At 73.1% G+C, this 230,686-nt stretch carries 156 protein-coding genes and 1 pseudogene (2 of these 157 only partly in view); 78 read left to right on the top strand and 79 right to left on the bottom strand.

Annotated features, from left to right (window positions below):
* Positions 1–195, bottom strand: the start of a protein-coding gene (locus tag FRAAL_RS12305; RefSeq protein WP_011603975.1) for a hypothetical protein. 285 nt of this gene lie to the left of the window's left edge; the window shows 195 of its 480 coding nt (coding positions 1–195); its start codon is at positions 193–195; its stop codon lies beyond the left edge, outside the window.
* Between the two features lie 192 nt (positions 196–387).
* On the opposite strand from FRAAL_RS12305, the gene FRAAL_RS12310 reads away from it, so the two are divergent.
* Positions 388–1,746 (top strand): M20/M25/M40 family metallo-hydrolase, encoded by a 1,359-nt coding sequence (locus FRAAL_RS12310; RefSeq protein WP_050997107.1) that lies wholly within the window; start codon positions 388–390, stop codon positions 1,744–1,746.
* Between the two features lie 57 nt (positions 1,747–1,803).
* Here FRAAL_RS12310 and FRAAL_RS12315 read toward each other — a convergent pair whose 3' ends face one another.
* The 4 genes from FRAAL_RS12315 to FRAAL_RS12330 all read right to left on the bottom strand — a co-directional run bounded on the left by FRAAL_RS12315 (position 1,804) and on the right by FRAAL_RS12330 (position 7,564).
* Positions 1,804–2,250: a Zn-ribbon domain-containing OB-fold protein gene (locus tag FRAAL_RS12315; RefSeq protein ID WP_050997108.1), complete on the bottom strand. Its 447-nt coding sequence runs from the start codon at positions 2,248–2,250 to the stop codon at positions 1,804–1,806.
* 2 nt (positions 2,251–2,252) lie between these two features.
* Positions 2,253–3,461, bottom strand: a complete 1,209-nt coding sequence (locus FRAAL_RS12320) for a thiolase C-terminal domain-containing protein (RefSeq protein WP_041940460.1) — start codon at positions 3,459–3,461, stop codon at positions 2,253–2,255.
* 98 nt (positions 3,462–3,559) lie between these two features.
* A complete protein-coding gene (locus tag FRAAL_RS12325; RefSeq protein WP_011603979.1) occupies positions 3,560–6,232 on the bottom strand; it encodes a CoA transferase in 2,673 nt (890 codons plus the stop codon).
* A gap of 195 nt (positions 6,233–6,427) precedes the next feature.
* Positions 6,428–7,564 (bottom strand): acyl-CoA dehydrogenase family protein, encoded by a 1,137-nt coding sequence (locus FRAAL_RS12330; RefSeq protein ID WP_041939230.1) that lies wholly within the window; start codon positions 7,562–7,564, stop codon positions 6,428–6,430.
* A gap of 237 nt (positions 7,565–7,801) precedes the next feature.
* On the opposite strand from FRAAL_RS12330, the gene FRAAL_RS12335 reads away from it, so the two are divergent.
* Positions 7,802–8,584: a FadR/GntR family transcriptional regulator gene (locus FRAAL_RS12335; RefSeq protein ID WP_063822631.1), complete on the top strand. Its 783-nt coding sequence runs from the start codon at positions 7,802–7,804 to the stop codon at positions 8,582–8,584.
* 67 nt (positions 8,585–8,651) lie between these two features.
* Here the strand turns inward: FRAAL_RS12335 and FRAAL_RS12340 are convergent, their stop codons facing one another.
* On the bottom strand, positions 8,652–9,410 hold the full coding sequence (locus tag FRAAL_RS12340) for an SDR family oxidoreductase (RefSeq protein ID WP_041940462.1): 759 nt from the start codon (positions 9,408–9,410) through the stop codon (positions 8,652–8,654).
* A 282-nt stretch (positions 9,411–9,692) separates the two neighbouring features.
* Between FRAAL_RS12340 and FRAAL_RS12345 the strand changes: the two genes are divergently transcribed.
* The 3 genes from FRAAL_RS12345 to FRAAL_RS12355 all read left to right on the top strand — a co-directional run bounded on the left by FRAAL_RS12345 (position 9,693) and on the right by FRAAL_RS12355 (position 13,670).
* On the top strand, positions 9,693–11,003 hold the full coding sequence (locus FRAAL_RS12345) for an acyl-CoA dehydrogenase family protein (protein ID WP_011603983.1): 1,311 nt from the start codon (positions 9,693–9,695) through the stop codon (positions 11,001–11,003).
* A 259-nt stretch (positions 11,004–11,262) separates the two neighbouring features.
* On the top strand, positions 11,263–12,606 hold the full coding sequence (locus FRAAL_RS12350; RefSeq protein ID WP_083866777.1) for an FAS1-like dehydratase domain-containing protein: 1,344 nt from the start codon (positions 11,263–11,265) through the stop codon (positions 12,604–12,606).
* Positions 12,603–13,670 (top strand): LLM class F420-dependent oxidoreductase, encoded by a 1,068-nt coding sequence (locus tag FRAAL_RS12355; RefSeq protein WP_011603985.1) that lies wholly within the window; start codon positions 12,603–12,605, stop codon positions 13,668–13,670. Before FRAAL_RS12350 ends, FRAAL_RS12355 begins: the two co-directional genes overlap by 4 nt.
* 42 nt (positions 13,671–13,712) lie before the next feature.
* Here the strand turns inward: FRAAL_RS12355 and FRAAL_RS12360 are convergent, their stop codons facing one another.
* Positions 13,713–15,896: an acyl-CoA dehydrogenase family protein gene (locus tag FRAAL_RS12360; protein ID WP_041939231.1), complete on the bottom strand. Its 2,184-nt coding sequence runs from the start codon at positions 15,894–15,896 to the stop codon at positions 13,713–13,715.
* Positions 15,897–16,093: 197 nt separating this feature from the next.
* On the opposite strand from FRAAL_RS12360, the gene FRAAL_RS12365 reads away from it, so the two are divergent.
* From FRAAL_RS12365 to FRAAL_RS12380, 4 genes are all read left to right on the top strand, one after another.
* The gene (locus FRAAL_RS12365) at positions 16,094–17,653 is read left to right on the top strand and encodes an AMP-binding protein (RefSeq protein WP_041939232.1); all 1,560 of its coding nucleotides are present in this window, start codon (positions 16,094–16,096) and stop codon (positions 17,651–17,653) included.
* Positions 17,654–17,703: 50 nt separating this feature from the next.
* Entirely contained in the window at positions 17,704–18,906 is a 1,203-nt protein-coding gene (locus FRAAL_RS12370; protein WP_050997109.1) for an amidohydrolase family protein, read from the top strand.
* A 251-nt stretch (positions 18,907–19,157) separates the two neighbouring features.
* Positions 19,158–20,198, top strand: coding sequence for an MBL fold metallo-hydrolase (locus FRAAL_RS12375; RefSeq protein ID WP_011603989.1), 1,041 nt, complete (start codon positions 19,158–19,160; stop codon positions 20,196–20,198).
* Positions 20,199–20,378: 180 nt separating this feature from the next.
* Positions 20,379–21,434 (top strand): LLM class F420-dependent oxidoreductase, encoded by a 1,056-nt coding sequence (locus FRAAL_RS12380; protein ID WP_011603991.1) that lies wholly within the window; start codon positions 20,379–20,381, stop codon positions 21,432–21,434.
* A gap of 97 nt (positions 21,435–21,531) precedes the next feature.
* Here the strand turns inward: FRAAL_RS12380 and FRAAL_RS12385 are convergent, their stop codons facing one another.
* The 3 genes from FRAAL_RS12385 to FRAAL_RS12395 form a co-directional block, all read right to left on the bottom strand.
* On the bottom strand, positions 21,532–22,815 hold the full coding sequence (locus FRAAL_RS12385; protein ID WP_011603992.1) for an ABC transporter substrate-binding protein: 1,284 nt from the start codon (positions 22,813–22,815) through the stop codon (positions 21,532–21,534).
* A 98-nt stretch (positions 22,816–22,913) separates the two neighbouring features.
* Positions 22,914–23,693 (bottom strand): ABC transporter ATP-binding protein, encoded by a 780-nt coding sequence (locus FRAAL_RS12390; RefSeq protein ID WP_041939233.1) that lies wholly within the window; start codon positions 23,691–23,693, stop codon positions 22,914–22,916.
* Positions 23,690–26,563 carry an ABC transporter permease subunit gene (locus tag FRAAL_RS12395; RefSeq protein WP_157892078.1) on the bottom strand — a complete coding sequence of 958 codons (2,874 nt, stop codon included), beginning with the start codon at positions 26,561–26,563 and terminating at the stop codon, positions 23,690–23,692. The genes FRAAL_RS12390 and FRAAL_RS12395 overlap by 4 nt, the downstream gene beginning before the upstream one ends.
* A gap of 380 nt (positions 26,564–26,943) precedes the next feature.
* On the opposite strand from FRAAL_RS12395, the gene FRAAL_RS12400 reads away from it, so the two are divergent.
* A complete protein-coding gene (locus FRAAL_RS12400) occupies positions 26,944–27,408 on the top strand; it encodes a hypothetical protein (protein WP_231861618.1) in 465 nt (154 codons plus the stop codon).
* Between the two features lie 112 nt (positions 27,409–27,520).
* On the opposite strand, the gene FRAAL_RS12405 is transcribed toward FRAAL_RS12400, so the two are convergent.
* The 4 genes from FRAAL_RS12405 to FRAAL_RS12420 all read right to left on the bottom strand — a co-directional run bounded on the left by FRAAL_RS12405 (position 27,521) and on the right by FRAAL_RS12420 (position 33,118).
* Positions 27,521–27,724 carry a DUF5703 family protein gene (locus tag FRAAL_RS12405; RefSeq protein WP_009737761.1) on the bottom strand — a complete coding sequence of 68 codons (204 nt, stop codon included), beginning with the start codon at positions 27,722–27,724 and terminating at the stop codon, positions 27,521–27,523.
* Between the two features lie 225 nt (positions 27,725–27,949).
* Complete coding sequence (locus FRAAL_RS12410; protein WP_011603994.1) at positions 27,950–29,329, bottom strand: glycosyltransferase family protein; 1,380 nt, start codon at positions 29,327–29,329, stop codon at positions 27,950–27,952.
* A complete protein-coding gene (locus tag FRAAL_RS12415) occupies positions 29,326–31,245 on the bottom strand; it encodes a glycosyltransferase family 39 protein (RefSeq protein WP_041940467.1) in 1,920 nt (639 codons plus the stop codon). The genes FRAAL_RS12410 and FRAAL_RS12415 overlap by 4 nt, the downstream gene beginning before the upstream one ends.
* Positions 31,246–31,627: 382 nt before the next feature.
* Positions 31,628–33,118 (bottom strand): NAD(P)/FAD-dependent oxidoreductase, encoded by a 1,491-nt coding sequence (locus FRAAL_RS12420; protein WP_011603996.1) that lies wholly within the window; start codon positions 33,116–33,118, stop codon positions 31,628–31,630.
* Positions 33,119–33,373: 255 nt separating this feature from the next.
* Between FRAAL_RS12420 and FRAAL_RS12425 the strand changes: the two genes are divergently transcribed.
* Entirely contained in the window at positions 33,374–35,092 is a 1,719-nt protein-coding gene (locus FRAAL_RS12425; protein WP_157892079.1) for a glycosyltransferase, read from the top strand.
* Here the strand turns inward: FRAAL_RS12425 and FRAAL_RS12430 are convergent.
* Positions 35,050–36,906, bottom strand: a complete 1,857-nt coding sequence (locus FRAAL_RS12430) for a glycosyltransferase family 39 protein (protein WP_085949668.1) — start codon at positions 36,904–36,906, stop codon at positions 35,050–35,052. The genes FRAAL_RS12425 and FRAAL_RS12430 overlap by 43 nt on opposite strands.
* Positions 36,907–37,014: 108 nt before the next feature.
* On the bottom strand, positions 37,015–39,432 hold the full coding sequence (locus FRAAL_RS12435) for an ATP-dependent DNA helicase (protein WP_011603999.1): 2,418 nt from the start codon (positions 39,430–39,432) through the stop codon (positions 37,015–37,017).
* 194 nt (positions 39,433–39,626) lie between these two features.
* Here FRAAL_RS12435 and FRAAL_RS12440 point away from each other — a divergent pair, with 194 nt between their 5' ends.
* From FRAAL_RS12440 to FRAAL_RS35800, 5 genes are all read left to right on the top strand, one after another.
* Positions 39,627–40,451 carry a histidine phosphatase family protein gene (locus tag FRAAL_RS12440; protein ID WP_011604000.1) on the top strand — a complete coding sequence of 275 codons (825 nt, stop codon included), beginning with the start codon at positions 39,627–39,629 and terminating at the stop codon, positions 40,449–40,451.
* Between the two features lie 6 nt (positions 40,452–40,457).
* The gene (locus tag FRAAL_RS12445) at positions 40,458–41,000 is read left to right on the top strand and encodes a DUF3090 domain-containing protein (protein ID WP_011604001.1); all 543 of its coding nucleotides are present in this window, start codon (positions 40,458–40,460) and stop codon (positions 40,998–41,000) included.
* A gap of 124 nt (positions 41,001–41,124) precedes the next feature.
* Positions 41,125–41,904, top strand: coding sequence for an SCO1664 family protein (locus FRAAL_RS12450; protein WP_011604002.1), 780 nt, complete (start codon positions 41,125–41,127; stop codon positions 41,902–41,904).
* A gap of 180 nt (positions 41,905–42,084) precedes the next feature.
* Complete coding sequence (gene mshC / locus FRAAL_RS12455) at positions 42,085–43,410, top strand: cysteine--1-D-myo-inosityl 2-amino-2-deoxy-alpha-D-glucopyranoside ligase (RefSeq protein ID WP_083866778.1); 1,326 nt, start codon at positions 42,085–42,087, stop codon at positions 43,408–43,410.
* Positions 43,411–43,413: 3 nt separating this feature from the next.
* A complete protein-coding gene (locus tag FRAAL_RS35800) occupies positions 43,414–44,916 on the top strand; it encodes a hypothetical protein (protein ID WP_011604005.1) in 1,503 nt (500 codons plus the stop codon).
* A 364-nt stretch (positions 44,917–45,280) separates the two neighbouring features.
* Here the strand turns inward: FRAAL_RS35800 and FRAAL_RS12465 are convergent, their stop codons facing one another.
* Entirely contained in the window at positions 45,281–46,123 is an 843-nt protein-coding gene (locus FRAAL_RS12465) for a PAC2 family protein (protein WP_011604006.1), read from the bottom strand.
* A gap of 1,310 nt (positions 46,124–47,433) precedes the next feature.
* Here FRAAL_RS12465 and FRAAL_RS12470 point away from each other — a divergent pair.
* Positions 47,434–48,279, top strand: coding sequence for an HAD-IA family hydrolase (locus tag FRAAL_RS12470; RefSeq protein WP_041940469.1), 846 nt, complete (start codon positions 47,434–47,436; stop codon positions 48,277–48,279).
* On the opposite strand, the gene FRAAL_RS12475 is transcribed toward FRAAL_RS12470, so the two are convergent.
* The 4 genes from FRAAL_RS12475 to FRAAL_RS12490 form a co-directional block, all read right to left on the bottom strand.
* Positions 48,227–49,015 (bottom strand): endonuclease domain-containing protein, encoded by a 789-nt coding sequence (locus FRAAL_RS12475; protein WP_011604008.1) that lies wholly within the window; start codon positions 49,013–49,015, stop codon positions 48,227–48,229. The two genes, FRAAL_RS12470 and FRAAL_RS12475, sit on opposite strands and share 53 nt — an antisense overlap.
* Positions 49,016–50,095: 1,080 nt before the next feature.
* On the bottom strand, positions 50,096–52,627 hold the full coding sequence (locus FRAAL_RS12480) for an ABC transporter permease (RefSeq protein ID WP_011604009.1): 2,532 nt from the start codon (positions 52,625–52,627) through the stop codon (positions 50,096–50,098).
* A gap of 4 nt (positions 52,628–52,631) precedes the next feature.
* Positions 52,632–54,161, bottom strand: coding sequence for an ABC transporter ATP-binding protein (locus tag FRAAL_RS31645; protein WP_083866779.1), 1,530 nt, complete (start codon positions 54,159–54,161; stop codon positions 52,632–52,634).
* Positions 54,162–54,444: 283 nt separating this feature from the next.
* Positions 54,445–55,431: a RecB family exonuclease gene (locus FRAAL_RS12490; RefSeq protein WP_011604011.1), complete on the bottom strand. Its 987-nt coding sequence runs from the start codon at positions 55,429–55,431 to the stop codon at positions 54,445–54,447.
* A 253-nt stretch (positions 55,432–55,684) separates the two neighbouring features.
* Here FRAAL_RS12490 and FRAAL_RS12495 point away from each other — a divergent pair, with 253 nt between their 5' ends.
* A complete protein-coding gene (locus FRAAL_RS12495) occupies positions 55,685–56,875 on the top strand; it encodes a site-2 protease family protein (protein WP_011604012.1) in 1,191 nt (396 codons plus the stop codon).
* A complete protein-coding gene (locus FRAAL_RS12500; RefSeq protein ID WP_011604013.1) occupies positions 56,872–57,828 on the top strand; it encodes a tRNA (adenine-N1)-methyltransferase in 957 nt (318 codons plus the stop codon). Before FRAAL_RS12495 ends, FRAAL_RS12500 begins: the two co-directional genes overlap by 4 nt.
* 362 nt (positions 57,829–58,190) lie before the next feature.
* Here the strand turns inward: FRAAL_RS12500 and FRAAL_RS12505 are convergent, their stop codons facing one another.
* A complete protein-coding gene (locus FRAAL_RS12505; RefSeq protein WP_041939235.1) occupies positions 58,191–58,514 on the bottom strand; it encodes a ferredoxin in 324 nt (107 codons plus the stop codon).
* A 119-nt stretch (positions 58,515–58,633) separates the two neighbouring features.
* Between FRAAL_RS12505 and arc the strand changes: the two genes are divergently transcribed.
* From arc to prcA, 5 genes are all read left to right on the top strand, one after another.
* On the top strand, positions 58,634–60,439 hold the full coding sequence (arc, locus tag FRAAL_RS12510; protein WP_041939236.1) for a proteasome ATPase: 1,806 nt from the start codon (positions 58,634–58,636) through the stop codon (positions 60,437–60,439).
* A 487-nt stretch (positions 60,440–60,926) separates the two neighbouring features.
* Complete coding sequence (gene dop, locus FRAAL_RS12515) at positions 60,927–62,444, top strand: depupylase/deamidase Dop (RefSeq protein ID WP_372666872.1); 1,518 nt, start codon at positions 60,927–60,929, stop codon at positions 62,442–62,444.
* A gap of 189 nt (positions 62,445–62,633) precedes the next feature.
* Positions 62,634–62,852, top strand: coding sequence for a ubiquitin-like protein Pup (locus FRAAL_RS12520; RefSeq protein WP_011604017.1), 219 nt, complete (start codon positions 62,634–62,636; stop codon positions 62,850–62,852).
* 572 nt (positions 62,853–63,424) lie between these two features.
* Complete coding sequence (gene prcB, locus FRAAL_RS12530) at positions 63,425–64,249, top strand: proteasome subunit beta (protein ID WP_173402688.1); 825 nt, start codon at positions 63,425–63,427, stop codon at positions 64,247–64,249.
* 1 nt (position 64,250) lies between these two features.
* A complete protein-coding gene (gene prcA / locus FRAAL_RS12535) occupies positions 64,251–64,976 on the top strand; it encodes a proteasome subunit alpha (RefSeq protein ID WP_011604020.1) in 726 nt (241 codons plus the stop codon).
* A gap of 154 nt (positions 64,977–65,130) precedes the next feature.
* Here prcA and FRAAL_RS12540 read toward each other — a convergent pair whose 3' ends face one another.
* On the bottom strand, positions 65,131–65,916 hold the full coding sequence (locus tag FRAAL_RS12540; protein ID WP_011604021.1) for a dienelactone hydrolase family protein: 786 nt from the start codon (positions 65,914–65,916) through the stop codon (positions 65,131–65,133).
* A 731-nt stretch (positions 65,917–66,647) separates the two neighbouring features.
* Between FRAAL_RS12540 and FRAAL_RS35805 the strand changes: the two genes are divergently transcribed.
* The 11 genes from FRAAL_RS35805 to FRAAL_RS12600 all read left to right on the top strand — a co-directional run bounded on the left by FRAAL_RS35805 (position 66,648) and on the right by FRAAL_RS12600 (position 81,083).
* Positions 66,648–68,630: an ABC transporter permease gene (locus FRAAL_RS35805; RefSeq protein WP_193790327.1), complete on the top strand. Its 1,983-nt coding sequence runs from the start codon at positions 66,648–66,650 to the stop codon at positions 68,628–68,630.
* A gap of 57 nt (positions 68,631–68,687) precedes the next feature.
* Complete coding sequence (pafA, locus tag FRAAL_RS12555; RefSeq protein ID WP_041939239.1) at positions 68,688–70,046, top strand: Pup--protein ligase; 1,359 nt, start codon at positions 68,688–68,690, stop codon at positions 70,044–70,046.
* Positions 70,047–70,137: 91 nt separating this feature from the next.
* The gene (locus FRAAL_RS12560) at positions 70,138–70,767 is read left to right on the top strand and encodes an FKBP-type peptidyl-prolyl cis-trans isomerase (protein ID WP_011604025.1); all 630 of its coding nucleotides are present in this window, start codon (positions 70,138–70,140) and stop codon (positions 70,765–70,767) included.
* Between the two features lie 92 nt (positions 70,768–70,859).
* Complete coding sequence (locus FRAAL_RS12565) at positions 70,860–72,032, top strand: helix-turn-helix transcriptional regulator (RefSeq protein ID WP_041939240.1); 1,173 nt, start codon at positions 70,860–70,862, stop codon at positions 72,030–72,032.
* Between the two features lie 3 nt (positions 72,033–72,035).
* Positions 72,036–73,028: a helix-turn-helix transcriptional regulator gene (locus FRAAL_RS12570; protein ID WP_011604027.1), complete on the top strand. Its 993-nt coding sequence runs from the start codon at positions 72,036–72,038 to the stop codon at positions 73,026–73,028.
* 10 nt (positions 73,029–73,038) lie between these two features.
* The gene (locus tag FRAAL_RS12575; RefSeq protein ID WP_041940474.1) at positions 73,039–73,254 is read left to right on the top strand and encodes a hypothetical protein; all 216 of its coding nucleotides are present in this window, start codon (positions 73,039–73,041) and stop codon (positions 73,252–73,254) included.
* 434 nt (positions 73,255–73,688) lie between these two features.
* The gene (tatA, locus tag FRAAL_RS12580) at positions 73,689–73,961 is read left to right on the top strand and encodes a Sec-independent protein translocase subunit TatA (RefSeq protein ID WP_011604029.1); all 273 of its coding nucleotides are present in this window, start codon (positions 73,689–73,691) and stop codon (positions 73,959–73,961) included.
* 174 nt (positions 73,962–74,135) lie between these two features.
* The gene (tatC, locus tag FRAAL_RS12585; protein WP_011604030.1) at positions 74,136–75,140 is read left to right on the top strand and encodes a twin-arginine translocase subunit TatC; all 1,005 of its coding nucleotides are present in this window, start codon (positions 74,136–74,138) and stop codon (positions 75,138–75,140) included.
* 102 nt (positions 75,141–75,242) lie between these two features.
* The gene (locus FRAAL_RS12590) at positions 75,243–78,278 is read left to right on the top strand and encodes a DEAD/DEAH box helicase (protein WP_011604031.1); all 3,036 of its coding nucleotides are present in this window, start codon (positions 75,243–75,245) and stop codon (positions 78,276–78,278) included.
* 124 nt (positions 78,279–78,402) lie between these two features.
* Positions 78,403–79,524, top strand: a complete 1,122-nt coding sequence (locus FRAAL_RS12595; RefSeq protein WP_011604032.1) for a cobalamin biosynthesis protein — start codon at positions 78,403–78,405, stop codon at positions 79,522–79,524.
* The gene (locus tag FRAAL_RS12600) at positions 79,521–81,083 is read left to right on the top strand and encodes a cobyric acid synthase (RefSeq protein ID WP_041940475.1); all 1,563 of its coding nucleotides are present in this window, start codon (positions 79,521–79,523) and stop codon (positions 81,081–81,083) included. The genes FRAAL_RS12595 and FRAAL_RS12600 overlap by 4 nt, the downstream gene beginning before the upstream one ends.
* A 43-nt stretch (positions 81,084–81,126) precedes the next feature.
* Here FRAAL_RS12600 and FRAAL_RS12605 read toward each other — a convergent pair whose 3' ends face one another.
* Entirely contained in the window at positions 81,127–81,354 is a 228-nt protein-coding gene (locus FRAAL_RS12605) for a hypothetical protein (protein ID WP_041939241.1), read from the bottom strand.
* Between the two features lie 369 nt (positions 81,355–81,723).
* Between FRAAL_RS12605 and FRAAL_RS12610 the strand changes: the two genes are divergently transcribed.
* Positions 81,724–82,548, top strand: a complete 825-nt coding sequence (locus FRAAL_RS12610) for an SDR family NAD(P)-dependent oxidoreductase (RefSeq protein WP_011604036.1) — start codon at positions 81,724–81,726, stop codon at positions 82,546–82,548.
* Positions 82,549–82,588: 40 nt separating this feature from the next.
* Here FRAAL_RS12610 and FRAAL_RS12615 read toward each other — a convergent pair whose 3' ends face one another.
* From FRAAL_RS12615 to FRAAL_RS12640, 6 genes are all read right to left on the bottom strand, one after another.
* The gene (locus FRAAL_RS12615; protein ID WP_041939242.1) at positions 82,589–83,653 is read right to left on the bottom strand and encodes a phosphotransferase family protein; all 1,065 of its coding nucleotides are present in this window, start codon (positions 83,651–83,653) and stop codon (positions 82,589–82,591) included.
* 38 nt (positions 83,654–83,691) lie between these two features.
* Positions 83,692–84,213: a cupin domain-containing protein gene (locus FRAAL_RS12620; protein WP_011604038.1), complete on the bottom strand. Its 522-nt coding sequence runs from the start codon at positions 84,211–84,213 to the stop codon at positions 83,692–83,694.
* Positions 84,214–84,222: 9 nt separating this feature from the next.
* Entirely contained in the window at positions 84,223–84,417 is a 195-nt protein-coding gene (locus tag FRAAL_RS12625; protein ID WP_041939243.1) for a ferredoxin, read from the bottom strand.
* Positions 84,418–84,437: 20 nt separating this feature from the next.
* Positions 84,438–85,646 (bottom strand): cytochrome P450, encoded by a 1,209-nt coding sequence (locus FRAAL_RS12630; RefSeq protein WP_011604040.1) that lies wholly within the window; start codon positions 85,644–85,646, stop codon positions 84,438–84,440.
* 29 nt (positions 85,647–85,675) lie between these two features.
* Positions 85,676–86,494, bottom strand: a complete 819-nt coding sequence (locus tag FRAAL_RS12635; protein ID WP_011604041.1) for a mycofactocin-coupled SDR family oxidoreductase — start codon at positions 86,492–86,494, stop codon at positions 85,676–85,678.
* A 123-nt stretch (positions 86,495–86,617) separates the two neighbouring features.
* Positions 86,618–88,069: an aldehyde dehydrogenase family protein gene (locus tag FRAAL_RS12640; protein ID WP_011604042.1), complete on the bottom strand. Its 1,452-nt coding sequence runs from the start codon at positions 88,067–88,069 to the stop codon at positions 86,618–86,620.
* 189 nt (positions 88,070–88,258) lie between these two features.
* Between FRAAL_RS12640 and FRAAL_RS12645 the strand changes: the two genes are divergently transcribed.
* Positions 88,259–88,900, top strand: a complete 642-nt coding sequence (locus tag FRAAL_RS12645; RefSeq protein WP_011604043.1) for a TetR/AcrR family transcriptional regulator — start codon at positions 88,259–88,261, stop codon at positions 88,898–88,900.
* A gap of 37 nt (positions 88,901–88,937) precedes the next feature.
* Here FRAAL_RS12645 and FRAAL_RS12650 read toward each other — a convergent pair whose 3' ends face one another.
* Positions 88,938–90,491: a cryptochrome/photolyase family protein gene (locus FRAAL_RS12650; protein WP_041939244.1), complete on the bottom strand. Its 1,554-nt coding sequence runs from the start codon at positions 90,489–90,491 to the stop codon at positions 88,938–88,940.
* A gap of 204 nt (positions 90,492–90,695) precedes the next feature.
* Positions 90,696–91,583, bottom strand: a complete 888-nt coding sequence (locus tag FRAAL_RS12655; protein ID WP_011604045.1) for a LysR family transcriptional regulator — start codon at positions 91,581–91,583, stop codon at positions 90,696–90,698.
* A gap of 74 nt (positions 91,584–91,657) precedes the next feature.
* Between FRAAL_RS12655 and FRAAL_RS34860 the strand changes: the two genes are divergently transcribed.
* Both FRAAL_RS34860 and FRAAL_RS12665 read left to right on the top strand, forming a co-directional pair.
* Complete coding sequence (locus FRAAL_RS34860) at positions 91,658–92,977, top strand: MFS transporter (protein WP_083866780.1); 1,320 nt, start codon at positions 91,658–91,660, stop codon at positions 92,975–92,977.
* Between the two features lie 220 nt (positions 92,978–93,197).
* On the top strand, positions 93,198–93,836 hold the full coding sequence (locus FRAAL_RS12665; RefSeq protein ID WP_231861620.1) for a class I SAM-dependent methyltransferase: 639 nt from the start codon (positions 93,198–93,200) through the stop codon (positions 93,834–93,836).
* A gap of 20 nt (positions 93,837–93,856) precedes the next feature.
* Here FRAAL_RS12665 and FRAAL_RS12670 read toward each other — a convergent pair whose 3' ends face one another.
* Together FRAAL_RS12670 and FRAAL_RS12675 are read right to left on the bottom strand one after the other, a co-directional pair.
* Entirely contained in the window at positions 93,857–94,582 is a 726-nt protein-coding gene (locus tag FRAAL_RS12670; RefSeq protein WP_011604048.1) for an HAD family hydrolase, read from the bottom strand.
* 113 nt (positions 94,583–94,695) lie between these two features.
* Positions 94,696–95,877, bottom strand: a complete 1,182-nt coding sequence (locus FRAAL_RS12675; protein WP_041939245.1) for a macrolide family glycosyltransferase — start codon at positions 95,875–95,877, stop codon at positions 94,696–94,698.
* A gap of 159 nt (positions 95,878–96,036) precedes the next feature.
* Between FRAAL_RS12675 and FRAAL_RS12680 the strand changes: the two genes are divergently transcribed.
* Together FRAAL_RS12680 and FRAAL_RS12685 are read left to right on the top strand one after the other, a co-directional pair.
* Entirely contained in the window at positions 96,037–96,873 is an 837-nt protein-coding gene (locus FRAAL_RS12680; protein WP_011604051.1) for an LLM class F420-dependent oxidoreductase, read from the top strand.
* Positions 96,874–97,227: 354 nt separating this feature from the next.
* Positions 97,228–98,247, top strand: coding sequence for an SDR family NAD(P)-dependent oxidoreductase (locus FRAAL_RS12685; protein ID WP_011604053.1), 1,020 nt, complete (start codon positions 97,228–97,230; stop codon positions 98,245–98,247).
* Positions 98,248–98,323: 76 nt separating this feature from the next.
* Here the strand turns inward: FRAAL_RS12685 and FRAAL_RS12690 are convergent, their stop codons facing one another.
* From FRAAL_RS12690 to FRAAL_RS12725, 8 genes are all read right to left on the bottom strand, one after another.
* Entirely contained in the window at positions 98,324–99,064 is a 741-nt protein-coding gene (locus FRAAL_RS12690; RefSeq protein WP_308205980.1) for an HAD family hydrolase, read from the bottom strand.
* A gap of 106 nt (positions 99,065–99,170) precedes the next feature.
* On the bottom strand, positions 99,171–101,141 hold the full coding sequence (locus FRAAL_RS12695; protein ID WP_050997110.1) for an ABC transporter ATP-binding protein: 1,971 nt from the start codon (positions 101,139–101,141) through the stop codon (positions 99,171–99,173).
* Positions 101,138–102,505 (bottom strand): glycosyltransferase, encoded by a 1,368-nt coding sequence (locus tag FRAAL_RS35810; protein WP_011604056.1) that lies wholly within the window; start codon positions 102,503–102,505, stop codon positions 101,138–101,140. The genes FRAAL_RS12695 and FRAAL_RS35810 overlap by 4 nt, the downstream gene beginning before the upstream one ends.
* Positions 102,502–103,419: an alpha/beta fold hydrolase gene (locus tag FRAAL_RS12705; protein WP_011604057.1), complete on the bottom strand. Its 918-nt coding sequence runs from the start codon at positions 103,417–103,419 to the stop codon at positions 102,502–102,504. Before FRAAL_RS12705 ends, FRAAL_RS35810 begins: the two co-directional genes overlap by 4 nt.
* Positions 103,420–103,421: 2 nt before the next feature.
* Complete coding sequence (locus tag FRAAL_RS12710) at positions 103,422–103,730, bottom strand: acyl carrier protein (RefSeq protein WP_011604058.1); 309 nt, start codon at positions 103,728–103,730, stop codon at positions 103,422–103,424.
* Positions 103,717–108,651, bottom strand: coding sequence for a type I polyketide synthase (locus tag FRAAL_RS12715; RefSeq protein WP_011604059.1), 4,935 nt, complete (start codon positions 108,649–108,651; stop codon positions 103,717–103,719). The genes FRAAL_RS12710 and FRAAL_RS12715 overlap by 14 nt, the downstream gene beginning before the upstream one ends.
* 57 nt (positions 108,652–108,708) lie before the next feature.
* On the bottom strand, positions 108,709–117,012 hold the full coding sequence (locus FRAAL_RS34880) for a type I polyketide synthase (protein WP_011604060.1): 8,304 nt from the start codon (positions 117,010–117,012) through the stop codon (positions 108,709–108,711).
* Positions 117,013–117,141: 129 nt separating this feature from the next.
* A complete protein-coding gene (locus tag FRAAL_RS12725) occupies positions 117,142–117,942 on the bottom strand; it encodes an SDR family oxidoreductase (RefSeq protein ID WP_011604061.1) in 801 nt (266 codons plus the stop codon).
* A gap of 562 nt (positions 117,943–118,504) precedes the next feature.
* On the opposite strand from FRAAL_RS12725, the gene FRAAL_RS12730 reads away from it, so the two are divergent.
* Positions 118,505–118,870, top strand: a complete 366-nt coding sequence (locus FRAAL_RS12730; RefSeq protein ID WP_011604063.1) for a YybH family protein — start codon at positions 118,505–118,507, stop codon at positions 118,868–118,870.
* A 103-nt stretch (positions 118,871–118,973) separates the two neighbouring features.
* Here FRAAL_RS12730 and FRAAL_RS12735 read toward each other — a convergent pair whose 3' ends face one another.
* Positions 118,974–119,459 (bottom strand): nuclear transport factor 2 family protein, encoded by a 486-nt coding sequence (locus tag FRAAL_RS12735; protein ID WP_083866782.1) that lies wholly within the window; start codon positions 119,457–119,459, stop codon positions 118,974–118,976.
* Positions 119,460–119,595: 136 nt separating this feature from the next.
* Between FRAAL_RS12735 and FRAAL_RS12740 the strand changes: the two genes are divergently transcribed.
* The gene (locus FRAAL_RS12740; protein WP_041939247.1) at positions 119,596–120,144 is read left to right on the top strand and encodes a TetR/AcrR family transcriptional regulator; all 549 of its coding nucleotides are present in this window, start codon (positions 119,596–119,598) and stop codon (positions 120,142–120,144) included.
* A 188-nt stretch (positions 120,145–120,332) separates the two neighbouring features.
* Here the strand turns inward: FRAAL_RS12740 and FRAAL_RS12745 are convergent, their stop codons facing one another.
* Positions 120,333–120,908 carry a GNAT family N-acetyltransferase gene (locus FRAAL_RS12745; protein ID WP_011604066.1) on the bottom strand — a complete coding sequence of 192 codons (576 nt, stop codon included), beginning with the start codon at positions 120,906–120,908 and terminating at the stop codon, positions 120,333–120,335.
* Entirely contained in the window at positions 120,905–122,326 is a 1,422-nt protein-coding gene (locus FRAAL_RS12750) for an NsdA family TPR-like regulatory protein (protein ID WP_231861622.1), read from the bottom strand. Before FRAAL_RS12750 ends, FRAAL_RS12745 begins: the two co-directional genes overlap by 4 nt.
* Before the next feature lie 1,656 nt (positions 122,327–123,982).
* Between FRAAL_RS12750 and FRAAL_RS12755 the strand changes: the two genes are divergently transcribed.
* On the top strand, positions 123,983–124,384 hold the full coding sequence (locus FRAAL_RS12755; RefSeq protein WP_011604071.1) for a hypothetical protein: 402 nt from the start codon (positions 123,983–123,985) through the stop codon (positions 124,382–124,384).
* Here the strand turns inward: FRAAL_RS12755 and FRAAL_RS12760 are convergent.
* The gene (locus FRAAL_RS12760; protein WP_011604072.1) at positions 124,347–125,066 is read right to left on the bottom strand and encodes a cysteine hydrolase family protein; all 720 of its coding nucleotides are present in this window, start codon (positions 125,064–125,066) and stop codon (positions 124,347–124,349) included. The genes FRAAL_RS12755 and FRAAL_RS12760 overlap by 38 nt on opposite strands.
* Before the next feature lie 148 nt (positions 125,067–125,214).
* Here FRAAL_RS12760 and FRAAL_RS12765 point away from each other — a divergent pair, with 148 nt between their 5' ends.
* The gene (locus tag FRAAL_RS12765) at positions 125,215–125,598 is read left to right on the top strand and encodes a hypothetical protein (RefSeq protein WP_011604073.1); all 384 of its coding nucleotides are present in this window, start codon (positions 125,215–125,217) and stop codon (positions 125,596–125,598) included.
* A gap of 314 nt (positions 125,599–125,912) precedes the next feature.
* On the opposite strand, the pseudogene FRAAL_RS32395 reads toward FRAAL_RS12765, so the two are convergent.
* Positions 125,913–126,233: pseudogene (locus tag FRAAL_RS32395) on the bottom strand (HNH endonuclease signature motif containing protein); the annotation flags it as partial.
* Positions 126,234–126,258: 25 nt separating this feature from the next.
* Here FRAAL_RS32395 and FRAAL_RS12775 point away from each other — a divergent pair.
* Complete coding sequence (locus FRAAL_RS12775; RefSeq protein WP_011604075.1) at positions 126,259–127,767, top strand: recombinase family protein; 1,509 nt, start codon at positions 126,259–126,261, stop codon at positions 127,765–127,767.
* Between the two features lie 53 nt (positions 127,768–127,820).
* Here the strand turns inward: FRAAL_RS12775 and FRAAL_RS12780 are convergent, their stop codons facing one another.
* The 6 genes from FRAAL_RS12780 to FRAAL_RS33750 all read right to left on the bottom strand — a co-directional run bounded on the left by FRAAL_RS12780 (position 127,821) and on the right by FRAAL_RS33750 (position 132,162).
* Positions 127,821–128,039 (bottom strand): hypothetical protein, encoded by a 219-nt coding sequence (locus FRAAL_RS12780; protein WP_011604076.1) that lies wholly within the window; start codon positions 128,037–128,039, stop codon positions 127,821–127,823.
* Between the two features lie 86 nt (positions 128,040–128,125).
* The gene (locus tag FRAAL_RS12785) at positions 128,126–129,502 is read right to left on the bottom strand and encodes a replication initiator (RefSeq protein ID WP_231861623.1); all 1,377 of its coding nucleotides are present in this window, start codon (positions 129,500–129,502) and stop codon (positions 128,126–128,128) included.
* A 141-nt stretch (positions 129,503–129,643) separates the two neighbouring features.
* A complete protein-coding gene (locus FRAAL_RS12790) occupies positions 129,644–131,320 on the bottom strand; it encodes an FtsK/SpoIIIE domain-containing protein (RefSeq protein WP_011604079.1) in 1,677 nt (558 codons plus the stop codon).
* Positions 131,321–131,423: 103 nt separating this feature from the next.
* Entirely contained in the window at positions 131,424–131,765 is a 342-nt protein-coding gene (locus FRAAL_RS12795) for a hypothetical protein (protein ID WP_041939252.1), read from the bottom strand.
* A gap of 12 nt (positions 131,766–131,777) precedes the next feature.
* Complete coding sequence (locus FRAAL_RS33545) at positions 131,778–131,993, bottom strand: hypothetical protein (protein WP_231861624.1); 216 nt, start codon at positions 131,991–131,993, stop codon at positions 131,778–131,780.
* Complete coding sequence (locus FRAAL_RS33750; protein ID WP_173402689.1) at positions 131,986–132,162, bottom strand: hypothetical protein; 177 nt, start codon at positions 132,160–132,162, stop codon at positions 131,986–131,988. Before FRAAL_RS33750 ends, FRAAL_RS33545 begins: the two co-directional genes overlap by 8 nt.
* 436 nt (positions 132,163–132,598) lie before the next feature.
* Here FRAAL_RS33750 and FRAAL_RS12810 point away from each other — a divergent pair, with 436 nt between their 5' ends.
* Together FRAAL_RS12810 and FRAAL_RS35550 are read left to right on the top strand one after the other, a co-directional pair.
* The gene (locus FRAAL_RS12810; protein WP_063822632.1) at positions 132,599–133,153 is read left to right on the top strand and encodes a hypothetical protein; all 555 of its coding nucleotides are present in this window, start codon (positions 132,599–132,601) and stop codon (positions 133,151–133,153) included.
* Between the two features lie 310 nt (positions 133,154–133,463).
* Positions 133,464–135,479 (top strand): serine/threonine-protein kinase, encoded by a 2,016-nt coding sequence (locus FRAAL_RS35550; protein WP_041939253.1) that lies wholly within the window; start codon positions 133,464–133,466, stop codon positions 135,477–135,479.
* A gap of 503 nt (positions 135,480–135,982) precedes the next feature.
* Here FRAAL_RS35550 and FRAAL_RS12820 read toward each other — a convergent pair.
* The 8 genes from FRAAL_RS12820 to FRAAL_RS33000 all read right to left on the bottom strand — a co-directional run bounded on the left by FRAAL_RS12820 (position 135,983) and on the right by FRAAL_RS33000 (position 141,291).
* Complete coding sequence (locus tag FRAAL_RS12820; protein WP_041939254.1) at positions 135,983–137,113, bottom strand: methyltransferase domain-containing protein; 1,131 nt, start codon at positions 137,111–137,113, stop codon at positions 135,983–135,985.
* Positions 137,110–137,964 carry a radical SAM/SPASM domain-containing protein gene (locus FRAAL_RS12825; RefSeq protein ID WP_011604086.1) on the bottom strand — a complete coding sequence of 285 codons (855 nt, stop codon included), beginning with the start codon at positions 137,962–137,964 and terminating at the stop codon, positions 137,110–137,112. Before FRAAL_RS12825 ends, FRAAL_RS12820 begins: the two co-directional genes overlap by 4 nt.
* A 19-nt stretch (positions 137,965–137,983) precedes the next feature.
* Entirely contained in the window at positions 137,984–138,301 is a 318-nt protein-coding gene (locus FRAAL_RS12830; protein WP_011604087.1) for a hypothetical protein, read from the bottom strand.
* Positions 138,302–138,401: 100 nt separating this feature from the next.
* The gene (locus tag FRAAL_RS12835; RefSeq protein ID WP_041939256.1) at positions 138,402–139,259 is read right to left on the bottom strand and encodes a PHP domain-containing protein; all 858 of its coding nucleotides are present in this window, start codon (positions 139,257–139,259) and stop codon (positions 138,402–138,404) included.
* Positions 139,260–139,275: 16 nt separating this feature from the next.
* The gene (locus tag FRAAL_RS12840) at positions 139,276–140,088 is read right to left on the bottom strand and encodes an SAM-dependent methyltransferase (protein WP_011604089.1); all 813 of its coding nucleotides are present in this window, start codon (positions 140,086–140,088) and stop codon (positions 139,276–139,278) included.
* Positions 140,088–140,456 carry a hypothetical protein gene (locus tag FRAAL_RS12845; protein ID WP_011604090.1) on the bottom strand — a complete coding sequence of 123 codons (369 nt, stop codon included), beginning with the start codon at positions 140,454–140,456 and terminating at the stop codon, positions 140,088–140,090. The genes FRAAL_RS12840 and FRAAL_RS12845 overlap by 1 nt, the downstream gene beginning before the upstream one ends.
* Positions 140,457–140,533: 77 nt before the next feature.
* On the bottom strand, positions 140,534–140,977 hold the full coding sequence (locus FRAAL_RS12850; RefSeq protein WP_011604091.1) for a hypothetical protein: 444 nt from the start codon (positions 140,975–140,977) through the stop codon (positions 140,534–140,536).
* 146 nt (positions 140,978–141,123) lie between these two features.
* Complete coding sequence (locus tag FRAAL_RS33000; RefSeq protein WP_157892082.1) at positions 141,124–141,291, bottom strand: hypothetical protein; 168 nt, start codon at positions 141,289–141,291, stop codon at positions 141,124–141,126.
* A 774-nt stretch (positions 141,292–142,065) separates the two neighbouring features.
* Here FRAAL_RS33000 and FRAAL_RS12860 point away from each other — a divergent pair.
* Positions 142,066–143,025, top strand: coding sequence for a hypothetical protein (locus FRAAL_RS12860; RefSeq protein ID WP_231861625.1), 960 nt, complete (start codon positions 142,066–142,068; stop codon positions 143,023–143,025).
* Between the two features lie 710 nt (positions 143,026–143,735).
* Here FRAAL_RS12860 and FRAAL_RS12865 read toward each other — a convergent pair.
* The gene (locus FRAAL_RS12865) at positions 143,736–144,353 is read right to left on the bottom strand and encodes a recombinase family protein (protein ID WP_011604094.1); all 618 of its coding nucleotides are present in this window, start codon (positions 144,351–144,353) and stop codon (positions 143,736–143,738) included.
* 388 nt (positions 144,354–144,741) lie between these two features.
* Positions 144,742–144,942: a hypothetical protein gene (locus tag FRAAL_RS12870; RefSeq protein ID WP_231861626.1), complete on the bottom strand. Its 201-nt coding sequence runs from the start codon at positions 144,940–144,942 to the stop codon at positions 144,742–144,744.
* A 584-nt stretch (positions 144,943–145,526) separates the two neighbouring features.
* Here FRAAL_RS12870 and FRAAL_RS12880 point away from each other — a divergent pair.
* Entirely contained in the window at positions 145,527–145,961 is a 435-nt protein-coding gene (locus FRAAL_RS12880) for a response regulator (RefSeq protein ID WP_041939259.1), read from the top strand.
* Positions 145,962–146,524: 563 nt separating this feature from the next.
* Here FRAAL_RS12880 and FRAAL_RS12885 read toward each other — a convergent pair.
* Positions 146,525–147,712, bottom strand: a complete 1,188-nt coding sequence (locus tag FRAAL_RS12885) for a DUF222 domain-containing protein (protein ID WP_231861627.1) — start codon at positions 147,710–147,712, stop codon at positions 146,525–146,527.
* A 470-nt stretch (positions 147,713–148,182) separates the two neighbouring features.
* Here FRAAL_RS12885 and FRAAL_RS12890 point away from each other — a divergent pair, with 470 nt between their 5' ends.
* Positions 148,183–148,542 carry a MerR family transcriptional regulator gene (locus FRAAL_RS12890; protein WP_011604101.1) on the top strand — a complete coding sequence of 120 codons (360 nt, stop codon included), beginning with the start codon at positions 148,183–148,185 and terminating at the stop codon, positions 148,540–148,542.
* A gap of 41 nt (positions 148,543–148,583) precedes the next feature.
* Here FRAAL_RS12890 and FRAAL_RS12895 read toward each other — a convergent pair whose 3' ends face one another.
* Positions 148,584–149,555, bottom strand: a complete 972-nt coding sequence (locus FRAAL_RS12895; protein ID WP_041939260.1) for an aldo/keto reductase — start codon at positions 149,553–149,555, stop codon at positions 148,584–148,586.
* Positions 149,556–149,721: 166 nt separating this feature from the next.
* Between FRAAL_RS12895 and FRAAL_RS12900 the strand changes: the two genes are divergently transcribed.
* Together FRAAL_RS12900 and FRAAL_RS12905 are read left to right on the top strand one after the other, a co-directional pair.
* Positions 149,722–150,579 (top strand): SAM-dependent methyltransferase, encoded by an 858-nt coding sequence (locus FRAAL_RS12900; RefSeq protein WP_011604103.1) that lies wholly within the window; start codon positions 149,722–149,724, stop codon positions 150,577–150,579.
* 119 nt (positions 150,580–150,698) lie between these two features.
* A complete protein-coding gene (locus tag FRAAL_RS12905; RefSeq protein ID WP_011604104.1) occupies positions 150,699–151,802 on the top strand; it encodes an NAD(P)-dependent oxidoreductase in 1,104 nt (367 codons plus the stop codon).
* An 18-nt stretch (positions 151,803–151,820) separates the two neighbouring features.
* Here FRAAL_RS12905 and FRAAL_RS12910 read toward each other — a convergent pair whose 3' ends face one another.
* Entirely contained in the window at positions 151,821–155,816 is a 3,996-nt protein-coding gene (locus FRAAL_RS12910; RefSeq protein ID WP_011604105.1) for a type VII secretion protein EccC, read from the bottom strand.
* 103 nt (positions 155,817–155,919) lie between these two features.
* Here FRAAL_RS12910 and eccD point away from each other — a divergent pair, with 103 nt between their 5' ends.
* The 12 genes from eccD to FRAAL_RS33005 all read left to right on the top strand — a co-directional run bounded on the left by eccD (position 155,920) and on the right by FRAAL_RS33005 (position 190,906).
* Positions 155,920–157,392 carry a type VII secretion integral membrane protein EccD gene (gene eccD, locus FRAAL_RS12915; RefSeq protein WP_157892083.1) on the top strand — a complete coding sequence of 491 codons (1,473 nt, stop codon included), beginning with the start codon at positions 155,920–155,922 and terminating at the stop codon, positions 157,390–157,392.
* Between the two features lies 1 nt (position 157,393).
* Entirely contained in the window at positions 157,394–158,791 is a 1,398-nt protein-coding gene (gene eccB / locus FRAAL_RS12920) for a type VII secretion protein EccB (RefSeq protein ID WP_011604107.1), read from the top strand.
* Positions 158,792–158,877: 86 nt separating this feature from the next.
* Entirely contained in the window at positions 158,878–159,192 is a 315-nt protein-coding gene (locus tag FRAAL_RS12925) for a WXG100 family type VII secretion target (RefSeq protein ID WP_011604108.1), read from the top strand.
* A 66-nt stretch (positions 159,193–159,258) separates the two neighbouring features.
* The gene (locus FRAAL_RS12930) at positions 159,259–159,555 is read left to right on the top strand and encodes a WXG100 family type VII secretion target (protein ID WP_011604109.1); all 297 of its coding nucleotides are present in this window, start codon (positions 159,259–159,261) and stop codon (positions 159,553–159,555) included.
* A gap of 192 nt (positions 159,556–159,747) precedes the next feature.
* Positions 159,748–160,170, top strand: a complete 423-nt coding sequence (locus FRAAL_RS12935; protein WP_011604110.1) for a hypothetical protein — start codon at positions 159,748–159,750, stop codon at positions 160,168–160,170.
* Between the two features lie 2 nt (positions 160,171–160,172).
* Positions 160,173–163,280: a hypothetical protein gene (locus FRAAL_RS30440; RefSeq protein ID WP_011604111.1), complete on the top strand. Its 3,108-nt coding sequence runs from the start codon at positions 160,173–160,175 to the stop codon at positions 163,278–163,280.
* Positions 163,281–163,330: 50 nt separating this feature from the next.
* Entirely contained in the window at positions 163,331–163,774 is a 444-nt protein-coding gene (locus FRAAL_RS12945) for a YbaB/EbfC family nucleoid-associated protein (RefSeq protein ID WP_011604112.1), read from the top strand.
* Positions 163,771–164,109, top strand: a complete 339-nt coding sequence (locus FRAAL_RS12950; RefSeq protein WP_011604113.1) for a hypothetical protein — start codon at positions 163,771–163,773, stop codon at positions 164,107–164,109. Before FRAAL_RS12945 ends, FRAAL_RS12950 begins: the two co-directional genes overlap by 4 nt.
* 91 nt (positions 164,110–164,200) lie before the next feature.
* A complete protein-coding gene (locus tag FRAAL_RS12955; protein WP_011604114.1) occupies positions 164,201–185,458 on the top strand; it encodes a hypothetical protein in 21,258 nt (7,085 codons plus the stop codon).
* A gap of 83 nt (positions 185,459–185,541) precedes the next feature.
* The gene (locus FRAAL_RS12960) at positions 185,542–186,936 is read left to right on the top strand and encodes a hypothetical protein (protein WP_157892084.1); all 1,395 of its coding nucleotides are present in this window, start codon (positions 185,542–185,544) and stop codon (positions 186,934–186,936) included.
* A 25-nt stretch (positions 186,937–186,961) separates the two neighbouring features.
* Complete coding sequence (locus FRAAL_RS12965; RefSeq protein ID WP_011604116.1) at positions 186,962–190,579, top strand: AAA family ATPase; 3,618 nt, start codon at positions 186,962–186,964, stop codon at positions 190,577–190,579.
* 153 nt (positions 190,580–190,732) lie between these two features.
* The gene (locus FRAAL_RS33005; RefSeq protein ID WP_011604117.1) at positions 190,733–190,906 is read left to right on the top strand and encodes a hypothetical protein; all 174 of its coding nucleotides are present in this window, start codon (positions 190,733–190,735) and stop codon (positions 190,904–190,906) included.
* Here the strand turns inward: FRAAL_RS33005 and FRAAL_RS33975 are convergent.
* A complete protein-coding gene (locus tag FRAAL_RS33975; RefSeq protein WP_011604118.1) occupies positions 190,903–193,197 on the bottom strand; it encodes an Hsp70 family protein in 2,295 nt (764 codons plus the stop codon). The genes FRAAL_RS33005 and FRAAL_RS33975 overlap by 4 nt on opposite strands.
* A gap of 419 nt (positions 193,198–193,616) precedes the next feature.
* Between FRAAL_RS33975 and FRAAL_RS12975 the strand changes: the two genes are divergently transcribed.
* The 5 genes from FRAAL_RS12975 (at position 193,617) to FRAAL_RS12995 (ending at position 200,973) form a co-directional block, all read left to right on the top strand.
* Complete coding sequence (locus FRAAL_RS12975) at positions 193,617–194,015, top strand: hypothetical protein (protein ID WP_011604119.1); 399 nt, start codon at positions 193,617–193,619, stop codon at positions 194,013–194,015.
* A complete protein-coding gene (locus FRAAL_RS12980) occupies positions 194,012–195,583 on the top strand; it encodes a hypothetical protein (RefSeq protein ID WP_011604120.1) in 1,572 nt (523 codons plus the stop codon). The genes FRAAL_RS12975 and FRAAL_RS12980 overlap by 4 nt, the downstream gene beginning before the upstream one ends.
* Before the next feature lie 188 nt (positions 195,584–195,771).
* Positions 195,772–197,013 (top strand): hypothetical protein, encoded by a 1,242-nt coding sequence (locus tag FRAAL_RS12985; RefSeq protein WP_050997111.1) that lies wholly within the window; start codon positions 195,772–195,774, stop codon positions 197,011–197,013.
* A gap of 13 nt (positions 197,014–197,026) precedes the next feature.
* Positions 197,027–199,465, top strand: coding sequence for a hypothetical protein (locus FRAAL_RS12990; RefSeq protein ID WP_157892085.1), 2,439 nt, complete (start codon positions 197,027–197,029; stop codon positions 199,463–199,465).
* A gap of 68 nt (positions 199,466–199,533) precedes the next feature.
* Entirely contained in the window at positions 199,534–200,973 is a 1,440-nt protein-coding gene (locus tag FRAAL_RS12995; protein WP_011604123.1) for a right-handed parallel beta-helix repeat-containing protein, read from the top strand.
* 6 nt (positions 200,974–200,979) lie between these two features.
* On the opposite strand, the gene FRAAL_RS13000 is transcribed toward FRAAL_RS12995, so the two are convergent.
* Entirely contained in the window at positions 200,980–201,582 is a 603-nt protein-coding gene (locus tag FRAAL_RS13000) for a sigma-70 family RNA polymerase sigma factor (protein ID WP_231861628.1), read from the bottom strand.
* A 249-nt stretch (positions 201,583–201,831) separates the two neighbouring features.
* On the opposite strand from FRAAL_RS13000, the gene FRAAL_RS13005 reads away from it, so the two are divergent.
* The 5 genes from FRAAL_RS13005 (at position 201,832) to FRAAL_RS13025 (ending at position 206,904) form a co-directional block, all read left to right on the top strand.
* Complete coding sequence (locus FRAAL_RS13005; protein ID WP_011604125.1) at positions 201,832–202,827, top strand: ATP-binding cassette domain-containing protein; 996 nt, start codon at positions 201,832–201,834, stop codon at positions 202,825–202,827.
* Positions 202,824–203,660, top strand: a complete 837-nt coding sequence (locus FRAAL_RS13010; RefSeq protein ID WP_011604126.1) for an ABC transporter permease — start codon at positions 202,824–202,826, stop codon at positions 203,658–203,660. Before FRAAL_RS13005 ends, FRAAL_RS13010 begins: the two co-directional genes overlap by 4 nt.
* 4 nt (positions 203,661–203,664) lie before the next feature.
* Positions 203,665–205,200: a DUF7134 domain-containing protein gene (locus FRAAL_RS13015; protein ID WP_011604127.1), complete on the top strand. Its 1,536-nt coding sequence runs from the start codon at positions 203,665–203,667 to the stop codon at positions 205,198–205,200.
* Positions 205,197–205,895 (top strand): response regulator, encoded by a 699-nt coding sequence (locus tag FRAAL_RS13020; protein WP_011604128.1) that lies wholly within the window; start codon positions 205,197–205,199, stop codon positions 205,893–205,895. The genes FRAAL_RS13015 and FRAAL_RS13020 overlap by 4 nt, the downstream gene beginning before the upstream one ends.
* A gap of 130 nt (positions 205,896–206,025) precedes the next feature.
* A complete protein-coding gene (locus FRAAL_RS13025) occupies positions 206,026–206,904 on the top strand; it encodes an SAM-dependent methyltransferase (protein ID WP_157892086.1) in 879 nt (292 codons plus the stop codon).
* Positions 206,905–206,979: 75 nt separating this feature from the next.
* Here the strand turns inward: FRAAL_RS13025 and FRAAL_RS13030 are convergent, their stop codons facing one another.
* Positions 206,980–207,708 carry a hypothetical protein gene (locus tag FRAAL_RS13030; RefSeq protein ID WP_011604130.1) on the bottom strand — a complete coding sequence of 243 codons (729 nt, stop codon included), beginning with the start codon at positions 207,706–207,708 and terminating at the stop codon, positions 206,980–206,982.
* A 272-nt stretch (positions 207,709–207,980) separates the two neighbouring features.
* On the opposite strand from FRAAL_RS13030, the gene FRAAL_RS13035 reads away from it, so the two are divergent.
* The gene (locus tag FRAAL_RS13035; RefSeq protein WP_011604131.1) at positions 207,981–208,892 is read left to right on the top strand and encodes an oxygenase MpaB family protein; all 912 of its coding nucleotides are present in this window, start codon (positions 207,981–207,983) and stop codon (positions 208,890–208,892) included.
* A gap of 69 nt (positions 208,893–208,961) precedes the next feature.
* Here FRAAL_RS13035 and FRAAL_RS13040 read toward each other — a convergent pair whose 3' ends face one another.
* Both FRAAL_RS13040 and FRAAL_RS13045 read right to left on the bottom strand, forming a co-directional pair.
* Complete coding sequence (locus FRAAL_RS13040; protein WP_011604132.1) at positions 208,962–209,633, bottom strand: response regulator transcription factor; 672 nt, start codon at positions 209,631–209,633, stop codon at positions 208,962–208,964.
* Entirely contained in the window at positions 209,624–211,450 is a 1,827-nt protein-coding gene (locus FRAAL_RS13045; protein ID WP_041939261.1) for a sensor histidine kinase, read from the bottom strand. Before FRAAL_RS13045 ends, FRAAL_RS13040 begins: the two co-directional genes overlap by 10 nt.
* Before the next feature lie 198 nt (positions 211,451–211,648).
* On the opposite strand from FRAAL_RS13045, the gene FRAAL_RS13050 reads away from it, so the two are divergent.
* Entirely contained in the window at positions 211,649–212,662 is a 1,014-nt protein-coding gene (locus tag FRAAL_RS13050; protein ID WP_011604134.1) for a hypothetical protein, read from the top strand.
* A 234-nt stretch (positions 212,663–212,896) separates the two neighbouring features.
* On the opposite strand, the gene FRAAL_RS13055 is transcribed toward FRAAL_RS13050, so the two are convergent.
* From FRAAL_RS13055 to FRAAL_RS13070, 4 genes are all read right to left on the bottom strand, one after another.
* Positions 212,897–219,784 carry a type I polyketide synthase gene (locus FRAAL_RS13055; RefSeq protein ID WP_011604135.1) on the bottom strand — a complete coding sequence of 2,296 codons (6,888 nt, stop codon included), beginning with the start codon at positions 219,782–219,784 and terminating at the stop codon, positions 212,897–212,899.
* A 175-nt stretch (positions 219,785–219,959) separates the two neighbouring features.
* On the bottom strand, positions 219,960–221,294 hold the full coding sequence (locus tag FRAAL_RS13060) for a beta-ketoacyl-[acyl-carrier-protein] synthase family protein (protein WP_231861629.1): 1,335 nt from the start codon (positions 221,292–221,294) through the stop codon (positions 219,960–219,962).
* Between the two features lie 120 nt (positions 221,295–221,414).
* The gene (locus tag FRAAL_RS13065; RefSeq protein WP_011604137.1) at positions 221,415–222,113 is read right to left on the bottom strand and encodes a response regulator; all 699 of its coding nucleotides are present in this window, start codon (positions 222,111–222,113) and stop codon (positions 221,415–221,417) included.
* Between the two features lie 4 nt (positions 222,114–222,117).
* Positions 222,118–223,797 (bottom strand): ATP-binding protein, encoded by a 1,680-nt coding sequence (locus tag FRAAL_RS13070; protein WP_041940487.1) that lies wholly within the window; start codon positions 223,795–223,797, stop codon positions 222,118–222,120.
* A 1,386-nt stretch (positions 223,798–225,183) separates the two neighbouring features.
* Here FRAAL_RS13070 and FRAAL_RS13075 point away from each other — a divergent pair.
* Complete coding sequence (locus FRAAL_RS13075) at positions 225,184–226,287, top strand: ABC transporter substrate-binding protein (RefSeq protein ID WP_011604141.1); 1,104 nt, start codon at positions 225,184–225,186, stop codon at positions 226,285–226,287.
* A gap of 11 nt (positions 226,288–226,298) precedes the next feature.
* On the opposite strand, the gene FRAAL_RS13080 is transcribed toward FRAAL_RS13075, so the two are convergent.
* The 4 genes from FRAAL_RS13080 to FRAAL_RS13095 all read right to left on the bottom strand — a co-directional run.
* Positions 226,299–226,502, bottom strand: a complete 204-nt coding sequence (locus FRAAL_RS13080; RefSeq protein WP_041939263.1) for a ferredoxin — start codon at positions 226,500–226,502, stop codon at positions 226,299–226,301.
* A gap of 83 nt (positions 226,503–226,585) precedes the next feature.
* Entirely contained in the window at positions 226,586–227,788 is a 1,203-nt protein-coding gene (locus FRAAL_RS13085) for a cytochrome P450 (protein WP_041939264.1), read from the bottom strand.
* 281 nt (positions 227,789–228,069) lie between these two features.
* On the bottom strand, positions 228,070–229,794 hold the full coding sequence (locus tag FRAAL_RS13090; protein ID WP_011604144.1) for an APC family permease: 1,725 nt from the start codon (positions 229,792–229,794) through the stop codon (positions 228,070–228,072).
* 58 nt (positions 229,795–229,852) lie between these two features.
* Positions 229,853–230,686, bottom strand: the 3' portion of a protein-coding gene (locus FRAAL_RS13095; RefSeq protein ID WP_011604145.1) for a LysR family transcriptional regulator. The gene runs 60 nt beyond the window's last position; the window shows 834 of its 894 coding nt (coding positions 61–894); its start codon lies beyond the right edge, outside the window; it ends in the stop codon at positions 229,853–229,855.

A 230,686-nucleotide genomic window follows, 5' to 3' on the forward strand; every position in this document is an offset into this window, starting at 1 on the left:
CTCGGCCAGGCCGTCGGGGACGTGGCGGGCCGGGCGGGGGCCGATCGGCAGCGGGTGGTCCGGGCGCAGGCTCGCGACGATCCGCCAGAAGGCGCGGTAGCCGTGGGTCACGTGGAGGTGGTAGTCGAGGTCGCCGGTGCTGAGGAAGCGTTCGGCGCAGTCGAGGTCGGAGCGCGGGCAGAGGTAGACGGTCACAGGGGCCTCCCACGGGCGTGTCGCGGTCGCCGCCGCGCAACGCGGTCCCGCCGCAGAGCATGCTGCGGGCGATCACCGTGGGGCCAGCTCGGACGGGGACGCGGCGACGCAATGCTGCTGGTCGGCTACGACAGTGTTTCACGGTACGGTCCGCGTCCGGCGTGCGCATCCCGGGCGGGGCAGACTGGAGGCATGCCTAGCGCGCCGTCTTCGTCCCCCGACCCGACCGGTGGCATCCGGCTGCCGGTGACCGCACCGGACGCCGAGGGTGAGGTGGTCGAGCTCTGTCGGGACCTGCTCCGCTTCGAGTCGGTCAACCGGGGCGGTGGCGACGGCCACGAGCGCCCGATCGCCGAGTACGTCGCCACGAAGCTCGCCGAGGTGGGGATCGAACCGACCATCCTGGAGTCGGAGCCGGGGCGCACCAGCGTCATCGGCCGGATCGAGGGCGCTGACCCGTCCCGTGCGCCACTGCTCATCCACGGCCACCTCGACGTGGTGCCCGCCGACGCCAGCCAGTGGCGGGTCGCGCCGTTCTCCGGTGAGGAGGTCGACGGTTGCCTGTGGGGGCGCGGCGCCGTCGACATGAAGGACATGGTCGCGATGACCCTCGCGGTCGTGCGCGACCTCGCCCGCTCCGGCCGCAAGCCACCGCGTGACCTCGTCGTGGCCTTCCTCGCCGACGAGGAGGCCGGCGGCGGGCTCGGCGCCCGCTGGCTCGTCGAGCACCATCCCGAGCTGTTCGCCGACTGCACCGAGGCGATCGGCGAGGTCGGCGGCTTCTCCTACACCGTCTCGGACGATCTGCGGCTCTACCTCATCGAGACGGCCGAGAAGGGCCTGGCCTGGATGAAGCTGACCGCGACCGGCCGGGCCGGGCACGGGTCGATGATCAGCGACGACAACGCGGTCACGGCGCTGTGCGAGGCGGTGGCGCGGCTGGGTCGTCACGAGTTCCCGCTCGTGCTCACCCCGACGGTGCGGGTGTTCCTCAACGAGTTGGGGGACGCCCTCGGCATCGAGTTCGAACTCGACGACCTGCAGGCCACGGTCAGCAAGCTCGGCCCGGTCGCCCGGATGATCGGCGCCACGCTGCGCAACACCGTCAACCCCACCCAGCTGCAGGCCGGCGAGAAGGTCAACGTGATCCCCGGCGAGGCGACCGCCTACGTCGACGGGCGCTTCCTGCCGGGCCAGGAGGAGGAGTTCGTCCGCCAGCTCGACGAGATCCTCGGGCCGGACATCCGGCGCGAGTGGGTCGTCCATCACGACGCCGTGGAAACCGGCTTCGACGGGGCGCTGGTGGAGGCGATGGGCGCCGCGCTGCGGGCGGAGGACCCGATCGCCCGGGCGGTTCCGTACATGCTCTCCGGCGGCACGGACGCCAAGTCGTTCTCCCGGCTGGGCATCCGCTGCTTCGGCTTCTCCCCGCTGCTGCTGCCCGCCGACCTGGACTTCTCCGGGATGTTCCACGGCGTGGACGAGCGGGTCCCGGTCGAGTCCCTGCGCTTCGGCGTCCGGGTCCTCGACCGTTTCCTGCGCGCCTGCTGACCTGCGAGGCGAGCTGGTCGCTGGTCGGTGCGTGGCGACGGCGAGCGCCGCCACGCATCAGCCGGCGTCGGGCCCGAAACGGGGAACGGCGTAGGTGTCGGTGATCCGGTCGAAGCGGATCCGGACCCGGTCGCCGATCTGGACCGTCTCGGGGTCGACGTCGACGATGTTGGCGATGACGCGGCAGCCGGCCCCCTGGGTCCCGTCCAGCTCGACGACGCCGGACACGTAGGGCACGACCTCGGCGAGCCGCGGGGCGAGCGGGTGGCGCACGACGGTGAAGGTGTAGATCGTGCCGGTGCCCGGCAGGTCGGTGTAGGTGAACGCGGCGCCCCGACAGGAGAAGCAGAACGGCTCGGCGGGGAAGACGAACGTGCCGCAGGTGTCGCACCGGGCGATGCTCAGGCGGCCGGCCAGGGCCGCGTCCCAGAACGGCTGGGTGCGCTCGTCGGCCATCGGGTCGGCCAGGCGCGCGGGGAACACGCCCCGTTGGAGCTCGGTCACCGTTACCTCCGCAGAAGGGTGCCGCTGACGGGCAGGCCGGCCGGGCCGCCGGTGACGAGGGCGATCTCGGCGCCCGCCACCTGGTTGACGGCGACGCCGCGCAGTTGCTCCACGGCCTCGCGCACGTGCGTCATCCCGATGAGGTAGGCCTCGGACAGGTGGCCGCCGTGGGTGTTCACCGGGATGCTGCCCCCGTCGAACCGGATGGTGCCCTCGGCGACGAACGGGCCGCCCTCGCCGATCCCGCAGAACCCGTAGTCCTCGAGCTGCATGATGACCAGCGGCGAGAAGTGGTCGTAGAGCAGGGCGACGTCGACGTCCTGGGGTCCCACGCCGGCCATGTCGTACATCCGCCTGGCCACGGTGCGGTGGCCGCTGGAGGCGAAGTACTCGTCCGGCATCTGGAAGTAGCTGAAGATGGCGCTGCCCCACCGGCCGGCGCCGCCGTTGGCCGAACCCATGATGTAGACAGGCGGTTGGCGCAGGTCACGGGCGCGCTGCGCCGAGGTGACGACCGCGGCGATCGCGCCGTCGGACTCCATGGTGTAGTCGAACAGGCAGAGCGGGTCGGAGAGCATCGGGGCGTTGAAGTAGTCGTCGAGGGTCAGCGGCTCCCGGCGTAGCGCCGTGGGCCGCTTGCGGGCGTTCTCCCGCTGCGAGATCGCCACCTCGGCGAGGTGCTCGCGCTTCGTGCCGTACAGCTTCATGTGCCGCTGGGTGAGCAGGGCGAAGCTGTGCCCGGGTGACATCAGGCCGCTGCCGGCGGCCAGGACGAACCCCTGCGGGATCCGGCCGGACCCGTACGGGCTCCCGCCTCCGCCCCCGCCGCCCGCGCCCCCACCGTCGACCTGGGTGCCGCCGAGGCGGCGGGACGCCTGCTGCAGCGTCATCACGGTGACGCACACGTCGGCCTGGCCGGAGACGATCGCCGCGGCCGCGAGACCCAGCGACCCGGCCATCCCGCCGCCGCCGGAGGTCAGTGTCGCGGCGAACCGAACCTCCGGCACGCCGAGGATCGAGCCGACCGAGGCCGGGTCGATCGAGCTGGAGTAGATCGTGAAACCGTCCAGGTCGTCGACGGTCAGTCCGGCGTCCGCCAACGCCGCCAGGATGGCCTTGCCGGCCATTTCGGTCTCGGTCTGCGGCAGCGACTGGCCCCGCTTGTAGTACGGCGTGTAGCCGATACCCGCGATCGCGGTCTGGTCCTTCATGGTTGCTGCGTCACCCTCCTGCGCCGTGGGATGGAAGAAGGCATCGGCTGCCCGCGGCCGGCCGCGGCGGCCGGCCGCGGGCAGCACAGGGGCGGACGTCAGCCGATGACCTTGGCCTCGCGCAGCCGGGCCAGCTCGGCGTCGCCGAGGCCGAGAAGCTCGCGCAGGACCGCGTCGGTGTGGGCGCCGGTCAGGCAGCCGCCCCGGGCCTGGGTCGCCGAGCGGGAGAAACGCACCGGCGGGCCGATCCGCAGGTGCTCCTCGAACACCGGGCTCTCGGCCTGGGCGCCGTACTCCGCGCCGAGGGTGTCGTCGGTGAGCAGGAGCTGCTCGGGCGCGACCTCGGCGACCTCGACGGCGCCCACGTCCGCGGCCGTCAGCAGCCGCTCCCAGTCGGCGGCGGCGCGGGTGGCGAGGATCGTCGCCAGCAGCGCGGCGAGCTCGGCGTCGCGCGCGGCGCGCCCGGCGGCGGTGGCGTAGCCGTCGTCGCCCAGCGCCGCGACGGCGTCCGCCAGGCCGGCGCCGGCCGCACTGGCCGTGTCCGCACTGGCCGTGTCCGCACTGGCCGTGTCCGCACTGGCCGTGTCCGCACTGGCCGTGTCCGCACTGGCCGCGTCGGCGAGCGCGGCGGCCAGCTCGCGCCACTGTCGGTCGCTCGGGGCGGCGAGGAACAGCAGGCCGCGGGCGGTCGGGTACATCCGGTACAGCGCGTGGAAGCCGTTGCCGTCCGGGTCGACCGTCGGGGACGCCGGCCGGCCCGCGTAGTCGACGACCCGGTCCAGCAGGGCGTGCGTGCCGGTGCCGAGCATGGTGACGGTCACCGGGGGAAGCGGGCGGCCGCGGCGGCGGGCGAGCGCGCCGAGCAGCATCGTCGACGCGACGCCGAGCGCGGCGATCCCGTCCGCCTGCAGGTTGAGCACCGCGGACGCGGCGAACAGCCGGTTGGCGGCCAGCTTGACGTCGCGCATCGTGCCGGTGGCGCCGGCGGCGTCCGGTGCCTCCGCGAGGGCGAGGCCGATCGCCGCGCCGATCGACGGGGCGTACGCCGGACGGTGGCCGAACGGGCCGTCGGTGCCGTAGCCGGGCGCGTTCACGTAGACCAGGTCCGGGTTGATCTCGCGCAGCGTCGTCGCGTCGATCCCGGCCCGTTCGGCCGCGCCGGCGCGGAAGCCCTGCAGCACGATGTCGGCGTGGCGCACCAGCCGGCGGACCAGCCGCCGGCCCTCGTCGGTGCCGAGGTCGAGGGCGACGCTCTCCTTGCCCTGCAGGACGCGGGCGCCGCCGGCCTCCGGGAACGGCAGGATCCGGCGGATCTCGTCGCCCTCCAGGGACTCGACCTTGATGACGCGCGCGCCGAGGTCGGTGAGCATCGTCGCGCCGAACGGCGCCGCGAACATGACGCCGAACTCCAGCACCGTCAGGCCGGCCAGCGGCAGCCCCGACAACCCGGCGTCCTCGTCGCCACGGGCCTCGACCGCACCTGGCTCCGCCGCACCGGAGTCGGCCGCACCTGACGTCGCCGCACCTGACGTCGCCGCACCGGACTCGGCGGGCGCGATGGCGGCCGGGGTGGGGGTGCCAGCGGCGTGGGTGGCGCGCAGGCCCGGCCCGTGCTCGTCGAGGCGGGGCGCCGGGCGCGGCGCGGCGAGCGGCCCGCCATCGAGGTGGACCAGGGTCGACGGGCGGCGCACGGGGCCGCGCTCCGGGTCCTCGACGACGGCGTCCCGACCGTCGTGGCGGATCTGTGGGTGATCGAGCGCGCCGACGCCGGCGCGGAAGATCTCGGCGTTGATGTCGGGGTTGGTGTCGAAGACGTGGCGCCACTCGGCGAGGGTGCGCGAGGCGACCTTGGCCAACATGTACTCCCACAGCTCGGTGCGCAGCCGTGGGGTCTCCAGGAACGGGAAGCCCTTCCACTTCGGGTCGGCGAGCATCTCGATCATGTCGAACTCGTGCAGCATCGCGCCGAACAGCCGCGGCTGGACCTGGGCGAACTGCAGCCAGTGGCCGTCCTTCGTCGGACCGACGAGCAGCGGGTAGATCAGGGCGCCGCCCGGCTCGCCGTCCGAGGTGGCCGCGTCGACCGTGGTGTAGGCGTCCGGCCAGCGCAGCCCGACCAGCCGCTGGAACCAGGCCCACGTGTCGAGCATGAGCACGCCGCGCACCAGGTCGGTCTCGACGTGCTGGCCCAGGCCACTGGACTCCCGTTCGAGCAGCGCGCCGAGCAGCCCCTGCACCGCGCTGTGCGCCGCGCCCCAGCTCGCGAACGGGACGGAGACGAACGCCGGGCCGGGGCGGGTGACCATCCCCTGCTTGGCGTGGAACAGGCCCAGCTTCGCCATCACCATGCCCTCGTAGCCCTTGAGGTCGGCCCACGGTCCGGTCGAGCCCCAGCCGGTGATCGCCACGCTGACCAGGCGCGGGTTGAGCGCGCCGAGCCGGGACGCGGTGAGACCGAGCCGCTCGGCGGCGCGCGGGCGCATGGTCGTCACCAGCGCGTCGGCCCCGGCGGTCAGCCCGTCGAGCCGGGCCCGGTCCGCGGGGTCGTGGAGGTCGAGCACGACGCTGCGCTTGCCGCCGGCGACCGCCGGCCAGGCCGCCTCCGCCCGCAGCGGGCTCCCGCCGGGCGGTTCCACCAGGACGACGTCGGCGCCGGCCTCGGCCAGGAACTGGGTGGCGAACGCACCCGCCATCGTCGTCGACAGGTCCACGACCGACAGTCCGGCTAACGGACCCTCTCCCGTGGCCTGGTCGTGCGGGATGGGGCTCATGCGGGCTGGCCTCCAGGGTGAGTCGGCGCGCCGGCCGCCCGGACTGTTCGCCTGACGGCGGCGGGACGACGGTGCAGGGATGACGGTGCACGGACGACGGCTGCGGGACGACGGTGCACGGACGACGGCTGCGGGACGACGGCTGGGGGAGGAGGGGTTACGGGACGACGGGCATGGCAGCGCCGGCGGCGGGCGTCACACGCCAAGCAGGTCGGCGAGGGCGGCGCGGTGGGTGGCCGGGTCGCCGAACATGACCCGGTCGGCGGCGGCCCGCCTGAGATAGAGGTGCGCGGGGTGCTCCCACGTGTAGCCGATGCCGCCGTGGATCAGGATGTTCTCCTCGGCGCAGGTGTAGAACGCCGTCGAGCAGTAGGCCCCCGCCAACCGGGCCGCCACCGGGAGGTCCGCCGCGCCGTCGGCCGCGGCCCACAGCGCGTGGTAGGCGGCCGAGCGGGCCGATTCGACCCGCAGCAGCAGGTCGGCGCACCGGTGCTTGATCGCCTGGAAGGAGCCGATCGGCCGGCCGAACTGGACCCGCAGCTTGGCGTACTCCACGGCCATGTCGAGCACCCGCTGCGCGCCGCCGACCTGCTCGGCGGCGAGCTGGGTCGCGGCGACGTCGCGCACCCGGGCCCGCACCCCCGCGCCGGCTCCCTCGGCGCCGACCAGCCGGGCCGGTGCCGCGTCGAAGGCCAGCCTCGCCTGCCGGCGGGTGGCGTCCATCGTCGCGGTGGGCGTCCGGGTGAGTCCGGCGGCGTCCGCCTCGACGCCGAACAGGCTCGGCCCGCCCGGTGCCGCCGCGACCACCAGCACGACGTCGGCGCTCGCACCGTCGACCACGTGCCCGACCGTGCCGGTCACCCGCCAGCCGCCGTCCGCTGGTGAGACGCTCGCCGCGACCGACGCGCCGGCAGGATGCCCCCCGGCGGCGTGCTCCCCGGCGGCGAGATGCTCCCCGGCGGCGAAGGTCGCGCGCAGCGACCCGTCGGCGATGCCGGGCAGGTACGCCTTGTTCGCGGCCTCGTCGCCGGCCGCGAGCAGCGCCTCGGGGGCCAGCACGACCGTCGACAGGTACGGCGCGCACAGCAGCGCCGCGCCTGCCTCCTCCATCACGACTCCGACCTCGACCGGTCCGAAGCCGGCGCCCCCGTAGTGCTCGGGGATCGCGAGCCCGGTCAGCCCGAGCTCGGCGAGCCCACGCCAGACGGCCGGATCGAACCCGTCCGGGGTCTGCATCAGCCGACGGACCTCGGCCTCGGGCGAGGTCTCGGCCAGCAGGTCCCGGACCATGGACCGCAGCCCGTCCTGCTCCTCGGTGAAGACGAACTCCATCAGGGGCGCCTCCGTCCACCGGTCGGCCCGTCCGCCAGGACGACCGCTCGGAAAGCGAGTAAACCATAATCTCTTTTTGTGTCCTAGCCCCTGATCGCCCGGTCGTGCCCCCCGGCGGACGCGCGGGCCAGGGTCAGCCCGAAAGGGACCAATCACTGCGCTGATAATCTGGGCCCAGGAGCCCAGCGACGTGCCCGAGCCACCGCGGCGGGCCCTGCGATTGTTCAAGGAGTGCCGATGACCTCGCCCGAGGCCGTTGCCGCCGCTGCCGCGGCCGGGGTGGAGCCGATTCGGATCCCGCGCCGGGTCGAACGCAGCGCGCGGACCTCCGAGGTTGTGGCCGCCTCGATCCGGTCGCAGATCGCCCGCGGCGAGCTGAAGGCGGGTGACCGGTTCCCGCCGGAGGACGAGCTGATGGAGGTCTTCGGCATCGCCCGCACCACCCTGCGGGAGGCGCTGCGGATCCTGGAGGCCGAGGGCCTCGTCACCGTGCTGCGCGGGCGCCGCGGCGGGCCGCGGGTCACCACCCCGACCGTCGAGCACATGACCAGGATGTTCGCCCTGCTGCTCCAGATCGAGGGCGTGGCGCTGACCGACGTCCACGACGCGCTCGCCGTGGTCGAACCGCCGCTGGCGGGCCGGCTGGCCGCGAGTCACACGCCCAAGGCGCTCGCCGAGCTCACCGCGGCGATCGACGCCGCCGCGGCCGCGGCCGGTGTCGAGGACGACGGGACGGCGTTCGGCGAGGCCGCGGCCGCCGTGCACCACACGCTGCTGCGCAACGCCGGCAACACGTCCCTGTCGATCCTCGGCCAGCTCCTGCACGAGGTGATCGCGCAGTACTACCGCCGCTCCGGCCAGCACGCCACCGCCGCCGAGCGCCGCCGCGCGATCAGGTCGTATCGGAAGTTCCTCGGGCTGGTCACCGCGGGCGACTCCGCCGCTGCCGAGGAGCACTGGAACCTGCTCATGCACTACCCCGACCGCCGCAACAAGCAGCGCGTCGACCTCTACTCCTGACCTCTGCTCCTGACCTCGGATCCGCGTCGGCTCCGCGTCGGCGCACCGCGCGCGACCCGGTCGCCCGCTACCTGGGGGCGAAGCGCTGGCCGGCGTCGAGGCGGATGGTGCCGCCGTTGAGCATCGGGTTCTCCACGATCGCCAGCGCCAGTCTGGCGTACTCGTCGGGACGGCCCATCCGCTTCGGGAACGCCGCGTCCTTCGTGAGCGCCTCGGCGGCCCGGTCCGGGATGCCCTCGGTGAGCCCGGTGCTGAACAGGCTCGGGGCGATCGTCAGCACCCGGATGCCGACACCGCCGAGGTCGCGGGCCATCGTCAGTGCCATCCCGGCGATGCCGGCCTTGGCCGCAGTGTAGGCGACCTGGCCGATCTGGCCCTCGAACGCCGCGATCGACGCGGTGTTGATGATGACGCCGCGCTCGTCCTCCTCCGGCTCGTTGTCCTTCATCGCCCACGCCTGCAACCGGTTGAGGTTGAACGTGGCGATCAGGTTCAGCTCGACGACGCGACGGAACTCCGCCAGCGGGTGCGGGCCCTCCTTGGCGATGGTCCGCTTCGCCACTCCGCCGCCGGCCGTGTTGACCGCGATGTGCAGCCCGCCGAGAGCGCCGACGGCCTCCGCCACCGCCGCCTCGGCCGCCGCGTCGTCGGTGACGTCGACCGGGTGAAACGTCGCCCCCAGCGCCGCCGCCACCTCCGAGCCCGCCGACTTCGGCAGGTCGAGGATCGCGACGCTCGCGCCCTGCTCGCGCAGACGCTGCGCCGTCGCCCGTGCCATCCCCGACGCGCCACCGACCAGAATGGCCTTCTTCCCAGCGACCTGCATGGACCGTTCCTCCATCCGTTGCTGCGCGCTGATGTGCGTCCCGCTGACGTCCGACCAGACCTGTCCGGCCTCATGACCCGACCGCCGGGCTCGACAGCCTCCGGTCGACAGCCTCTGGTCGGCAGGCTCCGGTCGCCAGGGCTGGGCGGCACGCGTTCGAGCCGCTACTCTAGCCACTTAATAGAGTAATGAGAAGTCGGATTTCGGCGTGGCCTGGCTGCGTCGTGAGCCGGCCGGCGGAAGCCCGGCGCCGGGTGTTCGCCTCGACCCCGGGAGGACCACGTGACGGCGGAGCACGCGGCGGAGCACACGACCGAACGGATGGCGGCGGACGGCGGTGACGCGGGCGACCCGCGGGCGCGGGTGCGCGCGTGGTTACGGGCGAACTGGGACACCTCGCTGACCCTCGCCGCCTGGTGGCGGCGGCTCGCTGACGCCGGCTACGCCTACCCCTCCTGGCCGGCCGGCCTCGGCGGTCTCGGGCTGTCGCCGGACGATGCCCGCGACGTGCTGGCCGAGCTGGCCGCCGCGCGGGTGATCGGGGCCCCGGCCGGGATCGGCCAGGGGCTGGGCGCCGGCACCCTGCTGGCGCACGGCACGCCCGAGCAGTGGGCCCGCCTCCTGCCCGGGCTGGCGACCGGGCAGGAGGCGTGGGTCCAGCTCTTCAGCGAACCCGGCTCCGGCTCGGACCTCGCCAGCCTGTCGACCCGGGCGGTGCTCGACGGCGACGAGTGGGTGGTCAACGGGCAGAAGGTCTGGTCGTCCGGCGCGCTGAGCGCCGACCGCGGCATGCTGCTCGCCCGCACCAACGTCGACGTCCCCAAGCACGACGGGATCACCTTCCTGATCATCGACCTGGACCAGCCGGGGGTCGAGGTTCGACCGTTGCGGCAGATGAGCGGCGACGCGCACTTCTGCGAGGTCTTCCTCACCGACGCCCGGGTGCCCGCCGACCGGGTGGTCGGCGCGGTCGACGACGGCTGGCGGGTCGCCCGTACGACGTTGCTGCTCGAACGCTCGGGCCTCGGCGGGGAGGGCCTCGCCGGCCTGCGGCTGGTCGAGGGCGGCCGTCGGTCGGGCAACCTCGACCGGGTGGTCGCCGACGTCCTCGCTGCCCCGGCACCGAACCAGCGCGCGGGCTTCTTCCTGCCCCCCGAGGCGATGATCGCGCTGGCCCGGGAGCGCGGCCGCGGCGCCGACCCGGTGATCCGCCAGGCGCTCGCCGACTACTACGTCGAGGCCGAGGTGATCCGGCTCAACGCGCAGCGGGTCAGGGCGGCCGCCCAGGCCGGCCGGCTTCCCGGTGCCGCCGGGTCGACGCTGAAGCTGGCGATCAGCCTGCACGGCCGCCGCTACCGCGACCTGATGCTCTCGCTCGTCGGCCCGGACGCGACCCTGGTCGACGCCGACGGCCCGGACGACGGCCGGCTGCACGCCACCTACTACTGGAGCTTCGCCGGCGCGATCGGCGGCGGCACCGACGAGATCCAGCGCAACGTGATCTCCGAGCAGGTCCTCGGCCTGCCCAAGGATGCCGACGCCGGCCGCAACGTGCCCTATCGCGAGCTCAGGGTCGGCACCCAACGCCGCTGAGCGGGGCGTCCGTCGGGCCCGCTGCGCTCAGCGGCAGGGCCGCGACCAGCGGCGTTCGTCGGGCCGCACCCGCCCCGCCGCGGAAAGAATTCGAGTAATGATAGTAGTTATTGATGTGCCCGGGACGCGGGCGAGGTCGGGACGGGAGAGACCGCAGATGCCGGAAGCCTGGATCATCGACGGTGTGCGGACTGAGCCACGGACAGATCTCCCGTACATCGGCACCCTGACTTTTTGAACAAAGGTGGAGGGCGGACGGATGACGGTCGATGCCGACGGTGCGCCGCGGGTGGGCGACGCGGACGACGAGACCAGCGGGGAGACGGGCGGCGAGACGGGCGCGGAGAGGTTCGGGGTGCTCACCGACGCGGCGCTCGCGCGGTCCCGCCGGCGCGTCGGCGTGCTGCGCCCCGGCGCGGGGCGGCCGCACAACCACGAGGTGACCTGGGACGCCGCCCGGCACTTCGCCTACGGCTACGGCGACGACAACCCGCTGTACTGCGACCCGGAGTACGCCAAGAACACCCGCTGGGGCACGCTGATCGCCCCGCCGACCTTCCTCTACACGATGGGCGAGAACATCGTCCGCGCGGCCGACCCGGAGACGAAGGCGCTGCTCAAGGGCGACCCGTTCGCCGGCCTCGGGTCCTACCAGGCGGTCATGGAGTTCGAGTGGTGGCGCCCGTTCGCCCTCGGCGACCGGGCCCGGACCATCCACTCCCAGGTCGGCGTCACCGCCAAGCGCAGCTCGTTCGGCGGCCGCACCGCCCACGTCACGAACGAGACGATCTACAGCAACGACCGCGGCGAGCTCACCTGCCTGCAGCGCGGCACGTGGGTGAACGCGGAGCGGCACACCTCGCGGGAGCGCAGGAAGGAGCGCGAGCTGCCCGAGCCGTACACCCCCGAGCAGCTCGCCGAGATCGACGCGGCGTACGCGGCGGAGACCCGGCGCGGCGGCACCCCCCGCTACTTCGAGGACGTCGAGATCGGCGAGGAGCTGCCGACGAAGGTGAAGGGCCCGCTGACGACGACCGACGTGGTCGTCTGGCACCTGGGCTGGGGCATGCAGCTCACCCCGCCCGGCACCTTCCGGCTCGCCTACCAGGTCCGCCGCAAGGCCCCGGGGCTCTACCCGCCGAACGCCCTCAACATCCCGGACACGGTGCAGCGGCTGCACTGGGAGCCGCAGCGGGCGCGGGAACTGGGCCTGGCGACCTCCTACGACTACGGCGGCATGCGCGAGACGTGGCTGTGCCACCTGCTGACCGACTGGGTCGGCGACGACGGCTGGCTGTGGAAGCTCTCCGCGCAGCACCGCCGGTTCAACTTCGTCGGCGACACGACGTGGGTCGGGGGCAAGGTCGTCGACAAGCGGCAGGTCGACGGGCGCAGCGAGGTCCACATCGAGCTCCAGTGCACCAACCAGCGCGGCGTCGTCACCTCACCCGCGACGGCCGTCGTCCTGCTCCCGACCCGCGACGAGCCGGTCGTCACCCTGCCCGCCCCACCCCGCGACACCCTGGAGGCGATGATCGAGTACGAGATCGAACGCATCCGCCAGCAGGAGTCGGTGGCCGAGCGGACGGAGCAGTCGTCATGACGACCAGCCTGCGCATCGGCGTCATGTCCGGTGGCTACAACGGCCGCAGGCTCGCCGAGCACGCGCGGTTCATCGAGTCGCTCGGCTACGACTCGTTCTGGACCGGCGAGGCCTACGGCGGCGACGCCGTCACCGCGCTGACCTGGGTCGCGGCGCACACCGAGCGCCTGCGCATCGGCTCGTCGATCCTGCAGCTCGACGCGCGCACGCCGTCGAACACGGCGATGACCGCCTGGGCGCTGAACCAGCTCAGCCGGGGCCGGTTCAGCCTGGGCCTGGGGGTGTCCGGGCCGCAGGTGGTCGAGGGCTGGCACGGCCGGCCGTTCCGGTTCCCGCTGGCGCGTACCCGGGAGTACGTGACGGTCATCCGCAGGCTGCTGGAGGAACAGGGCAGGATCGAGTTCCACGGCGACCACCTGAGCATCCCCTACGACGGCCCGGACGCCACCGGCCTCGGCAAGCCGCTACGCCCCGGCTTCCCGAGGACGAAGCTGCCGATCTACCTCGCCGCCATGGGCCCGAAGAACATCGCGATGGCGACGGAGATCGCGGACGGCCTGCTCCCGCTGATGTGGAGCCCGCACCGCCTCAAGGAGATCTACGGCGACCTCATCACCGCCGCGGCCGCCCGCAACACCGCCGCCGGAGCCGATGGCGCGGCCGGAGCCGGTGCCGACGTCGCCGCGGCGCCGTTCGACATTCGTCCGGCGGTCCCGGTCGCCGTCGGCGACGACATCGCCGCCTGCCGCGACCAGGTCCGCCCGAACCTCGCCTTCTACCTCGGCGGCATGGGGGCGCGCACCGAGAACTTCTACGCCAACCTGATCCGGCGCTACGGCTACGAGCAGGACGCCGACACGATCCAGGACCTCTACCTCGGCGGCCGCCGCGAGGAGGCGGCCGCCGCGATCCCCGACGCCCTCGTCGACGAGCTGACCCTCGTCGGGCCGCCGGCCGCCATCGCCGACCAGCTGGCCGTGTGGGAGAGCTCCGGTGCCACCGGCCTGCTGATCCGCTTCGCCGACGACAGGGCGCTGCGCACCGTCGCCGAGGTCGCCTTCTGACGGCCCGCTCGGTGATGCCGCCCGATCGGCTCGGCCGTGGGGCTAGCGCAGCAGGGGGTCGCGGGGCAGGCCGAGGATGCGCTCGGCGATCTGGTTGCGGGTGATCTCGGAGGTGCCGCCGGCGATCGTCATGCCCCGCCAGGCGAGGGCCGAGGTGCCGGCCGCGGCGCCGAGACCCTCGGCGAACGCCGCCTCGGGGCCGGCGAAGTCGAGGAACAGGGCGGCCACGGTCTGGCCGCGCTCGGCGAGGACCAGCTTGGTGATGTTGCCCTCGGGGCCGGGCTCGCCCCCGACGACGGCCCGTTCGGCGCGGCGCAGGTTCAGCAGGCGCAGGGCGTGGCCCTCGGCGACGTGCCGGCCGACCCGCTCGGCCGCCGCGGGGACGTTCGCGCCCCGCTCCCGGTACAGGTCGAAGACGTTGGCGACCTCGAACCCGCCGGAGACCCCGCCGCCGATGCTGACCCGCTCGTTGCCCAGCGTCGCCCGGGCCACCGACCAGCCCTCGTTCGGCGTACCGACGACGTCGGCGTCGGGGACGAAGACGTCGGTGAGGAACACCTCGTTGAACTCGGCCGTGCCGGTGACCTGCCGCAGCGGCCGGACCTCGACGCCGGGATGCGTCAGGTCGATGATCATCATCGTGACCCCGGCGTGCTTCGGCGCCGCCGGGTCGGTGCGCACGGTGGCGAATCCGCGCTGGCAGTACTGGGCGCCGCTGGTCCAGACCTTCTGGCCGTTGACGAGCCAGCCGCCCTCGACCCGGTCGGCCTTCGTCCGGATGCCGGCGGCGTCGGAGCCGGCGGCCGGCTCGCTGAACAGCTGGCACCAGATCTCCTCCTGGGCCAGTGCGCGGTGGACGTACCGGTCGATCTGGTCGGACGTGCCGTGCTGGACGAGGGTCAGGATCACCCAGCCGGTGATGCCGTAGGCCGGCCGCCGGACCCCGGCCGCCTGGAACTCCTGGTCGATGACGAGCTGCAACCCGGCGGGCGCCGCCAGGCCCCACGGCCGCGGCCAGTGCGGCTGGACGTACCCGGTGGCGATGAGTCGCTCGCGCTGCTCCGCCGCCGGCAGCGCCGCCACCCCCCGGGCGAACGCCTGCACGTCGGCGCGGGCCGCCTCCGCCTCCGGCGGCAGCTGCAGCGTCGACACGCGCGCGACGCCGGCCAGGCCCAGCCGGGTCACGTCCGCGGCGGCCGCCCCCGGGCGCAGCACGGACTCCAGCGTCGTCGCCCGGCGCTGCAGCAGGTGCGCGTCGTGTTCCCAGGTGTAACCGATGCCGCCGTGCACCTGGATGTTCAGCGACGCGTTCGCGGCGAACGCTGCGACGGCCAGCGTCGCCGCCGTCGCCGCGGCCAGCTCGAACTGCGCCGGCGGCGACCCGTCGCCCGCGGCACGGGCGGCGTCCCAGACGGCGGCGGTGCCGAGCTCCGCGGCCACCAGCATGTTCGCGAGATGGTGCTTGATCGCCTGGAACATCCCGATCGGCCGGCCGAACTGCTCGCGCACCTTCGCGTACGCCGTCGCGACCTCGACCGCCTCCAGCGCCCCGCCGACCGCCTCCGCGGCGAACAGGGTCCGGGCGAGGGCCTCGGCGCGGCGGGCCGCGCCCGTCAGCACGTCGTCGGCGCCGACGGCCACGTCGCGCAGGGTCAACCGGGCCGACCGGCGGGACGGGTCGAGCGCGGGGGGTACCTCGACGGTCAGCCCCGCCGCGCCCGCCGGTACCACCACGGCATCGTCGCCGACGACCAGCACGAACAGCGACGCCAGCCCGCCGCCGAGGACCACCCCGGCCCCGCCCGACAGCACGCCGCCGGTCAGGGTCAGGTCGTTGCCCGTGCCGGGGCCGCCGAGGGCGAGCGCGGCGACGGTGCCGCCCGCGGCCAGGCCCGGCAGGAACCTGGCCTGCTGCGCCGGCGTCCCGGCCGCCGCGATCACCGCGGCGGCGACCACGGTCGGGACGGCCGGGCCGGGCGCGACCGCGCGCCCCAGCTCCTCGACGACGACCACCAGCTCCGGCAGTCCGGCGCCGCCGCCGCCGTGCTCCTCGGGCAGGTGCAGGCCGAGCAGGCCCAGGTCGGCGAACTCCGTCCAGAACTCCGGCAGCGGCTCCTGGTCGGCCTCCAGGAGTGCGCGGTTCGCGGCGCGAGCCTCGTGCGACGCCAGAAAGGCCCGCGTCGTGCGGGCCAGCTCCCGGTGTTCCTCGCTGATCGCGATCGCCATGCCTGCCTCCTGGCAACTCGTCGCTGGTTGCGGCCCCGGCCCGGCCGCCGGACGGCCCGGCCGCCGGACGGGCCTGGCCGGCGAGGTGGGTCGCGCCAACCGTTGACGCGGACCACTCGCCGTTTAGTAGAGTAAATATAAGCCTCTTTTAGAGCCGGGTGTCAGCTGCTGGAACCCGGGACGGGAAGCGTGGGCCGATGAAGCATCCCTGGGACCGCCCGCTGGGCGTGTGGCACATCGCCGAGAACCATCCCGACCAGCCGGCGATCGCCGCGTGCCCCACCGGCGAGGTGCTGTCCTACGCGCAACTCGCCGGTCGGGCGCACCAGGTGGTGCACGCGGGGCGGGCCGCCGGCCTCGCCTACGGCGACGTGGTGGCCGCCGTCCTGCCCAACGGCCTCGACATGATCGTCTGGATGCTGGCGGCCAGCGAGACCGGCTGGCGGCTCACCACGCTCAACCCGATGGCGGCCGCGGCCGAGATCGAGACGATCGTCGCGCACGCCGGGGCCAGGGCCCTGGTCGTCTCCACCGAGTACGCCGAGCGCGCCGGCCGGGTGGTCTCGGCGCCGCTGCTGGTCAGCGTCGGCGGCGAACTGCCCGGCTACCGCCGCCAGGAGGACCTCGTCGCCGGCCACCCGACGACGAAGCCCGCCGAGCGCCGGGCCGGGACGCCGTTGATCTACACCTCGGGGACGACCGGGCGGCCCAAGGCGATCGCCCGCAACGCGTCGATGCCGGACGTCGACCCGGCGGACATGGCCGACGCGACGAAGCTGTTCAGCCAGGCGTTCCGGTTCCTGCCGCTGCAGGGTGCGCACCTGATCTCCGCGGGCATGCACCACGGCGGCTGCCAGGGCTTCTTCATGGGCGCGCTCCACGTCGGCCAGGCACTAGTGATCATGAAGAGGTTCGACCCGGAGGAGACGCTCCGGCTGATCGAGAAGTACCGGATCACCACCGGCTACCTGGTGCCCACCCAGTTCGTCCGGCTGCTGCGCCTGCCCGACGACGTCCGGACCCGCTACGACCTGTCCAGCCTCCAGGTGGTCGTGCACTCGGCGGCGCCGTGCCCGCCGGAGGTCAAGAGGCAGATGTTCGCCTGGTGGGGCCCGGTCATCTGGGAGACCTACGGCGGCACCGAGGGCGCCGCCACCATCGCCAAGCCGCACCACTGGCTGGCCCGGCCCGGTACCGTCGGCCGGCCCGTGCGCGGCGTGCGGGTCCGCATCCTCGACGCCGACGGCCGCGAGCTCGGCCCCGGCGAGCGGGGCACCGTCTACATCGACGCCGGCGCCCGGACGTTCGCCTACCGCGACGACCCGGAGCAGACCGAGCAGGTGTACCGCGGCTCCGCGTTCACCATCGGCGACATCGGCCACCTGGACGCCGACGGCTTCCTCTTCCTGTCCGACCGCGCCAAGGACATGATCATCACCGGCGGCACGAACGTCTACCCGGCGGAGGTCGAGGCGGCGCTGCTCGGTCATCCCGCCGTCGCCGACGTCGCCGTCGTCGGTGCTCCCGACCCGGAGTGGGGCGAGCAGGTCCGCGCCGTCGTCCAGCCCGAGCCGGGGGTCCGGGCCGACGACGAGCTGGCCGCCGAGCTCATCGCCTACTGCCGGGCGCGGCTCGCCAGCTACAAGTGCCCGCGGGTCGTCGAGTTCCGCGCGGCGCTGCTGCGCACCGAGACCGGAAAGCTGTCCAAGGCCGCCATCCGGGCGCAGCTGTGGGCGGGCGTCGACCGCAGGGTCTGACGGGCGGGCTCCGTCGAGAGTCGGCGCGGCCCGTGGAGGAAGCAGAGATCATGAAGGAGACGGCAACCGTGACCGACCTGACCGAGGGCAAGATCTGGGCGAACTCCGGCGACTCGCACATCCTGGAGCCGCCGGACCTGTTCTCGTCCCTGCCGGACGACGTCAAGGCGCTGCTGCCGCGCAGCGTGAAGGACCCCGGCGGCGCGTTCGAGACGATCCACATCGACGGCCAGGAGTTCCGCCGGGAGCTGCCGCGCCCGGCGCCGGGTGCGCCGAAGAAGAAGGGCCTCGGGATCAACGCCCGGCCGGTCGACTCCACCGAGGACGACTTCCTGCGCCGCGCCCTGGGCGGCAACGACGCGGCCCACCGCCTGCGAGACCTCGACGACGAGGGCATCTGGGCGGAGGTGATCTACCCGTCGCTCGGCATCTGGACCTTCAACATCCGCACGCCGAAGGTCGTCCGGTACGGCGTGCGGGCGCTCAACGAGTTCGCGTTGGACTTCCAGCGCTCCTCGCCGCGTTTCGTCTGCGCGGCGTCGATCCCGCTGCTCGACGTCGACGACGCGGTCGCCGAGATCCGCCGGGCCAGCGCGCAGGGGTTCGCCGCCGGCTTCCTGCCGACCCGCCCGCCGCTCGGCCGGCCGCTGTGGAACGACGAGGAGTGGGACCCGATGTGGGCGGCGTTCGCCGAGACCGGCACGGTCGTCGCCTTCCACATCGGCACCGAGCCGCACGACCCGACCGAGCGCACCGGCGTCTACTACCGCGGCCGCGGCGGCGCCGTGCTCAACTACGTCGAGACGACCTACGGCGGCCAGCGCGCCGTCACCCAGCTCATCGCCGCCGGCGCCCTCGACCGCCACCCCGAGCTGCGCGTCCTGGTCTCCGAGGGCGGCGCCACCTGGGGCCCGTTCATCGCCGACCGGATGAACGAGGGCTACCGCCAGCACAGCGCCGCCGTGCGCCCGGTGCTGTCCAGGCCGCCGTCGGAGTACCTGTTCGACCAGGTCTACGCGTCCTTCCAGCACGACGGCTCGGCCGTCGCCGCGCACGTGGCGATGGGCTGGCGCAACGTCCTGTGGGGCAGCGACTACCCGCACTTCGAGGGCACCTTCGGCCACACCCAGAAGACGCTGCACGAGCTGTTCGACGGCGTCGACCCGGTCGCCAGCGAGCGCATCCGGATCGGGGCGTTCCACGAGCTGTTCCCGCACGTCCCCCTGCCGCCCGCGGCGGCGCCGGCGAGCTGACCGGCGCCCCGCCGCCCGGACCCCGCCGCCCGGACCCCGCTTCTCGGCGCGGCCCGGGCGGCCCGGCGCGGGTGACGCCGGTCACGTCGCCGGCGTCCTCCACTCGCAAGGTAGCAGATGAAATGTAGTACTGATTACAGCGGCGGAAGGACCGTCGGGGCGAGCGCGTGTCCGCCCCGGGCCGGCAGGCACCACCTCGGCCGGACCGAGGCCGGGAGCGTGGCCGCCGATTCGCGGAGGGCCAGGAACCCATGACCTCGCTGACGCAGCCGCCCGGCATCGCGCTGCCACCCGTCGAACGGCTGCGGCCCGGGCTTTGGAGCATCCCGGTGCCGCTGCCGACCGCCGGCCTGCGGCACGTGTTCGTCTACCTGTTCGAGACCGACGCCGGCGGGTACCTCGTCGACTCGGGCTGGGACACCGCCGAGGCGTTCGACGCGCTCGGCGCGGGTCTCGCCGTCGCCGGCTACCGGATCGGCGACATCCGCGGCGTCATGCCCACCCACATGCATCCCGACCACTACGGCCTCGCCGGCCGGATCCGGGCGGAGTCCGGGGCCTGGGTGGCGCTGCATCCCGCGGACGCCGCGCTGCTCGGCCAGTTCCCCCGCGAGCCGGCCGAGATGCTCGCCGGGCTGAACCGGCTGCTGGCGCGCGCCGGCGCGCCGGCGGGCGAGATCGAGGCGCTCAACCGGGTGGCGCTGCCGCCGGGGCCGATGCCCGCGCCGGCACTGCCCGACGTGCTGCTCGCGGACGGCGACCGGCCCGACATCCCCGGCTGGGACCTGCGGGCGGTCTGGACCCCCGGGCACTCGCCCGGGCACCTGTGCTTCTGGGAGCCGGCCAACCGGGTGCTGCTCTCCGGTGACCACGTGCTGCCGCGGATCACTCCGAACATCCCGTTCTCCCCGGTCGGCGACGCGGATCCGCTCGGCGACTACCTGTCCTCGCTCGACCGGCTCGACGACGCCGACACCTTCCCGGCCGCCGAGGTACTGCCCGCGCACGAGCACCGGTTCCCGGACCTGACCGGCCGCCTCGCCGCGCTGCGCGACCACCACGACCAGCGGTTCGGCGAGGTCCTCGCCGCCCTGCGCGCCGCCGACGGCACGGCGACCGCCTGGGACGTCTGCCGGCAGATGACCTGGTCCCGTCCCTGGGACCGGATCGAGGGCTTCATGAAGCGCGCCGCCCTCGCCGAGGCGCTCGCCCACCTGCGCGTCCTGGAACGCCGGGGCCTCGTCCGCGAGGTCGACGGCGAGCCGCCCACGTGGCGTCTGCTCGCCAGCTGAGGGGAGCGGCCACCGTGGTCTCCGACAGCGCCCCGACCACCGACAGCGCCCCGACGACCGACAGCGCCCCGACGACCGACAGTGTCGCGAGCCTCGCCGAGGACCGCGCCCGGCTGCGGCGCCGCTGGTACGACTGTCGGCTCGCCCCGCCGACGGGTCGAGGGCCAGGAAAGGACGACGATGAGGATCGACTCGAACCTTGGCGGCGACCTGCGTACCGTCCAGGACACGGCCCGGACGCTGGAGGACGCCGGCTACGGCGGGCTGTGGATCGGTGAGACCCAGCACGACCCGTTCCTGTCGTCCCTACAGGCGATCAACGCGACCCGCACCGCGACGGTCGGCACCTCGATCGCGATCGCGTTCGCGCGCACCCCGATGACGCTGGCGAACATCGGCTTCGACCTGGCGCAGGCCAGCGAGGGCCGGTTCGTGCTCGGGCTGGGCTCGCAGGTCAAGGCGCACATCGAGCGCCGATTCTCGATGCCCTGGTCGCGCCCGGCCGCGCGGATGCGCGAGCTGGTGCTGGCGATGCGCGCGATCTGGGCGTGCTGGCAGGACGGCACCAGGCTCGACTTCCGCGGCGACTTCTACACCCACACGCTGATGACGCCGTTCTTCTCGCCGCCGGCACACGCCTACGGCCCGCCGCCGGTCTACCTCGCCGGCGTCAACGAGCTGATGACCGAGGTCGCCGGCGAGGTCGCCGACGGCTTCTTCCTGCACCCGTTCACCACCTCCCGCTACATCGAGGAGGTCACCCTCCCGGCGCTGCGCCGCGGCCGGGCGAAGGCCGGCCGGGTCGGCCCGGACGGTGAGGGCACGCTGGACGGCTTCACCCTCGCCGGGCCGACCTTCGTGACCGTCGGGCGCGACGAGGTGGAGCTCGCCGCCGCGGCGGCGGGCACCCGCGGTCAGATCGCCTTCTACGCGTCGACGCCCGCCTACCGCGGGGTGCTCGACCTGCACGGCTGGGGGGACCTGCAGCCCGAGCTCACCCGCCTGACCAGGCAGGGCCGGTGGGCGGAGCTCGGCGACCTCATCGACGACGACATGCTGCGCGCGTTCTCCGTCGTCGGCACGCCCGAGGAGGTCGGTGAGCAGCTCCGGGCGAAGCTGACCGGCGTCTACGACCGGGCGACGTTCTACACGGCGTACAAGGTCGCCTCGGAGATCTGGCCGGCCCTGCTCGACGCGTCGCGACCCGAGGGCGCGCCCGCCGGACGGGGCGAGTGACGGCGACCGAGCCGGCGCTCGCCCGGCCCCGGCGGCATCAGGCCACCCGGACCCGCCGGCCAGGGATTCCCCCGGCCCCCCACGGGCGGTGCTCCCCTCAGGGCGTGAACAGCCTGGTCGTCTCGATCACCTTGGCGTCCTCGACCGTCCCGTCGTCCTTGACCGTGCCGATCTGGACCTCCGACGAGCAGACGTTCGGCAGGATCGGAACGGCCTTGCCGTCGCAGGTGTAGGTCGCGCCGTCGCCCAGGAAGAGGGGGACGTTCTTCGCGGACCTGAGTTGCTGGGTGATGGCGGCAGATGTCGGGTCGCCGGTGAAGCCCTTGAACAGGTTGACGAAGGACAGCAGGGTGATCGCGCCGGCGGACTGGCTCGCGCTGACGGCCGGGTCCGGGTCGACCTTCGAGTTGTAGGTCCTGGCGATCGCGCCGTAGAGGGTCGCATCCGTGGTCGCTGTGTCGGTGGTTGCGGTCGCGGTCATGACCGAGCCGGCGATGACCGGCTTGTAGGCCTTCAGGGTGGTCGGATCGATGCAGGTGTTGATGATGTAGCGCGGCAGGTCGAGGTTCAGCGTCTGGTAGGCCTGCAGCCAGGAGGTGCAGAACGTCAGGTCGCCGACCATGCTGATCGCGTCCGCGCCACCCTTGACCGCCGCCTGCATCTGCGGCGTCATGTCGGCGGTGCCCACGGGCACCGCGATGGTCTGGAACCCGACGCCCGCCTTGCGGAAGACGATGCCGCCGATGCCGTTGACCGCCTGCAGGACCGCCGGCCCGTCGGTGGCGAGCATCGCCATCTTCCTGACGCCGTGGTCGTGGGCGTAGGCGGCGAACGCGGCCAGCCCCACCGAGAACCCGCCCGTCAGCGAGAACGCGCCCGGCTTGGTCAGCTCCTCGGTCGAGGTGCCGCTCAGCGAGACGTAGGGGATCTTGGCCGCGGTCAGCACCGGCACGACCGAGGCGCCGTTCGCCGTGAACGGGCTGATGACCGCCGCGACGCCGCGGTTGACCATCTGGTTGGCGCAGTCCTGGGTGCCGGCCGGCGTCTCGCCGCCCTGGCAGATGAACAGCGCGATCGGGCGGCCGGCGATGCCGCCGCGGTAGGTGTTGGCGTACTTCAGGGCCATCTGCATGCCCTGCTCGATTCGCTGGAACTGCGCGGACAGCACGCTGTCCGAGGCCGACGCGCTGATGAGCCCGATCGTCACGGGAGCGCCCTCGGCCGGGCTCGGCGCGCCGAGGACCTGGGCGGCCGGGGTCGCGCCGGCGCCGTCGGACCCGCCGCCGCTGTCACCGCCGCCGCAGGCCGTGGCGGCCAGCGACAGTGCCAGCGCGCCGCTGATCAGCCAGCCGCTCCGGCGAACCGTGCGTAACAGGCCCATTCGACCCTCCTGCTGGTTGTGCGGAGACGTGCGGCAGGCACCTTCCGTGCGCCGCCGACCCGGCTCTCCGCTGGTTTGACGAAACCGCGTTCCGAAGGTCACGCGGGGTCCTCCGGTCTCCTCGCCGTGCCGGCCGGGTCGGAGCTGCCGGCCGGGTCGGAGCTGCCGGGGGTCCCGGTCGTGCCGAGGTAGGCGGCTTCGAGTGCGCCCGGGTCGTCGCGGAGCTCGGCGGCCTTGCCGGTGAGGGAGACGTCACCGTGCACGAGGACCATGGCAGTGTCGGCGACGTCGAGCGCGAGGTGGACGTGCTGCTCGACGAGGACGATCGCGGTCCCGGTCTCGTCGGCGACCGTGCGGACCAGCGGCATGAGCTGCTCCACGACGATCGGGGCCAGGCCCATGCTCATCTCGTCGATGAGCAGCAGCCGCGGCCCCTGCACCAGCGCCCGGGCGACCGCGAGCATCTGCTGCTCGCCGCCCGAGAGCATCCCGGCCCTGACCTTGGCGCGGGTGCGTAGCTGCGGGAACAGGTCGAGGACCCCGCTCACCGTCGCGCCGCCCTTCCGGGCGGCGATCGCGATGTTCTGCAGGGTGCTCAGGTTCGTGAACAGCGCCCGGCTGTCCGGCACCAGCACCACGCCCGCGCGGTTCATGCGGCGGGCCGAGCCCGCCCGGACGTCCCGCCCGTCGACGCTGATCGAGCCGCCGGTCGGCGCGAGGAACCCGGCGAGCGTCAGCAACAGCGTCGTCTTGCCGGCGCCGTTCGGCCCCAGCACGGCCAGGATCTCGTTGCGGCCGAGGGTGATGCCGATGCCTCGGGCGACCGTGGTGCGCTGGTAGCCGACGCAGAGTTCTTCGCAGGCCAACGCCACGCTCATGACGCCATCTCCTTCGCCGCGTGGTTCGGGTCCGCCGTCCGGTTCGGGTCCGCCGTCTGGTTCGGGTCCGCCGTCTGGTTCGGGGGCGCCGCTTCGGTGGCGTGTGCCGCGTGGGTCGAGCCGAGGTAGGCCTCGGCGACCCTGGGGTTGGCCCGGATCGCCGGCGGCGGGCCGCCGGCGATCTGCCGGCCGAAGTCGAGGACGTGGATGATGTCGCACAGGTCGAGGACGAAGCGCATGTCGTGGTCGACGAGCACGATCGTCACGCCGCGGTCGCGCACCGCCCGCAGCCGCACCGCCAGCCAGGCGCTCTCCGTCGGGTCGAGCCCGGCGGCCGGCTCGTCCAGCAGCAGTACCTGCGGTCCGCTGGCCAGCGCGCGCGCGATCGAGACGAGCTGGCGTTGGCCCTGCGAGAGCTCGCCGACGCCCCGGCCACGCTGCTCCCACAGCCCGAGCGAGACGAGCAGGTCGTCCAGCGACGGCGCACCCGGCCGGGCGGCGTGCTGGCCGGCCATCAGGTTCTCCTCGACGGTGAGGTCCTCGTAGAGGTCGAGGCCCTGGAAGGTGCGGGCGAGCCCGTGGCGGGCCCGGCGGTGCGGCGGCAGGCCGTCGAGCCGCTGCCCGGCCAGGGTGATCTCGCCGGCCGCGGCGGTGAACCCGCAGGTGGCGTCCATCATCGTGGTCTTGCCGGCGCCGTTCGGGCCGATCACGCCGACGATTGTTCCGGGCGCCACGTCGATCGTCAGGTCGGACAGCGCCGTCACGCCGCCGTAGGTGACGCCCACCCCCGAGATGGACAGCCGCGCTCCGACGAGCATGCGCTCCCCGTCCACCGGCAGACCCCCGTCCACCGACGGGACGCCTACCGACGGGACGCCGTCCACGGACGGACCAGCGTCCGCCGCTGTGGGGGCCGGGGCGGTCGGGCCGGCGCCCCGTCGGCTTCGGCGCCGTTTCTCGGCCGCCAGGTGCGCCGGTCCGACGATGCCGTCCGGGTTGCGGATCACGACGAGAATCAGGCCGAGGCCGCTGACGATGCCGTACCACTCGCCGATGTCGATCGTCCGGGACAGGAAGACGTAGAACACGCCGCCGATCCCGAGCGCCCCGGCGAGCAGCCCGCCGGACACCGAGGTGATCCCGGCCAGGAACACGGTGGTGAAGACGCTCAGGCCGAGCAGGGCGCTGAACGAGGTGAACGTGACGGTGGTCTGCTTGTAGGCCGTCAGGCAGCCGGCGAGGCCGGCGATGAACGACGCGATCGCGAAGCCGAGCAGCTTGACCCGGACGACGCTGATCCCGGCCGCGGCGGCCGACCGTTCGTCGGCGCGGACCGCCAGCATCGCCGAGCCGAGCCTGCTGCGCCGCAGGTGGGCAACGCCGATGGCGACCGCGGTCAGCACCGCGAGGCACAGCAGCCCGAATTCCGGGCGCGGGAACGCCTTGCCGGTGCCGATCCCCAGGTCCAGACCGAAGATCGACGGGTTCGCGATCGGGGCGCCGCCGGTGCCGCCGTTGAGGTCGTTGTTGCGGAACCAGAGCGCCTCCAGGGCGACCGCGAGGGTCAGCGTGACGACCGCGACCAGCATGCCGCGGATCCGCAGTGCCGGCAGGCCGGCCAGCACGCCGATGACGGTGGCTCCGAGCGCGGCGAGGATCGGCGAGATCGGGAACGGTATGTGCCAGGCGTGGCTGAACGTCGAGAGCAGGAACCCGGCGGCGCCGGCCAGTGTGAGCTGGGCGAGCGAGACCTGCCCGACGTAGCCGGTCACCACGACCAGCGAGAGCCCGAGCACGCCGGCGATGAACGTCTCCATCAGCGCGCCGCGGTAACTGTCGTTCGCCACGTAGATCGCGACGACGGCGAGCGGCACGAGCACCACGGCGGGCTTCCAGGCCGACCGCGGACGCGGCGCGCGGCCCAGCGTCCGCTCCAGAAGCATGCCGCGGGTCGGCAGCGGCCGGCCCTGGATGACCAGCACGGCGAGCACGATCACCAGGGGGATCAGCTCGGCGACGCCGCTGCTGGGGAACCAGTCGGCCCGGCTCTGCAGGTAGACCGCCTCGGACTGCAGCGCGCCGATGCCGATGCCACCGAGGACGGCGGGCGCGAGCAGGGTGAACCGGCCGAGCACGGCGGCGGCCAGGGCCGGGACGATGAACAGCGTGTAGGTCCCGGGCACCAGCGGCACCAGCGGGGCGATCAGGATGCCGGCGATGCCGGCGACGGCCGCGCTGATCGCCCAGTTGGCCAGCGCGATCAGGTCCGGTGACAGGCCGCTGACGAGCGCGCCGATCTCGGTCTCGGCGGCGGCGCGGGTCGCGGTGCCGAACCTGGTGAACCGGTAGACCGCGGCGAGCACGGCGGCGATCAGCAGGATGACGGCGACGAACCAGAACCGGTCCGACAGCAGGCTCACCCCGCCCGCTTCCCAGGTCCGGCGCGGCAGGATCGGCGCGACCAGGATCTGGTCGCCGCCCACCTGCATGGTGATGACGCCGGTGAACAGACCCATGAGCCCGAGTGAGGCGACCGCCTTGGCCACGGCCAGGTGCGCCCGCAGCGGGCGGAACACCAGCACGTAGAGCAGCACGCCCAGCGCGGCCTCGAACAGGACCGTGATGAGGATCGCCGGCCAGAGCCCGACCGGCCCGGACAGGCCGATCGTCTCCGGCAGTCCGGGAACCGGCACCAGGATCTTCCCGTCGCGTAACAGGGCGTAGGTGTACGCCGCGTGTAACGACAGGGCGCCGGTGCCGAAGTTGAGTACCCCCGAGCTTCGGTAGGTCACGACGAGTGCCAACGCCAGAGCGGCGAACACGGCACCGTTCCCCAGGCCCAGAAGGACGAAGTTCAGATGGTCTACCACGCTCGCTCCACCGGTTCGGACGATCAGGCAGGGTCGCTCAGTGACGTCCGTCACTAGAAGCTCGGGAGGGACCATAGCATTATCCGACTAATGATTGATGCTTTTCCGGTGGCGAGGCATGGCGGCGCCGGACGGGCGGCGGTTCGGGGGTGGTGGGTGCCGGTGGACGCGGCCGCGGGTAGGACAATCGTGCTCATCGGCGCGAGCGCCGACCGGCGGCTCACGGTCGTGGACAGTCCCCGTGCGCCGATGTCGTTCCGGCTCGGCTCTCCGGGTCCCGGGCCAGGCCAGGCCACGGCAGGTCAGGGCAGGTCGGGGCAGGGCAATCGCGGGGACTTTCCCGGTCGTTCCGCCGCGAAGTGTCACGCATCGTGTAATTGGTGAGGTCGCTGCGTGACATCATGGTGGATGTGACCGACGACGCACTGTCCGCTTTCGGCCTCCGCCCGCCTGTCGAGGTCGAGCCGGACCGCCCGCCGGTCACCTTCGCCTACCTGGTCCAGGTCAGCTCGGACGGCAGCCGGTGGGTGGCCGACCGGACGGAGCCGTCGGGCGGTTTCGAGCACAGCTCGGATACCGCGGCGCAGGTCGCCCGCCAGGTCCTGCATCGCCGCTTCGTCCAGTTGCGGGCCGACGAGGACGCCCGGTGGCGCGATCTGTGGTTCCGCGCCGACGTCTGGTCCCTCGACCAGTCCGCCGGCCCGGGCCACGCCGGCCGGCCGGCCCCGCCGGCGGTCCCGGCCGGCTGGGCGCTGTCGGGGCGTCATCTACAGACCCACGGGATCACCCCGGACGCCGTGGAGGTGCGCACGCCCGCCCAGGTCCGCCGCGAGGTCGGCCGCTGACCGGCCCCGGCCAGCACCGACGGCTGCCGTCGGCGTCGAGGCGGCGGGCGGCGTCAGGATGACGGCCAGGGCGAGGGACGGCCGCCAGGCCGCAGGGGGTCGGCGGCGGGTGTCAGGTGGGTAGATAGCCGGGCAGGCCGCCCGGGCGCCGGCGGCGGCGCAGGACGACGCGGCGCGACCCGTCCGGGAACAGACGCAGGCGCTCCAGCTCCCAGTCGCCGAACTCGGCGTGCATCGTCAGGATCTGCACGGCCGCCCGGCGATCCGTGCCCGGCGGCATGTACAGCTTCTGGTATTCCAGCTCGACTCCAGCCAAAGCGACCTGACCTCGACGTGGCGACCGATGGACCGTGGCGACCGATGGGACTGTTGCGAACGACGGGACCGGCTCGGACGATGGAGCCGGCTCGGACGATGGAACGGAGCGTGGGGCAGGACCACCGTGCGGTCCCACCACGTTAACTGTCCGGCTACCTCCCGCGAGGGTCTGCGGCGCGGCGGGGACCCGGTTGTTGCGGGTTCCTGCCGGGGCGCGTGGGCCTCAGGGGACGTAGGAGAGGGTGAAGGCCAGCGTGGCGTAGAGCGCCATCGCCGCGGTCGAGGCGACGAGCGCGAAGGTGAAGATCTCCCGGCGGGCGGTGACCAGCGCCGCGACCAGCAGGAACGGGAAGGCGCCGTAGACGTAGCGTTCCGCCGAGTCGAGGTTGCTGCCGGTCAGCACGGCCGCGAGCACCAGCGCGCTCCACAGCACGTAGGAGACCGGCAACCGCCGGGCCATCACCACCAGGCCCACCAGGGCGAGCAGCAGCCACGGCACGTGCAGACCCGTGCCCAGCTCGCCGGAGAAGGTCCCGCGGGCGGCGTGCCACAGCACCGACAGGGGGTTGCCGGTGCTGCCGTGGCGGGCCTCGTCGCGCTGAAGGGTGAACGGCGCCAGGCCGTCGCCGTAGGTCCGGTCCGACCAGAGCACGTAGATCGCGGCGCCGGCCGGTGCCGCGAGGACCGCCATCAGCCGGCGCAGCAGCTCCCGCCCGCCGATGCGGCCGGCCGACGTGGCGTCCCACTGCGTCCCGTCCGCCGCGGTGGCCCGCCGTGTCCCGTTGCCGGCGGTGGCCGGTGGGGGGCCGAGGCGGCGCAGGCCGGGCCAGGGCAGCCCCCGGGCCGCCTCCACGGCGACGGGGACGGCCAGCAGCACGCCAAGCGGCCGGCACAGTCCGCCGAGCAGGGCGGCCGCGGCCGCAAGCTCCCACCGGCGGCCGCGCGCGCCGAGGAACACCGCCACCGCCAGCAGCCCGGCCAGTGCCTCGGCGTATCCCATGACCAGGACGAACGCGGGCGGCGCGAGGGCGGCGAACCAGATCAGCCGGAAGGTCGCCTCCGCACCGAGCCCCTCCAGGCGGGCCAGGCGCACCAGCGCCAGGGCGAACCCGAGGGCACACAGGTTGACCACCAGCAGCAGCACGATGCCGACGTGGGCACCGGCGCCCGGCAGGTGCGACAGGACCCGCACCAGCGTGGGCAGCAGCGGGAAGAAGCGGCGGCTCTCGTTGCCGGCGCCGCTGTAGCCGACCTCGGCGATCGTCCGGTACCAGCCGGCGTCCCAGCCGAGCAGGTCGGTGGTCTGCAGCCGGGCGCCCTGGTCGCCGCGGGCGTTGTCGGCGATGAACTTCGTCATCGCCAGGGCGGCGCCGACGACCAGGCGGGCGGCGAGCCAGGCGAGAACGACCTCCCGCAGGCACCACGGGTCGTCCTGGCGGAGCAGGACGCGCCGCCGGGACGCGGTGTGCCGCCGAGACGCGGCAGTGGTGGGAACCGGCGGGGTGGTGGCGGGGTCGTGCGCGGGGGGCGTCCCCGTTCCGGTTGCCGGGCCTGGGCCCGACTGGGGACCGGGGTGGGCGGACGTCCCCCGCGCGCTGGTCACTGCGCCTGGAAGCGGAGCAGCGAGTAGTTCTCGGACACCTTCGCCGGCAGACCCTGCTCCATGACCTCGTCCGCGTGCGGGCGGGCGTTCTGCAGGGCGCCGCGGACCACCGTGCACAGCTCCTCGTAGGTCCGGTAGGAGCCGGAGCCGGCGAGGAAGACGGTGTGCTGCGGGCCGGCCTCGGTCACCGCGCGCCGCGCGATCGCCTGGCCGTCGGCGGCCTTGTTGCGATCCTCGTAGTCCACCCAGTCGACCCGGTCCGGCGGCGCGTACGTCGGCACCACGTACACCTTCAGCCAGGAGGGCACGGTGCGGGCGAGCCCCGGGCCGAGCTGGTCGGGGCAGACCAGCATGACGTCGCCGGGCTTGGCGAGCCGTTGGAGCACCTGGGCGGCCTCGCCGGCCTGCGACCGTTCCCGCCGGATGTCGGTGGTGCCGGCCAGCAGGCCGACCAGGGCCGCGACGGCGATGACCCCGTGGAACACCCGCCGGTCCCCGATGACGGTGGCACCCAGGCCGATGACGAGCAGGAACGGGACGAAGGCGGTGGCCGTGTACCGGTCGGCCCAGGCGTTGCCGACGAGCTTGCCGGCCGTCACCGCGACGACGAGGGTGCCCGTCGCCAGGAAGAACATCGTGCGGCCCGGTTCGAGCCCGCGCAGGTCGATCAGGATGAACCGGCCGCCGGGGCTGCGCCCGGCGATCCCGGCGGCGGCCAGGCCGGTGATGAGGAACAGCAGCAGGCGGCCGAGGGTCGTCGGGCCGCCCGCCCACTGGCCGTAGGCGTGGGAGATCGCCGCGTAGCTGGCCGGCTCGCCCCAGGGGGTGCCGGTGTGGGCGAGCTGGTCGAAGAAGTTCGGCAGCCACGGGGAGAAGACGATCGCGCCGCCGATGACGCCGAGCAGCCCGTAGACCGGCCCGCGCCGCTGCGCCGTCAGGTACCGGCCGGATGTCTGGGACCGGCCGGACGTCTGGGACCGGCCCGACGACGCCGACCGGCCGGACGAACGATGGCTGCGTGCGCCGGGTGGGCGGGCCGTCGGGCCGCCGTCGGCCACCCCGGCACCAGGCCGCGCCAGGGACGCCGTCGCCGGCAGCGAGGAGCCCGGCCCGTTCGGCGCCGACCCCGGCCCCGCCGACCCCAGCCCCGATGCCCCCAGCCCCGATGCCCCCAGCCCCGACGGCGACACGGCTCCGGGCGGCGATGGCGCCCCGGCCGCCGAGGCCACGCCGAGCTGGCGGGCGCGGCGAGCGCGGTACCAGGGGCGCAGGGTGAGCAGCCCGATCAGCCACACGGCGACGGTGAGCAGCAGGTACAGGCACCAGTAGTGGGTCAGCGCCAGGCAGCCGGCGGCGAGGGACAGGCCGATCACCGAGCGCACCGACGGCGCCCGCAGCACCCGCTCCAGGGCGAGCCCGCCGAGCGCGGTGAGCAGCACGATCAGGCTGTACATCCGGGTCTCGGTACCGAAGTACAGCGCGAACGGCGAGGTCAGGTACAGCACGACGGTGACCTTCGCCGCGCGGACGTTCACCACCCGGCGGGCCAGCACGAACAGCGGCCACGCCGCGGCGATGTTGATCACGGCGGACAGGGACCGGACGGCGAGGTTGGTCTCCCCGAACACGGCGATCCAGCCGTGCAGCACCAGGTAGTACAGCGGCGGCGAGCCGTCCTGCAGCAGGCCGTCCCACATGGTGACGCCCGACCCGCCGAGGGGGAGTCGGGCGATGGCGACGCTCTGCGCCTCGTCGAGCCAGAGCGCCTGGTTGGCGGTGAAGCGCACGATGACCGAGGCGGCCACGAGCACCCCCACGACCACCGCGAACACCCGCCCCGCGCGGTCGGGTGCGTCCCCGACCCGGTCGACCGGCCCGGGGAGCTGCTCCGCCGGCCGGACCGCGACATCCGTCACGGTCAGTCCCTTCCGTCCACGTTGCCCGCGGTGCGCCGCGGCCAGCCGGGCCACGATCCGGCCGACCAGGCAGGTCCGCACCCGGTGCAGGTCTCGTGCGGCCGCCCCCGCGCCGCGGCGATGCCGGGCGGACGCGGGGAGCAGACCGCGGATTGCATGCCGGGGCGGTGGGCTGGCCCCCGAAGCCGCCGCCAGGGCGCGCCGGGTGGGCGCGGAGCGTACCGTCCCGCATTCTGAACGGGTCGGCCGCCGACGGCACGCCGACAGGTGCCGCGCGCCGACGACCGAAGGCCCCGGCCAGGTCCTTCGTCGGCGGGAGGGCTCGGCCCATCCGGGTGTTCCGGCGGGCCGAGCCGTCGCGCTGCGCAGGTCGGTCCGGGCGTCAGCGCTTGGCCGCGCCGCCGGACGACACCTCCTCGTGGTAGTCCTCCTCGACGTTGACCTCCCAGACGTCGTGCTTCGTGCCGTCGATGATGTTCTCGACGGTCAGCATGGCGGTCAGCATCGAGTGGTCCTGGTTGTTGTAGCGGTGCATGCCGTTACGGCCCACCGGGTGCACGTTCGGCGCGTTCTCGGCCAGCCAGGCCCGAATGATATCGACGTTCTTCTTGTACTGCATGTCGTAGTACGGGTACGCCTTCGGCATCCGCACGACGTATCCCTGCTCGACCTGGGAGGCGCGGATGAGCCCGAGCTCGACGAGTTCCTTGGTGGCGAGCTTGACGAGGTCCTCGTCCGAGCTGCTCCACGTCTCGTCGCCCTCGAAGACGAAGTACTCCAGCCCCAGGCAGGTCCGCCCGTCCTTCACCAGGAACGGCGACCAGGAGGCGAAGTTCTGGATCCGGCCCACCTTGACCGTGGGGGAGTGGATGTAAATCCAGTTGTCCGGGAAACCGGCCGACTCCGGCACCACGAGGGCGACGGTGAGGAAGTCGCGGTACTTCAGCGCGTTGGCCGCGGCCAGGACGTGGTCGGGCACCGGCGGGTCCATCACGCGGACCAGCGACGAGAACGACATCGACGAGATGATCTCGTCGGCGGGGTACTGGTACTCGCTGCCGATGTCGGTGCGCGACGACTCCGGCGCGCCGGCCCCCGGGCCATAGCCGCCGGTCACCGTGGTGGTGACGCCGGTCGCGCGCCCCCCCTCATGGTGGATCTTGCGGACCTTCTCCTCGAAGACCACCCGACCGCCCTGCTTGACGATCTTGTCGGTGGCGGTCTCCCACATCATTCCGGGCCCGTACTTCGGGTACTGGAACTCCTCGATGAGGGAGGTGATGTCGGTCTGGTTCCGCTTGGGCAGCACCGAGTTCACGATGGCGTTCATCATGGACAGGCTCTTGATGCGCTGCGCCGCCCAGTCCGACGGCATCTCACTGACCGGAACACCCCACAGCTTCTCGGTGTAGGTCTTGAAGAACGTGCGATAAAGCCGCCAGCCGAAGCGGGCCACCAGCCAGTTCTCGTAGTTGCTCTGGTCGGCCGGCGGACGCACGCGGGCCGCGGCGTAGGAGGCGATGCAGCGTGCCGCCTCCACCAGGCCCAGCCCGCCGAGTGCGTTCGTCGCCTTCAGGGGGTAGTCGAAGAACTTCCCGTTGTAGTAAATGCGGCTCGATCGCGGTCGGAGCAGGAAGTCCTCGTCCGGCAGGATCTCGTGCCAGAGCTTCTCGACCTCGGGCACCTTCGTGAAGAAGCGGTGGCCGCCGATGTCGAAACGCCAGCCGTCCCGCTGCGCGGTACGACTGATTCCGCCGACGACCGAGTCACCCTCGATAATCGTCACGGGCACGTCCCGTTTCACCAGCTCCCAGCCGGCGGACAGACCTGCCGGCCCGGCTCCGATGACGACTACCTCTGGCTTTTCGGTCACTGTGCCGGACCTCTCCTCAACGCACCTTCATGGTCACTCCCGCGGCCGGATGCCGGGCATCGGCCACCGGGGGCGCCGGACCCTGGGACCGGCCTCGGGGGGCAAGTCTTGCACGCGGACGGGTGTGACCCGCCCGCACCCCCTCGCGGTCACCGACACGATCATCCGTGGTACATCCGGACTATTCCCCCTGTCCCTCGGCCATCCGCCGAGTCCGCCGGCTGTGCGCCGGCCCGCCTCTGGCATCGTGCGGGCATGGGTTTGCCTGCATCCGGCCCGCGGCGGTCGGTCGCGGCGCGGCCCGAAGGTGCCGACCCGGGTCCGCGGCGGACGCTGCCGGCGATCCTCGTGGGCTGGTGCGCCGTCGCCTGGGGCATCGCGGCGAAGGACGGCCGGTACGGCGCCTGGGCGATGGCCGGCGTCCTGCTCGGCACCGCCGCCGCCACGTTCGCCACCGTCCGTCACCGCCCGCGGTCAGAGACTTCCGGGTCCGTTCCCGCCGTTCCCGCCAGTCCCGCCAGTCCCGCCAGTCCCGCCGCGCCCGAGATGCCGGGCGCATCCGGGTCCGGTGACGCCGCTCCCGCCGGTCCTGCCGCTCCCGCTTCCGCTCCCGCGGCCGTGGGCGTGGGTGTGGGAGCGGGCGCCGTCCGTGGGCGGGCGTGGGTCGGCGGCTGGCTGCTCGTCGCGATCACCGTCGGGGTGGGCCCGATCGTGCGCCATCCCCGCTACTACGCCACCGGGCCGCTGGCCGCCGTGGCCGACGTGCTCGCGATCGTCGCCGGTCTGCTCGCCGCCGCCGCCGTCCTGGTGGCGTTGTTCGCACCGCCGGCCCGCGGGCGACCGGGGTCGGCGGCGTCGCCCGCGTCCCCGGCCCCGGGGAGATCGGTGCTGGTGGCCGGTGGTGCGGTGGCGCGGCGGGCGCTCGGCTCGCCCGCGCTGTTCTGGGTCGTGCTCGGCCTGGCCGCCGCCGCGGGGGTCGCGACCATCCGGGCGGCGCCCGCGCCCCGCATCGACGTGTTCCACCTGTTGCAGGTCTCGGCCGCGGGGCTGGCGCACGGCGCGGACATGTACCGCCAGCAGTGGGCGCCGAGCCGGGCCGCCTACCCCGTCGACGGCCTGTTCGACGTCTACCCCTACCTGCCCCTGACGTCGGTGCTGCTCGCGCCGTCGCGGCTGCTGCTCGGCGACGTCCGCTACGGCCTGCTCCTGGCGCTCGCGGCGGCGGCGATCTGCGCACGCGGCCTCGCCACCGGCCCGCGCGGCGCGCTCGCCGTGCTGCCGCTGCTGGTCGTGATCCTGCCCGAGTCGATGTACGCGTTGCAGCAGTCGTGGACCGAGCCGCTGCTCGTCGTCTGCCTCGCGGCCATGGTGCTGGCCGTCCGGGGCGGCCACGGGCGCACGGCGGTCCTCGCCCTCGCCCTCGCCCTCGCGACCAAGCAGCACATCGCCCTGCTGCTGCCGGTCGCGGCGGCCTGGCCGCGGTTCGGGCCGCGCCGCGCGGCCGTGGCCGCGGGCGCCGCCGTGCTGGGCGTCGCGCCGTGGGTGCTGGCCGGGCCGGGGGACTTCGTCGACGACGCCGTCTGGACGAACCTGCACTACCGGGTGCTCGGCCATTCCCTGTCCGTACCGGGGTGGGCGTCGCACTTCGGGATCACGCTCGGCTTCGCGCCGGCCGCGGTGGCGCTGGTCGCCGCGTACGCCGCCGCCTGGCGGGCGCGCGGCGACGCCACCGGGTTCTGCCTCGGGGCCGCGCTGGTCCTGCTCGCCGTGGACCTGATGAACAAGCAGACGTTCTTCAACCACTACACGCTGCCGATGGGCCTGCTGGTCCTCGCCGCCACGACCCTCGGTTCCGGCGGCGGCGGCCCGGTCACGGGCGTGCCCGCCCAGGCCGCCGCCGGTCGGCGCGCCGCCGGGCAGCGCGCCGCCGGTCAGCGCAGGGTGGAGAAGCGTTCCAGCGAGGCGCCCTCGTAGAGGTCGCGCCGCTCGACCTGGACGGTCCGGTCCCGCAGGGTCGCAAGCTGGTCGGACAGCACCGCGCAGGCACCTTCCAGGAACCGGTATCCGTCGGCGCGCACGAGCAGCACCGCGTGGTCGGGACCGGCGAGTTCGTTGACCTCGGCGGCGAACGTCGTGCCGTTGGCCCGCTGCATCCGGTCCGCGTAGTCGACCCAGTCGACGAGCGCCGGGCCGGTGTTGTCCGCGTACACGATCTCGCGGACGGTCTGCGGGCCGTGCCGGGCCAGCGCCCGGTGCACGGCCGGACCGAGCTGGTCGGGGCAGTAGGCCACCACGTCGCCCGGCCGGGCGAGCGCGACGATCCGCCCGGCGATCTCCCCGGCCTGCGTGCGTTCGGTGCGGGCGAGCTGCCAGCCGCCGACCAGGCCGCTGAACACGGCCACGGCCAGCACGATCGCCCGCACCCGCGTGCCCGGAAGCTGGGCGATGCCCAGGGAGGCCAGCAGCAGGCAGGCCGGCAGGGCGATGCCGGTGTACCGCTCGGCGTACGCGCTGCCGCCGAACATGTTCACGAAGTACGCCAGCACCAGCGGCAACAGCCAGATCGCCGCCAGGTAGCGGCCCGGCACCCGGCCGGTCACCCGGACCGCGAGCTCGCGGCGGCCGACCGGCCGGGCGGTCAGACCGACCAGCGCCCCGCCGAGCAGCACCACGCCGAGCAGCGCCCCCGTCGACTGCGGACCCGCCCAGTCGAACACCGTGTCCAGCAGCACCTGGGCCTGCACCTTCGGCGCCCACGGGGTGCCGGTGTGCAGCATCTGGAACAGGAACGACGGCATCCACGGGGCGAACAGCGCCGCCGAGGCCGCCATCGCCGCGAACGCCCGCAGGGTGACCCGGCGGTAGTACGGGCGGCGGCGGGCCTGCACCAGCAGGAACGCCGCCACCGTGAAGATCACCAGGAACGTCCAGTAGTGGGTGTAGACCAGCGCCGCCGTGGCCAGCGTCAACGCCGCCAGCCGGGGCAGGGTCGAGCGTTCCAGCGCGCGCACCGCCGCGAACCCGAACACCAGCACCAGCAGCACGACCAGCGAGTACATCCGGGTCTCGCTGCCGTAGCGGATGGCGTACGGGGAACAGGCGAACATCAGCAGCGTCGCCACGCCCACCCACATCGGGGCGTCCCGCTCGCCGTTGCCGGCGGTGAACGCGATGCGCCCCACCCGGCGCCCGGCGAGCCATGCCAGCGGCAGCGTGAGCAGCGACAGCACGCCCGACAGGGCCCGGACCGCGATGTCGCCGTCACCGAAGACGCGGATCCAGCCGTGCAGCAGCAGGTAGTACAGCGGCGGTGAGCCGTCGTGGCGCAGCGCGTGGAGCAGGTCCGGCACCGGCCGGGAGGCAATCGCGACCGTCAGCGACTCGTCGAGCCACAGGTGGCTCGGCGTGGCGAACCGCATGACCGCGCCGACGGCGACCGCGATCGCGACCGCGGCGAGCAACAGCCGCGGAACCTGCGACACGATCCAGGCCCCCGCCGCGCGCCCCAGCCGCTGTCTGCTGGGCGGGACGGTGGCGCTGGCGGTGCCGGTGGTGCCGGTGGTGCCGGTGGTGTCGGTGGTGCCGGTGGTGTCGGCGGTGCTGGCGGTGTCGGTGGTCGTGGGGACGGTCGTCACGGCCGTGCCGCCCGGGGAGGCCTCGGGCTCGTCGCCGTCCGGTGCCTGCCGGGGCGAGCGCGGACCGGGCAGGACGGTCGGCCCGGATCCGGCCTCCCGGCTGGTGGCGGCCGTCCCGGGTGCGTCTGCGTCCACGATGGGAACGCTACCCATCCTCATAGGGCACGATCTTGCCTCCCGTCGGGGGCCCCCGACGCGTCGGGGGTACCGCAGGCGCCCGCGGCGGGGACGGCTGCCGGCCATCGCCGCGCCACCGGCCGGTCACCCACCCTTCACCCCGGCACCGGATCGCAGGCCCTCGCGCCGCGGGTCCCGGCCGTCCAGGTGCCGACCGCCGACGTGCCGACCGGCCAGGCTCTGACCGTTGCGATCCTGACCGTCCGGGTTCTCGTCGTCCAGGTTCTCCTCGTCGTCCGGGTCCTCGTCGTCCTCGGTGAGCTCGCCGGCGACCTCCCCGGCGAGCAGGGCGGCGAGCGACGTCAGGCGCCGCCGGCCGCCCGCGTTGCGCACCGCCTGGCGCACCGCGGGGCCGTTCACGGCGACGATCGACAGGTGCGTCGCCGCCCGGGTGAGCGCGGTGTAGATCAGCGGGCGGGTCAGCATCCGGCCGGCCTCCGGGGGGAAGACGGCGACGACCGCCGGCCACTCGCTGCCCTGTGCCCGGTGCACCGTCACCGCCCAGCCGTGACGCAGATCCCCGAGGATCCCCGCGGGCACCTCGACGACCCCGCCCGGGAAGGCGACCCGCAGCGCCCCGCGCTCGCCCGCGGCGACGACGGTGCCGATCTCGCCGTTGGCGAATCCCACGTCGATGTGGTTGGCCGTCGCCACCACCCGGTCCCCGACGTCGAATCCCGACACCGCGCCCGCGCCCGGGTTGAGGACGCGTTTGAGCGCCGCGTTCAGCGCTCCGGTGCCGGCGGGCCCGGCATGCACCGGCGTGACGACCTGGATGTCGGCGACGGGGATGCCCAACGCCCGCGGAATGGAGTCGGTGACGAGCTGGACGGTGCGGTGCGCCGCCTCGCCGGAGCTGCTCGAGGGGACGACGACCACCTCGCGGCCGGGGCCGGGCGGGGGCGGCGGCAGCTCCCCGCCGCGCACCGCGGCGGCCAACATCGCGATCGCCCCGCCGTCGACCTGCCGGTAGAGCCGGCGCAGCTCCGTCACCGGGATCTCGCCGGACTCCAGCAGATCGGTGAGGACCTGGCCCGGGCCGATGCTCGGCAGCTGGGCGGGGTCCCCGACGAACATCAGGTGGGTACCCTCGGCGCAGGCGTCGAGCAGCGCGGCGGCGAGTTCCGCGTCGAGCATCGACGCCTCGTCGACGACGACGAGGTCGGCGTCGATCGGGTTGTGCTCGCCGCGGGCGAAGCCGCCGCCGCGGCCCTGCGCGCCGAGCAGCCGGTGCAGGGTGCTCGCCGGCGCCCCGCACAGCTCCTCCAGCCGCTTGGCGGCCCGGCCGGTCGGCGCGGCGAGCGCGACCTCGGCGTCCGCCGCCCACGCGAGGCGGACCACGGCGGCGACGGTGCGGCTCTTGCCCGTCCCCGGCCCGCCGGTCAGCACGCTGACCCCCGACTCCAGGGCCGCCCGGGCCGCGGCGAGCTGCACCTCGTCCAGGCTGCCCACCGGATCGTCCCCGGTCGCCCCGGTCGCCCCGGCCGGGGCGTCGGCGTCCACGGCCCCGGACATCCCCGCCGGCCCGCCGTCGCCACCCGCCCGGCCGTCGCCACCCGCCTGCTCTGCGCCGCTCGCCCGGTGTCCGCCGCTCGGCGGGTCGTCGTCCTCGGCGTCCTCGTCGTCGAACATCAGCGCGGTCGGCGGTGGGCCGGCCGTGGCCGGCGACCCGTCGGCGTCGGCGTCGGCGTCGTCGGCGTCGTCGTCCGGGCGGCGGCGCACCCTCGGCGCGCCGGCCCGCAGCGGCTCGGCGGTGGCCAGAAGTCGTTCGATGCCGTCGGCGATGGACTGCTCGGCCATCGCGTAGCGCTCCAGCGCTATCCGGTCGCCGACGGCGATGATCCGTCCGTCGTCGAGGGCGGCGTCCAGCGCCTGGCGCGGATCGGCCACCCCTTCCCGGCCCGCGGCCTGCAACACGGCGTCGACCGGGCCGGCGGTGTCCCCGGCGCGCGTCGCCGCCCGGCCCAGCAGGTGGGTGAGCACCGCGGGGCCGCGGCGCGAGTCGTCCCGGTGCAGCCCACGGCGACGGGCGAACCGGTCGGCCTGACCGATCTCGGCCTCGGTGGCGGTCAGCAGCATCCACGGGTCGGCCCGCAGGGCCTCGGCGGCGGTCGGGCCGAGCCGCTCGGTGGCCCCCCGGGCGAGGCGGGCCGGCAGGTCCGCCGCGACGAGCAGCTCGACGACCGCGTACGTCCCCGCGGCGGCGCGGAAGCTGTCGGCGAGCCGGCGGGCCCGCGGGCCGTTGACACCCTCGACGGTGCCGAGCCGGCCGACGTCGACGTGTTCGGGCCGGGTGATGCCGGCGGCGGGCAGGCGGGCGGCCGTCGTGCGGCCCAGGCCCGGCCACAGCGCGGCCTCGCAGAACGCGGCGAACACCGCCGTCGGGTCCGCGGACGCGTCGGCGACGACCGGGTCTGCTCCCGGGGCGGGACCGGCGGTGGGGGCGGCTCCCCGGGCGGGACCAGGTCCCGGGGCGGCGGCGGTCGGGTACTCGTCGGGCATGCCGGGAAGCGTAACGACGCACCACTCGACGCCCGGCGAAGCCCGCTGGGTAGCGTGGTATCACCGGTGGCCGTGCCAGGGCGCGCCGTGGTCCGCACCCGGCGTGTCCGGCGTCGCGGCCGCGCGCCGCCCGGTCGGCCACCTGCGGGTCCGGTGGCGTCGCGGACCCGTCCGATCTCGAAGGGACCGACCGGTTGACCACTGTGTTGCTGGTCCGCCACGGCCTGACCGCCGTCACGGGCAAGATCCTCCTCGGCTGGACCCCCGGCGTCAGCCTGGACGAGCGCGGCCGGCGGCAGGCCTCGGACCTGGCGGGCCGGCTCGGGAACATCCCGCTCGCCGCGATCGTCAGCAGCCCGCTGGAGCGCTGCCGCGAGACGGCGGGCACGATCGCGGGCCGCCGCCCCGAGGGCCCACAGGCTCCCGGCGGGGTGCAGCCGGTCGCCGTCGACGAGCGGTTCGGCGAGTGCCGCTACGGGGACTGGACCGGTCAGGAACTCGCCGTCCTGGCCAAGGACCCGCTGTGGGCGGTGGTGCAGAGCCATCCCAGCGCCGTGGTCTTCCCGGGGCCCGAGGGTGAGGCGCTGCGCGACACCCAGGCGCGCGGCGTCACCGCGGTGCGGGAGTGGAACGACCGGCTCGGTCCGGACGCGACCTGGCTGCTGTGCTCGCACGGCGACGTCATCCGCACGATCGTCGCCGACGCCCTGGGCATGCACCTCGACATGTACCACCGCATCACCGTCGATCCGTGCTCGCTGACGGTGATCCGCTACGGCGAGCGGCGACCGTTCGTCCGGCGGATCAACGACATCGGCGGCGACGTCGCCGAGCTGCTCCCGCCGCCCCCGAAGCCCGCGGGGGAGGCCGGCGAGGGCGGCGGCGAGGGTGGCGGGGACGGTGCCGCCGGCTCGCCCGCGGTGGACGGTGCGGCGCCCGGGCCGGCGCTCGGGCCCGACGAGGTCGTCGGCGGCGGCGCCGGGTCCTACCCGCCCCCCGCCGGCGGGGGAGCGGTCTGATCGACCATGGCGCGCCGGATACACGTCTTCGACCCGCCGGAGCGGTTCGTCGCGGGCACCGTCGGCTCGCCCGGTGCCCGCGCGTTCTACCTGCAGGCCCGGGCCGAGGCGAGGCTGGTCACGGTCGGGGTCGAGAAGGCCCAGGTCGCCCTGCTGGCCGAGCAGCTCACGGAGCTGCTCGACGAGCTGGGTCGGCGCGGCGTCGCGACGGTGCCGGCCGAGCCCGCCGGCATGGTCGACACGTCACCGCTGGAGCAGCCGATCGAGGCGGAGTTCCGGGTCGCCACGATCGCCCTCGGGTGGGATCCGCGCGGCAGCCGGGTCGTCGTCGAGGCGCAGGCGGCCGGCGGGGCGGAGTCGGCGTCGGGGTTCAGCGACGACCCGGGCGGCCCCGACGCGCTGCGGGTGCTGCTCGCGGCGGGCCCCGCCCGTGCCTTCGCCCGCCGGGCCGGGCGACTCGTCGCCGGCGGGCGCCCGTCGTGCCCGCTGTGCGGCCTGCCGCTCGATGAGGACCACATCTGCCCGCGCCAGAACGGACACCGGCACTGATGCGCGCCACCCGCCCGCACCTGCGGCCTGGCCGGAGGCGCGGCGTGCGGGTTCGGCGCGGAGAGACCCCGGTCACCGTCCGGACCCGGCGACAGAGCCGGCACGTAGCGGACACACTGGGCTGATGGGCGTTCCCGCGGCGGGTCCCCCTCAGGGGCGGCGGCTGCCACTCGATCCGATCGACGGCGGCGGTCTCGACGCCCCCGCCGCGCTCGACCTGCTGCGCCGCGGCGAGCTGACGGTCAGCGCCAGGCTCGCCGACGCCAGCAACGCGACGCTGTACTGCGACATCACCGCGGGCGAGGTCGCCGGGCGCTGCGTCTACAAGCCGGTGCGCGGCGAACGGTCGCTGTGGGACTTCCCCGACGGCACCCTCGCCGCCCGCGAGCTGGCCGCCTACGAGGTCTCCGCGTACCTCGACCTCGGGATCGTGCCGCCGACGGTGCTGCGCGACGGCCCGTTCGGCGAGGGGATGGTCCAGCTCTGGATCGACACCGACGTCACCGTCGACCTGGTCGCCCTCACCCGCTCCGACGATCCGCAGCTACGCAGGATCGCGCTCTTCGACGCCGTCATCAACAACGCCGACCGCAAGGGTGGGCACCTGCTGCCGGCGCCGTCGGGGCGCATTCACGGCATCGACCACGGCGTCACCTTCCACACCGAGGGCAAGCTGCGCACGCTGCTGTGGACGTGGCGGGGCCGCCGCCTGCTCGCCGAGGAGACGGCCCTGCTCGGCTGCCTGCGCGAGGCGCTCGTCGGCGACCTCGGCGACCGGCTCGCCGAGCTGCTCACCGTCGCCGAGTCCGGCGCGCTGGCCGCCCGCGTGGACCGGTTGCTCGACGAGGGACGCTTCCCGCTTCCCTCGGGGGACTGGCCCCCGATCCCGTGGCCGCCGTTCTGAACCGCCGCCGTTCTGAACGGCCGCCGTCGTGCGCCGCCGCCGTTCTGAACCGTCGGTGTACGGCATCGTCAGTTTACTGACGGTGATGACGGTGGCTGTGTTCATTTTCGCAGGTCGGTTACGGGATGGTTACCCGTCTTGTGCCCGCCGGCGGAACGGTTCGCGGTTACTCTGACACGCATGCAGGCGTGGCCATCTCCTCCGATACGTCCACTTCCAGGCACCGGCCGGCCCTTGCGGATCTTCGACACGGCCACGTCGAGCGTGCGGGCCCTGGATTCCGCTCCCACGGCGCATCTCTATGTCTGCGGCATCACGCCGTACGACGCGACGCACCTGGGTCATGCGTTCACGTACCTGACGTATGACCTCGCGCAGCGGGTGCTCCGTGATTCTGGACATAAAGTTCTTTATGTACAAAATGTTACGGACGTCGACGACCCCCTGCTCGAGCGCGCCGACCGCGACGGCCTGGACTGGCGCGACCTCGCCGCGCGGGAGATCGCGCTGTTCCGTGAGGACATGACCGCGCTGCGGATGCTCGCCCCGGACTCCTACGTCGGCGTGGTCGAGGCGATCCCGATGATCGTCGACATGGTCGCCGAACTCGTCGACCGAGGCGCGGCCTACCACGTCGACGACGACCTGTACTTCTCCGTCGCCGCCGCACCCGCGTTCGGTGAGATCTCTCACCTGTCCCGGGCCGAGATGCTCGCGATCTGCGCCGAGCGCGGCGGCGACCCTGGTCGCGGGGGCAAGAAGGATCCCCTCGACCCGCTGCTGTGGCGGGCCCGGCGCCCCGGGGAACCGTCGTGGCCGTCCCCGTTCGGACCCGGCCGGCCGGGCTGGCACATCGAGTGCTCGGCGATCGCCCGCCACCATCTCGGCGGCGTCGTCGACCTCCAGGGCGGGGGCACCGACCTGTCGTTCCCGCACCACGAGTGCAGCGCCGCGCACGCCGAGGTCGCCGCCGGTGCCCGCCCGTTCGCCCGCAGCTACGTGCACACCGCGATGGTCAGCCTCGACGGCCACAAGATGTCGAAGTCGCGCGGCAACCTGGAGTTCGTCTCCCGGCTGCGCCGCGCCGGGACGGACCTGGCCGCACTGCGCCTCGCCCTGCTGGACCACCGCCACACCGCGGACTGGGAGTGGTCGGCGAGCCTGCTGACGGACGCGGTGGCCCGGGTCGGACGGTGGCGGGCGGCCGTCGCCCTGCCCGCCGGCCCGGACGCGCAGGGGGTGCTCGCCGCCGTCCGCGAGCGGCTCGCCGACGACCTCGACGCTCCCGGTGCCCTCGCCGCGGTCGACGCCTGGGTCGACGCGGCACTCGCCGACGCCGGCGGTGGTCCCGTCGGCGGTTCCGTCGGCGTCGGTTCGTCCGGTGGGTCCCTTCGCGGTTCTGGCGGTGCGGCGAGTGCGGGAGGGGAGGCGCCCGCACTCGTCGCGCGGCTCGTTGACACACTGCTCGGTGTAGACCTTGAACCCGTCCGACCCAGAGGGAGCTGAGGGATGGGGGCTCACCACCACGGAACAGATCCCGGGGCAGCGACCGAACGACCCGCGTTCGACGAGGTCGCCCACGGCTACGACCCGCGCCAGGTGGACGACTACCTCGCCACGCTGTGGCGGTACGCCAGCCAGGTGACCTCGCGCGCGGCCGCTGCCGAAAGCGCGCTGAGGCACGAGCGGGAGCGCAACGCGGGCGTCGCCGGCACCGAGGCGTTCGCCGCCCAGGCCGGCGGCCGGATCGGGCAGATGCTCGCCATCGCCCAGCGGGAGGCCGACGAGATCATCGACGGCGCCCGCCAGATCGCCGAATCCGCCCTGGAGGAGGTGATCGAGGACGCCGGGGCGAACCATCCGATCGTCCGCGAGGCCCGCGAGCAGGCCGAGAAGCTCCTGCTCGACGCGGTGGAGGAGAGCCGCCGGCTCGCCGTCGAACGTCACCGGGAGCTGGCGGACGAGATCGCCCGCAACTCCGCGTCCCTCGACGCGCTTCGCCACCAACAGGGCGAGATCATCGGAGCGGTGCTGCGGCTGCGTCGCATCCTCGGCTCCGACGACGTCGACCGCGCCCTCACCGACCTCGCCCGGGCCGGCACGGCTCCGCCGGAAGCGGGCGGCGGCGACCCCGCCGCCGGTGGCTTCCCCGCCGCCGGCACACAGGACGGCTTCGTCCCCGGCGCGCAGGACGGCTTCGTCCCCGGCCCCGCCGCGGCGCAGGCCACCGGTGGCGGCTTCCCGGGCGGCCCGGAGGCGGCGGCCCCGACGACTCCGAGAGCCCCGTCGGCTCCGTCAACTCCGACAGATCCGGCGGCCCGGTCGGTTCTGGACGGGCCGACGATGCCGTCCACGGCCCCCGTAGGCGTCCCACCCCGGCCGCCCGGGGTGCCCGGTAGCCCCGACGGTCCCGGACCGGCAGCCGGCCCGGGATCACCAGCCGGCCCGGGATTCTCCGCCGCTGCCGGAGCCCCCGCCGCCACGGGCCAACACGGCGCCGTCCCCCGGTACGGGACTGCCCCGCAGCACGCGCCTGCCCCGCAGAACGACACCAGCCAGCGGCACGGGGCTGCTCCGCAGCACGGGACCGGCCAGCACGGTGCCAGTGAGCACGGCGGCGGACTGCACGGCGCCGGCCCCGGCGAAGCCGGTCCCCACGGCGCCGGTCAGCGCGGGCCGGGCTGGCCGGCGGCCGCGGGCGCCGGTGGGGCGGCCTGGGATGCTGCGGGCGCCGTCGGTCCGCTCGGCGGAGCGGACGGAAACGGATCCTCGGGGGACGCGCCTGGCCCGGCCGTCGGCGTCGGTGCGGCGGGCGGCCGGGTCACGGGACGCATGGGCGCCGCCGGGCTCGGTCGGCGCCCTCCTGGCCGGCATCGGCAGGGTGAGGTCGCCGACGCCGAGCCGTACCCGGCGAGCGCCGCCCAGCGGGAGCCGGCGGCCACCACCGCCGGCGTCCCCTTCCGCCGGGGCGCCGACGAGGACATCATCGACGCCGAGATCGTCGAGGAGTAAGGCCACCACCGCTGTCCGCAGACCCACGCGGACACGACGGGCCGGTTGCACGTGCCGTTCCGCCCGACCCGGGAGCCTCGGGGCAGGCCGCCCGGGTCACTGTCCGGGTGACCGACACCGGCCTCCGTCCACGGCAGCGGCGGGTCGCCCCGTCCCGGTGCGACCTCTGTTCACCCCGGCCACGGCCAGGCCAAAGCGCCGGGCGGGCCGACGGTGTCACCGCCCGATCATGCCGTAAGCCGATCATGGGGCGGGCCGGGCAGGTCCGCCCGCCCGGGCCGACCACGGTGACGGCGGTCGGCCGGAGCTGGCCGGATCGCGCGGCGGGCCGGCGGGCCGGCGGGGCGTCAGGGCGTGAGAGACATCACTGCCCGCGGCGCCGCAGGTAGCGCTCGAACTCGCGGGCGATCGCGTCCCCGCTGGCCTCCGGCAGCGCAGTCTCCGGCTCCCGGGACTCCAGCGAGCGGACGTACTCGGCGACCTCGGTGTCCCCGGCGGCGAGCTCGTCGACCTGACGCTCCCACGCCTTGGCCCGCTCCGGCAGATCCCCGAGCGGGATCTCGATGTCGAGCAGGTCCTCCACCCGCCGCAACAGCGCGAGCGTCGCCTTCGGGCACGGGGGGTTCGCGACGTAGTGCGGCACCGCAGCCCAGAAGGACACCGAGGCCAGCTCCGCCCGCGCGCAGGCGTCGCCGAAGACGCCGACGATGCCGGTCGGACCCTCGTAGCGGGACGGCTCCAGGCCGAGCCTCGCCGCCGTCGCCGCGTCCCCTGCCGTGCCGCTGATGGGCACCGGACGGGTGTGGGGGGAGTCCGCGAGCAGCGCACCGAGCGAGATCACCATGTCGCTGCCGAGGGCGTGCACCGCCTCGATCAGCTCATCGGTGAAACCGCGCCAACGCATGTTCGGCTCCAGCCCGCGAATGAGCACCAGGTCCGTCTCCGACTTCGGCGGCCGCGCCACTGACAGCCGGGTGGTCGGCCAGGTGATCTTCCTCGACGCCCCGTCGGTTCCGCTCACCGTCGGCCGGTTCACCTGGAAGTCGTAGTAGTCGTCCGGGTCGATCGCGCCGATCACCCGGGCCTTGAACGCCGTCTCGAGATGCTCCACGGCGGCGGAGGACGCGTCGGCGGCGTCGTTCCAACCCTCGAAGGCGGCTACCACGACCGGCGACCGCAGTTGACCGACGCCGGAGAACTCGATCACCTACCACCTCCTGCCGCCCAGCGGCGGCCCACTGCCCCCGTGACAGTGCAACGGTACGTCCTCACGGAGACGACTCCTGCCCAGAGCCGACATCCGTTACGTCAGCCCTCCTTGCATCCGGTGGGGAACCTGCCCTCGCCCGCGGTGAACCTCCGCGGGACCAGTCTGCCGGTGTTCTCGTGGGAACGCCTTTCCTCGGTCTGTCGATGGCGAACGACGCCGGGCGGATCGGACATCCGTTCCGGATCGACGCGGTGGCTGCACCGTATCGGCTCCCGACGAGTACCCGCTGTCGCGGGAAGGCGAACGGTCGCGGCAAGCACTGTCCAGCTTGCGACACCCGCCCACTCCCGTCCCCCGGCACCTTCCCCGACCCGTCTCCCGACCCACCCGCCGGCTCCGGCGGCCGTCGTGCTCCCGCCCGTCCCGGCGGCGTCGCCGCGGGCCCGCGGCGACGTGCCGCACCGGCTCCGTCAACTCCCGCACCGTCGACTCCCGCACCGTCGACTCCCGCACCGTCGACTCCCGCACCGTCGACTCCCGCACCGTCGACTCCCGCACCGTCGACTCCCGCGCCGTCGACTCCCGCGCCGCCCGTCCTACCACCTCCCCGGAGGCCCGCGTTCACCCGGCCGTCGCAGGCGGAGTTCACCCGGCCACCGCGGGCAGCATCGTCGCCAACCCACGACTGGGCGACCATGTTCCCGTCCGTGACCATGTTCCCGTCCGTGACCAGGTCTCTGGTCGTGACCGCGGGCCCCGTCGTGGGCCCGAGCGCGGGCGCGGGCGCGTCGCGATCCGCGGCTGCAGTGGCCTGCCTCGGTGCGCCGCCCGTCCGCGAGGGGGCCGATGGCGGCGGGGTCGCCCGCACAGCCCCGACGGTTCACTGCCCGTCTCGTCGCGGTGTGTGCCGCAGGCCTCTGGCGCCATGGTCACCATGTTGCCGGGCCCCGCCCCCTTCCCGCGCGGCATTCCCGCCGACTGGCGATGTAACGAGGTCCTCAGGTCCTGGCCGCCCGGACGGGCCGGACCCCGCGTCCCGGGCCCGCGCAGCCTCCCGGCGTCCGACGCGCGTCCGCGATCCGGCAGCATACGGGCAGGACCGGTCCGTACCGGGCGCAGCGGTGCCCTCGTCGGACCGCAGACGGGTCGCGCCGGTCGGGACCGGACGTGACCGGTCGGCGTGGGCAGCCGGCGGCGGGCGGCAGCCGCCGGCGGCGGGCACGCGGCGGCCCCGCGTCCGGGCAGGGCACGTCGAACCGCGCACCCGGAACCATCCGGTGCGCCCCGATGCGAGCTGGGAGCACAACGTGGAAAGCCTTGCGGCGGTCTTCTTCGACATGGACGGCCTGCTCGTCGACACGGAGCCGATCTGGACCGTCGCCGAGCACGAGGCGGCGGCGCGGCTCGGCGGCGAGTTCACCCCGGCGATGAAGCGGGCGATGATCGGCCACGGCATCGACACCGCCGTGCCGATCATGGTGTCGATGCTCGGCCGGCCGCCGGCCGACGTCCCGGCCACGGCGCGTTTCCTGCTGCGGCGCTCCGCAGAGCTGTTCCGCGAGCCGGGTGTGATCGTCCCGCAGCCCGGCGCCGTCGAGCTGCTCGCCGTCCTGCGGGAGCGGGGCGTCCCGGCGGCGCTGGTCTCCTCGTCCTTCCGGGACCTGATGGATCCTGTGCTCGACGTGATCGGCCGGGAGCTGTTCGCGACGACGGTGGCCGGCGACGAGGTACACCGCCGCAAGCCGGACCCCGAGCCCTACCTCACCGCCGCCCGCATGCTGGGCGTGGACCCGCGGCGCTGCGTCGTCCTGGAGGACAGCCCCTCGGGCGCCCGCGCCGGGGTGGCCGCCGGCTGCGCGACCATCCTGGTCCCCTCCATGCCGGGCCTCGACCTCGCCACCGCGGCCCCGTCCACCGCGACCCCGTCCACCGCGGCCCCGTCCACTACCGTCCCGCCCGTCGTCGCCGTGCTCGGGCCGTCTGCCGCGGTGCCGTCCGGTGTCGTGCCGCCGGATGCGGCGCCGTCTGCCGCGGTGCCGACGGATGCCACCGAGACCCCGCCCTCGGGCCTCGCCGCGATCGTCGGCAGCCTGCACGACGTCACCCTCGACCTGCTCCAGGATCTCCTGGCTGCCCGCCCGGCCGGGACCTGACCGCACCGTCCGCCAGCGCCAGCGCGCGGCGCACCAGATCGGCGACGCCCGCCGGACCGCCCAGCACATCAGCCCAGGTGAAGCGCAGCAGGGTCCAGCCGGCCGACAGCAGGTCGTTCTGCCGCACGCGGTCGCGGAACAGCGCGCGGGGCTCGCCATGGTAAGCGGCGCCGTCCGCCTCCACGGCGACCCGCCGGCTCGGCCAGGCCAGGTCGAGCCGGGCGACCAGGCGTCTTCCCAGCCCCGGGTCCCGATGCGGCGGCGTGCTCGGCGTCGGGTCGGAGAGGTCGGGCTTCCCGAGCCTCGTCGGCTCGTGCCGTGTCCGCGTGGGGCCGGGGTCCCATACCTGCCACTGCAGTTCCTCGGGCGGCAGGCCCGCGTCGAGCAGCAGCAGGCGCAGTCGCGTCTCCAGAGGAGACTCCGCCCGCCCGTCTGCGAGCGCGAACCAGGTCTGGCGGCCGACCACCCCCCGACGTCCGGATGCCGACCTGAGCACGGCGCGGGCATCCGGCACACGCCGCGCGTGCAGCGCTGCGTCGAGCAGGCTGACGGCGGTCTCCCGATCGCTGTCCAGGACCAGGTCGGCCAGGGTGCGCTCGACGGTGGTGACGGGGATGCCTCGCCGCGAGTGCCACTCGCCGGGGCGCAGGGCGCCCAGATGCCGGGTGAGACCGGCGATGCCGGCGGCCCTGTGCGCGGAGCGGGGGAGCAGGAGGTGGATCGGCTCGCCGAGCAACGCCGTGGTTCCGATCTCCGCCGCGCCGCCACGGCCGGCGCTGGGTCGACCCGCGCCGGGAGTGCGTCGAGGCGCCGCCCCCGCGTGCGAGGCCGAGCGGTGAATGTCCTCGCCGGCCCGCCCGGATCGACGAGGGGCACCAGGCAGTCCCGGCAGGCCCAGGAGACGGGCGGCCGCTCAGGTGGCAGACGACGGCGTCGGGCCGCCCGACCAGCGCAGCCCGAAGGGGACCGCGCAGCGGGTGCGCGGTGGGGAGCAGGACCGTACCGCGGAACGGGATGGACCAGCCGGCGTCTCGAATCAGGCGATCGAGGTGCCGTCGGGTCATGCCCGCTTGCCGGAGCTGCGCCCAGGTGAGCATGCCGTCCTGGCGCAGGGCCAGGTGACGCAGCGAGTGCGGGAGCGTGGGAAGGTCCACCCGCCCAGCCTGGCCCGTGGTCGGGCCGCCCTGCAGCGGCATCGGCCAATCTGTGGACGAGCCGGTGCCCTGTGGACGAGCCGGTGCCCTGTGGACGAGCCCGGTGCCCTGTGGACGAGCCGGTGCCCTGTGGACGAGCCTGCGTCCTGTGGGTGAGCCGGCGTCCTGTGGGTGAGCCGACGCCCTGGGATGAGCCGACGTCCTGGGGTGAGCCGACATCCTGTCCTGCGGAGGCCGTCTGCGGGCCGCGCGGCCTGCAGACAGATGCGGCCCGCCGAGGAGGCTGCCAGGCTCGGAGCCTGTTTGTAGTCGGGTGGCTACAGAATCGTGCCGAGGTTTGGGCACGGTTTTCTGCTCCGAAACCGTGTCTAACCCTCGGCATGATTTGGCATGTTTGTGGCTGGGTTTCTCGGCGGGTGGGTGACGGTGGGGCTGGCCGGGCGTTCAGATGGCGGGTGGGTCAGGGCGCGGCCGGGCGGGTCGGGGCATGGCGGGCGGGTCGGGTCGGGGCCGTGGCGGGCGGGTCGGGGCGTGGCGTGGCGGGCGGGTCGGGGCGCTGTGCGATCCAGCGTGAGGTCGCCAGGAGGCCGCGCGAGCTGGGCGGGGCGCGGCTGCGCGGACCTCCTGCGGCTGGGGTGGCGCCGGCGCCGCTGGCCGCCGGGTCAGGTGGCGGAGATGGCGCGCAGGACGTCCATGCGGGCGGCGCGGCGGGCGGGGAAGACGGCGGCGAGGATGCCGAGCAGGACACCGACGACGATGACGATGATGATGGTCGGGACCGGGTAGGCGAACGTGCTGATGCCCTGGGAGGCCAGGGCCTTCGTGAGGGCCCAGCCGAAGATGCTGCCCACGGCGACACCGAGCACGGCGCCGAAGACGGAGATGATCGTCGACTCCATGACGACCATGGCCCGCATCTGCCCGCGACTCATGCCGACGGCGCGCAGCAGTCCGATCTCCCGGGTCCGTTCGATCACGGACAGGGCGAGCGTGTTCACGATGCCGAACAGTGCGATGATCACCGCGAGGGTCAGCAGGACGTAGATGAAGCCCAGGAGCTGGTCGATCTGCTTCTCCTGCTGGGCGACGAACTCCGACTGGTCGCGCACCTCCACGGTGGCATAGGGCCTGACGATCTTGTTGATCTCGGCGCGCACGGCGGCGGGGTCGGCTCCATCGGCGCGTTTGACCAGCACGAACAGGTCGAGATCGTCGGTGTTGTGTCGGGCGAACTGGCCGGTCGAGATGATCCACGAGCCGGCCACCTGGCTCTTCTTGTACGTCCCGGCGACGGTGAGGTCCTGGGTGCCGTCGGGGAAGGTGACGGGGATCTTCTGCCCGACGCCGAGGTGGCGGTCGGCGGCGACGTCGTCATCCACGAGGATCGTGCCGTCGCCGAGGCCGCGGAGGTCACCGGCGACCTTCTTGAGGGCCAGCACCTTGGGCAGGCCGGCCGGATCCCCGGCGAGCACCTGGGCGTCGCGCCCGCCGACCTTCGCCAGGCCGCCGCGCAGCCCGGTCGCGACCTCGATGCCGGGCTTGCCGGCCAGATCGCGCGCCACCTGCCCGCTGAAGCCCTGGCCGAAGCCCTGGGTGGTCAGGAAGAAGTCGGCGCCGAGACTGTCCTGCACGGTCGTGCGTACCGACTCCTTGATCGACTGGCCGAGGATGGAGAAGGCGCTGACCAGCGCTAGTCCGATCATGAGGGCGGAGGCCGTCGAGGAGGTGCGTCGCGGGTTGCGCATCGCGTTCTCCCGGCCGAGCCGGCCCGTGGTGCCGAACAGCGAGACGAACGGCGCGCCGAGCACCCGGATGATCGGGCCGGACAACAGCGGCGACAGGGTGGCGATGCCGAGGAAGATCCCCGCGGCACCGGCTCCCACGGCGGTGGCTCCCGACTTGCCCGCCGACGCGGTCCCGAGGACGAGCAGCAGCACCCCGAGCGCCGTGAGGGCGGTCCCGGCGACGGCCCGGGTGCGCAGCGAGCGCGTCGGCAGCACATAGGACTCCCGCATCGCCGCGATCGGTGGCACGGACGCCGCCTTGCGCGCCGGCACGAAGGCCGCGGCCGAGGTGATCACGACTCCCACGGCGTAGGCGGCGATGATCGTACGCGCCTCGAAGACCAGCGAGCCGCTGGGTAGATCCACCCCGAACGCCCCGACGGCCGCCCGGAGCAGCACGGCGAGCCCCGCGCCGAACAGCAGACCCACGCTCGCCCCGGCGAAACCGACCAGAGCTGCCTCGACCTGCAGCGAGATCTGTACCTGACGCCGGCTCGCGCCGATCGCCCGCAGCAGCGCCAGCTCCCGCACCCGCTGCGCCACCAGCATGGTGAACGTGTTGAAGATGATGAACGCGCCGACGAACACCGAGATCGCCGCGAAGATCAGCAGGAAGGTCGAGAAGCCGCTGATCGCCTGCTGCACGGCGCTGGCGTTCTCCTCCGACAGCTGCGTGCCGGTGATCGCCTCGACGCCGGCGGGGAGCACGGCGGCGACCCGCGCGCGCAGCTCCGACTGGCCCAGGCCGGGGACGGCCGCCAGGTGGATGGAGCTGAACTGGCCAGGGGCCAGCAGCACCCGTTGGGCGGTGGCGGTGTCGAACGCGGTCACGGCGGCACCGCCGAGGCTGTCCTGCCCGGCCACCCGGAACGTGCCGACCAGCGTGTACGTCGTCGGTGCGCCCTTGGTCTGCACGGAGACCCGCGTTCCGAGGACGAGATGAAGGTCCCTCGCCGTCGCCCGATCCACCGCGATCTCGCCTGGCCCCGGGGCGTGGCCCTCGGCGAGTTGCTCGGGCGCGGTCGGCTGGCCGCCCGTCCAGTTCGTGCCCCGCCCCGGCGCCCCGCCCTCCTTCGCCGGCTTGCCGGTCCGTGGGTTGATGAGCACCGCCTGGCCGTCGACCGACCCGACAGCCGCCCGCACCCCGTCGACCCTGGCCACGGAGTCGAGGATCGACGCGGGCAGCGGCGGTCGGCCGGCGTCGCTCGTCGGGTCGATCTGGTTGACCGCCCGGACCGCGACGCTGACGTTCTTGTTGATGTCGGCGAACAGGGTGTTGAAGGTCCGGTTGAGCGTGTCCGTCAGGACCAGGGTGCCGGTGACGAAGCTCACGCCGACGACGACCGCCAGCATGGACAGGGCCAGCCGGATCTTGCGGGCCAGCAGGCTCTTGAGGGTGGCGCGCAGCATCGGCTCAGGCCCAGCCCGCCGACCCGGGCCCGTCCGCCCGGTAGCCGCGTGGGGCGCTCTGTCCGTCCGTGGAGCCGTAGCCGTCCGAGGAGCCGTAGCTGCCCGGAGCGCCGTAGCCCTCCGGGGGACCGTAGCCGTCCGGAGGACCGTAGCCGTCCGGGGAGCCGTAGCCGTCCGGCTCGTCGTCATCACGTGGGCCGGTGGGGCGCGGTAGCGGTCGGCGCCGCGGGTCACCCGCCGGCCCCCCGTAGCGGCCGCCGCCCGGGCCGCTCCCGTCCAGCGGCCCGGTCTCGGGCCCGGGGACGGGGGCGAACTCGCCGGTGAACGGCTCGGCGTAGCGGCCGTCGTAGGACGCTGGTCGGGCCGCCCGGCCGTCATTGCCGTAGCGCTGGTCGGGATAGTCGTAGTCGCCGTAGGGGTCGTCGTCGCCTGCCGGGTAGCCCCGAGGGCGGGGCGTCGCGTCGTAGCCGTCCTGGCGGGCACGGCCGCCCTGACGCTCGCGATCCGCGGGACGCGCGTGGCGGTCCCGGCCGTCGTGGCGGCCCCGGCCGTCGTGGTCGTCCCGGTGGTCGTGGCCGTCCCGGTCGTCGTAGGCGCCCGCTTCGCCGGCCGCGTCGGCGCCGTCGGGAAGCAGGCCTCGCTGGGCGGCGTCGAGGTGCTTCATCCGGTCGAGCACCTCGTCCGCGGTGGGTCGCTCGATCGCGTCGACGAGTCGGCCGTCCGCGAGGAAGATCACCTCGTCGGAGTAGGAGGCCGCGGTGGCATCGTGCGTCACCATGACGATCGTCTGGCCGAGCTCGGTGACCGAGTCCCGCAGGAACGACAGCACCTCGGCGCCCGAGCGGGAGTCCAGGTTGCCGGTCGGCTCGTCGGCGAAGATGATCTCGGGTCGGGTGACGAGGGCGCGCGCGCAGGCGACCCGCTGCTGCTGGCCGCCCGAGAGCTCGCTCGGCCGGTGCCCCAGCCGGGGGGCGAGGCCGACCGCGTCGACGACGGTGCGCATCCACGCCTGGTCCGGGGAGCGGCCCGCGATGCTCAGCGGCAGCGTGATGTTCTCCGCCGCGGTCAGCGTCGGCAGCAGGTTGAACTGCTGGAAGATGAAGCCGATCCGGTCCCGGCGCAGGCGGGTGAGCTCCTTGTCCGACAGCCGGGACAGGTCGACGTCGCCGATGAACACCCGCCCGCGGGTCACCGTGTCCAGACCGGCCAGGCAGTGCATGAGCGTGGACTTCCCCGAACCCGACGGCCCCATGATCGCCGTGAAGCGGCCGCGCGGGAAGTCCAGGTCGATCCCGCGCAGCGCGGTGACGGTCGTGTCCCCGGTGCCGTAGATCTTCGTCAGCCGGTCGGCGCGCGCCGCCGGGACCATGCCTCCCGCGCCGCCGCCGGGACCGCCCACGACGCCGGCGGCGGGCTGCTCGCGGCGATCGGCCCCGCGCTCGGCGGTCCGCGCCACCCGCTGCGGGCGACCGGCCGGAGCGCCCCGGCCCGCGTCCCGCCTCCCGCCTGGGGATGATCCGGTCCGTCGGGCCATCGTGATGTCCTCTCCTCGCGAGCTCGGCGCGTCTGCCGATGCCCCTGCCCGCCGCCGGGTACAGGGCCCGTCCCATCGTCCTCTGTCGGTGTTTCGGTGCGCGGACTGGCACGCGTCGCGGGGCTCGCCTGCCGGCCGCCCGGCCCGGACGACCTCGATCGCGCCGTCGGAGTCCCCAACGACCGAGTGATGATCCGCATCTCGGGATCGATCCGGAATCCCCGACAACCCCTCCCATCGACGTTCCCGTCCTCGCCCGCGTGCGGTGTCCTCCCGGCGGCCGTCAGCCGTCCGCCTCGCAGACGGTCGGGGCCGCGTCGTCGAGGGGGAGGGCGGGGGCCTGGCGCGGCAGCGGCGGGGGCGTGCCGCCGAACGCCGGGCACAGCGCCTGGTGATGGCACCAGGAGCACAGGCGGTTGGGGGTGGCCCGCCAGTCCCCGCTGCGGTGGGCCCGGTCGATCGCCGCCCACAGCGCCTCGATCCGCCGCTCGGTGGCCCGCAGGTCCGCCTCGTCCGGGGCGGCCCGCAACCAGGTGCGGTCCCCGAGGTAGTACAGGCGAAGCTCCCGGGGAATCACGCCGCGGATCCGCCACAACAGCAGGGCGTAGAACCTCATCTGGAACATCGCCGAAGCCTCGAACGCCGGCCCGGGCGAGCGGCCGGTCTTGTAGTCGACCACCCGCAGGGCCAGGCCCTGCGGGGTCGTGGCCTCGTCGAGCCGGTCCACGTAGCCGCGCAGCCGCAGCCCGGAGTCGAGCACGTGCTCGACGTAGAGCTCGCGGGCCGACGGGGCGAGCCGGGCCGGGTCCTCCAGCGCGAAGTACCCGGCGAGCAGGTCGCGCGCCGAATCCAGCCAGGCGGCGAGCGCGTCCGGGCCGTCGAAGAGCGTCTCGACGGCGGGCTCCCGTTCGCGCAGCGCCTGCCAGGCCGGCTCGACGAGCGTGCGCGCCGCCTCGAGGGTCCGCCCGGCCGGCGGCAGGTCGAACAGGTTCTCCAGGACCGAGTGCACGACGGTCCCGCGGCTGGCCGCCTCGCTCGGCGGTTCGGGCAGCCGGTCGACGACGCGGAACCGGTAGCGCAGCGGGCAGTTGACGAAGTCCGCCGCCCGCGACGGGGACAGCGAGCCGATCAGCGGCCGCTCGGCACCCCGCGGCCCGCCCGGCGCTGTGGAGCCGACCAGTGCCGCGCGGCCGGCCGGCGCTGCGGGAGCGGCCGCCGACACCGGGGCGTCCCTGGATGCCGCGGAATCAGGCGGCGGCGTCGTGGTCATGACCCGACCCTAGAACCCGCCACCGACACTTTCGCCGGTCGGTCCCGGCCGGCGCCGACGGACGTGCGCGGCGGTGCGGCGGTGGCGGTCCGGTCGCCGGCGGTGCCGTCCCGGGGGACCGGCGCCGCGGGGTGCGCGGGTGGGCATCGGCGCGCCGGGGTGGCCCTGACCGGAGGCCTCCGGCACCCCCGCTGGTCACAGGCGTGGACAGGGCCGGCAGACGCGGCCGGATCTGGTCCGTAGCATCGGTTCCATGACGGATCAGCGCGGTGGCACCGGCTCGGATGCCCATGGCGGCATGGGTGGTGCGTCGCGGCATCCGGGGGAACGCCCGTCGGGAGTCGTCATCGGGCGCATCCGCGGCGTCCCGATCATGGTGTCGCCACTCGCGCTGATCTTCGCCCTCCTGGTGGCCTACCTGCTCTCCGGCTCCATCCGGGACCGGCTGCCGACGGCGTCGGACGGCCAGGTCCTCGCCATGGCCACGGTGATCTCCGTCGGCTTCCTGGTCTCCCTGTTGGTCCACGAGATCGGGCACTGCCTGGCCGCGCTCGCCTTCGGTCACACCGTCCGTTCGGTGACGCTGCACGGGTTCGCCGGGTTCACCGAGTTCGAGCCCGAGCCCCGCAGTCCCGGCCGCGAGTTCCTCATCGCCTTCGTCGGGCCGGCGGCCAACGGCGTGCTCGCCGGGCTGTGCTTCCTCGGCCTGCTCGGCATCGGCGGCGACACCCACGTCGGGGTCGTGCTGCGTGATCTCGGGGTCATCAACCTGGCGCTGTTCGTGTTCAACCTGGCCCCCGGAGTGCCGCTGGACGGCGGGCGGGTGGTCATCGCCGCCGTGTGGGCGGTGACCGGGGACAAGCTGCGCGGGCTGCGGGCCGGCGCCTACGGCGGCTTCGTGGTGGCCGCCGGCATGGTCGTCTGGGGTACGACGATCTCCGGCGACAGCTTCGGCCTGTTCTACACGTATGCTCTGGCGGCGTTCCTGGCCTTCGCGGCCTTTCAGTCGCTGCGGGCGGCCCAGCTGCGGGGGCGGCTGCCGGGCCTGTCCGCCGGCCGGCTGGTGCGCCGGACGCTGCCCGTCGAGGGCGCCGTGCCGCTGGCCGAGGCCCTGCGCAGGGCGCAGGAGGTCGGCGCCACCGCCGTCGCGGTGATCGACCGGGACGGTAATCCCATCAAGATCATGAATGGCTCGGCGGTCGACGCGCTGCCCGAGCATCGGAGGCCGTGGATGTCCGTGGACGAGGTGAGCCGGGCGATCGCGCCCGGGATGGTGCTCGACGCCGATCTGGAGGGCGAGGACCTGCTCGCCGCGGTGCAGAGCATGCCCGCCTCGGAGTACCTGGTGCTGCAGCACGGCCGGCCGGTCGGCGTGCTCGCCATGGTCGACCTGGTCGCTCGCCTCGACCCGGCCGCCGCCGCACGCATGGTGGCGCAGCGGTGACCGAGCCCGATCTCCGTCCCGGTCCCACCGGCGCGGCGCACCGCCGCGGGCCCTTCACCAAGGGCGACCGGGTGCAGCTCACCGACCCCAAGGGACGCAAGCACACCGTCGTCCTGGAACCGGGCAAGCAGTTCCACACCCACCGCGGCGCCGTCGAGCACGACGCGCTGCTAGGCCGGCCCGAGGGCATCGTCGTCACCAGCACCGGCGGCACCGACTACCTGGCGCTGCGCCCCCTGCTCGTGGACTTCGTGCTGTCGATGCCCCGCGGCGCGACGGTGGTCTATCCCAAGGACGCGGGCCAGATCGTCACGTACGCGGACATCTTCCCGGGCGCGCGCGTGCTCGAGGCCGGCGTCGGCTCGGGCGCGCTGTCCTGCTCCCTGCTGCGCACCATCGGGGACGCCGGTCGGTTGATCTCCTACGAGCGGCGGGAGGACTTCGCCGCCATCGCCCAGCGCAACATCGAGACGTTCTTCGGCGGGCCGCACCCGGCGCACACGGTGATCGTCGGCGATCTGGCCGAGACGACCGAACGGGACATCGACCGGGTCGTCCTCGACATGCTGGCGCCCTGGGACGTCGTGGACGCCGTCAGCGCGGCGCTCGTTCCCGGCGGGGTGGTCTGCGCCTACGTCGCCACGACGACGCAGCTCTCCCGCGTCGTGGAGACCCTGCGCGCGCACGGCACGTTCGCCGAGCCCGCCGCCTGGGAGACGATGATGCGGGACTGGCACGTCGAGGGCCTTGCCGTCCGCCCCGGCCACCGCATGGTCGGCCACACGGGCTTCCTGGTCACCGCGCGCCGCCTCGCCGACGGCGTCACGCCCCCGGTCCGCCGGCGCCGGCCCGCGAAGGGCGCCCTCGGCGAGCCGACGGCCACGGGACCCGCGGAGTCGGCCCCCCTGGCCGCGCCGGTGGCCGCCGAGGACGAGCCCGAGTCCGTCCCCTAGGCCGCCGCGAGGCCCGGCCGCCGGACCCCCTCGGTTCGCACCGCCGGTTGGTTCCGCGCTGCGTACGGTCTGCGCTGCTTCTCGCGCGGCCGGTCCGCTTCTCGCGCGGGCCGGTCCGCACTGCCGCTCTGTCTGGGCTGCCAGCCGCTCTGGGCCGCCTGGCTACCTGGTCTGTGCTGCCTGTGGGGCCGCCTCCATGGGGCACGGCTCCACGGGGCACGGCTCCACGGGGCTCGGCTCCACGGGGCTGTGGGCCCGCGGCCGCACGCCGGCCCGCGCCGTCCACGGCGGCGCGGACGGGCCTTCGGACCCTGCTCCGGCCGGCCCCGTGGTCGGCGGGCGTCGTCCTGGTCAGGGGGTCGTCAGCTCAGGGGGCCGCCGGCCTCGAGGGTGCCGTCCGGGCGTTCCACGTAGATGCACGTCCCCGGACACTCGTCGGCCGCGTCGACGACCGCGTCCACGACCGGGAGGGGGACGGGCACGTACGCTCCGTCGGTCGTCTGGAGCTCACCGGCGTCGTCCTTGACGTAGGCGAGCCCGTCGACGTCGAACTCGAAGACGCTGGGGGCGAGCTGGACGCACAGACCGTCGCCGGTGCAGGCGTTCTGGTCGACCCGCACGCGCAGGCCCGCCGAAACGCCCGGCTTCGCTGGAGTTGCCACAGGGCTCCGATCTTCTGTCACCATGGCACCGTAACCCGCTGTTTACGGCAAAGCCGGGTCGTCCTTGCGTGACCGGCCTGCCAGCGGCGGTCACAACGGTAGTGTGGGTGCGTCCCGGTCAGCACGGGGGAGGTGGAGGCGCAGTGTCCGGTCCCCGTTCGGGCTCTGGCTCCGGTGGGAGCACGGGTCGTCCAGGTGATGCCGAATCACGGCGGTCGGCGTACGAGAAGGAAGCACACGAGCTCACGACGCAGGTCGCCTTCCTGGAAGAGGAAGTGGCCATGCTGCGGCGTAGGTTGTCCGAATCGCCCAGGCAGGTCAGGGTGCTGGAGGAACGCCTCGCGGAGGTTCAGGCCGAGCTGTCGTCCGCCACGGGACAGAACGACAGACTCGTCGCCACCCTCCGGGAGGCGCGCGACCAGATCGTCACCCTGAAGGAGGAGGTCGACAGACTCGCGCAGCCGCCCAGCGGCTACGGGATCTTCGTCTCCCGATATGACGACGGCACCGTCGACGTGTTCACTCAGGGCAGAAAGCTCCGAGTGACCGTGTCGCCGAGTGTCGACGTCGGCTCGCTCTCGCCCGGCCAGGAGGTCATGCTCAACGAGGCCCTCAACGTGGTCGAGGCTCGCTCCTTCGAGCGACAGGGTGAGATCGTCCTGCTCAAGGAAGTCCTCGAAAGCGGTGACCGAGCACTGGTGATCGGTCACACCGACGAGGAGCGGGTGGTCATGCTGGCCCAACCGCTGCTCGACGGTCCGATCCGCGCGGGGGACTCGTTGTTGATCGAGCCCCGCTCCGGGTACGCCTTCGAGCGAGTCCCGAAGTCCGAGGTCGAGGAGCTCGTCCTCGAAGAGGTCCCGGACATCGGGTACGAGCAGATCGGCGGGCTGAAGAGCCAGATCGAGTCGATCCGCGACTCGGTGGAGCTGCCGTTCCTGTACAAGGACCTGTACCGGGAGCATCAGCTCAAGCCGCCGAAGGGTGTGCTGCTCTACGGCCCACCCGGCTGCGGCAAGACGCTGATCGCGAAGGCGGTCGCGAACTCGTTGGCCAAGAAGGTCGAGGCGATCACCGGCCAGGGCAACGGCCGCGCCTTCTTCCTCAACATCAAGGGCCCCGAGCTGCTCAACAAGTTCGTCGGCGAGACCGAGCGGCAGATCCGGCTGGTGTTCCAGCGGGCGCGCGAGAAGGCGTCCGAGGGAATGCCGGTGATCGTGTTCTTCGACGAGATGGACTCGATCTTCCGGACCCGCGGCTCGGGTGTGTCCTCGGACGTGGAGAACACGATCGTTCCGCAGTTGCTCAGCGAGATCGACGGCGTCGAGCAGCTCGAGAACGTGATCGTGATCGGCGCGTCCAACCGTGAGGACATGATCGACCCGGCGATCCTGCGGCCGGGACGGCTCGACGTCAAGATCAAGGTGGAGCGGCCCGACGCCGAAGCGGCCCGCGACATCTTCGCCAAGTACGTCGTGCCCAGCCTGCCGCTCTACCCGGAGGACCTCGCCGAGTTCGACGGCAACCGGGAGGCCACGGTCGCCGCGATGATCCAGCGCGTCGTCGAGCGGATGTACGCGGAGAGCGAGGAGAACCGCTTCCTCGAGGTGACCTACGCCAACGGTGACAAGGAGGTCCTGTACTTCAAGGACTTCAACTCGGGCGCGATGATCGAGAACATCGTCGCCCGCGCCAAGAAGATGGCGGTCAAGGCGCACATCGAGGGCGGCCTCAAGGGTCTGCGCATGCAGTACCTGCTCGCCGCGTGCCTGGACGAGTTCAAGGAGAACGAGGACCTGCCGAACACGACCAACCCGGACGACTGGGCCCGGATCTCCGGCAAGAAGGGCGAGCGGATCGTCTACATCCGCACGCTCGTCACCGGAACGAAGGGCACCGAGGCCGGACGCTCCATCGACACCATCGCGAACACCGGCCAGTACCTGTAACGGCCGGCGTAACACCACCGCAGTTCCGTCGCGGTCGCGCTGTCCAGGCGACCGCGACGGGAGGCGGCACGCTTCGTACCGCGGCGCTCGGGACCGAGGAGGTCCCGAGCGCCGCGGTATGTGCGCGGCGAAGGCACGGCCCGCACGGCCCGCCTGGCCCGGCCCTGCCGGGCCCTCGGGCCGGCCCTGCCCGGGCCACGGGCCGGCCCGTTCGGACCGGCCCGTCCGTGCGGGCCCTGCAGCCCACCACGAGGGCTTTCGCGAGGGCGGCCGCCACCTGCGTGGCCGCCTCCGCGGGTCGGTCGCGCCGCGATCCCGTCCCGGCTCAGGGTGCCCCCGATCGGGGGATCCCCGGTTTCGGGAGGGTCCGGTGAGGGGCCATTCGCGCCGATCCGCATCGGGCGGAACGGGTCCGTGCGCACCGCCCAGAACAAACAAGGCGGACGTCCGACCAACCGACCGCCCGCGCAGCACCTACGCTTGCAGAGTGAGCGCGCGCCGGATCATGGGAATCGAGACCGAGTACGGGGTGTCGGTGCCCGGTCAGCCGAACACCAACCAGATGTTGGCCTCGTCGTTGGTGGTGAACTCCTATGCCAACAGAACGTCGTCCTCGGGCAGCCGTGCCCGGTGGGACTTCGAGGAGGAGTCGCCACTGCGGGACGCGCGAGGCTTCGAGCTCCCCCGGGAGCCCGCGGTCGACCCGAGCGCGCCGGCCAACGAGGACGACCTGGGCCTCGCCAACGTCATCCTGACCAACGGGGCGCGGCTCTACGTCGATCACGCCCATCCGGAGTTCTCCTCGCCCGAGGTCACCAACCCGCGCGACGTCGTGCTGTGGGACAAGGCCGGTGAACGGGTGATGGCGGAGGCGGCGCGGCGCGCCCTGACGGTGCCCGGCGCCAAGCCCGTGAACCTGTACAAGAACAACACCGACAACAAGGGCGTCTCCTACGGCTGCCACGAGAACTACCTCATGGCCCGCTCGACGCCGTTCGGGGAGATCGTCCGCAACCTCACCCCGTTCTTCGTCTCCCGCCAGGTCGTCTGCGGTGCCGGTCGGGTCGGCCTCGGCGTGGACAGCCGGGAGGCCGGCTTCCAGATCAGCCAGCGGGCGGACTTCTTCGAGGTCGAGGTGGGCCTCGAGACGACGCTGAAGCGCCCGATCATCAACACCCGCGACGAGCCGCACGCCGACCCGGAGAAGTACCGCCGGCTGCACGTCATCATCGGCGACGCGAACATGAGCGAGGTCGCCACCTACCTGAAGGTGGGGACGACGTCGCTGGTTCTCGCCATGATCGAGGACGGCTGGTTCAGCGTCGACCTGTCCGTGGACGGTCCGGTGGCCGCGCTGCGGGCGATCTCGCACGACCCCTCGCTCAAGCATCTCGTCACGTTGCGCGACGGTCGGAAGATGACCGCCGTGCAGCTGCAGATGGAGTACTTCGAGCAGGCCCGCAAGTACGTGGAGAACCGGTTCGGCTCGGACGTCGACCCGCAGACCGCCGACGTCCTCTCCCGGTGGGAGTCGGTCCTCGGCCGCCTCGAGGTCGACCCGATGAGCTGCGCCCGGGAACTCGACTGGGTCGCCAAGCTGTCGATCCTGGAGGGGTACCGCTCGCGCGACGCCCTGGCCTGGGACTCGCCCCGCCTGGAACTCGTCGACCTGCAGTACCACGACGTCCGGCCGGACAAGGGCCTGTACAACCGCCTCGTCGAGCGCGGCCGGTTCGATCTGGTCGTCAGCGAGGACGAGGTCACCAGGGCGATGACGGAGCCGCCAGAGGACACCCGGGCGTTCTTCCGGGGGCGCTGCCTCGCCCGCTACCCGCAGCAGGTCGCCGCGGCGTCGTGGGACTCGGTGATCTTCGACATCGGCCGGGACTCCCTGCAGCGGGTGCCGACCCTGGAGCCGTTGCGGGGGACGAGGGCGCACGTGGGCGAGCTGCTCGACCGGTGCGCCACCGCCGCGGATCTCGTCGACGCGCTGGCCGGCCGCTGAGGAGGCCGCAGGCCCCCTTCCTCGCCCGTCGCCGCGCCGGGCCGCCCCCGGCTGACCTGCGGGCGTTGCGCCCTGGGCGGACGTCGCGACGAGACGGTCAGTTCGTGATGGAGTGGACCTCTCACCGATCCGACTGATGGTGTCGGTGGGGCGGGATAGTGTCGCGCCAGGCGATCGAAGGAGGGCTTCATGGCCACCAGGGACAGCGGCGGCGGGCAGCAGCACACCAACCGGCATGCCGACGAGGTCGAGGAGGTCGCCGCCGAGGGCAACGACGCCAGCGACCTCAAGGAGCGGCACGAGAAGCTGTCCGAGGACGTCGACTCGCTCCTCGACGAGATCGACGACGTCCTCGAGGAGAACGCCGAGGAGTTCGTCAAGGGCTACGTCCAGAAGGGCGGCGAGTGACCGCGCGGCGTCGGCGGGGCTGAGCCCGCACCGCGCACCGGCTCCGGGCGCGCTCGGGGCACCGGAAGGTGCCTCTCGATCGTGGCGGTCGTCCTGTGTCGCCTGACCGCCGCCGGCCGGGTCGCCCGCCCGCGCCCCGTGTGTCGCCCGCCGGGTTCCACCGGCGGGCGAGGCCGGGGCGTGGAGGGTTGCCGGGCGCCGGAACCACGGTGTCGGCCTCCGTTGCGCCGCGACGCCGCGGTCCGCGGCGTGCGGATCGCCGCTGGTCGCGTCGGCGGCCGGCCGGGTGTGCCCGGACGGCCTGATCCGGCCCGGGGCGCGCCGCGGGGTGCGGCCGGGTGTCGCGGCCGGGTCGGCCGGGTGCCCGCGGACGGTCCGCGCGGGGTGGATGTGCGGTCGGTGCGGGAGCGGGCTGCGCGCCCGGATCGCCGGTCGGTCGCCGAGCCGGTCGCCCTGGCCGACCGCACCAGGTGGCCATGGCCCTATGTTGTGCTCATGCGCACGTCGCCCGCGGTTCCCGGAGACGACCGGGACGCCGCGGACCGTGTGACCGTCTATCGGAAGGGGGATGCGTGGCTGATCCAATGGGTGGCGCCGGGCGCCTACCGGCTGTGTTCATGACACCGGGAACGTCGTCGTTCACCGATTTCCTGTCGCAGTCGGCGCCGCACCTGCTGCCGGGGGCCCGGGGTGGCCTGCCGGGGCCGGTCACCGAGGTGGCGCACGGCACGACGATCGTGGCGGTGACGTTCCCCGGTGGTGTGATCATGGCCGGTGACCGCCGGGCGACGCAGGGGCACATGATCGCCCAGCGGGACGTCGAGAAGGTGCACCACGCCGATGACTTCTCCTGCGTGGGCTACGCCGGCACGGCCGGGGTTGGCGCCGAGCTGATCCGGCTGTTCCAGGTGGAGCTGGAGCACTACGAGAAGATCGAGGGCGCGACCCTGAGCCTGGACGCCAAGGCCAACCGGCTGGCGGCCATGGTCAAGGGGAACCTCCCGATGGCCCTGCAGGGCCTCGCCGTCGTGCCCCTGTTCGCCGGCTACGACCCGGACCTGGACAAGGGCCGGATCTTCTCCTACGACATCGCCGCGGCGAAGTCCGAGGAGCGTACCTACGAGTCCATCGGTTCCGGCTCGGTGTTCGCGAAGGGCTCGCTGAAGAAGCGCTTCCGCGTCGACCTGACCCAGGACGACGCGGTGCGGATCGCCGTCGAGGCCCTCTACGACGCCGCCGACGACGACTCGGCCACCGGTGGCCCGGACACGATCCGCAAGCTGTACCCGATCGTCGCGTCGGTCACGTCCGACGGGTACCGCCGCTACGGCGACGACGAGGTAGAACCCGTGGTGACCGCCATCATCGCGGACCGTTCCACGAGCGCGGGAGGCTGACGTGACCATGCCGTTCGGATACGCGAGCCCCGAACAGCAGGTCCGCGACAAGTCCGAGTACGCGCGCAAGGGCATCGCGCGCGGGCGCAGCGTCGTCGTCATCACCTACGCGGACGGGATCCTGTTCGTCGCCGAGAACCCCTCGGCGACCCTGCACAAGATCAGCGAGATCTACGACCGCATCGCGTTCGCCGCCGTGGGCAAGTACAACGAGTTTGAGAACCTGCGCACGGCCGGCATCCGTCTGATGGACTCCCGCGGCTACATGTACGACCGGCGCGACGTGACCAGCCGGGCCCTCGCCAACGCCTACGCGCAGACCCTCGGGGCGATCTTCACCGAGAGCGTGAAGCCCTACGAGGTCGAGATCGTGGTGGCCGAGGTCGGTCCCACCACCGACGACGACCAGATCTACAAGCTGACGTTCGACGGGTCGATCGCCGACGAGCGGGGGTTCGTCGCGATCGGCGGCGCCTCCGACCAGGTCACGACCTCGCTGAAGGAGCACCACCGGGACGGCCAGCCCCTCGCCGACGCCCTGCGGGTCGCGGTCCAGGCGCTGACCGTCAGCGTCCCGCCGGGGCTGCCGCAGAACGGCGAGCGGGTGCTCACCGCGGCCAACCTGGAGGTCGGGATGCTCGACCGGACCCGTGCCCGGCGCCAGTTCAAGCGGATCGCCGGTCCCGCCCTGGCCGAGCTGCTCGCCCAGACCGCCACCTCGTCCTGACCGCCCGCTTCTGACCGACCGGATCTTCTTGGCCGACAGGCTCCTCTTGGCCGATCGGTTCCTTGATCGACCGCTTCTGATCGACCGCCTCTGATCGACAGAGCCGGCCGGTCCGGTCAGGGCCCCAGGGCGACTGCCGGACCGGCCGGGCGGCTCAGCGCGGGCGGACGTGCTCGTCGAGGAAGGCGAGCGCGCGGGACCAGGCGTCCGCGGCGGCGACCGGGCGGTACACCGCCTCCCGGTCGTCGCTGTGGAAGGCGTGTCCCGCGTCCGGGTAGCTGACGAGTTCCGTCGGCGCGCCGCTGCGGGCGGCCGCGGCCCGCAGCGCGGCGATCTCGTCCGCGCTGATCAGAGCGTCCTGCTCGCCGTAGAGGCCGAGCCACGGCACGCGCAGCGCCGGGGCCGCCTCGACCAGCGGCGGCACGCCCGGCCAGTACGGCGTGCTCACCCCGCCGCCGTAGAACGACACCGCCGCGGCCAGCGGGTGGCGGGTGGCGGTGTGCAGCGCCACGGTGCCGCCCATGCAGAACCCGACGATCGCGCTCTGCCCGGCGTCGAAGCCGGAGTCGGCGAGATGGGTGAGCGCCGCGTCGACGTCGGCGTCGATGCCCGTCCCCGTCAGCGTCTCCATCGCCGGGACCGCCCCCGGCCAGCCGCCGGCCGGGTCGACCTCGTCGAAGCCGTCCCGGTGGTAGAGGTGCGGCGCCACGGTCAGCCAGCCGGCCCCCGCCAACCGGTCGCACACGGAGACCAGGTACGGCGTGATGCCGCGGGCGTCCTGGACGACGACGACGCCACCGCGGGGCGGGTCGTCCGCCGCGGGGGCCACGATCGTCAGCGGGACGGAGTCCCGCCGGGTGACCTCCGCCCGCAGGTGGCTCTTCAGGGTGCCGTTGCGGTGGGACTGGCTGGACGTCGCATCGTTCGTTCCGGTTGTCATGGCGGCCATCCTTCCCCGTCGCAGCCGTCGTGACCGCATGGCCTGCGTCGGACATGCCACCGTCGCGGCCCTGGCGTGTGGGCGCCTCACGTCGACCCCCGTGTGGCGGCCCACCGCAGTGCCCCCGGCCTGCCCGCCGGGGCCGCCGGAGGGCGCCGGGAACCGCCGGGTGACGACGGATTCCGTCGCGAAACGCCGTGCCGCGACACGCCGCCGGACGGGCCGCGACACCGTGAAGGCGGCACGCTACTCCCCGTAGCGTCCCGGCGGGCTCCGCCGGACGGAGGGGAGGATGCGGTGAGCAGACCGCTGCCGAACAGGACGGCGAGTGCGCGCACGACGGCGGACTCGCGGGGCACGGCGGGCGCGGCGCGGGCCGGCGTGACCGGGACAGCGGTCCCGTGGTGACCGGCGGCCGGCACCGGGAGGGTGACCGAGGTCCCCTGCCCGGGCAACGTCACCAACCCGGCCCGCAGGCGGACGGCGCCGCCGGACCGAGCGCCGAGCCGGCCGCCCACCGCGAGCCGGCCGCCCACCGTGAGCGGGACGGCCTTCGTGAGCGGGACGGCCTTCGTGAGCGAGACGACCTTCGCGAGCGGGACGGCCTTCGTGAGTCGGACGGCCTTCGGGGTGCCGACGGCGCCGATGGTTCGGGCGGCCGTGAGAGTTCGGGCGGCCCTGACCCTTCGGGCGGCCTTCGTGGTGCCGTCGACCAGCGGGATCCGGGCGGCATGCGTGCTCCGGCCGGGAGCGGCTCCGCGGTCGGCTGGCACGCCCATCCCGGTTACCCGCCGCACGAACACGGGCGGGGCGACATCGGCTCGCCGGACCACCGACCGGCGTACGGCCACCGCCATGCGGCCGACGGCGGCGTGGTCCCGACTCCGGACGGCAGCGACCCTGCCGGTGACACCTCGCCGGGCGCCCCCCTGGCCGCTGGCGATGGCGCCGGCTCGGTCCGTGTCCGTGGCTCGTCGGGTGTCCCCGGCTCGTCGGGTGTTCCTGGTTCGTCGGGTGTTCCTGGTTCGTCGGGTGTTCCCGGTTCGGGAGGTCTGCCTGCCACGGCAGGGGCGCCCGGCCTGGCGCGGGCGGGACGCTGGAGGCCGGCCGCCCCGGCGGAGCAGCGCCCCGGGCGTGACCCGCTCGGCCTGCGCGCGGTGCGGCGGGCCGGTGCCATCACGGTCGGGATGGCCGTGCTGATGGGGATCCTCGTCTGGCTCTACGGGACGTCGGTGACCAGCCTGCGGCCACGGGACCTGCCGATCCTCACCGTGGGTCCGGCGCCCGCGGCGACCGCGCTCGCCGACCAGATCAGCCGGGTCGAGCCCGGCGCGCTCACCGTGCACACCGTGCCGACCGTCGCCGCGGCCGACCAGGCTCTACGCGATCGCGACGCCTACGCTGCGATCGTCATCGGCAACGACGGGCTGACGCTGCGGGTCGCCTCCGCGGCCAGTCCCGCGGTGACCGAGGCGATCACCCGGGGCATCCGGGTGTTCATGCCCGGTCTGGAGATCCCGGTCGTCGACGTGGTCGCGAACGCGCCCAGGGACCTGGCCGGCGGAGGACTGGCCGCCGGGTACCTGCCGCTCGTGCTCGTCATCGCCGCCGCGGGGGTGCTGCTGACCCGGCTCGTCCGCTCCCGCGCGGTCCGGCTGGCCGGCATCGCGGTACTCGCGGTGCTCTGCGGGTTCGCCGGGACGGTGGCGCTGCAGGGCGCGCTGGACGTCCTGCCGGGTTCCTTCCTGACGACGATGGCGGTGCTGACCCTGCTGGCCCTGGCGGTCGCCGGGCCGATCGTGGGGGTCGGCGCGGTGGCGGGGACGCCGGGCCTGGTGGGCGCCGTCCTGGTGACGGTCGCGGGCGCCGCGCTGTCGGCCGTACAGTCCGCGCCCGAGATGCTGCCCCGTCCGTGGGGGGACATCGGCCAGTTCGGGCCGCCCGGAGCGGGGGCGACCCTGCTGCGCTCCACCAGCTACTTCGAGGGCGCGGCCGGCGGCCGGCCGGTGGTCGTGCTGGCCGTCTGGCTGGTGGTCGGCCTCTGGCTGGCCTTCGTGGGGGAGCGCGGCGCCGCCTCGTCGCTGTACCCGGGTACCCGGGGTACCCCCCGGTCGGACCAGGAGCCGCACCGACAGCCGGCCGGCATCGCCCCGGCCGGTGCAACCGCGACGGGTGCGCCGCTGGCGGGCGGGGCCACGATTCCGGCAGGCGCAGGCGCAGGCGCAGGCGCAGGCGTTACGGCCACGGCGGGTTCCGGTTCGGGCGCGGCGGGCTCGGGCGTGCCAAGCCCGGGGGCGGCGGCGGTGCCCGCACGAGCCGGCGCGACCGCGGCGGACGAGGTGTGGGCACCCCAGGAAGCGGCCGGTGGCCCTGTGCCTCCCGGTGGCCCAGTGCCTCCCGGTGGCCCTGTGCCTACCGGTGGGTCGGCACTGCCGGGTGGTTCGGTGCTGCCCGGTGCTTCGGTGGGGCCCGGTGGCGGGGCGGCGGTGGATCAGGCGCCGGCGGCGCGCGCGGGAAGCGCGCCCGGTGGGCCACCGGCCGCGGTGGCGACTCCCCTGCCGACGTGGCGTTCGCCGCTGGAGCGCACCGTGCCGATCGAGCCGTCGGGAGGAGGCGTCCGGCTGGTGCCCCCGACCCGTCCGGGTGACCCGCCACCAGGGCGTGGGGGAGCCCCCGCGGGGGGTGCGACGGCGGGCGGGTCGGAATCCCGCTGACCTCGAGCCCGAGCGTCTGGCCACGCCAGGGTGGCATCCGAGCATAGGGTCACAGACGTGGATCGCCGCATCTTCGGACTGGAGAACGAGTACGGCGTCACCTGCGTGTTCCGGGGGCAGCGGCGGCTGTCCCCGGACGAGGTGGCGCGGTACCTGTTCCGTCGTGTCGTGTCATGGGGACGCAGCAGCAACGTGTTCCTCAAGAACGGCGCCCGCCTCTACCTCGACGTCGGGAGCCATCCGGAGTACGCCACCCCGGAATGCGACTCCGTCCCCGACCTCGTCACCCACGACAAGGCCGGCGAGCGGATCCTGGAGGGCCTGCTCGTCGAGGCCGAACGGCGCCTGCGGGAGGAGGGCATCGCCGGAGACATCCATCTGTTCAAGAACAACACCGACTCCGCCGGCAACAGCTACGGCTGCCACGAGAACTATCTCGTCGGCCGGCACGGCGAGTTCTCCAAGCTCGCCGACGTGCTGGTGCCCTTCCTGGTCAGCCGGCAGATCCTCTGCGGGGCCGGCAAGGTGCTGCAGACCCCGCGCGGCGCGGTCTACTGCATCTCCCAGCGCGCCGAGCACATCTGGGAGTCGGTGTCGTCGGCGACCACCCGGTCCCGCCCGATCATCAACACCCGGGACGAGCCGCATGCGGACGCCGAGCGCTTCCGCCGCCTGCACGTGATCGTCGGCGACTCGAACATGAGCGAGACGACGATGCTGCTCAAGCTCGGCTCCACCGACCTGGTGCTGCGCATGATCGAGGCCGGCGTCATGCTGCGCGACATGACGCTGGAGAACCCGATCCGGGCGATCCGCGAGGTCAGCCACGACATGACCTGCCAGCGCAAGATCAAGCTGGCGAACGGTCGCGAGGTCAGCGCGCTGGACATCCAGCGGGAGTACTACTCGAAGGCCGTCGAGTTCGTCGAGCGCCGCGGCGGCGACGAGGTCGCCAAGCGGGTGCTCGACCTGTGGGGCCGTACGCTGCTCGCGATCGAGACCGACGACCTCGAACTCGTCGCCCGGGAGATCGACTGGGTGACGAAGTACGTGCTCATCGAGCGGTTCCGGCACAAGCACGGCCTGTCGCTGGCTTCGCCGCGGGTCGCCGAGCTCGACCTGAAGTACCACGACATCCACCGCGATCGCGGGCTGTACTACCGGATGGAGCGGGCGGGCCTCGTCGAGCGGGTGACCCGCGACCTCGACGTGTTCGAGGCCAAGTCGCGCCCGCCGCAGACCACCCGCGCCCGGCTGCGCGGCGAGTTCATCAAGCGGGCCCAGGAGAAGCGGCGCGACTTCACGGTCGACTGGGTCCACCTCAAGCTCAACGATCAGGCGCAGCGTACGGTCCTGTGCAAGGACCCGTTCCGCTCCGTCGACGACCGGGTGGACAAGCTCATCGCCAGCATGTGAGGACCCGACCCCTGTGATGTCCGCTTCGCGGCGCGCCCGCGCCGCCCTGACCGCCCCGCGCATGGCGATCCAGCGCATGGCCGTCCAGCGCATGGCCGTCCAGCGCGCCACCGCCCCGCGCGCGACCACCCCGCTCGCGCGGGTCGCCCACCGTCGGCGCCTGCTCGCCGGCGTGGTGCTGCCCGCCGTGCTGGTCGTCCCGGTTCTCGCGGGCTGCGCCGCCTCGGACGCTCCCGACGGCACCAGCGCCGCGCCGGCGCAGACCGTGACCGCCGGCTCCCGCCTGCCCGTGGTGCAGAATGCCACCGACCTGACCCGCAAGCCGCTGTCCGCGGCGGGGTCGGGAACCGCGCCGACGACGCTGGTCACCGACGACCTCGTGACCGGCCACGGGGCGCGCGCCTCGGCCACCAGCACCGTGGTCGTCCAGTACTCCGGCGTGCTGTGGCGCAACGGCCAGGAGTTCGACACCACCTGGGGCACCGGGCAGGCGGCCACCTTCCCGCTAGACAGCACCATCCCCGGCTTCGGGCGCGGCATCGACGGCATGCGCGTCGGCGGCCGCCGGCAGATCGTCATCCCGCCCGACCTCGGCTACGGGCCGGCGGGCGGCCAGCCGCCGACCATCCTCGCCGACGACACTCTGGTCTTCGTGGTCGACCTGCTCGCCGTCCAGGGCGGCGCAGGTGCCGGCGCAGGCGGGGCGACCGTCCAGCCCTAGCCGCCTGCGTGGCCGGCGGGAAGGGCAGCGGAGTCGGGTCGCGGGTGGGGGCGGTGCCGGCCCGGCGCCGCCGGCCGGCTAGCGTGTGTCAGGTGTCCCGGCGACGGGTGGAGCGCCTGCTGAACCTGACGATGTGCCTGATGGCGACATCGCGCTTCCTCACCGTGTCCCAGCTCGGTGAGCTGGTGGAGGGCTACGAGCCCGGCGTCACCGAGGAGGAGCAGGAGGCCTTCCGGCGGATGTTCGAGCGGGACAAGGCCTACCTGCGTGAGATCGGCATCCCGCTGGAGACCGGGGCGGACTCGGCGTTCAGCGACGAGGTCGGCTACCGGATCCGCCGCGGCGACTACGCCCTGCCCGACATCGCGCTGGCACCGGACGAGGCCGCCGCGCTGGCGCTGGCCGGGTCGCTGTGGTCGACGACGGCGCTGGCCGGGCCGGCGGCGAGCGCACTGCGCAAACTGGCCGCCGGCAGGGCCGCGGTCGGCGGCGGTGCTGACAGGGGCGGTGCTGACGGGGGCGGTCCTGACGGCTCCGACGGCTTCGCCCCTCTGAACGGTCTCGACACTCTGGACGGCTTCGAGCCGCGGGTCGACGCGCGGGATCCGGCGTTCGAGCCGTGCCTCGCCGCGGTGCAGGCCGGCCGGGCGATCCGCTTCCCCTACCGCAAGGTCGGCGAGATCGGCGCGGCCGAGCGGCACGTCGAGCCGTGGGGCGTGCTGTCCTGGCGGGGCCGCTGGTACCTGGCGGGCCACGACGTCGTCCGCGGCGCCCCGCGGGTGTTCCGGCTGTCCCGGTTCGCGGGGCCCGTGCGGCCGGTCGGACCCGGCGGGGCCGTGCGCGTCCCGCCGGACGTCGACCTCTACGCCATGGTCTCCACCGAGGCCCCGCCGGACCGGGTGCGCACCGCGACGCTCGCCGTGCGTCGCGGCACCGGCCACGCGCTGCGCCGCGGCGCTCGCCCCGTCCATCCCGCCTGCCCCCCGACCGAACCGCCGCCGGGCCTGCTCACCGGCCTGCCGGCCGAGGTGGGAGGTCGGCCGGTCGAGGCGGGGCGGCGGCCGGTCGTGCCGGCGGACATGGACCTGGTGGAGCGGGAGTTCGCCGACACCGAGCGGTTCGCCCGCTGGATCGTCGGGTCGGGGCCGGACGTGCTCGTGCTGGGGCCGCCGGAGCTGCGCGCCGCCGTGGTCGCCCGCCTGCGGGCAGCGGCCGCGGGCACCGCCGGCGCGCAGGCGGCCGCCGCGGTTCCCGGCGGGCGATGAGCGATGAGCGCCGCGACCGACCGGTTGAGCCGGCTGCTCGCCCTCGTCCCCTGGCTGCGGGCGCATCCCGGCGTCCCGCTGCCGGCCGCCGCGGAGGCCTTCGGCATCACGCCGCGCCAGCTACGCGACGACCTGGATCTGCTGTTCGTCTGCGGACTGCCCGGCGGGGCGCCGGGCGACCTCATCGATCTGAGCTACTCCGGGGACCGAATCACCGTCGCCGATCCGCAGACCCTCGACCGGCCGCTGCGCCTGTCGGTGGACGAGGCCACGGCGTTGGTCGTCGCCGCCCGCGCGCTCGCCGACGTGCCGGGGCTCGCCGGCCGGGAGGCTCTCGACCGGGCGCTGGAGAAACTGGAGAAGGCGGTCGGCGCGGCGGGCAGCGTCGCCGGCCAGGTGCGGGTGAGCCTCGACACCCACGCCGACGTGCTCGCCGCGGTGCAGCGGGCGGTGCGGCAACGCCGCCGGGTGCACCTGCGCTACCTCGTGTGGTCCCGCGACGAGCTGACCGAGCGTGACGTCGACCCGATGCGGGTGCTGGTCCGGGAGGGTCACTGGTACCTGGAGGGCTGGTGCCACCGGGCGGAGGCGGTGCGACTGTTCCGGCTGGACCGCATCGACGGGCCGGGCGGGGTCGAGGTGCTCGACGTCCCGGCCGCACCGCCGCCGGGCGCGGTGTCCCGCGACACCAGCGAGGGGATCTACCGGCCCGGCCCGGCCGACGTCCGGGTCGTCCTCGAACTCGCCTCGCCGGCCCGCTGGGTCGCCGACTACTACCCCGTCACCGGGGTGCGGGAGCTGCCCGACGGCCGCCTGGAGGTCACCCTCCACGCGCGGGAGACCTCCTGGCTGCACCGCCTTGTGCTCGGCCTCGGCGCCGACGTGCGGGTCGTCGAGCCGCCGGTGCTCGCCGCCCAGGTGCACGCCCTGGCGCGCCGGGCGCTGGCCGCCTACGGGCTCGACGCCCCCGCCGCCGGCGCCGGCGGCGACCGGTAGGGTGATCGGCATGTTCTGGGCGCTCGTCTACCTCGTGCTCATCCTCGGCGGGCTCGGCCTGCTCGGCCTGTGCGCCTGGCGGGTGTGGCAGAAGGTGCGCGGCGTGCGCCGGGCACTCGGCGAGCTGTCGACCCGGGTGTCCGGCCTTGCCGCAGACACCGCGGAGCTCTCCGCCCGGCTGAACCATGCCGAGGTCACGGCCCGGCTCGCCGAACGCACCTCCTGATCGGCCCGGCCTTCCGATCGGCCCGGCCTTCCGATCGGCCCGGCCTGCTGATCAGCCGGGCTCGCCGATCAGCCGGGCCCGCGGGTCAGCCCGACCGGGCCGGATGCGCTGCGCGGCCAGGCAGCTCGAGTGTGGTCCCGCCGTGATCCATGAGGAGCGATCGCGGGATTCCCACTCGTGACGCCGAGTCACGGCCAGGTCGACCTGACGTCGCGTCCTGATGACTGTGGGAGATTTCGGCGGTCGTGGCGCAGAACTTCGCGTGCGAAGGGTTCTGGAACGGCTACAATTTGTCCGGCAGACTCGCTTCGTTGCGCAGCCGTCATCTCCGAGATACCCGTCTGCCTTCTATCTCCTCCTAGGCTGGCGGACGTAGCATCGATCGCACCGGTCGTGGGACCGGGGCCGGTACCGCTCATCGGAGGACGCAGAGCATGCCTAACCTGGGCACCACCGAGATCATCATCATCGCCCTCGTCGTGCTGGTGCTGTTCGGATCGAAGAAGCTCCCCGACGCGGCGCGTTCCTTCGGCCGCTCGCTGCGCATCTTCAAGGCCGAGACCAAGGGCCTGCGCGACGACGAGCACCCGGCCCCGGCCGCCCAGCCGGCCCCGTTGCCGATCGAGGCCCCGGCTGTGAGCCCTGCTCAGGCGGCCCAGCCCGGCGCGTCCGTGAACGGCTCCGCTCCGGTGGCGGATCGCCACTGACCGCACGTCCCGGCCGGGCACAGCAGGGCCCGGCCGATGGGTACAGGTCACCGTCGGGGGTTCTTCGCGCCGTCGAGGTGCCCCGTCGACCCGCCTGCCCCTGATCCCTCTCGACTCTGCCCCCCTCGATCCTGCCCCCTCCCGATTCTGCCCCCTTGACCAGGAGACGCCGACGTGCCAGGGATCCCCACGCCGCGCAGGCTCTTCGCCTCGGTGCACCAGCGGCGGACCCGCACGGTCGAGGACAGCCGGATGCCCCTGACGGAGCACCTTCGTGAGCTGCGGAACCGGATCGCGGTCGCGCTCCTGGGGTTCGCGGTCGCCGCGGTCGTGTGCTTCATCTTCGAACCGCACATCTTCAACTGGCTCAAGGCGCCCTACTGCGACCTGCCGGCCAGCAAGCGTTTCAGCCCCGACGGCGCCGCGTCGACCAACTGCACCCTGTACTTCTTCGGCATCCTCGACGCTTTCACCATCCGGCTGAAGATTTCGATGATCGCCGCGGCGGTGGTGTCCTCCCCGGTGTGGCTCTACCAGCTCTGGTCGTTCATCACCCCCGGCCTGCACCGGCACGAGCGGCGCTGGTCGCTCACGTTCGTCGGGATCTCGCTGATCCTGTTCGCCACCGGCGCCGTCTTCGCCTACCTGACCCTGTCCACGGGGCTGAGCCTGCTGCTCGGGTTCGGCGGCAACGGCCTGGTCAGCGTCCTCGACGGCAACAAGTACCTCAGCTATGTGCAGGCGATGCTGCTGATCTTCGGGTTGTCGTTCGAGGTTCCGCTGCTCGTCACCATGCTGAACCTGGCCGGGGTCGTCACCACCGCCCGGCTGCGGTCCTGGCGACGCGCCGAGATCTTCCTCGTGTTCGTCTTCGCCGCCGTCGTCACGCCCAGCCAGGACCCGTTCACCATGCTGGCGCTGGGCCTGCCGATGGTGCTCCTCTACGAGGTCGCGCTGATCGTCGGCTGGATCAACGACCGGCGCAAGGCCCGCCGCGGCGACGACTCGCCCTACGCCGACCTCGGCGACGACGAGACCTCGCCGCTGGACTACGACGACGCCCCGCTCCGCGCGGCCGGCGCCGCCCGGCCGACCGAGTCGACGCCGGCATCGCCGGTCGGCGCCGGAACCGCCGCCACGGCCCCCGGTGTCGATCCGTCGCACCTCGACATCACCTGACCCCGACTCACCTGACCTCGACATCGGCTGACGGGTCCGGCTCCGCGACGGTCGGTGCGAGGGCGGTCGGTGCAGGGGCGCCGCGTCCCGTAGGGTGGCACTGTGTCCTCCACGCCTGAGGCTCTCGTGGAGTTCGCCGCCAGCCTCCCCTTCGGGTTCGACCCGTTCCAGCTCGAGGCGCTCTCGGCGCTGGCGGCAGGCGAAGGGGTTCTGGTCGCGGCGCCCACGGGAGCGGGCAAGACGGTCGTCGGCGAGTTCGCCGCCCACCTCGCCCTGAGCACGGGAACGCGCTGCTTCTACACGACGCCGATCAAGGCGTTGTCCAACCAGAAGTACACCGACCTCGTCGCCCGCTACGGCGCGGACAGGGTCGGCCTGCTGACCGGTGACACCTCCCGCAACGGCTCCGCGCCGGTCGTCGTCATGACGACCGAGGTGCTGCGCAACATGCTCTACGCCGGCCCGGTCGGCGGCGGCGGCCTCGACACCCTCGCCTACGTGGTCATGGACGAGGTGCACTATCTCGCCGACCGTCAGCGGGGCGCCGTGTGGGAGGAGGTCATCATCCACCTGCCGGCGCACGTCCGGCTGGTGTCGCTGTCGGCGACGGTGAGCAACGCCGAGGAGTTCGGCGAGTGGCTCGTCACCGTCCGCGGGCACACCCGCGTCATCGTCAGCGATCACCGGCCGGTGCCGCTGTGGCAGCACGTCCTCGCCGACCGCACCCTGCACGACCTGTTCCTCGAGGACGGTTCCGGCGCCCCGGCGCCGTCCGCCGGGGCGGCAGTCGCGCGGGCGGTGTCGGGGGAGGAACTCGCCCGGCCCGGCTGGGGTGCCCCGCCCACCTCGGGATCCGCCCGGGCGGTCCCGCCTGCCACCGGGTCCGCCCGGACGGTCCCGCCCGGGGCGGGCGGGCGGTCCGGTGACCGGGGCCGCGGCGGGGAGCGCGCCCGGCGCCGCGACGGGCGGGGTCGTGCCGACGACGCCGCCAGGACCTCGACGCCGGCGGTGCCCGCGGCCCGCGCCGGCGGCAACGGCGCGGCTCGCGGGGACGGCGCGGCTCGCGGCGCGACGGCCAAGGTGGGTGGCCGGGTGGTCAACCCGGACCTGGTCCGGCTCGCCCGGGAGGAGAACCGGGCGATGCCCGGCGGCTACGGCCGGGGCCGCGGCGGGCCCGGCGCCCCGCGGCGGCGGATGTGGGTGCCGGGCCGGCCGGAGGTGGTCGAACGCCTCGACCGCGACGGCCTGCTGCCCGCGATCGTGTTCGTGTTCAGCCGGGCCGGCTGCGACGACGCGGTCACCTCCTGCGTGCGGGCGGGGCTGCGCCTGGTCGGCCCGGCCGAGCAGCAGCGCATCCGGACGATCGTCCGCGAGCGCACCACCGGGATCCCCGACGCCGACCTCGGCGTCCTCGGCTACTGGGCGTGGCTGGAGGGCCTGGAACGGGGCATCGCCTCCCACCACGCCGGGATGCTGCCCACGTTCAAGGAGATCGTCGAGGAGCTGTTCGTCCAGGGGCTCGCCCGGGTCGTGTTCGCCACCGAGACCCTGGCGCTCGGCATCAACATGCCGGCGCGCACCGTCGTCCTGGAACGGCTGACGAAGTTCAACGGCGAGAGCCGCGTGGACATCACCCCCGGCGAGTACACGCAGCTCACCGGCCGCGCCGGCCGCCGTGGCATCGACGTCGAGGGTCATGCCGTCGTGCTGTGGCAGCCGGGGCTGGACCCGCTGGCCCTGGCCGGGCTCGCGTCCACCCGCACCTATCCGCTGCGCTCGTCGTTCCGCCCCTCCTACAACATGGCGGTCAACCTCGTCGGCAGGCTCGGCGCCGACCGGGCCCGCACCGTGCTCGAATCGTCGTTCGCGCAGTTCCAGGCCGACCGGGACGTGGTGGGTCTGGCGCGGGTGGTGGCGCGCAACACCGAGGCTATCGACGAGATGCGCGCGCAGCTGAGCTGCGACCGCGGGGACGCCGCCGAGTACGACCGGATCCGCCGCGACATCCGCGAGCGGGAGGCGGCGCTGTCCCGGGAGGGCACGGCGCGCCGGCGCGCCGAATCGGCGGCGGCGCTGGGCCGGCTGCGCACCGGCGACATCGTGCGGGTACCCGCCGGGCGGCGCAGCGGGCTCGCCGTCGTCCTCGACGCCGACGCGGGCGCGGTCGGCGCCGAGGGGCCCCGTCCCGTCGTGCTGACCGCGGACAAGCAGGTGCGGCGGCTGTCGCTGGTCGACTTCCCGGTCGCGGTGGAGCCGCTCGGACGGGTCCGGGTGCCGCGGTCGTTCAACCCGCGCTCGCCGCAGTCCCGTCGGGACCTGGCCTCCTCGCTGCGGGCCGCGGACGTCGACCCCGACGGTCCGCCCGGCCGGCGGGCCAAGGCGCGCTCCGCGGCCGCGGACGACGCCGAGCTCGCCCGGCTGCGCCGCGCCCTGCGCGCCCACCCGGTGCACGACTGCCCGCGCCGCGAGGAGCATCTGCGCTCCGCCGAGCAGGTCAACCGGCTCGCGAAGGAGACCGCGGCGATCTCCCGGAAGGTCGAGGGCCGCACGAACACGGTCGCGAAGACGTTCGACCGGGTTCGCGCGGCGCTGGCGGAACTCGGCTACCTCGACGGCGACACGGTCACCGACGCCGGCCGGGTGCTGGCGCGCATCTACTCCGACCAGGACCTGCTCGTCGCCGAGTGCCTGCGTGCCGGCATCTGGGAGGACCTGACCGCGCCGGCGCTCGCCGCCGCCGTGTCCAGCCTGGTCTTCGAGCCGCGCGGCGACGACGTGGGCGTCCCGGCGCTGCCCGGCGGCGCGGCGCTGCGCGACTGCCTGGACGAGATGAGCCGCCTGGCGTTCCGGCTCGCCGCGACCGAGCAGGGCCACCGGCTGAGCTTTCTGCGCCCGCCCGAGCTCGGGTTCGTCCCCGCCGCGCACGACTGGGCCGTGGGCCGACCGCTGGAACGGGTCCTCACCGACAGCGGGCTGGAGCTGACCGCCGGCGACTTCGTCCGCTGGATGCGCCAGCTGCTCGACCTGCTTGACCAGATCGCCAAGGTCGCCCCCGACGACTCCCGGGTGCGCCGCACCGCCCGCTCCGCGATGGACGCGCTGCGCCGCGGCGTCGTCGCCTACGCCAGCAGTGTCTGAGCCCGCGCCGGGGGGCCGGGTGGCGAATCGGCGCTCGGCGGCCTCGTCCGGTGGTCGGGGGCGTGCGGGCGTTGCCGGACCTGCGGGTGGTGGTGGGCGTCTCGGCGGTGGTGGGCGTCGGCGCGTGGCGGCGCGGGCCGGCGGGCTGATGCTCGGGGCGGCCCTCGACGCGCTGCTCGCCGATCCGGCGCGGCGGCACCCGGTCGCCGGCTTCGGCCGGGCCGCCGGCCGGCTGGAACGGCTGCTCTACCGGGACGACCGCGCCGCCGGGGCCCTGTACACCACGCTGCTGCTGGCCGCGGTCGTCGTGCCCGCCGCCGCCGCCGAGCGCGCCGGCGCGCGGACCCGTGGCAGCGCCCCGATCGCGCCGGCCGCCCCAGTCGCGCCGGCCGCCCCAGTTTCGCCGGTAGCGCCGATCGCGCTGGCCGATTCTGTCGCGCCGTGGGCGCCGGTCGTGATGACCGCGGCGCTGACCTGGGTGGTGCTCGGTGGGGCGTCGCTGCGCCGGCAGGGCAGGCGCCTCGGCGCGGAGCTGCGCGCCGGCGACCTGGCCGCCGCCCGGGCGCGGCTGCCGACGCTGTGCGGGCGGGACCCGTCGCGGCTCGACGAGGCCGGGGTCGCCCGCGGCGCGATCGAGTCGATCGCCGAGAACACCTGCGACGCAGTGGTCGCACCGCTGTGGTGGGGTGCGTTCGCCGGCCTGCCGGGGCTGGCCGGCTACCGGGCGGTGAACACCCTCGACGCGATGATCGGCCATCACAGCGACCGCTACGAACGGTTCGGCTGGGCGGCGGCCCGCCTCGACGACCTGGTGAACCTGCTGCCGGCCCGGCTGTGCGCGCTCGCGACCTGCGCGTGCGCGCCGGTCGTCGGGGGCAGCGTCGCCGACGCGTTCTGGGTGATGCGCCGCGACGGCCGATCCCATCCCAGCCCCAACGCGGGGATGGCCGAGGCCGCGTTCGCCGGGGCGCTGGGCCTGCGCCTCGGCGGGGAGCTGCGCTATCCGTACCGCGTCGAACACCGGCCCGAGCTGGGGTTCGGCCGCCCGCCGCGGGGCGCCGACGTCCTCGCCGCCGCGCGGCTGTCCGGGGCCGTCAGCGCGCTGTGCCTCGCGGTGACGGCACTGGCCGGCGGCACGGCGGGCGCGCTGCTGGCCGCTGGCCTGCGGGGCCTGCGTCGGGCGTGCTGCCCACGTGGGGTGGGCGGGACGTGCCCGGCCCTCAGGCAGGGGGGGTCGCGCCGGTGAGCGGGGGACTGCTGGTCGCCGGGACGGCGTCGGATGCCGGCAAGAGCGTGCTGACCGCGGGCATCTGCCGGTGGCTGGCCCGCGAGGGCGTGCGCGTCGCGCCGTTCAAGGCGCAGAACATGGCGCTGAACTCCACCGTCACCGCGGACGGCGCGGAGATCGGCCGGGCGCAGGCGATGCAGGCCGCGGCGGCCGGGGTGGAGCCGGAGGCGGCGATGAACCCGGTGCTGCTCAAGCCGGGCGGCGACCGCCACAGCCAGCTCATCGTGCTGGGCCGCCCCGTCGCGGAGGTCGACGCGCTGGGCTACCGCCCCCACAAGGAACGGCTCGCGAAGATCGTCCTGGAGTGCCTCGACGACCTGCGGGGCCGGTTCGACGCGGTGATCTGCGAGGGCGCCGGGTCGCCGGCGGAGATCAACCTGCGGTCCACCGACATCGCTAACATGGGACTGGCCCGCGCGGCGAACCTGCCGGTGATCGTGGTCGGTGACATCGACAAGGGCGGGGTGTTCGCCGCCCTGTTCGGCACCCTGGCGCTGCTCGACCGGGCCGACCAGGCCCTCGTCGCCGGCTGGGTGATCAACAGGTTCCGCGGCGACGCCCGGCTGCTCGAACCCGGACTGCGCCAGATCGAGGCGCTGACCGGCCGGCCCGTGCACGGCGTCGTCCCGTTCCGCTCCGGCCTCTGGCTCGACGTCGAGGACTCCCTCGACCTGACCTCCTACCCCGACGCCGAGCCGGACACCGACTCCGGACTGGCAGGGGAGGACGCGTCGGCGGGGGAGGGCGCGTCGGCGGGGGACGGGGTGCGGCGGGAGAGCCTGCGGGTGGCGGTGGTCCGGCTGCCCCGGTTGTCGAACGTGACCGACCTGGACGCGCTGCGCGCCGAGCCCGGCGTCGTGGTGCGGCTGGTCACCGGGCCGGACGAGTTGGCCGACGCCGACCTGGTGGTGCTGCCCGGCACCCGCTCGACGGTCGAGGACCTGCGCTGGCTGCGCCGCCGCGGCCTCGCCGACGCCGTCGCCGCCCGCGTCGCCGCCGGCCGGCCGGTGCTGGGGATCTGCGGCGGCTACCAGATGCTGGGCCGGCGCATCCACGACGACGTCGAGTCGGGTGCGGGCGAGGTCGCCGGCCTCGGCCTGCTGCCGGTGACGACCACCTTCGAGGCGTCGAAGCTGCTCGGTCGCCGCGCGGCGACCGACGCCGCCGGCCGGCCGGTGACCGGCTACGAGATCCGCCACGGCCGGCTGGCCATCGCCGACCATCCCGCCGCGGAGCCGTTCGCCGCCGACGGGGTCCGGGTCGGCGCGGTCGCCGGCACGAGCTGGCACGGGCTGCTGGAGAACGACGAGTTCCGCCGCGCCTACCTCACCGAGGTCGCCCGCGCGGCCGGGCGGGCGTTCGTCCCCGCCCGCACCCGCTTCGCCGACGTGCGCCGACGCCGCCTCGACGTCCTCGGCGACCTGGTCGCCGAGCATCTCGACACCGCCGCCCTGCGCCGCCTGCTCGACGAGGGAGCCCCACCCGGCCTGCCCTTCGTCCCGCCCGGCGCGCCGTGACGCCGCCGGTCGTCAGACTCCCAGCAGTCAGGGCGGTCGGCGGTCAGAGCCGGTTGCGTAGGAGCTGCTTGCCCTGCTCGGCGCCCTTGCGACTCTCGGTCTGCGCCCGGCGGAACAGGTCGTGCAGCTCCCGGTCGCCGTCGCGTTCGGCGTCGGCGGCGTAGGTCTCCAGCCGCAGCGCGTTGCTCAGGCAGATTTCGGTGAACCACAACAGGTCGTACTGAGCGTCCTTGGTCCCGGTGATGCTCCCGTGCTCCACGGTGGTCGTCATCTGGATCGACCTCTCTCCTGCGCTGTCGAATTTTCTGCGCTGTCGGATCTCCTGCGCTGTCGAATCTCCTGCGCTGTCGTGAACCTGTGGCCCGTCGCACGCCGTGAACCCACGCGCCGGCTCGCACACGGCCGGACCGATGATCGAGCCCTCACACGCCCCGGTTCGGCGGCACAGGGCAATCACCATCGGTGCCTATTCCCGCACCGAACGTTCCTACCCGTGTGCTCGCCCGATCGGTCTCGCCGCCTCCGCGGAAGACCGGCGGCGGCCGGGGGGTTCCCCGCAGAAGACAGTGGCAGGGTTCCCGGGAACAACCGAGATCCGCAACCAACCGAGATCCGAGATCGATTGACTGGAGACCACGCGATGGACGGGCGAACGATTCTCATCACCGGTGCGACCGACGGCCTGGGCGCCCATCTCGCCGAGCGGTTGGGCGCGGCGGGCTGGCGGGTGCTCGTCCACGGCCGGGACGCCGAGCGCGCCGAGCGGGTGCGCGCCCGCATCGAGGCCGCCGGCGGCCCCGAGCCGACGGTGCTGCTCGCCGACCTGGCCGACCTGGGCGACGTCGCCCGCCTCGCCGCCGACGTCGAGCGGCACACCGACCGCCTCGACGTGTTGGTGAACAACGCCGGGGTCGGGTTCGGCACGCCGGGCGCCCCCCGCGAGACCAGCGCCGACGGCATCGAGCTGCGCTTCGCCGTCAACTACCTGGCCGGCCACCGGCTCACCCGGCTGCTGCTGGCGCCGCTGACCCGGTCGGCCCCGGCGAGGATCGTCAACGTCGCCTCCGCCGGGCAGGAGCCGCTCGACTTCGCCGACCTGCTCACCACCCGCGACTACGACGGCGTCCGCGCCTACCGCCGCAGCAAGCTGGCGCAGATCATGGGCACGTTCGACCTCGCCGAGGAGCTGGCCGGCACCGGCGTCACCGTCGACGCCCTGCACCCCGCGACGTTCATGGACACCACGATGGTCCGCCAGGCCGGATCCCCGGTGAGCAGCACCGTCGCCGAGGGCGGCGACGCCACCCTGAACCTGATCGACGGCCCCGCCGCCGCCACGGGCACCGGCCGCTACTTCGCCGGCCTGCGCGAGGCCCGCGCCCTCGCCCAGGCCTACGACCCCGCCGCCCGCCACCGCCTGCGCCAGGGCACCGACGAGCTCCTCGCCGCCTCCGCCCGGCGCTGAGAGCAAAGTAGCCATCGGTGTTCGGACGGAGGGTTGGCGGTCAGGTCAGGGAGCGGGCCAGGGCCTCGGAGTCGAGCAGCAGGCGGCGGACGATGGCGTCGAAGCGGTCGCCCTTGGCCTTCGGTGACAGCCCCTGGATCGCCTCGGCGACCTTGTACTCGATCATGCAGGCCGCGCGCCACTTGGCGAGCACCGAGTAGTAGCCGATCGTCGAGACGTCGCGGCCGGTCCGCTCGCCGTAGTAGGCGATGACGTCGTCGCGGTGCGGGAAGCGCCCGGGCGCGAAGTACCGCATGGCGCCGTCGTCCTCCGCCTCGGTGACGAGGTTGTTCGCGAAGGCGGCGAGGTCGAGCAGGGGATCGCCGATGGTTGCGGTCTCCCAGTCGATGATCGCGGCGAGGCGGGCCGGCGGGCGGTGGTGGAACAGCGCGTTGTTCGGCGCGTAGTCGGCGTGGATGAGCGCGGGACGCGACCCCGCGGGGACGTTGTCCCGCAGCCAGTCCGCCACGTACGTCAGCCCGGGCAGGTCACGCCGCTCGTACTTCGGGTAGCGCCGCTGGTAGCCGTCGACCTGGCCCAGCCAGCGGTCCGGCTGGCGCTCGAGGAACCCGTCGGGCCGGCCGAACCCGCCCAGCCCGACCGCGGTGTAGTCGAGGTTGGCCAGCGCGACCAGCCCGTCGGTCATCGCCCAGCAGATGTAGTGCTGGTCGGGGCCGCCGTCGAAACCCGCCGGCCAGATCGTCTCGTTCTCGGCGGTGATGGTCGCCGCCCAGCCGTCGACCAGCTCCATGACGTAGAAGCTGACCCCGAGCAGCGACTCGTCCGCGCAGAAGCCGAGGAACTCCGGGCTCGGCACGTCCGTCCCGGTCAGCGCGCGCAGGACGGTGGCCTCGCGCTGGATCGTGCGCGCGCCCTGCGGGCTGCCCGCCAGGGGCGGGCTGCGGAAGATCGCCTTCCGGCCGCCCCGGTCCAGGCTCAGGATCAGGTTGGTCGACCCGCCGGAGACCAGGGCCGTCGTCAGGGGCCCGTCGCCCAGACTCGGGACGTGCTCGTCCAACCAGCCGGTGAGCGCCGCCACATCGATCAGATTGTTCGCATCCGCCACAGATGCAGCGTTCCACACCTGCGACGGTGACGTTCTCATCAGTGCCCGACGGCTCGACCTCCCACGATCACGTACAGCACGACCGCGGGTTCGTCGCGGCGGTTGCGCCAGCCGTGCGCGGCGCCGTTGTGGACCAGCACGTCCCCGGCTGCAAGCGCGCGTTCCGCGCCGCCGGCCAGCACGATGCAGATCTCACCCCGCAGCACCACGCCGTAGTCGACCGTCTCCGTCGTGTGAAGCAGGCTGTCGTCGAACGGGGCGGCAGCCGCGTCGTCGACGTCCGCGGGCGGCCTCGCGGCGGGCTCGCGAAGCCCGAACCCGGGCGGATACGTCACGGAGATGAGGCGGGTTCCCCCCGCAGGCGGGACGGGCTCCTGGTCGAGCCGGGTGCTCTCCGCGCCGCTGCCGGGCACCGAGGGCGGCTCCTCGGTGGACCACAGGTAGCTCACCTCGAGGCCCGGCCGGCTGTCGTTGGTGATCACATGGGGTGCCGGCCCGTCCTGGACGAAGATCCCGGCACCGTCCGGGCCCGCGCCCGTCACCACGCGTCGTAGAGCCACATCACATACTTACTCGTCGACGAGGCTCAGCGCGCGCTCGGGGCAGGCGGCGACGGCGTCGCGCGCACGCCTCTCCTGGCCTGGCGGAATCTCCGGGTCGGTGACGGCGAGGTAGCCCAGATCGTCGAGGGGAAAGAGGTCCTCGGCGGTGGCGTTGCAGCGGGCGTGGCCCGAGCAGAGCCCGGTGTCGACCACGATCCTCATCGGTCGTCCTTTCCGCCGGGTCAGGACCCGAACTCCGCCAGGGGCAGGGAGAAGATGCCGTGGACGTTGCCCCAGTACGCCTGGGGCGCGGTGCCCTCGCCCAGGGCGTAGGCCGGGATGACGCGGTGCCAGCCGGCGAGCGCGACGTTCATCTCGATCCGGGCGAGGTGGGACCCCAGGCATCGGTGGGGGCCAGCGCCGAACGCCAGGTGCGGGGCGGGCGGCCGGGAGACGAGGTCGACGGTGCCCGCGCCGGCGACGAGCGCCTCGTCCCGGTTCGCGGCGACCAGCGGGAAGAGCACGAGATCACCGGCTCGCAGCTGCTGCCCGCCGATCTCGATGTCCTGCTTCACCTTCCGGCCGACCTCGGGCACGGCGTAGAAGCGGAGCAGCTCCTCGACGACGCCGTCGAGCGGCTCGCCGGCGGCGGCCAGCCCCGCGACGTGCCGGCGGTCGGCGTCGTGCGTCGCGAGGTGGTGCATCGCGAAGGACAGGCTCATCGCCACGGTGTCCAGGCCCGCCAGGAAGAGCAGCAGGGAGCAGTTGACCAGCGCGTCGTCGGGGGCCGGCGCACCGTCGAGCTCCCAGTCGAGCATCGCGCCGAGCAGGCCGTCCCCCCGCTCGCCGCTGTCCCGGCGACGGGCGATCTCGGCCTGGAAGTACCCGACGACCGAGAAGATCCCGCCGATCTGCCGGTCCTTGTCGAAGTCACCGCTGTCGGTCGGGGCGAGCGCCTGCTTCTCCCACTCCAGGAAGGTCGGCAACTCGTCGATCGGCAGCCCCATCAGCTCGAGGAAGACCACCGTCGGCAGCTCCAGCGCGAAGTCCTCGACGTAGTCGCATTCTCCCCTGGCGCGGATCGCGGCCACGAGCTCGGTGGTGCGTTCCTCCAGGCGCGGCCGCAGCAGCCCCATCGTGCGCGGAGAGAAGTACTGCGCCAGCAGCCGCCGCCACTGCGTGTGCTCCGGCGGGTCGAGCTGGATGGGAATCATCGACAGCGGCGGGTCCGGGCTGAGCGGGGTGATGACCTCGCTGGAGAAGACCGCCGGATTCTGCAGGCACTCACGCGCGAGATCGTGGTCCAGCACCATCCAGTAGGAGCGGTCGGGTTCGGTCACCCTGACGATGCGGTGTAAGGAACGCAGCGCGTCGAAACGGTCGCCTGCGTCGCCGACCGTGCCGACTCCGACGATGCGGTGGTCGGTGATCTCGGTGGTGGGCGTTGTCATCGCGGATTCTCCTCAGTCGTCCCGGGCCGTCAGCGGACTGTGAAGCCGGCGTCGAGGGCCCACTGGGTCCCGGTGATGAACCTCGCCTCGTCGGAGACCAGGTACGCCACGGCGCCTGCGATGTCCTCGGGCTGAAGAATGGGGATCGGCAGGGCGTTCTGCATCGCGGAGATGTTGGTGTCCGCCTTCGCCATCGCCGCCTGCATCGCGGCGTTCATCGTCATGCCCGACACGACCCCGGTCGGGTGGATGGTGTTGACCCTGATCATCTCGGCGGCGTACTGGTTGGCCAGCACCTGCATGTAGCCGACGAGCCCCCGCTTGGCCGCCGTGTAGGCCTGGGCACTCGGCTCCTCGCTCGCGGTGCCCTTCAGCCCCGCGCTCGAGGAGGTGATGACGATCGAGCCGCCACGCCCACCCTCCCGCAGGCGCGGCAGGGCCACCTGGACGGTGTTGAACGTGCCGGTGAGCAGGATGTCGATGGTGTCCTGCCACTCGCGTGTCGGGTCGACGCTGTCGCCGACCCGCAGGATGCCGGCATTGGCCAGGATGATGTCGACCCGACCGAACGCGGCGTACCCCTCGTCGAAGACGGCCCGAAGCGCGGTCTGGTCACGGACGTCGGCCCTGCCGATGATCGCCCGGCGGCCCTCCTTCTCGACCAGGTCTGCGGTCTCCGCCAGCTCGGCCCAGGTGCCGCACGGGTAGTTCATCGACGGGATGTCCGCACAGATGTCGACACCGATGATGTCGACGCCCTCCCGGGCGAGGCGCACGGCGTGCGCGCGGCCCTGGCCGCGGGCGGCGCCGGTGATGAAGGCCACGCGCCCTTCGAGCTTTCCGGTCATGTGTTCCTGTCCTGTCTCGCGTGCGGAAGAAAAGGCCGGGGCCGAGGTGAAGTCGGGGCCGAGGTGAAGTCGGGGCCGACGGGGAACCGGGCCGAGGGATGGCCGGCCGAGGTGAGGCCGGTGTCAGACGGTGATGCCGACGCTGCGGATGCGCAGGAACTCCTCGATGCCCTGCCGGCCGCCCTCCTTGCCGACGCCGGAGAGCCCGAACCCGCCGAACGGCCGGCCGACCTTCAGATTGGTCGCGCCGTTGACGAGCGTCTCGCCGGCGTCGAGTTCGGCGGCGACCCGCAGCGCCCGCTGCAGATCCCGGGTCTGGACGTAGGAGGACAGCGCGTACCGGGTGCCGTTGGCCAGCGCGACCGCTTCTTCCTCGGTACGGAACTTGAAGATCGTCAGCACCGGGCCGAAGACCTCGGTCTGGGCGAGCTCGGAGTCCGGGTCGACGTCGGCGAAGACGGTCGGCTGGATGAAGTAGCCGGCCCGGTCGATCCGGCTCCCGCCGGCCAGCAGGGTCGCGCCCTGCTCGGCGGCCCGCTCGATCATCCCGAGAATCCGCTCGACGGCCGCCTGGTTGACGACCGGACCGGAGGCGACGGCGGGATCGAACGGGTCACCGACCGGGATGTTCTGCGCGATCAGCGTCACCCGCGCGACGACCTCGTCGTACACGTCCTCGTGGACGATCATCCGGGTCGCGAAGGCACAGCCCTGGCCGGAGAGCGCGATCAGGGAGAACGTCGTCCCGATCTGGCAGGCCACGTCGAGGTCGGCGTCGGCGAAGACGATGTTGGCGGACTTGCCGCCGAGTTCGAGGACGGCGGGCTTCATGCTGGGCGCGCACGCCTCGAGAATCCTGGTCGCCGTGGCCGGGCCACCGGTGAAGGTGACCTTCCTGACCAGCGGGTGGGAGACGAGTTGCGCGCCCGCCTCGGCGGTGCCGGGCAGGACGTTGACGACGCCGGGCGGGAACCCGGCCTGCTCGACGAGGTCCATGAAGAGCTCCCCGCTGAACGGGGTGAGCTCGGAGGGCTTGACCACCACGGTGTTGCCGGCCGCGACCGCGGCCGGGATCTTCATGGCCAGCGAGATGAGCGGCCCGTTCCAGGTGATGATGATCCCGACGACGCCGTACGGCTGGGCGAGGGTGTAACCGAGCTCGCCGTCCTGGACGGGGTTGCCGGTCAGCTCACCCTGGATCTTGTCGGCCCAGCCGGCGTAGTAGCGGGTCCACTCCGCCGAGAGCACCGGGAAGGCCGCCCCGACGGTGAGCGGTGTGCCGTTGTCCAGCGCCCCGAGCCGGGCGAACTCGTCCGCGTGGGCCTCGATGAGGTCCGCGAGCCGGACGAGCAGGGCGCGGCGCTGGGCGGGCGGGGTCCGCTTCCAGCTCTGGAACGCCTCGTGCGCCGCGGTGACGGCGAGGTCGATCTCGTCCTTGTCCGCGAGCGGGATCTGCGCGTCGACCTCGCCGGTCGCCGGGTTGACGTGACCGTAGGTGCCGCCCGAGCCGGACGCACGCCTCTCACCGTTGACGCGGAGGTGGACCTTCGGCGGGGTGCGGTCGATGCCTGACATGGCGCTCCTCGGGACGTTCCCGCTCATACGACGGAGGTGACTAAGTGACCTCAGTGAACTGTGGCGGTGCTCACGTGTCAAGGTATCGGACAAAGTCGTCCGTAAACGGTGCGCGGAGATCGGCTCCGCGGGGCCCGCGGCTCGCCGCTACGGTGAGGATCGGCGCGCGGACACGGCGGGGGGAGATCCATGGGTGACGGCGTGACAGCCGCGCGGCGGTCCCCCGGCCGGCCTCGCCGGGCCGACGCCGAGCGGCGCATCCTCGACGCCGCCATCGACGAGTACCTCGAACGCGGCGCGAGCGGCTTCACCATCGACGGCGTCGCCCGGCGCGCCGGGGTCGGCAAGTCCACCGTCTACCTGCGCTGGCCCGACCGCGACACGCTCCTCGTCGACAGCGTCCTGGCGCGGTCCCGCGCGATCGAGGACGTCGACACCGGATCACTGCGCGGCGACCTGGTCGCCCTGAGCGTGAACATGTTGCGCTTCCTGCTCGACCCCGTCGGGTTCGCGACGCTGCGCCTGACGGTCGAGGCCGTGGCCAGCGGTTCCACCCGCGAGGTCACCACCGGGGTGGCCGATCGCCATCGCCGGGCCGCGGGCCTGGTACTCGCCCGGGCCGCCGAGCGCGGGGAACCCGTCAACCCGGGCACCCAGGCCCGCGTCGTCGAGTGCCTCTACGGCGCGATCACCATGAAGGCGCTGGCGCACGGTCTCGAGACGGACGCGACCAGCGAGGCGACCATCGTCGCGGCCTGTGTCGAGCTGGTCGACCTGCTCCTGCCGCTGCTGCTGGAGCACGTCCGACCCCCGCCGGACCCGGCCCGGTGACGCCCCCGCCGGCCCCCGCGGTCCGGGCCGCCCGCGGTCAGGGCGGGCCCGCGCCGCGGCGGTGTTCGGCGGCGGTGACCGCGGCCCGGTCGGCGAGGCGGGCGAGGCCCGCGAGCGGGCGGCGCAGGCGGGGGTTGGCGGCCAGCGCGCCGGCGTTGCGGTCGAGGAAGGCCCAGTAGCCGGCGGTGAAGGGGCAGGCGTCCTCGCCGAGGCGATGGGACGGGTGGTAGCGGCAGCCGCCGCAGTAGTCGCTCATCCGGTGGATGTAGGCGCCGCCGGCGGCGTACGGCTTCGTCGCCATCAGGCCGCCGTCGGCGTACTGGCTCATCCCCACGACGTTGGGCGCCATCACCCAGGCGTAGCCGTCGACGAAGCTCTCGTGGAAGAAGTCGGTGAGCGCCCGCGGGTCGTAGCCGCGTTGCAGCGCCCAGTTGCCCAGCACCATCAGCCGGGGGATGTGGTGGACCCAGCCGCGCTCGCGGACCCCGGCGAGCACGTCGGACAGGCAGGCGGCGCCGACCGCGTCCGCGTCGAGGTCGTCGAACCAGCGTGGCAGCGGGGTCCGCGCGCCGAGGGCGTTGCGGTCGGCGTAGTCCTCGCCGGCCCACCAGTAGATCCCCCAGACGTACTCGCGCCAGCCGAGGACCTGGCGGACGAACCCCTCGACGCTGGCGATCGGCGCCTCGCCGCGCCGGTACGCCTGCTCGGCCGCGGCGACGACCTCCAGCGGGTGCAGCAGGCCCAGGTTGAGCGCCGGCGAGAGGGTGGAGTGCGCCATCGCCCAGTCGCCGGCGAGCATCGCGTCCTCGTAGGGGCCGAAGTCGGCGAGGCGATGGCGGACGAACCAGTCCAGCGCCTGGCCCGCCTCCGCCCGGGTCGCGGCGAACCGGCGCGGGCCGTCGACGCCGCGGAACTGCGCGTGGCCGTCGCGTTCGAGCCGGTCGAGATGCTCCCGGACCTCGGCGTCGACCTCGGTCTCCGACGGCGACCACGGCTCGGGCAGGTCGAGGTGGGCGCGCCGGGGCGGGGGGTGGCGGTTGTCGTGGTCGAAGTTCCACCGGCCGCCGGCGGGGGAGTCGCCGTCCATGAGCACGCCGAACCGGCGTCGCTGCCAGCGGTAGAAGTCCTCCATGAGCAGCCGTCGACGACCGCCCGTCCCGCCACGAGCACCGTCGCCGTGACCGTCCCACCGGCCGTCGCCGTGGCCGTCGCTGTGGCCCTGGTCGGTGCCGCCGTGGGCCCAGGTGGAGAAGTCGTCCCGGCTCGTGGCGGTGTAGGCCGTCGGCACGACCGTCACCCCGGGCAGGTCGGTGACGAACCGCCGCGCCGCCCAGGAGGTCGGGTCGGGCACCTCCAGGGGCTCGCCGTAGTCGGCGACGGCCTCGCCGTAGGTCGCGCCGATCCGGTGGTCGCAGCGGTCGCCGAGCTCGCGCGCCCGGTGGCGCAGGGCCGAGAGCAGCAGCTGCGCCTTCTGCCGGTGGAAGCGCCGCCGGGCCAGCACCCGGGTCGACTCGACGAGCAGGACCGGCTGGTCGGGATCGTCGAGGAAGTGCGGCCCGAGCTGGTCGGCGAACAGCCAGCGGCGCATCATCCGACGGTGACACACCCGCCGCGACCGGCCAACTCGATCGTGCGCCGCCCGCGCACACTCCGCCTCGCCCTGCCACGAGGTCGGCCAGGTCCCCCAGCAGCCGCGGCGTGCCATCCACCGCCTCACCAGATAATCAACGTTGTTGACGACGTGTGATCGGCACTGATGATCATGGACGGTCGGTGGGCACCACGGTGACGGTCGTTACCGGGCCACCGGGGCGGGTTGGCGGGCGAGGACGGTGTCGAGCAGGATGCGGGCCGCGGCCGAGGTGGCGCCGGCCGGGGTGACGATTCCCGTCGGGAAGGTGGGGACGGGCGGGGCGAGCGGGATCAGCCGCAGCTCGTCGCGGTGGCGGGGGTCGAGGCTCGGCGGCAGGACGGCGACGCCGAGCCCGTGCGCGACGAGGTCGAGCAGCGTGTCCGTGTCGCCGACCTCGCAGGCCAGCCGGCGGCGCAGGCCGTGATCGGCGAGCACAGCGTCGACGACCGTGCGCGACCCCCAGCCGGGCGGGTAGTCGACGAAGTCCTCGTCGGCGGTCTCCGCCAGCGACACCGCCGCCCGGCCGGCCAGCCGGTGCCCGCCGTGGCAGGCGAACACCATCGGCCGGTCGTCCAGCGGGGTCAGGTGGACGCCGGCCGGGGCCGTCCGCGCGCAGGCGAACGCGAGGTCGAGGGTGCCGGCCGCGACCCGGTCGAGCAGGTCCGCGCTGGGCGCCTGCACGAGCCGTAGCTCCACCCGCGGGTGCTCGGCGTGGAACGCGGCGAGCGCCTCGGTGAGGCCGCGGCGGAAACACTGCATGATTCCGATGGTCAGCCGGCCCCCCATGCCGCCGGCCACCCCGGCGACCGCCGAGCGCGCCGTGGCGGCGGCGGACAGGATCCGGCGGGCCTGGGTGAGCAGCACCTCGCCCTCCTGGGTCAGCCGCACGGCGCGGGTGCTACGCACGAACAGCTTCGCGCCGAGCTCGCGTTCCAGGGCGCCGATGGACGACGACAGCCCCGACTGGACGATGTTCACTCGCTGCGCGGCCCGGGTGAAGTGCAGCTCCTCGGCGGCGGCGACGAAGTGTTCGAGCTGGCGGAGCTCCATACATCTCCTACACAGATGAAGCCAAGCTGATTGTTCTGTTGGACAGGTTACCCAGGGTGCGGCACGCTGGCCCCATGATCGACGGCGGCGTGACGACGCACGGATCCTCCGACGGCGCGTCCGAGGGCGGCGCACCCGGAGGCGGCAGGTCCGGGGGCGGCGCGTCCGGGGGCGGCGCCTTCGCCGACGGCACCTCCCCGGCGGCGGGGACGGGTCTCGGCCGCGGCCTCGTCGGGCTGCTCGCGGTGAGCACGGGCATGTGCGTGGCGGCGATGTACTACGCCCAGCCGCTGCTCGGCGAGATCCGGGCGGCGCTGGGCCTGTCCACCGGCACGGCCGGGCTCGTCGTCTCGGTGACCCAGGCCGGCTACCTGGTGGCGCTGTGCCTGCTGGTCCCGGTGGGCGACCTCGTGGCCCGCCGCCGCCTGATCCCCGCACTGGTCGCCGCCCAGGCGGTGGGCCTGTTCGTGCTCGCCACCGCCACCTCGGCCACCCAGCTCCTGATCGCCGCCGTCGCGGTCGGGGCCCTGTCGGTGACCGCGCAGATCGGCGTTGCCTTCGCCGCGACGCTGGCCGGCGACGCCGAGCGCGGCAAGGTCGTCGGGACGGTGATGAGCGGACTGCTGCTGGGCATCCTGCTGGCCCGCACCGTCGCCGGCTACCTGGCCGACCTCGGCGGCTGGCGTACCCCGTTCTGGGTCGCCGGGGCCGCCCAGCTCGTGCTGTGCGCCGTGCTCGCCGCCCGCCTGCCGGCCGAGCCGCGCACGGCGGCGCCGCGGCTCGGCTACCGGGCGCTGATCGCGTCGGTGGTCGGGCTGCTGCGCGACGAGCCGGTGCTGCGGCTGCGCGCGGCCTACGGGGCGGCGTCGTTCGGGGCGTTCAGTGCGCTGTGGACGCCGCTGGCGTTCCTGCTGTCCGCGGCGCCGTACCACTACTCGACCGGCGTCATCGGCCTGTTCGGCCTGCTGGGCCTGATGGGCGTGCTGGCCGCGTCGTTCGTCGGCCGGGCCGCCGACCGCGGGCGCGCCGGGGCGGCGACCGTGGGCACGGCCGCGCTGCTGCTCGCCGCCTGGCTGCCGCTCGGCCTCGGCGGCCACTCGCTCGCCGCGCTGATCGTCGGCATCCTCGCGCTCGACCTCGCGGCGCAGGGCCTGCACATCGCCAACCAGAGCGAGATCTACCGGCTGAACCCCGCGGCCCGCAGCCGGCTCACCTCCGCCTACATGGCGACCTACTTCGCCGGCGGCCTCGCCGGCTCGATCGCCTCGGGCACCGCCTACAGCCACGGCGGCTGGACCGCCGTCAGCGTCACCGGCGCCGTGTTCGGCCTCGCCGCCGTCGCCCTGGCCTGCTGGGACGCGCTGCGCCGCCGCTCGGCCGCCGTTGCGGTGTGATCCGCCGGGCGGCGGCGACAGTCCTGCACCGGCCCGTACCCGAGCCGCCCGCAGTGCCACGTCGGCCGTCGCGAGCCCGATCAGCCACGGGTGGTCGCCCGGATTCACGGTGTCCACAGCGTAGGATGCCGAGACCGACCGAACAGCCCGTATCGTCGGCGCGAGGCTCTGGTTCGGCCCCACCGGGTCGGTGAGTGCGCGTGCGGGGTCGAGTCGGGACGTGGGGGCGAGGCGGATGGACGCGGCGGCGTGGGATGCCCGGTACGCGGCCACCGAGCTGCTGTGGGGCTCGGCGCCGAACCGCTTCGTCGCCGCCGAGATCGACGGGCTGGCGGTGGGGCGGGCGCTCGACCTGGCCTGCGGCGAGGGGCGCAACGCGATCCACCTGGCCACCCTCGGCTGGCACGTCGTCGGCGCCGACTTCTCCGCCACGGCGGTGGAGCGCGCCGGGCGCCTCGCCGAGCACGCGGGGGTGGCGGACCGGACGACCTTCGTCGTGGCCGACGCCGTCGCCGGCCCCCTGCCCGCCGGCCCGTTCGACCTGGTCCTGCTCGCCTACCTGCAACTGCCCGCGCAGCGTCGCCGGACGGCGCTGCACCGGGCCGCGGATCTGCTGGCACCGGGCGCGACGCTGCTCGTCGTCGCCCACGACTCGGCGAACCTCACCGAGGGCGTCGGCGGCCCGCAGGACCCGGCGGTGCTGTACACCGCCGACGACGTGACCGCCGACCTGGCCGACCGCGCGGAGCTCAGCGTGGACGCCGCGCGGCGGGTGCACCGCCCGGTGCCGACCCCGGCCGGCGAGCGCACCGCCGTCGACGCCCTCGTCCGCCTGCGCCGTCGGGTGGGCCGCGGGTGAGGGCCGTCGTGTGAGGGCTTTCAGGTGACGGCGTCGCCGTGGAGGGCGGTGCGGCCGTAGACGGCGGTGCGCAGGGTGGGCAGGCTGGTCAGGTCGGTCAGGACCGCGTTCGGGCCGGCGGCCCGCAGGGTGTCCGCGGTGGTCGCGCCGGTGGCGACCGCGACCGCCCGCACCCCGGCGTCCCGCGCGCCGCGGACGTCGTGCACCGTGTCCCCGATGACCACGACGCGGGCCGGGGAGAAGGTCAGCCGGTGGGCGGCCTGCGCGCGCTTGATGGCCAGGGCGACGAGCACGGCGCGGTCGGTGTCGTCGTCGCCGTAGCCGCCGACGGCCAGGTCGAGCAGGTCGGTCAGCCCGCAGCAGGCCAGTTTGAGCCGAGCGAGGGACGGCAGATTGCCGGTGACCACCGACTGCACCACACCGTCGCCCGCCAGGCCTTCGAGGGCCGCCCGCGCGCCGGGCAGGACTCGGCCGGTCCGACGCATCCGATCGTCGAGCGCGACGGCCGCGGCCGGCAGCGCCGCGTAGAACGCGGGCAGCAGCGACTCCGGCCGGTCGATCCCGTTCAGCCGCAGGGTGTCGACGACGATGGCCCGGTCGGTGCGGCCGGCGAGGTCGGCGATCTGGTCCGCGGGCCGGCCGACGACCGCCTGGAAGGCCCGGGCGTGCAGCTCGCGGCCGAGCCCCGGGAACGACAGCAGCGTATGATCAACATCCCACAGGATCAGCGCAGGTTCGGCGGGCATCCGCGCACGATCTCACAGCTCGCCGACCCGGCGGGTTGCTCGGTGGAAGTGAGCGGCCGGCAGGGAACGGATGGTAGGGCCGGTCAGGGAAGGGCCGCTCAGGGTAGGGCCGGTCAGGGCAGGAAGGACTCGACGGCGTCGGCGGCGGCCTCGATTCCGCCGTGGGCGCGCAGCACGGACGCGAGCCCGGTCAGCCGTCCGGCGATCTCGGCGTCGGCGGCCACGGACGCGACGGCGGTGCGCAGGAGCTGTGGGTCGACCCGGTCCGCGGCGAGCTGCTGGCCGACGCCGAGGGCGGCGAGGATCGCGGCGTTGCCGAACTGCTCGGCGGCCAGCGGGATCGCCACCGTCGGCACGCCGAACCACAGCGCCTCGACGCAGCTTCCCATCCCGGCGTGGGTGACGAACGCCGACGCCGCGGCGAGCACGGCGAGCTGGGGGACGCTGCGGTGGGCTTCGACGTTGGCGGGCAGCGGGCCGAGCGCGGCGGTGTCGACGCGCCGGCCAAGCGCCATGACCACGTGCCAGTCGGTGCCGGCGAACGCCTCGGCGGCGGCCCGGTAGATGTCGGGCCGGTCGTTGTAGACGGTGCCGAGGGACACCAGCAGCACCCGGCCGGCGTCCGGCGGCGCCGTCCAGGTCCGTTCGGCCAGGCGCGCGGGGTCCAGGCACGGCCCGACGAACCGCACCCCCGGCCGGACCCGGTTCAGGTGCGGCTGCAACACCGGAGGGATCAGCGAGACGGTGGGCCGGTCGGCGCCCAGCCACTCCCAGGGGTCGCGGTCGAGGCCGTTGTCGCGCAGCCACGCGCTGAACCTCGCCTGGTACTCCTTGCCGGGCACGGACGTGCGCAGTGCCGACAGGGCCTCGGCGTTGTCCTGCTCGAAGCCGTCCCACGGCACCCAGGTCGGGGACAGCAACACCGCGGGGACGTCCCACCGGGCGGCGAGCACCGGTCCCGCCTGCGCGGCGACATCGTGGATCAGCAGGTCGGGCCGGTCGTCGTCGAAGTGGCGGGCGAGCGGCGGGAGGGTGGCGATCCCCTCGTTGAGCAACATCCGGGTGGCGAGTTCGGCGGCCGGGTTGTCGGGCCAGTCACCGTCCTGCGCGGGCAGCGTCGAGGGGTGGGTGACGGGCCGCGCGCCGGTGGGCTCCACCAGCGCGGCGAGCCGGTCGCCGATGGCGTAGCTGACCCGGTGGCCGCGGCGGACGAGTTCGGCGATGACGCCGAGCGAGGGGTAGACGTGGCTGGGCGTGGTGCAGCCGATCATGGCGATGTGTCGCGGGGTGCGCATCGGGTCTCGTGTCCTGCCGTTCAGCGTCGTCTGGTGGCTGCCGGTGACGGCGGGTCTGGTCCGGCCGGGTCGGCGCGTCCGTTTCGTTGTCGTCCGGGCCGGTCGGCAGGTTGCCCGCCGACCCGGAAGAGGCTCCCGGTTCGGGGGGTTGCAGAGGCCATGACCACTCTCGGCACCATCGGCATCGCGAGTTCGACGATCGCCTTCAACCCGGACGTCCCCGCCGCCGTCGCCGCGGCCGCGGAGCTCGAGGACCTGGGCTACTCGACGCTGTGGCTGCCCGGCGGCCAGGGCAACAACGTCCGGCTCGTCGAGCAGGTCGTGCGCGGCACGGGGAGCCTGCTCGTCGCCAACGGCATCCTGTCCGTCGACCAGGTCCCCGCCGCCGAGGTCGCGGCGACCTACGCGGCGCTCGCCGCCGACCATCCCGGCCGCTACCTCGCCGGCCTCGGCGGCGCGCACGGCGCGGGTCCGCTGGCCACCCTCGGCGCCTACCTCGACGAGCTCGACGCCGCGCAGCCGGCGGTGCCGGCCGCCGGGCGCATCCTCGCCGCCCTCGGCCCGGCCATGCTCCGCCTCGCCCGCGACCGCGCGGCCGGGGCGTACCCGTTCCTCGTCACGCCGCAGTACGTCACCGACGCGCGCGCCGTGCTCGGCCCCGACCGGACGCTGGCCGTGCTCGTCACCGTCGTCCCCGACCGCGACCCGGCCGCCGCGCGCGGCACCGCCCGCGAGGCGATCCGCTTCCTGACCACCGTCCCCGGCTACGCCAACAACCTGGTCCGGATGGGCTTCACCGCCGACGACGTCGCCGACCTCTCCGACCGGCTCATCGACCAGGTCACCGTGTGGGGCGACGTGGAGACCATCGGCAAGCGGGTGGCCGAATACCTCTCCGCCGGCGCCGACCAGGTCGTGCTCCAGGTCAACGACGCGACCGGCGGGGAGCCCGAGTCCACCTGGTGGCGACGCCTCGCCGACGTCCTGCTGCCCTGAGCTGCTGCCCTGAGCTGCTGCCCTGAGCCGGCCGACCGGCCGATCGGCCGATCGGCCGGCGGGCCCGGCGGCCGGCCGCTTTCGCGAGTCCAGGTCCACCACGGCGGGCGCTGTCCCGGAACGCCGAAACCGAGGCACGTTCCTCTGTCGATACCGCATATTCGCCGCGATGGTGACCGGACTCGGCGCGGCATTCTCCCTTCCGGTGATACCGGTTCTCGGGTGTGGAGCGGGCCGGCCGGATGGTGCGGGCCTGTCACCCGACGAGGGGAAATGCGGTGCGAGTCGGGTCCGGCCGGTCGACCGGGTCCACGGATACTGGTCGTCCCCGTTCCCCGAAGAAGGAGTTCCCACGTGCCGTCCCCGCTACGTCCCTACCAGTTCGCCGCCGCAACCGCCGTCGTGACCGGTGCCGCGAGTGGCCTGGGGGAGGAGATGGCCTACGAACTCGCCGGCCGCGGCAGCAACCTCGTCCTGCTCGACCGCGACGCACCGCGCCTGGCGGCCGTGGCCGCCAGGATCTGTGCCCGCCATCCGCGGCTGCTGGTCGACTGCCTGACCGTCGACCTCGCCGACGCCGACGCCGTCGACGCCGCGGCGACCCGCGTGCTGGCCGAGCATCCTGGGGTGTCCCTGCTGGTCAACAACGCCGGCGTCGCGCTCGGCGGCGGCTTCGAACACCTCACGCTGGAGGAGTTCGACTGGGTGATGGACATCAACTTCCGCGCGCCCGTGCGGCTCACCCGCCTGCTGCTGCCGGCCCTGCTCGCCAGCCCCGGCAGCCACATCGTCAACGTCTCAAGCCTGTTCGGGCTGATCGGACCCCCCGGCCAGACGGCCTACTCGGCGAGCAAGTTCGCCGTGCGCGGCTTCACCGACGCGCTGCGCCACGAGCTGGCCGGCCGCGTCGGCGTCACGGCGGTGTTCCCCGGTGGGGTGCGCACCCGCCTCGCCGAGACGGCCCGGGTGGCGCGGGCCGTGCCGAGCCACGAGGCGGAGGCGGGCCGCCGCGAGTTCGCGAAGATGCTCAGCTACCCGGCGGACGCCGCCGCCCGGGAGATCCTCGCCGCGGTCGAGGCCCGCCGAGGCCGCGTGGTCATCACCCGCCAGGCCAGGACGATCGACGCCGTCGCCCGCCTCTTCCCGGCGTCCCACATGTCGATCCTCGGCTACGTCCTCACCCGCGCCGCCCGCCTGACCGTCTCCGCCCGCCCCGCCCCCGCCAGCCCCGCCAGTCCCACCCCCGAAGGTGCCGGTCCCACCGTCCCGGTCCCCACCGTCCCCATCCCTGGCGGTCCCGTCCCCACCATCCCCGCCGCCGGCAGCCCTGCCGCTGGCAGCCCCGTCACCGGCAGCGAGGCCACCACCGGCTGACGGGTGGTCCGCACGGGGGACGACGGCTGGGTCGTGGATCGATGGTGAACGCGTGGCGCTCGGCAGGCCGCCGCCGTCAGGCCTGCCGGACCAGTTCCAGGACCGCCGTGAGGTCCCCGACCTCGGCGACGAGCGACGCCCCTGCCGGCCGTTGCCGGTGCGTGCGGTTCATCCAGACGGCGGGAATGCCGAGCGCGTTGGCGCCGGCCACGTCGCAGGCCAGGGAATCGCCGACGTGCCAGACCTCGCCCGGAGCGAGGCTGTGCTGGCCGGGTCCGTGCTGGCCGGGTCCGTGCTGGCCGGGTGCCAGGTGGTCGAGGGCGAGCCGGAACGGTTCCGGTCGCGGTTTGTACTCGCTTGTGACGATCGCGTCCACTCGGAGCCCGTGGGCGTCGAGTGCGGCGTCGAGATCGACACGGTCGATGTCGGAGACAAGGCAGACCGGCAGTTCGATCTCGGCCAGGAAGGCGGCGGCGCCGGGCAGGAGCGCCGGCCGACGCCAGTAGTCGAACAGCCGCCGGCTGAGCGACTCCTCGTCGGCGTCCGAGCCGAAATGCCGGATCGTCTCCCGCAGTGACCGGCGTTCCAGCTCCCGCTGGGTGGCGAACGCGGGGCCCGCCGCGGCGGCGCACAACCGGGCGAAGGCGTCCGACCAGTACCGGCCGATCGTCGCCGGATCGCGCACTCTGGCCGTCGCGGTCTGCTCGATGCTGCGGCAGACCGCGGCCACCACGTCGTCGTCCTCGGCGACGACGGTGCCGTAGAAGTCGAGCAGGATCGCGCGCGGCCGGCTTATCCGTCTTCCCCCGGAAGGAATGGTGGGTGGTGCTGATCAGTGGTAGGTCGTGCACCACCTCCGCCAGCCAGTGTCCGCCGCCGACCGCCGCGGCAACAGCCGGACAGGCCGCCGCGGGCCGGGCGGGTCAGCCGGTGGGGACGAGGAGCTGGGTCGTCGCCAGGTCGCGGTAGAGCGGGTCGGTCTCCAGCAGTTGCGCGTGGCTGCCGAGGGCGCGTACCCGGCCCGCCTCCATGACGATGATCTGCCGGGCGCCGACGACGGTGGACAGCCGGTGGGCGACGACCAGCACCGTCGTCGTGCTCGCCGCGGCGGCGATGGTGTCGCGCAGCGCGAGCTCGTTGCCGGCGTCGAGCGCCGAGGTCGCCTCGTCGAGCAGCAGCAGCCGGGGCCGGCGCAGCAGGGCGCGGGCGATGGCGATGCGCTGGCGTTCACCGCCGGACAGGGTGCCGCCGCGGTGGCCGATCCAGCCGTCGAGCCCGCCGGGCAGCGCCGCCACGAACAGCTCCAGCCGGGCCAGGCGCAGCGCCTCGTGCAGGTCCTCGTCGTCGACGCCGGTCAGGCCGAGCGTGAGGTTCTCGCGCAGGGAACCGGCGAGCACCGGAGCCTCCTGCTCGACGTAGCCGATCGAGCGGCGCAGCTGTGCCAGCGGCCAGTCCCGCACGTCGCGGCCGTCGACGAGGATCCGCCCGGCGGTGGCGTCGTAGAACCGTTCGAGCAGCAGGAAGATGCTCGACTTGCCGGCGCCCGACGGGCCGACGATGGCGGTCATCCCGCCGGGCGGGACGGTGAACGACACCCCCCGGTGCACCGGCGGGAGGTCCTGCCGGTAGGCGAACTCGACGTTGTCGAAGGCCACCGTCGCGCTGGCGGCCCGGCGGTTCGGCCCGGTGTTCGTGGCGGACGCGGCGCGCCTGGTCAGCGCGGCGCGGCGGACGACGACGGGCCCGCGCCTGAACATGGGGCCGCTGGTGGCGGGATCGCGGTGGCCGCCGTTGGCGCGTCGGCCGGCGGTGGTGCGTCGGCCGCCGTTGGTGCCTCGGCCGCCGTTGGTGCCTCGGCCGGCGGTGGTGCGTCGGTCGAGGGAGCTGCGTCCCCGGGCCGCGGTGGGTTCGGCATCCAGGCGCAGCACCGCCTGGATGCGTTCCGCGGCCGCCCCGCCCGCCCTGAACTGACCCCAGGCGCCGACCAGGGTGGTCACCGGCTGGGTCAGGAAGAACATGTAGAGCAGGAACGCGATCAGGTCGGCGATCGGCAGGTCCCCGGCGGCGACCCGGGCGCCGCCGACGCCGAGCACTCCCAGGAACGACGCCTGCATGAGCATGCCGGCGCTCGCCCCGGTGCCCGCCTGCCAGGCGGCGACGCGCAGCCCCCGGCGGAACGCCGTCTGCGCCGCGTCGGCGAGCAGGCCGATCTCGTGGTCCTCCGCTCCGGAGGCCTTCACCGTGCGCAGGGCACCGAGGTCGCGGTCGAGCAGGGTGGCCATGTAGCCGACGGCGGCCTGCGCCTGCCCGGTGGCCTTGCCGATCCGCGACGCCGACCAGCGCACGCTGGCACTCATCAGCACGACCGACGACAGCGTGACGCCGAGCAGGACCACGTCGATGAGGGCCATCATCACCAGCGCCCCGACCAGGGCGATGGTCGCCGTGCAGCTCGTCACCAGGGCCTGGGTCGTGACCTGGCGCAGCAGCGTGGTGTCGCCGACGAGCCGCGACATCAGATCACCGGGCTTGATCTCGTCGGTCGCGGACAGCCGCAGTCGCAGGATGCGTTCCACCAGGCGGATGCGGACGGTCCGCACGAGGGTCTCGCCGACCGACTCGATGAGGAAGAATCCGCCGGCGGACACCGCCGTGCCGAGCAGGACCGCGACGGTCAGGACGCCGAGCAGCCGCCCGACCGGCTGGTCGGCGGTGAGCCGGGCCAGGATGTGCTGGGCGATGATCGGCTGGGCCAGCGACATCGACGTGCCGAGCAGGGTGAGCACCCCGCCGGCGAGCAGGACGCGGCGCGAGCCCGCGGTGAAGCGGAGCACGAACCGCCCGGCCGGCAGCGGCTGGCGGCGCGCCGCGGCGGCGCGGCGGGCGCGGCTCATCCGACCGGGCTGCGCGCCGCGGCGAGGCGCTGCAGGTGCTCGGCGGCGGCCGCGGCCCCGCCCGCCGCCTGGAACGAGGCACCGACGCGGGCCGCGGCCGACCGGTAGCGGGGATCGTCGAGGACCTCGCGGACGGCCGACGCCACGATCGTCGGCGTGGCCCGGGCGAAGCGCAGCCGGATGCCCGCACCCGCGTCCACCACCTGCTGGGCGATGACCGGCTGGTCGTCCCGGATCGGCGCGACGACCAGCGGCACGCCGTGCCCGAGCGCCTCGCAGACCGTGTTGTGCCCGCCGTGGCAGACGACCGCCGCCGCTCGCGGCAGCAGGTCGACCAGCGGCAGGAACCGCGCGGCGATGCCGCCGTCCGGCAGGGCGGCCGGGTCGACGGCGCCCAGCGGGTCGGCGATGACGGCCTGCACGCCGTCGCCGAGCGTGCGCAGCGCCGCCGCGCACGTTCGCAGGAACTCCCCGCTCACCTGGCCGTTGACCGTCCCGAAGCTGGTCACCACGAGCCGGCGTCCCGGATCGAGCCGCCCCCACGGGAATGCCTCGGCCGCCGCCGAGCCACCCGGTTCCGGCCGACCCGGTTGCGGCCGACCCGGTTGCGGCCCACCCGGGCCGCTGCCGAGGGGAGCTGGACGTGGCAGTGGCAGCGACGGGCCGACCCAGGCGGTCGGCGGCCCGTCCGGGCCGATGAGCGAGTCGCCGCCGGGCGGCCCGGCCAGCGCCTGCGTGGTGAACGCGACGACGAGATGAGGGGACAGCCGCAGCGTGCCCGGCGTCGGCGATCCGCCGGCCGCGGCCGGGTCGGCCCGCACCGGGCTGGCGGTGGGGGCTGCGTCGGCGAGCCGGGTCGGGGTGGCGAGCCGGGTCGGGGTGGCTGTGCGGGTGATGAGCCCGTCGAGCAGGTCGTCGAACCACCGCTGGACCTTCGGGGTGGCGGCGAAGGTGTCCCGCAGCGGGCCCGACGTCGTCGCCGACGTCGCCCACGGCCGGCCCAGCCGCGCCGCCGCGAGCGGCCCGGCCAGCGCCTGCATGTCGCAGACCAGCACGTCCGCGGCCGACCGGACGGCCGCCTCGACGACCGCCGGATAGGTCGCCTCGGCCAGCGGGACGAGGAACTCCTCCCACAGGAAGCGGACCCCGGCGTAGCCGCGCAGCTCGGCGCCGCGGATGTCGACGTCGACCGGTCCCGCCAGGCAGGGGTGAATCTCGGCGCCCGATCCGGCCAGCCGCCGCACGATCGACTCCTCGCCCGACCAGACCACCCGGTGGCCGCGGTCGCGCAGCCGGTCGGCCACGGCGACCAGCGGGGTGATGTGCCCGGCCAGCGGCGGCACCACGAACAGGAAGGTGCTCACGCCCCCTCACCGGAGGGGACGCCCACCGCCTGGTGCCGGTGCACCCAGTCGATCGTCAGTTCGCGGACGCGCCGGTGCGACTCGACGAGCACCGAATGGTCCTGATCCGGCACGATCACCGTGTGGCAGTCGGGAAGAACGCTCTGTAACAGATAGGGGTCCTCCGCCTGGAAGCCGTCGCTGCCCAGGATGCTCAGCACCGGCTGCTGGATGCGGGCCAGGTCCTCCAGGTCGAGCAGCGGGCCCTGCGGGATCTCGTCGGCCATCGACGTCTCCTGCAGGCGCCGGTAGGCCAGCCGGGACAGCCGGACGTAGTGGGAGCCGAAGGTCTTCTGCAACCAGGCGTAGGTGTCCTCGCGGCCGAGGTCGCGCCGGGTGTTCTCCAGCATCAGCCCCACCCGGTCGGCCCACGGCTGCGTCGGCGGCTCGGCCTCGATCGTGACGATGCTCGCCACCCGGTCCGGGTGGGCGGCCGCGAAGGCATAGGCGATCGTGCCGCCGAAGCTGTTGCCCACCAGGTGCACCGGCTCGTCGATGCCCAGGGCTGCCAGCAGGCCGGCGAGATCGGCGACGAAGTCACCGACGGTGTAGCCCCGCGCGGGCCGGCCGCTGTTGCCGTGCCCGCGCAGGTCGTAGAACACCGCGTCGATGCCGGCGGCCGCCAGTGGGGCGGCCATCGTCAGGTAGAAGCTGGCCAGGCTGTCGGTGCCCAGGCCGTGCACGCAGACCAGCGTCGGCGCCGCGCCCGCGGGCCGGGCCGGGTCGCCGAGGTCGGTGCTGGTGGTGGTGGCGGCGGGGGCGGGGGCGGGGGCGACACCGGGGCCGGGCGCTGCGAGCTCGCCCCGCTGCTGGCGGCGTTTGCCCCGTTCGTGGAGGTAGTGGAGGTCGTTGCCGTTGACGTCGATGATCGGCACGGTCAGTCCACGCCTGCCGGGGCGCCCAGCCGGGAGCGGACGAACGCCACGATGTCGCCCACGGTGAGCGCGATGACCTCGGTGAGATCCTTCTCGGCAAGGAACTCGGCGAGACTGACGTTCTCGCCGTACCGCTCGGCGAGCATGCCGCCGAGCGTGACCAGGTCGATGCTCTCCATCTCCAGGTCGTCGTGGAAGGCCGTGGTCATCTCGACGCGCACGTCGCCCAGGCCGTATTTCTCCAGGATGCGGGCGATCATCGCGCCGATCTCGGCGAGCAGCGTGCCGGACAGCTCGTCATCGTGCGTCATGGTGCGATTCCTCTCGACTGGGGGTGCCTGTCGTCCAGGCGACCACGTACCGGTGCCGCGTCCCCGCGGTGGCGTGCCCCTGCTGCGCGGCGGGCGCGTCGATCTCGGCGTAGCCCACGGCGTACCGCTGCGGCGGCGGCGCGCCAGGACCGCCGTCACCGCCGTCCGGGTCGGCGCCGACCGCGACGATCAGCGTGCCGTCGGGGCCCGTGGCCACGACCCGGGCAACGGCGTGACCGCCGGCCCGGCTCGCGGCCTGCCGGGCGGCGGCGAACCGGGCCCGCCAGCGGGCCGCCGCCTGGTCGCCTTCTGCCCGGCACTCTCCGCGCAGCCGGCGCAGCAGCTGTCTCTCCGCGGTGTCCGCGGGGTCCGCGACGGCCGGCCCGGCCGGGGGATGGGGCGTAGCCGGAAGGGCGGGGTCGGCCGGGTCGATCCTGGCGAGCGCGATGCCGACGCCACCGCCGCGTCCCTCGCGCGCGGGGCGGGCGAGGGCCACGGCCAGTCCGGCGTCGTGGGCGACCGACAACGCGAAGGGCGCCAGCGCGCCGCCGTGAGCCCCCGTCACCGTCGTGCTGGCCACCACGTCAGCGGTCCCACCGGCGCCGGTTCCACCGGGGCCGGTCGCACCGGGGCCGATCACCGCGTCGGTGACGTGCAGCTCGGCGGGGAACAGGGGGCCGTGGCCCGCCGCCCACAGCCGGGTGCGCACGGCGTCCTTCGCCGCGATCCGGCGCAGCAGCCAGGCGCGCCGCGCCGGCGGCGGGGTCGCGTCGTGCACCGCCCGCTCGGCGGCGCCGGTGACGCTGCCCAGGACCAGCTCCCGCGTCGCCAGATCGGGCCACTGTTCGGTGACGCGCACCCAGCCGCCGGGCTGCGCCAGCGCGAACGGGTGCCGGTCCGGATGGCGGAACGCCTCGTCGAGCGCCGGATCGAGGCCGAAGCGGCGGTCCACCCAGCCCTCGACCTCGGCCCAGACCTCGGTGCCGTCGACGAGCTGCAGGTGGGCGTGGACCCACTGGTCGTCCATCCAGGTCACCCACGCCTGGCAGGTCACCGGGGTGCCCGGCGCCGGCTCCGGTCCGTACAGCCGCACCCCGCCGATGCGCACCGGGAACAGCACCAGCCCGTCGCGGGCCTGGGTGCGGATCCAGTAGCCGAGCAGCTGGCCGGCGGCGTCGAGCAGCGAGCCGGGTGCGCGGGTGCCGGTGAGCACCGCGCGCACGCCGTGGGCGCTGTGGCCGAGCAGGGCCGTCACGCCCTGGAACGCCGGGCCGTGGAACATCCACCGTTCGCGGTAGAAGTCCCGCGCGTTGATGATCGGCGGCTGCTCGGCGGCCGGGTCGACCGGCCAGCGCGCCGGCCGGGACGCCGGATAGCGATCGGCGACGACGACCTGGGCGCTGGCGTAGCCGGCGAACGTGACCTGCAGCCGGTCGGGCCCCGCCGGCGCGATCCTGACCGCCACCTCCCGGGTGGGGGTGGCGGGCAACCAGGCGTCGAAGCGGGCGTCGGCGACGCCGACGGCGATCAGCCCCGACGCCCGCTCGGCGGCGTCCATCATCAGCCGGACGGTCGTCGTCGCCGCCACCACCGGGCGTCGGTCGGCGTCGTCGGGCCAGCCGGGGCGCTGCGCGTGCAGTGCGTGGTCGAGCAGGTGGGGCATCGCCTCCAGGGAGACTCGAAGGATCGCCTCCCAGCCGGCGCCGCTGCGCGTCGGAGTGCTCAGCGCGGGTTCGGTCGGCCGCGGTGGCGCGGCGAAGGCGCTGGCCAGCACGGACGCGGCGGTCTCGGCGGTGTCGTCGAGCAGGGCCATGAGCTCGCCGGCCAGGGGATCGCGGGCGGCCCACGCGGCCAGCGGGCTCGCCGACCGGGCCGGCTCCAGCCTGGGCAGCGCCGACGGGTCGAGGTGGACCGACGCCGCCCCCAGATCGAGGCGGACCAGCGGGCCACCGCGGCGACCCGTCGCCCCCGCACCGCCCGCGCCGCCCGCGCCGCCCGCGCCGCCCGCGGGGGTCTCGGGGGTCGCGTCGACCGCGGGAGTCGCCGGGACAGCCGCACCGCCGGCGGGAAGGGGAGCAGGCGGCGCCGTACCGACGCCCGGGGAGTCCAGGGCGGCGAAATCGGGGTCGCCGTGCTCCACCCACAGGGCGACGGCGAGCCGGCGCAGCTGCCCGAGCCCGTCGCGTTCGGAGCTGTTCGCCGCGATCGTCAGGTGCGGTGTCGACTCCAGGGTGGCGTCGACGAGCCCCCCGAGTCGTCCGGGCCCGACCTGCACGAACACCCCGACGCCGGCGGCGGCCATCGCCTCGACGACCTGCCGGAACAGCACCGGTTCGAGCAGGTGCCGGACGAACAGCTCGCGGATCGCGTCGGTGTCGTCCGGATACGGCGAGGCGGTCGTGGCCGACCACAGCTCGATCTGGGGCGCCCGGCGGATCCGCATCCGCTGGGTGCGTTCCCGCAGTCCGGCGAGGTAGGGCCGCAGCATCGGGGTGTGAAAGCCGGAGCGGAACGGCAGGATCTGCACGACGACGTTGCGTCGGCGCAGCCCGCGGGCGAGCTCGGCGATCCGCGCCGGCGGTCCGCACACCACCGTCTGCGTCGGGGCGTTGTCGTGGGAGAGCACGACTCCGGGATGGTCGGCGATCGCGGCCAGGGCGTCGTCGTGCGAGCAGCTCAGCGACGCGTAGTCCACCTCGGGCACGGCACCGTCGTACGGGTCGGCGCCGAAGATGTCGGCGTCGACCTCCGCCTCGTCGAACAGGCCCGCGGCGAACATCGCGCTCCACTCGCCGATGCTGTGCCCGGCCACGGCGTCGGGCTCGACGCGCAGCCGGCGCAGCGTCCGGTCGAGCACGCGACTGGTGGCCAGCACGCTGGTGCCGTGCGTGCCCAGGCCGTCGGCGGACAGCCGCGGCGGCGCGAACCCGAAATGCGCGCACACGTCGTCGAGCCGCGGGGCGAACTCGGCCTCCAACCCCGGGAAGACGAACGCCACCCGCGCCGGCTTCGGGCCGGCGAGCAGGCCGGACGCGCTGTACCAGACCTCGCTGCGACCCCGCCAGGCGTCCCAGGCCCCGGTGCGGGCCCCGCCGGCGGCGTGCCGGGCGGCGGCGAGCCGGCGCGGGGTGGGATGGACCAGGCCGAGGCGGGCGCCGGGACCCGAGTACGCGGGCGTGCCGCCGGCCGTCGCGCGCAGGGTCGCGTCGTCGGCGTCGAGCTGGCCGGCGAGCTCGCGCGGCGTCGCCGCGGCGAAGCGGAGGACGATGTCGGCCTCGCGGACCGTCGCCGTCGCGCTTGCCGTTGCCGTTGCCGTTGCCATCACCGTTGCGGCCGCGGCGGGTGCGGCGGACTGGCCCGCGGAGGCCGGGTCCCGCCGCGCCCCCGGCGAGTCGGCCCCCGCGGGGGATCCGGGTGCCCCGGCCCCGGCGCGCGGGGCGGTGGGGGGCGGTGCCTCCTCCAGCAGCACGTGGGCGTTCGTCCCGCCGAACCCGAAGGCGTTCACCCCGGCGCGCCGCGGCCCGGCGCTCTCCCACGGCGCGGCCGTCAGTAGCGGGCGAAACCGCGTCCGGGTCAGCGCCGGATGCGGATCCTCGCAGTTGACCGCCGGCAGCAGGACGCGGTTGTGCAGGGCCAGCGCGGCCTTCACCAGCCCGGCGACACCGGCCGCCGCCATCGCGTGCCCGATCATCGACTTGACCGAGCCGAGCACGCCGATGTCGTCCCGGTCGCTGCCGAAGACCTGGGCCAGGGTCGCGAGTTCCGCGGCGTCCCCCGCCGGCGTCGCGGTGCCGTGCGCCTCGATCATGCCGACCGAGTGCCGGGCGCGTGGATCGAGTCCGGCCGCGGCCCAGGCCCGTTCGACGGCGAGGGCCTGCCCGGCCGGCTCCGGATTCACCAGGCCGCCGCCGCGCCCGTCGCTGGACGTCCCGGTGCCGCGGATCACCGCGTACACCCGGTCGCCGGCGCGCTGGGCGTCGTCGAGGCGCTTGAGCACGACGACGCCGGTGCCCTCGCCGATGAGGATGCCGTCCGCGGCGCGGTCGAACGGCCGGCTCTGCTGGCGCGCCGACAGCGCCCCGAGCTGCGCGAAGGTGCTCCACAGGGTGATGTCGTGGCAGTGGTGGACGCCGCCGGCGAGCACCGCGTCGCAGCGCCCGGCGGCGAGCTCGGCGACCGCGCTGTCCACGGCGATCAGCGACGAGGCACAGGCCGCGTCCACCGTGTACGCGGGGCCGCGCAGGTCGAGCCGGTTCGCGATCCGGGACGCGGCCAGGTTCGGCACCATCCCGATCGCGCCGTCCGGGCGCTGCGGGCCGAGTTGGTCGGTGAAGGCCGCCCGGATCCGGTCGAGCTCGCCCGCGCCCAGGGCGGGCAGCAGCGTGCCGAGGGTGGACACGAGCTGGTGGGCGGTGCGCAGCCGCTGGTCGAGGCGGGCCAGGCCGGCGCCGAGGTAGCCGCCGCGGCCAAGGATGACGCCGACGCGGGCCGGGTCGCCGAGCCGGGCGGCGCCGCCGGCGTCGTCGATCGCGCTCGCGGCGACCTGCAGCGCGAGAAGCTGGTCGGGTTCGATGCCGGCGACGTCGGCGGGCGGGATGCCGAAACGCAGCGGGTCGGCGTAGGCGTACTCGTCGACGAACCCGCCGCGGCGGCAGTAGATCCGCTCCGCGTGGTGGTCGTCGGCGCCGGCCGGGTCGTAGAAGCGGGGATCCCAGCGGTGCGGCGGCGCCTCGCTGATCGACTCGATCCCGCCCAGCAGGTTCTGCCAGTAGGCGGCGAGGTCCGGTGCACCCGGCAGCAGCACCGCCATGCCGACGACGGCGATCGGTGGCTGGCGCCAGCCACCGGCGGCGGGGCCGGGCGGCGCGACGGCCCGGGACGGGCGCGCCGGTAAGGAGGGCGGGGCCGGCGAGGGCGTCATCGTGGTCGGACTCCTTGGACCGGGAGGGACGGGCGGGGACGGGGCCGCGGCGGCCGGTTACCAGTCCGATGCCGTGTAGACGACCGCGGGGGCGTCGCGGGGCCCCCAGGCGAGCTCGCGCAGCAGGCACAGGTGACCGGCGTCGGGGTCGATGAGATCCACCCCGCGGCGCGCGAACTCCGCCTCGAGCCCGGGGTCGACCATCCCCGGATGCGCGGCCGACGGCGCCCACGGACCCCAGTGCACGGTGATCGTCCGGGTGTCCCGGTGGCGGGCCCAGGCGGCCCCGAGGGTCTCCAGCGCGTCGTTCGCGGCGGCGTAGTCCCCCTGACCGCGGTTGCCCAGGACGCCCGCGATGCTGCCGAAGAAGGCCAGGAACCGGGGCGCGACGGGCAGTTCGGCGAGCGCGGCCAGCAGGGTCCGGGCCCCGGCGACCTTGGTGTCGAACACCCGCCGGAACGACTGCGGATCCTTGTCCGCGACGAGGGCGTCCTCGATGACCCCGGCCGAGTAGACGACGCCGTCGAGGCGGCCGTGGCGGGCGAAGACCTGCTTGACCGCCTGCTGGACGGCGTCGGCGTCCAGGACGTCGAGCTGGCGGTACCGGGCCTGGCCACCGCGCGCCTCGACGTCGGCGAGGGTCGCGGCGATCTCCCGCCCGGCGAGGACGGCGGCGACCGCGCGGCGCGCCTCCCCGGGCGTGCGGTGCCCGAGCTCGCGTACCGCCTGGATCAGACCGGCGCGGTCGACGATCCCGGCGGTGCGGGGATGCTCCGCGGCCGGCGGGGCGGTGCGCCCGGCGAGTTCGAGCCGGCAGCGCGCGGCGCCCGCGAGCAGCGTCGTGAACCCTGCGGTGATGCCCCGGGCCCCGCCGACGAGCAGGATGACGGCGTCGCGGTCGAGGCCGAGCGCCGCAGCCTCCGCCGCGCCGTCGGCGGCGGGCCCGGCGCCCGCGGCGGCCAGCGGTCCCGGCGGCACCGCCGTGAGCCGCTCTCCGAGCCGGACGCCGCCGCGGTGGACGACGACCGCCCCGGACCCGGTGGACCGGCCGAGCTCGGCGACCAGGACGTCCGCCGCCGCGCGGGCGGCGTCGAGCTCGACGAGCCGCACCAGCCGATCCGGATATTCCCTGGCCAGCGTCCGGAACAGCCCACGCAGGCCGGCGGCGCGCTCGGTGGGCAGCGCCCGCCCCGACCCGGCGGGACTGGTCGCGTCGGTCGCGTCGGTTGGGTCGGTTGGGTCGGCGGCGAGTGAGCTGACGGCGAGCACCCAGCGGGGCCCGGCGCGCAGCACGGCCTGGATCGCCGCGAAGGTCTCGGGCAGCTCCGGCTCGCCCTCGGCGCGACCCCAGCCGCACAGGTAGACCACCCCGTCGACTCGCTGCGGCGCAGCCGTGGCCAACGCGGAAGCGGTGCGCATGGTGACCGTAGCTCCGAGGTCCGCCAGCCGGGTGACCACCGCGTCGGCGACGTGGTGCGCCGTCACGTCACCGAACACCGTCCACTCGGTGCCGGTGAGGTCGACCGAGGCGGCGAGCAGCGGCGCGGGGACGGTCGTGAGCACGAACCGGGTCGGCGCCCGCCCACCAGCGCGCCCGCCGGGCTCGCCTGGCCCGGAGCCGACGGCCGGTGCGACCGTCCCCGTAGCCACCGCGGGCGCCATGGCGGTCGGGGACGCCGGAGGCGCGCCGGATGCTGGGGACGCGGTGGTTGCTGGGGACGCGGTGGTTGCTGGGGACGCGGTGGTTGCTGAGGGCACGGCGGGTGCGCCGGGGCCAGGTGCTGCGGCCCGTTCGGTGAGCCAGGTGGTGATGGCGCGGACGGTGCGTAGTCGGCTCAGTTCCTCGACGGCGCGGGGGCCGTGTGTGTCGGTGAGGTGGAGTCGTTGGGTGAGCTGGCCGGCGATCTCGGTGCGTTTGATGGAGTTGACCGACAGGTCGGTTTCGAGGTCCAGGTCGGGTTCGATCATCTCGGTGGGGTAGCCGGTGCTGCCGGCGAGGAGATCCAGCACGACGCCCTGGAGCTCGGCCTCACCCGGCAGGGCCTCGCCTGGCACGGCCTCGCCTGGCAGGGCCTCGCCTGGCACGGCCTCGGGGGCCGGCGCCGCGGCCGCGTCCGCCGTCGGGGTGCGTTCGGTGAGCCAGGTGGTGATGGCGCGGACGGTGCGTAGTCGGCTCAGTTCCTCGACGGCGCGGGGGCCGTGTGTGTCGGTGAGGTGGAGTCGTTGGGTGAGCTGGCCGGCGATCTCGGTGCGTTTGATGGAGTTGACCGACAGGTCGGTTTCGAGGTCCAGGTCGGGTTCGATCATCTCGGTGGGGTAGCCGGTGCTGCCCGCGAGGAGATCCAGCACGACCGCGCCGAGGTCGACCGCCGCGGCACCGCCACCGTTGCCGACCTCCCCGCCGACCCCGCCGGTCTCCACGCCGACCCCGCTGTTCCCCGCGCCGACCCCGCTGTTCCCCTCGCCGACGCCGCCGTCTCCGGCGCCGGATCCGCCGTCTGCCGTGGCGAGTCGGCCGTCTGCCGTGGCGAGTGGGCCGTCTGCGGCGGCGGGTCGGCCGTCACCGCCGCCGGGCCGGCCGGTCCCTGCCGGGGCGATGGCCGCCGCCGGGCCCAGCAGCGGCGCCGTCGTCCCCACCGCGGCGAGGGCCGACGGCACCGCTGGGCCGGCTCCGGCCGGGGGGGTGGCCGGGGTGCCCAGGTAGGACAGCAGGACGTCGCGCTGAGCGGCAAGCATGTCTCGTGCGGTCGTGAGGAAGTGGCCGACCAGTGCCTCCCGGGTCGGCGCACCCGCGTCCCGTCCCGCGCCAATCTCCTGCCCGCCCAGTCCCGGCTGTGGCTGGTTGAGTGTCCCCGGCTGTGCGAAGGCTGCCGCCTGGACGAACGCCCCCGGCTGCGCCGGTGCGGCGGGCAGGCCGCCGCCAGAGGGCTGGGCGAGCGTTGTGGGCTGTCCGGACAGCGACGTCCGGGCCGGTGCGAGGGGGACCCGTCGGGCCGGTGTGAGTCCGCCCGGCAGCGGCTCGCCGTCGGCCGTCAACACCGCTCGGCCGGTCACGCTCCATCGCGGGCGGGCGGGCGGCCGGCTGCCCCGCAGGTCGGCGGCGTCGCGTCCCTCGACCAGCCAGTCCGGGCGCAACGCGACCCCGGCGACAGCGAGCTCCGCCACCGCGTCGAGGAAACCGCGCAGGCCACCGCGGCGCCCGTCGCAGGCGACCGCGACGTGCGGGCGCTCGCCGAGGATCTCGTCGACGAGCCCGGTCAGCACCCGACCTGGACCCGCCTCGACGAACACGCGCGCCCCGGCGGCGTACATCGCCTCGATCTCGTCGACGAACCGGACGGGCGCGCCCACCTGCGCCGCGAGCTCCGCCCGCACCCTCGCGCCGCCGTCCAGGTCCGTGCCGCCGTTCGGGTCTGTGCTGCCGTGCGGGTCTGTGTCGCCGTTCGGGTCTGTGCTGCTGTTCGGGTCTGTGCCGCCGTTCGGGGCCACGGCGGCGTGCCGGTCCGCGTGCCCGTCCGTGTCTGCGGGTGTGCCGGTCGCCGAGTTCCCGTCGGCCTCGACCGCGGGCGGCTCGGTGCCGCCCTGCGGGTCGGCGACGGGGTAGAGGGAGGCGGTGCGGTTCGCCCACACGGGCAGGCGCGGCGCCGTCACCCGGGTTCGGGCGAGGACCTCGGCGAACCGGTCACCGGCCGCGGCGACCAGGGGACTGTGGAACGCGCACGCCACCGGCAGCCGCACGGCGCCCAACCCGGCCGTGCGCAGCAGTTCGACGGCTCGCTCAATACCGGCGGTCGCCCCGGAGATCACCGACTGTCCGGGGGAGTTGTGGTTGGCCACGACCACCTGGGCGGCGAGCCCGGCGTCCGCGAGCACTGCCTCGATCTCGGCCGCGCCGGCACGCACCGCCGCCATCGCCCCCGGATCACTCACGTGCCCGGCTGCCTCCGAGCCCTCGCCGCTGTCCGCCGTCTCCACCGCAGCCATGATCGACTGGGCGCGGGCGGCGCTGAGCTCCAGCAGCGTCTGCGGGTCGAAGGCACCGGCGGCGGCCAGCGCCACCAGCTCTCCGTAGCTGTGCCCGGCGAGCAGGTCCGGTTGCACACCGAGCCGGGTCAGCAGGTGGTGGACGGCGAGCCCGGTGATCCCGAGCGCCGGCTGAGCGACCCGGGTATCGCGCAGCCGCGTCTCGGCGTCCGCGCCCGCGTCGCCTCTCTGCGCGTCGCCTCCTCGCGCGGCGGGGCCCGCGTCGCCTCCCACCGTGGTGACGAACGCGGACGGCGGGTGCAGCAGGTCCGCCCAGGCGTCGCCGGCCCGCAGGTAGTCCTGGAGCTCGGGGAAGGCGACGAACAGATCGGCGAGCATTCCCGGCCGCTGGCTGCCCTGCCCCGGGAAGAGCACCGCCACCCGTCCCGGCGCCGATCCGCCCAGCCCATCGGAGCTGCCCTGCGTGGGCGCGGCCGCGGCACCCTCGCCCGGGGCGAGGAACAGGCCGCGGCCGGGGCGCGCGTCCGGGGCCGCCGTCCGGGCCAGCAGGTCGGCGAGATGGTCGAGGTCGTCGGCGACGAGGGCGAAACGCACCGGCCCACGGCGCTCCGCCGCCATCCGCGCCGCGGTGGCCGCGAAGTCCCGCAGCGCCCAGGGCCGACCGGCCTCGTCGTTCGCCGCGACCAGGCGACGCAGCTCCTCGACGGTCTCCCCGGCGGCGTCGAGGTCGGTTCCACGGATCAGCAACAGCTCGGCGGGCCAGCGGTCCAGCGCGTGCCGGGCCCCGGCCGTCGCCGGGTGGCCGGCTATCACGGCGTGGTAGTTCGCCCCGCCGAACCCGAAGGCGCTCACCGCCGCGACCCGCCGCGCCGGCGGGACCGGCCACGGGCGGGCGGTGGCCGAGAACGAGAACGGGCTGGTCGACGCGTCCCAGGCCGGGTTCGGCTCGCGCACCCCCAGGGTCGGCGGGCGGACGCCGTGATGCAGCGCCAGCGCCACCTTCACCAGCCCGGCGAGGCCCGCGGCCGTCTTGGTGTGGCCGATCTGCGACTTCACCGAGCCGAGCGTGCAGGCCCCCGGCGCCGCGCCCGCGGCCGTGAACACGTCGGTGAGCGCGCCGAGCTCGGTACGGTCCCCGACGACGGTGCCGGTGCCGTGCGCCTCCACGAGGCCGACGTCGGCGGGGGAGACCCCGGCGGCGCGGTAGGCGCGTTCCAGCGCCACGCGCTGCCCGTCGGCCCGCGGCGCGGTCAGGCCGAGCGAGCGCCCGTCGCTGGCCGCGCCGAGCCCCTTGACCACCGCGTACACCCGGTCGCCGTCGCGCTCGGCGTCGGCGAGCCGCTTGAGCACGACGCAGGCGACACCCTCGCCGAGCGCGGTGCCGTCCGCGGAGGCATCGAACGGCCGTGGTGCGCCCGTGGCGGACAGCGCGCCCACCGAGGAGAACATCAGGTAGTCGAGGATGCCGTTGTGCAGGTCCGCACCGCCGCAGAGCATCACGTCGGCGGTGGCGAACCGCAGCTCCTTGCAGGCCATGTCCAACGCGGTCAGCGACGAGGCGCAGGCCGCGTCGACGACGTAGGCGGGGCCGCCGAGGTCGAGGCGGTTCGAGACCCGGTTGGCGATGATGTTGCCGAGGATGCCGGTGAACGTCTCCTCGGTCACCCTGGGCAGCTGGTCGTCCAGTTCGGCCGGTACCCGGCCGTAGTAGGCCGGCAGCAGCCCGCGCAGGGTGATGGCCGCGGACAGGTCGCTGTTGGTCTCGGTGCCGAACACGACGCCGGCGCGGGCGCGGTCGAAGCCCCCGGGGTCCAGGCCGGCGTCCTCGAGCGCGCACCGGGCGGTCTCCAGGGCGAGGAGCTGGACCGGTTCGATGCTGGTCAACGCGGACGGGGGGATGCCGTAGCGGAGCGGGTCGAACGGGATCCGTGGCAGGAACCCGCCCACCTTCGACCGGGTCCGTTCGCCGCTGGGGCGCGACTGACCGCCGTCGCCGGCGTCGAAGTAGATCTCTGGATCCCACCGGTCGGCCGGTACCGGGCCGATCGCGCTCGCCCCGGCGACGATGTTCGACCAGTAGCTCGCCAGGTCGGGCGCGTCCGGGAAGACGCAGGCCATTCCCACGATCGCGATGTCCATCGGACCGGGGGAGGCGGCCGTGGACAGGTTGGCCGAGGGTAGGGCGGCCGAGGGTAGGGCGGCCGTGGACGCTGCGGCGTCGGCCATGCGGATGCCGGTCAGCCGGCGGACTCGGCCCGCCTGGTCGGCGAGGAACCGGCGGGCCCGGATGGTGACGTCGTCGTGCAGGTCGGCGATGGTGGTCGCGGTCGCGCGCAGCACGGCGACCTGGCCGGCCATGAACAGGCCCTCGGCCCGCTGGCGTTCGGCGTCGACGCGCAGCAGCTCGTCGCCGCGGCGCTCCAGGCCCTTGCTCGCCAGGCGTAACCGTCCGACGTTGAACTGTTCGAGCCGCTCCCACGCCTCGTGGTCGGCGACGCCGTCGGCGCGTAACTGCGCGCGCAGCTCGTCGAACCGGTCGACGAACGGGCTGGTCACGCAGCGGGTGAGGTGGCCCGGCGCGGTGGCCAGCAGCGCCGTGGCGCGGGCCCGCAGCGCCTGGCGCTGGAACTCCGCGCCGATGGCGCCGTCGCGGACCGCCTCGCCGGTGAACAGGTAGGCGGTCCCCATCAGCAGGCCGACCTCGACGCCGCGGGCGGCCAGCGGCCCGGCCAGCGCGGCGACCATCGCCGCGGACCGGGCGTCGTGGATGCCGCCGGCGAACAACACCTGGACAGGGGCCCGCGAACCCACCGAACCGCCTCCGGCACCGGGCCCCCCGGCACCGGGCCCCCCGTCGTCAAGGTGGTCGAGCAGGACCCCGACCTGGGCTTCCCACAACGGGAAGCTGCCACGGGGGCCGACGTGCCCGCCGCACTCGGCCCCCTCGAACACGAACCGGCGCGCCCCCGCGGCCAGGTACTGGCGCAGCAGGGTGGGGGAGGGGACGTGCAGGAAGGTGGGGATCCCGAGCTGTTCGAGCTCCTCGGCCTGGCCCGGCCGTCCCCCGGCGATGATGACGCACGACGGCCGGATCTCCCGGACGGCGGCGAGCTGGGCGGCCCGGAGGTCCTCGGCGACGAACCCGAGGACGCCGACCCCCCAGGGTCGCGCACCCAGCGCGTCGCGGGTCCTGGCGAGCAGCCGGCGGGCCTGCTCGCCGGTGGCCAGCGCCAACGCGAGGAACGGCAGCGCGCCGTCGCCCGCGACGCTGCGGGCGAACGCCGGCGAGTCGCTGACCCGGGTCATGGGCCCCTGCGCGACGGGGCGGGTGAGGCCCAGCGTGGTGCACAACGGCGAGTCGCCGGTGAGGATGGCCGCCGCGGCGGCGGCCTCCGCGCCGCCGGCGGTCGCGGCGATCGCGCGGCGCACCGCCCTGACGGCACGCGCCGCCGTGCCGTACCGCTCGGCGAACGCGCGGGCGAGGTAGCCGTCCTGGCCGACGGGGAGGAGCCGCCCCTCGCCGTGGCCGCCGAGCCGGTCCAGCACCCGCGCGGACGGCCAGGTCGCGGCGTCGCCGTGGGTGCGGCGGTCCGGCGCGGACTGCAGGACCCGATGGCCGGCGGCGACGATGGTCTCGGTGCCGTCCATCCGGCGCAGCAACGCGGCGGTCTCGGCGGGCACGTCGGACTCGGCGAGCAGGGCGAGCTGGCTGTCCAGCACGACGCCGGCGGCGCCGCCCACGACCGCCGCCGCCGCGGTGCGCACCCCGATCCCACCCCAGCACCACACCGGCAGGTCCCGGCCGTCACCGTCGAGCAACTGCTGGAGCAGGACGAACGCGCCGAGCTCACCGACCCGGCCGCCGGCCTCGTTGCCCCGGGCCACCAGCCCGTGCGCCCCCGCGTCCGTCGCCGCCCGGGCCTGCTCGACCGTGGTGACCTCGACGAGGCGCCGCGCGCCCGGCAGCGCGGCGAGCTCCGCCCGGCGCGGGCCGTCGCCGGGCGGCGGCGCCGGGAGCAGGACCAGACCGATGCGGTCGGCGAGGGCCGCGAGATCCGCCGGGGCGACCAGCCCCGGGTCCGCCAGCCGGATCCCGAACCGGCCGTCGACCAGACGCGCCGTGGTGCGCAGTGCGGCGAGCGCTGCGACCGGGTCCCGACCCAGGTCGAGCACGCCCCAGGCGCCGGCGTGGCACAGCGCCGCCACCAGCCGGGGATCGGGCTCGCCGAACGGGCTCACCCCGAGGACGAGATCGCGCCGGTGACGAGCCGCGGCGGACGCCGGAACCGGGGCCGGGGCCGAGAACGGGGCCGGAACCGGTGCCGGTCCCGGTGAGCTGCCCAACGCGGCGGCGGGAGGCTGCGCGCTTGCCTGCATGGACTCACTTCTCCAACGATGATCGGCCGCCGGGCGGACGGCCGCCGGGCGGACGGCTGGGTGACGGGCGGGACGGGCCGGGGCGGCGGGCGCGGGCCATGCCGCGACGGCGGTGCCCGCGGAAGGGCGTCAGGAGGCGGGGACGGCCGTGGCCCGGCGGTGCCGGACGAGCCAGCCCTCCGGGTCGGCGGCCTTCTCGGCGTACGCCGTCGCCGTCTGCGCCTGGGGCATTATCAGAAACCGGCCCTCGGCGACGCCTTCGATCGCACATCGGGCGACCACGTCGGCCTCCAGCACCGGGCCGGACGCCACCACCGCGCGGGCCGTCTCGTGACCGGCGTTCAGGGCGTCGACCAGCATGTCCGTGCGGACGCCGAGCGGGCACAGGACGCTGATCTGCACGCCGCGGCCGCCGTGGGTCAGCGCCAGCCATTCCGCGAGAGCGACCGCGGCGCCCTTCGTCACGGCATAGGGCGCGTCCCCGGGGATATTCAGCAGGCCGGCTGCGGACGCGGTGATGACAAACGCGCCGCTGTCCCTTTCCAGCATGCTCGGAAGCACAATGCGTGCGGCGTGGACGTGAGACATCACATTGATGCTCCAGGCGCGGGCCCACTGGCGCGCGGTGGCATCGACACCGGCGCCGGCCGCGATTCCTGCGTTGGAAAAGAACACATCGACGGAACCGAACATCTCGCGGGTTCGGCGGGCCAGCTCGTCGAGGTCCGCCGGTGACCCGACGTCGGCCCGGACGGCCTCGACCGCGGTGCCGTTCAGGCCCACACGCTGGGCTGTCGCTCGTGCGACGGTAAGATCGATGTCGGCGACGACGACGGCCCGGGCGCCGGCCCCCGCGGCCTGGTCGGCGAGCGCCGCGCCGATTCCGCGGCCGCCACCGGTGACGACGACAACCTTGTCCGCGAGCAGCATGGAAACCTCCCTGCCGATGATGACATCCCAATAAAAGGGCAGTCGGCGGTGCCGCGAGATGATATTCGGGTGAATTGATTCGCCGAGAGATGGCGAGCTCGCGGGTCCGGTCCTGCATGGTCCGGATTGCTGAATCCTGCCACTTGTTGATCTGAGTCAGCAGGAACACTAGGCAGTGCCCGAACTTCGTGCAAGTGCAGCGGAAGGGCGATTTCCACCAAGGAGCTACCCCGGGCATCCGCCTCCGGGGGGACTCGGGGCGCCAAACGAGCAGGTCGGACGGTGTGCGTGGATCGCGTCCGGTACGTCTGATCTGTCCGGTTTTCGGTAGTCAAAGATGACTTGTTCTTTACAGTCGGCGACGGGCGGGAGGGGGACAGGCGCGAACGCCTCCACCGCCGGGAGGCACCCGAGCTCTCGGCACCTCATGAGCACTGGTTCTGGAAGCCATATGAATCATCTGTTGGACTTCTGGCCGCCGTCCCGGAGATCCTGGAACCGCACAGATCGGCCCGGATCACAACCAGGCTCCCAGGAGCAGGCTCCCCACGGAGGAGGACACATGTCGGAGCGCGACAAGGCGTGGCAGCCCGAGGACCTCACCCGGCTGTTCGTCGAGCGAGTCAACGCCCGCGACGCCGAGGGCATCGCGGCGCTCTACGAGCCGGACGCGGTGATGGCCTACCCGCCGGGCAGCGTGACGGTCGGCCGCGAGGCCATCCACGCCTTCTGGGCGAAGGTCCTGCCGCAACTGCCGCCGTTCGAGCAGGAGGCGCCCCTGCCGACCCTGGCCAGCGGCGACATCGCCCTGACCTCGACCCCGCCGAAGGACGGCGCGGGCGCCCGCGCCCAGGTCGTGCGCCGCCAGCCGGACGGCTCCTGGCTGCGCCTGATCGACCAGCCGGAGTTCACCACCCCGCCTGCCTGACCCCTCACCCGTCCGCGCCCACCCAGGTGCGTCCGGCTGACCGCGTCCGCCCTGCCCGCCCGCCTCATGGCGCGGGCGGCTCATGGCGCGGGCGGCTCGCCGGTCAGCCGGCGAGGGCCGCGGCGAGCGTGTCGAGCTGGCCGAACGCCCGGGCGAACCCGACGGGGTCGGTGTAGTCGCGGGACTCGATGATCCGCCCGGCGCGCACCCGCAGCACGAAGACGCATGCGACGTCGAAGTCGCGGGCGTGCGCGCGGCCGACGTAGTGGAACTCGCCGATGACGACCTCCGGGTCTGCGGTGGCGTGCACGGTCCGCTCGACCGCGGCGAAGGTCTCGATCCCGTCGGCCTCCGTCGTCGCCCCGCCGAAGTGTCGGCGCAGGTCGTCGCGGGTGCGCAGCGGCTCGGTCGGGAACGGGGCGAACGGATGGCGGACGTCGGTGGGCTCGGCGTACAGCGCGATGAGTGGTTCGAGCTGGGAGCGGTCGCCCAGCACGAGCCGCGGCACCGCGTCGGCGAGCGCGTGGAAGACCTCGGCGGGGGTGGGCGTAGGGGCAGGGGCGGGCGTAGGGGTGGGGGTGGAAGTCATCCCAGGCCTCCGGGCGACGTAAGCGAAGTGACGACTTCGCATCCTAGCCGAAGTGGCGACTTCGTTTACACCCCTTGGCGGCGGGGGTGATACGACGGACGGGGGGCTGTCGTCGTCGGTGAGGGAGGGTCAGCGGATGCGGGTGGACGCCCGGCTGAACCGTGAGCGCATCCTTGCCGCCGCCGAGGAGGTGTTCGGCGAGCTCGGCGCGCAGGCGTCGACGGAGGAGGTGGCCCGTCGGGCCGGGGTGGGCGTCGCCACGGTGTTCCGCCACTTCCCGACCAAGACCGACCTCGTCGAGGCGACGCTGGTCCGGCATTTCGACGACCTCGTCGCGCACGCCCGCACGCTCGCGGCCGCGCCCGCACCGGGTCCGGCGCTGGGCGATCTGGTCACCGCGATGGTCGAGCGGGGCGCGACGAAGGTGACGCTGGCGAACCTGCTAGGTGCCACCGATCAGGTCCCCTCGGGCGCGGCGGACGCGGCTCGGCGGCTGCGCGACGCCGTCGACGCCGTGCTGCGTCGCGCGCAGGACGCGGGGGTGGCTCGTCTGGACGTCTCCGTCGACGAGCTCTACTTCCTGGTTCGGGGCCTGACCCAGGCGGCGGCCGCGATGCCCGTGCCCACCGCGGTCAGCCGCGGGGCGGTCGCGGTCGTTCTGGACGGTCTCGCCGCGCGTCGGTGACGGTCCGGGCCCGGTTGTGATCCTGGGCCCGGTCACCGTTCGTCGCGTTGCGTGGTGTTCCGTTGTGATGTGGCGCGTTGTGCTCGCGATGTTCGTGTGTCGATGGTCGACGGTCACTGGTGCGGCGTGCGGCGTGCGGCGTGCGGCGTGCGGCGTGCGGCGTGCGGGCTGCGAGGTGCGGCGTGCGGTCAGTGGGCGTTCTGTACGGCCGGCGCGGGCAGGGCGGCTGCCCAGGCGGTCCGGGTGATCGTGTAGATGGCGTGGTCCTCGCCGTGGAGGAACTCCAGGCGCTGCGGGGTCATGCCGAGCTGCTCGGCGACGCGGACCGAGGCGGTGTTCTCCGGCAGGATGACCGACACGACCTCGTCGAGGTCCGGCCGCTGGGCGAAGACCCAGCCGATGGCGGCGGTCGCGGCCTCTCGGGCGTAGCCGCGGCCCCAGCGGTCGCGGCGGATGAACCAGACGGCCTCGATGCCGGGCCAGCCGGGTTCGGTCCACAGCCCGGCGCGGCCGACGAGTGAGCCGGTCGACCGCTCCACGACCGCCCAGGGACCGACGCCGGTCAGTGCCCAGCAGCCGATGTTGCCGGCCATCGCGTGCCACACACTGTCCGGATCGCATCGTCCCCCGATGTAGCGGGTGAACTCGGCATCAGACCAGATCTCGACGAAATCGGGAACGTCGGAACTGTCGAGCGGACGCAGTGTCAGGCGATCCGTCGTGAGCGTCGGGATGGCCGTTTCGACCGTCTTTGTCGCCGTCATACCGGCGTTCCGGCCGGCAGCGTTCGGCAGGCCTCAAGAAAGGACGAGACCGCGGGCAGTCGATGATGCTGCGGCGAAAACGAGGAGGCGCACTGCCGCAGCCGTGATTTCACGGTGTGGGTTAGTTCGGCCGGTGCGCTCGCCATCACCTGCATTGCTATGCGGGCCGCCTCCTCAGGTTCCGGGTCGGGACCGATGAGATGCCGCGAGGCGTCGGACATGGAGGCGTGGTGCGATTCCTCGACGGTGAAGTCGGCACCTCTGCGGCGGTAACCCGCCACCGCGATGGGTGCCCATTCACGAGCCATGTCGGCATCGCCCATCGTGATGGCGACGCCGGACCGGAACATGGCGACCGCCGCAGGACCGACCGGGGTTTCTCCCGGCATCGGCGCCATCGAGCAGGACGCCGCCTCCATCCGGTTCAACGCCCGCCGGGCGCTGTCGTTGTCGCCCGCCTTCGCGTAGGCCCGCGCCTCGTACGCGGCCATTCTGGCATCCATGTACGGATGATTCACGTGGCGGACGACGCTCAGCGCGGCAATGGCCTGGCGGTAGCGTTGTGTGTGATAGGCGATGGAACTCTGCAGTGCCGCAACCGACATGATGAGAACGGGTTCACCGATCTCATTCGCATACGTTCCGGCGAGCCCGGCGAAGCGGCGGGCGGAACGGAAGTCGTCGGTATTGAAGGCCAGCCGGCCGAGGAAGTAGGTGAGCTGGCCGCCGAGCAGGGTCACCCGGCTGCGGGTGCCCGCGGACATCCGGCCGTCGAGGATCGCCTCGATCTGCTTCCAGCGTCCGGCCACCTCGCCGAGCAGGGCGGCGTGCGGGGCGGAGCCGTAGACCTGGGCGATCTCGTCGACGTCGGACTCCAGCTCGTCGAGCGTGCGGTCGGAGGCACTGCCGGTCTCGATGCGCTGGCGGGTGGAGACCGCCAGCGCGGACAGGGCGGGCAGCGCGGGCAGGGCCGCGAACTCTCGCCGGTTCGTGGAAATCACCCCTTGGTCGATCGTCCGCGCACCATTGGCTACGAGCATCCCCTCCGGTGCGGGAACGTATTCATCGGTCGGTTTTCTCATGGGGGGCACGACACCGAGGCGTCGCGCCCTCTTCTCGCGGTCGGCGGCGTCACGCAGCCGTCTGATTGCCCCCCCGCACGGGAGAACGACATCCAGGGCGTCGGAGAGGTCCGGCGAAGGCACCTCCCGGCCGTTGACCGCGCGGGAAACCTGCTGCCTTTTGAATCCGGTCCTTTCTGCGAGTCTGCTGATGTTGGTCTCGTTGTCTCCGATCAGGGATTGGAGCATGGTCGCCAGCTGGTCCAGCGCATCATTGCGTTGCCGTTCAGCCTCCACCGTCAACCTCCGGGCCGCATCCGTTTCGAGGGGCGCAACAAGTCCTTGCGGGACGAGCACCCATCTATTGCACTCTGTCGCTGAGCTGGGGTCGAAGTGTGTCATGGCACCAGTCGAGGCACGCCCGGGCCACCCAGTTGGGTACCGCGGGAGTGCCCCCGGCACCGGTGATCCGGTTAACGCCGTTTCGAGGAGGTTTCGTGACACCATCGAGCCCTTCGGCAGGAATACCGAGTTCCGTATCCCCTCCCCTCGGGGACGAAGAGGTTGTGCACGCCACATCGCGGACCCCCGATGGGGGTGATTCGTCCTCGACTCTGCCGGGGTCTACCCGGGATGGGGGGGACATTCCGCCGAATCTGGCTCAGACGGGTGGCGCGACGGGACCTTGGTCCCGATACCGGCGGCACGCCGACTACCGATGTGGTCCGTGCACACCGACCACTCGGGCCCCCCGTCCCTCCCCGATTCGGGTACCCCCGAGGAGCCTGCCGGTCCGTCGGCCGGGTCGGCACTGGATCCCGCCCCAGGGCCCGCGGGCGTCGGACTTCGCGATCACGGTGCTCGATGCGGACGGCGGTCCCGTCGAGACCCTCGTTGGCTGGTCAGAGGCCCAACTCGCGGAGGAACACGCCCGCACTCTCGCCGGTATCGCCGGCTACCGGATCGTGCCCTGCCGCCGCACCGGCGGTCGCTGAGCGGTGGGGCACCGCCCCTCGGCGGGTGGCAGCGCCAGCGCCCGCCGAGGGGCCCAACCCCCGAACGGATCGCCGGTCGGCACCAGAGCCCGTCCGGACTCCTCCAGTAGTCCGGACGACAGGCTCGCGTGGCCCGAAGTGACCACAGGGGCCCCCAATCGGGCGCACAATCGTCCGGTCCGCGTTGTCTGTCAGATGTGTGCTGTCTGACCGTTGCGCCCGTCTTGCCTGACTTGCTTGACTTGTCGCTCTGTGTAACCTGCCGGCGTTCGCGGATGTCGGCCGGCCGGGTCGGGCCGGGCCGCAGCCGTGCCGTGACTGTGCCGTGCCAAGTGCTGGGTCGAGGGGGTGCGGTGCCCCGATGAGGCGCTGGGCCCGTGGGGGTGCCGCGCCGGCGACGTGCGCGGGACTGCGATCCGCGCACGTCGGTGATGTGTGCAGGCGTGGAGGTGCGCGTCGGTGAATTGCGCGGCCGATGAGATATCCGGGTCGGCTGAGGGTCCAGGTCGGTGAAGTGCGGGCTGGTGAGGTACACGGCGGAAGCGGGTCCGCGGTGGCGCCCTCCCGGCGGATGATTTTCCGGCGCGCCGTCCGCCCGTCGTCACGATTCGCTCGAATGCATGGAACGCGGAACGATCCTGTCCCGACCGGATTGACCGCCGCCGTGCCGGGCCCGCCGCGAGGGGTGGCCGCGGTGCCGCAATCCGGCCGGCGTCACCCACCGTCCGGAGTGTGCAGAACAACGCGACACCTTTGCGGTCGACGTCGGATTGTCTGGAGGTATGTCCGTACGGCCAACACGGAGCAATGGATGCTCACCTGTTGTGCGAATGTCGCGATGTGGCCCGCTCGCGCTGGTTCGTCAGCCCACCGACTCCGCCGAGTGCTCGAATCGGAGAGACAACGGCCTGCCGCGGTCGAGCCCTGTCATCGCGTGTGGCCGCGGGCCTGGGAGCCCGAGACCGTGCCGGCGGGCGGGCGCCCTGGCTGCCCCTGGCCGGAAGGGGCCGTCTGCCTGTTGCCTGCGGCCTGGCACGACCCGACCTGCTGGGACGACGTCGTCGCCGACCTGCGCTCCCGCGGGCACCTGGTGCTGGCGCCGGACCTGCCGCTCGGCGACCCCGCCGCGACCTACGCCGAGCGCGCCCGCGCCGCCGTCGCCGTCGCCGTCGCTCTGCCCGTCGTCCGGGCGGACGACAGTGGCCGGTCATGGTCGTCGGACACTCGATGGGCGCCGCCTACGCCCCGCTCGTGTCGGCGACGACACCCGGGCCGCTCACCGTGCTCCTGTGCCCGGGACTCGGCCCGCCGCGGGCGGGCTTCCCCTGGCCGCCGCCCGGTGCTCACCGACCCGACTGGCCTCTCCGCGCTGCTGGACGGCCTCACCCGCCGGGCCACGCCGTGGCCGCCGTACCGGTGAGGGCGGCAAGCGCCTCGAGGAGCTCGCCGGTGTCGAGCACCCGGGCGCCGATGTCGCGACACTCGGCCAGTCCCCGCGGGTAGATCCGGGAGATCGCGTCGGCGACGACCACGACATCGAAGTCGCGCTCGCTGGCCTCGTAGACGGTCGTCCGCGGGCAGTTGGGAAAGTTGGCGCCCACCACGGCCACGGTGCCGACGCCCAGCGCGCGCAGCTCGTCGGCGAGCCGGGTCGCGTAGAACCCGCCCCACCGGGGCTTGAACAGGACCCATTCCCGCGGGCCCACCCGCTGCGTGGCGCCCGCCAACAACGCACGCTCGTCCAGCCGCACGCCACCACCTGGCGGCGCCAGCGTGGGGTGGAGCTGGCTGCCGTCGCTGCCAGGGCAGACCAGGCGCAGGCCGGCGGCGATCGAGGCGCGCCGGCAGCGCTCCGCGTTCGAGCCGTCTGGCAGGTAGAGCCGGACCAGATGAAACACCGGCAGCCCGGCCGTGCGGAAACCGGCGGCTGCGCGGGCCATCGCCGGCAGCAGGGCCTCGGTGCCCGCGATCGTGCCGGGTCCATCCGCGCGGACGAAGTCGTTCTGCACGTCAATGGTGAGCAGCGCCCACCGGTTCGGATCCACCGGCCCCCCGTCGCCCGTCGCCCGTCGCTCGTTGCCCGTCGCCGCCTCAGCCGCCACGATCGACCCTGCCCGCGGTGGCCGCAGGTGTCCAACGACGAGCGGTACTGATCGTCAGTGACGACGCTCATGGCCGGCGTCACGGGTCCGCCCCGCGATCGGCTCTACGCCAACCGCGATCGGCCCCCACGCCAGCCGCGGTCCGTCCGTGGTCGATCCGTGGTCCATCCGCCTTGTGTGGTCGATCCGCAAGCCGGCGGCCAGCGGGCGGCTGCAGATGCTCGCCGTGCGCGGCGAGCCGACCTACGACACCGCCACCGGCCAGCGCGCCGGCGAGTGCCTGCCGGTGACCTGGGTCGATATCGACCACCCCGACGCGCCGGACGCCGAGTCCCACCCCGCTTCGATGTACAGCCAGGGTCGGACCCGCGGCGGCGCCCGCTTCCTCGGCCTGGAGGGCGCCGACTGGGCCGGCGGCCAGCTCACCTTTGTCGCCTCCAGGCCGGGGACGCCGAGGAGGGGACGGTGTGGACCTACCGACCCACCGGTCTGCACAGTCATCACCGGCCCCTGGGGCACCCTCGCCTACTAGCCGGTTCTGGGCGTGGATATCGGTGATGGCCGCCCCTTGGGGCTTCTGCTCGGACGGGGGGAGCACCGATGTCGCCAGGCTGGCGGGATGGCGATCGGTCGGAGCGAAGGCCGGCGCCGCTGCTACGGCGGTAGGTCATCGCACCTCCACCGTCCTCTGACTCGCCGGGACTCCGCACGGATCCGCGCGGATGTCCGGCCAGGCTCGATCTTGACGCCACCGGAGTCCCGTCACTCCGTGATGCGCCGTCGGCGAGGGATTCGACCGCGGGGCGGGGCAGGCGTCGGGTGGGGGGCTGGGCCGACCACCCCTTGTCAGGTGGCGCTGGTGAGGAGGTCGGGTGGGTGGGTGTAGGGGTTGCGGCGGGGTGTCTGGTGGGGGTCGATGCGCCAGGGTGGGGTGTAGGCGGGGTGTCCGTCGTCGGTGAAGATGATGGTCCAGCCGTCGTGGTGGACTTGGCGGTGGTGGTGGCCGCAGAGCAGGACGAGGTTGTGCAGGGCGGTGACACCGCCGTGTGTCCAGTGGATGACGTGGTGTGCTTCGCACCAGGTGGGTGGCCGGTCACAGCCGGGGAAGCTGCAGCCCCGGTCGCGGGCCACGAGTGCGCGACGCAGCTGTGGCGGCACGACGCGAGTCATACCTTGTTGAGACAATAGCTACATGGTGGACAAGGGTAAGGATGCGGAGCGTCTGGCGTATCTGCGCGGGTTGGGTGCGCGTGGCCGGAGCCTGGCCCGCCGGTCACGGATGGAGTGGGAGGGCGAGCCGGCGGCGATCTACTGCCGGATCTCGCATACCGCCGATGAGGATCAGACCGGCGTGGACCGGCAGGAGGTCATCTGCCGGAAGACCGCGGAGCATCTGGGGTTGGTCGTGGCGCCGGAGCATGTGCTGGTCGACAACAACCGGTCGGCGTGGTCACGGTCCCGCAAGCGCCCGGGATGGGACACCATGTTGGAGCTGGTGCGCCGTCGGGAGGTCCGGCATCTGATCGCCTACCATCCGGACCGGTTGATGCGCCAACCCAAGGACCTGGAAGCACTGTTGGATCTCGCCGACGAGTGGGAGATCACGGTGCACGGGCAGGCGAACCGGCGGGATCTGTCCGACCCGGATGACCGGTTCTTCCTCCGGTTGGAAGTCGCGCATGCCTGCCGCACGTCGGACGACACCTCGCGGCGGATGGCCGACGATCGGGCCGACCGGGCCCATGACCGGCTCCCGCGCGCCGGGGGTCCGCGCCGGTTCGGTTACAGCCCGAACGGGCTGACGCTGGTACCCGCCGAAGCGACGATCGTGGAGGAGGTGTTCGCCGCCTACATCGACGGCATGAGCCCCTACAAGATCGCCCGGATGCTCAACGATCGGGGATCGCGGCGGGTTCGGGGTGGCGCGTGGAGCGCCACGGCGATCCGGGAGATGTTGGACAACCCGTATGTCGCCGGTATCCACATGTTCCGGGGCGAGGAGATCGGGGACGGCGCCTGGCCGGCGATCATTGACCGGGGGATGTGGGACGAGGTCCGCCAGGCCCGCACGGTCCGTGCGGCCCGCTGGCATGCCGAGCACCCCGGCGAAGGCCGGTACTACCTGCTGCGTGGTCTGATCACCTGCGGGAAGTGCGGGGCTCGGATGGTGGGCCAGGCCGGAGTGACACCGCGGTACGTGTGCAGCCGCACGACCCTGGAAGACAGCGCGCGGTGTCTGCGGTCGATCCGCGCGGACAAGACCGAAAGCTTCGTCGCCGACGCCGCGGTGACGTTGCTGGAGACCTTGGACCTCACCGGCGCGGCGAACGTCGTCCTGTCGTTGTCCCAGGCCGCGCAGGAGGCGATCAGCAAGGCCGAGCAGGACATTCGTGATCTACGGGTGATGTGGCAGAACAAGGAGATCACCACGGTCGAGTTCCGGGAGATGCGCGCGACCCGGGAGAAGGAGATCAGGACTGCCCGGGGCAGCACCCGCCGCCGCCCCGCCGGGAAGGTCCTGGACGGCATGGCCGGGCCGAACGCCCGCGCGAGCTGGACCCGGTTGGAGCAGGCCCAGGACTACGAGCGGATGAACGCGATCCTGCGGTTCCTGTTCGCGACGGTCACGATCGGCGAGTGGACCCACGTCTCACGCACCTTCGAGTACACCCGGATCAGCATCACCCCCGCCGAGCTGTAACCGCCGTCCGGTGCCGGACCCTGCACACACCCGGGGTCCGGCACCGGGCGACCTCAGCCGTCGGACGCCAGCAGCCGCGCGAGCCGGACAGCCGACCGTTCACTGATCTTCGTCGGGAAGGAGGCACACACCCGGGCCAGATGCGCCGCCCGCTCCGCCGCCTCACGCTCCCCGGTAGCCCGCCCACCCACCTCTGCCACCGCGGCATCCCGGGTGATCACCTTGCCCCCGTGGCGGGCGTTCGCGGGCGGATCGGAACCTTCGGTACTCATCGCTGGCACGGCCAACACCGGGGACGTGTCTACCGGGCCGCTATCTGCTTGCCAGTCGTCAAACGGAAGCATCGCGGCTACGCCACTCATGACCCGGCCCGCCACGAGCCAGGCACCCGAACAGCCGCCCGTGACGGATCGTCCGGAGGCGGCCCGGTGGAATCGGACGCACCCCCCGAACCCCGACCCGCGTACGTCCAGGCCCCGATGACGACAGTGCGAGGATCCCCGTCCGGCCGCCCGAACGCATCGACGGGCAGACCACCGGAGAGCACCGCCGCCACGGTGCGCGCGTAGACCCGACGGGCCCCGCGCAGCGCCCCGAACGTCGTGCTGTATCGCCTCGACTTGGTGATCCAGTGGCCGCCGAAACCGAACCCGTGGGACCAGCGATGCAGCCCAGGCAGCCGCCCAGGCTTACGACCGGCCGCATCGTCGAGTACCGCCGCGAAGCCCTCGACCGCGCCGAGGGACCAGCAGGTTTCGACCATCCGCCGCGCATGCGGATCGAGAACGAGCCCGGCGAGGTGCACGAGGCTACGTACCGGCCGATCCAGCAGCCCGGAGCCGGTCACACTTTTCGTCAGGTACTTTGCCAAGTAGTTCGCGATCTTGCCGGAGGTGTCGGGCCCGTCGATTGCGAGCGCCCGCACATCCATCTGCGCACCCCAACGGACCGGGACCACACCGGCCGGGTCTGCCGGGTCCGGTGCGTCGACGGTGACGCTGGCCGTGACGTCACGCAGGCAGTCCGCGACCAGGGCGCCGGTGGCCCAGCCAGGTGGAGCAACGATGTCCTCCGCGGTTGCACCGCGCCCGTCCACGCGGATGACCACGTGCAGGTGCACCAGCCCGCGGGCCTGCATCTCCGCCGCCTTCACGAACGTCACCCGCAGTTCGCGGCGCAGCGCCGCGACCGACCGGCCCGACGCCGCCGCCAGGCCGCTTTCGAGCCGGTCACGCGTGACCTTCCACAACATCGGCAGCATGGCGTTCCACACCACCGCCCCGGCATAGTCGAAGCAGTCCGCGCACAGCGGTGTACCGAGCTGGCGGTCACCGTCGCCGTGCCGGGCGTGGCAGCCCGCCGGCCGACCATGCGGACAGGTTCCCCGCCGGGGCCGGCACGCCCGCGCCTGCCCGTTCTTGCCCTTGCTCCGCCGGGAATGCACCGGCCCAAAGCTCGGCGCGGTCAACGTCACGAACAGCGCCGGATGGTCCACGACATGGGCGGGTAGGCCGTCACCGCCCGTCAACCCGGCCAGCACCAGCCGCCGCGCGTCCCGCTTGTACGTCTGCGAACACGCCGGACATACCGACTCCCGCCGGTTGTTACACCGCACATGCGCCACACGGCCCGGCTGCCCCGCCGAGGAGAACGCCCGGCGCACCTCACCCGACGCCCGATCCACATGGTCGGTATGGCCCTTGAGCCGGATAGGCGACGAGCAGCCACCCGCCACCCGTCGATCGTCAGACGGTAGTTCGACTGTCACTGTAAGTACCTCGCGGGGGCAGGGTTCAGCGCCCCGGTGTCCCACGAGGTACGACCGGGGGCGAACGGAGGCAGCGGGGCCGGGGCGATCCCGGCAGGTAACGCCGTGTCAGCGGCGGCGGAGCTGGGCTTCCCATGCGCGCCAGGCCGCCTCAGCAGCCGGACTCCCGTCATCGAGCGCAGGCGGCGGAATCAGTCGCGGCGCCGGAGGCGGAGGCAACACCCAGCCGCGCAGCGGGATAGTCGGCCCATCCCCGTCCCCATACCCTTCGGTCGCCGCCGGCCGGGGACGAGACGCGGGGGGCCGGACGGGTGGGGTGGTCGGGCCCGCAGCGCACGGCAGGTCGGGAGTCCAGCCGGGGGCCCGTGGCGCTGGCGGAGGACCCGGGCGCGACGGGGGTGGCGGGGGTGGCGGGGGTGGCGGGGGTGGGGTGGCCGGTTGCCGCTGCTGGGTGGCCATGGCTCGAATGTCGTCGTCGGTCAACCACCCCGCCCGCACCCGCACCGGGGTCGGGTCGCCATCGACCAGGACATAGCCGACGCCGGGAAGGCTACGGGGAATCCGTTCACACACCGCCCCGCGGTCGTGGGCCCCGCCGCCCAGCACCATGTCCGCCTGCCCCTTTTCAGTCATGCGCAGCGCGACCCGCACCGGGAACAGGTCCCGCAGCGGCAGCACCTCTTTCCTCGGGTCCTGCACCGCGCCGACGACCACCACCCCAGCCGCCCGCCCCTGACTCAGCAGCAACGACAGGTTCGCGCCGATCTGCTTTTTACGCTCCGCATCAGCCACATAGGCCGTCAGCGAAGCGATTTCGTCGACCAACACCACAACGAGGGGATCGCCGGGCGAAGGCGTATGCAGCCGGGACACCCCGCGTAGCCGCCCCGTACGCCGGTTCATGGTCCGCACAGCGTCGGCAAGAAGATCGTTGATGCTGTCGACGTCGACCGCGAACCGCTCGAACAACGGCTCCCCGAAACCGAGTTCCATACCGCCTTTCGGATCGCAGGCCCACACCTCGACCAGGCCCGCGCGGATCGCCGGGGCCAACGCCCGCACGATCGACCACAACACCGAGCCCTTACCGGCACCGGTCGCCCCGGCAACGAGGACATGCGAGCCGCGCAGCGGCAACAGCCACGCCGTGCCGTCTTCCCGCGCGCCGACCGGCAGCCGGTCCAGGTCCCCGGGATCACCCGGCGGCAGCAGGTCCGCGCGGACCGGACGGCCGAGGACTTCCCGGCGGACCAGTACCAGCCCGACCCGATCGGCGCGGTCCAGATCAGGGGAGATACGCAGTTCCCGCAGTTTCAGCGTCGAGGTCAACCGGCCCGCCACCTGATGCAGGTCATCGACGGACTGACCGGCCGTGAGAGTGATCCGGATGTACCAGCCGGCCGCACCGCGCCGCGCCCGGCGGACACGCGGAGTGCGCCCCACGATCCGGCCGGGGGTCTCCAGCCGGCACGCCCGGCACGCCGCCGCCCACCGCCGTCGAAGCCGCCCACCAAGCAGCCAACCCAACGCCGCCCGCCGGGTCACCGGCACCACCGCGACGACGACCAGCAACGCGAGGAACAACCACCGACCGCCCGCCGGCCCCATCAGCAGGAGGCACCGCCGGTACACCAGCATGACCGCGACCAGCGTCAACGCCTCACGCCGCCAACCCCACACATGCCGACCGACATGACGGACCAGCAGCTCCACCACCGAGGGACGCAACGCAAGCCGGTACTGGTCCGGCCGCAGCCGTCCCCGACGAATCTTGAGCACGGCCATCCTGACCGCACCCCCTTCCCGACCTCACCCGACGACAAAAAAGGGGGGGTGGTGGTGCGAGGTCACGGCACCACCACCCCCCCGGACCTGCGGGAAAAGGGGTCTAGTTCTTACCGGCCGGCGGTCCCACCGCGGCCGGCGCCGACACAGGCCGGATCTCCCGCGCGCTCCACGAGATGCCATGGCGGTCCGTCATCGCCCACTGCGTGCCAGTCAGGCCGACCAGCGTCACCGGGGTGCCGACGCTCACCTTCGGCGCCTCACCGGCCACCTTCACCTTCAGCAGGGACGCGTCGCCGTTGTAGGTCACCGCGACCTGCACCACGTGCACCGGCAGGCCGTCCCGGTTCGCTTTCGGCTTACCGTCCAGGTCCACGTCCGGGGCCGCCGCCGACACGGCCACCACGTTCGTCAACAACGTCTCGTTCACCGGAATCACACGCATAACAGTTGCTCCTTAACCGTGAGAACCGCACGGGCGCACGGATCCGAAAATTGTCGGGTGATAGTCGGCCGACGGACACGACACCATCGGCGGAGAAGTAGGGGTTCGGTCGAGCAGCGCGACGCCGACCGTGATGCCGAACCCCAGCGAGAACAGCGCCGCCATCCACGCGCCCAGCGCAAGGACCGCCACCATGCTCGTGTGATGGTTCGGGGTGCCCTCAGCCACGGGTCACCTTCGCGACGATCCAGAACACCGCAGCGACGATCAGCCCGACCGCGATGACCGCCGCCCAGGTCCCCGCCGACGACAGGAAGAACAGGCCCAGGTAGAGCGCCCAGAACAGGAACACCCAGAACGTGAAACCATACGACCGGCGCACGTAGTATCGAGGCACGGCAGACCCCCAGAACAAAGCGGGTGGAAACGGGAAGGCCGGGAAGCGGAAACGTTCCGGCGCCACCCACTCTGCCCCGCCCGCCGCCTGTCGAGAAGGTTCCACAGCCGGTTATTCCGCGGAATTACCCGGCATTGAAAGCGGTGTACACGGCACGCCGAACCGGACCAGCCCCGGACTGCACACGGAGCACCCCGCACAGCGCAGTCACGGACCGGGCACGGAGTACACGCGGACCGGGCGCCTCAACCGTCACCCAACCGGCCTTAGCCGGCACAGTGTCACCACCCGATCACGGGTGACCATGTGGATGCGGAGCAGAACCGGACTCCACACGGACCCGACCCGGAGCACACCCGGCGCAGCCACACCGGACCAGACCCGCAGTGGAACCGGAGCCGCGGGTCAGGGACGACCAGGAAGGACCCACCCGCCGATGACCATCGAAGGTGATCGCACAGAGGCGCTACGTGCCTGCCTTGCCGCTGCCTACAAGCGCGGCATCCCGCACGCCGCCGACCTCGCGTCGAATGCCGAAGTTCGACCGTTGCTCGACCTGCTGGTCCCCGCCGACGGACAGGCCAGTGAGCACCAGCGGGCCCGCACCGCCCACCGGATGATCGTCACCGCGGTAGACGCGCTCACCAGCCCCCGCGCCGACGCCGCCGCCATCATGCTGGGCCTGGTGTCCGCTCCACCCGGCCGGGACAGGGGGATCACCGCGCGCAAGGAAGCCGCCGCCCAGCAGCACGGCATCTCCGCCGACTGGTTCACCCGCAGCGAGCTCGAACCAATGTCTCTCGCGCTGGCGATGGAACTGGACCAGCAGCTCCGCCGCCGGGAGGGACGCACCGCCACCGACCCCTACCGGTACCGTGACCCCGCCGTCCTGCCCCCGCCGCCACCGGCCACCAGCTACCGACCCCGCCCCGCCACCACACCGGCCGCCCCGACACCGCCCCGCCGCGAACCCCCCGCCGAACGGCCGTGACCAGCCCCGAACCGTTGCGCGTCGACGACCCCACCCACATCGGCGTCTACACGCTGCGCGGCCGCCTCGGATTCGGCGGGATGGGCATGGTCTACCTCGCCAGCGACCCCACCGGCGACCCGGTGGCCGTGAAAGTCATCCGCCCCGAGGTCACCGGCAACCCGATGTTCCGCGACCGCTTCCGCCGCGAAGTCACCGCCGCACGCCGCGTGCCCGGTTCTGCACCGCCGCCGTCCGCGACGCCGACCCCGACGGCAACCCCCCCTACCTCGTCACCGACTACGTCCCCGGCCCCACCCTCAGCAGAGCCGTGCGCACCACCCCGCTCAAAGGCGCCGAACTCGAACAGGTCGCCGTCAACATCGCCACCGCCCTCGCCGTCATCCACGGCGCCGGCGTCGTCCACCGCGACCTCAAACCCAGCAACGTCATCCTCTCCCCGACCGGGGCACGCGTCATCGACTTCGGGATCGCCACCGCCCGCGACATGACCATGCTCACCGTCGAACAGATCGGCACGCCCGAATTCATGGCGCCCGAGGCATTCGACGCAGCCCCACCCAGCCCAGCCATGGACGTCTTCGCCTGGGGTGGAGTCGTCCTCTACGCCGCCACCCGCACCCCACCGTTCCCGAGCGAACCCGCCGCGCTCCTCCCACATCGCATCCGCCACGAACACCCCGCCCACCTCCACCGACTCCCCGAACCCCTACGCAGCGCCGTCACCGCCGCCATGGCCAAACAGCCGGAGAACCGGCCAACCGCCGAACACCTTTACCGCCAGCTCACCGGACCCGTCTCCACCACGATCCCCCAGCCCCACCCCAGCCACGACGCCACCAGCCACCGATGGGTACCCGACCTCACCCGACCCCTCAACCCCCCGAACCTCCGCGCCCGACCGCCCACACCCCCGAACCCGCACGCCCCCGCCAGCACGCCACCACCCCGCCGACGCCGCACCCTCATCGCCGGCTCCGTCGCCGCCGCCGTCACCATCCTCGCCACCGCCTTCGCCCTGGACGCCGAGCACCACACCGGAAAACACACCCTCACCGCCGCCCAGCACGCCACCGCCGCCCGCACCCTCGCCACCGCAGCCACCGCGCAGGACACCGACCCGGCCCTCGCCGAACGACTTGCCGTCGCCGCCTGGCACCTCAACCCCGCCACCAGCGCCAACACCCTGCTCTCCACCACCGCCGGACGGCTACCACCACTCAGCACAGCCGGACACGCCGGACCCATCACCACCGCCGTCATCACCGCCGACGGACGGACGCTCGCCACCAGCAGCACAGACCAGACCGCCCGCCTCTGGGACCTCACCACCCCCAGCGACCACCCCACCATCCTCGCCACCTTGCCCCACACCGCCGCCGTCACCGCCATCAGCCTCAACCCACCCGCCACCCTCGCCGCCACCACCAGCAAGGACAACACCCTCCACCTCTGGAACACCCACGACCGAGCCAACCCGACCCCCGCCGGCACCTACACCCTCCAAAACGCTGGCCATCCCATCGCCGCCATCTTCACCCCCACCAGCACCCTCACCCTCACCACCAGCACCGGGGACCTGTTCACCCTTGACATCACCGACCCCGCCCACCTCACCACCCTCGCCACCGTCCACGCCCACGACGACGCCGCCACCGCCCAACCCATCCCGAACAGCAACATCATCGCGACCGCCAGCACCGACGGCACCGCCCGCCTCTGGGACCTCACCAACCCCCACACCCCCCAGCCCCTCGCCCGCATCACCCCCACCAGCAACCCCACCAACCTCGCCGTCAGCCCCGACGGACACACCCTCGCCACCGCGGGCGTCGACGGCACCATCAGCCTCTGGAACATCAGCCACCCCACCACCCCCGAACCCCTCACCACCCTCACCACACGACGAACCGGCAGCCTCACCGACCTCACCGGGCTCACCGACGCTGCCACCGCCGCCGCCTTCAACCAGGCCGGCACCCTCCTTGCCACCACCGACGCCACCGGCGCTCTGCACCTGTGGACCCTCACCGACCCCCACAACCCACACCCACTCGCCACCCTCAACACACACACCGCCGCCATCCGCGACGTCACCTTCACCCCCGACAGCAGCCACATCCTCACCGCAGGCGACGACAGCACCGCACGACTCTGGGACCTCAACCCCACCAGCCTCTACCGGCGCGCCTGCACCACCGCGAACGGCCAGCTCACCCCCGCCGAATGGACCCGATACCTCCCTCATACTCCCTATCAGCCCCCCTGCCCCCCAACTCTCAGCGTCACCTCACCATCAGTCGGAGAACCTTCCACTCCCTCGTGAACGAAACAACGACGCGAGATGTCGAACCACACCGCCGCCGTCGACAGCTACACCGACCACACGCACCGCGCCGAAGCAACAGACCATGTCCACGGAGAGCTTTCCAGCCTGCGATGAGGGCAACCGATGACCGCGGTTCCGATAGTCGGCCCCGCATCACCAGCCATCGAGATACCGGCCAGACCCTCCGGTGTTCTGCAAGTCGCTGCCAAACCCGTCAGCAGTTTCCAACACCCGACTGACCACCGCGCCGGCAACGTCCCGATCCACCCTGCATCTCGCCGCCGATACGCGTGGCAGAGACCAGAGCGCCACTGTTCACGAACACGCCCGAGGCATCAGCCCTCCCACCAGACCACGAAAACGCACCCTGCCCGCGTACCCACACCACATCAAGACGCCCGGCGCAGGGTAGCCCTCGTCATCCGGCCGGCGTGCACGGGATCGCCGCGGGAACGCCGCCGGCCGGATGACGAGAGGAACAGGGGGATGGCCAGCCGCGGTCAGGGCGCCGAGGCGGCGATGGTGGCTCTCCAGGCTCCGGAGGTGAGTCGGATCGTGCCGTCGTCGTCGACCGTCGCGCGGGCGCCGAGCCACGGGGTCCATCCCCGCCGGGCCCAGTCGTCACGCACGTCGTCGAGCATGTCCCACAGCCGGCGGGGCCCGCCTTGGTGCACTGATGGGGCCTCGGTGCCGTACGCGGTGGCCCGTGCCCATGACCCATCCGGGTGGGTCATGATCGCAGTCTGCTGTCCGTCGCGGGCGCGACGGTAGCGATGTTGCACGTCGGGGACCGCCAGCGCATACATCGTGCCGAGCTCCGGCATCTCCGCGACGTCGATCACCGGGTATCGACCGGTTCCAACATGCTCGCCGTCGACCACAGCGAGCAGGCCGAAATCGACGGCCGACGGGGGGTAGTCGGGGCCGCTGCGGGCGCCCATGAAACCGGCCCAGTCCCGTTCGACCTGGCCCACGACCCCATTCGGGGTCCGCGTCACGGTGAGGATCATCCAGGTGCCGGTGATGGTGGTGACGAGCCGGCCGCCGGGACGCAGCGCGGTCAGCCAACTCGGGGGGATCGACCGGACCGAGACCATGGAGACGATCCGGTCGTACTCGCCCGGCAGCGGGCCGGTGGCGTCCACCTCCAGGACGGTGGGGTGCAGATCGAGGGCGGCAAGGCGCTGCGCGGCGACGTCGACGAGATAGGGGTCGACGTCCATGGTGGTGACATGATCATTGCCGTACCGGAGGGCGAGCAGCGCGGCGCCGTACCCGGACCCGGTGCCGATGTCGGCGATGTGCAGGCCCCGGCCGAGCTGGGCATGCTGGTACATGCGTAGGACCAGGCCCGGCAGGGTCGACGACGATGTTGACCGCCCACGGGGATGATCGCCCTTGGCCGCGTGGTCGGCGTGGAGCGTGCCGACGCGAGTGACGAGCGACCGATCGGCGTAGGCATCCGCGAGCGGCCCGCTGCGCAGAACCCACTCGCCGCGGCTCTGCACCCACCAGGCGGGCACGAACTCGTGCCGCGGGGTGCCGGCGATCGCCGGGTACCAGCGGGAACCGGGATGGCTGACCCTGTTCGCTAGCGCGCGGGCGTGGGTCGCCCAGGGGTCCGATGTCATGAGTCGTAGTCCGGCTGGCACGCCGTTTCGCCGGAGGGGCCACAGTCGTTGCTGTCGTCCGGCGTGCACCCGTCCACGGCCGTCCGGGTCCGGGGCACCGAGCTCACCGCGTCCCGCCACCGCTGACCGGCCAGGAGCTCCGCCAAGGGGGCCCTCTTGACGTTGCCGCCGTCGAGCCCGCTGCTCATGATGCACGGCGTGAGCGTGCCGTCAGGCTGGACTGCCGCGCGGCCGTGCCCGCATCGACCGCACAGCTCCCCGGGGTCGGGGACGGCTCCCGCGGGGGCCGCCCGGCCGACGGCACGCACCCGGTCGCGGGTGATGGTCGGCACCCCGAGGGCGAGCAGCTCGGCATGCGCGCGGTCGGCGGAATCGCCCTCGCCGGTGATGGCGACACGCAGCGGGATACCCCGCCGTAGTGCGGCGACGATGTTCCGCCGGGTCCGGGCGTGCGAACCCCTGCGGCCGGTGATCCCGTCATGCTCGGTGGCGTCGGTGGTGTAGTAGCTGGTCGCCAGGCTTACCCCCGGCCGGGTGAACACCGGCCACAGCCGGTCCGGGACGTGCACCAGGTTCGTGAAAATCTCGACCTCGACGCCGACCGTCAGCGCGTGGCCGACCAGGTCGGGCAGCGCCGGGTGCAGGGTCGGCTCGCCGCCGATGAACTTCAGCCTGCGGACCCCGCTGGCCGCGGCATCGTCGATCACCCGCTGCCAGTCGGCGTTGGTCATGGTGCCGTGCGTCCCGGTCGGGCCGGATTCGGCGTAGCAGTGGCCGCATGCGAGCTGGCAGCGGCCGGTGAGCACCAGCCAGAGAAGATCGGTCCGGGTGAGGGTGGCGGTGGGGGGCATGGCGGCTCCTCCGATTCCGTCAGGTCAGGTCGGGTCGGTCCGGGTCGATCCCCGAGGGAAACGGACGCCCGGAGGTTCTGCTGATCAGATCAGGGTGGATCGTCAGGATGTCGGCGAGAAGGGAACGCACCGCCGGCCAGTCGGCCTGCACCACCGTCGCGCGATCTTGAGAGTGGCGGAACGCCAGCCCACCGGAATTGATCGCGAACTCGATCGCGGGGGCGCCGGGCGGCGCTGTACTAGGCCGCCACCACATCGCCAAATCCGGATTAACCCGGGCATCACCGGTAAATGATGGTGGCTCCTCCTCATCCTCCTCATCCTCCTCGTTCAGCACCGCCTCCTGTGCCTCTGGGGAGAGCCTGACGAAATCGCAATCTCCCGGGCAGGTCTCGCAAGTCATGGGTCGATGCATCTGTCTTTCCCGCGGGATCATCTCAGGCGACGATCGGCTTGGCGCCCGTCGCGATGGCCAGGATCCGTTCGTACTGCTCGCGGCTCGTCGTCTCGGCGGCGAGGCCCTGGGGCTTGCTGCTGCCGTGGAAGTCGCTCGACCCGGTCACGATCAACCCGAGGTCGGCGGCGATGCCGCGGAGCTCCCGGCGGGCGGCGCCGTCGTGCTCCGGGTGATCGACTTCCAGTCCGGCGAGGCCGGCGCGGGCCATCTGCTCCAGATGCTCGCCGGTGAGCCCGGCTCCCCGCGCCTCCCCGAAGGGGTGCGCGAGGATGGGCACGCCTCCGGCGTCACGTACCAGTTCGATCGCGGTCAGGACGTCGGGCTGCTCTTTCCGTAGCCGGTACGGGCCGCCGGGACCGAACCAGCGAGGGGTGAACGCCTCCCGGACGTTGTCCAGGACCCCGGCGTTCAGCAGTGCCCGCGCGACGTGCGGTTTGCCGACCGTCGCGTTGCCGGCCAGTGCTTGGACCTGTGGCCAGGTGATCCGGTAGCCGTCCTCGGCCAGCTTCTCGACCATCTTTTGCGCCCGATTATCACGGCTCTGCACGGTGTGGACCATCGTGTCGGCCAGCGGCCGGAATTCCCTGTCCGTCAGGAGGCCGAGAAGGTGCAGCGTCGGCTCCTCCTCTCCGACCTGGGTCTGACAGGAGATCTCCACCCCCGGAATCAGGGTGAGCCCAGGCGGGAGCGCGGAGGCAGCGGCGTCAATGCCCCTGTAGGTGTCGTGATCCGTCAATGCGATGACCAGCAGAGCCATCTCGACGGCGAGCCGCATGAGGGCCTCGGGATGAATCAGGCCGTCCGACGCGGTGGAGTGGGTGTGCAGATCGATGCTCATCGTTCCCAATCACGGGTCAAGGTTTGCGTGCGATACCGCCGTAGACGCTGACCTGCGCATCGGTCAGGTCGGCCGGCACGTCGGAGGCGGGCCGCCAGCGGTGGACCAGAGCAACGCCCGGGTCGACCAGGTCCAGTCCGTCGAAGAACCGGGCGACCTCGTCGTGGCGACGCAGCAGCATGAGGATGCCCTGGGTCCGGTAGGACAGCGCCGCGCGTTCGGCGTCGTCGTCGAACTCGCCGGTGGCGTGCGACAGCGCGAGGTAGCTACCCGACGGCAGCGCCTCGATGAGGCTGGCCACGGTCGCGCCCGCCTCCTCGTCGCCGAGGAAGTGCAGGACCGCGATCAGGGACAGCGCCACCGGTCGGTCGAGGTCCAGGGTGTCGCGCAGTTCGGGCGACGTGAGGATGCGGTCGGTGTCGCGGACGTCGGCGTCGAGGTAGGCGGTGTGTCCCTGCGGGCTGCTGGTCAGCAGGGCGCGGGCGTGCGCGAGCACGATCGGGTCGTTGTCGGTGTAGACCACGCGCGATTCCGGCGCGATGGCCTGGGCGATCTCGTGCAGGTTCGGGGACGTTGGGATGCCCGTGCCGACGTCGAGGAACTGGCGGATCCCAACCTCGCCGGCCAGATACCGGGTCGCCCGGGTCATGAACGCCCGGTTTGCGCGGGCGCCGGTGCGCAGGTTCGGGAAGACCGACAGGGCCTGTCCGGCGGCCTCCCGGTCAGCGGGGAAGTTGTCCTTCCCGCCGAGCAGGTAGTCATACATGCGGGCCGAGTGCGGCTGGTCGAGGTCGAGGTCGAGGCCCGGCCGGGCGGGGACGCTGGTCATCATGATCCTGGTGTCGTCGTGATGGGGGACAGATGATCGAGCGCGTGGGAGCGCATCGCCGCAACGATCTGCTCCCAAACCGATGCGGGTAGGCGAACGTGACGGGCGCGGACGTGTCCGTGGATGAGCTCGACGTGACCCTCATGCAGCCGCAGGCAGCCCACTGCCAGGGCGCTCTCCCACCGCTGCCAGGTCTCCCCGAGCCGGGCGAGGCGGTCACGGCGGGCCTCATCCACCAGCGCCGTCCACACCGGGCCCGGCAGGAGTAGCGCGTGCACGGTGCCGGCGTACCGGTAGGAGACGACAACGTCGCCGTCGGCGCGGACGAACCGGCACGCGGGGGCGCACGCAGGCGCGGCGCGGATCATAGCCTCTCCCCTCGGGGTGGGGCCTGCCCGCCCGCTGCGTTTGCAGGCGCGGCGCGGGCGGGCAGGCGATCAGGGGGTCAGTGGCCGGCGGCCACCAGGGCATCCATCGGGGCGCCCTGCTGGGCGTGGATCAGCGCAGCCATCCGGTCGCTGGTCAGCGTCGCGGCCTCGGCAACCTGGTCGCGGTCGAGTCCGCGGAGCCCTGCCAGACGTCGGGCCACGTAGGTCCGCTCCCACTCCAGGAGGAGCCGGGACCTCTCCACGAGCAGCGCCTCGACTTCGGCAGCCTCGGCCTCGGTCGGCAGGTCCGCGTCGTCCAGGATGTGGGACGCCGATGCGGCGAGCGCCGCCATCTGCATCAGGATGCGGTCCGACTCCTCGGTGTAGCGGGTGCAGGTCTCGGCCAGCTCCGTGACCTGATCCGGGCGGAGCCGCAGCGGGCCCGCGGCGTGCAGCTCCCGGGCGAACAACTCCCCGACCGGGGCGAGCCCGAACGCACTGGCATACAGCAAACTGTTCATGATCGTCTCCAGATGTGGATTGGGTGGCTGCCCTACCCGCGGCGGGCGGCAGCGGCGGGCACGCCGTTGGGCCCGCACGCGGGAGGGCCGCGGGCCGCGGGTAGGGCAGTGGGGTGCCGCCAGCTCGGGGGGTGCTGGTGGCGGACTCAAGGGCGGTGCACCTGCTCCAGGGGCACCACCCGGTAGTCGCCGGTCCGGTCGCGGGCGAACTGGTCGGCATCCCGGACCGTCGGCCACCCGGTGAGCACCCGGAGCGGCTGCCCGTCCGGGGTGAGGATCAGCACGCCGTAGGTCACGACCTCGCCGTCCGTCACGACCGTCGCCGGCCGGGGCCAGGTGATCCCCGGCCGGCGGGACGGCAGCCACCGGGAGGGGGCAGGGTCGGGTTCCGGTCCCCTCCCGGTGGTGTGCGTGACCGCCACCGACGACCGGCGCAGCTCAACGCCTGTTCCGAGGGGCGGATCTGCTGGGGCCCGGTCGGGGCGGCCACCCTCGGCGGTAGCCGGCACCTCGTGGGACATCTCCGGTTGCAGAACGGTGCCTCCCCGTGTTGGTGTCGGCCGGCACATCCGCCGGTAGGGATATGACACACTCCGCACCAGGTCAGAGACAGCCCGCAATGCAGGCACACACATGCAATGCAAATACAGACACGTAGCGTGGCCGGGTGGAGGGGAGCCGCCGTGCACACTGGACCAGGGCCGGAGCCGAGACCCGCGCTCGACCAGCTCGTTGCCCACATCGCCGACCTGAAAGCGCGCCGGAACGCGAACTGGTCGGACATGGAGCGGAGGACCGGCGTGACCCGCCAGGCGTTCGGGGCCGCGGCCCAAGGGCGTCAGCCTGGCGGCCGGGTGTGGGCTATCCCATCCGAGTCGACGATCATCGCACTCGATCGAGGTCTCCGCGCAGGTGGGAGCGTGTTCGCCGCCTGGGTCCAAGCCAAGCGCGAAGACGAAGAGATCCAGCTCGCCCGGGTGGCCGCCCGCGCATTTCCCGGGATGAGTGGACTACCCCCACTGCCGGGGCGGACAGTGGACCGGACAGGGGAGGTGAGAGCGACGGATCGCAGGCAGCTCATCGGAGGAATGGCCGTTGCCGGCGTGCTCGGCGACATCGGCGAGGTCGACAACGCATTTCGCGTGGGACGCCCACCAGTCGCCGATCTCGCGCAGGTCGAAGAGGCGCTCAAAACGCTTGAGCGGGACCGGTGTAGCACCGACCCGGCCGTCCTGTTCCCCCCCGCGCGCGAGGCATGGAAATCAGCCAACAGGCTGCTCAGGAGCGCAGTAGAGGCAAAACATGTGACCCGTCTCAATCTGCTCGCTGGCAGGCTCGCCGCCGGACTTGCCGGCGTCAGCCAGTTCGGCGGCCGGACGGACCTCGCCCGTGCGTTCGCGGGGATCGCCGAGCAGCACGCCGCCGCCGCCGTGGAAGAGCCCCACGGGAGTCTGGCGGACGCCCGCGCCTTCCGCGCCCGAGTCGCGGGCCTCCAGTCCTGGATGGCTCTCGACGTCGGCACGCCCGGGGCCGCTGCTGACATCGCCGCCCGCGGCCTCCTAGAAGCGGCGCCGCCGGATCGTGCGCGGCTTGCCGGCTACGGCGCCGAAGCGGCCGCAGTCAGCGGTGATCACTATCGCGCAGAGGAAGCGGTCGCCGTGATGCTGGCATCCCGGCGGGCTGCCGACAGCCCAGACGCGGCGCTGCCCTGGGACGACGTCGAAGAACAGCTATACATTGCGCTCCCCGCCTCGTGGGCTCCCGGCCGTGGCAAGGTCGCGATCACGCATGGCATACAGGCCACCGGTTGTTCGTGCGCCTGCCAAGGTCAGGCCCTCGCACACCTCGCGATCGGCCGCGGGCATCTCGATGGCGACCGGCCCGCACCCGACGCGGCTGCGTCGGCGGGTATCGCCGCCCTGGACACGATCGCCGAGGCGCCGAACGCCACCGTAACGCACGGCGCGGCCGACCTGCTGCTCCGTCTCCGGCCGTATACGACGGAGCCGCTGGTGCAGGAGCTTGGCCGCCGGGTCGCCGCGGTCTGACCCCAGCGCCGGGCTGGTAACAGATCCGGCTGTTCCCCTCCCGTTCCCGCCGGTGGCGGGGTTACCGTCGACGCGGTACGAGACCGGGCGTAGACGGAGAGCCGCCCACGGTCTGGAATCAAGATCACAGCATGAGGTCTCGCGAATTTTCTGTACGGGTTTCAAGGCGCGCCTGCGGCGCGCGTGTGACCTGCCGCACACGCCGTGCCCGCCGTGCGCGCCACGCCCGCGGGACTCGCCGCCCGCGGCGGGGCCCCGGGCCGCCCAGGGGGCGGCCCACCCCACCGGAGCGTCGGCCCCGCGGGTGTGTCGGCCCGTCGGCCCCGTCGGAGCGTCACGCCCCACGCCGGTCCGACCATGAGCACCAGGACGCCAGCGACAACCGGCCCGCTTCGTCTCGTTGGGGCTCTGCCCCAAACCCCGGCCCTCTCTCTGGAGGAGGGGGAAGGCGCGGCACGTCCGCTGATCGCCTCCGCCGCCCGGACCCCCGAGGGCTACCCCGGAACCTCCCGCCCGCGCAAGGGACGCACAGCACCCAGCAGGCTCGCCCGCGCCGTTGGCGCCCTTGCACGGACGAGAGAACCCGGGGTAGGGCTACGCCGCCCGACCGACGGAGGAGATCAGCTCAGCCCGAACTATATGAAGATCAAAACCCGGGCCCGGTGTCGTTGTCGACCCCCGGACCCGGGCTCACTCACCCTTGCTTTACGTCAGGCGATCAGGGATTCCACCAGCGCCCGCCCGACCGGATCACCGGTGTCGACACCGTCGCGTGCCGCCACGATGCGAAGGTTGCGGCGGACCAGGAGCGCCAGGACCGACATCCGCGCGTCTTCCGTCGACCCCAGCCGGTCAAGCGAGTCGACGACGACGACGTCACAGCCCGCGTGTACCAGCCGGAGCGCGGTCCACCAGCCCCGGAGCCCGTCTCTCCCCTGATAGATCACCGGCCCGACCGACCAGCCCCGCGCCGCGCACACCTCAGCGCACACCGCCCGTTGCGCGGCACGCTCGGCAGCGTCGACGTCATCCCGGACGAAGGTCAACGCCCGCACGTGCGGAGCTACCTCACGCACGCCCTCCAGAGCGACGTGCATCCCGTACGCCAGCGCATCCAGTACGTCGACCTGTTCCGTGGCGCCCGCGATCCCGACCAGTCCGGAAAGGCTACGCAGTGTAGCGGCAATCGATCGGGTGAAAAGATCAGTGGTGGGGGTCGCGAGCGGACCGTCTTCCAGCTCCACCGCTGCTTTCACCAGCGCCTCCCGCGCCGCCGCAAGGAACCCGTCAACCCGTTCCGCGCTTTCCCGTACCGGATCGTGTGGCATGCTAATCATAGGTCCTGCCCCTGTCTGTATCAGGTGGTGGGACTCAGGCCCGGGTTGGTGTTGGCGCACCGTCCGGGCCGTCTTCATCCCTGTACCTACACCATCGCAAGATTCCTTTACGTTGTTTAACCAGCGCAGATACGCCGAACGGCCGGTAACCCCATCGAGGTCACCGGCCGCCCGAGCCACAGTCAGCGCCCGCTACGCGCCTTACGGATCATGTCTGCCAAGACGACGACCGACCGAGGGTCGCAGCGCAGCAGACACCGCAGAAGCCGCGCCCCGGACGGTCCCGCCGGAGCGGCAGCCAGCAGGAGGTACAGCGACTCCTGATAGGAGTTCCAAACCCCCGCGCCCGGCTGGACTTCACACGGCACCCACCCCGCCATCAGAAGCCACCGAGGAGCGGACCGAGGTCCGGCAGAGCCCGGAACCGCAGGACCACCGCCGAGTCCCCCAGACTCGCCCGCCAATGATCCACGAAGAGGACCGGCGGAAGGGTCGCCGTCACGTCGACGAGGTCCCGCAGCGAAGCCCCCGACGTCATCGTCAGGTCGAACAGACCATCTCCCGAGTGCACCAGGGTCACGAACGGCCGACCTTCATAGGGGTTACGCCAGCCACGACCGGACGACGGAATACTAGACACAGGTCACCTCTGTCTACTCAGGTGGTGATCTAGGTGTCGGGTGCGTGTTGGCCCACTCGCCCGACACCGCCAACACCCACAACAATAGCGCGTTGCGCTGCAAAGTTGGGGTGAACGTTAGTATTCCCTGGTGGTTGACGACCCGCTGATCGGTTATGCCGGCATAGCCGAGATGGCCGGCATCCAACCGTCGACCTTGCGCAGCTACCGCGCCCAGGGACGCCTACCCGAGCCGGACGACGCATCGGTACCCGACCGCCCACGCTGGCGGACCAGCACCATCACGGCATGGCTAGCCAGCCGCCCAGGACGCGGAGCACGAACCGACCTCCGCCCACCGCACCGCGGCTCCAGTTGATAGGCGTCCCGCAGGGCGAGGTCCCAACGATCCCGGCGAAAGCTCAGATAGCTACGGGAACGTAACCTACAGTTATGATGCCGTAAGCCATCCACCCCCGAGGCCGCACCCGATATGGCATGATTTGTGCCCCCGCGGGGCAATTAACACACGATGGGACGCAGCCATGGCCGCTACGCTCGGGAGTCGCTCGTTCGAGGTCTTGCTCGCCGAAGACGATCCCGGAGACGTCCTGTTGGTCGAGGAAGCGTTCGCGTCCCGCGGGCAAGCACCCCGCGTCCACCCCGTCGGCGATGGACTCGAAGCCCTCGCCTACCTCCGTGACTCCGCCCAACCCAGGCCGGACCTGATCATTCTGGATCTCAACATGCCCCGGATGGACGGGCGGGAGACCCTCGCAGCAATCAAGAAAGACCCGGACCTGTGCACGATCCCGGTCGTGATGCTGACAACATCACAAGCTCCCGAAGACGTCCGCGCCAGCTACCAGCTCCACGCGAACGCATACGTGTGTAAGCCGCAGACCTTCGATGAGTTCATACACGCAGTGCAGTCGATCGATGACTTCTATCTTGACCTGGTACGTCTAGCCCCGCGCTGACCCCGCCGTCTCGTGGGCCGACCGCACGAGACGTGACGGGCCGATCAGCAGCCGCTGACCCTGCCTGGGACGTCAGCCCGAGCGCCGATCGGCGGGCACGGAAGCGGGTGCCGACGTCCACCTGACGCCGCGGAGCCCCACCGGCCAGGGCCGCCTCACGATCCGCAGCAACGTTCGCGGCAATCACACCAAGCAGATAATCCCGATCATCTTTGTCGAAGTCTCGCAACAGACTGGCCAGCAAGCTCACGCCCACTCCCTCACATGATCCCCGACGGGGACTCATCTACCCCAGCGGCCACCCGCACACACCTGCGGGTTGACGACGCAACGCAGCACCTCACACAGCTAGGGCAGCCCAGTCGCCCAGACGGACCAACGTGAGACACAGTCGGCGACCCCGACGAACGCGACCAGACCTGGAAAGCGCCAACCGGTAGCAGACGTGACACCGATCACAAAGTTCGGTGTATCTCATGAAGTCAGTGCACGGGGAGCTCCGGGAGGTCGACGTCAGTCCGTGATCATTCCTGGAGGGATCCGCCCAGGTCAGAGATAGTGGGTCAAAACGGCTTGACCCGGGTGGATCGTCCGACGTCGAGGGGGACACCGTCGGGATCCAGGATGATCCGGCTGATCTCCGCGTCGCAGCTGAGCCGGGCGAGGGTGCTGTGGGGCAGCGGAAGTCCCCAGCTGGTCAGGGCGGGGCTGGCACCGCTGGCGAGCAGGGTGTTCCAGTCGATGGTGACGGTCAGATGTGGGCGTACCCCGCCGTTTTCGGGGACGGTCGCGGCACCCAACGCGCGGGTGACCAGGTCGATGAGGGCGTCGGCGCGGCGGCGGGTGGGGCTGCGCCGGTCGGGAGTGCCGTCGGCGGCGGGTTGGGGGGCGGCGAGGCTGTCCAACGCGGTGCGCAGCAGGGCGGCGCCTTCGGCATCGAGTTCCCCGCTGATCAGGGTGGTGCCGGTCGGGGTGTCGGTCAGGGTCAACCGGCGGATGTCCGCCGGGTCCGGGCTCGGCTTTTTCCTGCCGTCGTTGCCGGCATCATCACCGCCGCTGCCGCTGCCGCTGCCGCTGCCGCTGCCGCTGCCGCTGCCGCTGCCGCTGCCGCTGCCGCTGCCGCTGCCGCTGCCGCTGCCGCTGCCGGTGGTGCGGGTGCTGGGGTTGGTGTGTTCGCCGGTGTGGCTGTCGGTGTGGGGGTCGTCGCCGCCGGGGGAGGTGTCGGTGGTGGTGAGTGTTTCGCGGAGGCGGGCGGCGAGTTTGATCAGGTGGTGGGGGTCGAACTGGTCGGCGAAGCGTAGGAGGGCCTGTTCGGCGGCGGTCTGCTGGTCGGGGGTGGTGGCGGTGGGCAGGGTGCGTAGCGCGTCGCTGATGACCATCGCCTGTTCGACGGTGATCGTTCCGTCGGCCAACGCGGTGCCGGTGGCGGTGTGGACGGTGGTGGTGTCGTGGGCGAGGGTGACCTGGCGGCGGGCGTCGCGGGTGGTCAGGCGTAGCCGGTCGCGGAGCCAGCCGGTGAGGTCGGTGGCGCCGTGGCGCACGGCGAATCCGCGGTTCTGGGCCTCGACGAACAGCAGCCCTCGGACGGCGGCGACGCGGCTGGTCAGCCGGCAGACCCCCTCGAGCAGCCCGTCCAGCTCCGTGTCGGACAGCTGCCAGGCCTGGGCGGTGAGGAGCCCGTCGAGCTGGCGGGAGATTGTGGCGAGGCGGGTCGGCGGGTCAGGGCCGTCCCCGAAGTCGTTGAGATCCATGGGGTAACGGTAGAACAACATCCACCGGATGTCGAACACCTGTTCGTACGCTGTGGGCGGAGACGACACGGGAACCCACCCACCACCCGGTCGAACCGCCTGACCGCATCTACCTTCGTTTCATCGATCACCGAGTGACCGAGCCGTAGGCGAACGATGCACGACGGGGGGTACTGCCCCCGCGGTCGGCCGGCGTTCGTCGGGTGCCAGCTGAGAGGCGTGTGGGCATCGCGTTCGGTTGCCGGCTCGGTCGTCGGGGGCCGGGGGCGCTTCGGGGAGGGAGCTCGCTCTCGGCGACGCGAGGAGCACAATCATCCTGGCGATCCCCACCGCCACCGTGGTGACCCGTCCGCCGACGCGGCCGTGTGAGTCCGCGATGCGTACATGGGCAAGCCGTCGTGGGTGCGGCGTGTCGTGGATGCGGCGTGTCGTGGGTGCGGCGTGTCGTGGATGCGGAGTGAGGTACGTGGATGCAGATCGGTGAGCTGGCGCGCGCGACCGGCACCACCCCGCGCGCCCTGCGGTACTACGAGGAGCAGGGCCTGCTGCGGCCGAGTCGCACCGGCGCGGGCTATCGCGTGTACGACGACGGCGCCGTCACCACCGTCGGCACCATCCGGCACCTGCTCGCCAGCGGGTTCACCGTCGACGACCTCCGGTCCCTGCTTGCGCTGCTCGACCAGCCGCTGCCGGAGCGGTTCCAGCCCAGACCCGCCTGCGCCGATGCGCTCGCGGTGGCCGTCCGACGGCTGGACGCCCTGGAGGAACGCATCGCCGACCTCACCGCGCTACGCGACCGGCTGGCCCACCGGCTCGGCCCCACCCGATGACGACCCGATGAGGACCCGATGACGACCCGCGACCGGAATGGTCAGCGGTCGATGGTGGACATGTCGGCGTAGCGGTCGCCGGCGGGCGGTTCGATCGCGTCGAGCCGGGCGAGCTGGTCGGGGGTGAGAACGAGCGCGTCCGCGGCCGCGTTCTCCTCCAGCCGGCTGACCCGCTTCGTGCCCGGGATCGGCGCGAGATCGTCGCCCTGAGCGAGCAGCCACGCCAAGGCCACCTGCGCCGGGGTCGCCTCGGCCTCGCCGGCGACGGCCTCCACCTCGGCGACGATCCGCAGGTTCTGCGCCAGCGCCTCGGCGGCGAAGCGGGGGTTGCCGCCGCGGAAGTCGCCGGCCTCGAGCTGGTCCGCCGAGCGGATCTGGCCGGTCAGGAATCCGCGGCCGAGCGGGGAGTAGGGGACGAAACCGATGCCGAGTTCGCGCAGCAGCGGCAGGATCTCGGCCTCCGGCTCCCGCGACCACAACGAGTACTCGGTCTGCAGGGCTGTGATCGGGTGGGTCGCGTGGGCCCGCCGGATCGTCTCGACGCCCGCCTCGGACAGGCCGATGTGGCGGATCTTGCCCGCGGCGACCAGCTCACCGAGGGTGCCGACGGTGTCCTCGATCGGCGTGTCCGGGTCCACCCGGTGCTGGTAGTAGAGGTCGACGTGCTCCACCCCGAGGCGGCGCAGGGACCCGTCGAGCGCGGTCCGCAGGCTCGCCGGCGAGCTGTCCAGACCGGGCCGGTCGCCGTCGCGGTGCGAGATCAGCCCGAACTTGGTGGCCAGCACCACCTCGTCGCGCCGCCCGGCGATCGCCCGGCCGACCAGCTCCTCGTTGCGGTACGGACCGTAGATCTCCGCGGTGTCGAGGAAGGTGACGCCGAGGTCCAGCGCCCGGTGGATCGTCCGGATCGACTCGGCGTCGTCCCCACCGGCGCCGGCGTAGTACGCCGACATCCCCATCGCGCCGAGACCGAGGCGGGAGACGTCCAGTCCAGCCAGTGACACATGCTGCATGCGCCGTGATCCAATCCGAGTGGGCCGGGACGGGCCGGGTGCTGCGCCCGCAGCCAGGCTAGCCCGTCGGTCACCGGATTCCCCGGTGGCCCGCGTCGGAGCGTGAGAGACCGGACAGTTAGGGTGATCCGGAGGAATCCGCCGACGATGCGAGGGGGCTGCCGCGATGACGGATGCGGACGAGCGGGACCTGGCGGGTGGGCGGTGGTGGCAGAGTCTCGTCGAGGAGCGCAACCCGGTGGATCTCAAGACCGACCAGCCGCACTCGGCGCGGATGTACGACTACTTCCTCGGCGGGAAGGACAACTTCCCCGCCGACCGGGAGGCGGCCGAGCAGTCGCTCGCCGCGTTCCCGAACCTGCGGGTCGTCGCCCGGGAGAACCGGGCGTTCCTGGCCCGGACGGTCCGCTACCTCGCCGGCGAGGTCGGGATCCGGCAGTTCCTCGACATCGGCACCGGCATCCCCACCTCGCCGAACCTGCACGAGATCGCCCAGGGCGTCGCCCCCGACGCGCGTGTGGTGTATGCGGACAACGACCCGATCGTCCTGACCCACGCCCGCGCGCTGCTCACCGGCACCTCCCAGGGCGCCACGGCCTACCTCGACGTCGACGTCCGCGACGTCGAGAGCATCCTGGGCTCGGCGGAGCTGCGCGACACCCTCGACGTGACGAAACCGGTCGCGCTGTCGCTCATCGCCCTGTTCCACTTCGTGCCCGACTCCGACGACCCCTACGGCATCGTCCGCCGCCTCGTCGACGCGCTTCCCACCGGTAGCTACCTCGCGCTGTCCCACGTCACCGCCGACGAGGACCCGGGATGGGAACAGGTCGCCGAGACCTACCGCAGCCGCGGCATCCCCCTGCAGCCGCGCACCCGCGAGCAGGTCGGGCGCTTCTTCGACGGTCTGGAGCTGGTCGAGCCGGGGGTGCAGGTCGTTCACCGCTGGCGCCCCGACGGCACCGCGGCGGGACTGAGTGACCTTGAGGTCAGCAACTACGGCGCGGTCGGCAGAAAAGTCTGACGGACGCGGCGGGATTCCCGCCGGCCGCGGAACACAGTCTCTCGCTTACCAGGCCAGATCCTGGTCCGGCCTCGATACTGGCTCTGTCCCGGTCCGGTCGAAGCGGGGAGGGTGACGCGATGTCCTCGACAGCCACGACGGCCGGCCCGGCGTCCGCGGGCGATCCGGAACCCGCGCTCGTGACGGAGCCCGTCGGCGAGGGCAGGGCGCCCGTCGGCGAGGGCACGGCGCCGGTCGGTTTCCTCGGGCTCGGCACGATGGGTCAGCCGATGGCGGTGAACCTCGCCGCGTCGGGCTGGCCGCTGCTGGTGTGGAACCGCACGCCCGAGCGCACCGGGCCGCTGGCGGCGGTCGGGGCCGGGACCACCGTCGACGCCGCCGAGGTGTTCGCGCGCTGCCACACCGTGATCGTGATGCTCGCCGGCCCCGAGGCGATCGACGCGGTGCTCGACCGCGCCGGCCCGACCTTCCCGGCCCGGCTGCGGGACCGCACGCTCGTCCAGATGGGAACGACCTCGCCCGCCTACTCGCGGGCCCTCGCCGCCGACGTCCGCGCCGTGGGCGGTCGCTTCGTCGAGGCGCCGGTGTCCGGGTCGCGCGGGCCCGCCGAGGCCGGCCGGCTCGTGGGCATGCTCGCCGGCGACCCGGCCGACATCGCCGACGTGCGACCGCTGCTCGCCCCGATGTGCCATGACCTCGTGGACTGCGGGCCCGTTCCGCGGGCGATGTCGACGAAGCTCGCCGTCAACCTGTTCCTGGTCACGCTGGTGACCGGCCTCGCGGAGGCGGTGCACTTCGCCCGGCGCAACGACGTCGACCTCGGCGTGCTCGGCCGGGTGCTGGCCGCGGGCCCGATGGCCAGCGACGTCTCCCGGGTGAAGCTGCCGAAGCTCGTCGAGCGCGACTTCACCGTGCAGGCGGGCGTCCCCGACGTGCTGGGGATCATCGAGTTGATCACGCAGGCGGCCCGGGTCGGCGGCATCGCCTCACCCCTGACGGACGTCTGCGAGGCGCTCTATTCCGAGACCCTGGTGCAGGGCGGCGCCGCCGCCGACATGGTCGCCGTCCTCACCGCCCTCGAATCCCGCAGCGTCCCCGTCCCCGTCACCGACCCCGTCACCGTCACCGACCCCGTCCCTGTCACCGTCACCGACCCCGATCTCGCCCCCGCCCCCGCCAACGGCACCGAGCCGACCCGCGGCCGATCGCCTGGCCGTCGCTGATGGCCGATCCGCGACGGATCATCGCGGGGGCGATCCGGCCGCACTGCCGGCGGCGCTGGTCTCGGCGACGAAGCCGGTCTGGATCAGCCGGCTGCCCCGCCGGGTGCACAGCAGCGCCCGCCCGGGCGGCAGGACCCGTGGTTTGACCCCGCCGAGCAGCGGCCCCTCGCTGCGCGGGCAGGACAGCGCAAGGTCGGGGGTGTTGAGTTCCTGCAGCCGGCGCAGCAGCGGGTCCATCGCCATGCGCATCAGTCCGGCCGCGGCCCGGCCGGCGACGACGTGCAGGCCGATGTCGCCGCCCTGCGGCAGCAGCGGCACGAACGCGGTCAGCGGGTTGTCCGAGCCGGTCAGCAGGTCGTAGTCGTCGATGAGCACGAACAGCAGCGGCCCGGACCACCAGTCGCGTCGCCGAAGCTGCTCCGGTGAGACGTCCGGGCCGGGCATCCGCGGGGTGAGGCCGGCGACGGCGTCGCGGGCCGTCGCCTTGGTGCTGTCCGGCGACACCGAGTAGCCCAGCCGGTAGGCGTCGGGGATGTCGTCGAACAGCCGCCGGCGGTAGTCGACCGCCATGATCCGCGCCTGCGCCGGGGTGAACCGGCTGGTGATCGCCCGCGCGACCAGCCGCAGCAGGTTGGTCTTGCCGCTCTCGTCGTCCCCGAGCAGGGTGAGGTGCGGAAGCTGGCGGAAGTCGTGAAAGACGGGTTCCAACCGGCTCTCGTCGACGCCGAGGGCGACCCGCAGTGCGCCGTCGGGGGGCGGCAACTGCTCCACCGGCAGGACGGCGGGCAGCGTGCGCACTCCCCGCGCCTTGGGGCCGGGCCAGCCGTCCACCACCGCGGAGACCAGATGGCGGGTGCCGTGCGCCAGGTCGTCGACCGAGCCGGCGCCGTCGATTCTCGGCAGGGCCGCGATGAAGTGCAGCTTGGTGTCGGTCAGCCCGCGTCCGGGCAGTCTCGGCACCGCGGCGGCCGCGCGCAGGTCGATGCCGGACTCCACCGGGTCGCCGAGCCGCAGCTCCAACCGGGACCCGATCTTGTCCCGCATCGTGTGGTAGATCTCCGACCACCGGCCGGCCGTGAGCAGGATGTGCAGGCCGTAGTTCAGCCCCCGGGAGGCGACCTCGCGGGCGTCCGCCTCCGCCGCCTCGAACTCCTGGCGCAGGGTGGCCCACCCGTCGACCACGAGGAACAGGTCGCCGAACTCCTCCGCCGGGACCCGTCCCGCCGCGACCAGCGCGCGGTAGGCGGGCATGCCGGACACCTCGAGTTCGGCGAAGCGCCGCTCCCGGTCGCCAAGCAGCGCGACCATCTCGGCGACGGTCCGGCTCACCCGGTCGGGGTCGTGCCGGCCGGTGACCCCGCCCACGTGCGGCAGGTCCGCGATGCTCGCCAGCGAGCCGCCGCCGAAGTCCAGGCAGAAGAACTGCACCTGCCGCGGCGAGTGGGTCAGGGCGAGGCCGGCGATCACGGATCGCAGCAGGGTGCTCTTGCCGCTCTGCGGCCCGCCGGCGATACCGAGATGGCCGCCGACGCCGCCGAAGTCGACCGTCAGCAGGTCCCGGACCTGCTCGAACGGCTTGTCGATCATTCCGACCGGCACCGTCAGCAGCCCGTCCGCGCCGGCGTCGACGGGCCGCAGCCCGTGCTCCGGGTCGGGCAGCAGCGGCGGCAGGACCTGGTCCAGGGTGGGCGGCTGCTCCAGCGGCGGCAACCAGACGCGGTGCGCCGGCGGCCCCTGGTCGACCAGCCGGTCGACCAGCACCTCCAGCACGGTGCTGGCGGTGGCGTCGCCGTTGTCGGCCTCGTCGGCGTCGGCGGGGGCGTCGGCCTCGCGGATGACGACCGGGACGTGTTCGGTGCCGTACGGCACGACCTGGCTCTCGATGACGTCCTGGTCGACGCGGGTCGAGCGCAGCCGGTACGGCCCGGAGACGTAGGCCGCCTTGAACCGGGTGATCGTCGCGACGTCGGAGCGCAGGTAGCCGTTGCCGGGCGCGGCGGGCAGCTCGTAGGCGTCGGGGACGCCGATGACGGATCGGGACTCCATCGCCGAGAAGGTCCGCAGGCTCACCCGGTACGACAGGTGGCCCTCGAGCTGGTGGATGCGGCCGTCGTCCAGACGCTGGGAGGCCAGCAGCAGGTGGACGGCGAGCGACCGGCCGAGCCGGCCGATCATCACGAACAGCTCGATGAAATCGGTGTGCGCGGCGATCAGCTCGCTGAACTCGTCCACGATGACGAACAGGGTGGGCAGCGGGGCCAGCGGCGCGCCCTGCGCGCGGGCCTGCTCGTAGTCCCGCACCGAGCTGAAGTTGCCGGCGCGGCGCAGCAGCTCCTGGCGGCGGACCAGCTCGCCGCGCAGCGCGTCGCGCATCCGGTCCACCAGCGCGGCCTCGTCGGCGAGGTTGGTGATGGTCGCGGACACGTGCGGCAGCCGGTCCAGGCCGGCGAAGGTCGCGCCGCCCTTGAAGTCGACCAGCACGAAGTTCAGCGTCTCCGACGAGTGCGTCGCCGCCAGTGCCAGCACGAGGGTGCGCAGCAGCTCGCTCTTGCCCGAGCCGGTCGCGCCGATCAGCATCCCGTGGGGCCCCATGCCGTCCTCGGCGGACTCCTTGATGTCCAGCTCGATGGGCGAGCCGTCGGCGGCGACGCCGATGGGCACCCGTAGCCGCTCGGACCCGTGCCGGGTCGGCCAGACGGTCCTCGGATCGAACCGCTCCAGATCGCCGAGACCGAGCAGGTCCGGTAGGTCGAGGTTGGCGCTCAGCCCGTCGGGGGCCTGCTCGGCGCTCTCGCCGGCGCTGTGCCGGGCCATCAGCCGGGCCAGCATCGCCACCCGGACCCCGGACAGCACGTCCGGGGTGGCCAGGCGGGTCCGGACCTCCCGCCCGACCCGGTCGACCTCGACGATGTCCATGGTGTCGGCGGCGACGTCGAGGTGCAGCAGGTGCCGGGCGTTGCCGCCGCTGCCGTTGGGCTCGAAGTCGACGAGGACGGCGTTGCGGTAGCCGGAGACGAGGAACCGGGTCCCAGGTGAGATCCGGCCGCCGTCGCTGACCACGACGACGAACGGTTCGGTTCGCGACGGCGCCGCACCGGTCTCGAACCGGGCCCGCTCCCCGAAGCTCTGCCCCAGCAACCGCTCGACGTCGTCCAGGGACTCCCCGAACAGCCGCACCGGGCCGGCCGCGTCCCGGTCGGTGGGGTGCTGGGCGTGCGGCAGCCACTTGACCCAGTTCCACTCCTCGCGCCGCTGCGCCGAGGTGCAGACGGCGATCCGCACCTCGTCCGGGGCGTGGAAGGTGGCCATGTGGGCGAGCAGTGCCCGCACCATGCCCAGCGCCACCTCGCGGTCGCCGTCGACCTGGATCCGGGCGAAGCCGCGGATGAACAGGGCGACCGGCTGGCCGGGGACCGTCGTGTACGCGCGGGTGAACCGCCGCAGCGCCTTCGCCGACACCGGCTCCAGGTCCTCCACCGGGCTGGTCTGCAACGGGGTGATCCGCACGGCGAGGCGCTGCGCTCCGGTCCCCACCCGCACCTCGCCGAAGTCCGGGTGTGTCGGGCGGCGTTCCCACAGCCGGCTGGTCATGGCGAGCGACCACAGCGACTCCGGGTCCGGGTGGCGCCAGGCGAGGGCGGAGCGCTGCTTCTCCGCGTAGCCGCGGACCTGCCGGCGGGTGCGGGAGAGGTAGCGCAGGTAGTCACGGCGCTCGCCGCCCACCTTGTGTTTGCGGTCGCCGGACTGGGTGAGGACCTGGCCGAGACCCATGGAGGCCATGCCGACGCCCATCACGGCCATCATCGTCAGGCCCATGGGGCCGGACGCCGAGCGGCCGATGTAGAAGTACATCATGCCGCCCGACATCAGGGCCATCGGGAGGATCATCACCAGCACCCGCATGCCCGCGGCCTGAACTTCGGGGACGCTGGGCGGCTCCTGCAGCGTGATCTCGCCGTGCGGCATCTCCGGACCGGTCCGGCGAGCGGGGCGGCGGAAGGCGACCGTGGCCATGCCCGCTACACGCCCCCGCCGCACCGTCGGGTTGAACCGGCGGACGGATGTGTCCTGGATCACAGCAATGAACCCGTGCGGCGGACACCGGCGTGCCGCAGACATGGCACAGAGCAGCGCGGCGGAGGTCTGCCGACTTCTCGTCATCGGGCCCACCAGCCGGGTCGATCTGTCCGTGCCCACGCACGTGCCCCTGACCGACCTGATGCCGGCGTTGCTGCGCAGTCTCGGCCCCGATCTCGCCGATCGCGGGCTGGAACACAGCGGCTGGGTGGTGCAGCGGCTCGGCTCGCCCCCGCTGGACGAGGACCTCAGCGTCGCCGAGCACGAGCTGCTCGACGGCGACACCGTCCACGTCCGCCCGCGTTCGGACCAGATACCGCCGCTGGACTTCGACGACCTGATCGACGGCGTCTCCACCGGAATCAGCGCGCGCTCGGGCCTGTGGCGGCCGCGGACCACCCACACGGTGTCGGCGTTGGCGCTGGTGATGTGGTTGCTGGTGGCGCTCGCGGTGCCGGTGCTGGCCGGTCCGCACGTCCCCACCCCGGCTGCGGGCGCCCGCGGCGCCCACGGCGCCGGCGGCGACGTGTTCGGCCGGCCCGTGACGGTGGGCGCCGTCGCGATGCTGCTGTTCGTCGCCATGGTCGTGTCGGGCCGGGGGCAGCGGGACCGTGCGGTGACCGCGCTGCTCGGCGGTGCGGTGGTGGCCTTCGCCGTGGAGGCGGTGGTTCTCCAGGTCGCCGATGCCCATGCCGGCGCCGGCGCGGGCGCGGGCGCCCACCTGCCCGAGATGCTGCTGGCCGGCGCGGGAGTCGCCGTGCTCGCGAGCCTGCTGGTGCTGGTCGTGGCGTCCGTGCGCGACACCCTGCTGCCGGTCGGCCTCGCGGTCACGGCCGTGGCGCTCGCCGCCGCCGTGGCCAGCGAGCTGAGTTCCGCCGCCGGGCTGGACTGGACCCAGACGGCGGCGGTGATGTCGCTGCTCTGCGTGGCGGCCCGCCCCGCGGTGCCGATGGCCTCGTTCAAGCTCGCCGGGCTCACGCTGCCGCCGCTGCCGGTCGAACCGGAGGACCTGCAGGACGACATCGACCCTGAACCGGGGGCGCAACTGCTGGCCCGCACCGCCCGGGCCGACCGTTACATGACCGCCCTGCACGCGGCCGGCGGGGTCGTGTCCACCGCCGCGGTGCTCCGGCTGGCGCTCGCGCCCGGCTGGCTGCCGGCGACGGTCGCCCTCCTCGTCGGGTTCGCGCAGGTGCTCGCGGCCCGTCCGATGACGAGTACCTGGCACCGCCTGGCGTTGGGACTGCCCGCCGGCGCGGGCCTGGCCGCCGCCGTCCTGTCGCTGCCCGTCCGGTCGGGAGTGCTCGGGGGCGGCGCGGCGCTGCCGATGGTGCTGGCTCTGCTGCTGGCGGTCATCGCCGCGGCCTGCACGTACACGCTTCCCCGCCGCCGGCTGACGCCGATCTGGGGACGGCTCGGCGACGTGAGTCACGGCGTCGCGCTGGCGGTCTCGGTCCCGCTGGTGGTCGGGATCCTGGGCGGAGTCGGGTTCATCCGTTCGGCGGTCGGCTGAGATGCGCTCCCGACGAGACCAGGTCAACGCGCACAACTACCTGGTGTTCCGGCTGACCGGGGCGCTCGTGCGGGCCGAACCGGACATCCTCGAGTCGCCGACCCGCCGGGACCTGCGCGGCCTGATCACCGGGGGTGTGGCGGCGATCCTGCTGCTGGCGGTGGTCGCGGTCTGGGCGCTGATCTCCGCGCGGGGGTCGACGGCCTGGCGCAAACCCGGCGCCCTGATCGTGGACAAGTCGAGCGGAAGCCGGTTCCTGCTGGTCGACGGCGCGTTGCGGCCGGTGCGCAACATCGCCTCGGCCCGGCTGCTGACGGGCAGGACCGTCTCACCGGTGGTGGTGCCGCGCACCAGGCTGACCGGAGTGCCGCGCGGCGCCCCCCTCGGCCTCACGAACGCGCCGGACACGCTGCCCGACCCCAGCCGCCTCAACAAGGGCGTGTGGCGGCTGTGCACCCGGCCCGGCACCGCCGGTGCCGCCGGTGCCGCCGGTGCCGCCGGCGAGGACGGCCCTGACGCCGGGCCGGCCATGGTTCTCGACGTCGGCGTTGCCCCGGCGAAGCCCCGCCTCGGCCCCGACGCGGGACTGCTGGTCTCCGCCGACGGGCAGCAGTACCTGCTCTGGCACGGGCAGCGGTTGCTGCTGGCCCGGCCCTGGGCCGCGGACGTGCTGGGCTTCGGCGCGATCATCCCCACCGCCGTTCCCCGGACGTGGCTGGACCTGGTGCCGCCCGGGCCGGATCTGGCCCCGGTCGCCGTGCCGGACGCCGGGGCGCCCGGACCGCCGATCGGGGGTCAGGCCACCCGGCGGGGCGAGCTGTTCGCGGTGACGACGGCGACCGGATCGGTCGCCCACTACATCCTGCTGGGGTCCGGGCTGACCGCGCTGAGCCCGACCCAGTTCGCCCTGGCCCGAGGCGAGGCGGGCGACGCACCGGAGCAGCCGATCACCCCGGGGGACCTCGCCACCGCCGCGCGCGCCGTGATGGCGGCGCCGCAGAGCGCGCTGCCGGCGACGCCGCCGCCGATCCGGCTGCCGTCCGCGGGCGAGTCGGTCTGCGTCGAGTCCTCGCCGGACCCGGCCGGCTCCACGTTCGACGTCGTGGTCTCGACGGTGCGTGCGGCCGCGGGCCGGCGGACGTCCGGCGACACCGCCATCGGTGTCGCCGCGGGTGGTGGCGCCCTGGTCGTACCCAGGGTGCTGCCGCGGGGCAGCCGGGCGGCGGACGTGAACAAGCAGCCGGGTGTCCTGGTCGACGGTAGCGGCATGGCCTACCCGGTGACCGGGGACGCGATCAAGGCGCTCGGCTACGCGCCGGAGCAGGCCGTCGCCGCGCCCTGGAAGTTGTTGGCGCTCCTGCCCTCGGGACCGCCGCTGACGACGCCGGGACGGGGGTGACGACCGAGGACCACGGCCCTGACGATCACGGCTCCGATGACCACCAGGATCAATGATGTTCAGTCCGACACCCGGAGGGCACGTCCATGCCAGATCAGTCTCTCGTCGCCGATGAAGCCACCACCATCAACATGATCAAGGCTTTCGACAACTGCCAGGACGAGTGCAACAACATCCAGCAGACGATCGACGGCGCCAGCTCCATGCTCTTCTCGACGTGGGGTGGCGTCGCGGCCAACAAGTACCGCGACGCCATCTCCGGCTGGCAGAACGGCTTCAACGAGGTTCGGCAGGCGCTGAACCTGCTGAACGAATCGATGGTCAGCTACGCGAAGACCACGACCAGCACCGAGGACGACGCCCTGATGATCGGCTCAAGCTGGGCCCAGGGACTCACCTGAGGCGCAGCCGGCCGATCGCCGACCCAACCGTGAGCCGGACTTCGGAATCCGGGGAAACGAGGAGACATGGCCACCTACCAGTTCAGCCCGAACGGTGCCCTCGACACCGCGGACGAACTCACCTTCGTTACCAAGAAGCTCGAGGAGTCGCTCGCCGATCTCATGTCCAAGGTGCAGCTCTTCATCCAGGCCAACGCGGGTTCCGCGCCGGAGAACTACACGCTGGCCCAGCAGCAGTGGAACAAGGGCCAGCAGGACATGGAGCTGTCCCTCGCGGTGGGCCGACAGAAGCTCGAGGAGATTCACAACCAGTACGTGCTGGGTGACAGGAAGGGCGCGAGCGTCTTCGGCTCGCTCCTCTGACGGTGCCCGTCACGCCGGACACCCGCGTATCTCCTCATCGCGTACGCGGTCGGTAACCAGATTCTTTCTCCTGCTCGGTGGCCGGGCCGGATCCCGCGCGGACCACTACCGGTGGGACGGGTCGCGCGGGCCGGTCGGGCCGCTGCTCTCTTGGCAGGACACAAAAACCGAGGCGAACGACAGGAGAGACCATTGGGCACCGAGTTCACGATCAAGATTGACGAGCCGACCCTCCAGCGGCTTCGAACCGAGTACGGCGACCTGCTCCAGGACATGGACACCCGGCTGGCCGACTACCAGTGGGACAGTGGTGAGACCTACTCCGACCTGACCCTGGGTGATCAGTTTCCCCTGAGCCTGGGGGGCGCGGACTTCACCGAGGCCGTGAAGTTGGCCAAGGACCTGGACAAGGTGCGCAAGAACCTCACCGGCCGGTTCGACACGGTGTACTCCAATGCGTCGAACCTGTACTGGGGCCTGCAGTCGCTGTTGGAGGACACGGACGCGGTCGAGCATCTGAACGATATGACGGCAGAGGAGTTCTCGGGGTTCATCCCCACGGAGACGCCCCAGGGGCCGGGTGACGGCCCGACCGATCAGGGCAAGGGGAGCTGACAATGGCCGCTGCCCAGCCGATCGAGGACATCCTCCAGACCATCCTCGGATATACCGTCGGCGCGGCCGACGGCGGACTCAATCTCGCCACCGGCCCGGGCGACGGGGACTCGCCCAAACCGAACGGAACACCCAGCAAGAGCGTCGCCGACAACCTGCGGCCGAGCACCATCGGGGGTGCCGGCGGCGCACCCTGGCTGATTCCCGAGGAGCGGGAGGAGCACTACCACACCCTGGGAAGCTGGAAGCCCAAGTTCAAACAGGGCGCGATCACCTTCTGGCGCTGGATGTCAAGCGACAGCATGAGTAACGCGGAGCAGTTGACCCTGTGGGTCGGGAAGAAGGACGACTCCTCGTCGGCGAACCGCAACTCCCCGACGCCCGCGGGCACCGGGGACAGCAATCCGTTGATGGACGTCCGGGCGGCCTGGGCCGCGGTGTTCAAGGACATCCCGCAGATCGCCGGTCCGCGCACGCCGTTCGATCCGGCCACGCTGCGTGGGGTCAATGTGGCCCTGCAGCGGGTCGGGGAGTGGGCCCAGGCCATCTTCGAGGATCTGGACAATGACGTCTCCCGGCTGGACACGAAGGTCGAGAATTTCGACGGCTCGGCGGCCGCGGCCTTCCGGGATCAGGTCAATGCAGCCAGGCGCGGTGTGCAGGGCGTCCTCGACCAGATCAAGAGTTGGTCCGATCCGCTGGGGGAGGCCGTCACCAGCGCGGTGAACTTCGTGAACCAGCTTTTCCTGGACAATGCCTACTGGAACGGGCAGAACGGTCAGGGGGAGACGAGGCCTCCGATTGGTGGGCCCCCCGGCGTCTGGCCGGACCCCTTCAGGCTGATCGTCCAGATGTTCGACGATTCCACGGTGTTCAGCAGCTACGGCACCGACCCGAACTACAACCATTCCCACGGGTTGTGGGAGACCGGCCGGATCCGCGGCGAACTCGGGCAGTACGAGTACGACCTGTGGCGGGAGATGTACATCCGCTTTCCCGACTGGAGTGGCGTCACCGGGGACTTTGCCGTGCTCCGGCAGCCGTCCTGGTTCGCCGCCGACCAGGCCCTGCGGGCTGCGTGGGCCAAGAAGGTGCAGGACAGCTTCGCGCCGTCCGTGGGTCTGGCCCAGGACATGATGGACAAGTTCAACGCCGCGGCCGGCAAGGTCAAGATGACCGCGATGCCGCCGGTCACCCACACCCCGCACGACAAGCCGGAGACCACTGACCCGCCGCCGTTCAACCCCGAGGATCTCGACAAGTACTTCAACGGCCTCAACAACGGCTTCAACAGCCTGAACAACGGCCTGAATGACCTGAACAACGGCCTGAACGGTCTGAACAACGGCTTCAACGGCCTGAACAACGGCTTCAACGGCCTGAACAACGGCCTGAACGACATGAACAACGGTCTGAACAACGGCCTGAACGACCTGAACAACGGCCTGAACGGTGACCTGAATGACCTGAACAACGGTCTGAACGACATGAACAACGGTCTGAACAACGACCTGAACGACCTGAACAACGGGCTTAACAAGAACTTCGACGGTCTGGGTGACGGACTGAACGGGTTGAACGACAACCTGGGTAACGGTCTGAACGGTCTGGGTAACGGTCTGACCGGGTTGAACGACAACCTGGGTAACGGTCTGAACGGTCTGGGTAATGGTCTGACCGGGCTGAACGACAACGTCGGCAACGGCTTGAACGACGGGCTGAACGACAACCTGGGTAACGGTCCGAACGGGCCGGGGGGCGACCTGTCCGGCCTGGTCGGCGGCCCGGCGGCGCTCGCCGGGCTGAACAGCCCGAACAGCCTCACCGGCGGCGGGCGCAACGGACTCGGCGACGGGGAGGACCTCGGCGGCCTCAACGACTCCGTACCGAAGACGCTGGGCGACCTCAGCCCCCAGCAGCTCAGCACGCTTCAGCAGGCCGGGCAGCTCGACGGCGTGCCGTTGACCCCGGAGCAGTCGGCGGCGCTGGAGCAGGCGGGTCTCGCCGCTCCCGGCGCCCAGACCCTGGGCGACCTCAGCCCCCAGCAGCTCCAGGAGTTGCAGCGGGATGGTCTGCTCAACGATGTCCCGCTCACACCGCAGAATCTGCAGACCCTGGGCGACGCCGGTCTGCTCGGAGCAGCCGACGGCACGCCGCATGACCTGGGTGATCTGAGCCCGGCGCAACTGGCCGAACTCGGCTCCTCCGGCGCGTTGGACAACGTGCCGGTCACGGATGCGCAGCTCAACCAGTTGCGTCAGGACGGCCTGCTCGGCCCCAACGCGACCGGCATCGACTCGCTCGGTGACCTCAGCCCGGCCCAGCTCGCCGACCTGCAGCAGAACGGCCTGCTGGACTCGGTGCCGGTGACTCCGAGCGAGCTGAACACGCTGCAGCACGCGGGTCTGCTCGGCCCGAACGCCACGACCGGGGCCGGCATGAACACGCTGCCGACGCTCGGCCCGGACTCCGTCGGCGGCGCCGGATTCGGCGACAACGGCCTGCTCAACCCGTCCGGTCTGGCTGGCAACGAGACGCCGAAAACATACTTCCCCACGGCGGTCGACGGTCTGGATGTGAGCCCTCCCGACCCGTACGACCTCGCCGCCGGCTCGGGAGTGCAGGTCGGGAACATCCAGCAGCCGATGGCCCGGACGGTTCCCGGAGTCGGCGGCGCGGGCTTCGGAACGGCTGGCGTCTCCCTGCCGAATTCACAGCCACTCGGGACGGGCGACAGTTCCCTGCTCGGCCAGGACGGGACCACCGGGCTGGGCGACCTGGCGGGAGCCGGCGGTCTGGCGGGAGCCGGCGGTCTGGGGGGCGCCGACGGGTCGATGAGTCTCAAGGGGTCGCCCATGTCCGGCGGGATGCCGTTCATGCCGATGGGCGGCATGGGCGGGCTCGGCGGCGGCCAGGGCCAGCAGCCCAAGGAACGGCAGCGCAACACGTGGCTCACGGAGGACGAGGAGGTGTGGGGCACGGACCCCGAATGCGCACCGGCTGTCGTGGGCCGCGGCGACAGCCCCGCCGACGCCGAGTCCGACCGTCCCGCCGGCCCGACGCCGGTGCCGCCCACCCCCGATCGCAGCCGCACCCGCCGTGGGCGTTGACACCGCCGGGCGTTGACACCGCCGGGCGTTGATGCAGGAAAGGAGGCGCGATGGCGCTGTTCGACGAAAGCCAGGTGGAAGCCGCGCTGGCCGAGCTGGCGCACACCGAGGAGGTCACGGAGCGGATCCGGCGGCAGGGCGCGGAGGCGAGCTACCGGACGAGCGACAAGAACAAGCTGCTCTCGGTCACCGTCGGTGGCCAGGGCGAGATTCGTGATCTCACCTTCCGCGGTGACGGCTACCGGGATCTCGCCCCGGCCGAGCTGGCCGATCTCCTGGTGAAGACGATCGAGCGGGCTCGTCAGGAGGTCCGTCGGCGTGTCCTGGTCGGCATGCAGGAACTGATGCTGGAACTGCCGTCTCCCGTGGGCGGCCTGGCCGAGGCCGGGTCGGCGGAGGAACTCGTGGAGGAGCTGCTCGGGATGTTCACCCGGAACATGCCCGACGACGGCCGCGAGCTTGCTCCGCCCGAGGAAGACGGGCGCTGGCGGTGAGCGACGAGGTGATACGCCACGACGGCGACGAGATCGCGCAGAAGGTGCCGATGCTCAGCACGTTCCGCCAGCAGGTGACCGATCTGGGTGGCGAGCTGGCCGACACCATCGCCCGGAACAGTTTCGCCAAGGGCGCGAAGGACGAGGTGTCCCTGTACGCGGAGTCGTCGTTCCAGCAGTTGATGGACGCCTTCGGGAAGATCTACGGGGCGCTTGGGGAGGCGGTCGGCCTGCAGGGCGATCGGCTGTCCGTCGTGCGCCAGATCGGCGACACGACCGAGGGCGAAACGACCGAGGAGGCGGGCTGGGAGTCCCCGGGCGGCCATCACGGCTGACAGCACTGCGAGGCCCGGGTATCGGCCGCTGTCCCGCGGCGGCCGTTCGTGGGTGTTGTCGTGATCGGCGCCGGGTTGCGGAGGTGAACGGATGTCCAAGTCCCTGGACGAGGCCATCTACGCCTTCACCGGAATGCGGCTTCCCGGCGCCGATCCGAACAAGATGTGGGCCCTGGCCGACGACCTTGACCGCAAGGGCGACGTAGTCCTCAACACGTTGTCGCCGGAGTTGACGCAGATCGTCCGCGCGGTCCAGAGCGGCGTGCACGGTCAGGCCGGGCGGCGGTTCACCGCCCAGACGCTGCCGTTCGTCATCAGCGACCCGAAGCTCCTGCTTCAGGCCGGCATGCTGCTGAAGTCGGCGGCCACGCTGCTGCGCGGCCAGGCCCTGCAGATTGACTACACCCGCAAGCAGGGCTTCGTCATGTTCATCTTCATGCAGATCCAGCTGGCGATCGCGGCGATCGAGGCCGCGTTCGGCGACGAGGCGGACGCGGCCGCCCGCATCGCCGAAACCCGGACGATCATCCAGCGCATTCTCTCCCTGGAGACGGCCAAGACGGCATCGAAGATCACCGCGATGCAGATGTTGTTCATGCCCGGTTCGTCGATCGTGGCCCAGGCGTGGCAGATCCTGGCCGGCAAGCGAGGCGGTCTGGACGGCGGCGAGATCGGGCACATGGTCGAGTACGGGTTCGCCGCCGCCGCCTTCTCCATCTTGTCCCTGCCCGGCATGAAACCAGCCATGGGCAAGGTGGATCAGTGGCTGAAAAACATGGGCATCGACAAGGGCATCGACAATCCCCTCGCCGGTCTGGCCGTCGCGACCCTCGTCTCCGGGTTGACGGAGACCGGCGGCGGAATCTTCGCCAGCGGGGCGGTGGATGGTCAGTGGGGAATCGCCTCCGTCGTCGACGATCTGCTCTCCGGCTCCGTCGAGGGCAGCGCAGAGCATCTGGCTGGCCTATTCGGTAAGGGAATGCGTGGCGGAAAACCACCTGCCATCGATCCCGAAATCGCCGCTATTCTGAAGAATCTGAATCTCAACAACCTCGGCCCGGGACCGGCGGACTCGAATCTCAACCTGGACCAAAGCGGCGGGCCCGATGACGACGGAGGCGGTGACGGCCCCGTCGGGAGCCGTGGCGGTGACGGTCCGTCGGCCGGCGCGACCGGGCCGGCCGACGGGGCGGATTCGCATCTGCCCCCCGGCGGTCCGCTGGACGGTCCCCAAGAGTATACGCCCAGCCTGCACGACGTCGACCTGGACCCGTTCTCGGGCTCCGATTCGGACCGGTCGGATTCGGATTCGGACTCCATCTTCAGTCTGGCCTCGGACGGTTCCACCGACACCGATCTGAGTGACACCGATCTGAGTGACACCGATCTGCCGTCGGTAGCCGACCTGTCCGGTCCCGAGCTGAACGGGCCGAGTCCGAAACCGTTCCGGCCGGATCTGGGCACGGAGGGATTCGACGGACCGGCCGAGGTCCATGACCACCTCATCACGCCGCCGCACGTGCCCGAAATCCATGATTCCGATTCGGACCGGTCGGATTCGGATTCGGACTCCATCTTCAGTCTGGCCTCGGACGGTTCCACCGACACCGATCTGAGTGACACCGATCTGAGTGACACCGATCTGAGTGACACCGATCTGCCGTCGGTAGCCGACCTGTCCGGTCCCGAGCTGAACGGGCCGAGTCCGAAACCGCTCCGGCCGGATCTGGGCACGAAGGGGCTCGACGGACCGGCCGAGGTCCATGACCACCTCATCACGCCGCCACAGGTGCCCGCCCTCCATCCGTCCGGCGATCGGGCGCCGGACACACGGCAGGTCGATCTCAGTGGTCCCGGTCCGAACGTCACCTCGATCCGGCCCGCTCCCCACCCCGCGCCCGGTCTAGGCCGTGGTCCCGATGCGGTCACCACGCCGGTCGACGGCCCGTCGGACGTCGGAAGATTGTCGCCGGTCGATCAGGTTTCGCCGCGACCGGCGCCGGCGCCGGCCGGTCCTCTCTCGGCCACCTCGCCCGTGATCCCCGTCGACGGGGTTGTTCCTCCGGCGGCGCCCGCCCGCCCGCCGAGCCACCAAGCACCCGCGAACTCGCTGGTGGCGCCCGAGTCGGTCGTGGGATCCCTGACGCCTCCAGACCTGAGGGGTCCGATCACGGCCGACGCCTCGCCGCTCATCCAAACCGGACCGGTTCCACCGCGGGCCGGCAACACGGGACCGTCGGGGTCGGCGCTCGGAAGCTGGGCCGTCTCCCAGCCCGATCCTTTGCTCAGCAACATCACCGCACCCGCACCCGCACCCGCTCCACCGGCGTCGCCCCTCGCTCCCGCTCTGTCGACCCCGCCGGCTCTGTCGACCCCGCCGGCTCTGTCGACCCCGCAGGTCCCGCCGGCCGTCGGACCGAACCCGCCCGCCGGACCGCAGCACACGGCTTCGCCTCCGTCGCTGGACAGCCGGCCTGCCGCCTCCCCGGAGACGTCCTCCTTCTCCGATGGAGCTTCCTCGGACGCGCCGGCACCGGCGCTTGCTCCCCCGATCGCCGGCGGCGCTACCGGGCACCTCGTGGGATTGCCACATGCGAGCGGCACCGAGCCGACTGGCGAGGCCTCGGATTCGCCGGCCGCAGACGACCAGTCGTTCACTCCCGCACCGTCGTCGGACTCGCCGCAGTCATCCGCCGCCTCGACGAGCCCGGTGCCGCCGATCACCGGCGATCCGCCGCCGGCCTCGACCGCGGGCCCGGCCTCGACCGCGGGAGGCGACGTGGCCCACCTCGGGACGGTCGACGAGATCCTTCCGGTGCCGCCGGGGCAGAAGAGCGTGCCGGGGGAGCCGGCAAATCCAGTGTCGCTCCACCCCGTGGGCGCTGAGCACGATCTGCTGGACTGGGTACGTCTGAACCTACAGGCCCGCCCGGCGACTCGGGAGATCGGCGACGGCGAGATCCTGCAGGTCTACCGTGATCTGCGGGCCCAGATGGCGAACCGGTCCAGGGTGACGAAGGACCTCGCCGTCGATGTGGCCTCGCTGCTGCGAGGCGAGGAAATCGGACGGCTGCGCGGGGGAGCCCCGGGTTACGCTGCCGAACCGAATCCCGCAACGTGGGCCGATCGGCCCGATTTCACTACTGCGAGAGTGTCCCCCCAGGCCGACCAGTGGCGCGGCGTCCGCCTGGAGCTGGACGTCCCGGAGGGCGTCCGCTCGTTCACCAATACCGATCTGAGCGCGAATCAGCGAGAGAGTCTGGACCGCTTCGCCGAACAGGTTGCCGCCGACGCCGCGCGGCGGGCTCGCGACGGGCTTCCACCGCTGACCGTTCACCTGGAAGGCGGGGGCAACGGCAGACTTGTCGGCTACAGACGCGCGCTCAGAAGCGGACAGCTTCGCGCCGACTCGGCTTGGCGAGTGCTCGCGCCCGCCGTGGCCACCCGTCTGGTGCAGTTGGGCGTACCGCCCAACGTGGTCACCTACCAGACGCACACCCGAGGTGCTCAGCCGACGGGCGCCACGCCTGCGGCACCAGGGCTCGGCTCCGGCGGAGGTCGGTCGAATCCGCCCGCGGAGGTGAGCCAGCAGCACCGTCAGATAGTGGGATGGCTGACCGAGAGCACCGCCGCGACCCCCGCCGTGATTCCCACGGTTGCGCCGCGTGACCCAGAGCCTCAGGCTGACGGGCAGTCCCCCCCGACCGTGGAATCCACCCCGCCACCCGCCGAGGTACCGGCACCGGTCGATCCCGCTCCGCCCGCGGATTCTGCTCCGCCGGTTGGTGATGGGCGTCCGGTTCGTAATCTGGATTTTGAGTTTGCTCCTGCGGTGGCGCCGAAGGGTGTGAAGGACTGGGAGCTTGACGAGGATGGTCGGCTTCGGGTCAACCCGTTGTGGAGCAGGTTGGAGGATTTCTCGCCCAAGCATTTGGAGGGGAGTCCTGCGGGGGCGTTGTGGCAGTTTGCGGTGGGTGCGGACGGCCAGGTTTTCGTGGGTAGCGAGTCGGTGACGTCGATTGTTTCGGCGGCGGAGCTGGATGAGTTGTTCGCCTGGATGTCTCCGCATAGTCCGGAGTTGACGCGGGATCAGTTGGAACATGATCTGATGATGCACGGACATCCGACGATCGTGGTGGGTTTTGATCCGGTGTCGGGTCGGACGGTGACGGTGCCGGCCCGGGTGAGTGGTGAGCTGAGTCGGCGGTCTGATGGTCGTTGGGTTATCAACGACAAGTCGGGCCGGTATATGAGTAAGAAGGTTCGGGGTAATCCTTCGACGGATGAGCTGACGCGGTGGATGTCGAACGTGGCCGATCTGATGTCGGCGCATTTCGGTTTCCCGGTCGAGTTCGAGCTTCTCAAGCACGCCGACCCGGCCCCCGCGGCTCTGCCCCCCGCAGCCGTGCCGACAGACCCCGTCCCGCCGCCGGCCTACGCCCCCGCTCCGCCTGTCGACCCCGCGTTGTCCGGAGATCCAGCTCCGCTTGTCGACCAGGCGGCGCCGCCCGGTTCCGCGGTGCGGGTTGATCCGCAGCCGCAACTCGGTGCCATTCCGCCGCAGGATCCCCAGTCGCGGCAGCCGCCCTCGTCTGGCGCCGCCCAGGACGATCAGTTGGCGATCTCCGAGCAGCCGAGGGACGGCGATGCGACTCCGTCGGCGCCTGGGCCACTCCACCCGCTGAGCCCTGAGGACAATCTGCTGTCCTGGGTGCGTCTGAACCTACGGGCCCGTCCGGCGGATCGGAAGATCGGCGACGGCGAGATCCTGCAGGTCTACCGTGATCTACGGTCCCAGAACGCGAACCAGCGGAGGGTGACGAAGGAACTCGCCGACGATGTGGCCGCGATCCTGCGAGGCGAGGGGATCGGACGGATGTTCGGCGGCGCCCGGGGTAACGCTGTGGACCTGGGCCTCGGCACTCCTCTCGAACCGCATGATCCGACTCCGTCGGGTTCGACTCCGTCGGGTTCGACTCTGCCGGTTCCGCCGATGCCGTCACGGCCGGCGCCGGGCCGCCCGCTGATCCTGGACCTTCCCGCGCTGGATCAGGACGGTGACCGGTGGGCCGAGCAGACGATGGCCGCACTGGACAATGCCGGTAATGCCGGTGTCGCTGGTAACGCCAGTGGTGCGGGTGAGATCGCCGACGGCGTCGTCGTCAGAGACTTCGCCTTCGAGCCCCGGACGACCACCCCGCAGCTTTCCTCGACCCGGCAGCCTTCCTCGACCCGGCAGCCTTCCTCGACCCCGCAGCCTTCCTTGACCCCGCGGCCTTCCTTGCCCCCGCCGTCGACGAGGCCGCAGCCGCCGGTGACGCCGGTGACGTCTCAGTCCGCGAACGCGAACACGGTGCGCCGGTCCGGTGATGTGGTCACGCTGCCCGACGGCCGGTCGTTCCGGGTACGCAACGTCCCCGGGGAAGTCGGGGACTGTTTCCCCTGGGCGCTCAGGCTGAGTGCCCAGCAGCAGATTCAGCCTGGCGCCACGACGTCGACGTCGCGAGCCCCCGCAGGCCTGTCGAGTTCCGTTCCGATCAGGAATTTCCGCGCCGAGCTGGCCCGGCGGTACCGGGAGGAGGTGCGCCAGGCCGCCCGCCGTGGTGAGACCCATCCGGACACCGTCCGGGAGATCGTGCCGCTGCTGCTCGGCGATCTTACGGACGATGCCGTCATCGCCATTCTGCAGGATGCCGGGAGGAGGATTGTCCCGACCCAGAGGCAGATCGATGTCTGGTCTCGGGAGGAGCAACACAGGGCGGCCAGGAATCTGCTGGCCGATCGGCGGGCCGCTGCCGGAGAAGACCGGGCGCAGGCGTGGGACCAGGTGCTCGACCTTCCCATCGAGTTCGTCGAACAGGAGGTCGGCCGCCAGCCCTCGCCCGATCCCACGGGGTTCGCCCTGACCGACCCTCATCTCCGCGCCCTGCGCGCGGACCTCGGAGACTGGTTGAGGGAAAGCCCTGCCACTCGGTTCCGGATGATTCAGCCCTGGCTACCCCGGCCCATGGCGCCCGTCGTCCGCCATGTCCGGGCGGCGCTTCTGCGAGACCGCCGGCTGCCCACGTTCACCGACCTACTGGCGTCGGCCATCGAGGACCGCGACCTGTGGAACACCCCGATCGGCGAGGAGGTGCCGGGCGCGATCGCCCGTGTCGCCGACCTGGACGTTCGCGTGTTGCAGGCGGGACAGGAAGAGCTCGGGCTCAACGAGGCGGCCGTCGGCCGCCCCACCGTCCACCTGCTCCGGAGCGGTAACCACTACCTCGGGCTGGAGCCGATTGTGCGCCCGGCCGTCACCGGCCCGGCAACTCCCTCGACAGCGAGCACGCCGACGGCTCCTGCGACGCCGGGCAGGCTCGGGGAGGGCAACGGACCGGACAGCCCGAGCCCGATCTCGACGACGCCGGCGTCGGACGCCGCCGGAGGGAAGGACTCCGGCCCGCCGCCGACGCCGCCGACGTCGACGCCGCCGAAGTTCGAGCCGAAGCGCTGGCCGGAGAAGACCAGCGGCCGGCCGGGCGGTTCCACCTTCCCGCCGCCCACGAGGGTCTCCCGGCATGGCCGGCTGGGTGCCTCGGACACGGTGATCGGGCTGTATCCGGGGGAGAACGACGCCTACCGGTGGATCGAGCAGCAACTGAAGGAGCCCCTGGGCGGGGCCTGGGCGGAGATCGAGCCGGATGTGCGGAACTTCGTCCAGGCTTCGGTGGTCAAGGCGCGGATCGCCGGGATGTCCCGCGGTGATCGGCGTCGGCTCACGATCAACCAGCGGGGGTGGACGGGCACCATCACCCTCGATGCCCTGGTCCGGGACTTCTCGCCCGTCCGTAACGTGGAGAAGTTCGAATTCGAGGGCGGTTCGGAGTCCCAGGGCACCGCAGGTGATCTTCACGAGTCGCGGTGGAGAACCAACGTCAGTCTCCCGGTGCGGGCCACGACGCCGAAGTTCCAATGGACCGGCGTCCTCGGCCGGTACTGGGACTCCAGCCGCGGGACCAACGAGACGAGCAGCGGGCGGACGGTCGCGAAATCCAAGGTGGTCGAGCCCGCCACGCTGTACGACGGCACCACCGATCTCGGCGTCACCATCGATCTCCGTCGCGTGAAGGTCGGGAAACATATCGCCCCGAAACGCCAGGTGTTCGCGATCGGCACGCGGATTGCGACGCCGAGCGCCGACAGCCCCGACGCCGACGGCAGTCCTCGGCCGCGCGAGACCCACTACACGGCTCCGCAACGGGTGCAGCGGGATCACCGCCTCGGGTCCACGGACGTCGTGCTGGACGTGCACCCGCTGATGCCGAAGGGCCTGCGGTACATGCGGGACACCCGCGGCATCGAGGGGGTCCTCGACGACCTCGATCTGTCGGGCACCTTCGTCTACGGCTCGATGTGGCAGCGGGTGAAGCAGGAGATCCTCGCCGAGGTCGACCTGGACCGCATCCACCAGCACCTGAAGGGAATGATGTCCGGTGATCCGCTGGCGGTGAGGCTGGAGTCGGTCGACGAGACGCTCGAGATCTCCGCGGAACTGGTCGCGCTCGACCATGTGCGGGCGACGGCCCAGACGGAGTTCAACTCCGGCACCGAGACCTACCGCTTCACCTCCGACCAGCGCATCACCTCAGACGCTCTGCAGCTCCCCGCGGGCGGCCAGTTCCTCGGCACGGTGAAGACCGCCTTCGACATCACCGGCACCGGGACCGGGCAGACGGGCCGCGACACCATCCTGCTGAGGGACTCGCTGACGAAGTCCGGCGTGGCGAACAAGACCAAGAACTCCGACGGGCAGAAGTTCGACGGCCGCACCAGACTGACCTTCCACCTGCGCAACAAGCCGGCCGTCGGCTCGGTGCGGACGGCCCAACCGACGGCGGAACTCGGCATCACCACGGTGATCGAGACGGACGAGGCGCAGCGGGTGGACAAGCCGACCCACTGGGTGGCCAAGCCGACGACGCCCGCTCCCCACGCGACCCTGCCGAGACGGGCCGCAACGGATCCGATCGTGCCGACCCCTTCGACCGTGCCGGCTCCGCCGACCGCGCCGACCCCGCCAAGACGGGCCGCAACGGATCCGACCGCGCCGACCGCGCCGACCGCGCCGACCGATCTGACCGCGCCGACCGATCTGACCGCGCCGACGGCTTCGACCGTGCCGACGTCGACAGCACCGGGGCCGGTGGGCTCGACGACGTCGGCCGCCGCCGACGCGCCCCCGCCGGCCGCGCCTCGCGACGTGCTGGTGCCGCCGGCACGGATCTGGAGCAATGGTCCGGGAACGGGGCTGCGGGACACGGACACCGTCCGCGACCTCTATCACATGGAGCGGATCCGGGCGGCGCTCGATCAGCAGGGTCGGGCGTTCTTCGGCGAGCGAACCTGGAACGAGATCCGCCAGGAAGTCCTGACCTGGTTCAACCGGGATCGGCTCGCGGCCTACCTGGCCTCGATGACACGGGGTGCCGTCCTCGACGGCCCGGAGCTCAACCAGCGGGACGTGCCGCCGAGGGCGTTCATTCAGGCGCGGGCCAAGGTCACGTCGACCACCTTCCGGCGGATAACGAGGACCGAGCTGTCCCCGCAGGACGAGACGAGCGCGCAGTTCTCCCGGCGGCGGCTGAACTGGTGGAGCCAGCAGACGACCGCGGTGCTCGGCGGTGTCCCGGCCTTCGCGGGGGGAGAGGTCGCACTGCAGGGTCTGGGCGGCAAGGAGTTCCGGCGCCGGACGGGCTGGCGCCTGCTCAGCTCCGGAAAGATCGTCGCCGGTGCGAAGTTCCCCGCCCGGGTCGGGATCTTCGACAGCGACGTCGAGTTCGAGTTCACCTTCGGCGCCCTCGCCAAGAAGAACGTGTCGACCCCGGCGACGGTGCAGTCCGAGATCACGATTCCCGAAGGGGACGGCTTCCGCTTCCCGGACTCCACCCTCCCGGCGGCCAGGATCACCGCGAACACCCACCCGGCGGAGCTGAACGCCCATCAGGCGGAGCTGGACGCCAAGTCGACGACGGGGACCGACGGCGACCCGAAACCCTCCCCGGTGCAGCCCAGCGGCTACCTCGTCGGACAGCCGTCCACGTCGAGCGAGGGTGTCCAGGCACCCGCCCGGGTGACGGACGAGCGCCGGATCAGCCCGAGCGACATCGTGCTGAGCATGGGCGCCGACGACCGGGTCGTCATGCGGGAGGTGACCCGCGACCTGCAGCCGCTGCTCGGCTACCGCTGGCGGCGAAACGAGAGGCGGCTGAACCGACGTTACGAGGGCGACCCGCTGCGGGCGAGGCTGTCGGAACTCTCCGGTGGGGAGGAGGTGACGACCAAGGTCAGGGGTTTTCTCGTCTGGGGCAAGGTGGCCGTGCGGGCCGAAATCGGCAACCTGGCCTATCACGAGCCCGTGCCCGGCATCGAGATGGAGAGCGGGACCGAGACGTCGCATACCCTCGGCGGCAACATCGACTCCCGTAATCGGGACGTCGTGCTGTTCCCGGAGAAGGTGAAACTCGACGGCCCCCATCTGAATATCAACGCCACCGCCGCCTACAACCGGGACAAGTCGACCTCACATGCCGGTTTCGGCGGCGGACGTACCGTTGCCAAGGGCAAGACGGTGGAAGAAGGGGCGCATTTCAAGGGACCTGTCCGCTTCGTCGTGAGTTACGACCTGCGTCGCCTGGGCTTCCCGCTGCGCCGGGGGCCGCGGACGGTCACCATTCCCGACGCCTCGGTCATCTTTCCGATGCGTGACACCCGGACCGGGGCGGCCGGCCAGCCGCCGGTCGACCGGACCCCCGCCACCGCCTTCGCCCCGCCGTCGCGGATCCGGCAGACGCGCCGCCTCGGATCCTCCGACATCGTGCAGGACCTGCGCGGCCTGCCCGCCCTTCCCGGCGATCGCCTGCGGGGCATGGACGACATCCTGCGCCACGTCGACGGGGAGGGCCGCCGGGTGTTCGGGCACCGGTGGAACGCGGCGAAGAAAAGGATCGAGAAAGAGGTGCCCCTGGTCCGTCTGCAGTACGACCTGCGGTCCATGACCGCGGGCGATCCGATCGAGGTCGCGGTGCCCGGCGGCCGCGTCCTGATCACCGCGTCCCTGCCGGAATCCGCCGAGGATCTGCCGCACGTGGGCAACACCGGCCAGACCGAGTTCAACACCGGCGCCGAACAGAGCAGTGCCACCGCGACGACGGACGGGGTCACCGCCTACGGAATCTCCCGCAGTATCACCACCACGACGCAGATCTTCTACACCACGGACCCCGTCGGAGTGGTGCCGTTCAAGGGCCGATTCGGCGGAAACGTGATCGCCCAGGGGGGCAACGACGACATCATGACCCAGTCGATCATGTCGCGCGCGGCGATGACGACGAAGACGAAGAAGCCGGGCGCGGTTTTCGACGGTCAGCTCCTGCTCCACTTCCGCATGGAGCGCAACCCCTGGTACGGCAAGCCCAGGATCAGGATTCCCGATGCCCCCGCGCGGCTGCGTGTCCTGACGGACCAGACGGAGGCCGAGACGCTGCCGGCCCAGGACCGTCCGCAACCGGCCACACCAGCCGCCCCGATCCCACCGGCCGCGACTCCGGTTCCACCGGCGCGGATCTGGAGCGACCAGGCCGACCGTGGTCTGCGGGACACCGACGTCGTGCGAAGCCTGCCCGAGACCGCCGGTCTGCATCAGGCCCTCGACCTCGCGGGCCGGGAGCTGTTCGGAAAGCGGACGTGGCAGAAGATCGGTCCCGCCGTCCGGACGGCGTTCAGCAACCCGAACCTGACCGCCTCGCTGGCGGGGATGACGCGCGGCGAGCCCATCACCGTTCCGCGGCTGCTGAACAACGTGATCTCCCGATCGACCTCCGTCTCGGCCACCGCCCGGATCCTGCACCTACGTCACCTGCGAACCGACGAGGCCGCCGAGCTCAATCCGGTCAACGAGACCACCACCGCGGTGTCGCGGCGAGGGCAGTACTGGACGGCCGGCGGCCTGCAACCCCAGATCGGCTTCGTGGTCGGCGCTCCGGCGGCGGATGTGAGCGTCGATCTCATCGCGGGTCCGACCTACCGGACGAGGAACACCGACGTCGCCGGCTCGGCCGGGCGGGTGCTGGGCAACGGCAAGTTCCTGAGCCCCACGGCGAACTACGAGGGATTCGTCGAAATCTCCATCACCCTCACCCATGGCAACACCACCCGCGTCGTCACCGGCGCCGTGCCGGTGGAGCTGGGCTTCCCGGTCGAGGAACTGTCGATCGACTTCGATCCGGGCACGGTCACCACCTTCGACCTTCCCGGGGACGAGGGCGCTTCCGTCCAGTGGTACGGGCCGCGGGACATGGACCTTCCGGAGCCCCGCGTCCCGGCGACGACGGCGCCTCCCGCAGCGCAGTCGGGGGGCTCGTGGCGGGACGTCGGACTGGAGCTGGATCTCCCGGAGGGCCTGCGGGTCTTTGGAGCCGCGGATCTGAGGACGCACCAGCGCGCCGGCCTTGATCAGCTCGCCGAGCAGATTGCGGCGGAGGCGGCGCGGCGGGCCCTGGCGGGGGAGCCGGCCCTGGTGGTGCACCTGGAGGGTGGGGGCAGCGGTCGAGCGGTTGTTGCTGGCCGTGCGGTGCGGTCCGGGGGTTATCGTGCGCTGTCCGCCTGGCAGGTGCTGGCGCCGGTGCTGGCGCGGCGGCTGGAAGCGGTCGGCCTGCCGGCCGACGCGGTCGGCCACGAGACGCACACGCGAGGTGCCGGTCCCACCTCCGGGTCGACGCAGGCCGGCGGGTCGACGCAGGCCGGCGGGGCGGCTGCTCCACGGCAGACGCGGGAGCAACGTCGGGAGCGTCGTCGGGTGTCGATCTGGCTGGCCGAGGACCCGACGGTCCGCCCGCCGGTCCTGCGCCCACCGGCCACCTCGGCGCCGCAGCCCGCGGCGCTGCTCCCAGAGCCGGCCGGCGACCGTGCGCAGGCGCCGGGCCGGTCGGGGTCCTTCGCGCGTGGCGAGCAGCCGGTCGTTCCCCGCCGGACCTCGTCGTTGCGACCTCCGCCGGCCGTCGCGCCCGCACCGCCGCCGCTGCCGCGCGGGCCGGAATCCGTCTCCCCGACGCCGCCGGCCTCCGGTACGCCGGGCTCCGGTACGCCGGCCGGCGACCGTGCGCAGGCACCGGGTCGGCCGGGGTCCTTCGCGCGTGGCGAGCAGCCGGTCGTTCCCCTCCGGGCCTCGTCGTCGCGACCGCAGGCCGCCGTGCCCGACGTCGCCCGCCGGACCTCGTCGTCGGGCTCTGCGCCGGCCGTCGCGCCTGCCGTTGCCCAGCGGACCCCGTCGTTGAGTCCTCCCCCGCCCGTCGGTCTCCCTTCGATCCTGGAGGTCCCGGAGGAGGACCTCGCGCCGCAGGAGGGCCTCCCGCCGCAGGATCCCCCGCCGCGCCAGCCGCCCTCGTCCAGCCCCCGACGGGCCGCGGATGTAGACGCGATCACCGTCGCTGCGCCGGTTGTGGTGACCGAGCCGGCTGTGGAGCCGGGTTCTGGACTCGCCGCGCCGTCGACCAGGTCGGTTGCGCCGTCTCGTCCGGTGGCTGAGGAACGGGATCTCCTGGAGATGGTGGGGGCGAGGTGGCCGGTCGGGTCGGCGCGTCGGGAGCCTGGCGAGGGCGAGATTCTGGCGGTGTATCGAGAGTTGCGGTCGCGGCTGCAGAACGAGCGGCAGGCGACGAGCACGCTGGCCGACCAGGTGATCGCGGTCCTGCGCGGTGAGCCGATCGGGCGGGTGCTCGGTGGGGCTGACCGAGTCGATCCCGCGGAGGAGCCGGAGGGGCCGGGGGAGCAGGGGGAGCCGTGGCGGGACATCCAGCTGGAGCTGGATATCCCGGAGGGCGTGCGGGTTTTCGGGCCTGCGGATCTGACGACGGACCAACGCAACCGCATTGGTCAACTCGCCGACGAGATTGCGGGGGAGGCGGCGCGGCGGGCCCGAGCGGGGGAGCCGGCGCTGGTGGTGCACCTGGAGGGTGGGGGCAGCGGCCGGGCGGTTGGCCTTGGTCGCGCGGCGCGTTCCGGGCAGTATCGTGCGCGGTCCGCCTGGCAGGTTCTGGCGCCGGTGCTGGCGCAGCGGCTGGCCGCGGTCGGCCTGCCGGCTGCGGCGGTTGGTCACGCGACGCATACGCGGGGTACGGGGCTCACGTCCGCGCCGGCGCGTGCCGGCGAGCCCGACGCCCGACCTGGAGGGGACGACCAACGCGGGGAGCGCCGTCGGGTGGCGATCTGGCTGGCCGAGGACCCGACCGTCCGCCCGCCGGCGATTCGTCCGACGACCCTCCCGGCGCCGGAGCCGGCACGACCGGGGGCAGCCGACGAGATCACTGTCGCGAGACCGGCAGTGTCGTCCTCGGGCCCGCCGCAGGTACAGCCGCAAACGGTGAACCGGTCTCATGCCAATGCCGACTCCCAGGGCGAAAGGACCGAGGTATCGGACACGGCGCCCCGATCTGCAGTTGCACCATCGACGCCGGGTGTCGATCCGGTCGCGGTGGCCCCGGCGCCGAACGGTCCGCTCCGGCCGGCGGTGGACTCCGTTGAAGATCGCCGTACCGGCGGCGCAGCGGAACCCGCACCCGAACTTGGCGATGCCGCTCGGCCTGGTTCGGATTCGCCCAGCCTTCTCGATGAGGATTCTGAGGCAGGCACTCGTGATCCCGACGGGGCTGTACCCATCGAGAGGTCGGAGGAATTTGACGTCCAGTTCGATGCGGGACGTGGGCTGGTGGTCGCGGGAGGAATGGACGTACTTGCGGAAGGGCTGGTGGGCAGGCCGGATGTGACAACGGTTTTCCTGCCTCGGAGGGACGACGGTTCGCTGGGCGTCGCGCGGCGGGAGGGCGGTCACCTGGAGCCGCTGTCGTCGGACCTGTTGCAGATGATGCTGACCGCGGCGGGCTGGCGGGGTGGGCCCGTGCAGGTGTGGGCACCAGGTACACCGGCGGCGCGGCGGGCCGCTGTTGAGGGTGACGGCTCCGCCGACGGCGCCGCGGAGGTCAGTTCCGTGGACGGTGCTGCGGAGGTCAGTTCCGAGGACGGTTCCGTCGTGGATGCCTCCGCCGACGACGTCCCAGAGCCAGGAAGGCGTCAGCTACAGCTACAGCTGGAGTTGTTTGCCAGGGACCTGATGACGGAGTTCTGGGTACCCGAGGAGAGCGCCTCGCAGCACGTGGTCGACGGCCGGCTGACCGCGCAGGTTGATGGGCCGGGGAGCCCCTGGCATCTGGTGGGACCGGATGAGAGCCGACGCGGTGAACGCGGAGTGATCACGCCACCGGTGTGGCTGACTGTCGCGTCGGACGGTTCCCTGATACCCAGAAGGCGGCGACGCACGGTGGTTTTCCATCAGGGCGCCGCGTCGTTGACGTTGTCCGACTATCTCCAACAACTGCCATTTCTCCGAGCCCTCGGAGAGGCAAATTCCGGGATTTTTGAGCTGGTTTATCCTGAAGAGGGTTTCGGGTTGGAGTTGGATGAACAGTTTTTCCGGGAGGATGTCGATGAATATGAGGACCCCCAGCACGTTCCCTCATTCACGAACTTCCTGCAGCAGGCGGGCTGGCGGGAACATCGCGGCGATATTCGACTGTGGACCGCAGGTGGGCCGCGGGAGTCGGCGGAGACGCTGCACCGCTTCTCCGAGCTCGCCCGCGCGGAGGTGTTGGTGCTCGATGGGGACAGCCACGGCGTGTTCCGCGACGGCGAGCTACGGGCGGTCGACCGCAACGGGCGGCCGAGCGAGTGGCGAATGCTCGGGCCGTTCGCGGACACGGTGCTGAGTAGATGGGAGTCGATCGATGGTGTGGCGCGGTTGCGGCCGGCCGACGCGGTGGTCCGGACCAATACCGGGCTGATCAACACGTCCAGCGCGGAGTACTGGTCCGCGGTGAACCGCGCCAATGGGAACGCGGGCCGGGACGACGTCTTTGAGGTGCGGGGCTTCGAGGTCCGGCGTAACGACAGCGGCAATGCCGAGTTTGTGATCCGACACCTGGACGGAACGTCCCATTTTCTGTCGCCCGTGCAGATGGCTGCCTATCTTGTTCGTCACGGCTGGCGCCGGGATCGGCAGCCACTGGTAGTCACCGAGAGCCTGGATCATGAGGAGAGCGAAGCCAACGGGGCGGAGTCGGTCGAGCTGCAGCGTCGGGCGGCGTGGACGTACGTGGGCCTGGCCGCCGGTGCGTTCGTCTTCGTGCCGGGGGCCGGCAGCGAGGTTGTGATCGAGGCCGGTGGCCATGCCGCGGTCGTCACGCGCCAGGGGCGGGCTGCCGGGGTGTGGGAGGCCCTGCACACACCGGCCGATCAGGCTGCGCCTCTGGTGACCGACCCGCTGGGGCGGTTGTGGCGGCCGGATGCTCCCGGGTGGCGGCAGATGGCCGCCCCTGGGCTGGCAGCCCCCAACGTTGAGATGGTGCAACGGAACGCGGCGCAGTATGCGACCAGATCCCTGGGGTACCCGCCGGGTGTGTTCGTGCTTGATCTCCCCACGTTGCAGGACGGCCATCTCGGTGTGACATTCGGGGACGGCGGGGTGGCCCCGCTCGACGGGATATTGCTCGATGAGCTCCTCGCCGCCGCGCGGGCGAGGCGAGGCGAGCCGATCGCGATCATCGCGCTCTGGACAGTTCCACCCTCCACCGAATCGGGTTACCGGGCCTTCGTGGGTGACGTCGAGCGTCTCGTCGCAGCCTTCGGCAGACCGGTCGCTCATATCATCCGCGGGATGGACCCGTACCAGCATCGGGACGTGCCGGGTGGTCCTCCGGTGCGGCCGCCGTCAGGGCCGACGGTACATCGCCCGCAAGGCCCTCGACAGCTTGAAATGAGGATTTCCGCGCCGTCCGAGCTGCTTGCGAACGCCGAGGGTTCCACGCGACCGCTGCTGCCGAACTACCTGTCGATCAACGGCGACTCCCGGATCGTCGAGGACCGCGGGGATCGCGGCGTCCGGTCGTTCGAGAGCGACTCATTGCTCTTTGGTCAGCACAGCGATGAGCCGGAATCGCAGGCGGAGATAGCAGAATGGGTGCAGGCGCTGGCGGCCCTGCCGTTCTCCGCCGACCGGCCGCCGCTCGTGGTCGTCCACACGACCGCGAGCGGCGAGGTGTCGTGGCGGCCGGACCGGCGGGTGCCGGTCGAGGCCCGTGAGGTCAGGGACTTCCTGCGGGAGGTCGGAAGGTCTGGACGGGCACGTCGGCCGGATTCTCCGATCCGGCTGGTCTCTACCCGGATGGACCAGAACGAGGGTCCTCTTGAGGCGCTGGCCGCGGAAATCTCCGCCCTGATCGGGGGCCTGCCGGTATATGTCGGCCATAATGCCTCCTACAAGCGCGATCGGTCGGATATCGAGGCGCCGAGGTGGGTTCCCGTGATCGCGCCGGCCGGGTCCGCGCCCGACGTGGAGCGGGACACAGCGCCGTTGAGCCACGTCCAGGACAGCCTGACGGGGAGTCTGGTGCCCCTCCAGCGCAGTTTTCAGCCGCCGGAGTCCGATACATCGGAGTGGTATCTGGCCGGGGCGTCGATCGCCGATCTCCAGGTGGCGCCGTTGATCGACGAGCAGGGGATCTTCGGGGTCGATCTGTCCGGTCGATGGTCCGACGCACCGTCGCCCGGGCTCCTGCCCGAGGAGCTCGGCGCCCCACCTGCTCCGGCGCCGACCAGGCCGACGCGGCGTCCGGGCGGGTTTCTGGTAGTGGCCGAGGGCCAGCTGGATATCGTACAAGGGCAGCATTCGACAGTGGGCAAGGTACGGATTCCGCCCGAGCAGTTGGCCGCGATCGTGCTGGCCCACGCCCCGCGGGACTTCACCGGTGCGGTGTACCTGGGCGTCGGGGGCCTGGAGGAGCCGCCGGGTGCCCTGTCGCCCCGACCGCGCAGCACCAGTTTCTCCGCGCTGGTGCGCGGTGAGCTTGGTATGCCGGTGTATTCCACCCATCGGCGGGAGCCGGATCTCAACGGTGGCGGAGACTGGCATGAGGCTCCCCCGCTGATCTGGGCACCGCTGATCGGAAGCTTCGGCGCGGAGGGTATGAACCTCTGGTCGACGGACTTCGGCACGTCCACCTCCGATCTGGTCAGCGAGCTGCGTCGGCAGGTCGACGAAGCGCGGGCTCACGGCGCATTCCCGGTCGTTGTCGCCAGCATGGCCGACGGCCGGCTGGCGCTGCGCGGTCCGCGTGGCCTCGAACCGGTCGCCCCGCGTCCCCTGGCCCGCCTGCTCCGGGCCGAGATGGAGCGGATCGGCGTTGGTCTCGATGCACCCATCTCCTTCATTCCGGTCGCGCCCGGTGAATCCCGATCGGCCACCTACGAGGCGCGAGTCAAGCGGTTCATCGACGAGGTGACCGAGCATCTGCTGGACATGCCGGCCGACCGGCCCGTTCAGTCCGCGGTAGAGGTTCCGCCGTATCAGGGGCCGGGGAATATCCTACGGCTGGGGTCTGCCGGGCACGGACGGGTGATGCCGGTGCCGTGGGGCATTCCGAATGATGAGGAGGGCCTGGTCGCTGCGGTTCTGCAGAGCGCGGCGGCACAGTATCCCCAGTCCGAGCTGGCCGAGTTGCATCGCCTGTTGGTGGCCGCGCCGGGGCCGGTGGCCGGTGCGATTCGCGCCGAACTCGCCGCCTTCTCCTCAAGCCTGCTCGTCGCCGATTCGGACTGGCCGCATGGACGGACGGGCGTCGATGTGGTGGTCGATCTCCTCAGTGACGGCGAGGTGGATCAACTGGTTGCCGGACAGGACCGGGACGGGCGACCGTTGCGGGATGTGGTGAGAGAGACCCTGTCGAACGCCCCGGACGATCCGATGTGGGACCAGGTGGAGGGGCTGGCAGAAGGATCGCCGCGGGAGCAGCGTCGCGTTCAGGCGACGGCGGCAGTGCGAAATCTGGCCCGGTCGCTGGGCCGGCTGCCGTCGGCGGCGGAGATGTTGGCGATGGTGGTGCGGAGGGATCGACGCTATGACGGCGGGCTGGCCGCGATGTTCGGTCCGCAGCTGCTGGCAGCCATGTTGGGCGTCCGGGTGGGCTGGGTTTCCGGGGCCGGCACAGTGGCAGACGGCTCGGCGGGGACGGTGTGGGTGTATCAGCATCCCGACCTGGACACCCCGCTGAGCCTTTACCACGCGGTGCAGCCCCTGGGACAGACGTCGACGGGTGCGCCCGTGCAATATCCGGCTCCGGGAGCACCGAAGGAGGAGGATGTTCTTCGTTCGGTGGACCGGGCCCGGCAGATTCTGCGGGATCGCCTGACCCGGTTGTCGGCTCCTCCGCCCTACACCCCTTCCGCGGAGTCGACCGGTCCCGTACCGCTCTCCGAATCTGTCCAGTCGGTCCAGCCGGTTCAGCCGGTTCAGCCGGCTCGGTCGGTTCAGCCGACGCAGCCGCCTCCAGGGGGAGTTTCGGGTGCCGGCGGCCGGCCGGAGCCGGTGGCTGGTCCGGTGGTGGCTGGTCCGGTGGTGGCTGACGTGCGGCGCGATGGTCGTGATTTCCAGGTTCTTCAGGTTCCCGGAAACGGGCTCTGCTATTTCACGTCGCTGATTGTGGGTGCCCGGGACCAGGCGCCTGATTCGCCGGTTGGCGCTATGGATGTGGCGGAGCTGAGAGACCACGTACTCGCCTGGCTCGCGGGGCCGGCCGGGGAGGGGACGCGGAACGGTCTGGACCAGCCGGACCAGGGAGGTGGGCCCGGGTCGGTGGCGCGGCACCTGGCCCGGGGTCTCGGGCTGACCGGGCTGCGATCTGTCCTGGGGTGGGCGGCCCCGGAGCGAGGGAGGAGTGAGCCGGTCTATCTTCTCGACGAACTGGTGGCGACGGTTACCCAGTCTCCGACCGGTGCCGAGTGGAATCGGCTCCTGAGAATGTCGCCGTTGCTGGCGGGGCTGGGGCGCCCGGGGGAGTTCGTCGGGATGCGGGTGAGTGATCTGGTCGCCCGCGCGATTCGGGATCCCGCCTGGTGGCATACGCCGTTCTTCGACCTGGTCCCGCAGATCGTTGCTCGAGCGACCGACCTGGACGTGGTGGTCCTGACGACGAGGACGGGCCACCTGCCTCGAACCGATCATCTACATCAGTCGGCCGACGCCTCACGGGCGAGCGTGTACGTGCAGTACAACGGCGTGGATCACTATCAGGCCATGGTGAACGGTCCGGCGGTGGGGACCGGTACGCAGGCGGCCCGGGGCGGTGATCTGTCGGGTCCGGGAACGGCGGTGGCGATAGCGGGTCTCGCTGTTCGGGCTGATCCGGAACGTGGGGTGGTGGTCGCGGAGGGAATGGAGGAGCTGGCGGCCGGGTTGGTGCGCCAGCCGCACGTGACATCGATCTTCCTGCCGCGGGACGAATTCGGTTGGCTCACAGTTCTTCCGCGGGCGGAGGGTCGACCCAAGATGGTGACACCGGACGTGCTGCGGGAAATGCTGACGGCGGCCGGCTGGCGGGGTGGACCGGTGCAGGTGTGGGCGTCGGAGGAGTCGCCGAGGGGGTCGGCGAGATGGTGGGCCGACCTGGCGGACGCGAAGTCGCGGGCCGAGACGTTGCGGAAGCACGCGCAGCTTCTGGCCTCGGAACTGCGGACGGAGTTCTGGCTGCCGGAGGAGGGCGTCGAGCAGCGGGTGGTAGACGGCCGGCTGAGCGTGCAGTACTCGCTGGGGACCGGCTGGCACCCAGTGCAGCCGGAGACGGCCAAACGCCGCAGCGTGATAACGCCTCCTCTGTGGCTGTCTCCGGCGGCAGACGGCTCCCTGGAGCTGGGTGCGGTGTCGAGCCCGGTGGTGTGGGGCAGTGGGTTGGCCTCGGTGACGTTGGCGGAGTATCTGCATGACCTTCCTACCCTGCAGGCGATGGCACAGGTCCACGATGGGCCGTTCGAGCTGGTTCTACCGGCTCATGAGGGTGGCCTCGGAGTCGTGACCGGCGGCCGGCGGATGCCGTTCCGGGATGACGACGCGCGGCGTTGGTACCCGACCCCCACTTTGGCGCAGTATCTGACGACGGCGGGCTGGACGAAGGATCTTCGGAACTACGTGGACCTGCGGGTGTGGACAGGGGGCGGGCCGGGCCGGTCGGAGCAGGCGCTGGAGCAGTTCGCCGCCGCCGAGGGCGTCGAGGTGCTGGTCGTCAATCGGGGTAGTCGTGCCCAGTACGACCGAGCGGCCGGCCGGATGCTGGTGGTGAACGACCGGGGGCAGCCGACGCAGTGGCGGGCACTGGGGCCGCTGGCGCAGCGGGGACTGAGCAAGTGGGTCACCCACGACGGCAGGGTGCGGCTGCGTCCTGACGATGCGGTGGTCCGCACGAGCACGGGGCTGACCGGGACGAAATTCGGAAACTACCTGTCCACCGTCAGCCACAGCGGGGAACTCGCGGTTCGAGATGACGTCTACGAGCTGCGGGGAATCGAGGTCCAGTTCGATCAGGCCGGTGCGCCCTGGTTCGTGATCAGAAGACTGGACGCGAAGCTCCGTGCCCTGTCGCCGGAGCAACTGCCCGCCTATCTGGAGGGTCACGGGTGGCGGCCGGGCCAGCCTCTTGTGATCATTCCTCCTGGAATCGTCGACGATCGGCAAGCCGATGTGGAGCGGCAGATGTGGCAGCGGGTCGGCGCCGCGGCGGACGTCTTCGTGTTCGCGCCGCCCCGTGGAGTCGACGTCGAGTGGGCCGGTGACCATCGTGCCCTCGAGAGCGGCGACGAGCAGTGGGAGGTCCTGCACGCACCCGCAGATCGGCCGGTCCCGCTGGTGACCGACCCGGCCCGACGGTTGTGGGCGCCGGACGCCCCTGCCTGGCTGCAGATGACCGGCAACGGGCTGGCAGCGCCCACCGCCGAACTGGCGAAAAGAAACCGAGACCGATACGGGTTCGAAACGCAGGGCTACCCGCCCGGCGTCTTCGCGCTTGACCTTCCCCTGCAGTCGGACGGTCATCTCGGCGTGGCGTTGGGGGACGGCCGAGAGCGCTCCGTCGATGAGATCGGGGTGGACGCGCTTGTCGCCGCGGCCCACGCAGCCCAGCACGCGCCGATCGAGACGGTGGTCCTGTGGACGGGGCCGCCAACGGAGGACGACCAGTACCAGGCTTTCGTCCGTGACGCGGGCCGACTGGCCGCCGCCTTCGGTCGGCGGATCGTCTGGCCCCGTCGGGGCGTTCGTCTCCGGGCCGCCGATCTGCGCGCCTCGCTCGAGAGGTTGCTGCGCGCGGCCTCCCCCGAGGACCGCCGGGACGTCATCGAGGACCTCGAAGAGGACCTGGAAATGGTCTATCCACCCGACTCGCCGAACGGGACCGCGGACGAGCAGCAGGACGCCGTGAACCGTCCGGCCCCCTGACGGCGTGTCGTCGGCAGAGGGTCCGCCGCCACCGCGGTCACGGGAGCGAGGTGGCCCGGCGGGCACGGTTCACGGAGGCGGAGATGACCGAGACCCCGGCAGTCCCACTCCCGCCTCCTCCACCAGCGACGGCGCCGGCGGCGTTGGCCGGAGGCGAGCTGGGAGGCGAGGACGTCCCCGAGGTCGGTGAGGCGACGGTGACGCTCGGGGCGACCGTGATCAGTGTCGGGGATGACGCCGCCATGATCGACGCCTGGCACCGGGCGCTGCTCGGCCTCGCCGGCTACCTGCCGGACGAGCTGGTCACCGAGGCACGCACCTGGCTCGCCGCGGGCCGGCGGCTCGACCTCGCGCGGGCGGTCGCGTTCGCGGTGGCCGCCGGCCAGCTCAGCCTCGGGGGCGAGGAGATCCGGCTGGCCCGGGAGGAGCTGACCGCCGCCGGACAGGACGGCGCGGGCAACGGCGCGGGCAACGGCGCGGGCGACGGCGACGGCGACGGCGACGTGGTGGGAGTGCTCGACGCGCTACCGCTCGGCGAGCGGGTGCCGAGCGCCTGGCAGTTCCGCTCCGTCGGCGCGGACGAGCGGGGGCCGGCGGCGGTGCTGCCGCTCGACCTGACCGCCCCGGACGCGGCGGTCGTGCTGGACGCCGTCGAGGCGGCCGTCGTCGAGGCGGCCGGGGCGGAGCCGGGCGCCGTCGGCCTGTGGCGTTCCTGGCGGACTCCGGCCGCGGGGTCGTCGTGGCCGCCGCCGAAGCGGGTGTTCGTCGTCACGGCCGAGCCGCGGTCGGAGCCGGCGGCCGCCATGGCGGCGCGGCTACAGGCCGCGCTGCTGGCCGCCGGGGAACCGGCACCGCAGGTGGAGGTGTGCACGGCGGGCGAGGAACCGCCCCCTTACCAGCGTCTCGCGCAGATGTCGGGCGCCCTGCTGTGGGCGCGTGAACCGGCCGTCGAGGTGTCGGTGGCCCGGACGTTCGACGAGGTCGACCCGGTTGACGGCCCCAGCTTCGACCCGGACCGGCCGCGCATCGACGACCTGGGGCTTCGTGATGCCCTGCTCGGCTACCTGGATGCCGGCGTGCCGATCCTCGACACCTCCTCGTTGATGTCCGACGTCGTCGACCCGGCCCGCGGCGAGGTGGTGCCCATGACGTTTCGCACGGACGGCCGCTGGGTGTGGACCGACGCGACCAGCTACTACCTGGACGAGCACGGCCTCGCCCCGGACCCGGACCTGATGCGGCACGTGGCCGAGGCGCGAGGCCCGGCGCTTGACCCGTCGCTGCCGCTCGACGAGTCGCTGCCGCTCGACGAGTCGCTGCCGCTCGACGGTTCGCTGGAGGTCGGCGAGGTGGCTCTGCACCGGGTGCTCGCGCACCTGTTGAGCCCACGGCAGGAGGAGGACGCCGTGTGGGTCGTGCCGCAGATGGGGGTGGCGCTGCTGGACGAGGAGCCCCTCGCCGCCGTCGACGCGTCGTGACCTGCCCGAGCCCAAGGAGCCAGCGATGACCGCAGCCGTCCTGTCCGTCTCCGCCACGGACGCCGAGTGTGTGACAGCGATCGGGCGCGCGCTCGTCGCGGCCGGGCCCGGGGACACCGTGGCCGTCCGGCCGGGGGTGTACCGGGAGTCGCTCGTCTTCACCCGCGACGTGGTCCTGGTCGCGGAGGAGGGGCCGGGCAGCGTCGTGATCGAGGTGCCCACCGGATCGGCCCTGCTGTGTGCGGGCGGCGACATCCGGCTGCGGGACCTGACCGTGCGCGGGGGCGACGAGGAGCTGCCGCTGGTACAGGCGGCGGGCGGGCGGCTGGGGCTGGACAACTGCCAGCTCGAGGCCACCGCGTCCGCGGCCCTCCATGTGCGCGGGGGACGGGTCGGGGTGCGCGCCGGCCGGATCGAGAACGCGCACGGTTCCGGGGTGGTGGTCGACGCCGGCGTCGCCGAGTTCACCGAGGTCGCCGTGGAGGCGACCGGCGGACCCGCCCTCGTGGTGGCGGGCGGCGCGGCGCCGACGTTCCGGCACTGCACCTTCGCGGGCCTGGACGGGTTCGGGGTCGTGGCGACCGGCACCGGGGCACCGCGGATCGAAGGCTCCCGGATCAGCTCGGCGAGCAGTGTCGCCGTCCTCGTGCAGCAGGAGAGCCGGGCACGGCTGGTCGACACCCAGATCGACGGCAGTCAGGTCGGCCTCTACGTCTCCGGCCGGGCCCAGCCCGTTCTGGAACGGTGCCGGCTGGGGAAGGTGACCGCACACGGCGTGATCACCGTGGAGCAGGCCGCGCCGTCCCTCGTCGAGTGCCTGATCGAGAACTCGGCCGGCCACGGGCTGCACGCCACCGGCCGGTCGGCCGCCGAGCTGCGGCACTGCGTCGTGCGGGCCAGCGGCGCGGCCGGGGTGGTCGCCGACGAGACGGCCCGGCCGGTCCTCGTCGGCGGGGAGCTCGCCGACTGCGGTGACGTGGGCGTCCTGCTGCTCGGTGAGTCGGCTGCCCGGCTGCGCGGCGTCCGCATCCACGGCAGCCCGATCGGGGTGTCGATCGAGGGCTCGGCGGCGCCGCTGCTCGGCGGGCTCGACCTCCGCGACGTCGCCTACGGGCTGCACGCCGCCGGTGGTGCCGGCCGGTTCGAGGACGGCCGCGTGCGTGGTGCCAGCCGGGCCGGGGTGCGGCTGGCGGGGGCGGCCACGACCGAGCTGCACAACTCCACGCTGACGCAGTGCCGGATCGGCATCGAGATCACCGCGGCGGCGCGGCCCTCGGTCACCGGCGTCGAGGTCGACGGCGCGCGCGACGCCGGCATCCTGGTCCGCGACGCCGCCCACCCGAACCTGTCCCGGATCCGCGTGCACGGCACGACCGGCCCGGGGCTCGTGCTCGAACCCGGCACGCAGGCGACGGTCTCCGACGCCGAACTCGTCGGCAACGCCGGGCCCGGCGTACTGGTGGAGACCAACCGGCCGGTCGTCATCCAGGGCGGCGTGATGCGCGGCAACGGCGGGGAAGCGGTGCGGACCGCGACGCCGACCACCGAGCTGCGCATCAGCGGCGTCGAGACCGGCCACAACAACATCGAGCTTCCCGCGCCGCCCCCGGCCCGCGTGGCCGACCCCGCGCCCCAGTCGCCGCATGACGCCTCGGATCGGGCCGCCGCCGACTGGTCGCCCGCGGACCCCGGCGCCGTCGATCGGGATGCCGACGCCGCCTCGCGCTGGGCACCGCAGCCGGCGGACCGGCCGCATTCCCCCGCGGGGGGTGACCCGACCCGGATGCCGGACCCCTCCCCGCCGTCCCGGACGGGAAACCCCGCGGGCTCACCGCCTCCCGCCGCACCGCCATCCGCCGCACCGCCATCCGCCGCACCGGAGAAGGATCCGGGCGATCCGATCGCCGTCCAGCGGGAGCATTCCCGCCCCGACCCGGGTTCCGTCGGCGGCGGACCGTCCGCCGACCCGCCGGACGGGTCGAATCCGGTGACCGCGCTGCTGGCGGAGCTCGACGCGCTGGTCGGGCTGGAGGGGGTCAAACGGGAGGTGGCCACGCTCGTCGGGCTGCACCAGGTGGCCAAGCGGCGCCAGGAGGCCCGGCTGCACGCGCCGCCGATGTCACGGCACCTCGTCTTCGCCGGACCGCCGGGAACCGGCAAGACGACCATCGCCCGGCTGTTCGGCAAGATCCTGGCCGCCCTCGGGGTGTTGCCCGGCGGGCAGATGGTGGAGGTCGCCCGCGCGGACCTCGTCGCGGAGCATGTCGGCGGGACGGCGGTGAAGACCACCGCCAAGTTCGAGGCGGCGCTCGGCGGCGTGCTGTTCATCGACGAGGCCTACACCCTGTCGCCGGCGGACGGCGGCGGGCACGACTTCGGCCGGGAGTCCATCGACACGCTGGTGAAGCTGATGGAGGACCGGCGTGACGAACTCGTCGTGGTGGTCGCCGGGTACTCGCCGCAGATGCGCACCTTCCTCGCTGCCAACCCGGGCCTGGCCTCCCGGTTCTCCAAGACCATCGAGTTCGAGAGCTACTCCAGCACCGAGCTGGTCACCATCGTCGAGCGGCTGTGCCGCAAGCACCACTACGCCCTGGAGTACGAGACGCAGGAGGCCCTGCGCCGGCACTTCGACACCCTGCCGCGCACGGAGACCTTCGGCAACGCCCGGGCCGCCCGCCAGGTGTTCGAGGAGATGCTGGGCCGCCAGGCGTACCGGCTGGCCACCACCCCGGACGCCCCCGAGCTGGAGCTGGCCCGGCTGCTGCCGGAGGACCTGGCAGAGACCGCCGCTCGCGGCCGGGACGCGGCGGCGGGCCAGCGTCAGGTGGTCGACGCCCTGATGCAGCGGCTCGACGCGATGATCGGCCTGGACGAGGTCAAACGCGAGGTCGCCGACCTGGTCGACCTCATCGCCTCGGCCAAGGCCCGCGCGGAGGCCGGGCTGCCGGCGCCGTCGATGTCCCGCCACCTGGTCTTCGCCGGGCCACCCGGGACCGGCAAGACCACGGTGGCCCGGCTCTACGGCGAGCTGCTCGCCGCGATGGGCGTCCTGCGCACCGGGCAGATGGTGGAGGTGTCGCGCGCCGACCTGGTCGGGCAGTACGTCGGCCACACCGCGGTGAAGACGACGGAGGTCTTCAACAAGGCCCGTGGCGGCGTCCTGTTCATCGACGAGGCGTACGCCCTGTCGTCCTCGCGCGGCCAGGGCAACGACTTCGGCCGGGAGGCGATCGACACGTTGGTGAAGCTGATGGAGGATCACCGCGACGAGATCGTCGTCATCGCCGCCGGCTACACCGGCGACATGAAGCAGTTCCTGGCGAGCAACGCGGGGCTGGCGTCCCGGTTCAGCCATCAGATCCGGTTCGCCTCCTACTCGGCGGACGAGCTTGTGGCGATCTTCGAGAATCTCGCCCGCGCCGGCGGCTACGAGCCGCACGGCGGCACCCTGCAGGTCCTCCGGAAGCATTTCGACACGCTGCGCCGGGATGAGACGTTCGGCAACGGCCGTTACGCCCGCCAGCTTCTGGACAAGGCCATCACCCGGCAGGCGAGCCGGTTGCGCAAGATGCCCGATCCGACCGTGGACGACCTGCAGAACCTTCTCCCGGGCGACGTGACGGCGGCTCTCGCCCGCTGAGGAGTCCCGGGGACGTCGCCTGGATGTTTACCGGCCACGGTCAGATCCGGAGCGTGAAATGACCCAGTCGCCCCTGGAACACGGGTGGGAGGCCGTCGTCCGCTACCGGCCGTTCTGCCTCACCGTCACCCTCGGCGTGACCCCCTGGACCTGGTGGAGCGGTACGGGGCCGATCCGACGACGGCCCGCCTCCTTGCCGTCGGCGAGACCTATGCCGTCATCCCGCCCGCCGACCGCTCCCTGCTCGCCAGTGGATCCCTCGGGGACTGGGCGTTCGGCCTCGAGACCATGGGGGTCGAAGGGCTGGATCAGGTCACCGGCCTCTAGTTGCGGGACCAGTGTTGAAAGTTCCCCCCGTTGCAGTCCTGGGTGTAGGCACGTCCCTGCCCGTTGCTGTCGAGGCACTCCCCGGTGGCGACGTTGGTGAACTGGTAACCGAACGAGTTGGTCGCGAAGCTCCAGGTCAGGCTCGCCTGACTGGCGCAGGCCGCGGTGTACACCGAGCCCTGGTACTTGGTGCCGTCCGACCCGATGTTCGACCTGGCCCCTTCGCACAGGCCCGTCGCGAGGTCCTTGAGCTGGTATCCGCCACTCGCCTGCACCAGCTTCCACCGCTGGTAGTCGCCGCCGTTGCAGCCCTTCGTGTAGGCCGCTCCGGAGGCGTCGCTGTCCAGGCACAGACTGGTCGACACGTTGACGAACGTCCAGGAGGTCTGCGGCCCCGGCGCCGGGACGGCGGTGACCCGTGGGGCCGGGGCCGGGGCGGGGGCTGCGGCGGGGGCAGGCGCGGGCGCCGCGGCCGGGGCCACTTTCGGAGCGGCTGCCGAAGGCGCCGGAGCTGGCCTGGCCGGGTTGGCCGGGAGCCGGCTGGCCTGACCCGCGGGAGTGACCGCGGCCGGTGGGACGCCTGCCGGAGCGGAGGTGGCCGCCGGAGTCGGCGGGTCGGAGGTGGCCGCCGTGCCACTGGTCAGGTCGATGGCCTCCGACGTCGCCGGCCCGGTCGGCGGTCCGGTCGGCGCAGCGGTGCGCTGTGGTGTCAGTGGGACGGCGGCGGAGGAGGCCAGGCTGGGGGAGTCCGAGTTGTCGACGCCCAGTGCCACCGCGGTGCCTCCCACCGCGAGAGCCACCAGGATGCCCACGGAGCCGATGAGGATCTGCCGTCGGCGCCGAGCGCGTGCTCGCCTCGCCGGGTCGGCCGTCTTGTCCCCGTCCTTGCCGCGTTCCTCGCGTTCCTTGTTTCGGCCCCGGCCCCGGCTCCGGAGGCGGCCCTGGCCGTCCTGGTTCTCGCCGTCCTGAACCCCGGGGCCGGCCGGCGGTCCGGTGCCGTCGTCCGCGCCGGCTGCGGGCTCACCGGTGTCGGTGCCGGGGGCGGTGCCCGCTGGGGGAGTTCCGTCCTGGTCGACCGCACCCACCGCCCCGACCGGCGGGCTGGCAGCGCCCTGCCCGTGATTGCCGGAGTCGGCGACGAGGGGGAGAGCCGCCGCGGCGGGGGAGGCCTGCCCGGCGGGGACGGGAGTGGTCGGCCCTGGGGGCGCCGGTGGCGGGAGGGCGGCGGGAGCCAGCAGCGCGGCGACCCCGGCCGCGCCGAGTGCCACGACGTGCTTGGGATGCGCGTCGACGACGGTGGGGCGCCCCGTCGCCGCCTCGATCATCCGGGCCACCAGCGGGATGCGTGAGGAGCCGCCGGCCAGCAGCACCGCCGACAGGTCGTCGGGCCTGACCTCGGCGGAGCTCAGTGCACGGTGCAGCGCCTCGACCGTGGATTCGATCGCAGGTCGGATCATCTCCTCGAACTGCGCCCGGCCGAGCTTGACGTCCTGACGGATTCCCGGCAGCAGCACCGGGATGACCGTGTCCTCGTCGGCGGACAGGGCCTCCTTGGCCAGGACACACTCCTGACGCAGCCGCGACAGCGCCACGGCGCTGTCGCGGTCGCGGGGATCGGCCGCGGTGACGGCGCCGTCGAGCTCCCGGTCGACGTGATGGAGGATCGCCTCGTCGAAGTCCGCGCCGCCCAGCCACTCGATGCCCTCCGGGTTGCCGAGGATCCGCGCCTGGCCCGCCTCCATCCGCAGCACCGCGGCGTCGAACGTGCCACCACCGAGGTCGTACACGGCGATGACGTCGCCGTCGGACAAGCGCCGGCCGGTGGCGTAGTAGGTCGCCGCGGCCACCGGCTCGGTCACGAGGGTAACGTCGACCAGCCCGGCCAGCCGCGGGACCTCGTCGAACTGCTCCATGCGGTAGGGCCCCCACACGGCCGGCCGGGTCAGGACGATCTGCTGCGGAGGTCCACCCTGCAGCCGGATCGCACTGCCGACCGCGTCGTGCAGCACTGCGGCCAGCAGCGCGGCCGGCGAGTACGGCGCGTCGCCGAGGAGTACCGGGGTCGGATCGCCCAGCCGGCGCTTGAACTCCCGTGCCGCCCGATCGGGTTCCCGCAGGGCGCGGCGGTCGGCCGCATCTCCGGTCAGCAGGTGCCCGTCGCGGCCGGCGTAGACGACCGTGGGGGCGACGATGCTGCGATTACCGAGGCTGACCATCTCCCTGCGGTCGGGCCAGCCGATCGCCACCGCGGTGAAGGTGGTCCCGAGATCGATGCCGAGGCCGTACGTCACCGGATCGGACTCCGCCGGGGTGAGCCGATCGATCGCATGGTTCCTCCCGAAATGTCTACCTCTAGCAAGCTACCTGGGGTATAGACCACGGTCTAGTACGTCCCCGGAACATCGGCCCCCGACTGGTCTCGTCGCGTCGAGGAATGGCTTCTGAGCTGGGCGGACCGGGCAGGTCGCGGGGATGTTCCGCTCGACGGGAGCCGATGTCCTTCGGCGGCAACCGACAACGCCTTCTCCTACATTTCATCTGTCGGACATTCTCCGTCCGAGCCCTTTTTCGGTAAGGGGAGGCAGGGGTGGCATCCCGGTCCCGGCGGGGAAACACTCCCACCAAGGTGGGGCCGCCATGATCGTCTGCTGGCATGCCTGAACCGGGGACCGGTCTCGCGCCGTGCAGTGAGCATGCGAAGAGGACTGCGGTGAGCGGCACCATCGAGTTCGACTCGGCCAAGTACGATCAGTTGATCGGCCAGCTGGGTGGAACCCTGCAGGAGTTCACGGACGGCGCGGCCGGTCCGTTGCCGCTGACGGCCGACGTGCAGCTTCAACCGGCTGGTCAGACCTGGGCGCCGGCCGTCGACCTGGTCGGCGCCGGTACCTCGCTGTTCGGCATGATCAGTGAGACCAACGACTTCCTGGTCAACGGGGTGACCGACCTGCGCGCGGCCCTGGCTCAGGGACGATCGATCTTCAACGACACGGAGGACCTGGCCACCGTCACCGCGGAGCAGTTCGACCAGGCGGTGGGGCATCCACTGGGCACCGTGCGCTCACTGGGCACCGTGCGCAGCCGGCGCGAGGGTACCGAGCAGTTGTGAGTGAGCCGGGGACGCTGACCGACTTCGCCTCCGCGCTGGCGGCTGTCACGGGTGTCAAGGCGGATCTGCGGGGTGCCGCGTCTCCGGTCGGTGGCTGGATCACCTTCGGCACTCCCGGATGGTGGACCTACGGCCCCTTCGGCAGCCCGCTGTTCACCGTCGGCCTCAACATCCAGGCGTTGGCGGACTGGGGTTCCGCGGTGTCGACCCTGGACGGCATCGTCGACGAGCTGGCCGCCGGGACACTGGGTCTCATGGACGTCCGGCGGCTGTGGGACGCCGAGCAGACGGTGCGGCTGCACACCGACCATCTCGGTGCGGCCGGCGCCGACCTGACAAACGCCGCCCAGTTGTTCGGTGGCGGCGACGCACCGGCCGCCGGGACCGCGACGGGGGAGATCTTCACTAGTGTGAACGCCTTGGCCGAGGCTGTGTCCGCCTATCACGACTTACTGGCCGGTCCACCGACGATCGCCGACACGCTGCACACCGTGGGCGAGGCGCTGGCCACGTTCGGCCGGGGGATGGCTGACGCCTACCAGAAATCAGCGCTGCACAACGGGCCCGCCGACGGGATCAACGCTATCGCGGCCAACATGCAGAACTATCTTTTCGGTCAACCGGTGACGACGGCGACGGTGGCGCAGGTTCTCGCCGGTTACTCCTCGTCCGCCGTGGGTGGACTCCCGAGCGGGATGGCCGACTTCAGCGGCGATCTGGCCCAGCCCCCGGTGTGGAGCGCCGCCAGCACCGCCGTGACCACCTGGATCGACGGCGAACTCGACACGCTCGACGCGCGAGCCCGGGAACTCTCGACCACGCTGCAGGACGCCTATCAGACCGCGACGGAAAGGCTGAACAGCGTGGCGGGAACGAGCGGCCGGAAACAGTTCCGCCGGTCGGAGAAGCCCCAGGACGGCGAGCCCACCGAGGGCAGAGTCAATCCGCTGACGCCGGGCCTGCGCAGTCGATCGGTGGAGGCGTCGAACGAGGTGGTGCCCGGGCGGGCGGGGGAGCCGCTGACCCAGCGGGGTCGGGAGCCGGCGGGGGCGCTGTCGGGCATGGTGAGGCGCGGGCAGGACGCGACGCTCCAGGTGAGTCAGGGGCAGCCGCTGCCCGGGCCGGGTGACAGTCAGGGCCAGAACACCGAGGCGTCGGGAACGCCGACGCCCGCGGGAACGACGACGCCCGTAGCCGGTGAGGTGCGGGAGCGTTCGGACGTGTCGGATCCGTTGGCCGCGAGGACGCAGGAGCAGACCGAGCAGACCGAGCAGGTGGAGCGGAAGGTCGAGCCGTTGACCCCACGGGGTCGCGAGGCGGACGTTTCGGATCCGCCGGCCGCGCGGACGCAGGAGCAGACCGAGCAGGTGGAGCGGGGGGTCGAGCCGTTGACCCAACGGGGTCGTGAGCCGGTGGGGGCGCTGTCGGGCATGGTGAACGGTGGGCCGGACGCGACCCTCCAGGTGAGTCAGGGCCAGCCGCTGCCCGGGCCGGGTGACAGCCAGGGCCAGAACACCGAGGCGTCGGGGACGCCGACGCCCGCGGGAACGACGACCAGCCCGGTGTAGGCGCCACGGGCGTGGCGGTGGGTGCGGAGCCCGCGCGTTTGCCCACCCCGAAGCCCGGCGAGTCCGTTCCATGGGTGCCCTGTGCGGCCCACCTGTGAACCAGGCGGCCCGACAGGGCCGTGCTGCGGCCAACGGGCCCGCGCCGGTGGACCCGACGGCAAGCTGTTCCGGCAAGTCTGGAGGTACTGGTGACCCTGGAGGTACTGGTGACCGAGGCCCCGCCCAGCGTCGTGTCGGCGGGAGGCATCGACGGTGTCGCTTCCGACGCTCGTGACGAACGGATGGCCGACGCCTGGCATCGGGCGCTGCTCGGCCTCGCCGGCTTCCTGCCCGACGAGCTGATCAGCGCGGCGCGTTTCCGGCTGGCGCAGGGCCGGCGGTTCGACCTCGCCCAGGCGATCACGCTTGCCGTGGCCGCCGGCCGGCTCGACGTCGGCGGCGCCGAGATCGGGCTGGCCCGGGAGGAGTTCAGGGCCGCCGGGCAGGAGCAGGACGGGCGGCTGGGAGCGCTGGATACCCTGCCCATCGCCGAGCGTCCCCTGACCGCCTGGGAGTTCCGCTCCGGTGATCCCTACGCCGACGGGACGGCGACATCCCTGCCCGTCGATCTGACCGCCGGCGTGGGGCCGTCCGAGCTGGCCGACACCGAACAGGCGATTCTCGCGGCTGTCCTGGCCGAGCCGGACGCCGCCGGCCTGTGGCGGACCTGGCGGGTTCCGGCCGCGGGCGAGCCCTGGGCGCCGCCGAAGCGGGTCTTCGCCGTCACGATCGAGGCGGGTACGCGACACCCGGCCGAGGTGACCGCACGGCTGCAGACCGCGCTGGCCGCCGCCGGGGAGCCCGACCCGCAGGTCGAGGTGAGCGTCGTGGGTGCCGAAACGCCCTCCTACCAGACCCTCGCCCGCCTGTGCGGAGCCCTGCTCTGGTCGCGTGAACCGGCGCTCGGCGTGTCGGTCGCCCGGGTGTTCGACGCGGCCGACCCGGTCACCGGACCGCACTTCGCCCCGGACCGGCCCCGGATCACCAACGTGGCCGTTCGGGCCCGCCTGCTCGGCTACCTGGACAACGGCGTCGCCCTCTTCGGCGGCTCCTCGCCGATGCCGGACCTCCTCGACCCGGCCCGAGGGGACGTCGTGCCGGGCACGTTTCGCACGGACGGCAGGTGGGTGTGGACCGACGCCGTCGGCTACTACCTGCGCGAGTACGGCATCGCGCCGGAGCAGGGGTTCCGGTGGCACCTGGAGCACGGCGAACCGGCCGAGCGGATCGACGAGGTCGTCCTGCACCGCGTGCTGGCGGCCGTGCTGAGTCGGCGGCCGCAGGACGAGGGAGCGTCGATCGTCCCGCCGTCGGGCGAGTCCGTCGCCCGGACGCGTCGTGACCGTGGGGGACCTCGGCGCGGGTCCGGGCCTCGTGAGGACCCGACATGAAGCCGGCTACGCCATGAGCCTCGCCACCGGCTATCTCGTCGGTGCCGAACCCGCCACCGCCACCGCCACCGTGCCCGTGCCCGTGCCTGTCGCCGATGCCTGGCCCGACTGGGCTGACCGGTACGACGAGACCGAGGCCGTCGACCACCACCCGGGACCCGGCGCGGGGTCGGGTCCGGATCCGGTTCCCCTCGGTGCGGTTTCCGGGTGGCTGTTCCCCGAGACGAGCGTCGGATGGACCGCCGCGGGCCGGCCGGTGCCGCGGCTGGTGGCCTCGCCGTCACCGGCCCCGCGGGATCGCGCCGGACGGGCACGGGCAACGCCCCCGCAGGAGCCGACGGAACCGATCCTGGCGCGGCTGCTCGAGGGCACCCTCGCCACCGCCGCCGGTCGGTTCTTCGAGCCGGACCTGGCCGCTGCGACGCGGCTGCCGGTGGCCCCACCCGGGATGTTCACCGTTCACCTGAGCACCGGCCCGGCAGGCTTCCAGATCAACGGTCGCCCCGTCCCGCCCGCACTGCTGGCCCGGCTGATCCGTGCCTGTCCCGAGTGGCGCGGCCGGCCGCTGCTGGTCCTGGCGCATCCGCAGCCGGCGCCGAACCGACTGGCCGCCCTGGCCCGTGCACTGCTCGCCGGGGTCGGAGTTCCGGTGTACACCGCGGACGCCGGTGTCCTGCTGCTGCCGGGCGGGGCCATCACCGGAACGTCGTTCCGCCGATGGTCCGTGCCGGCCGATGGGCGAAACGAAGCGGAAGCGTCGACGGCCGTCGGCCCGTGGCTGCCGCACGAGGGGCTCGCGGCGGCGCGCGCGGGCGAGCGCGCTGCACCGGTTCGCACGGCCGAACCGGCCGAGCCGGCCGAACCCAGGCCGCTCCCCGCGCCGGTGCCGGCGATCGCGCCGGTGCCGCTACCTGCGGCGCTTGCCACGCCGGCTGCAGGGCAACCGTCCGCTCCGGGTCCGATTCCGCCTGTCGTCCGGCGCGCCCTTCCCACGGCGACGCCCTGGTCACTGCCGGTTCCCGCATCCCCATCCCCGCCCCCCGCTTCCCCGCCCCCCGGGTCCCCGCCCCCCGGGTCCGGTCTCCAGGGGCCCTCCGCTCCGGTCGAGCGGTCGCCGGCGCAGGCACCCTCGCAGGGCACGGATCCGGGGGCCGACGTGGGCGGCGGGGCGCGGCCCGGCTCGCGTTGGCATCGGCGGACGCCGCCCGTTGACACTCGCACCCGGCCCGCGGCGGCTCCGGTCCGCTCCGCGGTGGAGTCCGCGGTCGAGGAGGCTCCAGGCCACGGCCGGGACCTGGCGGCGGCCCCCCACCACGTCCCCGGTAACGCGCCTCCTCTGCCCGAGCCGACCGAGGCCACGGCCACCGACAGCTCCGCGGACGGGACCCACGAAGCGGCGCGCGTGCCCCGTCAGGTCGCCGGCGACGGCAGCTTCGAAGGGGCGCACGCCAAGGGCGACCGGTTCGGGAGCGACCGGTTCGGGAGCGGCCGGTTCGAGGGAGGCCGCTCCGGCTGGGACGCCGCCGGTGGCGGCTTCGGCGCGGACCGGGCTGACACCGGGCACCTCCTGCCCTGGCTCGCGGTGCTGCCGCGGGTGACGGTGGAGGACCGGGACCGGCTGCGGACGCTGCTCGGGTGGCGTTACGAGACGCACGCACGCGCCGTGATGGGCGCCCTTGCCCTGCAGCCGGGCCTGCGGGCGGGAGCCGGCGCGGACGACCTGCTGGCCGGGCTGGTCGCGGTCCGCGCCTATCTCTCGGCGGCGGGACGGCTCGACTCCGCCGGCCGGTCGGTGAACGCGGCGCTGCGCAGCGCCGAGCGGCGGCCGGACGACGACGGCCTGATCCTGCTGGCCCGCTGCGTCCAGGCCGGCCTCGGTCGGCTACCGGCCGTGGTGGGCCCGGTGTTCCGCCCGGCGGCTGCGAGCCCGGACGTGCTCTCGCGTCACCGGCCGGGGGACATGCTCGTCGAACCCGCCTTCCTCGAGATGTCGACGGCCCCCTGGGAGCTGCCGGGACGCACCGTGGAGTACGTGATCTGGTCCTCGACGGCCCGCCGGACGACGTGGCTCGGTGCGGACGCGACGCCGGGCGGTTCGTCGTGCGAGGCCCTGTTCGTGGCCGGCACCCGGTTCGTCGTCCTCGCCGTCGACCGGGCGACCGAGGACGAGGACGGCCGCGCCGGAGCCGGCGAGGCCCCCACGCGGGTGCTGCTGCGCGAGGTGGTCGGTGGCCGGGTCGACGCCGCGCTGGCGCAGCGCGCGCTCGGGCGGCTGCGCGACGTGCTCGCCGACCGGCCTCCCGCCGCGAGCGGGGCGGGTGCGCCCGGCGGGCCGGACGGTGCGCTGCCCGAGCGACTGCGGTTCGCCCTCGGCGTCGGCGCCGGCGGCCGCGCCTTCGCGCCCGACGGCGCCCGCCTGGCCGACGCCCTGGGACCGGCCGCGACGACGTGACCCCGCCACCCGGCCCCGGCCACCCGGCCACCCGGCCACCCCGCCACCCCGCCCCAGGGAGCCTCGCGATGACCGCAGCCGTTCGGTCCGACCTCGCCGCGCCGGCCGAGGGTGCGGCGCAGATCGCCCGGGCGCTGGCCGTCGCCGATCCGGGCGGCACGGTGGCGCTGCGCCCGGGCTTGTACCGGGAGTCACTCGTCTTCACCCGGGACGTGACCCTGGTCGCGCGCGAGGGCCCGGGCAGCGTCGTGATCGAGGTACCGCCCGGGGGGACCCTGCTCGTCGCCGACGGGGACATCAGGCTGCGGGGGCTGGAGATCCGTGGCGGCGACGAGCGAGCGTCGCTGATCCGTGTTGTGGGTGGGCGGCTGCGGATGGACACCTGCGATCTGCGGGCGACCGCGGCGGTGGCGCTGCACCTGCGCGGCGGGCGGACCCGCGTGGTCGGGGGCCGGATCGGCAATCCCGCCGGCGCCGGGGTGGTGGTCTCCGCCGGCCTCGCCGAACTCGTCGGCGTCGCCCTGGCGGGCATCGGCGGTGCCGGTCTGACCGTGTCGGGCGGGGCGACGCCGATCCTGCGCGGCTGCGCGTTCACGGACGTCGAGGGCGTGGGTGTGCTGGCGGCCGGGACGGGAGCGGCGCTGCTGGACCGCTGTCGGATCAGTTCGCTGTCCAGCGCCGCGGTCCTCGCCCGGGCGGACTGCCGCCTGCGGATGGTCGGCTCGCTGGTGGACGGCGGTCAGGTCGGTCTCTATGTCGCCGACCGGGCCCGGCCGACCGTCGAGAACTGCCGGTTTCGCGACACCGCCGGTCCGGCGGTGGTCACCGTGGACCTGGCCGCGCCGAGCCTGGTCGCGTGCGTGGTCGACAGCCCCGCCGGCCACGGGCTGCACGTCTCGGGTCGGTCGGCGGCCGAGATCCAGCGCTGTGCGGTGCGTGGCAGCGCTGCGGCGGGGGTCGTCGTCGACGGTGACGCCCGCCCGACCCTCCTCGGCGGGGAGATCGTCGGCTGCGGTGACGTGGGGGTCCTCCTGCTCGGCGCCTCGACGGCCTGCTTGGACGGCGTCCGCGTGCACGGCAGCCCGCTCGGGGTGTCGGTCGAGGACGCCGCGGCGCCGCGGCTGGTCGGGCTCGACATCGGCGACGTCGACGTCGGCATCCAGGTGCGGGAGTCGGCGCATCCGCGGCTGTCCCGCAGCCGGGTACGCGGCACGGCGGGCGCCGCCCTGGTGCTCGGACCCGGTACCCGGGCCACGGTCACGGACACGGAGCTGGTGGGCGACCGCGGGCCCGGGGTTCTGGTCGAGACGGACCGGGCGGTCTCGATCGACGGCGGCGTGATCGGCGGCACCGGCGGCGAGGCGGTACGGCTGGCGACGCAGGCGTCGCGGTTGCGGATGCGTGGCGTCGCGACCCGCCGGGACGGCGTTCCCGGCACCATTGCAGGTCCGGGTCCGGGTCCGGGTCCGATGGCGATCCCGGCGGGCCGCACCGCGTCCCGTCCCTGACGCGCCCTACAGGACGGTCAGCTCCGCCTGCCGGCGCAGGGTCCGCAGTGCGTAGTGCACCCGGCTCTTCACCGTCCCCTCGGGGATGCCGAGGGCCGCCGCCGCCTGCGCGCAGGTGCGGTCGCGCAGGTAGACCTCGACGAGGGCGGCCCGGTGCTCGGGCCAGATCCGGCCCAGCGCCGCCTGCACGGTGGCGGCGACCAGCACCGATTCGGCGTGGTCCGGCTGGGCCTGGACCTCGGTGTGCTCGGGCTCCAGCTCGAGTTCGGTCAGCCGGGCCCGACGTCCCCGGTAGCCGTCGACGACGAGGTTGTGCGCCACCCGGCGCAGCCAGCCGTTGACCGAGCCGCGCTCGGGGGTCAACCGGTCGAGGTGGTGCCAGGCGCGCAGAAAGGTCTCCTGCACGACGTCCTCCGCCCGCCCGCGGTCGCCGCCGGTCAACCGGGTCGCGTAGGCGAGCAGGGTCGTCCGGTGCAGGCGCACGAGCTCGTCGAAATGGTCATCCGCCGTCCGCGGTTCCACCGACACCGCAGGCCGTTCCACCGACATCGCAGGCGGTTCCACCGACATCGCAGGCGGTTCCACCGTGTTCGCAGGCGATTGCGTCATGCTACGACCGTCGCCGTTCGGCGCCGCGCCCGATACCAGGCGCTCCCTACGCCTGCGGGGGCGGACCCGATCCGGCCGGAGGGCTAGCCCTACCTCGGCGGGGCCGGATACCTCCTGCGGCGTAGGCGGGTACGCCGCAAGGAGGACGTCGGCGCCGCAAAGATCGCTCTGTGGGCCGTCGTTGCGACGTTGCCAGCGGATTAGGTTCGGCACTGCTGGACTTGGATCCCTAGAGATGGGCGATCAGCAATGATCGAGGTGCAAGGTCTCACCAAGCGCTACGGCGAAAAAGTCGCCGTGTCGGAGCTGAGTTTCACGGTCCGGCCGGGCATCGTCACCGGATTTCTCGGTCCGAACGGATCGGGAAAGTCCACGACGATGCGGATGATCGTGGGTCTGGACCAGCCGAGCGAGGGCAGCGTCCTGATCAACGGGCAGCGGTACCGGGATTTCCGGGCACCGCTGTGCGAGGTCGGTGCGTTGTTGGAGGCGCGGTCGGTGCACACCGGTCGGTCGGCCTACAACCACCTGCTGGCTCTCGCCCAGACCCACGCCATCCCGCGCCGCCGGGTCGCCGACGTCATCGAGCTCGTCGGGCTGGGCGGCGTGGCGCGCAAGCGGGCCGGGGGCTTCTCGCTGGGCATGGGGCAGCGGCTGGGCATCGCCGCGGCGCTGCTCGGGGATCCCGGGACGCTGATCCTCGACGAGCCGGTCAACGGTCTCGACCCGGAGGGCATCCGCTGGATCCGCACTCTGCTGCAGGATCTGGCCGCGCAGGGGCGCACGGTGCTGGTGTCGTCCCACCTGATGAGCGAGATGGCGCTCACCGCCGAGCATCTCGTCGTCATCGGGCAGGGCCGGCTGATCGCGGACATGTCCGTCGCGGACTTCGTCGCCGGCGCCTCCGAGAACGTGGTGCACGTCCGGTCGCCGCGCGCGCCGGAGCTGCGGGATCTGCTGCTGTCCGCGGACGTGACGATCCGCGCGGACGGCGCCGACGTGCTCGAGGTGTCGGGGCTGCCGAGCGATCGGATCGGCGAGGTCGCGGCCGCGGCCGGCATCGCACTGTCCGAGCTGACGCCGCGGCAGGCGTCGTTGGAGGAGGCGTTCATGGCGCTGACCCATGACGCCGTCGAGTACCACGGCGGCTCGGCGGCGGCGCTGCCGCACCAGCCGGGGGACGGGCCGGCGCAGGCGGCGGGCGGCGCCCGCGTGGAGACGCACGGGGCGGGAGCGAGATCATGACGACGGTGGCGGACGTGCGACCGGTGCGCGGCGAGCTGACGGCGCAGGCCGGCTACGGGGTCACCCAGCGCCGGGTCCTGCTGTCCGAGTGGACGAAGCTGCGGTCCCTGCGCTCGACCCTGTTCTCCCTGCTCGCGGCGATCGTCTTTGTGGTCGCCCTCGGCATCCTCATCTCGTGGGCGCAGGCCAGCCACTGGGATCAGGAGTCGCCGATCGACCGGCTCACCTTTGATCCGACGAACACGAGTCTGAGTGGCGTGTTCCTCGCGCAGCTCGCGATCGGCGTGCTCGGCGTGTTGATGTTCAGCGGGGAGTACGGCACGGGCATGATCCGCGCGACGATCACCGCGGTGCCCCACCGCCTGCCGGTGCTGTGGGCGAAGTCGATCGTGTTCGCGGTCGTCACGCTCGTGCTGATGACGGTCTCGTCGTTCGTCGCCTTCGTCGGCGGCCAGGCGATGCTGTCGTCGAAGCACATCGACACCACGCTCGGTCATCCGGGTGTCCTCACCGCCGTGTTCGGCGGCGGCCTCTATCTGACGGTCGTGGCCCTGCTGGGGGTCGCTCTCGGCGCGCTGGTCCGCAGCACCGCCGGCGGGATCGCCACCCTGTTCGGGGTGCTGCTGATCCTGCCGCTGATCGTCAACTTCCTGCCGTCGAGCTGGTCGAACAACATCGACCCGTACCTGCCCAGCAGCGCCGGCCAGGACATCTTCACCGTCGTGCGGGACTCCTCCTCGCTCGGGCCCTGGACCGGCTTCGGGCTGTTCTGCGGGTACGCGGCGGTGCTGCTGGCCGCCGCGGCGGTGGTCCTGCGGCGACGGGACGCCTAGCCTCGTGGCCTCCTCGGCGCGGGGCACCGGTCGGGGCATCCGGCGGGGCATCGGCCGGGCCCTCGGGCAGGGCATCGGTCGGGCCTTCGGGCGGGTCGTCGCGAGCGCCGCCGCGAGCACAATGGAGCCCGTGGCCCTCGACGTGGCTGTCGACGATCTGCCCGGCCCGCGCAGCCCCGGTCGGCTGCTGCGGCTGCTCGCGGCGCATCCGACCGGGGTCGACGCGGCGATCGTGCTGCCGTGCGCGGCGCTGGCGCTGATCGCCGCGGTGCTGCATCCCGAGCGGCAGGCGCCGGGCCTGGTGTTCGCGGCCGTGCTGCTGGTTCCGCTGATCTGGCGGCGGTCGCGGCCGCTGGCGGTGTTCGCCCTGCTCGCCGCGATCGCCTTCGTCCAGTGGCTGCTCGACGTGACCTCGCCCGGCGACGCGGCGCTGCTCATCGCCCTCTACTCCGTCGCCGCGGCCCGGCCCCGCCGCTGGACGTTGCTCGCGGCCGGCGTCACCGAGCTCGGGGTGGTGCTGGCGGCGGTGCGCTGGGGCGGGCCGCCGGTGCGGGAGATGTTCAGCGCCTTCGTGTTCCTCACCGGCATGATGATCGCGGCCTGCGCGACCGGGGTGAACATCGGTGGGCGCCGCGCGCGGCTGGCCTACCTGGAGGACCGCGCGGCCCGCCTCGAACGCGAACGCGACCAGCAGAACCGCCTGGGTGCCGCGGCCGAACGGGCCCGCATCGCCCGCGAGATGCACGACGTCGTCGCCCACAATCTCTCCGTGATGATCGCCCTCGCGGACGGGGTGGCGTTCACCCTCGACACCGACCCCGCCGAGGCCGGCCGGGCGGTCCAGGCCGTGTCCGACACCGGCCGGGAGGCGCTCGGGGAGATGCGCCGGCTGCTCGGCATCCTGCGCGACGACGCGCAGCAGGACACCCGCGCGCCCCAGCCCGGTCTCGGTGACCTCGACCGACTGGTCGAGCAGGTCCGGGCGACCGGCCTGCCCGTCACCATGGAGATCAGCGGCGAGCCGCTCGTGCTGTCCGGCGGCGCCGCGCTCAGCGTCTACCGGCTCGTCCAGGAAGCCCTGACCAACACCCTCAAGCACGGCGGGCCCGCGGCGACGGCACAGGTCCGGCTGCGGTACGGCGCCGGCGCACTCGAGGTCGAAATCCTCGACGGCCCCGGCGGTTCTGGCGTGCCCGGCGGTTCTGGCGTGCCCGGCGGCTCCGGGGGGCAGGGGCTCGTCGGGATGCGGGAACGGGTGGCGGCCTTCGGCGGCATCGTGGTCGCCGGGCCGCGGCCGACGGGCGGCTGGCGCGTCCACGCGCGGCTGCCCGCCGATCCCGAGCCGGTCGCGTCCGCCGACGGCGCCGTGCCGGGCAACCCCGCCCAGCACGGTCCTGCCCAGCACGGTCCCGCCCAGCACGGTCCTGCCCAGCACGGCCCCGCCCAGCACAGCCCCGCCCAGCACAGCCCCGCCCTGGGCGGCGCGATGCTGGGCGGCCCCGTGCCGCGGCCGGTCGCGGCGCAGCGGGTGGCCTCGTGACCGTCTCGGTCCTGCTCGTGGACGACCAACCGCTGCTGCGCCTCGGCTTCCGGATGGTGCTGTCCTCGCAGCCCGATCTGACCGTCGCCGGGGAGGCGGGCGACGGCGCGGAGGCGATCCGGCTGACCGCCGAGCTCGCACCCGACGTCGTGCTCATGGATGTCCGGATGCCCGGAATGGACGGGATCGAGGCGACCCGTCAGATCATCGCCGCCGGCGGGACGGCCCGGATCCTCATCCTGACCACCTTCGATCTCGACCAGTACGCCTACGCGGCCCTGCGTTCGGGTGCCAGCGGCTTCCTGCTCAAGGACGTGCGTCCGGCGGACCTGCTGTCCGCGATCCGGGCGGTGGCGGTCGGCGACGCGGTGGTCGCGCCGAGCATCACCCGCCGGCTGCTCGACACCTTCGCCCATCGGCTGCCCGACCCGGACAGCCCGCGCGCTCCCGCCGATCCCCGCCTGGCCCGCCTCACCGACCGCGAGCTGGTCGTCCTGGGCGAGGTCGCGGCCGGACACTCCAACGCCGAGATCGCGGCGCACCTCGTGCTGTCGGAGGCCACCGTGAAGACCCATGTCGGCCGGATCCTCGCGAAGCTGGAACTGCGCGACCGCGTGCAGGCGGTCGTCTTCGCCTACGAGACGGGCCTCGTGCGCCCCTCCGACCGGCCACCCACCCAGCCGGGGACGACCTGAGCGGCGCCTGACCTGCCTGACCTGCCTGACCTGCCTGACCTGGCAGCGGCTCCCTGCGCAGGCCGGCGCCGACCTCCGCTGCGGACGAGAACCCGCTGCGGTTAGGGTGATTAGAGGTGTTCGTCCTGATGTGAGGGGGCTGGCCGCGGTGACGGGAGCAGGCGAGCGGGACCCGGCGGGCGGGCGGTGGTGGCAGAGTCTCGTCGAGGAGCGCAGCCCGGTGGATCTCCGGACGGACCAGCCGCATTCAGCCCGGATGTACGACTACTACCTCGGCGGAAAGGACCACTTTCCCGCCGATCGGGAAGCCGCCGAGCAGGCCCTGATCGCGTCCCCGAACGTGGCCACCGCCGCCCGGACGAGCCGGGCTTTCATGACTCGGGTGGTGCGCTTCCTCGCCGGTGAGGTCGGGATCCGCCAGTTCCTCGACATCGGCACCGGCATCCCCACCTCGCCGAACCTGCACGAGACCGTCCAGAGCATCGCCCCGGACTCGCGGGTCGTCTACGCCGACAACGATCCGATCGTGCTCACGCACGCCCGTGCCCTGCTGGCCAGCAGCCCGCAGGGCGCCACCGCCTACCTCGACGCCGACCTGCGCGACCCCGAGCGCATCCTGGGCGCCCCCGAACTGCGCGACACCCTCGACCTGCGCCGGCCGGTCGCCCTGTCCCTAATGTCGATCTTCCACTTCATCCCCGACTCCTACGACCCGCACGGCCTGCTGCGCCAGCTGCTCGAGGCGCTGCCGTCGGGCAGCTACCTCGTCCTGAGTCACGGCACCGGTGACATCGATCCGGCGGTGGCGGCCGCGGCCGAGGCCTACCGGCGCCGCGGCATTCCCACCCGGCTGCGCAGCCTGGCCGAGGTCGAGAGCCTGTTCGCCGGGCTGGAGCTGGTCGAGCCCGGGGTGCAGCTGGTGCACCGCTGGCGTCCCGACGGCGCCATCCCGGCCGACCTGACCGACGCCCAGGTCAGCGCCTACGGCGGCGTCGCCCGCAAGGTGTAGTCGCGTCACGGCACGTGGAGGGGCCGGGGCCGGTACCCAGGGGAGCGGCCGGCGACCACGGTGACGCCCTCGCGGTCACCGTCCCCGCCGCCAGGCCTCCCGGGCCGCGCTCCGGGCGGCGTTGTCGGGGCGCCCCACGTCGTGGACGGCTCGGTCCCCGAGGGGCAGGGCCAGCCGGGTGCTGGTGGTCCAGCGCCGGGCCGCTCCGGTGCTGCCCTGGTAGCGAAGTCCGCCCTCGCTCCCGGCCCGCGGCGGCCGGGGACGAGGGCGGGCCGGATCCACCCCGATGCGCACCCGGACCGCCACCCGCTCGTCGGACTCCTGGCAGTCGACCGCGGCCACGACCTCCGAGCTGCCCATGCTGCCTGAGAGCCACAGCTCCCGACCGTCGCCCGTGACCAGGGCGTACTCGACCCGCTCGTCCCACGCGTGCCGGGCCGCCGGGTCAGGTGCCCGCGGGAGCCGGCCCCGGTGGGTCAGCAGGCGGTGTACCAGCCAGTCGGGTTCGGGGACCTCGGCGATCAGCATTCCGGCCGAGGTCGGTCCCGCCGAGGACGCTGCCGCCGAAGTCGATCCCGGCGAGGACGGTCCCGCCGAGGTCCAGGCGTCCTGGGGATCGGCGCCCGGCCGGTGGACGTCGAAGGACAGACCCCCGCGGAAGTCCCGGGCGACCCTGGCCCGGACGGTCACCAACAGCAGGTCGGCCGCCTCGCCCTGGTACGCCCGGTCGGCGTGGGACGGCCAGCCCTCCCACTCCGACCATGGACCCGGACCGGCGGGCCGATCCGCCAGGGAGCACAGCACGAATCGCACATCCCCGTCGCGGGGAGTGCTCGCCTCGGACCACGCTCGCCGCAGAGCATCACCGCGAGGAACGAACGACCAGGTCCGATACCACCGGAGAGGCCCGGTGACCACCGTCAACCGCCGACCGGCATCCATCGCGTCACCCACCGTCCGAGCAGCCCTGGACATCCACGTGATTTCGTCATACTAAATGAGGGGCACCGGAGGCCGGTGGGGCCGGCGAGCGCCCGATCGAGGCTCGACCGGCGTGCGAGCGGAGGCGACGACCGATGAGCACAAGCAGTCACGACAGGGACCCCTACGCGTTACGGGACAGGATTCTGGCGCTCGATCCCGTCGAGAATGCCCGGGAGATCGCCCATCTTTTTCACCGCGACTTCCAGCGGGCCCTGCTGCCGCAGATCGCGACCGGCTTCTTCGCGACGATCTCGCCGCCCCGGATGACCCGCATCCTGATTCGCACCGGTGAGCTGGAGTTCCGGAACCGCAAACGGCTGGTGGACCAGATGCTCATCCACCACGAGATGCTGACCCACGGATTCGTGCCGGGTCGGGGGCGCGACGCGCTGCGGCGGATGAACGAGATGCACCGCAAGTACGCGATCACCGCGGAGGACTTCACGGCCGTGTCGGTCGAGACCACCCTCGGCCAGCTCACGGCGGCCCGGGAGTACGGCTGGCGGGAGCTCACCGAGCACGAGGTGCGCGGCGTCGTCGAATTCGAGCGCGTGCAGGCCCTGCACATGAACATCCGGGACGTGCCCGCCACCGTCGCGGAGATGGTCGCCTTCCGCGACGACTACTTCGACCGGCAGGTGCGCTTCGCCCCGGCGAACCGGCGGCTCGCCGAATCCGCGCTCCGGCTGCTGGCGACCGTCGTGCCGGCGCACATCGCCCCGCGGGTGGAGAAGGTCCTGATGAGCCTGACCGATCCCCGCATCGTCGCGGCCCTGGGCTACGACTATCCCGACGCCGCCTACCGGGAACGGGTTCACCGCGCCACCCGCGAGCACGCGGCCCAGGACGCCACCGACAAGCGGGCGCCGAAGGTCGTCCTCGACCTGATCGCGAGCGTCTACCCCGACGGCTACGAGATCGACCGACTCGGCACACACCTACGCGCGGAGGAAGCCTCGGGACCTCGGGACCGCAACGCCCCGACGCCCATGTGCCCCGTGTAGGTGCTGTGGCGGCATCTCTGCTGTGGCGGCGTCCGCTGCGGCGGCGTCTGTTTGGGGGGCGGCGCCCGGTCAGGGGGCGTCGTTGTGACGCAGGTAGGCGAGGACGGCGAGGACGCGGAGGTTGACCGCCGTGCCGCCGGCGCCCTGGCGTAGCTGGAGTTTGTCGTTGATCGCCCCCAGATGCTTCTCGACGGTGGCGACGCTGCAGGACAGCACCTCGGCCACGCCCCGGTTCGTCCGCCCCTCCACGACGAGGGCGAGCACCCGGCGTTCCTGCGGGGTGAGGCGGTCGAGCGGGTTGCGTCGGCGCCGCCGCGACATCAGCCGGTTGATGATCTCCGGGTCGATGACGATGTCGCCCTCGGACACCCGCCGCAGCGCGTCGACGAGGTTGGCGAGGCTGCCGACCTGTGTCTTGAGGAGGTACCCGACCGCCCGGGTGTCCGGCTGGAGGCTGAGCAGGCGCTCGGCGTAGACGACCTCGGCGTAGTGCGACAGCAGGAGCAGCCCGATGTCGGGGTGGGCGGCGCGGATGCGCTCGGCCGCTCGCAGGCCCTCGTCGGTGAAGTCCGGCGGCATGTGGATGTCGAGGATCACCACGTCGGGCCGAACCTCGTCGACGAGCCGGACGATCTCCGTCGGGGTGCCGGCGCTTGCGGCGACCTCGACGTCCCACTGCTCCAGGGCGCCCGTCAGGGCCTCGCGAAGCAGCCCCTCGTCCTCGCCGATGACTACACGCACGCATCCTCCTGGGGCTCGTCGGTCACGATGGTCCGCTGGTGGCCGCCGACGGGTTCGGCGGCGAGTGGCGCTGCACCGGGTGTTCCGGCACTGCGGTTGCGCCCCTGCGGGCCCGGCAGGGGAAGGCGGACGAGCAGCCGGGTGCCGCCGCCGGCCGGGCTGTGCAGGGTGACGGTGCCGTCGAGGGCGGCGACCCGGTCGTGCAGGTTGCGCAGGCCGTGTCCGCGCCCGGGGCGGGCACCGCCGCACCCGTCGTCGGTGATCCGTAACAGCAGTTCGCCGGGGTGGGGCTCGACCCGGATCGCGCAGTAGGTCGCGTCCGCGTGGCGCTGCACGTTCGCCAGCGCCTCGGCGAGGACGAAGTAGCAGGCGACCTCGATCTCCCGGTCCCAGCGGTCGGCGGGGATCGTCGCGGCGACGGGGAGCGGGGCCTGTTCGACGAGCGTCTCCACCGCCGGTCCCAGCCCCTGCTCGACGAGGATGCTGGGGTAGATGCCCTGCGCGAGGTCGCGCAGCTGGCCGATCGCGACTCCCAGCTCGCGGTGGGCCCGTTCGACCAGGCCGAACGCGCGACCTGCGGCGTCGGCCGCGGCGTGGTGCGACATGGCGTGCCGGGCGCCGTCCAGCAGGACGAGGATGGCGAGCAGCCGCTGCTGGGCGCCGTCGTGCAGGTCGCGTTGGATGCGGCGCCGCTCGTCGTAGGCGGCCTGCGCCAGCCGCAGCCGGGACGCGCGGACCTGTTCGAGCTGGGCCTGCAGGCTGGCATGGAGCTGCGCGTTGTCCAGCGCCAGGCCGGCGGCGGCGAGGACCGCCTCCATCAGCGGACCCTGGCCGGACAGCGCCGGGTCGTGGGTGACCATTGCCAGCTCCCGTCCGCGCCGGTGCACCCGGGTGTGGTGGCGCCCGTCGGTCGGCGATCCGATGGTCACCGGCCGCCCGGCGATGTCCACCCAGCCGGCGTCCCCGGGCAGCCGGTAGGCGAGCTCCAGGGTGTCGTCCGCGAGCACGCCGGCCATGGCATTCCGCAGGTGACGCGGGTTCGGGTCGGACTCCAGCTCGACGACCAGCCGCGCGACGCGGCCACGCGCGAAACGGACCCGCACTCGTCCGACGGCAAGCGCGACGGGGATGATCGCCGCCGCCAGCGAGGACAGCGCGATGAGCCCGAGCCGGAGCTGGTTCGGGCCGTTCAGCGCCGACGTGACGGCGCTGCCCGTCGCGAAGGCTCCGCCCAGCAGCGCCAGCCCCCAGATCGCACCGGTCATCCGCCGTTCGGGCCGGCTCGCCGCCGCCCACCGCTGGCCCAGGCGGACGAGCACGACGGCGGCCAGCAGGCAGAACGACAGGCTTGCGGCCCGGGCCACCGGCGTGTTCGGGTGCCCGCGATCCATCCAGGGGTAGCGGGCCCCGTCCACGGCGTAGTAGGCGATCTGGCTGCCGACGGACACCGCGTAGCAGCAGACGACCAGGCAGCGGTCGACCCGTCCGCGGACCCGCCCCGCGGGGAAGGACAGGGCCAGCTGGCCGAGGAAACCCGCGTACAGGTAGGCGAGCCAGAAACCGACCGCGAAGAGCACCGACTGCGGGCTGAAGCGCAGATCGCCGAGGTACATCGCGAGGCCGGACAGCATCATCAACCGCCCTGTCTGCGGGTCGAGTCGACGCCTGCGGGCCAGCAGGCCGCCCAGCACGAGGAACACGCCGCAGACCCGGCTCGGCAGACCGGCGGATCCCAGCGACCACGTGAGCGCCCCGGCAATCGGCAGGAACAGCACCGACAGCACCGACAGCACCACGTCGGCGGCGGCTGTCGTCACCGCGTCTCCTCCCCGCGCTGGCGCGCCGTCCACCGCGACCATGTCAGCCCTCGCCGGCTCTGCCACCCCGGATTCCCCTCCCAGCGGCTACCGGTTTTCCCTGCCCAAGGGGAGGGATCACCGGCGTGTCTCGCAGCGTTACCCGGCTGATTCTGACCGTGCCGGCGACGGGCGTCGGCACGAGAGGAAGGCGAATGCATGACCATCACTGACGGTGTTGCGCGGGCCGGCGCCCGGCGGTCGCTCGGCCTGGCCCTGGCGGTGCTGCTCGCCCTGCTCGGGGCTGTGGTCGCGGTCGCCCCGGCGGCGCGTGCGGATGTCAACCAGTGCTCGTCGAACGCGGGCGCGGCGCCCTGCCTGGTGCTCGGGTTCACCACCGGGGGCGATGATCTGCGCGGCGGCAACGACAACGTCGACGTCACCGTGTCGACGACGTTCCGGGGAGCGCGGACGTTCCGGACCGTCAACCAGGGTGCGAGCTGGTCCAACAACTCGTTCCATCAGGTCGGACTCGACCTGCGGGCGCTCTTCGGCGTCTCGCTGGATCCTTCCGAGATCACCGGGGTGACGCTCGGCACCACGTTCGGCGGCGGCATCGGCGGTGACAACTGGAACCTCGACAGTTTCAACGTGTCGTACCAGAAGGTGGCCCTGGACAACCGGATCACCATCTCGCACCTTTACGGCGGGGCGGGAAGCCCGCTGTTCCGGTTCACCCACGACGCCCCGGTGTTCCACGCCCGGATCGACGCGGTCGGCGACGGCGGCTTCGAGGAGCAGCCCGTCCGGGCCGTGTCCGCACCCTGGCGGACGGAGGGCCCCGACACCAAGGGCGTCGACCGGGGGCTCGGCCTGGCCCGCACCGGGCCGAACAACGCGTTCATCCGCACCGCCAGCCGGAGCTGGAACGCCCTCGCGCAGGACATCCCGGTCCGGCCGAACACGAACTACGTGCTGCGGGGCTGGGTCCGGACCTCCGGCCACGGCGCGGGTGCCGACGTGAACACCGGATTCTTCGGGGTGCGGCTGTCGGGTGTCTGGCCGCCGGTCGAGCAGCAGTTCGGCCCGAGTCCCGCCGGCCAGTACCAGGAGATCGTGCGGCCGTTCAATCCAGGTGACCGGACCTCGGTCACGGTGTTCTGCGGATTCTGGGGACTGGGTACGGACGGCTGGATCCAGATGGACCAGATCTCCGTCCGTCCGGTGTCCTGATCGGCAGCTCACCGCGGCCCAGCCCGTGACCGCGGCCCAGCCCGGCCGCCGGATCACACCATCGCCCGTCCCCGGTCCGACGAACGGGTCGTCGGACCGGGGACGGGCATCGCCGGCCCCGGGGTTTGCCGGCCCCGGGGTTTGCCGGCCCCGGGGTTTGCCGGCCCCGGGGTTTGCCGGCCCCGGGGTTTGCCGGCCCCGGGGTTCGCCGTCGGATCCCGGACGGCGAGGCTCTCAGCGACCGACCTGGACGCGGTCTCCCTCCGTCGCGTCGAGCGGCAGGTCTGCGCGTTGCGCCAGGCCGTCGGCCAGCGCCGCGAGGGTGGCGTACTTCCAGACGAAGTTGCCGGGCAGGGTGATGCCGAGGGCGGGTTCGAGGCGGGAGCGCAGTTCGAGCGCGAGCAGCGAGTCGAACCCGAGGGAACGCAGCGGCGTGTCCGGGTCGATGGAACTCGAACCCAGGCGCAGGACCGCCCGCAGATGGTCGGCGAGATAGGACTCGAACGTCTCCCGCCGGGCGAGCCCGGGCGCGGCCTCGCGGATCGCGGCGATGACGTCGGGGGTGTCGTCCGCGTGGGCGTCGCCGTTTCCGCCCGGACGTCCGCCGTGCTGTGCCTGACCGTCCGGCTGCCGGGCGTCGCCGTCCGCCTGCCGGGCGTCGGCCTCCCGGCCGTGGGACTGCGGGGCGTCGGTGTCGGCCTCGGCGCGGACGAGCCCCTGGAACAGCGAACCGTCCCGGGCGGCGGCGGGGATCCAGGTGGCGGGCGCGCCGGGCAGGACGGCCGCGTGGCGGCGGCGGTGCAGGAGGATCGTCTCCAGCGCGTGCAGGCCCTGCGCCGTCGAGATCGTGTCGTAGCCCCGGCCGGCGAAGTCGGTGGCGGCACCCACCTCGCCCCACGGGCCCCAGTTGATCGCCGTCGTCGCCAGTCCCTGTTCGGACCGCCAGTCGGCGAAGGAGTCGAGCCAGGAGTTCGCCGCGGCGTAGGCACCCTGACCCGGGTTGCCCAGCAGGGAGGACATCGACGAGTAGAGCACGAACCAGTCGAGCTGCCGGTCGGCGGTGGCCTCGTGCAGCCGCCAGGCGGCCTCCGCCTTCGGTCGCCAGACCCGGTCGACCTGCTCACCCGTGATGCCGGTGATCGCGGCGTCGGCGAGGACCATCGCGGAGTGGACGACCCCGCGCAGCGCCAGGCCGTCGGCGACGGCGGCGGCCACGAGGCGGTCGGCGGTCTGCGTCTCGGCCGCGTCGCCGAGCACCACCTGGACATCGGTGCCCGCAGCGGCGAGGCGGGCAAGGCGCTGCTCGACCTGCGAGGTGGGCGCCGAGCGGCCGTTGAGCACCAGCCGGCCGGCACCGCGGGAGGCCAGCCAGGCCGCGGTCTCCAGGCCGACCCCGCGCAGGCCGCCGGTGATGATGTAGGACCCGTCCGCCCGCACCGGCGGGCGGACGCCGCCGGGCAGTGCCGCGGTCGTCCGGCCCTCGGCGGGCACGGTGAGGACGACCTTGCCGATGTGGCGCGCCCCGGCCATGAACCGGAACGCCTCGGCGGCCTGCGCCAGCGGGTACGTCGTCACGGGCGGCGAGGTGAGCCGTCCGGCGTCGAAGGCCGCCGACACCTCGCGCAGGATCTCGGCGACGCGGTCGGGCCGGTTCCGGCACAGATCGATGATGTTGACGCTGGCCAGGGTGATGCTGTTGCGGAACGGCAGCAGTCCCAGCGGGTTGTCGGCGAGGATGTCGCGCAGCCCGAGCTCGACGAAGCGGCCGAAGGGCGCCAGGCAGTCCAGGCCGGCGCGGATGGCCTCGCCCGACAGCGAGTTGAGCACCACGTCGACGCCCCGCCCGCCGGTGGCGGCCCGGGTCTGCTCGGCGAAGTCGAGGCCGCGGGAGTCCATGACGTGGTCGATGCCCATGCCGCGCAGGTAGGCCCGCTTCTCCGGGCTGCCGGCCGTGGCCAGCACCTCGGCGCCGAGCATCCGGGCGACGGCGATCGCGGCGAGACCCGTGCCGCCGGTGCCGGCGTGGACCAGAACCCGTTCCCCGGCGCGCAGCCCCGCCAGGTCGTGCAGCGCGTACCAGGCGGTGAGGAAGGCGATGGGCATCCCGGCCGCGCGCACCGGGTCGACGCCGGCGGGAACCGGCATGGTGAACTCGGCCCCCGTCGTCAGGAACGTGCCGAACGCCCCGCCGCCGGTGAGATCGAGGGCGAGCACCTCCTGCCCGGGCGACGGCGACGTCACACCCGGGCCGACCGCGGTGACGACGCCGGCGCACTCGAAACCGATCGGGCCATGCGGCAGCGCGCCCAGGGCGATCAGGACATCCCGGAAGTTCATGCCCGCGGCCCGCACCTGCACCTCGACCTGCCCCGGCCCGGGAGTCCGCCGCGGCGCGGCGACCGGCTCCAGCTCGTCGAGGCTGCCGCTGCTCGGCGCCAGCAGCGCGAGTCCGTCCCGGCCGAACTCCAGCTCCACGCGGCCCGCCGCTCGGCGTTCGGCGGGAGTCGGCGGCGCCGGCACGATGCGGGCCACGAAGCGCACCCGGGCCCGCAGGGCGACCTCCTCGTCCGATCCGGCTGCCAGCAGCTCGTCGACGATCCCGGCCGCGTCATCCATCGACCCCGCGTCATCCGTCGACCCCGCGTCATCCGTCGACCCGGGGTCGGCGTCGATGTGCACGGTCCGCAGCTCGGGATGTTCCAGCGCCAGCACCCGCAGCAGGCCACGCACGCCCCCGGCGGCCAGCCCGGGTGCGCTGCCCGCGGCGAGCGTCTGCGCCCCACGGGTGAGCGTGACCAGCCGCGGCGGCGGCCCGGACAGCCCGGCCAGGGCCTGGACCACGCCCAGGAGCTGCCGGGTCCGGCGGCGGGCGGCGATCGGGGGCGCGGCCGCCCCGGCCTGTTCGGCCGTGCCGTCGGAAGCCGTGCCGTCCAGAGCCGTGCCGTCCAGAGGCGTGCCGTCGACAGGCGTGCCGTCGACAGGCGTGCCGTCGAAGGGCGGGGCGTCGAAGGCGACGAGGATGCGGTCGGGGCGGTCGGCGCCCTCGCACGCGTCGGCGAACGCCCTGCTCCAGGCTGCGTCGGAGCCCTGCGGCCCGGGCAGGAGGTCGGCCCGGGCCTGCGCCCCGGCGGCCCGCAGCGCTTCGGCCCACGCCTGGGCGCCGCCGGCGTCGCCCAGGACCAGCCACCGGGCGGGTGCGGCGCGTTCGCCGTCCGCCGGCACCGGGCGCGGCGCGGGCTGCCATTCCAGCCGGTACAGCCAGTCGTCCGCGACACGGTTCGGGCCGGCCGGGCCGGGCTGCGTTGCGGCCTCGGGCCGGACGTCCCGGTACAGGTACCGCAGACCCTCGATGCGCGCCACCGGCGTCCCGTCGGACGCCAGCAGATCCGCCTCGCCCTGCAACACGCCGACATCGGCGCGTTCCAGCCGCCCGTGACAGTAGCGTGCCGTCGCCGGATCCCCCAGGAGGCGGATCTCGGCGATCCCGGCGGGCAGGATCAGGCCCTCGACGCCGCCGTCGAGGACGGCGGGCAGGCAGGCCAGCAGCGCCTGCGCACAGGCGTCGAGGAGCACGGGGTGCACGCAGAGGGCGTGCGGGGTGGCGGTCGCGACGGGGGGCAGTGCCAGGGCCGACCAGACGCTGCGACCGTCGGCGGACAGGTGCAGACCGGTCAGGGCGGCGAAGGCCGGGCCGTGGTCGATCCCCCGAGCCAGCAGGTCGTCGTGGAGCCGGCGGACGTCGACCGGGCGGGAATGCGCCGCGGCGCGAGCGGCGAGGGAGCCGCCGGCAGGCGCCCACGGGCCGGTGGCAGGCGCCCGCGGGCCGGTGGTGGTGTCGTCGCGGCCGGGGGCGTCGGACGCGCGGGCCGGCTCGGGGGTCCGGTGCAGGGTCGCGACGCTGTGCCGGACCCAGTCGTCCTGCCCGCTCGTCCCGTCACCACGGCTGAAGATCTCACAGCGGGCCTGGTCCGAGCCCTGCGGCGTGACGGTGACCGTGAGAGCGGTGTGGGCGTCGAGGACGAGGAGATCCTCGAAGGCGATGTCGGTGACGCGCAGGTGTTGCGGCCCGGCGGCGAACGTGTGGCCGGCGGCGGTGAGCGCCAGCGCGCTGTAGGCGGCGCCTGGCAGGACCGCCCGGCCGTTGACGCGGTGGTCGGCGAGCCAGGGGACGGCCGAGGTCCCGACGTCGGCGTGCCAGAGGTGGCGCACCTGCCCGCCTGGAATCTCGGTGTGCGTTCCCGGCAGTGGCAGGCTCCCCGGCCGCGGCTGCCCGTCGGCCGTGGCGTCGGCCGTGGCGGTGTCCGCGGCGGACTCGGCCACCCAGTGGCGTCGGCGATCGAGGGTGAGCGGGGGGAGGTCGACGAGGGCGCCCGTCGGGTAGAGGGCGCTCCAGTCGACCGGGACGCCGACGCAGTGGGCGGCGGCGAGCTGCGTGCGGAAAACCTGCTGGCCGTCCTCGTCACGGCGCAGGGTGGGCAGGACGACGGGTTCGCGGCGGCTGTCGGCGAGCGTGTCGGTGATCGAGCGCGTCACCACCGGCTGCGGGGAGACCTCGATGAAGACCCGATGGCCGTCGGCGGCGGCCGCCCGCACCGCGGCGGCGAACCGGACGGGCCGGCGCAGGTTCGCCGCCCAGTAGTCGGCGTCGAACGCGGGAACGGCCCCGGGCTGCTCGGCGACGGTGGAGTAGAAGCGGATCCGGGGCGACACCGGTTCGAGCGGCGCGAGCTCGCGGGTGAGGTCGGGAAGCAGAGCGTCGACCTGCGGGCAGTGGGAGGCCACGTCGACGGCGATGCGATGGGTGGGGATCCCGCGTTCCGCCCAGCGGGCGACGAGCTCGTCGATCCGCTCGACGGCCCCGGCGACGACGGTGGAACCCGGCGCGGCCAGCACGGCGATCGACACCTCGCCGCCGCCCGTCGCCGCCAGTTCGGCGTCGACCTTGTCGGGGTCGAGGGCGACGGTGGCCATCGCGCCGGCACCGGCGATGCGGGTGAGCAGGCGGGAGCGTCGGCAGATGACCCGGGCGCCGTCGGCGGGGGTGAGAGCGCCCGCGACGACGGCGGCGGCGACCTCGCCCATCGAGTGGCCGATCACGCCGGCCGGGGTGACGCCGTGGGATCGCCACAGCGCCGCCAGGCCGAGCTGTAGCGCGAACAGCGCCGGCTGCACCCGGGCGCAGCCCGTCACCGCTTCGCCTGAGCGCAGCGCGTCGAGGACCGAGAACCCGGCCTCGGCGGCGATCAACGGCTCCACCTCGGCGATCGCGGCGGCGAACGCGGGCTCCGTGTCGAGCAGGTCACGGCCCATCCCGGCCCACTGCGAGCCCTGTCCGGAGAACACCCAGACGGTGTCCCGGCGGACCCCCGCCGGCGTGGTGCCGGTGACGGCGTTCGGGGTGAAACGGCCGGCCGCGACGGCGCGCAGGTCGCGGACCAGCGCGTCGCGGGAGGCCGTGACGATGCCGAGGCGGCCGCGGCCGGCGGTGCGGCGGCGGGCGAGGGTGTAGGCGACGTCGGGCAGGGCCGCGTTGCGCCCGGCTCCCTCCAGCCAGTCGGCGAGGCGGGTGGCGGCGGCGGGTAGCACCGCGGCCGATCCGGCCGGGACCACGACCACGTCGGGTCCCCGGTCCTCGGGCACGCCGGTCGTCGCCCGAACATCGGTCGTCGCCCGGACATCGGTCGTCGCCGGATCATCGGTTGCCCGCGGAACAGCGGTCCTCGCCGGATCGTCGGGGGCCTGCGCGAGCACGACGTGGGCGTTGGTGCCGGAGAACCCGAAGGACGACACGGCCGCGAGCCGGGTGGCCGCCCGGCCGGGCCAGGGCACGAGGTCGGTGGGCACGAAGAACCGCGAGTCGGCCGCGGCGATCGCCGGATTCCACTCCTGGAAGTGCAGGTTCGGCGGAATCTGACCGTGCTGCAGGCACAGCACCGCCTTCATCAGCCCGGTCACGCCGGCGGCCGGTTCGAGGTGGCCCACGTTCGTCTTCACCGAGCCCAGGGCGCAGGGGTCCGCGCCGGAGCCGTACACGCGGTCGAGCGCGGCGAACTCGATCGGATCCCCCACCGGGGTCCCGGTGCCGTGCGCCTCGACCAGCCCGACCTGCGCCGGGTCGACCCCGGCACCGCGCAGGGCGGCGAGGGCGACGTCGTGCTGGGCGATCTGCGACGGCACGGTCAACCCGTCGGTCCGGCCGTCCTGGTTGACCGCCGAGCCGCGGATCACCGCGAGGATCCGGTCGCCGTCGCGCCGGGCGTCCGCGAGCCGCCTGAGCACGACGACGCCGGCGCCCTCCCCGCGGACGAAGCCGTCGGCGGCCGCGTCGAACGCGTGGCAGCGGCCGGTGGGGGAGAGCATGCCCATGCGGACGAAGGACTTCGTCACCCGCGGCCACAGCATCAGCGTGACGCCGCCGGCCAGCGCCACGCTGCACTCACCCGCCCGCAGGCTCTGGCTGGCCAGGTGCACGGCGACCAGGGACGACGAGCAGGCGGTGTCGACCGTGAGGCAGGGGCCGTGCAGCCCCAGCAGGTAGGAGATCCGCCCGCCGGCGACGCACACCCCGTTGGTGAGCACGGAGCCCTCCAGCTCCTCGGGGCGTCCGGCGAGCCGCTCCATGTAGTCGGTGTAGCTCAGCCCGGTGAAGACGCCCGTGCTCGTGTCGGCCAGCCGCTCCGGGGGCATCCCGGCGTGGTCCAACGCCTCCCAGGCGACCTCCAGCAGCAGGCGGTGCTGGGGATCGAGCACGTCCGCCTCCCGGGACGACACCCCGAAGAAGTCCGCGTCGAAGCCGGCCACGTCGTCGAGGTAGCCGCCCCAGTTCGGCACGCTCCTGCCCGCGGCCGCCAGGACGGGGTCGAGCCACGCCCCCTCGTCCCACCGGCCGGCGGGCGGTGCGGCGACGGCGTCGCGGCCCTCGGCCAACAGGTCCCACAGGGCCGCGGGGGAGTCCGCGCCACCCGGCAGCCGGCACCCCATGCCCACGATGGCGATGTCCTCCCGGTCCGCGTCGGGATCCGCGTCGGGATCCACGCCGGGATCCACGCCGGGAGCCGCGCCGGTGCCCCGGGCGGGGGCGACGGTTCTGCCGCCGTGATCGGCCTGGTCGTGTGCGCTCATCGGTTCCTCCGCTGGGTGCCTGCGCGAGCCCGTCGCAGCGGGGCGGGGCAGGGCGTCGTAGGGGCTGGGGCTCGTCTGGGCTGGTCGTCCTGAGGCGGTGGACGCCGCGGTCATGCCGCGGTCATGCCGCGGTGATGCCGCAGTGAGACCGCCGGGAGGCCGCAGCGGTGTCCGCTCAGTGGGCGTCGGCCGCGGCGAGCAGGAGCACGCTCTTCGTCCCGCCGATCTGGTAGGTGAAGCTGAGCGCGTGGTCGAAGTCGAGCGGGCGGGGAGTCGTCCCGACGATGGGATCGAAGGTGAGGAAGTCGGCCGGCTGCTCGCAGTTCGCGGTGGGGCACACCGCGCCCTTCTCCATCATCAGCAGGGTCAGGGCCGCGCCGAGGGCACCGGACTGGGCGCCGCTGTGCCCGAAGCAGGCCTCCTGCGAGCTGAGCAGTACCGCCGGCACGGCGGGCCCGTACAGTTCACGGACCGCGTTCGCCTCCGTGGTCGTCACGTTCAGGTCGCCGTCGCTGCCCCCGTTGATGTAGGGGATCCGGTCGACGCCGACCCGGTCGCCCAGGCAGCGTCGCACCGCGGAGACCAGGGCGGCGCCGGAGTCGTCCAGCGACAGCGGGCTCGCCAGGCCGTCGCGGGTGGTGGCCTGGGCCAGGATCTGCCCGTAGATGTGCGCACCGCGGGCCTCGGCGTGCCGGCGGCTCTCCAGCACCACCGTCACCGAGCCCTCGCCGAAGTTCACGCAGTCCGCGCGGGTGTCGTACGGGCGCATCGGGCGGTCCATCGACGGCAGGGTCTGCGGCATCGTGGTCGCCTCCGGCGCGGCGCCGCGCTGCGCGGCGAACAGCAGCCGCTGCGCGTTGCGCATGATGTCCATGTTGAACGCGTCGACGCCGGTGACGATCGCGACCTCCACCTCACCGGCGGCGATCATGCGCAGGGCGTTGCCGAGCTGGACGGTCGACGACGAGCAGCCGCACGACACGGTGAAGCTCGGTCCGGTGGACCGGGCGAGGGACGCCTGCAGCAGCGCGACGTCGTAGGAGGTGATGCCGAGCTGCGCCCGGATGAACAGCGCCGTCGCCTCGTCGGCGGGGAGCTCCTCCGGATTCGCCTCGCGCAGGGCTAGATAGGGGTCGACGTTGTCGTCGAGGCCGCCGCGTCCGGTCAGGATCGCGGCGTCGGTGAGATCCCCCGCCCGGAAGTCCAGCTTTCCGTCCGCACAGGCCTCGACGAACGACACCAGCCCGAAACGGTGGGACGAGGTGAACTGGCGCGAGTACAGGGCGGGAAACTCGGGCAGTCGCGTTTCGAACGCGTCCGCCGTCAGCTTCACCCGGCCGTGGTAAATGCCGTCGCTGACCAGACAGGACCGTCCGTGTGCGGCGATGTCCCATACCTGTTCTGCGGTGAAAACGGGGTCGTCGCCACCGGGCAGGCAGAATCCCATTCCGGTCACCAGCACGTCCCGCGCGTCAGGTCCCGAGGTGTGCGCAGCTGATCCGATCATCATGGTCACCAATCCGTGGTCTCGACACCGTCCTGGCCACGATTGCCCGCTGAAGGTGACATGTCGTTATTTCGGTCGTATTGGTCCTCGGTGGCCGGTTCGGACTCCGGGTTATCCCCCAGCTCAGGCTCCGCTCCAGCGGTACAGGTGTCCCGGGCGTCCCGACCGGCCGTAGCGCTGCGTCCTGGTGGCCAGCCGCTGTCCGGTCAGGCGCTCCAGGTAGCGGCGGGCGGTCACCCTGGCCATGCCGAGTTCCTCGGCGACGTCGTCCGCGGAGACGGGGTTCTGCGCGGCCCGCAGGCAGGCGACGACCGCGTCGAGGGTCGCGGTGGACAGGCCCTTGGGCTGGTGGGCGGACCGGGCGGTGTCGGGCCGCAGCACGGCGAGGGCGGAGTCCACCTCGTGCTGGCCGACCGGTCCGGCGGGGTCGGCCGTGGTCTGCCGGTGAAACGCCGCGTACCGCTCCAGGCGTTGCCGGAAGGCGGCGAAGCTGAACGGCTTGACCAGGTACTGCACGACCCCGTAGGACACCGCCGCGCGTACCGTCGCCAGGTCCCGGGCCGAGGTGACGGCGATGATGTCGGCGGTGGCGCCGTGCGCACGCAGGGCACGGCAGACCTCCAGGCCGCTCATCCCGGGCAGGTAGAAGTCGAGGAGCAGCAGATCGGGCCGGTCGGCGAGGGCCACCCGCAACGCCTCCGTCCCGCTGCGGGCGACGCCGCACACGGTGAACCCCGGCACCCGCTCGACGTAGAGCCGGTGGGCGTCGGCCAGCAGCGGGTCGTCCTCGACGATCAGGGTGCGGATCGGCTCGTCCACCACGCCGTCACGCTCCCCGCCCCGGGCGGGTGGCGGGTCGCGCCGGCAGGCGCACGGTGAACACTGTCTCCCCGTCGCGCTCCACGGTCCTGCCGTCGCGCTCCACGGTCTCGCCGTCGTGCTCCACGGTCTTGCCATCGCGCTCCGCGGTCTCGCGGTCCCGCTTCACGGTCACGCTGCCGGCGTAGCGGCGGACCACCTGTCGCACGAGTGCGAGCCCGATCCCGCGGCCCGGCACCGGTCCCGCCGGGTCGGCCTTGGTCGTCCAGCCGAGCCGGAACGCGTCGTCTATCCGGTCGGGCGCCAGCCCCGGACCGGTGTCGGCGACCCGCACCACGCACGCCTCCCGGTCGGCCTGCACGGCGACGGTGACCCGCCGTGGCCGCCGGGCGGCCTGCCCGGCGGGGTCTGCGGCCAGCGCCGCGTCCACGGCGTTGTCGATCAGATTGCCGACGAGGGTGACGAGGTCGGCGGCGTCGATACCGAAGGACTCGAACCGGGTGTCCTCGGTGACGACGAGCTCCACGCCCCGCTCGTGGGCCTGCGCCACCTTGCCGAGCAGCAGCGCGGCGAGAACCGGCTCGTCGACGGCGGACAGGAGCTGGTCGGTGAGTCGCTGTGCGCCCGCGAGCCCGTCGGTGGCGAAGCTGACGGCCTGGGCGTAGCGCTGAAGCTGCACGAGGGTGACGACGGTGTGCATCCGGTTCGCGGCCTCATGCGCCTGGGCGCGCAGGGCGGCGGCGAACCCGCGGACCGCATCGAGTTCGCCGGTCAGCGCCCGCAGCTCGGTGGTGTCGCGCAAGGTCACGACGCAGCCGGTGGCTCGGTCGTGATGCTCGGTCGGCCGCTGGTTCACGGCGACCAGCCGGTCGCCGACGGGGAGCACGGCGTCGTCGACCAGGCGACCGGAACCGAACAGCCCGGCGACGGCCGGGTCCAGGCCGACCTCGTCGACCGAGCGCCCCTCGCCGCCGGCGGGCAGTCCCAGCAGGCGCCGGGCCTCGTCGTTGGCCAGCAGCAGGTGCCGGGAGCCGTCGATGATGAGCACGCCCTCCCGCACCGCGTGCAGCACGGTGTCATGGTGCTCGTACATGCGGGCGAGGTCCGCCGAGCCGAGGCCGTGGGTCTGCCGACGGACCCGCCTGCTCAGCAGCACCGCTCCACTCAGGGTCAGCACGACCACGGCGAAGCTGGCGCTGCCGACGACGACGAGCTGGCGGGTCACCGACTCGTCGATCGCCCGCAGGGTGATCCCGGCGGCGACCAGCCCGCGGACGGAACCGTCCGCGCCGAGCACCGGTACGACGGCCCGCACCGAGGGGCCGAGCGTGCCGGTGAAGGTCTCGGTCAACGCGTGCCCCCGCAGGGCCGGCTCGGTGTGGCCGATGAAGTGCTTCCCGATGAGTGCCGGATTGGGATGGGTGTAGCGCAGGCCCTGCACATTCATGACCACCAGGAAGTCGACGCCGCTACGCCGCCGGACCCGCTCCGCGATCGGTTGCAGCTCGGCGCTCGGATCGGGTGCGGCCAGTGCCGCCTCGACCCCGGGTGCCTCGGCGAAGGTCTCGGCCACGGCCAGGACGCGGTCGGTCGTGCTGCGGCTCGCCGCATGCCGGGCGATGAGGACCAGTGCCGTGCCCGCCGCGGCCGCCACGACCACCACCACGACCACCTGGAGGATCAACACCTGTCCGGCGATGCTTCGCCGTCCGAGCACCGCCGAAAGGGACCGGCTCGTCGGCGGGGGATTTCTGGCCGGTGAGCCGTCGCGGCTCCGGACGGCGTCGGGGCGGGGGCTTTCCACGGGGTGCGTCATCTGCCGCAAACCTCGGCCGCCACCCCCAGACCAGCGGCTCCGCTCACGCGAACCTGCCCTCGGAACACCGCTGCCGCGGTCTGCCGGCTGCGGGAGAAAGACGCCCCCCCGGCGCCGGAAGAAGAGCGAAGATCTTTCTGTGAACTGCGTTCATGGCTGCTCACAAGACTCTCGGCAATTCATGTGCCTAGCTAGGCTGATCTTTCTGGCGAGAAGCGATGCTGGTGTCGGCTGACGGTTTCGTCAAGTCTCGTCCGGTGGCCCTGTCACCTTCGGGTGAAGGCGCGGAGGTGGCCGCGCAGGTCAAAGGTCGAGGCAGGCCGCGTGCGCCCTCGCGCCGCCGAGCGGCGCCTCCCTGGGTGTGGGCGACGGCCCGGGGGCGCCGTCGGCGTGGTGACCCGGGATCGCGGGTTGCCGTCGCCTGCCCGTCAGCAGCCGCCTCGTCTTCCGGGCCCGCTCGTCTTCCGGGCCCGCTCGCCTTCCGGGGTCCGCTCGTCTTCCGGGCCCGCTCGGCGTTCCGGGCCCGCTCCCCGATCACGCCAGAGCGACACGGATCACATCACCACATACAGGTCCAAATCGGTCTCAGATTGCTGCGTCGGGCCGCCTGTCGACCCGATTGGTGTCGGAGCGTCATCGCTTGGCCCCGCGCCCGGCCCGCGCCCGGCCCTGCGCCCGGCCTGGGCGGGGCGGTGTGGCAGGTCGCCGGCGGGGTGACCCGGGGCGGGTTTCCCACCTCCCGCACTACACATCAACCCGGGTGGGGAGTGGAGTCCACTCGGCGACCCCGACTCTGGCAACACGTTGGTGATGTCGCTCAGTCGGCGCTCGGCCTGATAGGGATAGCGCGGATGGATCCGGGGTGCGCCCCGGTCTGATTGGCCTCTGTGTCTTCTCTGCTAGGCTTCCGTCGAAAGAAGTCGAAAGATCTTTTCGGAAGATTGACAGTATGCAAACTCTCGAGTGAGAGTGACAGCTACTAATCGCCGTTGACGCGCAGGTCTCGTGACGCTGTAGCGTGCGGTCGGCTTTGCGGCGGACGTTTCCCTGTGCTGCCGTGTTTCTGGATTCCAGGGCAGCTGAACGTCGTCGCCACGGGGGCTCGGACGGTATTCAACGACAATCGAGAGGTGGCTCATGCGGGTCTTGCGGACGAGGGTGGCCGTGGCCGTGATCGCGGCGGCGACGATGCTGGCGGCGTGCGGCGCCGGCGGATCCTCGGATGCCTCGCAAGCGAGCGGTACCTGTGCGCCGGGGGTGACTGACAGCTCCATCAAGGTGGGGCTGCTCTATCCCGACACCGGGGTGATGGGAACGCAGTTCTCGGGCTACCGGGCCGGCGTGAACGCCCGGCTCTCGGCGGAGAACGCCGCCGGCGGCGTCGACGGCCGCAGGATCGACTACGTCTGGGAGGACGACGAGTCCGATCCCCGGGGCAACCTGCAGGGCGCGCGGACCCTGGTGAGCGAGGGGGCCTTCGCCGTCCTGGAGTACACCGCAGCCTCCCACGGCTCGGCCCAGTACCTCGATGACCAGCATGTTCCCGTCGTCGGGGTGGCCGACCAGCCGCTGTGGGGCGACCACGACAACATGTTCACCTACACCTTCGTCACCGACTCCGGGCGGAGCACGACGACGCTCGCCGACTTCGTGCGCCAGCAGGGCGGCACCAAGGCGGCACTGGTCGTCACCTACCTGACCGAGGCGTCCAAGCTGTACGCGGCGGGCGTCCGGCAGAGCCTGGAGAACGCGGGCATCCCGGTGATCCAGGACGACATCGACTCCACCAACGCCACGGATGTCGCCCGGAAGATCATCGATTCCGGCGCCGACACGGTCATCGCCGCCTCGCCGCTGGACCTCTACACCGGCGTGCTCGACGCGGCCATCAGCGCCGGGCATCCCATCAAGGTCGCCGTCTCGGCGGTCAGCTACGATCCGCGCCTGCTCGCGCCCTACGGCAAGAAGCTCGCCGGCAGCTACTCCCAGCTCACCTTCGCCGCACTGGAGCGGAACCTGCCCGCGCAGCGCCGGTTCCTGCAGGCGATGGCCGCCTACTCGCCCGAGATCCAGCCCGCCGGCCAGCAGAGCGCCATCGCCGGCTACATCAACGCGGACCTGTTCCTGCGCGGCCTGCGGACCCAGCATGGCTGCCCGACCCGGGAGTCGTTCATGACCGGTATGCGCTCGATCGCCGACTACGACGCCGACGGCATGATGGTGCAGAAGATCAACTTGGCCGCCGACCACGGGCAGCTCGACCGCTGCTCGGACTTCGTGCGCATCGCCCCGACCGGCGACCGCTTCGAGGTTGTCAACCCGCTGCCGCTGTGCGGGGAGCGCATCGGCGGCAACGGGTAGGGCGGCGGCGCTCAGTCCTCCACCGCGTGCAGCGCCGTCGCCGGGCAGCGCTCGACCGCCCGGCGCGCGGCGGCGACGCCGGCCGAATCGAGCGGGTCGACCTCGTCGACCAGCGGCGTCACGAGGCCGTCCTCGCCCTGGTCGAAGACCTCCGGCGCCGTCATCACACAGTTGCCGGCGCCGATGCACCGGTCCCGCTCGGCCACGATCCGCACGGCTGCACTCCTGTCTCGACGATCCTCATCCACCCGAAGCCGGCGCCGGCTCCGGCTGCGGCGCCGGCGCCGGCCGACGGCCGTCACCACGTGACGGGCAGCGCCTGCAGTCCGTGGATCACCGAGTAGGGCCGGAAGGCGATCTGCTCGTACGGCACGGCGAGCGCGAGGCCGGGAAAGCGTCGCAGCAGGGCAGGATAGGCGATCCGCAGCTCCAGGCGGGCCAGCGGCGCGCCGAGGCAGTGGTGCAGACCGTGACCGAACGCCACATGCCCGGCGGGCTCGCGGGTGATGTCGAGGCGGTCCGGATCGTCGACGAGGGCCGGGTCGCGGTTCGCCCCGGGCAGCGCGAGCACCACGTGCTCCCCGGCCGCGATGGTGCTCCCGGCGATGGTCACCTCCGTCGTCGCCGTGCGGGGAATGCCGGCGTGGACGATGGACAGCCAGCGCAGCAGCTCCTCGACGGCCGGTTCTACGCTGGCCGGGTCGTCGCGGACCCGGGCGAGCTGGTCGGGGTGGCGCAGCAGCGCCAGGGTGCCCAGCCCCAGCATGTTCGCGGTCGTCTCGTGGCCGGCGAGCAGTAGCAGGGAGGCGATGCCGACGAGCTCCTCGGCGCTGATGTCGTCACCGTGCTCGCGCACGAGCATGCCGAGGATGTCCTCGCCCGGATCGCGGCGCGCCCGCTCGACGAGGGTGGCCATGTACGCGCGGCTGGCCTGCTGCAGGGCGAGGCGGTGCTCGGGCGGGTGGGAGGCGTCGAGCTGGTCGACGGTGCGCCGCTGGAACTCGGCCCGGTCGGCGTACGGGACGCCGAGCAGCTCGCAGATGACCAGGGACGGCACCGGCAGGGCGAACGTCGAGACCAGGTCCGCCGGACGCCCGGCCCGTTCGACGTCGTCGAGGGCCGCGGAGACGATGTCGACGATGCGCGGTTCGAGTGCCCGCATCCGGCGCATGGTGAATTCCGGTGTGAGCATCCGGCGCAGCCGGGTGTGCTCCGGCGGATCGTAGGCGAGGAGATTTCCCACCCGGGCCTGCGCGTACTCCTGTTCGGTCGGCCCGGCGGCATCGGGAGGCATGAGTGCGTGGCGATCCGCGGTGCTGAACCGCACCGAATCGGAAAGGACCTCCCGAACGTCGTCGTAACGGCTCACGAGATGCGCGGGCACGCCGAAGGGCGTCACCACCGGGCAGACGCCCACCGTGTCGCGGGCCGTACTGAGCTCGGAGATCGGATCGAACTGCGCGCGTCGCATGTGCAGTGGTATTTCCGATACTTCGGTCATCACCTCTCCGCCCTTCGTCGATCGCGCTGAACGTGACGCCGACGACGTTACCACCGAAGTGAAAGGTCACTATCACTTCGTCGGGGCGGGTCGGAGAAACCGATCTTCCCCGGTGCTTCGGGTGCCGAGAAGGGGCCCCGAACTGCGATGACCGCCGCGCGGGCGGCTGATAACCGTGAACCCGTCCGGTGGCACCTTGGTGGTAATTACGCTGGTGGCACTCACAGGTGTGGCACCCACGGCGGTGGCACTCGCGGCGGTGGCACTCGCGGCGATGCCGTTCAGCGGCCGGGCGGGCGGTCTCCGAGGGCTGCCGTGATGGTGGCGCCCGCGGTAGCGCCGCCGGCGGCGTCCGGCGCCTGGATCCGCGCGATCTCGACCTGCCGCCGCCCGACCCCGGTGGATGCCGCGGCGCGCACGGCCGTCGCGAAGACGGCGAGGCTGAAGCTCGCCACCAGCGCGAGGTCGACCCAGAACGGCAGGACGCCGCGCCCGGAGAACTGGCCCAGCCAGGACAGAACCGCCAGGCCACCGAGCCACGGGCCGATCCACCAGGCGGCGCGCCACTCCAGGTCCGCCCGCCGCCCGGCGGGCCGGGTCACCCGGTAACCCCCGAACACCGCCAGCCCGACGGCGATCGCGGCGAACAGCGCCCGGTTGGTCCGCCAGCCGGCCCAGTAGATGACCAGGTTGGCCGCGGCGAAGCCGAGGGGAGCGAGGATCCGCGCGGCGGGCAGGCGGTACGGGCGGGGCCGCTCGGGGTCGGCGCGGCGCAGCACGGCCAGGCAGACGGGGGCGAAGCCGTACATGACGAACGTCGCCGAGCTGATCAGCCGGACCAGCTTCTGCCAGCTCGGAAAGGGCAGCAGCACCACCATGCCGAGCGCGGCGGCGAGCAGTACCGACACAATCGGCACCCCGCGCCGGTCGAGCCGGGCCAATGCCGCCGGCAGGCCCTGAGTGCGGGCCAGGGAATAGGACAGCCGCGCCGAGGTACCGAGATAGATCAGCGCGGTTCCCCCGGGGGAGACGACCGCGTCGATATAGAGCAGAATCGCCAGCCAGCCCAGGCCGAGACTGGTGGCAAGCGTCGCGAAGGGACCATAGTCGCCCGCGCCCAGCGGCCGGCTCCAGCCCGCGGCGAGCCGGCCCGGATCGACGGTGCCGAGAAAGGCGACCTGCAGCAGGAAATACAGCGCCGTGCCGGCCAGCGTCGCCACAATGATCGCCCGGGGAAGATCACGGTGTGGCCGTTTCGCCTCGGCGCCCATCTGCACGGCCTGCTCGAAACCCTGCAGTGAGAACACCACCCCCGCGGGCAGCGCGGCAAAGACGCCCCTCGCGCCGAACGGGGCGAATCCGCCCCCCGCCTGGAAATTCGCCGGATGGAACGCGGTGGCTGTCAACGCGACGACGGTGACGACGGGAACGAGCACCTTCCACCCGACGGTGACGGTGGTGGTCCGGGCCAGCCAGCGCACGCCGAGCAGATTGACGACGGTGAACACGAGCAGGGCGGCGGCGGCGAGGGCGAGACCGGCGCGGGTCAGGGTGCCGTCGTCGTCCACCAGCCCCGCAGACACGTGGTCGAGGTACGACAGCGCCGCGGTGATCTCCAGCGGAGCCAGGGCGACGGCGGGAATCCAGGCCACCCAGCCGGCGACGAACCCACCCAGCGGCCCGAGGACCAGCCGGGGATAGCGGGCCGTGCCGCCGGCGACCGGGTAGGCCGCGCCGAGTTCGGCGTAGACGAGGGCGAGCAGGGTGGCCAGCGCACCGGCGATCGCCCAGGAGACGACCGAGGCGGGCCCGGCCGCCTCGGCGGCGGTGAGCGCGCCGAGCAGCCAACCGGAACCGATGACGGAACCGAGCGAGATGAAGGTCAGGCCGGTCAGGCCGAGCTGGCGGTGCAACCCCGCGCCGCCGCCGTCCGCCTGCCCGCGTACCGTCTCCCCGCGCACCGCCTGCCCGCGCACCGCCTGCCCGCGCACCGTCTGCCTGCGCACCGTGCGGCTCCGTCCCGGCCGGTCTCGGCGGCGACTGCGCCGGCGGCGCCAAGACCTATCACAGGGCGGGCGTCGGATCCCGGAACGCGCGCCGCAGGTGCGCGAGCGCCTCGCGGACCGCCGGACCGTGCCCGCCGCGCCAGATCAGGGCGAGCCGGGCGGGCGCCTCGACGTCGTCGACGGTGCGGGCGGTGAGCCGGTCGGCGTAGTCCGCGGCCATCGAGGCGCTGAGGATCGCGACGCCGAGGCCGCGGGCGGCGAGGTCGGCGAGGGCGTCGGCGGCGCTGGCCTGCAGGGCGATCGGCGGTCGTCGGCGCTGCACGGCGCAGGCCTCGTCGAACACGGCACGCAGGCCTGTACCCGGCGGCATGCACACGATCGGGTAGGACTCCAGGTCGCGCAGCGTGACCCGGCGGCTCCGGGCCAGGGGATGGTCGGGCGGCACGGCCGCGACAATCCGCTCGCTGACGATGGTCAGCGACTCCAGTCCCTCGACGGTGGCCTCCGCGGTGCCGATGAGGGCGAGGTCGAGCGCGCCGGCGCGCACCTGGTCGGCGAGGCGGTCGGAGGAGTCCTCCAGCAGCGAGACCGTCACCCCGGGATGCGCCCGGTGGAAGGCGGCGAGGGCGTCGAACAGTGGCGTGATGGTGCAGCCGATGATCATGCCGAGGTCGAGCCGGCCGCGGATCAGACCAGTCACCTCGCCGACGGCCTGGCTCACCGCCCCGGCGGCGGCGAGGGCGGCGCGGGCGTGTTCGAGCGCGGCCTTGCCCGCGACGGTGAGCGTGACGGTGCGCGCCGAGCGGTCGAACAGCTCGGCGCCGAGCTCCCGTTCCAGCTGGCGGATCTGGGCGCTGACCCCGGACTGGCTGATGTGCACCCGCTCGGCCGC

This window comes from Frankia alni ACN14a (assembly GCF_000058485.1).
Classification (GTDB): Bacteria; Actinomycetota; Actinomycetes; order Frankiales; family Frankiaceae; genus Frankia; species Frankia alni.

Coding starts and splice junctions, on each gene's coding strand:
- FRAAL_RS13010 (WP_011604126.1), top strand. CDS start 202,824: ATGACGACGGTGGCGGACGTGCGACCGGTGCGCGGCGAGCTGACGGCG.
- FRAAL_RS12365 (WP_041939232.1), top strand. CDS start 16,094: ATGAAGCATCCCTGGGACCGCCCGCTGGGCGTGTGGCACATCGCCGAG.
- FRAAL_RS12380 (WP_011603991.1), top strand. CDS start 20,379: ATGAGGATCGACTCGAACCTTGGCGGCGACCTGCGTACCGTCCAGGAC.
- FRAAL_RS12820 (WP_041939254.1), bottom strand. CDS start 137,113: ATGACATCGGACCCCTGGGCGACCCACGCCCGCGCGCTAGCGAACAGG.
- FRAAL_RS12680 (WP_011604051.1), top strand. CDS start 96,037: ATGACCACTCTCGGCACCATCGGCATCGCGAGTTCGACGATCGCCTTC.
- FRAAL_RS12675 (WP_041939245.1), bottom strand. CDS start 95,877: ATGCGCACCCCGCGACACATCGCCATGATCGGCTGCACCACGCCCAGC.
- FRAAL_RS12775 (WP_011604075.1), top strand. CDS start 126,259: ATGGTGGACAAGGGTAAGGATGCGGAGCGTCTGGCGTATCTGCGCGGG.
- FRAAL_RS12880 (WP_041939259.1), top strand. CDS start 145,527: ATGGCCGCTACGCTCGGGAGTCGCTCGTTCGAGGTCTTGCTCGCCGAA.
- FRAAL_RS12865 (WP_011604094.1), bottom strand. CDS start 144,353: ATGCCACACGATCCGGTACGGGAAAGCGCGGAACGGGTTGACGGGTTC.
- FRAAL_RS12575 (WP_041940474.1), top strand. CDS start 73,039: ATGTTCTGGGCGCTCGTCTACCTCGTGCTCATCCTCGGCGGGCTCGGC.
- FRAAL_RS12825 (WP_011604086.1), bottom strand. CDS start 137,964: ATGCCCCCCACCGCCACCCTCACCCGGACCGATCTTCTCTGGCTGGTG.
- FRAAL_RS12895 (WP_041939260.1), bottom strand. CDS start 149,555: ATGCAGCATGTGTCACTGGCTGGACTGGACGTCTCCCGCCTCGGTCTC.
- FRAAL_RS12610 (WP_011604036.1), top strand. CDS start 81,724: ATGGACGGGCGAACGATTCTCATCACCGGTGCGACCGACGGCCTGGGC.
- FRAAL_RS12960 (WP_157892084.1), top strand. CDS start 185,542: ATGACCGAGACCCCGGCAGTCCCACTCCCGCCTCCTCCACCAGCGACG.
- FRAAL_RS12635 (WP_011604041.1), bottom strand. CDS start 86,494: ATGACCGGAAAGCTCGAAGGGCGCGTGGCCTTCATCACCGGCGCCGCC.
- FRAAL_RS12740 (WP_041939247.1), top strand. CDS start 119,596: ATGCGGGTGGACGCCCGGCTGAACCGTGAGCGCATCCTTGCCGCCGCC.
- FRAAL_RS12520 (WP_011604017.1), top strand. CDS start 62,634: ATGGCCACCAGGGACAGCGGCGGCGGGCAGCAGCACACCAACCGGCAT.
- FRAAL_RS12735 (WP_083866782.1), bottom strand. CDS start 119,459: ATGACTTCCACCCCCACCCCTACGCCCGCCCCTGCCCCTACGCCCACC.
- FRAAL_RS13055 (WP_011604135.1), bottom strand. CDS start 219,784: ATGAGCGCACACGACCAGGCCGATCACGGCGGCAGAACCGTCGCCCCC.
- FRAAL_RS12640 (WP_011604042.1), bottom strand. CDS start 88,069: ATGTCAGGCATCGACCGCACCCCGCCGAAGGTCCACCTCCGCGTCAAC.
- FRAAL_RS12505 (WP_041939235.1), bottom strand. CDS start 58,514: ATGGTGACAGAAGATCGGAGCCCTGTGGCAACTCCAGCGAAGCCGGGC.
- FRAAL_RS12320 (WP_041940460.1), bottom strand. CDS start 3,461: ATGAAGGACCAGACCGCGATCGCGGGTATCGGCTACACGCCGTACTAC.
- eccD (WP_157892083.1), top strand. CDS start 155,920: ATGGCACAGAGCAGCGCGGCGGAGGTCTGCCGACTTCTCGTCATCGGG.
- FRAAL_RS12905 (WP_011604104.1), top strand. CDS start 150,699: ATGTCCTCGACAGCCACGACGGCCGGCCCGGCGTCCGCGGGCGATCCG.
- FRAAL_RS34880 (WP_011604060.1), bottom strand. CDS start 117,012: ATGCAGGCAAGCGCGCAGCCTCCCGCCGCCGCGTTGGGCAGCTCACCG.
- FRAAL_RS12840 (WP_011604089.1), bottom strand. CDS start 140,088: ATGACCAGCGTCCCCGCCCGGCCGGGCCTCGACCTCGACCTCGACCAG.
- FRAAL_RS12850 (WP_011604091.1), bottom strand. CDS start 140,977: ATGAACAGTTTGCTGTATGCCAGTGCGTTCGGGCTCGCCCCGGTCGGG.
- FRAAL_RS12330 (WP_041939230.1), bottom strand. CDS start 7,564: ATGGAGTTCGTCTTCACCGAGGAGCAGGACGGGCTGCGGTCCATGGTC.
- FRAAL_RS12930 (WP_011604109.1), top strand. CDS start 159,259: ATGGCCACCTACCAGTTCAGCCCGAACGGTGCCCTCGACACCGCGGAC.
- FRAAL_RS12450 (WP_011604002.1), top strand. CDS start 41,125: ATGGGCGTTCCCGCGGCGGGTCCCCCTCAGGGGCGGCGGCTGCCACTC.
- FRAAL_RS12955 (WP_011604114.1), top strand. CDS start 164,201: ATGTCCAAGTCCCTGGACGAGGCCATCTACGCCTTCACCGGAATGCGG.
- FRAAL_RS12695 (WP_050997110.1), bottom strand. CDS start 101,141: ATGAGCCGCGCCCGCCGCGCCGCCGCGGCGCGCCGCCAGCCGCTGCCG.
- FRAAL_RS12965 (WP_011604116.1), top strand. CDS start 186,962: ATGACCGCAGCCGTCCTGTCCGTCTCCGCCACGGACGCCGAGTGTGTG.
- FRAAL_RS13050 (WP_011604134.1), top strand. CDS start 211,649: ATGACCATCACTGACGGTGTTGCGCGGGCCGGCGCCCGGCGGTCGCTC.
- FRAAL_RS12925 (WP_011604108.1), top strand. CDS start 158,878: ATGCCAGATCAGTCTCTCGTCGCCGATGAAGCCACCACCATCAACATG.
- FRAAL_RS31645 (WP_083866779.1), bottom strand. CDS start 54,161: ATGGCCCGACGGACCGGATCATCCCCAGGCGGGAGGCGGGACGCGGGC.
- FRAAL_RS34860 (WP_083866780.1), top strand. CDS start 91,658: ATGATCGACGGCGGCGTGACGACGCACGGATCCTCCGACGGCGCGTCC.
- FRAAL_RS12385 (WP_011603992.1), bottom strand. CDS start 22,815: ATGGGCCTGTTACGCACGGTTCGCCGGAGCGGCTGGCTGATCAGCGGC.
- FRAAL_RS12560 (WP_011604025.1), top strand. CDS start 70,138: ATGGCCGTCCAGCGCGCCACCGCCCCGCGCGCGACCACCCCGCTCGCG.
- FRAAL_RS12725 (WP_011604061.1), bottom strand. CDS start 117,942: ATGCTGCTCGCGGACAAGGTTGTCGTCGTCACCGGTGGCGGCCGCGGA.
- FRAAL_RS12990 (WP_157892085.1), top strand. CDS start 197,027: ATGAGCCTCGCCACCGGCTATCTCGTCGGTGCCGAACCCGCCACCGCC.
- FRAAL_RS12795 (WP_041939252.1), bottom strand. CDS start 131,765: ATGCGTGTGATTCCGGTGAACGAGACGTTGTTGACGAACGTGGTGGCC.
- FRAAL_RS12430 (WP_085949668.1), bottom strand. CDS start 36,906: ATGGGTAGCGTTCCCATCGTGGACGCAGACGCACCCGGGACGGCCGCC.
- FRAAL_RS12480 (WP_011604009.1), bottom strand. CDS start 52,627: ATGCTGCGCGCCACCCTCAAGAGCCTGCTGGCCCGCAAGATCCGGCTG.
- FRAAL_RS12845 (WP_011604090.1), bottom strand. CDS start 140,456: ATGATCCGCGCCGCGCCTGCGTGCGCCCCCGCGTGCCGGTTCGTCCGC.
- FRAAL_RS13060 (WP_231861629.1), bottom strand. CDS start 221,294: ATGATGATCGGATCAGCTGCGCACACCTCGGGACCTGACGCGCGGGAC.
- FRAAL_RS12645 (WP_011604043.1), top strand. CDS start 88,259: ATGGGTGACGGCGTGACAGCCGCGCGGCGGTCCCCCGGCCGGCCTCGC.
- FRAAL_RS12605 (WP_041939241.1), bottom strand. CDS start 81,354: ATGACGACCACCGTGGAGCACGGGAGCATCACCGGGACCAAGGACGCT.
- tatA (WP_011604029.1), top strand. CDS start 73,689: ATGCCTAACCTGGGCACCACCGAGATCATCATCATCGCCCTCGTCGTG.
- FRAAL_RS12900 (WP_011604103.1), top strand. CDS start 149,722: ATGACGGATGCGGACGAGCGGGACCTGGCGGGTGGGCGGTGGTGGCAG.
- FRAAL_RS12885 (WP_231861627.1), bottom strand. CDS start 147,712: ATGGATCTCAACGACTTCGGGGACGGCCCTGACCCGCCGACCCGCCTC.
- FRAAL_RS12370 (WP_050997109.1), top strand. CDS start 17,704: ATGAAGGAGACGGCAACCGTGACCGACCTGACCGAGGGCAAGATCTGG.
- FRAAL_RS13000 (WP_231861628.1), bottom strand. CDS start 201,582: ATGACGCAATCGCCTGCGAACACGGTGGAACCGCCTGCGATGTCGGTG.
- FRAAL_RS12730 (WP_011604063.1), top strand. CDS start 118,505: ATGTCGGAGCGCGACAAGGCGTGGCAGCCCGAGGACCTCACCCGGCTG.
- FRAAL_RS12540 (WP_011604021.1), bottom strand. CDS start 65,916: ATGACAACCGGAACGAACGATGCGACGTCCAGCCAGTCCCACCGCAAC.
- FRAAL_RS12810 (WP_063822632.1), top strand. CDS start 132,599: ATGACCATCGAAGGTGATCGCACAGAGGCGCTACGTGCCTGCCTTGCC.
- FRAAL_RS30440 (WP_011604111.1), top strand. CDS start 160,173: ATGGCCGCTGCCCAGCCGATCGAGGACATCCTCCAGACCATCCTCGGA.
- FRAAL_RS12495 (WP_011604012.1), top strand. CDS start 55,685: ATGACGGATCAGCGCGGTGGCACCGGCTCGGATGCCCATGGCGGCATG.
- mshC (WP_083866778.1), top strand. CDS start 42,085: ATGCAGGCGTGGCCATCTCCTCCGATACGTCCACTTCCAGGCACCGGC.
- FRAAL_RS12655 (WP_011604045.1), bottom strand. CDS start 91,583: ATGGAGCTCCGCCAGCTCGAACACTTCGTCGCCGCCGCCGAGGAGCTG.
- FRAAL_RS35800 (WP_011604005.1), top strand. CDS start 43,414: ATGGGGGCTCACCACCACGGAACAGATCCCGGGGCAGCGACCGAACGA.
- FRAAL_RS12745 (WP_011604066.1), bottom strand. CDS start 120,908: ATGACGGCGACAAAGACGGTCGAAACGGCCATCCCGACGCTCACGACG.
- FRAAL_RS12650 (WP_041939244.1), bottom strand. CDS start 90,491: ATGATGCGCCGCTGGCTGTTCGCCGACCAGCTCGGGCCGCACTTCCTC.
- FRAAL_RS13085 (WP_041939264.1), bottom strand. CDS start 227,788: ATGACCGAAGTATCGGAAATACCACTGCACATGCGACGCGCGCAGTTC.
- FRAAL_RS12355 (WP_011603985.1), top strand. CDS start 12,603: ATGACGACCAGCCTGCGCATCGGCGTCATGTCCGGTGGCTACAACGGC.
- FRAAL_RS12445 (WP_011604001.1), top strand. CDS start 40,458: ATGGCGCGCCGGATACACGTCTTCGACCCGCCGGAGCGGTTCGTCGCG.
- FRAAL_RS12350 (WP_083866777.1), top strand. CDS start 11,263: ATGACGGTCGATGCCGACGGTGCGCCGCGGGTGGGCGACGCGGACGAC.
- FRAAL_RS12375 (WP_011603989.1), top strand. CDS start 19,158: ATGACCTCGCTGACGCAGCCGCCCGGCATCGCGCTGCCACCCGTCGAA.
- FRAAL_RS13035 (WP_011604131.1), top strand. CDS start 207,981: ATGAGCACAAGCAGTCACGACAGGGACCCCTACGCGTTACGGGACAGG.
- FRAAL_RS12310 (WP_050997107.1), top strand. CDS start 388: ATGCCTAGCGCGCCGTCTTCGTCCCCCGACCCGACCGGTGGCATCCGG.
- FRAAL_RS12670 (WP_011604048.1), bottom strand. CDS start 94,582: ATGCCCGCCGAACCTGCGCTGATCCTGTGGGATGTTGATCATACGCTG.
- FRAAL_RS12425 (WP_157892079.1), top strand. CDS start 33,374: ATGGGTTTGCCTGCATCCGGCCCGCGGCGGTCGGTCGCGGCGCGGCCC.
- FRAAL_RS12890 (WP_011604101.1), top strand. CDS start 148,183: ATGCAGATCGGTGAGCTGGCGCGCGCGACCGGCACCACCCCGCGCGCC.
- FRAAL_RS12390 (WP_041939233.1), bottom strand. CDS start 23,693: ATGAGCGTGGCGTTGGCCTGCGAAGAACTCTGCGTCGGCTACCAGCGC.
- FRAAL_RS35805 (WP_193790327.1), top strand. CDS start 66,648: ATGCGTGCTCCGGCCGGGAGCGGCTCCGCGGTCGGCTGGCACGCCCAT.
- FRAAL_RS12360 (WP_041939231.1), bottom strand. CDS start 15,896: ATGGCGATCGCGATCAGCGAGGAACACCGGGAGCTGGCCCGCACGACG.
- FRAAL_RS12995 (WP_011604123.1), top strand. CDS start 199,534: ATGACCGCAGCCGTTCGGTCCGACCTCGCCGCGCCGGCCGAGGGTGCG.
- FRAAL_RS12910 (WP_011604105.1), bottom strand. CDS start 155,816: ATGGCCACGGTCGCCTTCCGCCGCCCCGCTCGCCGGACCGGTCCGGAG.
- FRAAL_RS12780 (WP_011604076.1), bottom strand. CDS start 128,039: ATGAGTACCGAAGGTTCCGATCCGCCCGCGAACGCCCGCCACGGGGGC.
- FRAAL_RS13005 (WP_011604125.1), top strand. CDS start 201,832: ATGATCGAGGTGCAAGGTCTCACCAAGCGCTACGGCGAAAAAGTCGCC.
- FRAAL_RS12325 (WP_011603979.1), bottom strand. CDS start 6,232: ATGAGCCCCATCCCGCACGACCAGGCCACGGGAGAGGGTCCGTTAGCC.
- FRAAL_RS12335 (WP_063822631.1), top strand. CDS start 7,802: ATGACCTCGCCCGAGGCCGTTGCCGCCGCTGCCGCGGCCGGGGTGGAG.
- FRAAL_RS12710 (WP_011604058.1), bottom strand. CDS start 103,730: ATGACGCACGATGACGAGCTGTCCGGCACGCTGCTCGCCGAGATCGGC.
- eccB (WP_011604107.1), top strand. CDS start 157,394: ATGCGCTCCCGACGAGACCAGGTCAACGCGCACAACTACCTGGTGTTC.
- FRAAL_RS12435 (WP_011603999.1), bottom strand. CDS start 39,432: ATGCCCGACGAGTACCCGACCGCCGCCGCCCCGGGACCTGGTCCCGCC.
- FRAAL_RS12570 (WP_011604027.1), top strand. CDS start 72,036: ATGAGCGCCGCGACCGACCGGTTGAGCCGGCTGCTCGCCCTCGTCCCC.
- FRAAL_RS12490 (WP_011604011.1), bottom strand. CDS start 55,431: ATGACCACGACGCCGCCGCCTGATTCCGCGGCATCCAGGGACGCCCCG.
- FRAAL_RS12835 (WP_041939256.1), bottom strand. CDS start 139,259: ATGAGCATCGATCTGCACACCCACTCCACCGCGTCGGACGGCCTGATT.
- FRAAL_RS12625 (WP_041939243.1), bottom strand. CDS start 84,417: ATGAGGATCGTGGTCGACACCGGGCTCTGCTCGGGCCACGCCCGCTGC.
- FRAAL_RS12630 (WP_011604040.1), bottom strand. CDS start 85,646: ATGACAACGCCCACCACCGAGATCACCGACCACCGCATCGTCGGAGTC.
- FRAAL_RS12340 (WP_041940462.1), bottom strand. CDS start 9,410: ATGCAGGTCGCTGGGAAGAAGGCCATTCTGGTCGGTGGCGCGTCGGGG.
- FRAAL_RS12860 (WP_231861625.1), top strand. CDS start 142,066: ATGGCCGTTGCCGGCGTGCTCGGCGACATCGGCGAGGTCGACAACGCA.
- FRAAL_RS12945 (WP_011604112.1), top strand. CDS start 163,331: ATGGCGCTGTTCGACGAAAGCCAGGTGGAAGCCGCGCTGGCCGAGCTG.
- FRAAL_RS12715 (WP_011604059.1), bottom strand. CDS start 108,651: ATGACGCCCTCGCCGGCCCCGCCCTCCTTACCGGCGCGCCCGTCCCGG.
- FRAAL_RS12790 (WP_011604079.1), bottom strand. CDS start 131,320: ATGGCCGTGCTCAAGATTCGTCGGGGACGGCTGCGGCCGGACCAGTAC.